General features: G+C 47.1%; 183 protein-coding genes, 11 tRNA genes, 3 rRNA genes, 1 pseudogene, 1 riboswitch and 2 other annotated features (1 of these 201 cut by a window edge). Of the genes and pseudogenes, 171 read left to right on the top strand and 27 right to left on the bottom strand.

All coding sequences use genetic code 11. The features are described 5' to 3' along the window. From NZ043_RS03055 to NZ043_RS03045, 3 genes are all read right to left on the bottom strand, one after another. On the bottom strand, positions 1 to 1,526 hold the 5' portion of the coding sequence (locus NZ043_RS03055) for an oleate hydratase (RefSeq protein WP_339310602.1). Its footprint begins 61 nt before the window's first position; only the first 1,526 of its 1,587 coding nucleotides appear in the window; its start codon is at positions 1,524 to 1,526; the stop codon falls past the left edge of the window. Between the two features lie 154 nt (positions 1,527 to 1,680). Next, positions 1,681 to 2,316: a TetR/AcrR family transcriptional regulator C-terminal domain-containing protein gene (locus NZ043_RS03050; RefSeq protein ID WP_339310599.1), complete on the bottom strand. Its 636-nt coding sequence runs from the start codon at positions 2,314 to 2,316 to the stop codon at positions 1,681 to 1,683. Between the two features lie 994 nt (positions 2,317 to 3,310). Next, positions 3,311 to 4,666 (bottom strand): dipeptidase, encoded by a 1,356-nt coding sequence (locus NZ043_RS03045; protein WP_133387100.1) that lies wholly within the window; start codon positions 4,664 to 4,666, stop codon positions 3,311 to 3,313. A 215-nt stretch (positions 4,667 to 4,881) separates the two neighbouring features. Between NZ043_RS03045 and NZ043_RS03040 the strand changes: the two genes are divergently transcribed. From NZ043_RS03040 to NZ043_RS03010, 7 genes are all read left to right on the top strand, one after another. Continuing rightward, positions 4,882 to 7,287: an AraC family transcriptional regulator gene (locus NZ043_RS03040; protein ID WP_339310596.1), complete on the top strand. Its 2,406-nt coding sequence runs from the start codon at positions 4,882 to 4,884 to the stop codon at positions 7,285 to 7,287. A 331-nt stretch (positions 7,288 to 7,618) separates the two neighbouring features. After that, entirely contained in the window at positions 7,619 to 8,548 is a 930-nt protein-coding gene (locus NZ043_RS03035; protein WP_165980409.1) for a sugar ABC transporter permease, read from the top strand. A 12-nt stretch (positions 8,549 to 8,560) separates the two neighbouring features. Then, positions 8,561 to 9,448 carry a carbohydrate ABC transporter permease gene (locus NZ043_RS03030; protein WP_091037661.1) on the top strand — a complete coding sequence of 296 codons (888 nt, stop codon included), beginning with the start codon at positions 8,561 to 8,563 and terminating at the stop codon, positions 9,446 to 9,448. A gap of 18 nt (positions 9,449 to 9,466) precedes the next feature. Continuing rightward, positions 9,467 to 10,972, top strand: coding sequence for an extracellular solute-binding protein (locus NZ043_RS03025; protein WP_091037658.1), 1,506 nt, complete (start codon positions 9,467 to 9,469; stop codon positions 10,970 to 10,972). A 239-nt stretch (positions 10,973 to 11,211) separates the two neighbouring features. Continuing rightward, entirely contained in the window at positions 11,212 to 14,565 is a 3,354-nt protein-coding gene (locus tag NZ043_RS03020; protein ID WP_339310593.1) for a glycosyl hydrolase, read from the top strand. A gap of 17 nt (positions 14,566 to 14,582) precedes the next feature. Continuing rightward, positions 14,583 to 15,404, top strand: a complete 822-nt coding sequence (locus NZ043_RS03015; protein ID WP_339310591.1) for a polysaccharide deacetylase family protein — start codon at positions 14,583 to 14,585, stop codon at positions 15,402 to 15,404. A 90-nt stretch (positions 15,405 to 15,494) separates the two neighbouring features. Next, on the top strand, positions 15,495 to 17,639 hold the full coding sequence (locus NZ043_RS03010) for a glycoside hydrolase family 88 protein (RefSeq protein ID WP_339310589.1): 2,145 nt from the start codon (positions 15,495 to 15,497) through the stop codon (positions 17,637 to 17,639). Positions 17,640 to 17,830: 191 nt separating this feature from the next. On the opposite strand, the gene NZ043_RS03005 is transcribed toward NZ043_RS03010, so the two are convergent. Then, positions 17,831 to 18,706: a DUF72 domain-containing protein gene (locus NZ043_RS03005; RefSeq protein WP_339310587.1), complete on the bottom strand. Its 876-nt coding sequence runs from the start codon at positions 18,704 to 18,706 to the stop codon at positions 17,831 to 17,833. A gap of 232 nt (positions 18,707 to 18,938) precedes the next feature. On the opposite strand from NZ043_RS03005, the gene NZ043_RS03000 reads away from it, so the two are divergent. From NZ043_RS03000 to NZ043_RS02975, 6 genes are all read left to right on the top strand, one after another. Continuing rightward, complete coding sequence (locus NZ043_RS03000; RefSeq protein WP_339310585.1) at positions 18,939 to 19,682, top strand: methyltransferase domain-containing protein; 744 nt, start codon at positions 18,939 to 18,941, stop codon at positions 19,680 to 19,682. Between the two features lie 27 nt (positions 19,683 to 19,709). Beyond that, positions 19,710 to 20,693 (top strand): MBL fold metallo-hydrolase, encoded by a 984-nt coding sequence (locus NZ043_RS02995; RefSeq protein WP_339310583.1) that lies wholly within the window; start codon positions 19,710 to 19,712, stop codon positions 20,691 to 20,693. Between the two features lie 198 nt (positions 20,694 to 20,891). Beyond that, entirely contained in the window at positions 20,892 to 21,308 is a 417-nt protein-coding gene (locus NZ043_RS02990) for a hypothetical protein (protein ID WP_339310581.1), read from the top strand. Next, a complete protein-coding gene (locus NZ043_RS02985) occupies positions 21,305 to 21,538 on the top strand; it encodes a hypothetical protein (protein ID WP_339310579.1) in 234 nt (77 codons plus the stop codon). The genes NZ043_RS02990 and NZ043_RS02985 overlap by 4 nt, the downstream gene beginning before the upstream one ends. Before the next feature lie 3 nt (positions 21,539 to 21,541). After that, the gene (locus NZ043_RS02980; protein WP_339310578.1) at positions 21,542 to 22,348 is read left to right on the top strand and encodes an FAD:protein FMN transferase; all 807 of its coding nucleotides are present in this window, start codon (positions 21,542 to 21,544) and stop codon (positions 22,346 to 22,348) included. A gap of 31 nt (positions 22,349 to 22,379) precedes the next feature. Continuing rightward, positions 22,380 to 23,033: a ferric reductase-like transmembrane domain-containing protein gene (locus NZ043_RS02975; RefSeq protein ID WP_339310576.1), complete on the top strand. Its 654-nt coding sequence runs from the start codon at positions 22,380 to 22,382 to the stop codon at positions 23,031 to 23,033. A gap of 161 nt (positions 23,034 to 23,194) precedes the next feature. On the opposite strand, the gene NZ043_RS02970 is transcribed toward NZ043_RS02975, so the two are convergent. Then, positions 23,195 to 23,761, bottom strand: a complete 567-nt coding sequence (locus tag NZ043_RS02970) for a phosphatidylglycerophosphatase A (protein ID WP_091037633.1) — start codon at positions 23,759 to 23,761, stop codon at positions 23,195 to 23,197. Between the two features lie 188 nt (positions 23,762 to 23,949). Here NZ043_RS02970 and NZ043_RS02965 point away from each other — a divergent pair, with 188 nt between their 5' ends. The 9 genes from NZ043_RS02965 to NZ043_RS02925 all read left to right on the top strand — a co-directional run bounded on the left by NZ043_RS02965 (position 23,950) and on the right by NZ043_RS02925 (position 34,037). Continuing rightward, entirely contained in the window at positions 23,950 to 25,005 is a 1,056-nt protein-coding gene (locus NZ043_RS02965) for a GerMN domain-containing protein (protein ID WP_091037631.1), read from the top strand. Between the two features lie 118 nt (positions 25,006 to 25,123). After that, the gene (rph, locus tag NZ043_RS02960; protein WP_017692572.1) at positions 25,124 to 25,879 is read left to right on the top strand and encodes a ribonuclease PH; all 756 of its coding nucleotides are present in this window, start codon (positions 25,124 to 25,126) and stop codon (positions 25,877 to 25,879) included. A gap of 1 nt (position 25,880) precedes the next feature. Further along, a complete protein-coding gene (locus NZ043_RS02955; protein WP_017692573.1) occupies positions 25,881 to 26,504 on the top strand; it encodes an XTP/dITP diphosphatase in 624 nt (207 codons plus the stop codon). Positions 26,505 to 26,825: 321 nt separating this feature from the next. Next, the gene (locus tag NZ043_RS02950) at positions 26,826 to 27,668 is read left to right on the top strand and encodes an STM4015 family protein (protein WP_289390251.1); all 843 of its coding nucleotides are present in this window, start codon (positions 26,826 to 26,828) and stop codon (positions 27,666 to 27,668) included. 21 nt (positions 27,669 to 27,689) lie between these two features. Beyond that, entirely contained in the window at positions 27,690 to 28,937 is a 1,248-nt protein-coding gene (locus tag NZ043_RS02945; protein WP_339310574.1) for an STM4014 family protein, read from the top strand. Beyond that, positions 28,930 to 29,715 (top strand): STM4013/SEN3800 family hydrolase, encoded by a 786-nt coding sequence (locus NZ043_RS02940; protein ID WP_339310572.1) that lies wholly within the window; start codon positions 28,930 to 28,932, stop codon positions 29,713 to 29,715. The genes NZ043_RS02945 and NZ043_RS02940 overlap by 8 nt, the downstream gene beginning before the upstream one ends. 47 nt (positions 29,716 to 29,762) lie before the next feature. Continuing rightward, positions 29,763 to 31,151 carry an STM4012 family radical SAM protein gene (locus tag NZ043_RS02935; RefSeq protein WP_339310570.1) on the top strand — a complete coding sequence of 463 codons (1,389 nt, stop codon included), beginning with the start codon at positions 29,763 to 29,765 and terminating at the stop codon, positions 31,149 to 31,151. After that, positions 31,148 to 32,011 carry an STM4011 family radical SAM protein gene (locus tag NZ043_RS02930; protein ID WP_339310568.1) on the top strand — a complete coding sequence of 288 codons (864 nt, stop codon included), beginning with the start codon at positions 31,148 to 31,150 and terminating at the stop codon, positions 32,009 to 32,011. The genes NZ043_RS02935 and NZ043_RS02930 overlap by 4 nt, the downstream gene beginning before the upstream one ends. Positions 32,012 to 32,342: 331 nt before the next feature. Beyond that, positions 32,343 to 34,037, top strand: coding sequence for a methyl-accepting chemotaxis protein (locus tag NZ043_RS02925; protein ID WP_091037615.1), 1,695 nt, complete (start codon positions 32,343 to 32,345; stop codon positions 34,035 to 34,037). Between the two features lie 142 nt (positions 34,038 to 34,179). Here the strand turns inward: NZ043_RS02925 and asnB are convergent, their stop codons facing one another. Next, on the bottom strand, positions 34,180 to 36,024 hold the full coding sequence (gene asnB / locus NZ043_RS02920) for an asparagine synthase (glutamine-hydrolyzing) (protein ID WP_091037612.1): 1,845 nt from the start codon (positions 36,022 to 36,024) through the stop codon (positions 34,180 to 34,182). Between the two features lie 193 nt (positions 36,025 to 36,217). Here asnB and NZ043_RS02915 point away from each other — a divergent pair, with 193 nt between their 5' ends. Beyond that, entirely contained in the window at positions 36,218 to 36,517 is a 300-nt protein-coding gene (locus tag NZ043_RS02915) for a hypothetical protein (RefSeq protein WP_091037609.1), read from the top strand. A gap of 29 nt (positions 36,518 to 36,546) precedes the next feature. Next, on the top strand, positions 36,547 to 36,903 hold the full coding sequence (locus NZ043_RS02910; RefSeq protein ID WP_062837823.1) for a hypothetical protein: 357 nt from the start codon (positions 36,547 to 36,549) through the stop codon (positions 36,901 to 36,903). 165 nt (positions 36,904 to 37,068) lie between these two features. Here the strand turns inward: NZ043_RS02910 and NZ043_RS02905 are convergent, their stop codons facing one another. Next, positions 37,069 to 37,362, bottom strand: coding sequence for a DUF4870 domain-containing protein (locus NZ043_RS02905; RefSeq protein ID WP_339310562.1), 294 nt, complete (start codon positions 37,360 to 37,362; stop codon positions 37,069 to 37,071). 291 nt (positions 37,363 to 37,653) lie between these two features. Here NZ043_RS02905 and NZ043_RS02900 point away from each other — a divergent pair. The 3 genes from NZ043_RS02900 to NZ043_RS02890 all read left to right on the top strand — a co-directional run bounded on the left by NZ043_RS02900 (position 37,654) and on the right by NZ043_RS02890 (position 43,162). Further along, positions 37,654 to 37,727 (top strand) — tRNA-Arg (locus NZ043_RS02900). A gap of 296 nt (positions 37,728 to 38,023) precedes the next feature. Continuing rightward, positions 38,024 to 38,794, top strand: a complete 771-nt coding sequence (locus NZ043_RS02895; protein WP_339310560.1) for a methyltransferase domain-containing protein — start codon at positions 38,024 to 38,026, stop codon at positions 38,792 to 38,794. Between the two features lie 393 nt (positions 38,795 to 39,187). After that, entirely contained in the window at positions 39,188 to 43,162 is a 3,975-nt protein-coding gene (locus tag NZ043_RS02890) for a S8 family serine peptidase (protein ID WP_339310558.1), read from the top strand. Between the two features lie 116 nt (positions 43,163 to 43,278). Here NZ043_RS02890 and NZ043_RS02885 read toward each other — a convergent pair whose 3' ends face one another. Both NZ043_RS02885 and NZ043_RS02880 read right to left on the bottom strand, forming a co-directional pair. After that, positions 43,279 to 44,508 (bottom strand): MFS transporter, encoded by a 1,230-nt coding sequence (locus tag NZ043_RS02885; RefSeq protein ID WP_339310556.1) that lies wholly within the window; start codon positions 44,506 to 44,508, stop codon positions 43,279 to 43,281. Between the two features lie 505 nt (positions 44,509 to 45,013). After that, a tRNA-Arg gene (locus NZ043_RS02880) sits at positions 45,014 to 45,087 on the bottom strand. Positions 45,088 to 45,413: 326 nt separating this feature from the next. Here NZ043_RS02880 and NZ043_RS02875 point away from each other — a divergent pair. From NZ043_RS02875 to yajC, 66 genes are all read left to right on the top strand, one after another. Then, positions 45,414 to 46,256 carry a hypothetical protein gene (locus NZ043_RS02875; RefSeq protein ID WP_165980407.1) on the top strand — a complete coding sequence of 281 codons (843 nt, stop codon included), beginning with the start codon at positions 45,414 to 45,416 and terminating at the stop codon, positions 46,254 to 46,256. 138 nt (positions 46,257 to 46,394) lie between these two features. After that, positions 46,395 to 47,735: a trigger factor gene (tig, locus tag NZ043_RS02870; RefSeq protein ID WP_091037594.1), complete on the top strand. Its 1,341-nt coding sequence runs from the start codon at positions 46,395 to 46,397 to the stop codon at positions 47,733 to 47,735. A 379-nt stretch (positions 47,736 to 48,114) separates the two neighbouring features. Further along, entirely contained in the window at positions 48,115 to 48,705 is a 591-nt protein-coding gene (clpP, locus tag NZ043_RS02865; protein WP_036605886.1) for an ATP-dependent Clp endopeptidase proteolytic subunit ClpP, read from the top strand. A 12-nt stretch (positions 48,706 to 48,717) separates the two neighbouring features. Beyond that, positions 48,718 to 49,971: an ATP-dependent protease ATP-binding subunit ClpX gene (clpX, locus tag NZ043_RS02860; RefSeq protein WP_036605887.1), complete on the top strand. Its 1,254-nt coding sequence runs from the start codon at positions 48,718 to 48,720 to the stop codon at positions 49,969 to 49,971. A gap of 121 nt (positions 49,972 to 50,092) precedes the next feature. Continuing rightward, the gene (gene ispG, locus NZ043_RS02855) at positions 50,093 to 51,190 is read left to right on the top strand and encodes a flavodoxin-dependent (E)-4-hydroxy-3-methylbut-2-enyl-diphosphate synthase (RefSeq protein ID WP_076216934.1); all 1,098 of its coding nucleotides are present in this window, start codon (positions 50,093 to 50,095) and stop codon (positions 51,188 to 51,190) included. 167 nt (positions 51,191 to 51,357) lie between these two features. Further along, a complete protein-coding gene (gene lonB, locus NZ043_RS02850; protein ID WP_133387115.1) occupies positions 51,358 to 53,112 on the top strand; it encodes an ATP-dependent protease LonB in 1,755 nt (584 codons plus the stop codon). A gap of 86 nt (positions 53,113 to 53,198) precedes the next feature. Continuing rightward, a complete protein-coding gene (gene lon / locus NZ043_RS02845) occupies positions 53,199 to 55,538 on the top strand; it encodes an endopeptidase La (RefSeq protein WP_091037589.1) in 2,340 nt (779 codons plus the stop codon). Between the two features lie 156 nt (positions 55,539 to 55,694). Then, positions 55,695 to 56,351, top strand: a complete 657-nt coding sequence (yihA, locus tag NZ043_RS02840; RefSeq protein ID WP_091037586.1) for a ribosome biogenesis GTP-binding protein YihA/YsxC — start codon at positions 55,695 to 55,697, stop codon at positions 56,349 to 56,351. 267 nt (positions 56,352 to 56,618) lie between these two features. Next, positions 56,619 to 57,206, top strand: a complete 588-nt coding sequence (locus tag NZ043_RS02835; protein WP_036605891.1) for a hypothetical protein — start codon at positions 56,619 to 56,621, stop codon at positions 57,204 to 57,206. 334 nt (positions 57,207 to 57,540) lie between these two features. Continuing rightward, positions 57,541 to 57,942 (top strand): adenosylmethionine decarboxylase, encoded by a 402-nt coding sequence (speD, locus tag NZ043_RS02830; protein WP_036673526.1) that lies wholly within the window; start codon positions 57,541 to 57,543, stop codon positions 57,940 to 57,942. 342 nt (positions 57,943 to 58,284) lie between these two features. Then, positions 58,285 to 59,670: a glutamyl-tRNA reductase gene (hemA, locus tag NZ043_RS02825; RefSeq protein ID WP_091037583.1), complete on the top strand. Its 1,386-nt coding sequence runs from the start codon at positions 58,285 to 58,287 to the stop codon at positions 59,668 to 59,670. Between the two features lie 53 nt (positions 59,671 to 59,723). Continuing rightward, complete coding sequence (gene ccsA, locus NZ043_RS02820; protein ID WP_091037986.1) at positions 59,724 to 60,512, top strand: cytochrome c biogenesis protein CcsA; 789 nt, start codon at positions 59,724 to 59,726, stop codon at positions 60,510 to 60,512. A 5-nt stretch (positions 60,513 to 60,517) separates the two neighbouring features. Then, positions 60,518 to 61,168, top strand: coding sequence for a bifunctional precorrin-2 dehydrogenase/sirohydrochlorin ferrochelatase (locus tag NZ043_RS02815; protein ID WP_339310552.1), 651 nt, complete (start codon positions 60,518 to 60,520; stop codon positions 61,166 to 61,168). 2 nt (positions 61,169 to 61,170) lie between these two features. Continuing rightward, positions 61,171 to 62,127 (top strand): hydroxymethylbilane synthase, encoded by a 957-nt coding sequence (gene hemC / locus NZ043_RS02810; RefSeq protein WP_091037577.1) that lies wholly within the window; start codon positions 61,171 to 61,173, stop codon positions 62,125 to 62,127. A 4-nt stretch (positions 62,128 to 62,131) separates the two neighbouring features. Continuing rightward, positions 62,132 to 63,694: a uroporphyrinogen-III C-methyltransferase gene (cobA, locus tag NZ043_RS02805; protein ID WP_091037575.1), complete on the top strand. Its 1,563-nt coding sequence runs from the start codon at positions 62,132 to 62,134 to the stop codon at positions 63,692 to 63,694. A 102-nt stretch (positions 63,695 to 63,796) separates the two neighbouring features. Further along, positions 63,797 to 64,798, top strand: coding sequence for a porphobilinogen synthase (hemB, locus tag NZ043_RS02800; protein WP_091037572.1), 1,002 nt, complete (start codon positions 63,797 to 63,799; stop codon positions 64,796 to 64,798). A gap of 26 nt (positions 64,799 to 64,824) precedes the next feature. Then, positions 64,825 to 66,129: a glutamate-1-semialdehyde 2,1-aminomutase gene (gene hemL, locus NZ043_RS02795; RefSeq protein WP_076216944.1), complete on the top strand. Its 1,305-nt coding sequence runs from the start codon at positions 64,825 to 64,827 to the stop codon at positions 66,127 to 66,129. Then, complete coding sequence (locus NZ043_RS02790) at positions 66,126 to 67,031, top strand: RluA family pseudouridine synthase (protein ID WP_249912914.1); 906 nt, start codon at positions 66,126 to 66,128, stop codon at positions 67,029 to 67,031. Before hemL ends, NZ043_RS02790 begins: the two co-directional genes overlap by 4 nt. A 367-nt stretch (positions 67,032 to 67,398) precedes the next feature. Further along, positions 67,399 to 68,985: a LysM peptidoglycan-binding domain-containing protein gene (locus NZ043_RS02785; protein ID WP_249912915.1), complete on the top strand. Its 1,587-nt coding sequence runs from the start codon at positions 67,399 to 67,401 to the stop codon at positions 68,983 to 68,985. 155 nt (positions 68,986 to 69,140) lie between these two features. Beyond that, positions 69,141 to 69,422, top strand: a binding site (T-box leader). A 60-nt stretch (positions 69,423 to 69,482) separates the two neighbouring features. Continuing rightward, positions 69,483 to 72,149 (top strand): valine--tRNA ligase, encoded by a 2,667-nt coding sequence (locus tag NZ043_RS02780; RefSeq protein WP_249912916.1) that lies wholly within the window; start codon positions 69,483 to 69,485, stop codon positions 72,147 to 72,149. A 78-nt stretch (positions 72,150 to 72,227) separates the two neighbouring features. Beyond that, positions 72,228 to 73,604, top strand: a complete 1,377-nt coding sequence (locus NZ043_RS02775; protein ID WP_091037984.1) for a folylpolyglutamate synthase/dihydrofolate synthase family protein — start codon at positions 72,228 to 72,230, stop codon at positions 73,602 to 73,604. Between the two features lie 56 nt (positions 73,605 to 73,660). Continuing rightward, entirely contained in the window at positions 73,661 to 74,980 is a 1,320-nt protein-coding gene (murC, locus tag NZ043_RS02770) for a UDP-N-acetylmuramate--L-alanine ligase (RefSeq protein WP_062837803.1), read from the top strand. A 118-nt stretch (positions 74,981 to 75,098) separates the two neighbouring features. Further along, the gene (locus NZ043_RS02765) at positions 75,099 to 76,328 is read left to right on the top strand and encodes an SPOR domain-containing protein (RefSeq protein ID WP_176873006.1); all 1,230 of its coding nucleotides are present in this window, start codon (positions 75,099 to 75,101) and stop codon (positions 76,326 to 76,328) included. Between the two features lie 145 nt (positions 76,329 to 76,473). Further along, positions 76,474 to 76,716 carry a DUF4321 domain-containing protein gene (locus NZ043_RS02760; RefSeq protein WP_047841183.1) on the top strand — a complete coding sequence of 81 codons (243 nt, stop codon included), beginning with the start codon at positions 76,474 to 76,476 and terminating at the stop codon, positions 76,714 to 76,716. A 95-nt stretch (positions 76,717 to 76,811) separates the two neighbouring features. Beyond that, a complete protein-coding gene (locus tag NZ043_RS02755) occupies positions 76,812 to 77,423 on the top strand; it encodes a Maf family protein (protein ID WP_091037560.1) in 612 nt (203 codons plus the stop codon). A gap of 37 nt (positions 77,424 to 77,460) precedes the next feature. Beyond that, positions 77,461 to 78,150: a DNA repair protein RadC gene (gene radC, locus NZ043_RS02750; RefSeq protein WP_091037557.1), complete on the top strand. Its 690-nt coding sequence runs from the start codon at positions 77,461 to 77,463 to the stop codon at positions 78,148 to 78,150. 183 nt (positions 78,151 to 78,333) lie between these two features. Further along, the gene (locus tag NZ043_RS02745) at positions 78,334 to 79,368 is read left to right on the top strand and encodes a rod shape-determining protein (protein WP_024633969.1); all 1,035 of its coding nucleotides are present in this window, start codon (positions 78,334 to 78,336) and stop codon (positions 79,366 to 79,368) included. A 185-nt stretch (positions 79,369 to 79,553) separates the two neighbouring features. Next, positions 79,554 to 80,426 (top strand): rod shape-determining protein MreC, encoded by an 873-nt coding sequence (gene mreC / locus NZ043_RS02740; protein WP_091037555.1) that lies wholly within the window; start codon positions 79,554 to 79,556, stop codon positions 80,424 to 80,426. Continuing rightward, positions 80,426 to 80,959: a rod shape-determining protein MreD gene (gene mreD, locus NZ043_RS02735; RefSeq protein ID WP_091037552.1), complete on the top strand. Its 534-nt coding sequence runs from the start codon at positions 80,426 to 80,428 to the stop codon at positions 80,957 to 80,959. Before mreC ends, mreD begins: the two co-directional genes overlap by 1 nt. A gap of 74 nt (positions 80,960 to 81,033) precedes the next feature. Further along, complete coding sequence (minC, locus tag NZ043_RS02730; protein ID WP_017692615.1) at positions 81,034 to 81,696, top strand: septum site-determining protein MinC; 663 nt, start codon at positions 81,034 to 81,036, stop codon at positions 81,694 to 81,696. Positions 81,697 to 81,699: 3 nt separating this feature from the next. Further along, positions 81,700 to 82,494, top strand: coding sequence for a septum site-determining protein MinD (minD, locus tag NZ043_RS02725; RefSeq protein ID WP_053783092.1), 795 nt, complete (start codon positions 81,700 to 81,702; stop codon positions 82,492 to 82,494). 148 nt (positions 82,495 to 82,642) lie between these two features. Continuing rightward, the gene (locus NZ043_RS02720) at positions 82,643 to 83,491 is read left to right on the top strand and encodes a M23 family metallopeptidase (protein ID WP_091037550.1); all 849 of its coding nucleotides are present in this window, start codon (positions 82,643 to 82,645) and stop codon (positions 83,489 to 83,491) included. After that, positions 83,484 to 84,344, top strand: a complete 861-nt coding sequence (locus NZ043_RS02715) for a M50 family metallopeptidase (protein WP_339310543.1) — start codon at positions 83,484 to 83,486, stop codon at positions 84,342 to 84,344. Before NZ043_RS02720 ends, NZ043_RS02715 begins: the two co-directional genes overlap by 8 nt. A gap of 106 nt (positions 84,345 to 84,450) precedes the next feature. After that, positions 84,451 to 85,701, top strand: coding sequence for an Rne/Rng family ribonuclease (locus NZ043_RS02710; protein WP_091037546.1), 1,251 nt, complete (start codon positions 84,451 to 84,453; stop codon positions 85,699 to 85,701). A gap of 56 nt (positions 85,702 to 85,757) precedes the next feature. Beyond that, positions 85,758 to 85,842, top strand: a sequence feature (ribosomal protein L21 leader region). Positions 85,843 to 85,856: 14 nt separating this feature from the next. Then, positions 85,857 to 86,168, top strand: a complete 312-nt coding sequence (gene rplU / locus NZ043_RS02705) for a 50S ribosomal protein L21 (RefSeq protein ID WP_091037543.1) — start codon at positions 85,857 to 85,859, stop codon at positions 86,166 to 86,168. A 14-nt stretch (positions 86,169 to 86,182) separates the two neighbouring features. Further along, positions 86,183 to 86,512 (top strand): ribosomal-processing cysteine protease Prp, encoded by a 330-nt coding sequence (locus NZ043_RS02700; protein WP_339310541.1) that lies wholly within the window; start codon positions 86,183 to 86,185, stop codon positions 86,510 to 86,512. A gap of 23 nt (positions 86,513 to 86,535) precedes the next feature. Continuing rightward, positions 86,536 to 86,847 (top strand): 50S ribosomal protein L27, encoded by a 312-nt coding sequence (gene rpmA, locus NZ043_RS02695; protein WP_017692622.1) that lies wholly within the window; start codon positions 86,536 to 86,538, stop codon positions 86,845 to 86,847. A gap of 90 nt (positions 86,848 to 86,937) precedes the next feature. Next, positions 86,938 to 87,735 (top strand): Spo0B domain-containing protein, encoded by a 798-nt coding sequence (locus NZ043_RS02690; RefSeq protein ID WP_235193928.1) that lies wholly within the window; start codon positions 86,938 to 86,940, stop codon positions 87,733 to 87,735. A gap of 17 nt (positions 87,736 to 87,752) precedes the next feature. Continuing rightward, positions 87,753 to 89,063, top strand: a complete 1,311-nt coding sequence (gene obgE / locus NZ043_RS02685; protein WP_076216952.1) for a GTPase ObgE — start codon at positions 87,753 to 87,755, stop codon at positions 89,061 to 89,063. A gap of 228 nt (positions 89,064 to 89,291) precedes the next feature. Next, positions 89,292 to 89,729, top strand: coding sequence for an ACT domain-containing protein (locus NZ043_RS02680; RefSeq protein ID WP_017692625.1), 438 nt, complete (start codon positions 89,292 to 89,294; stop codon positions 89,727 to 89,729). A gap of 58 nt (positions 89,730 to 89,787) precedes the next feature. Continuing rightward, positions 89,788 to 91,074, top strand: coding sequence for a homoserine dehydrogenase (locus NZ043_RS02675; protein WP_133387123.1), 1,287 nt, complete (start codon positions 89,788 to 89,790; stop codon positions 91,072 to 91,074). A 115-nt stretch (positions 91,075 to 91,189) separates the two neighbouring features. After that, complete coding sequence (gene thrC, locus NZ043_RS02670) at positions 91,190 to 92,260, top strand: threonine synthase (RefSeq protein WP_036673546.1); 1,071 nt, start codon at positions 91,190 to 91,192, stop codon at positions 92,258 to 92,260. Continuing rightward, entirely contained in the window at positions 92,257 to 93,225 is a 969-nt protein-coding gene (thrB, locus tag NZ043_RS02665; RefSeq protein ID WP_339310538.1) for a homoserine kinase, read from the top strand. Before thrC ends, thrB begins: the two co-directional genes overlap by 4 nt. Further along, positions 93,222 to 94,094 carry a prephenate dehydratase gene (gene pheA, locus NZ043_RS02660; protein ID WP_339310536.1) on the top strand — a complete coding sequence of 291 codons (873 nt, stop codon included), beginning with the start codon at positions 93,222 to 93,224 and terminating at the stop codon, positions 94,092 to 94,094. The genes thrB and pheA overlap by 4 nt, the downstream gene beginning before the upstream one ends. A 151-nt stretch (positions 94,095 to 94,245) precedes the next feature. After that, a complete protein-coding gene (gene ilvE / locus NZ043_RS02655) occupies positions 94,246 to 95,130 on the top strand; it encodes a branched-chain-amino-acid transaminase (RefSeq protein WP_017692630.1) in 885 nt (294 codons plus the stop codon). 195 nt (positions 95,131 to 95,325) lie between these two features. Further along, positions 95,326 to 96,954, top strand: a complete 1,629-nt coding sequence (locus NZ043_RS02650; RefSeq protein WP_339310535.1) for a LysM domain-containing protein — start codon at positions 95,326 to 95,328, stop codon at positions 96,952 to 96,954. Between the two features lie 546 nt (positions 96,955 to 97,500). Next, positions 97,501 to 99,053, top strand: a 16S ribosomal RNA gene (locus NZ043_RS02645). Between the two features lie 312 nt (positions 99,054 to 99,365). After that, positions 99,366 to 102,293 (top strand): 23S ribosomal RNA (locus tag NZ043_RS02640). A gap of 76 nt (positions 102,294 to 102,369) precedes the next feature. Next, positions 102,370 to 102,486: ribosomal RNA gene (rrf, locus tag NZ043_RS02635) — 5S ribosomal RNA — on the top strand. The 16S, 23S and 5S rRNA genes sit together here with 9 tRNA genes alongside, the layout of an rRNA operon. Positions 102,487 to 102,569: 83 nt before the next feature. Then, positions 102,570 to 102,645, top strand: a tRNA-Asn gene (locus tag NZ043_RS02630). A 4-nt stretch (positions 102,646 to 102,649) separates the two neighbouring features. Beyond that, positions 102,650 to 102,721 (top strand) — tRNA-Glu (locus tag NZ043_RS02625). A gap of 7 nt (positions 102,722 to 102,728) precedes the next feature. Then, positions 102,729 to 102,804, top strand: a tRNA-Val gene (locus NZ043_RS02620). Between the two features lie 17 nt (positions 102,805 to 102,821). Further along, positions 102,822 to 102,895, top strand: a tRNA-Met gene (locus tag NZ043_RS02615). A 27-nt stretch (positions 102,896 to 102,922) separates the two neighbouring features. Further along, positions 102,923 to 103,000 (top strand) — tRNA-Asp (locus tag NZ043_RS02610). Between the two features lie 23 nt (positions 103,001 to 103,023). Next, a tRNA-Gly gene (locus tag NZ043_RS02605) sits at positions 103,024 to 103,098 on the top strand. A 6-nt stretch (positions 103,099 to 103,104) separates the two neighbouring features. Beyond that, positions 103,105 to 103,181: transfer RNA gene (locus NZ043_RS02600), tRNA-Arg, on the top strand. A 16-nt stretch (positions 103,182 to 103,197) separates the two neighbouring features. Beyond that, positions 103,198 to 103,276, top strand: a tRNA-Leu gene (locus NZ043_RS02595). A 7-nt stretch (positions 103,277 to 103,283) separates the two neighbouring features. Continuing rightward, positions 103,284 to 103,357, top strand: a tRNA-Pro gene (locus tag NZ043_RS02590). Between the two features lie 204 nt (positions 103,358 to 103,561). Then, positions 103,562 to 104,254 (top strand): BofC C-terminal domain-containing protein, encoded by a 693-nt coding sequence (locus NZ043_RS02585; RefSeq protein ID WP_339310533.1) that lies wholly within the window; start codon positions 103,562 to 103,564, stop codon positions 104,252 to 104,254. A 308-nt stretch (positions 104,255 to 104,562) separates the two neighbouring features. Then, on the top strand, positions 104,563 to 105,066 hold the full coding sequence (gene ruvC / locus NZ043_RS02580) for a crossover junction endodeoxyribonuclease RuvC (protein ID WP_017686765.1): 504 nt from the start codon (positions 104,563 to 104,565) through the stop codon (positions 105,064 to 105,066). Then, on the top strand, positions 105,063 to 105,677 hold the full coding sequence (gene ruvA, locus NZ043_RS02575) for a Holliday junction branch migration protein RuvA (RefSeq protein WP_339310531.1): 615 nt from the start codon (positions 105,063 to 105,065) through the stop codon (positions 105,675 to 105,677). Before ruvC ends, ruvA begins: the two co-directional genes overlap by 4 nt. Positions 105,678 to 105,732: 55 nt before the next feature. Continuing rightward, a complete protein-coding gene (gene ruvB, locus NZ043_RS02570; protein WP_091020485.1) occupies positions 105,733 to 106,743 on the top strand; it encodes a Holliday junction branch migration DNA helicase RuvB in 1,011 nt (336 codons plus the stop codon). A 91-nt stretch (positions 106,744 to 106,834) separates the two neighbouring features. Then, the gene (locus NZ043_RS02565) at positions 106,835 to 108,922 is read left to right on the top strand and encodes a SpoIID/LytB domain-containing protein (protein WP_339310529.1); all 2,088 of its coding nucleotides are present in this window, start codon (positions 106,835 to 106,837) and stop codon (positions 108,920 to 108,922) included. A 6-nt stretch (positions 108,923 to 108,928) separates the two neighbouring features. Beyond that, positions 108,929 to 109,957, top strand: a complete 1,029-nt coding sequence (gene queA / locus NZ043_RS02560; RefSeq protein WP_047844089.1) for a tRNA preQ1(34) S-adenosylmethionine ribosyltransferase-isomerase QueA — start codon at positions 108,929 to 108,931, stop codon at positions 109,955 to 109,957. A gap of 43 nt (positions 109,958 to 110,000) precedes the next feature. Continuing rightward, complete coding sequence (gene tgt, locus NZ043_RS02555) at positions 110,001 to 111,137, top strand: tRNA guanosine(34) transglycosylase Tgt (protein ID WP_074096233.1); 1,137 nt, start codon at positions 110,001 to 110,003, stop codon at positions 111,135 to 111,137. 67 nt (positions 111,138 to 111,204) lie between these two features. After that, complete coding sequence (gene yajC, locus NZ043_RS02550; RefSeq protein ID WP_124115596.1) at positions 111,205 to 111,519, top strand: preprotein translocase subunit YajC; 315 nt, start codon at positions 111,205 to 111,207, stop codon at positions 111,517 to 111,519. A gap of 125 nt (positions 111,520 to 111,644) precedes the next feature. Here the strand turns inward: yajC and NZ043_RS02545 are convergent, their stop codons facing one another. Further along, positions 111,645 to 112,037: a TIGR04086 family membrane protein gene (locus NZ043_RS02545; protein WP_017686772.1), complete on the bottom strand. Its 393-nt coding sequence runs from the start codon at positions 112,035 to 112,037 to the stop codon at positions 111,645 to 111,647. 183 nt (positions 112,038 to 112,220) lie between these two features. On the opposite strand from NZ043_RS02545, the gene NZ043_RS02540 reads away from it, so the two are divergent. Next, complete coding sequence (locus NZ043_RS02540) at positions 112,221 to 112,994, top strand: DUF421 domain-containing protein (RefSeq protein ID WP_240768093.1); 774 nt, start codon at positions 112,221 to 112,223, stop codon at positions 112,992 to 112,994. 3 nt (positions 112,995 to 112,997) lie between these two features. Here NZ043_RS02540 and spoVB read toward each other — a convergent pair whose 3' ends face one another. After that, positions 112,998 to 114,632, bottom strand: a complete 1,635-nt coding sequence (spoVB, locus tag NZ043_RS02535) for a stage V sporulation protein B (protein ID WP_091027613.1) — start codon at positions 114,630 to 114,632, stop codon at positions 112,998 to 113,000. Positions 114,633 to 114,859: 227 nt separating this feature from the next. Between spoVB and NZ043_RS02530 the strand changes: the two genes are divergently transcribed. The 6 genes from NZ043_RS02530 to NZ043_RS02505 all read left to right on the top strand — a co-directional run bounded on the left by NZ043_RS02530 (position 114,860) and on the right by NZ043_RS02505 (position 121,374). After that, positions 114,860 to 115,099 carry a post-transcriptional regulator gene (locus NZ043_RS02530; RefSeq protein ID WP_036617497.1) on the top strand — a complete coding sequence of 80 codons (240 nt, stop codon included), beginning with the start codon at positions 114,860 to 114,862 and terminating at the stop codon, positions 115,097 to 115,099. Positions 115,100 to 115,190: 91 nt separating this feature from the next. Beyond that, a complete protein-coding gene (gene secD, locus NZ043_RS02525) occupies positions 115,191 to 116,441 on the top strand; it encodes a protein translocase subunit SecD (RefSeq protein ID WP_133385900.1) in 1,251 nt (416 codons plus the stop codon). Beyond that, the gene (gene secF, locus NZ043_RS02520; protein ID WP_289390237.1) at positions 116,431 to 117,339 is read left to right on the top strand and encodes a protein translocase subunit SecF; all 909 of its coding nucleotides are present in this window, start codon (positions 116,431 to 116,433) and stop codon (positions 117,337 to 117,339) included. The genes secD and secF overlap by 11 nt, the downstream gene beginning before the upstream one ends. A 73-nt stretch (positions 117,340 to 117,412) precedes the next feature. After that, complete coding sequence (locus NZ043_RS02515) at positions 117,413 to 118,372, top strand: cation diffusion facilitator family transporter (RefSeq protein ID WP_091027617.1); 960 nt, start codon at positions 117,413 to 117,415, stop codon at positions 118,370 to 118,372. Positions 118,373 to 118,412: 40 nt separating this feature from the next. Next, positions 118,413 to 120,821: a single-stranded-DNA-specific exonuclease RecJ gene (gene recJ / locus NZ043_RS02510; RefSeq protein ID WP_339310523.1), complete on the top strand. Its 2,409-nt coding sequence runs from the start codon at positions 118,413 to 118,415 to the stop codon at positions 120,819 to 120,821. A gap of 37 nt (positions 120,822 to 120,858) precedes the next feature. After that, on the top strand, positions 120,859 to 121,374 hold the full coding sequence (locus tag NZ043_RS02505) for an adenine phosphoribosyltransferase (protein WP_289390235.1): 516 nt from the start codon (positions 120,859 to 120,861) through the stop codon (positions 121,372 to 121,374). 155 nt (positions 121,375 to 121,529) lie between these two features. Here NZ043_RS02505 and uraA read toward each other — a convergent pair whose 3' ends face one another. Then, positions 121,530 to 122,846, bottom strand: a complete 1,317-nt coding sequence (gene uraA, locus NZ043_RS02500; protein ID WP_339310520.1) for a uracil permease — start codon at positions 122,844 to 122,846, stop codon at positions 121,530 to 121,532. 373 nt (positions 122,847 to 123,219) lie between these two features. On the opposite strand from uraA, the gene NZ043_RS02495 reads away from it, so the two are divergent. The 15 genes from NZ043_RS02495 to NZ043_RS02425 all read left to right on the top strand — a co-directional run bounded on the left by NZ043_RS02495 (position 123,220) and on the right by NZ043_RS02425 (position 141,955). After that, a complete protein-coding gene (locus tag NZ043_RS02495; RefSeq protein ID WP_091027624.1) occupies positions 123,220 to 125,397 on the top strand; it encodes a bifunctional (p)ppGpp synthetase/guanosine-3',5'-bis(diphosphate) 3'-pyrophosphohydrolase in 2,178 nt (725 codons plus the stop codon). Between the two features lie 12 nt (positions 125,398 to 125,409). Next, entirely contained in the window at positions 125,410 to 125,871 is a 462-nt protein-coding gene (gene dtd / locus NZ043_RS02490; protein ID WP_339310518.1) for a D-aminoacyl-tRNA deacylase, read from the top strand. A gap of 76 nt (positions 125,872 to 125,947) precedes the next feature. Next, a complete protein-coding gene (locus NZ043_RS02485) occupies positions 125,948 to 126,115 on the top strand; it encodes a hypothetical protein (RefSeq protein WP_017686784.1) in 168 nt (55 codons plus the stop codon). Positions 126,116 to 126,382: 267 nt separating this feature from the next. Further along, the gene (locus NZ043_RS02480) at positions 126,383 to 126,889 is read left to right on the top strand and encodes a type 1 glutamine amidotransferase domain-containing protein (protein ID WP_289390232.1); all 507 of its coding nucleotides are present in this window, start codon (positions 126,383 to 126,385) and stop codon (positions 126,887 to 126,889) included. Between the two features lie 104 nt (positions 126,890 to 126,993). Next, positions 126,994 to 127,440, top strand: a complete 447-nt coding sequence (locus NZ043_RS02475) for a hypothetical protein (RefSeq protein ID WP_091027632.1) — start codon at positions 126,994 to 126,996, stop codon at positions 127,438 to 127,440. 630 nt (positions 127,441 to 128,070) lie between these two features. Beyond that, positions 128,071 to 129,339: an SEC-C metal-binding domain-containing protein gene (locus tag NZ043_RS02470; protein WP_091027638.1), complete on the top strand. Its 1,269-nt coding sequence runs from the start codon at positions 128,071 to 128,073 to the stop codon at positions 129,337 to 129,339. A gap of 782 nt (positions 129,340 to 130,121) precedes the next feature. Continuing rightward, on the top strand, positions 130,122 to 131,375 hold the full coding sequence (gene hisS / locus NZ043_RS02465) for a histidine--tRNA ligase (RefSeq protein WP_192133253.1): 1,254 nt from the start codon (positions 130,122 to 130,124) through the stop codon (positions 131,373 to 131,375). Between the two features lie 213 nt (positions 131,376 to 131,588). Further along, on the top strand, positions 131,589 to 133,367 hold the full coding sequence (gene aspS, locus NZ043_RS02460; protein WP_091027644.1) for an aspartate--tRNA ligase: 1,779 nt from the start codon (positions 131,589 to 131,591) through the stop codon (positions 133,365 to 133,367). An 18-nt stretch (positions 133,368 to 133,385) separates the two neighbouring features. Then, on the top strand, positions 133,386 to 134,144 hold the full coding sequence (locus tag NZ043_RS02455) for a tRNA threonylcarbamoyladenosine dehydratase (protein ID WP_091020457.1): 759 nt from the start codon (positions 133,386 to 133,388) through the stop codon (positions 134,142 to 134,144). Positions 134,145 to 134,616: 472 nt separating this feature from the next. Further along, positions 134,617 to 135,915, top strand: a complete 1,299-nt coding sequence (locus NZ043_RS02450; protein ID WP_091027647.1) for an NCS2 family permease — start codon at positions 134,617 to 134,619, stop codon at positions 135,913 to 135,915. 73 nt (positions 135,916 to 135,988) lie between these two features. After that, the gene (locus NZ043_RS02445; RefSeq protein ID WP_091027649.1) at positions 135,989 to 137,788 is read left to right on the top strand and encodes an ABC transporter ATP-binding protein; all 1,800 of its coding nucleotides are present in this window, start codon (positions 135,989 to 135,991) and stop codon (positions 137,786 to 137,788) included. Between the two features lie 147 nt (positions 137,789 to 137,935). Further along, positions 137,936 to 138,601 (top strand): TetR/AcrR family transcriptional regulator, encoded by a 666-nt coding sequence (locus tag NZ043_RS02440; protein ID WP_133385891.1) that lies wholly within the window; start codon positions 137,936 to 137,938, stop codon positions 138,599 to 138,601. Positions 138,602 to 138,636: 35 nt separating this feature from the next. Continuing rightward, positions 138,637 to 139,428, top strand: coding sequence for a DUF4097 family beta strand repeat-containing protein (locus tag NZ043_RS02435; protein WP_165980257.1), 792 nt, complete (start codon positions 138,637 to 138,639; stop codon positions 139,426 to 139,428). A gap of 39 nt (positions 139,429 to 139,467) precedes the next feature. Continuing rightward, a complete protein-coding gene (locus NZ043_RS02430) occupies positions 139,468 to 139,638 on the top strand; it encodes a hypothetical protein (RefSeq protein ID WP_165980256.1) in 171 nt (56 codons plus the stop codon). Positions 139,639 to 139,774: 136 nt separating this feature from the next. Then, entirely contained in the window at positions 139,775 to 141,955 is a 2,181-nt protein-coding gene (locus tag NZ043_RS02425) for a UvrD-helicase domain-containing protein (RefSeq protein ID WP_339310514.1), read from the top strand. A 123-nt stretch (positions 141,956 to 142,078) separates the two neighbouring features. On the opposite strand, the gene NZ043_RS02420 is transcribed toward NZ043_RS02425, so the two are convergent. Together NZ043_RS02420 and NZ043_RS02415 are read right to left on the bottom strand one after the other, a co-directional pair. Then, on the bottom strand, positions 142,079 to 142,981 hold the full coding sequence (locus tag NZ043_RS02420; protein ID WP_339310512.1) for an EamA family transporter: 903 nt from the start codon (positions 142,979 to 142,981) through the stop codon (positions 142,079 to 142,081). Further along, positions 142,978 to 143,721, bottom strand: coding sequence for an SDR family NAD(P)-dependent oxidoreductase (locus tag NZ043_RS02415; RefSeq protein ID WP_339310510.1), 744 nt, complete (start codon positions 143,719 to 143,721; stop codon positions 142,978 to 142,980). Before NZ043_RS02415 ends, NZ043_RS02420 begins: the two co-directional genes overlap by 4 nt. 136 nt (positions 143,722 to 143,857) lie before the next feature. Between NZ043_RS02415 and NZ043_RS02410 the strand changes: the two genes are divergently transcribed. From NZ043_RS02410 to crcB, 4 genes are read left to right on the top strand one after another with little or no spacing between them, the layout of a single operon-like run. Further along, positions 143,858 to 144,748 (top strand): LysR family transcriptional regulator, encoded by an 891-nt coding sequence (locus tag NZ043_RS02410; RefSeq protein WP_289390227.1) that lies wholly within the window; start codon positions 143,858 to 143,860, stop codon positions 144,746 to 144,748. A gap of 42 nt (positions 144,749 to 144,790) precedes the next feature. Then, a complete protein-coding gene (locus NZ043_RS02405; RefSeq protein WP_133385886.1) occupies positions 144,791 to 146,098 on the top strand; it encodes a replication-associated recombination protein A in 1,308 nt (435 codons plus the stop codon). Positions 146,099 to 146,130: 32 nt separating this feature from the next. After that, positions 146,131 to 146,532, top strand: coding sequence for a CrcB family protein (locus tag NZ043_RS02400; protein WP_339310507.1), 402 nt, complete (start codon positions 146,131 to 146,133; stop codon positions 146,530 to 146,532). Next, the gene (gene crcB, locus NZ043_RS02395; protein ID WP_133385884.1) at positions 146,529 to 146,888 is read left to right on the top strand and encodes a fluoride efflux transporter CrcB; all 360 of its coding nucleotides are present in this window, start codon (positions 146,529 to 146,531) and stop codon (positions 146,886 to 146,888) included. The genes NZ043_RS02400 and crcB overlap by 4 nt, the downstream gene beginning before the upstream one ends. Before the next feature lie 131 nt (positions 146,889 to 147,019). On the opposite strand, the gene mnmA is transcribed toward crcB, so the two are convergent. Next, complete coding sequence (gene mnmA / locus NZ043_RS02390; RefSeq protein WP_339310505.1) at positions 147,020 to 148,144, bottom strand: tRNA 2-thiouridine(34) synthase MnmA; 1,125 nt, start codon at positions 148,142 to 148,144, stop codon at positions 147,020 to 147,022. A 321-nt stretch (positions 148,145 to 148,465) separates the two neighbouring features. Here mnmA and NZ043_RS02385 point away from each other — a divergent pair, with 321 nt between their 5' ends. Continuing rightward, complete coding sequence (locus tag NZ043_RS02385) at positions 148,466 to 148,885, top strand: Rrf2 family transcriptional regulator (RefSeq protein WP_076212458.1); 420 nt, start codon at positions 148,466 to 148,468, stop codon at positions 148,883 to 148,885. A 181-nt stretch (positions 148,886 to 149,066) separates the two neighbouring features. On the opposite strand, the gene NZ043_RS02380 is transcribed toward NZ043_RS02385, so the two are convergent. Next, the gene (locus tag NZ043_RS02380) at positions 149,067 to 149,399 is read right to left on the bottom strand and encodes a hypothetical protein (protein ID WP_339310503.1); all 333 of its coding nucleotides are present in this window, start codon (positions 149,397 to 149,399) and stop codon (positions 149,067 to 149,069) included. 132 nt (positions 149,400 to 149,531) lie between these two features. Between NZ043_RS02380 and NZ043_RS02375 the strand changes: the two genes are divergently transcribed. The 14 genes from NZ043_RS02375 (at position 149,532) to NZ043_RS02310 (ending at position 165,585) form a co-directional block, all read left to right on the top strand. Continuing rightward, positions 149,532 to 150,683, top strand: a complete 1,152-nt coding sequence (locus NZ043_RS02375) for a cysteine desulfurase family protein (protein WP_289390219.1) — start codon at positions 149,532 to 149,534, stop codon at positions 150,681 to 150,683. A gap of 164 nt (positions 150,684 to 150,847) precedes the next feature. Then, positions 150,848 to 151,369: a PRC-barrel domain-containing protein gene (locus NZ043_RS02370; protein ID WP_017686814.1), complete on the top strand. Its 522-nt coding sequence runs from the start codon at positions 150,848 to 150,850 to the stop codon at positions 151,367 to 151,369. A 10-nt stretch (positions 151,370 to 151,379) separates the two neighbouring features. Next, positions 151,380 to 151,589 (top strand): hypothetical protein, encoded by a 210-nt coding sequence (locus NZ043_RS02365; protein ID WP_017686815.1) that lies wholly within the window; start codon positions 151,380 to 151,382, stop codon positions 151,587 to 151,589. A 293-nt stretch (positions 151,590 to 151,882) separates the two neighbouring features. Continuing rightward, positions 151,883 to 152,950: an AI-2E family transporter gene (locus tag NZ043_RS02360; protein WP_339310500.1), complete on the top strand. Its 1,068-nt coding sequence runs from the start codon at positions 151,883 to 151,885 to the stop codon at positions 152,948 to 152,950. 435 nt (positions 152,951 to 153,385) lie between these two features. Next, a complete protein-coding gene (alaS, locus tag NZ043_RS02355; RefSeq protein ID WP_339310499.1) occupies positions 153,386 to 156,016 on the top strand; it encodes an alanine--tRNA ligase in 2,631 nt (876 codons plus the stop codon). A gap of 274 nt (positions 156,017 to 156,290) precedes the next feature. Continuing rightward, a complete protein-coding gene (locus NZ043_RS02350) occupies positions 156,291 to 156,551 on the top strand; it encodes an IreB family regulatory phosphoprotein (protein WP_036616950.1) in 261 nt (86 codons plus the stop codon). A 125-nt stretch (positions 156,552 to 156,676) separates the two neighbouring features. Next, the gene (gene ruvX / locus NZ043_RS02345; RefSeq protein ID WP_062835871.1) at positions 156,677 to 157,093 is read left to right on the top strand and encodes a Holliday junction resolvase RuvX; all 417 of its coding nucleotides are present in this window, start codon (positions 156,677 to 156,679) and stop codon (positions 157,091 to 157,093) included. Positions 157,094 to 157,105: 12 nt separating this feature from the next. Then, a complete protein-coding gene (locus tag NZ043_RS02340; RefSeq protein ID WP_017686820.1) occupies positions 157,106 to 157,405 on the top strand; it encodes a DUF1292 domain-containing protein in 300 nt (99 codons plus the stop codon). Next, positions 157,406 to 157,720: a DUF1292 domain-containing protein gene (locus NZ043_RS02335; protein ID WP_047844066.1), complete on the top strand. Its 315-nt coding sequence runs from the start codon at positions 157,406 to 157,408 to the stop codon at positions 157,718 to 157,720. A 76-nt stretch (positions 157,721 to 157,796) separates the two neighbouring features. Then, the gene (gene mltG, locus NZ043_RS02330; RefSeq protein WP_249911893.1) at positions 157,797 to 158,837 is read left to right on the top strand and encodes an endolytic transglycosylase MltG; all 1,041 of its coding nucleotides are present in this window, start codon (positions 157,797 to 157,799) and stop codon (positions 158,835 to 158,837) included. Positions 158,838 to 158,851: 14 nt separating this feature from the next. Further along, the gene (locus NZ043_RS02325; protein ID WP_289390210.1) at positions 158,852 to 159,781 is read left to right on the top strand and encodes a peptidase U32 family protein; all 930 of its coding nucleotides are present in this window, start codon (positions 158,852 to 158,854) and stop codon (positions 159,779 to 159,781) included. A 17-nt stretch (positions 159,782 to 159,798) separates the two neighbouring features. Next, positions 159,799 to 161,127, top strand: coding sequence for a U32 family peptidase (locus tag NZ043_RS02320; protein WP_091027680.1), 1,329 nt, complete (start codon positions 159,799 to 159,801; stop codon positions 161,125 to 161,127). Positions 161,128 to 161,361: 234 nt separating this feature from the next. Next, complete coding sequence (locus tag NZ043_RS02315) at positions 161,362 to 163,650, top strand: methyl-accepting chemotaxis protein (RefSeq protein WP_339310495.1); 2,289 nt, start codon at positions 161,362 to 161,364, stop codon at positions 163,648 to 163,650. A gap of 123 nt (positions 163,651 to 163,773) precedes the next feature. Continuing rightward, positions 163,774 to 165,585 carry a penicillin-binding protein 2 gene (locus NZ043_RS02310; RefSeq protein ID WP_339310493.1) on the top strand — a complete coding sequence of 604 codons (1,812 nt, stop codon included), beginning with the start codon at positions 163,774 to 163,776 and terminating at the stop codon, positions 165,583 to 165,585. Here the strand turns inward: NZ043_RS02310 and NZ043_RS02305 are convergent. After that, complete coding sequence (locus NZ043_RS02305) at positions 165,564 to 166,760, bottom strand: AI-2E family transporter (protein ID WP_289390208.1); 1,197 nt, start codon at positions 166,758 to 166,760, stop codon at positions 165,564 to 165,566. The two genes, NZ043_RS02310 and NZ043_RS02305, sit on opposite strands and share 22 nt — an antisense overlap. 174 nt (positions 166,761 to 166,934) lie before the next feature. Between NZ043_RS02305 and NZ043_RS02300 the strand changes: the two genes are divergently transcribed. Next, positions 166,935 to 168,338 carry a polysaccharide deacetylase family protein gene (locus tag NZ043_RS02300; RefSeq protein WP_339310491.1) on the top strand — a complete coding sequence of 468 codons (1,404 nt, stop codon included), beginning with the start codon at positions 166,935 to 166,937 and terminating at the stop codon, positions 168,336 to 168,338. Positions 168,339 to 168,423: 85 nt separating this feature from the next. Here the strand turns inward: NZ043_RS02300 and ilvD are convergent, their stop codons facing one another. The 3 genes and pseudogenes from ilvD to NZ043_RS02285 form a co-directional block, all read right to left on the bottom strand. Beyond that, a complete protein-coding gene (gene ilvD, locus NZ043_RS02295) occupies positions 168,424 to 170,109 on the bottom strand; it encodes a dihydroxy-acid dehydratase (RefSeq protein WP_289390206.1) in 1,686 nt (561 codons plus the stop codon). Between the two features lie 318 nt (positions 170,110 to 170,427). Next, positions 170,428 to 170,670, bottom strand: a pseudogene (locus NZ043_RS02290) (general stress protein); the annotation flags it as partial. 123 nt (positions 170,671 to 170,793) lie between these two features. Further along, the gene (locus NZ043_RS02285; RefSeq protein WP_091027693.1) at positions 170,794 to 171,834 is read right to left on the bottom strand and encodes a fucose 4-O-acetylase; all 1,041 of its coding nucleotides are present in this window, start codon (positions 171,832 to 171,834) and stop codon (positions 170,794 to 170,796) included. 222 nt (positions 171,835 to 172,056) lie between these two features. Here NZ043_RS02285 and NZ043_RS02280 point away from each other — a divergent pair, with 222 nt between their 5' ends. From NZ043_RS02280 to mgrA, 6 genes are all read left to right on the top strand, one after another. Continuing rightward, complete coding sequence (locus tag NZ043_RS02280) at positions 172,057 to 173,022, top strand: sugar kinase (RefSeq protein ID WP_133385876.1); 966 nt, start codon at positions 172,057 to 172,059, stop codon at positions 173,020 to 173,022. 88 nt (positions 173,023 to 173,110) lie between these two features. Then, positions 173,111 to 173,776, top strand: a complete 666-nt coding sequence (locus tag NZ043_RS02275) for a bifunctional 2-keto-4-hydroxyglutarate aldolase/2-keto-3-deoxy-6-phosphogluconate aldolase (RefSeq protein WP_017686833.1) — start codon at positions 173,111 to 173,113, stop codon at positions 173,774 to 173,776. Between the two features lie 90 nt (positions 173,777 to 173,866). Further along, positions 173,867 to 174,634: an alpha/beta fold hydrolase gene (locus NZ043_RS02270; RefSeq protein ID WP_133385875.1), complete on the top strand. Its 768-nt coding sequence runs from the start codon at positions 173,867 to 173,869 to the stop codon at positions 174,632 to 174,634. Positions 174,635 to 174,697: 63 nt separating this feature from the next. Beyond that, a complete protein-coding gene (locus NZ043_RS02265) occupies positions 174,698 to 175,465 on the top strand; it encodes an HAD family hydrolase (RefSeq protein ID WP_339310487.1) in 768 nt (255 codons plus the stop codon). 115 nt (positions 175,466 to 175,580) lie between these two features. Then, positions 175,581 to 176,321 carry an NAD-dependent protein deacylase gene (locus NZ043_RS02260; protein ID WP_339310485.1) on the top strand — a complete coding sequence of 247 codons (741 nt, stop codon included), beginning with the start codon at positions 175,581 to 175,583 and terminating at the stop codon, positions 176,319 to 176,321. Positions 176,322 to 176,399: 78 nt separating this feature from the next. Beyond that, positions 176,400 to 177,407, top strand: a complete 1,008-nt coding sequence (gene mgrA / locus NZ043_RS02255; protein WP_036674510.1) for an L-glyceraldehyde 3-phosphate reductase — start codon at positions 176,400 to 176,402, stop codon at positions 177,405 to 177,407. An 81-nt stretch (positions 177,408 to 177,488) separates the two neighbouring features. On the opposite strand, the gene NZ043_RS02250 is transcribed toward mgrA, so the two are convergent. Then, positions 177,489 to 178,409, bottom strand: coding sequence for an AraC family transcriptional regulator (locus NZ043_RS02250; RefSeq protein ID WP_339312633.1), 921 nt, complete (start codon positions 178,407 to 178,409; stop codon positions 177,489 to 177,491). A 207-nt stretch (positions 178,410 to 178,616) separates the two neighbouring features. On the opposite strand from NZ043_RS02250, the gene NZ043_RS02245 reads away from it, so the two are divergent. The 11 genes from NZ043_RS02245 (at position 178,617) to ptsP (ending at position 192,257) form a co-directional block, all read left to right on the top strand. Beyond that, positions 178,617 to 179,798, top strand: a complete 1,182-nt coding sequence (locus NZ043_RS02245; RefSeq protein WP_339310484.1) for a galactokinase — start codon at positions 178,617 to 178,619, stop codon at positions 179,796 to 179,798. A gap of 1 nt (position 179,799) precedes the next feature. Further along, positions 179,800 to 180,789, top strand: coding sequence for a UDP-glucose 4-epimerase GalE (galE, locus tag NZ043_RS02240; RefSeq protein WP_091020409.1), 990 nt, complete (start codon positions 179,800 to 179,802; stop codon positions 180,787 to 180,789). Positions 180,790 to 180,803: 14 nt separating this feature from the next. Further along, a complete protein-coding gene (locus tag NZ043_RS02235; RefSeq protein WP_339310483.1) occupies positions 180,804 to 182,402 on the top strand; it encodes a UDP-glucose--hexose-1-phosphate uridylyltransferase in 1,599 nt (532 codons plus the stop codon). A gap of 157 nt (positions 182,403 to 182,559) precedes the next feature. Next, the gene (locus tag NZ043_RS02230; protein ID WP_339310481.1) at positions 182,560 to 183,147 is read left to right on the top strand and encodes an MSMEG_1061 family FMN-dependent PPOX-type flavoprotein; all 588 of its coding nucleotides are present in this window, start codon (positions 182,560 to 182,562) and stop codon (positions 183,145 to 183,147) included. Between the two features lie 93 nt (positions 183,148 to 183,240). Next, positions 183,241 to 184,404 carry an iron-containing alcohol dehydrogenase gene (locus NZ043_RS02225; protein WP_339310479.1) on the top strand — a complete coding sequence of 388 codons (1,164 nt, stop codon included), beginning with the start codon at positions 183,241 to 183,243 and terminating at the stop codon, positions 184,402 to 184,404. 279 nt (positions 184,405 to 184,683) lie between these two features. Next, positions 184,684 to 185,220, top strand: a complete 537-nt coding sequence (locus NZ043_RS02220; protein WP_017686844.1) for a hypothetical protein — start codon at positions 184,684 to 184,686, stop codon at positions 185,218 to 185,220. Positions 185,221 to 185,283: 63 nt separating this feature from the next. After that, positions 185,284 to 186,840 carry a flotillin family protein gene (locus tag NZ043_RS02215; protein WP_339310477.1) on the top strand — a complete coding sequence of 519 codons (1,557 nt, stop codon included), beginning with the start codon at positions 185,284 to 185,286 and terminating at the stop codon, positions 186,838 to 186,840. A 165-nt stretch (positions 186,841 to 187,005) separates the two neighbouring features. Then, positions 187,006 to 187,860, top strand: a complete 855-nt coding sequence (locus NZ043_RS02210) for a PRD domain-containing protein (protein ID WP_047844046.1) — start codon at positions 187,006 to 187,008, stop codon at positions 187,858 to 187,860. A gap of 287 nt (positions 187,861 to 188,147) precedes the next feature. Then, the gene (gene ptsG / locus NZ043_RS02205) at positions 188,148 to 190,199 is read left to right on the top strand and encodes a glucose-specific PTS transporter subunit IIBC (RefSeq protein WP_091027710.1); all 2,052 of its coding nucleotides are present in this window, start codon (positions 188,148 to 188,150) and stop codon (positions 190,197 to 190,199) included. Positions 190,200 to 190,276: 77 nt separating this feature from the next. Further along, positions 190,277 to 190,552 carry an HPr family phosphocarrier protein gene (locus NZ043_RS02200; protein WP_036617010.1) on the top strand — a complete coding sequence of 92 codons (276 nt, stop codon included), beginning with the start codon at positions 190,277 to 190,279 and terminating at the stop codon, positions 190,550 to 190,552. After that, complete coding sequence (ptsP, locus tag NZ043_RS02195; RefSeq protein ID WP_339310475.1) at positions 190,545 to 192,257, top strand: phosphoenolpyruvate--protein phosphotransferase; 1,713 nt, start codon at positions 190,545 to 190,547, stop codon at positions 192,255 to 192,257. The genes NZ043_RS02200 and ptsP overlap by 8 nt, the downstream gene beginning before the upstream one ends. A gap of 298 nt (positions 192,258 to 192,555) precedes the next feature. Here the strand turns inward: ptsP and gcvPB are convergent, their stop codons facing one another. The 3 genes from gcvPB to gcvT form a co-directional block, all read right to left on the bottom strand. After that, positions 192,556 to 193,995: an aminomethyl-transferring glycine dehydrogenase subunit GcvPB gene (gene gcvPB, locus NZ043_RS02190; RefSeq protein WP_074097008.1), complete on the bottom strand. Its 1,440-nt coding sequence runs from the start codon at positions 193,993 to 193,995 to the stop codon at positions 192,556 to 192,558. Positions 193,996 to 194,132: 137 nt separating this feature from the next. Then, complete coding sequence (gcvPA, locus tag NZ043_RS02185) at positions 194,133 to 195,488, bottom strand: aminomethyl-transferring glycine dehydrogenase subunit GcvPA (RefSeq protein WP_091027712.1); 1,356 nt, start codon at positions 195,486 to 195,488, stop codon at positions 194,133 to 194,135. Next, positions 195,485 to 196,621 (bottom strand): glycine cleavage system aminomethyltransferase GcvT, encoded by a 1,137-nt coding sequence (gcvT, locus tag NZ043_RS02180; protein ID WP_091027713.1) that lies wholly within the window; start codon positions 196,619 to 196,621, stop codon positions 195,485 to 195,487. Before gcvT ends, gcvPA begins: the two co-directional genes overlap by 4 nt. Positions 196,622 to 196,941: 320 nt before the next feature. Further along, a riboswitch (glycine riboswitch) is annotated at positions 196,942 to 197,064 on the bottom strand. A gap of 344 nt (positions 197,065 to 197,408) precedes the next feature. Between gcvT and gcvH the strand changes: the two genes are divergently transcribed. The 5 genes from gcvH to NZ043_RS02155 all read left to right on the top strand — a co-directional run bounded on the left by gcvH (position 197,409) and on the right by NZ043_RS02155 (position 203,389). After that, positions 197,409 to 197,801 carry a glycine cleavage system protein GcvH gene (gcvH, locus tag NZ043_RS02175; RefSeq protein WP_047844042.1) on the top strand — a complete coding sequence of 131 codons (393 nt, stop codon included), beginning with the start codon at positions 197,409 to 197,411 and terminating at the stop codon, positions 197,799 to 197,801. A 419-nt stretch (positions 197,802 to 198,220) separates the two neighbouring features. After that, positions 198,221 to 199,675, top strand: a complete 1,455-nt coding sequence (locus NZ043_RS02170; RefSeq protein ID WP_091027715.1) for a PTS mannitol transporter subunit IICB — start codon at positions 198,221 to 198,223, stop codon at positions 199,673 to 199,675. 38 nt (positions 199,676 to 199,713) lie between these two features. Further along, positions 199,714 to 201,816, top strand: coding sequence for a BglG family transcription antiterminator (locus NZ043_RS02165; RefSeq protein ID WP_091027717.1), 2,103 nt, complete (start codon positions 199,714 to 199,716; stop codon positions 201,814 to 201,816). After that, positions 201,813 to 202,247 (top strand): PTS sugar transporter subunit IIA, encoded by a 435-nt coding sequence (locus tag NZ043_RS02160; protein ID WP_017686856.1) that lies wholly within the window; start codon positions 201,813 to 201,815, stop codon positions 202,245 to 202,247. The genes NZ043_RS02165 and NZ043_RS02160 overlap by 4 nt, the downstream gene beginning before the upstream one ends. Next, entirely contained in the window at positions 202,244 to 203,389 is a 1,146-nt protein-coding gene (locus NZ043_RS02155; RefSeq protein ID WP_091027720.1) for a mannitol-1-phosphate 5-dehydrogenase, read from the top strand. Before NZ043_RS02160 ends, NZ043_RS02155 begins: the two co-directional genes overlap by 4 nt. 60 nt (positions 203,390 to 203,449) lie before the next feature. Here the strand turns inward: NZ043_RS02155 and NZ043_RS02150 are convergent, their stop codons facing one another. Both NZ043_RS02150 and NZ043_RS02145 read right to left on the bottom strand, forming a co-directional pair. Beyond that, positions 203,450 to 203,701: a cysteine-rich CWC family protein gene (locus NZ043_RS02150; protein WP_091027721.1), complete on the bottom strand. Its 252-nt coding sequence runs from the start codon at positions 203,699 to 203,701 to the stop codon at positions 203,450 to 203,452. Between the two features lie 140 nt (positions 203,702 to 203,841). Then, the gene (locus NZ043_RS02145) at positions 203,842 to 205,836 is read right to left on the bottom strand and encodes a DNA mismatch repair protein MutS (RefSeq protein WP_091027724.1); all 1,995 of its coding nucleotides are present in this window, start codon (positions 205,834 to 205,836) and stop codon (positions 203,842 to 203,844) included. A gap of 527 nt (positions 205,837 to 206,363) precedes the next feature. On the opposite strand from NZ043_RS02145, the gene NZ043_RS02140 reads away from it, so the two are divergent. The 14 genes from NZ043_RS02140 (at position 206,364) to NZ043_RS02075 (ending at position 229,436) form a co-directional block, all read left to right on the top strand. Next, positions 206,364 to 208,700, top strand: coding sequence for an AraC family transcriptional regulator (locus NZ043_RS02140; RefSeq protein WP_176872517.1), 2,337 nt, complete (start codon positions 206,364 to 206,366; stop codon positions 208,698 to 208,700). A 281-nt stretch (positions 208,701 to 208,981) separates the two neighbouring features. Then, a complete protein-coding gene (locus tag NZ043_RS02135; protein ID WP_017686861.1) occupies positions 208,982 to 209,935 on the top strand; it encodes a sugar ABC transporter permease in 954 nt (317 codons plus the stop codon). Between the two features lie 45 nt (positions 209,936 to 209,980). Further along, positions 209,981 to 210,853: a carbohydrate ABC transporter permease gene (locus NZ043_RS02130; RefSeq protein WP_062835838.1), complete on the top strand. Its 873-nt coding sequence runs from the start codon at positions 209,981 to 209,983 to the stop codon at positions 210,851 to 210,853. A gap of 61 nt (positions 210,854 to 210,914) precedes the next feature. Continuing rightward, positions 210,915 to 212,414, top strand: coding sequence for an extracellular solute-binding protein (locus NZ043_RS02125; protein ID WP_339310469.1), 1,500 nt, complete (start codon positions 210,915 to 210,917; stop codon positions 212,412 to 212,414). 23 nt (positions 212,415 to 212,437) lie between these two features. After that, positions 212,438 to 213,550: a glycoside hydrolase family 88 protein gene (locus NZ043_RS02120; RefSeq protein ID WP_339310467.1), complete on the top strand. Its 1,113-nt coding sequence runs from the start codon at positions 212,438 to 212,440 to the stop codon at positions 213,548 to 213,550. Between the two features lie 219 nt (positions 213,551 to 213,769). Next, positions 213,770 to 215,281 carry an extracellular solute-binding protein gene (locus NZ043_RS02115; RefSeq protein WP_091027735.1) on the top strand — a complete coding sequence of 504 codons (1,512 nt, stop codon included), beginning with the start codon at positions 213,770 to 213,772 and terminating at the stop codon, positions 215,279 to 215,281. Between the two features lie 346 nt (positions 215,282 to 215,627). Then, positions 215,628 to 216,896, top strand: coding sequence for an S-layer homology domain-containing protein (locus NZ043_RS02110; protein ID WP_339310464.1), 1,269 nt, complete (start codon positions 215,628 to 215,630; stop codon positions 216,894 to 216,896). A gap of 407 nt (positions 216,897 to 217,303) precedes the next feature. Further along, positions 217,304 to 220,588 carry a DUF5704 domain-containing protein gene (locus NZ043_RS02105; protein ID WP_339310462.1) on the top strand — a complete coding sequence of 1,095 codons (3,285 nt, stop codon included), beginning with the start codon at positions 217,304 to 217,306 and terminating at the stop codon, positions 220,586 to 220,588. 171 nt (positions 220,589 to 220,759) lie between these two features. Further along, positions 220,760 to 222,808, top strand: a complete 2,049-nt coding sequence (gene pulA, locus NZ043_RS02100) for a type I pullulanase (RefSeq protein ID WP_339310460.1) — start codon at positions 220,760 to 220,762, stop codon at positions 222,806 to 222,808. A gap of 499 nt (positions 222,809 to 223,307) precedes the next feature. Further along, entirely contained in the window at positions 223,308 to 226,184 is a 2,877-nt protein-coding gene (gene pulA, locus NZ043_RS02095) for a type I pullulanase (RefSeq protein ID WP_339310458.1), read from the top strand. 281 nt (positions 226,185 to 226,465) lie between these two features. Continuing rightward, the gene (locus tag NZ043_RS02090; RefSeq protein WP_339310456.1) at positions 226,466 to 227,095 is read left to right on the top strand and encodes a 50S ribosomal protein L25; all 630 of its coding nucleotides are present in this window, start codon (positions 226,466 to 226,468) and stop codon (positions 227,093 to 227,095) included. Positions 227,096 to 227,268: 173 nt separating this feature from the next. Beyond that, a complete protein-coding gene (locus NZ043_RS02085; RefSeq protein ID WP_091027747.1) occupies positions 227,269 to 227,790 on the top strand; it encodes a hypothetical protein in 522 nt (173 codons plus the stop codon). A 272-nt stretch (positions 227,791 to 228,062) separates the two neighbouring features. Next, positions 228,063 to 229,040 (top strand): transcriptional regulator, encoded by a 978-nt coding sequence (locus tag NZ043_RS02080; RefSeq protein ID WP_091027748.1) that lies wholly within the window; start codon positions 228,063 to 228,065, stop codon positions 229,038 to 229,040. 33 nt (positions 229,041 to 229,073) lie between these two features. Then, the gene (locus NZ043_RS02075) at positions 229,074 to 229,436 is read left to right on the top strand and encodes an HIRAN domain-containing protein (RefSeq protein WP_091027751.1); all 363 of its coding nucleotides are present in this window, start codon (positions 229,074 to 229,076) and stop codon (positions 229,434 to 229,436) included. Between the two features lie 21 nt (positions 229,437 to 229,457). Here NZ043_RS02075 and NZ043_RS02070 read toward each other — a convergent pair whose 3' ends face one another. Further along, the gene (locus NZ043_RS02070) at positions 229,458 to 230,561 is read right to left on the bottom strand and encodes a glycosyltransferase family 4 protein (RefSeq protein ID WP_091027752.1); all 1,104 of its coding nucleotides are present in this window, start codon (positions 230,559 to 230,561) and stop codon (positions 229,458 to 229,460) included. Between the last annotated feature and the right edge of the window lie 125 nt (positions 230,562 to 230,686).

Below are 230,686 nucleotides of genomic sequence, written 5' to 3'. Positions count from 1 at the left end.
ATCGGCTCAATCGGACGTTTCTCTCCAAGCAGGGTGTAGACGGCGATCCGTGCTGCCCGGACTGAATATTCTTCGGTGAATACCACGTCATCGGGAATTTCGCAGAATTGGCTGATAAAGGCCAGGTTGGTGGAGCCTTCAGGCACAACCTTAGGTCTGTCGCTATTCAGTCTTGGCATGAATTGGGCTGTAATGTAAGGCATCATACAAGGAATGCAGTTGGCGGTAGCCATGATCTCCTCTTGATGTTCTTGGAAATGAAGATGGCCGATCAACTCTTGCATAATCTCTTCCCCGGTACAGTCGCACATTCTTTTCTTCACGTAATCGCCCACGTTATCCGGATATAATCCGTATCCCCAGAATACGTTGACATGCTCCGGCTGACCACGGAAATGCGGTTGGAAGGCTAGAACGACAGACATGAACCAGCTGGAATCCTTGAAAGTAACCAGCGCGCCGGTACCTGCCCGGTTGCGTGTGAATTTCTCCATCAGATCAAAGAAGACCGAATCCTGGAAGGTGACCGTAAACGACTCCCATTTGGACTCATCCACATGATCATTAAAAGAAGAAGGGTTGCCCAGCATCGGTTTCTTGGCGGCAATGTTCTCCCACAGCTTCCATGAGCTGCCCTTGCCATTCAGTTTCGGGGCGGAAGTCATGGAGCCGATGTCGGCCCCTTCGGTCATCGAACCGTTTGTAACAATGACCAGATCACCCTCGTGGATGTCAATGACTTCCTCGGTACCATTCCGGCTCACATGCATCCGACTTACCGTAATGCCCTCGCCGTCTTTGAAATCCAGATCCGTGACGGTACATTTCAGCGTGAAATCTACGCCAAACGGTTCCAGATAATTATGCAATGGAAGGATGATCGAGTCATATTGGTTGAAGGGCGTGCGGGTAACGCCTTCCAGCGTCTGAATTCTCGGGAATTCGTGAAAAAAGCGAAGCATGTATCTTTTAAATTCCACGGCGCTGTGCCAAGGTTGGAAGGCAAAGGTGGTCGCCCACATATACCAAAAGTTTGTTTTAAAAAAGTGAGGGCCAAACCAGTCGTTGATGCGCAGTTTACCCAGCGTGTCTTCAGGAGTAATAATCAGTTTACCCATCGCCAGACGGTCCGCCATATCAAAGCCCATCGAGAGCACATCTTCGACCTTCCCGTCACGGTTGATGAGCCGTGCATTGGAATGTGTGGGATTGGCATCGTCAAATTCGGTAATTTCCTGTCGGACAGATATGCCTGGATGGTCGATGGAAGGGATGGAAGCCAGCAGCTCCCACAGATTCTCATAGGCCTCGTCATTGAGCATCCGCCCGCCGCGGATGATATATCCTTGATCAGGATTACCAGCCCCGTCATTGCTACCGCCGAGAATTGGCATTTCTTCGATAATGTGAATATGTTCTCCAGGAAAGCCACAATCTCTGACAAGATAAGCTGCACCCGCCAATGATGCAATGCCGCCGCCTACAAAATAGACCTGTTTATTACCATGTTCTTTCTTCACGATCATTCGCCTCCAAAGGGTTCTGTAATCACATCCCTAATGTAAACCTTGCAGGTCCCGTAAGGTATGATCAAAAGAAAGGGAGTGTCCATTTTTTGGTCACTTTTGGAAAAGTGTCTAAAGATTATGCGTAGATCACATGTAAAAAAAGCCGCACATCCTAATCGGATGGCAGCTTATTCTCATACTTGTGCAACGCCCTCAGGACACTGCCTTCGATCAGCTCACTGAGCTTCTGGATAATATGTTTGGGAGGTTCTCGCATGTCGCCCCTCATCCATTGGATAATCAGCCCTGTGAAGGCCAAGGTATAGAAGTTGGCGACGAACTCTTTGTCCTCACTGCGGACCTGTATCCCACAGGCCAGCTCATCAATAACACCCATGATCAGATCATGGGTTACTTCATAGAGGTATGTGTCCAAGTGGGTGCGCCCGAGCGAGTCGAGTGTATTGAAGCAGAACGTTTTATTGTTCTCGATGTAACAAAAGATTTTATGGAATCCGTCCGTCCATGTGCTGTAGCTTCGGTACTCCGTAAGGCTCTCTACCGCTTCAGTCTGATATATCCACCCAAGCAGCGCGTAAATATCCTGAAAATGATAATAAAAGGTTTGCCGGTTCACGCCGCAATGGTCAACCAGATGTTTGACCGTAATCTTGTTCAGCGGGGTGTGCTCCATCAGTGATTTAAGCGAGTGAGCCAGCGCATGTTTGGTTAAGTGAGAAGCAGACACAACATTCACCTCATCATTTTGGATTAGCTTGCTGGTATGCACCAGCAGGTAAACACTCATGGCAAAAGCCCCGCAGCGAAGTCACGAGTATAAGCAAGTCAAAACGCAGGAATCCGAAAGATCCTCCAATCCACAAAACCCCTGTAGCTATCAACATCTTCGTTACCCGATCCGCACCATATTCCATAAGGGTGCATCCTAAATATTGAATATCCATCGCTTCAAATAAACTCCTAAAGGCCACTTGTGTTGTCTCTATCACAATCCCTTAAAAGTTAGCCGTCGTCTAAAACCAGTCACAATAAAGAGCAACCATGGTAAAAGCCTGAAACCTAGTGAAGGAGACGTAATCAATCTAAAAAAACGGCCGATAAGGTCGCGTATATTATCTCTATAACACTAAACCATTAAAACCGAGACCCCGTCTATAAAATCAGTCATAGGAAGAACGATAACGAAATGATCGAGAAAAAATCGAAAAACTGTTCAGTAGCCCATCGTTTTGTGATCTATCACACTAACCTTCAAAGTTAAACCCATACCTTTAAAGAAGCCATAATAAAGCAAACTGTACGCAATGATCGATACAAAATTCAAAGAACGGCCTAAAGGTCACCATGTTTTTATCTCTAATACACTAACCCATTTAAAAGTAAGTCACCATCGTCTCCCTTCATAAAAAGCAGCCACGAAAAAACCACAATTTCACCAAAGAAAAAAGAAACAACTTCACCAAAAAAACAAAAAAAAGAAACAAATAAATCAAATAAATAAAAAAAGACGACCCGAAGGCCGTTCTTTTTTCTCCCCATTACACTAACCAATCAATAGTTAGGCTCAATCTTAAAATCAGTCTGCGAGAAGCTGCAACGTAGTGAAGGGGACGAAATCGATTCTGAAGAAGCGGAGCGTTCGCCTTTATCCCCGGATTTCTCCCTTTAGAAAGGGAATCAAGGAAATCCGGGGATAACAGCGATCAAAAGAACGATTCGGCCCCGGAACGTCCACTAGCACCTTGCCCCAGCACTTATTTTAGTAATGATGAGCCCGACTATTACAAACTCTTCAGAAACTGCACAATCGTCAACAACCCTTTATCAAAGTTCTCCAGGTTGAAGTGCTCGTTTGGTGCATGAAGGTTCTCATCCGGCAAACCAAAGCCCATCATAACAGCAGGGATTTCGAGTACACGTGAGAGCTTCTCAACAATCGGAATGGAGCCGCCATCTTTGGTAAAGAGGGCACGAACGCCATACACGTGCTCATACGCATCTGCCGCTTTTTGCAGAATTGGATTGGAAGGATCAGTGTTGAAAGCAAAAGCTTTTTCAATCTGTTTCACATGCAGCGTTGCACCCGGTTGAACGTGAGCGCGCAGATGTGCTTCGATACGATCCAATACATGTTGTGGATCTTGATCCGCCACAAGGCGGCATGTAATTTTGGCATGAGCTTCCTTTGGAATAACCGTTTTGCTACCTTCGCCTTGGAAACCGCCCCATACGCCGTTTAGTTCCAATGTTGGACGAGCGCCAACACGTTCCACGAACGAGTAACCTTCTTCGCCGTACAATTGCTCCAGTCCGAGGTCTTGACGAAGTTGTTCTTCATTGAAGCCCTGTTTCACAAATTCTTCTCTCATCTCAGGAGATAGTGGCAGAACGCCGTCGTAGAAACCATCTACACTCACACGGCCTTGCTCATCATGCAACGAAGCGAGCAGGGATACGAGTGCGTGCAGTGCGTTAGGTACACCACCACCAAATGAACCGGAGTGCAAGTCGGTATTGGCTGTGTTCAGATCTACGTGAAGCGAGCAGAGGCCGCGCAGGCCAGTGGAGATCGCCGGTTTACCTTTTTCAAGCAGGGACGTATCCGAGATCAGTACCATGTCTGCACGCAGCTTGTCTGTATGTTCATTAAGATAGATGGGCAAGTTCGGGCTGGAGATTTCCTCTTCGCCTTCGATACAGAACTTGATGTTAACCGGAAGTTCTTTGTTTTCGGCAAGAATGGCTTCTACTGCCTTGATATGTAGGAAAATCTGTCCTTTGTCATCCGTCGCACCACGGGCGAACAGCTTCCCATCACGAACGGTAGGTTCGAAAGGAGGTGTCTCCCACAGGTTAAGCGGATCAACTGGTTGTACATCATAGTGTCCATAGATCAGCGCTGTCGGTTTGCCGGGTGCATGCAGGTGATCTGCATAGACAATCGGATGTCCAGCCGTTTGAATGACCTCTACGTTTTCCATGCCTGCACGTGTGAGCGCATCTGCTGCCCATTGTGCTGCACGATTAACATCCTCTTTATGCTCGGAAATGGCGGAAATACTTGGAATGGACAACCATTCATTCAGTTCTGCCAGGTGTTTTTCTCTATTTTGTTCAAAATAAGTCTGTTCTTTCATTAAAAAGGCCTCCTTCATGTTTGCTTTATCTCATTGTAATCCATTTTGTCATGTTAATAAAACATTGGTTAAAAAAATGATCGGTTACAGATCGTTTCATTCACCTGAGGATTGTGCGTATAATACAAGAAAAGGATTTCATCCATATATTCTCAGGGGAGTTGAGGAAGTTTCCATGACAGTCAGACCCGATGCAAGCAGGCAGGTGAGCAGCGATGGAACCGACTAGGAGCGATCGAATATTTGGCAGATTCAAGCGATTATCCGATCTGAAGGCTGGAAGGCATAAAGGACGATTTTATCGAAACAGCCTGATGCTGATTTTACTCATTGCCAGCATTCCCGGGCTAATCACAGGTATCGTCATGTATCAACAGGTGGTTGGCCGAATGGAGACCGAGTTCAATCAGATGCATCAGAACCAGATCGAGAACCGTGCACGCAATGTGGATGACCAGCTGGCTTATCTGGAGATGAACTTATCCCATTGGGCTTTTGAACCGAGGTTTGGCAATGCTTTGCGAACGCTGGATTTTGTATATTATTTCAATGAAACGCAGGAGATTGTGACTACCTTATACGTATTACAAGGTTCCCATCCACTGATCAAGTCAGCACAGCTGTATTTGCAGGAACCAAAGCCAATCTTGTTTAATCGGGATTATACCGAGTTGAACGATGAAGCCAAAGTACAAGCCTATGATCGATACCTTTCCATGGGTAACCACGTGTACTGGACAGACTGGGTTTCCAGCATCAACAGAGATACCGAACCTTCGACTAACGATAGTCCACTGCATACGGATGCAGGCAATGCACTTGTTCTAGTACATAAGATACCAGGCGAGAGCATTAATCCGTTTGGTGCACTGATCATCACGCTGGATAACGAGAAAGTTGCCAGTTTATTGAAAACGCTTACTCCTTATGACGAAGGTTTGACGTTCCTCATGGATCAGGAAGGTAACACACTGGTTACCGGAAATCCGGGAACGGCGGGAGAGACTTCTGCTTTTGAGCAGCAGCTAAAAGAAGAAGTAGCCCTGCATGCGGGCAGCCGCTCATTCCTGTTCCGATATGAGGATCAGACCTATTCTGTCTCATACGGTTCATTGAGTCGGATCGATTCAGACTGGACTTACGTCTCCGCAGCACCTTTGACCTCAGTCACTTCGCCAGTTAAACTGGTGTCCAAAATCATCGTCATTGCGAGTATAGGCAGTCTCATCCTGGGATTATTGTTATCCTGGTTTGCTTCACGCCGCATATATTCACCTGTAGCGCGGATGCTGCATCTGCTTACGCCTGGCAGAAACGAAACCACACCAACGGATGCCAAGCTGGATGAGTTTGAGCTGCTGGAGCAACAGTGGAACGAACTGACCTCCCGCAGTGTTACGGCACATCGCCAGTTGCAGGAGCAGCTTCCCCATCTGCGCGACAGCTTTGTCCTACAACTTGTACAGGGGCATCTATATGCCTATAACGAGCAGGATCTCCAGCAGCGCATGCGTCATCTTGGATTTGAGCTGGAGGGCCAGCAGTATTTGCTGGTGCAGATGTATTTTACGGGGTATGAGCAGCTGCAAGGCAGATTTGGGAGCCAGGACACGGGATTAGTCACCTTTGCAGCCGTGAATATCACTCAGGAAGTGGCAAAGAATTATTTTAGACAGATCAGTGTCATGAATTTTCATGACCTGTCTTCCGCCATGCTTGTGATTGCTCCCCAGGACGAACCTGTGAAATCACAAGCGATGTTATGGGGGCAGGAGCTTGTGGAGGTCATTGGAAGAACACTCAAACTGAAGGTGACTTTGATGATCAGTCGCCCAGCAGCTTCACTTCAGGAACTGCCCGGACGATTCGTTGAGATGGAACAGGCCGTGGCTTATCGCAGTGTGGAGGAAGGAAGTCAGATTCTCGATCTGGAGGATGAGGCGTGTTTCCGCAGAAATGAAGCAGCTTCCTATCCACTTGGGCTGGAACGGGAGTTGTTACAGGCGGTCAGGCTGGGCAAACAAGCCGAAGCAGAACGTGTGCTGGAACAATTCATGAGTGAGATTACGCGGACGGGCAGTACCGAATTTCAGGTGCAACAGATGATGCTTCAATTGCTCGGCAGTATTCAGCACATGATGTTGCAAACGGGTGTCACACCTTATAAGCTGTTTGGTGGTTACAACATGTATGAGCAACTATCCGGTATTCGTGAACCTGTACAGATGAGGCAGTGGATGATGAATGAGGTATTCATACCGTATATACAAGAGGTTGAGGTACGATCGCAGGAACCGCTGAAACTGGTGGTGGAACGAACGATGTTGTATATCGATACACATTACCGTAGCGACATTTCGCTGGAAAACTGTGCTGACGAGGAGCAGATGACACCCTATGCACTGAGTAAGGCTTTCAAACAGGTTTCAGGCATTAATTTTATTGATTATCTGACACGTGTGAGAATGGATGCGGCGAAGCAATTGTTACGTGAGACAACGATGAAAATCAATGATGTTGCGGCGGCTGTGGGATATCAGCACAGTTATTTTAATCGGATCTTCAAGAAACAGGAGGGAGTTACCCCGAGTCAGTATCGCGATCAATGGTTTGGACAATAACCTTTTATATCTTTGTCATTTCAGACTGGCATCCAGCTTTAGTGGATGTCGGTTTTCTTTTTTTTACCGTGATACAAAGAAGGATAAACCCGCAAAAATGTGCAATTCTACCTGCTACGTTATGTTCAGTTTCTTGTGGAAATGGCGTTATAGCGGGCTTTCCGACCATCATGCCGTAGCAATGCAAAAAATGAAGGTTGCTGGAAAAAGATCGGCTGTATAGTCTGAATAACAGGCCAATTGATAACGCTTACATATTTGAGGGAGGGGAGACATGATGAACGGGAAGACGGACTGGAATACCAACGGTACTGCAACTGCTCAAGCGGATATGGCAACAATGCCATTAAAACAGGAGTCCAATTGGAAAAGACAGATTAAACGAAACAAATGGTTATATGTGCTTGTGCTTCCCGGCTTTTTGTACTTTGTCATCTTTAAATACTTGCCCATGTGGGGGATCATCATTGCCTTTCAGGACTACCAGCCTTTCCTGGGCATCCGGGAGAGTAACTGGGTGGGGTTAGAGAACTTTACGAACTTTTTCTCCAACCCGGACTTCTTCCGACTATTACGCAATACATTGGTCCTTGCCCTGTATGATCTTATCTTCTTTTTCCCGGCACCGATCATTATCGCATTGTTATTAAATGAAATTCGAGTCGCTTTCTTCAAAAGAACGATTCAAACGCTGGTTTATGTACCCCATTTTGTATCCATGGTGATTATCGCCAGTATCACGTATGTGTTCCTGACCCCCCAAGGCGGGGTGTTATACGACCTGATCGCCTGGATTACAGGCAAGCCCATTGATGTACTCTCCAGTCCAGGTTCGTTCCGTCCGCTCATTATTGTGCAGATGATGTGGAAGGAGATGGGATGGGGCACGATCATTTTCCTTGCTGCCCTCGCAGGTGTAGATACGGAACAATATGAAGCCTCCATTGTGGATGGTGCAGGACGGTTACGGCGGATGTGGCATATCACACTTCCAGCCATTCGTACGACCATAGTCATTTTGCTCATTCTCAGACTGGGGAACTTCCTCGATACCGGATTTGAGCAGATCTATCTGATGACCAACTCTCTCAACCGGGATGTCGCTGACGTCTTTGATACGTATGTGTACACGGTGGGGATCACGCAAGGTGCATTCAGTTACAGTACCGCTGTTGGACTATTCAAGTCTGTGGTGGGGATTATCCTGGTGCTCGGCAGTAATAAACTTGCGAAAAAATTCGGTCACCCCGGAATTTATTAAGGAGGAGCGCCCATGAACAGCCGTCTATACAACAGCCCTGCCGGCAAGGTTTTTGATATCTTCAATTACGTCATGCTGGGGATTCTGGGCATATTAACCGTCCTTCCTTTCCTGTATATTATAGGGAATTCTTTCGCAACAGAAGCCGAGATCACCGAACGCAGTTTCTTCCTCATTCCGAAGGTGTTTTCCTTCAGCGCGTATGAGTATATCTTTTCCTCGTCCACGATCTTTCGCAGTATTGGTGTTTCCATTTTCATCACGGTGGCAGGTACACTGGTCAATCTGTTCTTCACATTAACGATGGCCTATCCACTATCCAGAAGTGACTTCTGGGGCCGTAATGTCATGATGAATATGGTGATCTTCTCGATGTTATTCGGCGGTGGTATGATCCCAACGTATCTCGTCATTCGTGGACTGGGACTGCTTGATTCCTACTGGGCCCTTATGCTTCCTGGCGCGATCAGCGCTTTTAACTTAATTGTTGTCAAAAACTTTTTTCAGCAAATGCCGCCTGGGCTGGAGGAAGCGGCCCACATCGACGGCTGTTCGGATCTTGGGGTGCTGTGGCGAATTGTTCTGCCTTTATCCAAACCGGTCATCGCCACGTTTGCCTTATTCTACGCCGTAGGACATTGGAACAATTTTTTCTCAGCACTGCTGTACATTTCCGATAGTGACAAATGGCCGCTACAAGTCATGTTGAGACAGATCGTATTGCTCTCGCAGGCCAGTGTCGGAGATATGGCGAACATGGACCCCAATTTTGTACAGCCACCAGAGCAGTCGATCAAAATGGCGGTAATCGTTGTAGGTACAATTCCGATTTTGCTGGTGTATCCGTTTTTGCAGAAGCATTTTGCCAAAGGTGTCATGTTAGGTTCAATCAAAGGCTAAAGCCAAGGGGGAGAACGTATGGGACAAAAAACGGGATTCAAAAAAGGTGCACTGTTACTCTCTGCGTCACTGGTACTAAGTACAATTCTGGGAGCATGCTCCACGGACAAAGCAGGTTCAGGAACCGCTGGTGGTGGCACAGACGAAATTACCATTATGCTGCCGAACTTTGAAGCGGAGAATCCGCCGGAGAACAGCCCGGTCATCCAGAAACTTGAGGAATTGACCAAGGTGGATGTGAACCTGCAGTGGGTGCCAAGCAGCTCGTACGAAGACAAATTCAACATCACATTGGCCTCGGGAAAGCTTCCTCAGATTATGGTGGTGTTAGGGAAGTCCCCAAGTTTCATTAATGCGGCCCGAACCGGGGCTTTCTGGGAGCTGGGTCCTTATCTGAAAGACTATCCGAATCTGAGTCAAATGAATGAAATCATCACCAACAATGCGTCAATCGATGGTAAAACCTATGGGATCTACCGGGCACGGGCCCTGGGACGTAATGGGGTTACAATCCGCAAAGATTGGCTGGAGAATCTGGGGCTGGAAGAGCCGAAGACGATTGATGAATTTTACAATGTGTTGAAAGCGTTCACGAAGGATGATCCGGACGGTAACGGCAAAGATGATACGTACGGTCTGGTTGCCAGCAAATTCACGGGCCCGTGGGATAACATGCAGGTATGGTTTGGTGCGCCCAACAAATGGGGAGATGATGGCAGTGGAGGTCTGATCCCGGCGCATGAGACACCAGAATACATGGAAGCCCTGAAATTTTTCCGGCAAATTTATAGTGAGGGTCTGGTCAACAAGGACTTTGCCGTGATGGATGCAACGAAACTGCCTGATCCATTTGTGAATGGGCAAGCCGGTGTCATGGTGGATGTAGCAGATAATGCCCAGCGCATGGATCAGAAAATACTCGATAAAGACCCTAATGCGACAGGACGTGTGGATGTGCTGCAAGCGATGGAAGGTCCAAAGGGATTACGTGATATGCCAACGTCCGGTTACTCTGGCCTGATTGCGATCTCCAAAAGCAGTGTCAAAACGGAAGAAGACCTGAAGAAGGTACTGAGCTTTCTGGATCAGCTGAATGAACCGGAATTGCAGGCATTGTTGTACAACGGACTGGAAGGCAAGCAGTATGAGAAAAAAGAAGACTACATCATACCGAGCACTGACAAGCTTGCGCTCCGCGACCTACAGGGTTTAAACCAGATTTTGATGTTTGTGCCGGAAGACAGAACGCTTCGTGTACAACAGACACCTGTCCGTGAAAAGGTTGCACAGGTGCAGAAAGCCAACGAAGAGATTGTCATCGCCAATCCTGGCGAACCGCTGATCTCTGATGTTTACGCCCAGAAAGGACCGCAGCTGGACAATATCATTAACGATGCGCGGATCAAATATATCGTAGGTCAGATTGATGAGAAAGGATTCGAAGATGCTGTTGCCCTGTGGAAGAACAACGGCGGAGATGATTATGTGAAAGAAGTTAATGAACTGTACGCTGCACTGAAGTAGTCGTATAAGCCAGAGCCCGGTAGCCGTGCTTTCAGTGTAGCGGAAACAGCCGGGCTTTTCTTATCGCTTTGTTGGCTTGATCCGTGAACAAAATTTCATCCAACTTTCTGGAAATTATGACTTCCTGAATATGGTTTTTGATGTATAATCAAAACGAAAAAAACCTATTTGAACTGAAATGAACGGTATTGGTAAAGCTGGTTACCATACACTCTTGAACATGCAGGGAGGAAGGCAACATGTGGAACGGGGATGCTTTTGAAAATCCCGAGGCGCAGTACAGGGTCCATCCCTTTTGGTTCTGGAATGGGGATATGGAAGAAGAGCAGATTAAGCGGCAGGTGGCTGAGATGGCCACGCAAGGTGTAGGCGGATTCTTCATCTGTCCGCGTCAGGGACTACAGATTCCCTATCTCTCTGAAGCATGGTTCGATAAGGTGCGGGTTGCAGTGCAGGCAGCTGCCGACCATGGCATGCAGGTATGGTTATATGACGAATATCCATATCCGAGCGGGATGGCTGGCGGAGAAGTGACCCTTGATTTCCCTGGAGCGAAGCAGCGACAGCTCATACATCACCAGCTGGTGGTTCAGGGCGGAGAAGCTGTGGATCTGGAGTTGCCATGGGGACGAGTGTTGGTTGCCAAGGCGATTCCCAAGGATGCACAGGGCAAACGGTTGTGGCAGGAATCCATTGACTTGCGCAGTAAAATCGGCAATATCCAGACCGATCAAGTCTATCAGGAGACAGGACTCACCTCGTATAATCGTAAGCGGTTTTTCACCTACCGAACAGCATTCCGCTTGTTGTGGGATGTTCCCGCAGGTGATTGGGAGATGGTTGTTTTCCAGGAAAAAGAGATCGACGATTTCAAATATTACGGCAACTTCGTTGATCCTTGCCACAAGGAAGCGATGAGCCGATTTATTGAACTGACACATGAGCGTTATAAGTCAGCGGTTGGAGATCAATTTGAAAGCGTGATCAAAGGTATGTTCTCGGATGAAATCGCACCGCTGGGCCGTATCCCCTGGTCACCACAGCTTCCCCGTTATTTCAGTGAGCGTTGTGGTTATAGTCTGATCGATTCGCTACCGGCTCTGCTATATGGCGATGTTCCGGACGCGCATCGGATTCGGTATGACTATTACCAGTCACTCCATCTGCTTCTCAGGGAGTCCTATCACAAACAGGTGCATGACTGGTGTGAGGAAGCAGGAATCCAGTATGCGGCTGAGGTGCCTGGCGTACGGATGACCACCCAGTTGTTCAGCCATATGCCAGGCGGTGATTCGGCACATGAGAAAATCGGACGGTCCTTATCGTGGATTCTGGAACGATATGGCCAAAAGATGCGTGACAATCCCAAGATGGTCAGTTCGCTTGCCCGGCAGTTGGGCCGAGGCCGCAATCTGATTGAATGTTTTCACAGTGTAGGCTGGTCCATGACGCTACAGGATGCCAAGTGGATGATTGATCGCATGGCTGCCATGGGCACCAATTTCTATAACTTTCACGCCTTTTTCTATACGATTGGTGGGCTTGCGAAGCATGACGCACCACCGTCTCAATTTTTGCAGAATCCCTACTGGAAGCATTTCCGGCAGTTGGGGGATTACACCGGACGGTTGAGTTATCTCATGAGCACCGGAACAGCAGACATTCGTATCGCCGTACTTGACCCAACGACGACACTCTGGAGTCTGATGGGTAATCCGCTGCATGGATTTGAGTATAGCGGCGAAGACGAATTAGAACGGGCGCAACTGGAGCGTCTGACGAAGGACTGGATGCGGATTACTACCCATTTACTCGAAAACAGACGAGATTATGATCACCTTGACCCCGAATTGTTGGCTGAAGCTGACTTAACGGATGGCACCATTCGGATCGGCGTTGCCCGTTATGACGTATTAATTCTCCCACCGATGCTGAATCTGGAGGCCGCGGCCTGGGAACAGGTGAAGAGATTCGTTCAGCAGGGAGGAACTGTTATTTCTGTTGGGATGCCTCCGCATATTGCGATTCAGCCGGGAAGTCCGGAGGGAGAGGAAGCTGCCCAGTTCTTTGGTGCGGGCGAGCAGCCTCAAGAAGTGTACTGGGGCCGTAACGTGACAACAGATCATGATAACCGTGAAACCATGTGGCATCAGGGTGAGGGGAATGCCTTTTTTCTACCCGCAGGAACGGGGCAGGGAGATGACTTTTCGCTGGAGCTAATCTCTCTCCTGCTCGATCAGGTATTGCCCGAACCCATCTGTTGGATAATGGAGGAGGAAAGTGCATCTCTGCTGATGCACACCCGTCAATTGTCGGCTGGGGAGCACATGGTTTTCTTGACCAATCAGGAGGGGCAGAATCTGAAGGGGCAATTGAAGGTGGTCGCCAGACAGCTGTGGGATGGAGAGGAGCTGGCAGAGAACGCTTGTCTGGTGGCAGAACGACTCGATCTGGAGACAGGGCAGCTTCAGGCATTGCCGTATACGAGCAGTGGCGGGGAATGGTGCATTGCGCTAACGCTCGCGCCTTACGAAGCGCATGCTCTACGCCTTACTTTACAACCTGCGAAGGAAGAGGCATTAACAATGAAGGTGGATGTAGCAGACAAAACGGGTTCGGCGTTTGTAACGGATGTATCGGCAGGAGCGAATCAGGCCCGTAAGATCAGAGTTCCTTCAGAAGGGCCATGGCGAATGGAAACGGTGCAGTCTAACATCCTGCGAATGGGACAATTCCATCTTCTCGCCTCCAATGATCACGGTGTAATTCTGGAAAGCCAGCATGTAGCTGTGAAACCGTTTATTGATCAGGCGGCAGAATTATCGGAACAGCAGCATCTGCCAATCCAGTTTAATCAGGTATTTGGCACACCGAAAAAGGCATCCGTTGCTTACCCGATCGAGTGCCGTTATACGACCACATTTGAGCTGAGAACGGCATTGCCTGCATGCCTTTTATTCATGGACAGAGCGGCGATCTCGGGCACTTGGTCCATGGAAATTAATGGGCAACCACTTGGAAAAGAACAGTTCGATCCAATCGAAATAACCGACCACAATAACATCGCTTGTGATATTACGGAGCTGCTGCACAGCGGTCTCAACGAAATGACGGTGAGTGTGCAGGTAACGAAAGATGAGGATGGTATCGTTGATCCCTTGTATCTACAGGGAAGATTCGGCGTGGAGTTCCATCATGAAGGCATGGCTTCGCTTGTACGGGAGTCGGATACGGCCCTTCGTATCGGACCCGAACCGCAGCCACTGTATCCCCATTTTTCCGGGGAAATGAGTTATAAACGCACGTTCTGGTTGGATGAGCCAGGGGAAGATATGACCACGTTTGAACTGGGATTCAGCGATTGGCGGGTACAGGATGTGGTGGAAGTGCGGGTAAACGGGCATAGCCTGGGTGTACGATGCTGGTCTCCGTATCGCTGGAAGGGAGAGGTCTCCTGGTTGCGTCCGGGAGATAACGACATTGAAGTTCGGATTACCAACACATTGATTGGCCTGCTGGAAGGTACGTATTTTGATTCGGAACATCATCGATTACAGGATGCCGGTCATGTACCTTTTGCAGAATTCGGATAAAGGAGTGGAAGTAGGGCATGGGACATCGTATTCAGTTTGACCGTTATCCAGGTGGTGTGATGAAAGCGTTAACGCTCAGTTATGACGATGGAGTGGTGCATGATCGCAGACTGGTGGAAATCTGTAATCGGTATGGACTGCGGGGAACATTTAATCTGAACTCCGGTACGCTAGGCAATCCAGGCCGTATTGATCCGGAGGAAGTCGCTGAATTATATGAGGGGCATGAAGTAGCCGTTCACACGGTTACTCACCCTACGTTGCCTTATGTTCCGAATGAATTGTTGACGGAAGAGATTATCGAAGACCGAAAAGCATTGGAGCAGCTCGTCGGTTATCCGGTACGAGGCATGGCTTATCCCAACGGAGGGTACGACCGTGCGTTAAGTACCAAGCTGGAGTGGCTTGGCATCGATTATGCCCGTACCGTTGAATCTCATGGCAGATACACGTTGCCAGACCGGCCGCTTGAATGGCATCCGACCTGTCATCATAACCATGATCTGGCGGGGCATGCCGAACGTTTTATCCAACATTCCAAAACAGGTACACCACTGTTACTCTACGTCTGGGGTCACAGTTATGAGTTCAATGACAATGACAATTGGGAGATCATCGAACAGTTCGGTGAGCAGATTGGTGGCAGGAATGACATCTGGTACGCCACGAACATCGAAGTGATCTCCTATTGGAAGGCCGTGCAACGACTGGAGTGTTCGGCCGATCGATCCATCATCCATAATCCGTCTGCCATCCCGGTTTGGTTCACGGCAGATCAGCAGGTTGTTGAAGTTCAGGGCGGAGAGACATTGCGGCTAAGCGAACGAATCAAGGTATAAGGAAGGGAGCTGACGATCATTCGTTATTTTCATGAGAACGAGGCGATTGCAGGCAAGGTTTATGATTCAATTCCGGATATATTGACAACGGTGGCTCAGCGTTATATTGGCGATCATCCGAAACATTCCTTTTTGTTCAGAGCTTATCATCAGGGTGGTTTTCGTAGACTTGGGGACTATCGCTACGACCTGAATCTGCATGAGAAATGCGCAGAGGTGCGTGCAGGACAGTACGTGTATGTATGGGGCAAGTTATGGAGCGAGCAGAATGCAACGTTAAATACGGGTTTGAACTGTTATAGTCCGGTGACAATCTATGTGAACGGTGAAGAGGTATTCAAGTCTGAGCTGTTGCAGGAATTATTTCCCGAGCGAAGAACCCAGATTCCGATTTCCGTTCACTATGGCTGGAATGATGTGTTGCTATGTTTTGTCAAAACAGAAGTGGGATTCGGCGGTATCTACGGAACAGCCTCGTTCAAAAATTTCCCGCTGCACTTCCTCACTCCTGGGGCAGATCGTCAGGGTCAGGAAGGCTGGTTATATTCGGAACCCGTCGATGAACCTGTATTATCTCTTCCTCGTGACGGTATGACGGAAGAAGAGACGGGCCTTTCTTGGTACCCGCGCAGGGGCTGGACAGATGAGGAGCAGAGCGCGGGTTCATTCGCCCGAATCTTTGGTTCAGAACAGCCCGCTGTTGCCTACGCATGGTCCAAACTGGATGTAACCTTGCCAGGAACAACACCAGTTATTTTAAAAGGCCGTCATGATGGTGCTTTGACCCTGTATGTGGATGGCACGGAAGTATACTCTACTGGAAGCAGCGGTAATTTCCGCGTTGAACTTCCTCGCCGTTACGGTTCATCCGATCTGCTCGCGAAAGGTGAAATTCAGGCAGTCGGCGGCTCATGGGGATTCACGTTGGAAGATGCCGAGCGTTCGGGTTCCACAGGCTGGAGACTGAAATCTCCTCATCCGGTTGCCGGATGCTCTGACCCATGGCTGTACACAGGTGTGTTTACTCCCGGTGCTGAACCATCCCACGCCGACATCGTGCGAACAGATAACGTGTTTGATGATGGCGCACAAGGTGTGTATTGGCGGGTAGATCTTCCCGACACTCATGTTCGTCCTTACCTGGAAAATACACATTACGGAAAGTGGAATTATCCGCTCGGCGTTACCCTGCTTGGACTTCTCCAGACGGGACAGGAATTGGGACGGGATGATTACATTCAGTATGTGCGGCAACATATTGAACTGAGCACTTCATTTGATCGCTACGGTCTGTGGGATCGGGAAGGGTACGGTGCGGCAGGAATCAATAATCAACTGTCTGCGATAGACAGTCTGGATGATTGCGGTTCGTTTGGATCTACGTTGCTTGCTGCGATGGAGTTGGGCGATATTTGTGGGGGAAGAGATACCGCGGATCGGATTGCAGGTTACATTACGAATGAGCAGGAACGTCTGGAGGATGGTACCTTTTATCGGGTTCGCGGCAGTGGAGAGATGCGTCAGGAGACGATGTGGTGTGATGACTTGTACATGAGCACACCATTTCTGATGCGTTATGGTCAATTGACAGGAGATGCGACGTATTGGGATGATGCGGTCAATCAGTTCCTGATGTTCCGTAAATACCTCTATCTTCCCGAACAACAGATCATGTCCCATGTGTATGATTTTGTACGTGGTCGGGCGACAGGTATTCCATGGGGACGCGGGAACGGGTGGGTGCTCTTTTCATTGACTGAATTGTTACCCATCCTGCCGCATGATCATGTGAAACGGCCGGAACTGCTAACTTTCTATCGTGATTTAAGTCAAGGTTATCTGGCGCTGCAAGGGGAAAATGGACTGTGGCATCAGGTGCTGAATCGCCCGGATTCGTATGAAGAAACCTCCTGCACATCCATGTTCATCTACGCTTATGCTCGTGGTATTCGGGAGGGCTGGCTGGAACAGCCAGAGCCTTATCTGGAGGCAGTGCGCAAAGGATGGGAAGGCATGACACGTTTGTCGATTGACTATAGAGGTAATGTATACGGGGTATGTCGGGGTTCGGGGTACTCGTTTACCGCCTTGTATTATCGCGATGATCTGGGATGGAATCTGAATGATACCCATGGGATCGGCATTGTGCTCTTGGCTGGCATTGAAGCGCATAAAATGAATCAGCAGCTCCGTGAGGCGCATATCGATTCTTCGGTTACAGCCGCGCAGCGCTGATGTTTGACGCAACGAAACGAATGTATGTGGATAGCCTTCTATTGGTAGATTACCAGCTAAAGAAAGCGGCAATGCCCTCAGGCTTGCCGCTTTTAGTTTTATTCCAATCCCGAATCTGATCTGCATAATAGCAATATATAAATACACTTACCTTCACCCAATAATATGAATAACTCCGTTTTTAGCACGCATTAAAATAGCTCCAGCTGCTCCGGTCCTTCTTCCTTCTCTGGTTCAGAACGGTCAGGGAAAGGCTTTACCGGCTGATCCAGCAGGTCCATCATCATCTGGGCATTCGCCGCTGCATCGCCACCTGAGTTGTTGTTGAAAATAACATAGACATCCTTGCTCTGCTCCTGCAATTGCTCCAGATACCCTTTCCACTCCAACAGCTCTTCCTTGTTGTAACGGTACAAATAACGGGTCTCGCGCCAATTAGGCGCACCATTCTGATGCCACCCGGACACATTGCGTCCGTGCATACGCACCAGCGTCATCTTAGAATCCGTCGCCTGTGGCACGATGGGGATAGAACCAAGACCTGCCTGAGGTTCGTCACAGACGCTGTGAATCCAGCCTTGCTCTTTCAGGAACGCAAGCGTGCGCTCTCGCATGTCACCTTCATACCAGCTACGATGACGGAATTCGAGGGCACACGGAATACCCTCCATTCGTAGTTTCACTTCACGAAGCTCTTTCACGTTGTCCTTATTGCACTCAAACCAAGGTGGATATTGAAACAAGGCTGCCTGCATCTTGCCGGCTTCAATGACGGGCTCCAGTGATTCCCGAAAAGCCTTATACATCTCCGACGTGCTGGTGAAGTAGGGCTTGCCCCGCAGATGTCCGGTCATACCCTGGTAGGCTTTGATGATAAAAGCAAAGGATTCGGGCGTCTCTGCAGCCCACCGTGCCATTCGATCCCGCGGCTGAACGGCGTAGAAGGAACTATCCACCTCCACGGTGGAGAAGTACTGACCGTATAGACTGAGCTTGTCTTTGGCTTTGGTACGGTTTGGATAAAGATCTTCCTGATCCCCCCATCCGGTAAGTCCGATGCGAATCATAAGAACACCTCCTGTTGCTTTTTGAACAACTTCTTATAATTAACCGATTTACTGGCATATGTCTAACATTATATCGTGTGCATTTTGGCTCTTCAATGTTGGAAACTTACTGGAATTTTTTGAGTTTGCAGAATAAAGACGTTACAATACATTAAAGCTAGGGGAAATGATCAGGCTTGTACAACAGTGACTATAGATAGAGAGCCAGTGACCAAGTGGAGGGCGAGAATGGATGACGGAATGGTATGAAAAGAGTTTTGGAGAAGATTATCTTCTCGTATACAAGCACCGGGATGTGCAGGGTGCCTATCAGGAAGTACATAAAATGATCAATTGGTTGAAGCTTGAGCCCAATGCTGAAGTACTGGATCTATGCTGCGGTATGGGACGGCACTCCATGGCACTTGCTGACGCAGGTTTACGAGTGACCGGAGTTGATCTGTCCGATGTGCTTTTACGTGAAGCACGCCTAATGGACACTGAACACCGAGTATCTTGGTGTCACGCAGACATGCGTGAACTCCCGCTGAAAGGTGGCTTTGATGCCGTAGTCAATCTGTTCACATCGTTTGGTTATTTCCTGGAGGACGGAGAACAACTGAAAGTATTACGTGCCATTCATCGGATGCTTCGCCCGGGTGGCAGCTTTATAATTGATTTTATGAATACGGCTTATGTGACTCGTCATCTGGTACCGCACTCCGTCCGAGAGGATGAGGGGCAGCGGATTGAAGAGTATCGCAAGATTGAGGAAGGGTTTGTGCAAAAGGAAATTCGCATTACGGATACCACATCCGGACATGAACCGCGGGTATATCAGGAGCGTGTGAAGTTGTACACACGGGATCAACTGTGTCAGATGTTAAGTGCCGCCGGACTCCGGGTAGATCAGGTACATGGCGGCTATGACGAAGAGAAATATGACGAGCAGACTTCTCCACGCATGATTTTTGTGGGTCGTCGTCCTGTGGAGTGAACAGAGACAGTCTGGAAGGGGGATAACATGAAGCGCACAGAAGAGATGTCCATGACAGAGGGCATACACCGGGTCAAGATCAGCATGTCGTTTCCCTTGCGATGGGTGAACAGTTATGTGTTATCAGAATCGGGTGGGAAGATAACCATTATAGATCCGGGACCGCGGAATTCGGAAACAGAACAGGAGTGGAGTGAAGCGCTTGCAGATCTTGGCCTGACCTTTAGTGATATTCGTCAAATTGTACTCACCCACCATCACCCCGATCATCTTGGGTTGTCGGGTTGGATGCAACAGATGACGGGGGCACCCGTTCGAATGTCCACACGCTCCTGCCAAGAGGCTGATTATATGTGGGGACCTGATTCACGCATCAATACAATATTACCTGATTATTATGGTCGTCATGGTATGCCGGAAGACAAGACTGAGCAGATACATGAACATATGAAGGCATTTGCTTCACAGATCACGCCACTTCCGAATGTCACACCCGTTGAAGATGGCGAGTGGCTCGATATGGGCGGGAGACGTTGGATTGCTGTGGAGACGGGTGGACATGCCCCAGGCCATTTATCCTTTTATGCGCCGGAGTCCATGGAGATTCTGTGCGGAGATGCAGTTTTGCCACAGATTTCACCGAACATCAGTCTGCAACCCGGCAGTGACCCTCAGCCATTATTGTCTTATATGGAAGGATTGCAACGTCTTGGTGAACTGAACGTCAAGCAGGCGTATCCCGGACATCGGAATCCTTTTGCCCAGTTCAACGAACGGACAGTACAATTGCTGGCTCATCACGAGGAACGTCTTCAGAAGATGACGGAGCGAATTCAGGAGTCACCGGCGAATGCTTATGACATCTGTGTGCACATGTTTGGCAATCGGCTTGGTACCCATCAACTGCGATTTGCCATGAGTGAGACGTTAGCGCATTTGCAGGAGTTAATTCGACGCGAACTAGTGAAGCAAGAGCAGCAACCGGATGGCACGTTCTATTTTCAAATCTAAACGGAATGATGATATCGATATGAAATGATAATACGATCTTATATAGAGGCTCGGGACAGGAAATTCACCTGTTCTGGGCCTTTTTAGCCTCTCTTAACGGTTCATTCATCTATTTTTAAGCCAGCGCGCCTATGATACATCTATGAACTTCGCTAGGGCGTGTCTTGAGACATACCCTAAAGAAAGTAGGGAAGAGCGATGACCAGAAGAAAACGGAATCAATGGAGAAAATGGCAAGCTTCAGCGGCAGCAACGTTGACTGTGGCTGCACTCTTTCAATATGTAAGAACTTCGGATGCCTTTGATGTGGCCTATGCAGCAGCAAATGGCACAGATACAAGTGTTACTGCTTCAAGCCAAGTGGATACGCATGATGATGTGATGGATGAATGGATCAACAGTACAACGGACAGCAACAACTGGAACACGCAGGACAATGACAATAATGATAGTCAATATAATGGAACATCTGATAGCACACAAGCAGCTCTGCCAGATCAGAGCACGAGTAACAAGGGGAATTATTCAGATTCTCAGCGTGTCGGACAAAATAACCAGGGTACAGACTCCGGATACAGCAGTGGCAACTATCAGTCACGCACAGGTTCATCATGAGCCGCACGGAGCAAGTTGCTCGTCCGCTCCGATTTCAATTCCGTGCGATGAACACGGATGTTGAAGTGCAACTGTCCGCTGGGCGGGAAGAAGCTGAACATGCAGCAACCTTGGTGAAGAATTGGTTTGAGACGCAGGAGCAGCGCTTCAGCCGATTTGTGGCAGACAGTGAACTAAATCGTCTGAATGGTTCGACCGGATGGATCCCCATCTCCGCTGCGATGGATTAAGTTTTGAGTCTGGCCTATGGATATATTGGACTGACTGAAGGGATTTTTCAACCAGGCATCTCGCAGGCTCTTCAGGCTTCGGGATATGATATAAGTTTCGAGAAAGTGCAACAACGACAACCGCAACGTCCGTTGCTTGAACGCATATTACGAACTAAAACGCCTGAATGTTCAGGGATGACAGAAGATCGATATGACCACAGTCGTCCGAGCTGGATTCAGCGGGAAGGTAGCCGGATGGTTCATTTGGACCCCGGAGCTGAGTTGGACCTGGGAGGCATTGTTAAGGGCTGGGCAGTGGAACGTATCGCAGACTGGTTACAGCGAACGTTGCATATTCCGGCAGGTTTGATTAACGCGGGTGGAGATATTCAAGTATGGGGTTCACCAGACCATTCCCAGTGGACCTTGCAAGTAGCAGATCCTTTGCAGAATCAGGGTGCTGTGTCGGGAGTGATCCGTTTACAGCGAGGAGCTGTTGCCACTTCGGGTATTTCCCGCAGACAATGGCAGAATACGGATGGAAGCTTTGCACACCACCTCATTGACCCCCGGACGATGGAACCGGCGGATACGGATGTGTTACAGTGTACCGTCCTGGGACAGCATGCGTCACAATGCGAGATCATTGCCAAGACGGTCTGCATTTTGGGTAGTGCCGAGGCAGTGGGCTGGTTAAATCGACATTACGATCGGCATGACGTCCTGTGGATGACACGGGATGGGATTACTTATTTTAGAGGGAATACGGATACGCTTGCTGAGCACTGGCCCGGTTTTGATCCGGATCATCGCTTCAGTCTGATCTAGGACAAGTCTAACAGATATGGGGGAGCCGGTTATGGCACAATGGATTGTAGATTACCTGCCAACGTGGAATATCATTCGAATTAGTGGAATTGCTGCTTATGTGCTGCTCTTTACAGGTGTGTTTCTGGGCATTGCGCAAGGGATGCCTATGGCCAAAGGCAAACCAAAAGCAACCATGTTCAAATGGCATACTCGAACGACCTGGCTCGCCTTCGGACTTGGACTCGTGCACGCATTAACGTTATATATTGATCACTATAGCCCGTTTACCTGGGGAGAACTTCTGATTCCTTTTACAGCTTCCGTGCATCCGATCGGCAGTGGTCTGGGAACGTTAGCCTTCTACGGATTAGTGATTGTCCTGTTATCCAGTGATCTGCGGAACAAGCTGGGCCGTAAATGGTGGTTCATGTTCCACCTGTTGTCCTATCCGGTGTTCATTGGTCTGCTGGTTCACGGCATGGTTACCGGAACGGATTCTGGCAATATCATCATGCGGATGATATATGTATTTACCGGACTCAGCATTCTCGGTATCACGGTGTTGCGTGGCATGTTGCGAGAACGCAAAGGCCCGGAAATCACGATTGGACCGAAACGGGCAACATCTGGTTCACCTTCCGAGCAGAATTGGGTTGAAGGTATTGGTTTGGTGAGAACGGTACGACCCAAACATCTGAAATAATAACATGTGGATTATCCAATATGTATCGTTACACATGCAAAAGAAGCGGCCATCAGGCCGCTTCTTTCATGAATAGTTATTTCCTCAAACAGTTATTTCACTAAGCATCCACACACATGTCCAATGTTCCACATGGCTTCAGATATGAAACGAGTTACGCATTATACAGCGTCATCACTGACAGGTTTTTCTCCCAGTGCTTCTTCAAGCTCGGATTGTTTGCGATGGGCGATCCGACTGCTCGCTGCCGATGCAATCGCACCGACAATATCATCGAAGAATGTGTGGACAGGGCCCAGGCTCTTATCATTCAGTCGTTCAAGCACCCCTGGTTTCAGCTTGTCCACATAACCATAATTCGTAAATCCAATGCTGCCATATACATTGACGATGGAGAATGCCAAAATCTCATCCACGCCATACAGTCCTTCATCGTTCTCAATCATCTCCTGCAAAGGAGATATGAGCTGCCCCTGTTCTGCCAGAATATCAAGCTGAATCCCGGTCAGAACGGCGTTCTGTACCTCACGTTTACGGAGAACCATCTCCACATTTTCGATACATTCTTCCATCGTAAGACCTGGATAATATTTTTTCTGCAATAACATGACCAGCTCTGCGATCTCAGGGATCGTGACGCCCCGCTTATGCAGCCATTCCCTTGTTGCCTCCGCCACTTTGCGGCTATTCAGGCTGTAAGGGATTTTTTCTTGCTCAGGATGTTCCATGGGCGATTCCTCCTCTGAAGTTAGCAATGTCCCTACTCTTGCTTCCTAATACGTTATTAACCTGTTTTACGTTTCTTTAAGATAATATATAAGTTTTCAGCAAAGCGATTATCTTTTAGTTATTTTTTGGACAAAGGCTCGTATACATGGTAGTACAAACTGTAAAAATGATGAGGGGGAACGTGATCATGAGAAAGATCCAATCTTTGCGTACGGTATCGGCAGCAGCGCTACTGAGTATTCCTATGGTATTGTCAGGCTGCGGCATGTTTGGAGCACAGTCTTCCGAAGCTGTTGATCCACCACCGCCCATTCAGGAAGCAGCCATGATTCAGGCAGCCGAAGGAAATGGTGCACTCGCAACGCTCCCATTAACGACGGTATATCTGCAAGACCAGCAGGGGCTGCTCGCTCCGGTATCCCTGACACTTCCTTCTGGAACAGACGCCAGCAGTCCAAAGACAGCACTGGATACACTTGTCACAGGTGGAGCCTATGCGGGTATGCTGCCTGAAGGATTCCAGGGCGTTCTCCCGCAGGGAACGGTTGTGCAGAATGTAACGATTCACGCGGATGACAAGCTGGCGGTCGTTGAGTTCTCGGGTAATTTTGCCAAGTATGATGCGAAGGAAGAACGGAAAATGCTAGAAGCTGTCACGTGGACATTGACGGGAACACCTGATGTGGAGAATGTGCAGATCTGGGTGGATGGCAAAAAGTTAACACAAATGCCGGTGAACAGCACGCCGCTGCCTGAACCGCTGAATCGGGCTGTGGGAATCAATCTGGATCTGGGTGATACGTTTGTGACCAACAGTAGTCCGGTCACGGTCTATTTCTCCGCTGCTTCACCAGCAGGCATCCAATATTATGTTCCGGTGACACGTCTGGTTACACCTGGTGAAGATCGGGTGCAGGCAGCATTGAATGAACTGATCAAAGGACCTGACAAAGGTGGAGAACTGGAAGAGGTCATGACAGGCGGAACGGAGCTGCAATCGGTCAAAACGGCAGAGGATGGCACGGTCACGGTTGCCTTGAAAGATGATATGTTTGCCGAAGGGGATATCGTGCCAAGCGAGCTGTTACAGTCTGTCGTATTAACCACTGCGGAGAACACAGCCAGCAAGGATGCCAAAGTACAGATCGAGTGGAACGGCCAAAAAACGGTCATGGGTGACGACAACAGGGATTACAGTGCGCCGGTTTCCAAGCCTGAATATATCAACGAAATTCCGATTTAATGAACGCAGAATGCTTAAGGATGCTTTTAACCGAACTCTTTGGTAAAATATAAGGGATTAGTAAAAGTGTGAATAAGTTCAACATTACAGGATGCTTAAGTCGTAGGAGGCAGAAAATATGAGATCAAACGGACGAACCAGCGAACAGCTGCGCCCGCTGAATTTAACAGTGAACACGAATAAATACGCCGAGGGCTCTGTACTGATTGAAGTTGGAGATACAAAGGTGATCTGTACAGCTACAGTAGAGGAACGTGTACCTCCCTTTATGAAAGGGCAGGGTAAAGGCTGGGTAACAGCTGAATATTCCATGTTGCCACGTGCAACACATACTCGGAACCAACGTGAAGCCAATCGCGGCAAATTAACTGGACGCACCATGGAAATCCAGCGTCTGATTGGTCGGGCACTTCGCTCGGTAGTTAATTTGCAGGCTCTTGGTGAGCGTACGATTACGCTGGACTGTGATGTTATTCAGGCCGACGGAGGCACACGCACAACGTCCATTACCGGTGCGTTTGTAGCGCTGGCGCTTGCTGTGAACAAGATTTCCCAACAGCACAAACTGCAAGTATTCCCGATTACGGATTTCATTGCTGCGGTAAGTGTGGGCGTTGTGGGTGAACAGCCTGTACTGGATCTGAACTATGATGAAGATTCCAAAGCCAAGGTGGATATGAACCTGGTGATGACAGGCGGCGGTAAATACGTCGAGCTTCAGGGAACAGGTGAGGAAGCTCCATTTGATCGCCGTGAGTTGAACGCCATGTTGGAACTGGGCGAGCAGGGGATTTTGGAGATGATCGAGCGTCAAAAAGAAGTGCTTGGACCGATTGCGCTTAAGATCGGCGCGCGTGGATTAGGGGAAGCTTAAGATGAGTTTGGACAGCCCAATCCTCATTGTTGCAACCCGCAATGCGGGTAAAGTCCGTGAATTCGCTCATGCTTTCGCACCGCTTGGCAAAGAGGTTAAGAGCATGTTTGACTACCCGGAGCTGCCGGATGTGGTGGAAGATGGCGTAACGTTTGCGGAGAATGCCTGGAAGAAAGCCAAGGCGGTTGGTGATGCGCTTGGATTGCCTGTTCTGGCAGACGATTCAGGACTTTGCGTAGATCTGTTGGACGGGGAGCCGGGAGTATATTCAGCGAGATATGCAGGCGAAGGAGCAACGGATGCACAGAATAATGCGAAGTTGCTGGAGACGCTGGAATCGTTGAAATCCGGTGAGGACACCGAGCAGCCGCTACTAAGTCCGGCTCGTTTTGTCTGTGCATTGGTACTGTACGATCCGACAACAGGTGATAAGTATGAATCGGAAGGCACTGCGGAAGGTTGGATCACGGCCCAAGCTGCAGGTGCTGGCGGTTTTGGATATGACCCACTCTTTTATGTACCTGAATACGAGATGACGATGGCAGAGCTGACGCTTGAGCAAAAACAGGCGATTAGCCACCGTGGTCATGCGCTGAGAGCGCTCGTATCCAGACTTGAAGGATAAGAAATAACATTAAAGCGTTAATGGAAGGACAGAAGCATTCCAATGGAATGGTTCACCCGCCATTAACGCTTTTTTGATGTAATGGGGGATGGAGGGGGTGAGCGTGTTTGGTAAGGTCCATCCATATACCTAATGCTAAGGGTTATTTCTGTGACTGTTATATAGAACGTATGTTCTTGTACCTACATACAAATTGGTTTACATTGCACGATTGGGAATCTCATTGGGACTGGAGTTGGAAGAAGTTGCAAGCCTTGTGTGGTATGGGTTAACATTCAAATTAACGAATCATATATGAACCTTAAACGGAGGGATTTGCTCATGCAAGAAGTGAAGCTTGTTGTATCCTACGATGATTATGAGGACGGCATTCGTATGGAAAAATTAATCAAGGAACTGGCGGCTAAACCGGAGGCCAGCTCATTGGAAAGTCTGGTCATCGGAGATTGGGGACAGGCTTATGAAAATTCGCCTGATGAGTTCATGGGTGCGCTCGTCGAGTCGGCTCCAAGCTTTCCGTCATTGAAGAAACTGTTTATTGGAGAAATGGGATTCGAAGAATGTGAAGTATCATGGATTATCCAGACGAATCTCACACCGTTGTTGTGTGCTTTTCCAGAGTTAAAATCATTCTCTGTAATGGGTAGTAGCGATCTTAGTCTGGAACCACTCCAGCATGCCAAGCTTGAAGAACTGATTATTATTTGTGGTGGTCTCCCGAAAGAAGTGTTATCTTCAATCACCCACGCTGAATTGCCTGAATTGCGTAAACTGGAACTGTACTTGGGTGTGGATAATTATGGTTTTGATGGATCACTTGAAGATGTACTCCCTTTGCTAGAAAAAGGATTATTTCCAAAGCTGGTTTACTTGGGGCTGAAAGACAGTGAAATTCAGGATGAGATTGCCAAAGCAGCAGCTCAAGCACCTATTCTGGATCAACTTGAAATACTGGATCTATCGCAAGGAACGTTGTCCGATGAAGGGGCTGAGGCCTTGCTTGCCAGTGACAAAATCAAGAAACTGAAACATCTCGATCTAAGTTACCATTACATGACCAATGAAATGATCCTTCGCTGGAACCAATCGGGTATATCTGTAGATGTTAGCGACCAGCAACAGAGTGATGAGGATGACTGGCGTTACCCGTCGTTAACGGAATAGATGATGTCAGGTGTAAAGGAAATGAATGAAAGCCTGCACCAACCAATAGATGTACCTGATCTAACGCAAGATCAGCCCTTTTTATTGATCGGAAACCCTGATAACCGACGAACACAAGGGCTGCAAGAGGCTAGGCATAGATTGGGTCTGAAACCTGCGGTTGTACTGCCATATGCTCAATTGCTGCATAATTGGAGACATGGACGAACCATCGCTGATACAGTAGATTTCTATCTGCCTGTACCCCTGATTCGGATTGATGCTCCTGGCGAGGAGTGGGAAGTGGAGCGTGAACTACTGTTCCTTGGGGCTATGAACGATACGTCAACATTAACGGGTGGAATGGGTACAGAAGCATTCTCCGCAGAGCAGGTACTTGCGCTGGAACAGGAGTGGGGAAGGATCTATGCCCCTGCTCAGTGGTTCCGCGGCTGGAAAGCATGTCTGGATCGAATCGGCCGTGAGATTCGTGAAATATGGCCTGAAGGCCGATTTATGAATGATCCCGCCGATATCCAATTGATGTTTGACAAGAGAGTATGTCAGCAACATCTATCTTCACATGGAGTTGATGTACCTCCGGCGCTGCAATTTTCGCAGCCAATCCGTAATTATATGGACCTGCGTAGCTCAATGAAGTCTGCCGAGATGCATCGTGTGTTTGTGAAGCTTGCGTGCGGTTCCGGAGCCTCAGGTGTTGTCGCGTATCAGGTTAACCCACGTACGGGTGACGAAATTGCCTTAACAACGATGGGGATGGAACAGAGACAGGGCAAGACGATTTTCTTCAATGAAGGACGTCTACGCAAGTATACCCGCAGTGAAGAGATTGCTACATTGATGAACTGGTTATGTGCAGAAGGTGCACAGATTGAACGATGGATGCCCAAAGCCACACTGGATCAGCGGGCCTATGATATTCGCCAATTGGTTGCGGGTGGACAGGCAGGCCACACGATTATGCGACTTAGTCGTACCCCTATAACCAATCTGCATCTGCGCAATGAGCGTATGTTGCCTGCTGAAGCAGGTCTGGATGAACATCGGATGTCACTGGTTCGGAAGACAGCGCAAGAAGCTATGTCTGCATTCCCCAACTCGTGGTCAGCCGGGATTGATGTGATGCTTACGAGTGGTTCGGATCCGCGTGCCTATGTGCTGGATGTGAATCCGTTTGGAGATCTGTTATACAGGGTCGAGCATCATGGCCTCGGAACCTATGAGTGGGAAATGGAGCTTTTACGAAAGGAGCCTATTCAATATGCCTGATATGAACACCATTGTGGGCTCCCATGATCTGTTAATGATTACGCTGGATACGTTACGATATGACGTAGCCAAGCTGGAAGAGAAAAATTGTCCTAATCTGTGTGGTTCGGGTCCGTGGGAGAAACGTCATACCCCGGGCAGTTTTACATATGCAGCGCACCATGCTTTTTTTGGTGGTTTTATGCCGACTCCTGCCAATACAGATAAGGCATCTCATGTAAGGCTATTTCATTCCCGGAATACTGGGCTCAAGACACATCCGCACACCTGGTTGTTTGATACACCGGATATCGTATCCGGGTTCGCAGCTGAAGGTTACCGTACAATCTGTATTGGCGGCGTCATCTTTTTTACGAAAAAAAACCCGCTTGCGAAAGTATTGCCCGGTTATTTCCAACAGAGCTACTGGCGAATGAACTTTGGGGTAACCAACCCGAAATCAACAGAGCATCAGGTACAGCATGCATTAAAACTGCTTGAACAGACATCGCCGGATGAAAAGATATTTATGTTTTTGAACGTGTCTGCCATTCATGGTCCCAATCGTTACTTTGTAGAAGGAGCCAAGGAGGACTCGGTGGAGACTCAGCGAGCTGCACTTCGATATGTAGATGAGGCTCTTGGTCCATTGTTCGAGGCGATGAGGAAACGCGCCCGGCCTGCGTATTGCCTAGCTTTTTCCGATCATGGTACAGCTTACGGTGAAGACGGGTATCAAGGACACCGGCTTGCGCATGATGTCGTCTGGACGGTGCCTTACCGTGAATTTTTAGTATAGTGTGTATTGATCTTATGAGGACAACAACCGGAGATAGGAGGAAACCGATGGAGAAACATTTACAACATACAACAACAGGCCATTCCACACAGTCCGGATCCAATATAGCTACAGGTCTCAGTGAAGTATTGGCATTCCCTTATCGTTCTTACTTATACTCGTACCCGCACAAGACCGCCTATCGGGAGCTTGACCCACCACTGCCGTTGGGGCCACTGTGGGAACGAGAAAATACCGATACGTATTTTTTATATATGCATATTCCCTTTTGCGCTGCTCGTTGCGGATTCTGTAATCTGTTCACACTGCCGGATCGACGGGATGATACGCATGAACGCTATGTGGATGCACTGGAGCGTCAGGCGAAGCAGTGGGCACCCATTACATCTCGGAGACCGTATTCGCGGTTTGCGATTGGTGGAGGAACGCCTACATTATTGAATGAGGTTCAGTTGAATCGTCTGTTTGATATTGCCGAACATGTGATGGGGCTGGACCCTGCGAAAGCATCGATTTCGGTGGAAACGTCGCCGGATACCGTTACGGAAGCCAAGCTGGCCATTATGAAGGAACGAAGTGTGGATCGTATTAGCATGGGCATCCAGAGTTTTATTGAAGCTGAAGCATCTGCCATCTATCGTCCGCAAAAACCGCAGGAGGTCGAACGAGCGCTTGAGAAGCTTACTCGGTATGATTTCCCATTGTTAAATCTGGATCTGATCTATGGTTTGCCGGGGCAAACGGTTGAATCGTGGATCTATTCATTGGAAAGAGTTCTGGCCTACGAACCGGGCGAAATCTTTATCTATCCCTTGTATACACGGGAAAATACAATCGTGAAGCCTGATGATATTCGCCGTCAGGGACCTGACATCCGGATGGAACTGTATAAAGCTGCACGTGAGACTTTAAAAAGTAAAGGTTATGTGCAATATTCGATGCGCAGATTTGCCAAGGAACAGTCGTCCTCCAAAGTGCTTCTGCCTTATAGCTGTCAGGAGGAGGGCATGATTGGTCTGGGATGTGGCGCACGCTCTTATACGAGTGAAGTACATTATGCTTCCAAGTATGGCGTGAGTTACAAGGCCACACAAAGCATCATTGCCGATTATGTAGCAACTGAGCGCTACGATGTGGCGGATTATGGCATCGTGTTAAGCCGTGAGGAACAGAGACGTCGCTTTATTCTGAAAGCCTTGCTGCATCGCGAGGGATTGACGTTGTCTGACTACCAACAGCGCTTTGGTACCGATGTGATGTCCGACTATGTCTGGTTGGCTGAACTGTTGACCGAGGGCATGGCGGAGTTGGAGAGCGATGAGGGCAAGCAGGTGCTGCGTCTGACAGAAGAAGGACTGGGTTACTCCGATGCGATTGGAGATTGGCTTATATCTGCCGAAATTCGTGAACAGATGGAAGGGTTTGTTTTCTCATGAGAGCGACTTTGTATTATCGGGGGAAGTTGTCTTCCTGTAATTACGACTGTCCATACTGCCCTTTTAGCAAAACGGTGGACTCCAAAGAGACGTTGGAAGTGGATGAACAACAATTGCGTCAATTTGTGAACTGGGTGAGGGAGCAGGAAGTTGAGGGGCACCAATTTTCGATTTTTTTCAATCCTTACGGTGAAGCTTTGGTACGTCGTTGGTACCGGGAAGCGATGGTAGAGCTGTCACATATGCCACATGTGGATAAAGTTGCAATTCAAACCAACCTGTCCGTCAAGCTGGATTGGGCAACGGAGCTGGATGTGAATAAAGCGGCCTTTTGGGCGACGTATCATCCTCGTGAGACAAAAGAGGCTTCTTTTGTTAAACAATGTCTGACCTTACGTCAGATGGGTCTTGCTTTCAGTGTTGGTACTGTCGGACTCCGTAGTGCTTTCCCCGCAATTGAGTCCATGAGAAAGGCTTTGCCGGATGATGTGTATATGTGGGTTAATGCCTTCAAAGATCGACCCCAGTATTACACGCCAGAGGAAATTCAGTTTTTACGTGGGCTTGATCCGCTTTTTGAAGGTAATCTGCAGGATTATGAGAGCTTGGGCAAACGATGTGCTGCCGGTTCGGAAGTGTTTTATGTACAAGGGTCAGGGCATGTGAAGAGGTGTTACAAGGATCGCCGGATCATCGGACATCTATATCGCGATGGTTTGCAGGCTTTGGCCGCTGATCGGCCTTGTCGCATGAAAAAATGTGGCTGTTACATCGGTTATATCCATATGGAGGATTCCCCATTCAGAGAAACCTTTGGTAGCGGGCTGCTTGAACGAAATCCGGTATTGATCAATCGGTAATTTTGAATTGAGATGCGCTGAAAACGATAAAGACTTTACACCAGTAGGTACTGCTGGGTAAAGTCTTTTTTTATTTTAGTCTAACGATTCAAAATGTGTAATTTAGGATAAAAGAGATGTAGTATATTGTCGGTTGGTTATGTATAAAAACCTAAATTATAGTATGGGTAGATACTATAGACCTATATTTGATTGCGCAATATGCTAACCTGTTTTAATTATTCTCATATTTATCCATTTTTAATTGAATAAAAAGGAGGGAGAATTTTAGCATTTAGACTGACTACATAATTCATGATTGAAATACATTGAAACGTATGGGGGAAATGAAATGAAAAGAGTATCCATTAGTAGGAAATTGCTTTTAGGTTTTGGTTCTGTGCTGCTGTTATTGGTGGCCGTTGTAATCATCTCATATACTCAGTTTGTCTCGGTTGAGAAAACGTTTACAGATTTAATCCGGGAGCGAACCGCGAAACTGCTCATTATCAAAAATATGATCATTGATGTGAAATCCCAGCAGGTTGCTTTACGGAATTTTGTGACGGAAGAGAATGATCAAAGCGAGCAACAATTCAAGTCTTTTTATGAAGATTACCGTAAAACAAGCGAAGAATTAAGATCAGGGATACAAACCCCAACGATGATTGATTATCTGGATCGTTCAGACCGCAGTGCGGAGGAATATTATGCCTTTGGACAGAGTGTCATCGAGTTGAAGAGACAAGGGGAAACTGGCGAAATCACAAGGATGCTGTTAGAGACAGGTCCAACGATTATATCCGGATTTGAAGAAACGGTAACGGCCATGGAACAACATCAACAAAACTCGTTGGACACCGGCATTGTTAATGCCAATCAACTCATTCAAACAGTGCTTCGTTTAATCATAATTATTGGTATTGTCTCGATCGTTTTAGGCGTGGTAATTGCTTTGATCATGGGGAGAATCATATCCAAACCGGTTGCACATGTTGCAAGGGCTGCAAGCCGAATTGCTGATGGGGACCTGACGGGTGAGGCGATTGTTGTTCGTAATCGGGATGAGATCGGAGAACTGGCGGAATCCTTCAACAAAATGATGGACAACTTGCGTCATTTAATCCATCAGGTGGGTCATAATGCGGATCGGGTAGCTGCTTCATCTGAGGAATTAACAGCAAGTACAGAGCAAACGGCGACAGCGACCGAACAGGTAGCTACGACGATGGAAGAGATTGCTACGGGTATGGATACGCAAGTGAGTATGGTTGGAGACGGATTTCATACGATTAGTGAATTGTCCACAGGCTTCCAGCAGATGACAGAGAATACACAAAATATGTCGGATGAAGCAACCAATGCGTCAGCAAAAACCATAACTGGTAATGATGCAGTTCAATCGGCTGTTGAGCAGATGAACTCGATTCATCAGACTGTACGTGTACTTGCTACGGTTATTGAAGAACTGGGTAATCATTCCGATGAGATTGGATCCATGGTTGAAAGTATCTCCGAAATATCGGCACAAACCAATCTGCTGTCTCTTAATGCGGCTATTGAAGCGGCAAGAGCAGGGGAGCATGGGCGTGGATTCGAGGTGGTTGCTACCGAGGTGCGCAAGCTGTCTGATCAATCTGCGAAATCAGCGGAACAGATTAGTGTACTCGTAGCTGCTATACGCAAAGGGATGAATAATGCATCACAATCCATGGGAGAAGTAAACGCTGAGGTTCAGGAAGGTATAGAACTTGTCCGTAAAGCGGGAGGTACCTTTGAGGAGATTCGTGAAGCTGTCAGCAATGTCGCAGGTCAGACTCAGGAGGTATCTGCATCCATTGAACAAATGGCGGCGGGTGTGGAGCAGATCAATGTGTCCATGAAGACTATCATGGAAGTAACAGAGAATGCAGCTGCCGGAACAGAGGAAGTCAGCGCAACGTCCGAGGAACAACTGTCTGCCATGCAGGAAATCGCTTCGGCGGCTAATGACCTTTCCTCTATGGCGGAAGAGTTACAGGAGTCCGTCAGTCGATTTAAGGTGTAATCATGGGTATACTTCTGGGTGAAGTTCAATATTTATGAACGATCATATCGTGTATGTAAAACAAGTGGGTGCCCAAGAGAACAACAGTTATGCTGTTCTCCTGGCACCCCTTTTTTGATGAAGTAGCGATCAGTGGGTCATTTTAACGAATAGCGACTTTATATGTCCGCAACCAGGTATTGATCTGAGTCAGATATGCAAATAACTGTGGCCCTGACATTAACTGTCCGAACCAGGGGAGGTTGGAAGCTGCATCCGGTGAAGACGCAAGATTGCGGATCTGAGTTTTGTCGATCAAAGGCAAAATAGGTGATGTGGGATCATCCAGGATATCAAGTACCTGCTGTTTGACCGCGGCCAGATATTGCGGATTATGTGTTTTCGGGTATGGACTCTTTTTGCGATATAACACATCGTCAGGCAGGACACCTTCGAGCGCTTTACGCAGAATACCTTTTTCCCGCCCGCCGGTTATTTTCATTTCCCACGGGATGTTAAACACATACTGGATCAGACGATGGTCACAGTAAGGTACCCGTACTTCCAATCCTGCCCCCATGCTCATCCGGTCTTTGCGATCCAGAAGTGTAGGCATGAAACGTGTGATGTTCAGATAGGACATCACACGCATTTGTGCTGCTTTACCTGTTTCCCCATCCAACAGAGGCACTTCAGCCACTGCATCCGAATAGCGGTCTGCCAAATAATCGAGTGGCCGAATCCATTCCCGAATGTCCGGGGATAACAACGCGGCTCGCATATCAGGCGCTACAGACCACGGAAACGTACCGGAGTTCAACATATCTTCTCGATGGAACCAGGGGTAACCGCCAAACACTTCATCCGCTGCTTCGCCTGAAATGGCAACCGTGGCTCCTTTTTTGATTTCTTTACAGAACAAATAGAGCGAGGAGTCTACATCTGCCATACCTGGCAGATCCCTTACTAGCATGGCCTGTGTCAGTGCATGAACCAGTTCTCCGTTCTCAATCTCAATCCAGTGATGGTCGGTCTTGAGTTCATCCACCATTCGCTTAATCCAGGGACCATCTGCACCCGGCTGAAAGGAATGCGCCTGGAAATGCTTGGCGTTATCCACATAATCGACAGAATACGTGCTGACTTGGCCTTGCCCGGTGCGGTTGTAATAATCCACGGCTAATGCAGACAAGGCACTGGAGTCCAGTCCTCCTGATAAAAGAGAGCATACCGGAACATCCGAAGCCAACTGGCGCTCCAGTGTATCTTGCAAGAGAGATCGTACCTCGGCTGCCGTCTCTTCCAGGTTATGTTCGTGATTCTGGCTTTCCAGTTTCCAGTAGGCATAGGTTCGGATCCCGTTTCGGTTGTAGATCAGCGCGTGCGCAGGCTTGAGTTCGCTTAGTGAAGAGTATACGCCGTGTCCTGGTGTCCGTGCAGGCCCTACGATAAAAACTTCGGCCAATCCTTCCGGGCCAACAGCGGCTTCCACATCTGGATGAATAAGCAGAGCTTTAGGCTCTGAGCCAAATACGAGTGTGTCTTTGGCATTACTGTAGAACAGAGGTTTCACGCCAAGGCGATCTCGTGCGATAAAAACCTGTTCGCGTCCCCCATCCCATATGGCAAAAGCAAAAATACCGTTAAACCGGTCAACACATGCCGGTCCCCACTCAATATAAGAGGCGAGCAACACTTCCGTATCACATTGTGTGCGGAACTGATGCCCTCGCTGGAGTAATTCCTTTTTCAACTCGGGTGCATTGTATAGTTCTCCGTTATACACGACGGTATAGGAGGTATCTCCCTGTAACGCATGCATGGGCTGTGCGCCGTTCTCGGGGTCCATTACACTAAGACGCCGATGTCCAAAGGCACAAGGATTGGAGATCCATGTACCTGAAGCGTCGGGCCCCCGGTTCGACAAGCTATCCGTCATACGGACCAGCAGCTCTGATTCCTGGGTCAAATCCCGATTCCACTGTATGAAGCCGGTAATACCGCACATGGTTTGTTCATCCTTTCTTGGTCGAGTCATTCATCCGTATGGCTGCTTAGTTACTGGCAACCAGCAAATGTTGTCTTTTTCGTCAGAGGTCGTAACAAATATATGCCGAAAGCAGGCATAAAATGTCTGTCCTCTTCGGAAACTAGTTCTAGGGACAACGGCCTTAACATGCCTGTGAAGGAGAGAACATGCAATGGACAGTATGAAGTATTATGTGTCTGTCATGGGCCGCTCCGTTATTCCGGATCCGTCGGTAACATCGTATGAATGGATCATTCAGGCAACGCCGCAGGAAGCGGAGCAATTATTGGGACTGCTGAGCCTCATGCAGGAAAAGGAGGAAGAGGCCTTTCCTGGCATGGTATTCCCATGGCCAGATACACCGGAGGAGTCCGTAAACCGAGCGTATGAAACGGTATTACAACAGGTGTATCGGGAGATTTACCGATTGGGTACACCAGAGACACGATACCAGATTGAACAAAGTATTTGATAAGCACAAAGGAAAAGGAGCGATGACGAATGTATGCCATTCAAGATGCCAAAATACGCAGATTAACCGAGGTAGATGGATTGTCTTGTGCAGAGGTTGAAGTGCAGCCTGGAAATGCCGGAGATCCGTCGTTACTTGTATACGTGGCCTCAACACAGCCCGGAAATTCGCTGGAAGTTGTTCGAATTGTACGCAATCACTCCGATTCGGCGATCGACTGGTATAACAATAATATGCATACCGCATTTGAAGAGGCGACAGAAACCGCATTTGAGAACAGCGAAGGCATTACTGCCGAAGAAGATAAGGCTCGATTTCAGAGTGAGCTGTTTGCTTTTGGTTTGCTGGGTCCAACACTTCAGCGGTACCTGGTTGGGCAGGCTTAAGAGGGAATGCCACAGCAACAGATGTGGTGTTTGCGGGATAGAGTTCGATGTTGAGCTATATGTAGATGTGACCTGTTGCTGGTTGCTCTGACTGTATCTGTAACTGTAAAAACCCGCCGTTGTTGAACGGCGGGTTTTGTTATGCGATGGTCAGATCAGGTGTGATCAAACATACTCGCGCAGTACTTGAATTCCTTTAACCACATTGTACACGAAGCTTAATCCGTAAATCACAAAGAATAGAATGACAAACCCAACGGCGGAACCCAGACTATGCGCAGTTACGAAGAAATAAAATAACGGAATGGCAGCGAGAAAGGGGAATACATGTGAGAATAAGGCGCGTTTTGCATGTCCCTCAATGTAATCATCCTTGGCAACAATCCATATAATGATCGGAAACAGGAACGGGGCAAAGAAAATACTAAAGTAGGATAGCGCTGATAAAAGTTGTCTCATGACGATTCTCTCCTTCAATGGATCATTGAATGTATGTATGCAAAAGATTACCCAGCAATTTTGACATTGAAAATGTCTGATGTTAATCTTACTCTAAATGTATCAATCTCCTCAATATAACCCGGTTCAAGCTATCATATTCTCAAAGGGGCTGAAGTATGAGAATAACACCGAAAAGTACATGTTTGAGCCCGCATTTAAGTATAATTATTAATTTTTTTATAAAACTATTGAAAAATATAGAAATCAGAGTATAATAAGAACCGCGCCGAAAATTTATTATACATATTTGTCTCAGTAGCTCAGCTGGATAGAGCAACGCCCTTCTAAGGCGTCGGTCGGGGGTTCGAATCCCTCCTGGGACGTAAAGAACAAGAAGCTTCCTTCGGGAAGCTTCTTGTTTTTCGTTCAAGGGAAGAGAACCCCCAATGGTTCGTCGGAGCATCCGCTTCGTTAGCGTTACATCGCAGTCTCGACTGGAAGGAGAGTATCCCTCCTGGGACGTAAAGAACAAGAAACTTCCTTCGGGAAGTTTTTTTGCGTTCAAGGTAAAATTGTTTTATTGGTTATACCTATAAACAATATAGAATTTATATATTTAAAGAATAAACAATTCTATGCCACAATGAGGATATCAATAACGAAAGCGACGGTGGTATTCATGAAATCATTAAATCAATGGCAACCAGATGAGTATGACAGCAAACTGGCTTTTGTGTCCGGATATGGCAAAAATCTGATCTCTTGGCTTCAACCCCAAAAAGGGGAATACATTCTTGATCTGGGTTGTGGGACGGGGGATTTGACACATGAAATTTCTCTGACTGGAGCTGAAGTTATCGGCATGGATGCATCGACGGACATGATTCGCCGTGCGAGGGAGAAATTCCCTGAACTTGAGTTTGTGGAAGGAGACGGTCATCAGTTTGAGACAAATAGACTGTATGATGCCGTCTTCTCCAATGCAGCCCTGCACTGGATGCGAAGCCCGCGATTAGTGGTGGATAGTATATGGAACTCTTTGAAGCCTGGAGGGCGTTTTGTAGCAGAATTTGGTGGTAAAGGGAACGTGCAGACCATTGTGAATGCATTAGAGCAGGTTATGGAGCGAAACACGGGCATTCGTGCATCGGAACGCAATCCTTGGTATTTTCCTTCGATCGGAGAATATAGCCATATTTTAGAGCAACGTGGATTTGTGGTGCGTCATGCCTATCACTATGACCGTCCTACCAGATTGGAAGATGGTGAGCAAGGTATAGTAGGCTGGTTGACTCATTTTGGAGGGGACTATTTTGAGGGTCTCAGTCATGAAGAGGTACAACAAATATGCAAGGAAACCAGTCAGATCGTGAAGCCTCACCTTTGGAAAGATGATGCTCTCTATGCCGATTACAAGCGCCTGCGTATTGAAGCCGTGAAGCCAGAATAACTAGAATTTTGCGATATGTAGCAATTTTTATTGATGTTAAACGAATTATCGCGATCCTTTGTATACTAACCACGCTTCCCCTATACACCAGGAATCTCTTTCGGATAAAGAGGCTCTTGGTCTTTTTTTGATGCATTATTTTAAAAATGAAATATTCAAACGACAAATAATTACAAATGGATATTTTTATCGTACTCAAGACCCATATAAGTAATTTCTATATCATATTTGTAAGTATTTAGAAGGAAAATGTGGTATTTTGATAGAATAATTTACCAAGGGTCAATCTTCTTGCAGATAGGTGGTGAAATTGGAGTGTGTATTGCAGTACGCACAAACAGCAGGAACCCATCATTTGGTGAGGTATTCACATTTAAAAGGAGGGGCAAAGCCTTGAGTAAACGATTAATATCCACGTTATTAAGTGTTCTGATGGTCTTTTCCATTATTCTCCCCGCGGCTGGAGCCGCTCCCGCAGATTCAGGTATTCAACTTGAGAATTTACCAAGTACGGCCGAAGCCAAACAATGGAGAGAGATTCTTGCAGGACGGGAAGCAAAACTTGCCGCAGATCCATTTTTGGATAAAAGCTTGGAAGGTCTGGGTGGAGAGAACACCCGAGTGATCGTTGAGCTTTCCAATAAACCTGTTGCAGTAGCGCAAGGTGAATCAACCCTCTCCGGAAAATCTTTTACCTCCTCTATGGAAACAAAGGCTGTGACTCAAGTTGAGCAACAACAACAGTCATTTGTACATAGCCTCACTCAGAAGAAAATCAAACATGAAGTATTGGAAGAATATGCATATGCCCTGAATGGTGTAGCGATTGAGCTTAAAGGAAACCAGGTGGGACAATTGCTTCAAATACCTGGCGTGGTCAGTGTATATCCTGACCTTGAAGTTACAATAGCGCCAGAGACAGATGAAGTGAACCCGTACATGAAAGACACAGCGCCTTTTATTGGTGCACCTGAAGTATGGGATCTGGGTTACAAAGGAAATGGCATCAAAGTCGGAGTCATTGATACAGGCATTGACTATGAACATCCTAATTTGCAGGAAGCTTACAAAGGCGGATGGGACTTTGTTGGAAACGACAATGACCCGTATGAAGCAACATATCAGGAATGGAAAGCTTCGGGCGAACCTGAGTTCAATGCTACTGGAAGCGCCTATTACACCTCCCACGGTACGCACGTAGCAGGTACGATTGCTGCTCGTGAAGCAGGGGACTACGGCATTGTTGGTGTTGCTCCAGAAGCGGATATTTATGCTTACCGTGTACTTGGACCGTATGGTAGTGGTCAAACCTCATGGGTACTGGGCGGAATTGATCGTTCTGTTGAAGATGGCATGGACGTAATCAATCTCTCGTTAGGTAACGCAGCCAACGACCCGAGTTATATCACTTCTGTTGCCCTGAACAATGCGATGTTGTCTGGTGTGACAGCGGTTGTAGCAAGTGGTAACAGTGGACCTAACCGTTATACACTCGGTTCTCCGGGTGCGTCTGCAATGGCTATCACGGTAGGTAACTCTACAGGACCTAGTCAGCTGATTACAGCTGATACTCACTTCTGGATTGGTGAAGAAGGAGAAGAGACACAACCTGAACAACAACCGGTGCCAGAGGTTGAACTATCTCCTGAACTGGGGACGGCACCTGGAACAGAAGGGCCTGAAGGTTCAGAGCAAGGTGTACCCGCAACTGCTGATGAGGAAAGTGCAGCAGCTGTGGAGGACACAGTTTCTAACGAAGTTGAAGTTCCGAATGTAGAAGAAGTTACAACAGAAGAAGCTACAACGGAAGAAAATACTCCATCTGCATCACCTTCTGCACCGGTGGAAGCTTCTCCTGAAGCTGCTCCAGTGGAAGAAGAGTCTATAATTGCTCCGACTGAAGCTCCACTGGCTATTACAGAGTCGGTTTACCGTCTGGATCTGATGGGATGGAGTCTGTCAGCAGATCCTGAAACTGTTTTGACAGGAAAATATGAGCTTGAATATGCAGCACTGGGTAAGCCAACTGACTTTGAAGGTAAGGATTTTACAGGTAAAGTGGCATTAATACAGCGTGGTGAAATCGCATTTGTAGAGAAAATCGCCAATGCTAAAGCGGCCGGAGCCGTGGCTGTTATTGTATATAACAACATTCCGGGTCCAATCGGTGTAAGTCTGGGCGATAACTTTGAACTCATTCCAACACTGAGCATGTCCAAGGAAGATGGAGATGTGATCAAGGCTGAGCTGGACGCAGGCCAAACCGTTGAAGTGAGCTTTAGTGATTTTGAACGTTCCCAAACTCCGGGCGATGAAATGAATTCATCGAGTTCACGTGGACCTGCAAAAGTAACACTGGATATCAAACCGGATATTGTTGCACCAGGTACAAGCATTCTGTCTACGATTCCCGCCTACGGCAAGGATGAGCCAGATGCAGATTACGCACAAGCTTATGATCGTAAATCAGGTACAAGTATGGCTACACCTCATGTAGCAGGTCTGATTGCGCTGTTGATTGAGAAACATCCGGACTGGACGCCATTTGATATCAAAGTTGCGCTCATGAACAATAGTAAGGTGCTGGATACAACCAAGTTTGATGTATTTGATCAAGGTGCTGGCCGCATTCAGGCTGTAAACACCATCGATCCTGCTGCTTTTGTCAAAGTGCTTGATGTAACTCAATACACAGAAAGTGGCTCTGTTGTTGAAAAGGAGAATATTACTGGAAGCATCAACTACGGTAATTTCCTGAGCACAGATGAAAAGACGATTACCAAAACGATTAAAGTTGAAGCGCTGAATGGTAGTGGCGGGGATTACACCGTAAATGTGAATCCAACTCGTAATGTTGCTGGTGTATCCGTTGCGGTAGACAAGAGTTCCTTCACACTGAATGGTGAGGAAGAACTTGCAGTAACAATCACCGTACCACGAGGGGTTACTGCGACTACAGAAGCACAAGGATACATCGAGTTGTCGAACGGAACCAATACCTTTACGGTGCCATATGTTGCTCATTTCAACGTTACGTTGACTGGAGTTAAATATATTGAAACCGTAAAAGGCACTGAAAAAAATCCATTCCACTATCCATTGAAGGCTGATGGTACGTTGGATACCCTTAATGTAGCGATGGAATTCTATAATCCAATGACATTTGCCCTGATTGAGATCTATGATGGTCTTAATCCGGAAGGCGGATATTATCAAGATGGTTATATCGGCTCCATCTTTGGTAACTATTTTAACTTCAATGCCAATGCAAGATATAACCTTGCTTGGGACGGCTCATATGCAGATTACACAACCGATGAAGTGACTGAGATTCCGGATGGTTTATATACGGTAGACATCACTACCATTGGTACGGACGGCAAAACCTATAAGGAAGACACTTCGCCATTTTTGGTGAAAAAGACAGCTCCGGCTGTAACTGCACCAGAAGCGTTAGAGTTCAAAGAGGATGAGTCTGCTGTTCTTAATGGTAGCGTGGAGGACTTGTACTTCCGTGTAGCTCCTGCGCTTGCCAGCGGATGGGACATCACGTTTGATCCGGCAGCTTCCCTGGAAGCAACGTATGTTGTGAAAAAAGAGGATGGATCGCTTTATAAAGAAGGAGTCTTTGAAGTACAAGCTGATGGCAGCTTCAGCCTTCCTTTGGAGGGGATTGAAGCAGGCGAGTATGCTGTTGACCTTACAGTAAAAGACCAACAGGGGCTTTCGGGTACAGCCAATACGGCACTGAAATTGGAAGCCGTGGAGACCGAACCTGAAACTCCGGCAACTAAGGCCCCAGGTACACCTGTATTGTCTCACAATAACTGGGTAGGCAACGGCTTACCAGAGGGCGCGTATATCGTTACAATGAACCTGTGGTGGGGCGAGAACGCAACTAGCTACAAGTTATATGAGGATGGGGTTTTGGTTGATACGCAAAAGTTGACTTACAACGCGCCGTGGGCGCAGTTTGCTCAGACGAAGATCACGGGCAAAGCCAATGGCACGTATACGTACGTGGCTGAGCTGACTAACGACAAGGGAACAACGCGTAGTCAGACGTTGACTGTTCGGGTTACCAACGCAACGCCAGGCAAAGCGGTTCTTTCTCACGATAACTGGGATGGCGATGGCAATTATAAGGTGACTATGAACCTGTGGTGGGGAACCAACGCTACAGAGTATCGTCTCTATGAGAATGATAAGTTGATCGATACGCAAGAACTCCGTTCAGCTACACCTTATGCGCAAAGTGCTGTGACTACACTGTCCGGGAAAGCATCGGGCACGTATACGTATCGGGCAGAGTTAATTAACGCAGCCGGAGTTACCAGCACAGACACGATTAAGGTAAAAGTGAAGTAAGTTCATCTTCATTTAAGCTGAATGAATTAATGAAGGAATTGTTCTATGCATAAACGGCCTCCATCCTGATTTGCAGGATGGAGGCCGTTTTGTTTGTATATAAATGAACTGTATGACTAACCGATCATTCGATTTTTACTGGCTTGAATACCTGCGATTAGTAAAGCAATGGCCAGAATGACCTGGATTAGCAACGGAAGGGTCCATCCTTTTGTCCAGTCATGAAGCATACCGAACAGTAGAGGTCCCACTGCCGCGAGCATATATCCAAAGGACTGGGCCATACCGGACAGGCTGGCAGCTTGTCTGGGATCTTTTGTACGAAGGACGAAGAACATCGTTACCAGTCCAAACGAAGCTCCAGCACCTATTCCTGCCAACGTGACACCGATGGTAACGAGCGAAGCGATGCCACTTAACAATAAAGCATACCCGACAATTAAAGAAGAGCATGTTATCGCGGTTAGAACACGCTGATCTCGCGTTCGGCCGGCGAGGATCGGAACGATAAAGGTAGCTGGTACACTAACCATCTGCATCAGGGAGAGCATCCACCCTGCCGAGGTGGGGCTGAATCCTTGATCGGCCAGAATCTCGGGAAGCCAGGTAATCGTCGTATAGAATATTAGAGATTGCAGACCCATAAATAAAGTAATGAACCAAGCTAGTGCAGAGGTTCTTAGACGCACGGGTGCTCCTTCGCTCTGGGAGGTCACATATAACATCCGCTGGCGTCCTGCAGCGATCTGGGGGAGCCACAAGAGAAGCGCCAGTATGGACAACAAGGCCCAGATGCCTAACGAAGCACGCCAACCCATAGATGTGGCTCCTGCTAAGGGCACACTGACACCTGAGGCGATGGCGCCAAATATGTTCATGGATACAGAGTATAATCCGGTGACGATACCTACCCGCAATGGAAAATCACGTTTGATCAAACTTGGCAAAAGCACGTTGCTTAATGCAATGCCGCATCCCAATATTGCGGTTCCTGTATACAAGAAGAGAACGGAAGGCAACAAGCGTAAGGCCACGCCAATGGTTACGATGATAACAGCCATTAGCAGAGCAGATTCGAGTCCTAAACGTTTGGCAAGACGTGGTGCAAAAGGAGAAACTGCTGCAAAGGCGAGCAAAGGTAGTGAGGTTAGAAGCCCGGCCATCGTATGGCCGATACCTGTATCTGAGCGGATCATCTCCACAACGGGACCTGTTGCCGTAATCGGTGACCTCATCGTAGCGGCGATGACGATAATGCCTGCTAATAACAGGCCGATTCTTTTGGATGTCGAAGAATGTTCTTCCTCGGCATGGATGGACGAATGCTGCTGTATTGAAGATGACATTGATAAAATCTCCTGTTTCCTAAGAAGTTAATATGTATGGATTGTTACATTATCCACTCCGCAAGCATAACATTCTATGTCAATGTTGAGCAATGAAATGAAAAAAAGCATCCACAAGAACGTGGGGCTTTTATTATCTTAGACCTGACGGACTCTAACGAATCCAAGGAGTCTTATAATGGGGGAAACTGCTATTTTTAGATTCTAACAAACCTCAGCAACGTTAATCAGGCTATGAAGTGCAAATAAGTGAGTTTAATATCTGGAATGGTGAAATAAGCTCTCTAGGATTCGTTAGAATTCCATAAGCTGAATTTAGGGCCAATAAAGTGTCCTATGTTCGTTAGAACATCAATACTGCCACGTGTTGCTTATAGAGTGAGCGAATACGGAGGATTCAATGCAGCAACATAGAGCACGTAACGAAGCGAATGCTTCGGCGAACCATTGGGGTTCTCATCCCCAGAACGCAAAAAAAGCTTCCCGAAGGAAGCTTCATTTAATACGTCCCAGGAGGGATTCGAACCCCCGACCGACGCCTTAGAAGGGCGTTGCTCTATCCAGCTGAGCTACTGAGACATGAATTTTTTCAAGCAAAATTGATTTTATCATATGCATACAGGAATATCAAGCATTTTATTTTAAACTGTTTTTCGTATATGATATTTGGCGGCAGTAACGTTTTTTTCATTATATTTAAGGTTATGTTAGAATATCAGGAGAACTCAAAAATAGATCAACAATCGTTTTAATATATACATCTATTTAGGTTGATTCCAACTGGATATTCAGGATATAGAGGAGGTGCTCCCATTAAGGAATCCACGACCCCGGAAACCGAGCATAACAACAATATTGTGCTGTTTCCTAAGACGCTGGACTATTACCAGATTCAATTGACAGTTATGCTTGAAAATGAACGGTATGGTGAAGCGATGAAATTGCTTCACTTTTTGCTGCAATGTCAGGGACAGGAAGAGCGCCACTATGATGAATGGCGGGCCCTGCTTGAATGGCTTCAGGCTGCGTTTCCTCAATATGAAGAAACCTCGCCTCCCGTTCTTGAAGAACGAGAAGAGGAAGAAGAGATTAGTGAGGAGGACATGGCACGGCAGCATGCCCGAATGAAGCTTGAACAGGATGATGGTTATGCAGATAAGATGCTTCGCACAGTAATGGAGGAGCCGCTGTCTGAACAGACGATGCTGGCTTTGGAGCAGCTGGCCTATCTTGATCTGCCGAAGATTGACGAGGCACTTACGAGTTGGTTAAAAGATAAGTCGCTTCACCCTCTGCTTCAATTCCGGGTGCTGCAAACCTTGCGTCGCCGAGGTGTTCAAGGTATGATCCTGTTTACGAGAGGCGAAGAGCAGGTTGAAGTCGAGATCGACACCGTGCCTCTTAGACCAGAGGAATTCCCAATCCAAATCGTTCAGATTCTGGAACGAGTGGCAGATCAGACGGAGGTTCATGAACCTACGCTCTTTTATTTTGCCCAGGAACTGTGGATACAATATGTCATGGCGGTGTATGGAACCCGTGATTATGTATCGATGCTGGAAGAAAATGATTCCATGACAGATATATGGGCAGCAGCTCTACATATGACCGTTGCAGACAGTCTGGGTGGTTCTCATGATGAGGAAAATACCCGCTCAATGTATGCTGTGACAGGCGCGATGCGCTTTCGACTGGAGCAGGCTTATCGTTCCATGAAACAATTTGTATCTGCCGGTTTGGACGGTTAATCGAGGCCGGAAACGTTTTCCTTAAACCGTATCAAGGGATTCCCCTTGAAAAAGAATCTAATCTTGTTTATACTAAAATGGTTATTTTGTACGTGATTGCCTACGTGAACATGTGAATTTTGGAGGGGAAAGTATACAATGAAAGCAACTTGGGAAAAGATAGAGAAGAACCTTGGGGTTCTTGAGGTTGAAGTGGATGCAGATCGTGTAACTGCAGCACTCGACAAAGCTTTTAATAAAGTGGTTAAACAAGCAAACGTACCTGGATTCCGTAAAGGTAAAGTACCACGTTCCATCTTCGAAGCACGTTTTGGTGTAGAGAGCCTTTATCAAGAAGCAATCGACATTTTGCTTCCTGAAGCTTATACAGAAGCAATCGACCAAACGGATATTTTCCCGGTTGATCGTCCTGACGTAGATGTTGAACAATTCGCTAAAGGACAAACATTCAAGTTTAAAGCAAAAGTAACTGTGAAACCTGAAGTTACTCTTGGTGAGTACAAAGGAATCGAAGTTGCTGTAGCAAAAGGTGAAGTAACTGACGCAGAAGTGGCTGAAGAACTTGAGCGTCTTCAACAACGTCACGCTGAACTCGTTGTAATCGACGAAGGTTCCGCTGCTAACGGCGACGTTGCAGTAATCGACTTCGACGGTTCCGTTGATGGTGTACCTTTCGAAGGTGGACAAGCTGAGCGTTATTCCTTGGAACTGGGTTCCAACACATTCATCCCTGGATTTGAAGAGCAAGTTGTGGGTCTTTCCACAGGCGACTTCAAAGACGTAGAAGTGACTTTCCCAGAGAGCTACCATGCAGCAGAACTTGCTGGCAAACAAGCGGTATTCAAAGTGAAAATTCACGAAATCAAACGCAAACAACTTCCTGCATTGGATGATGAGTTTGCTAAAGATGTTAGCGAATTTGACACACTTGAAGAGTACAAAGCTGACCTGAAAACACAATTGGAATCCCGTAAAGCTGACGAAGCCAAAGCTGCACAAGAAAATGCAGTTGTAGAAAAAGTGGCTGAGAACGCTGAAGTGGACATTCCTGCTGCAATGGTTGAGAGCGAAGTACAAAACATGATGCGTGATTTCGACAACCGTCTGCGTAACCAAGGTATGAACCTTGAAATGTTCCTGAGCTTCTCTGGCCAGACTCAGGCTGACCTGAGAGGACAAATGCAAGAAGATGCTTCCAAACGTGTTCGCAACAACCTGGTGCTTGAAGCTGTAGGTAAAGCGGAAAACATTGAAGTATCTGACGAAGAAGTGAATCAAGAACTCGAGAAAATGGCTGAATCTTACAAGCGTCCTGCTGATGAGATCCGTGGCATCCTCGAAGGTAATGGTTCCCTGGACAGCCTTCGCGATGAAGTAAAACTGCGTAAAACGATTGACGTTCTTGTTGAGAACAGCACAGTTGTTGAACCAGTTGAAGCTCCAGCTGAAGAAGTTGTTGCAGAAGCTGACGAAAAATAAGACAAGCTGTTATCAACTTGTCAGTTGAATAAACGATAAGGCACGTGAATTATTGCGTGCCTTATTTTTAAATTGTGACATCCATTTTATAGAAAATGAAGTAATTATATGGATGAACACTAATTTTATTGATCCGTGTACACTTTTTACATACCTATGTACTTCATGCAAATAAAAAACGGCAAGACGGCATAGGATGGCTTCAATTTGCACATACATAGAAAACATGGTTAAATATGATCAGGCTAAAAAAGTAAACAAACGGATGTCTGACCCCTCTTGTGAAAAATGACATTGTCACAGGAAAGTGTTAGAATGAATTTGGGTTTGCTTTACAGGTGGCCTATGTCTAATTACATGTAGAAAAGAGGTTGGTCTCATGAGTCTGGTGCCAATGGTTATAGAACAAACCAATCGAGGCGAGCGGTCTTACGATATATATTCACGTTTGCTGAAAGATCGCATTATCTTTCTAACCAGTGCGATTGATGACGATGTAGCCAATCTTGTCATAGCACAGCTTTTGTTTTTGGCAGCCGACGATCCTGAGAAGGATATCAGCTTGTACATTAACTCACCTGGTGGTTCTGTCACCGCAGGGATGGGTATATACGATACGATGCAATTTATCAAGCCGGATGTATCTACCATTTGCGTAGGGATGGCAGCAAGCATGGGCTCGTTATTGCTGACAGCCGGTGCACCTGGCAAGAGATATGCGCTGACAAACAGCGAAGTAATGATTCATCAGCCGCTTGGCGGCATTCAAGGACAGGCTGCGGATATTAAGATACACGCAGAATGGATTATTAAAACACGTCAGAAACTGAATCAAATATACGTCGATCGTACGGGTCAGCCTCTTGAGAAAATTGAGCGGGATACCGACCGTGACTTCTTCATGAGCGCTGAAGAAGCTAAGACGTACGGCATTATTGACCAGGTGCTCAGTAGACCGATCAATTCCTAAAGGGGTGGTTTCATGTTTAAATTTAACGATGAGAAAGGGCAATTGAAATGCTCTTTTTGCGGTAAATCTCAGGAGCAGGTACGCAAGTTGGTCGCTGGACCAGGCGTGTACATTTGTGATGAATGTATCGAACTTTGCACCGAAATCGTTGAGGAAGAACTTGGTCATGATGAAGAAGTAGACCTGAAAGATATTCCGAAACCAAAAGAAATTCGTAATATTCTGGATCAATATGTTATTGGGCAGGAACAAGCGAAAAAATCATTGTCTGTTGCCGTGTATAATCACTACAAACGGATCAACACACAAAGCAAAATTGAAGACGTTGAATTGTCAAAGAGTAACATTTTGCTGTTAGGACCAACAGGTTCTGGTAAAACGTTGCTTGCGCAAACAATGGCGAAAATTTTGAATGTTCCTTTTGCTATTGCGGATGCTACGTCATTAACAGAAGCGGGTTATGTAGGTGAGGATGTAGAGAACATCCTGCTCAAACTGATTCAAGCTGCTGATTATGATGTGGAAAAAGCAGAGCGTGGCATTATTTATATCGATGAGATTGATAAAGTAGCGCGTAAATCCGAAAACCCATCCATTACTCGTGATGTATCGGGCGAAGGTGTGCAACAGGCTCTCTTGAAAATTCTTGAAGGAACTGTGGCTTCTGTACCACCGCAAGGTGGTCGTAAACACCCTCATCAAGAATTCATTCAGATCGATACAACGAACATTCTGTTCATTTGCGGCGGTGCCTTTGATGGTCTGGAGCAAATGATCAAACGCCGGATCGGTAAAAAAGTCATTGGCTTCAATACCGTTTCTGAGCAAAAAGATCTGAAACCAGGTGAATACCTGGGTATGGTATTGCCGGAAGATTTGCTGAAATTTGGTCTGATTCCGGAATTTGTAGGCCGTCTGCCAGTCATCTCCACTTTGGAGCCGCTGGATGAAGATACGCTGGTACGGATTCTTTCCGAACCAAAAAACGCGCTTACCAAACAGTACCAAAAACTGCTTGAGTTGGATAATGTGAATCTGGTATTTGAACCAGCTGCATTGCTCGCGATTGCAAAAGAAGCAATTAAACGTAACACAGGTGCACGTGGATTGCGTGCCATCATTGAAGGTATCATGCTGGAAATCATGTATGAAGTGCCTTCACGTGAAGATGTTACGAACTGTGTCATTACCGAAGAAGTTGTTGAGAAAAGAGTTGTGCCTGAACTAAGCCAATCGAAGGACGATAAGCAGGAAGAGAGCGCCTAATAAAAGGCCTGAATCCCGTTGAACTCTGAAATATAGACTTGTCAGTTCTCCACTTTGGCAGAAGGCGAATTCATGTCTCTGTCAGGGTGGAGCTTTGACGTTGTGGGGAGAGAAATCACTCATGTATTTAAGACAGGATACACGTCCCGTGAAAGTGGGAAACGTAACGATCGGTGGCAGTAACGAAGTCATTATCCAAAGTATGTGTACAACCAAAACGGCAGACGTTGAAGCCACGGTTGCAGAGATTCTGCGACTGGAAGAAGCGGGCTGTCAAGTGGTACGTGTAACGGTGAATAATGAGGAAGCTGCCGCAGCCATCAAGGAAATTAAAAAACGCATTCATATACCGCTCGTAGCGGACATTCATTTCAACTATAAGTTGGCTTTACTTGCGATTGAAAACGGCATCGATAAAGTTCGGATTAATCCAGGTAACATCGGTAAACGTGCAAAAGTGGAAGAAGTGGTTAAGGCTTGTAAAGACCGCGGCATTCCGATTCGGATTGGAGTAAATGCGGGGTCTTTGGAAAACCATCTCCTTGAGAAGTATGGGTATCCTACGGCAGATGCTATGGTAGAAAGTGCATTGTATCACATTGGTATTTTGGAAGAGCTTGATTTCCATGATATCATCGTGTCTCTCAAAGCATCGGATGTGCCGATGGCGATTGAGGCATATACCAAAGCAGCTCAAATCATTCCGTATCCGTTGCATCTCGGGATTACCGAAGCAGGTACACTGTTCTCCGGTACGATCAAAAGCTCCGCAGGTATGGGAGCCTTGTTGTCGATGGGTATTGGTTCAACGATGCGGATCTCACTGAGTGCGGACCCGGTAGAAGAAATCAAGGTTGCTCGTGATCTGCTCAAAACATTTGGACTCATTACAAATGCAGCCACATTGATCTCCTGCCCAACGTGTGGACGTTTGGATATCGACCTGTTCTCCATTGCCAACGAAGTGGAAGAGTATATCTCCAAACTGAAGGTGCCGATTAAAGTATCGGTGTTGGGTTGTGCGGTTAATGGTCCAGGTGAGGCCAAAGAAGCGGATATCGGGATTGCCGGTGCTCGTGGTGAAGGTCTCTTGTTCCGTCACGGCAAGATGATCCGTAAAGTGCCTGAAGAAATCATGGTTGAGGAATTAAAAAAAGAGATCGACAAAATCGTCGAAGCCTACGAAGAGACAGGTGTTATTCCTGGTCGTTCGCACTGATTGATTCATATCTTGTTACAACAAAAGCTCGCCAGCGATGGCGGGCTTTTTATTTTCTCGCATACAAATTCCGCATCGCCCGTTTACGTCGCGTCGAAAAGGCTATACTACCAAGTATTAGCATGATCTCATATGAGAATAGCGACAAAATAGGAGGATGTGAAGACATGGAATTTGGTATGGTCATCATGTTGATTCAGTTATTTTTTGGAGTGGTGATTGGTTTGTATTTCTGGAACCTGCTGCGTGGCCAGAAAACGAACCGCAGTGCCGTTGAGCGTGAATCTCGCAAGGAACTGGAGAAGCTGCGCAAGCTGCGTTCGATCTCACTCACCAAGCCGCTGTCGGAGAAGACGCGTCCAGCTACCATTAACGATATTGTTGGGCAAAAAGACGGGCTACGTGCCCTTAAAGCTGCATTATGCAGTGCGAATCCGCAACATGTTATCATTTATGGCCCTCCCGGAGTCGGGAAGACAGCTGCCGCAAGGGTTGTGTTGGAAGAGGCTAAGAAGAATCCATCTTCTCCTTTCAAGCCAGACGCCAAATTCACGGAGCTGGATGCAACAACAGCCCGTTTTGATGAACGTGGTATTGCGGACCCCTTAATTGGTTCTGTTCATGATCCGATATATCAGGGAGCAGGAGCTATGGGCGTTGCTGGTATTCCCCAACCAAAACCGGGCGCTGTAACGAAAGCGCATGGGGGAATGCTTTTTATTGATGAAATTGGTGAATTACATTCGATTCAGATGAATAAGCTGTTGAAAGTGTTGGAGGATCGCAAGGTGTTTTTGGAGAGTGCGTACTATAACTCGGAAGACACGCATACTCCTGCTTATATCCACGATATTTTTCAAAATGGGCTGCCGGCCGATTTCCGCCTTGTTGGAGCGACGACACGTTCGCCTCATGAACTGCCACCAGCTTTGCGTTCACGCTGCATGGAAGTTTATTTCCGTCCTTTGTTGCCTGAGGAGATTGGGCGAATTGCAGAGGATGCTGTTCAGAAAATAGGGTTCAGTCCATGTCCGGATGCCGTTGATGTGGTCAAGCGATATGCAACCAATGGACGTGAAGCGGTCAATATCATCCAGCTGGCTGCTGGACTTGCGCTGACAGAGAAGCGTGAGACGCTTCAGGCGTCTGATGTGGAGTGGGTGGCGGGTAGCAGCCAGATTCAGCCACGGCCTGATCGGAAGGTCCCTACACAGCCGCAGGTGGGGTTTGTTAACGGCTTGGCGGTATACGGACCGAATATGGGAACCATTTTGGAGATCGAAGTGTCTGCTGTTCCGGCTCTTAAAGATCAAGGCCGAATCAACATTACAGGCGTTGTGGATGAAGAAGAGATTGGAGGCGGTTCGCGTACACTCCGGCGAAAAAGTATGGCCAAAGGCTCGGTTGAAAATGTGTTAACCGTATTAAAAGCCATGGGTATTCGTCCGAATGATTACGATTTACACGTGAATTTCCCAGGTGGGACGCCTATTGATGGTCCATCTGCCGGGATTGCGATGGCGACTGCCATTACATCAGCCATTCAGGGACGCCCTGTGGATCATGAGACAGCGATGACTGGCGAGATCAGTATTCATGGTCGGGTTAAGCCTATTGGTGGCGTGCTGGCCAAGGTGGAGGCTGCCTTTCAGGCAGGAGCGAAGACCGTTATTATTCCCGCGGAGAACTGGCAGTCCATTTTTGAGAATCTGGATGGCTTGCGCGTTATCCCGGTAGATACGGTACAGGACGTATTCCGTGAAGTGTTTGCCTGGGTTCCGGAATCACAACAGATGGAACAAACGAAGCTTGCAGAGGAGACAGTTGCACCTGCACCGGAGATTTTTCCACCAGCATCCGCTTCCTATTTGCGTGCGGACGTGCCTCGTCCAGGACAGGTTACAGATTCGGGAAGCTGCTAAGCGCTTCCCTTCATTGGTTTTTTATGTGAACATTTGATAGAATAATGAATGACTACAACCTGAGAGCCATTGGAGGTGCGAAAGCGATGGGACCGAGCAAAGCGAAAGGTCGTCGTTTTCCTTTACTGCCTTTAAGAGGACTTCTCGTCTACCCGAGTATGGTACTGCATCTCGATGTGGGCCGGGAGAAATCGGTCAAGGCTTTAGAAAAAGCGATGGTAGAAGAACATCTGATTCTCCTATGTTCCCAAGCCGAAGTAAATATTGAAGAACCAACACAAGAGGACATTTTCAGAATCGGAACCGTGGCCAAGGTCAGACAGATGCTGAAGCTTCCGAACGGTACGATTCGTGTACTCGTGGAAGGCTTGGAACGGGCTGAAATTATTGAATATACGGACAACGAGGAATATTATGAAGTACTGGCTAAAGAGCTGCCTGAAGAGGAGAATACCCATCCGGAGACGGATGCCTTGATGCGTACCGTTCTGAACCAGTTCGAGAATTATATTAATCTGTCCAAAAAAGTGACACCAGAGACACTCGCAGCGGTGTCTGACATCGAAGAACCAGGGCGTCTGGCCGATGTCATCACGAGTCACCTGTCCTTGAAGATCAAGGACAAACAGGAAATTCTGGAGACCATCGACGTTCGGGAACGTCTGGAGAAATTGCTGGATATCCTGAACAATGAGCGCGAAGTGCTGGAGCTTGAACGCAAGATTAGCCAACGTGTGAAGAAACAGATGGAGAAAACGCAGAAGGAATATTATTTGCGCGAGCAGATGAAAGCGATCCAGAAAGAACTGGGTGAAAAAGAAGGCCGTGCGGGTGAGGTCGAGGAACTTCGCACTCAGATGGAAGAACTCGGCTTGCCGGACAAGGTGAAAGAAAAGGTCGAGAAAGAAATTGATCGACTGGAGAAAATGCCTGCAAGTTCAGCCGAGGGCGGAGTCATTCGCAACTACGTGGATTGGCTGCTTGGCCTTCCTTGGAGTCAGATGACAGCGGATGACCTGGATATCCAAAAAGCCGAAGATGTGCTCAATGCAGATCATTACGGATTGGAAAAACCCAAAGAGCGTGTGCTTGAATATCTGGCTGTCCAGAAGCTCGTCAAGAAGCTCAAAGGGCCAATTCTCTGTCTGGTTGGACCTCCAGGGGTCGGTAAAACATCACTTGCCCGTTCGATCGCCAGATCGCTGGGTCGGGAGTTTGTAAGAATATCTCTTGGCGGCGTGCGTGATGAAGCCGAGATTCGTGGTCACCGACGCACCTATGTAGGCGCCATGCCTGGGCGTATCATCCAGGGGATGAAAACGGCAGGTTCACTGAATCCGGTATTCCTGCTGGACGAGATTGATAAGATGGCTTCAGATTTCCGCGGAGATCCTTCCGCAGCGTTACTTGAGGTGCTTGATCCGGAACAGAATAATACGTTTAGTGATCACTTTGTAGAATTGCCGTTTGACTTATCCAACGTTATGTTTATAACAACTGCCAACACGGTGCACAATATTCCGCGTCCATTGCTGGATCGGATGGAAATGCTCAACATCCCTGGTTACACGGAGCTGGAGAAGCTGCAAATTGCGAAAAACTATTTGTTGCCCAAACAGAAGCAGGACCATGGTCTGGAAGAAGAGCAATTGGAAATCCCGGATGACGCGTTGTTGCGTGTAATTCGTGAATATACACGGGAGTCAGGTGTACGTAATCTGGAACAGCAGATGGCTTCGTTGTGCAGGAAAGCTGCGAAGAACATCGTATCTGGTGTGGAAGGTCAGATTAACATCTCATCAGATGAGATCAAAGACTACCTTGGACCTGGCAAGTTCCGTTATGGTATGGCCGAACTGGAAGATCAGATTGGTACCGTAACGGGTCTGGCGTGGACTGAAGTAGGTGGAGATACACTTGTCATTGAAGTGACTGTTGTGCCTGGAACAGGTAAATTGACTCTCACAGGTAAACTGGGGGATGTCATGAAGGAATCGGCACAAGCCGCATTCAGTTACACCCGTTCCAAAGCTACACAGCTTGGAATTTCGCCTGATTTCCATGAGAAAAACGATATTCATATCCACGTTCCGGAAGGAGCGATTCCGAAGGATGGTCCATCTGCCGGGATTACGATGGCAACAGCGTTAATCTCTGCCTTGACGAACAAACATGTGTCCAAGGATATCGCGATGACTGGTGAAATAACACTGCGTGGACGTGTGCTGCCGATTGGTGGTCTGAAAGAGAAATCACTGGCAGCCCATCGTGCCGGCTATAAAAAAATATTATTGCCTAAGGATAACGAACGGGACCTGCGTGACATTCCAGACAGCATCAAGGAAGATGTGGAGTTTGTCCCTGTAGCCCATATGGATCAGGTATTGCAGCATGCACTTGTTGAGCAGACAGGAATTCACCTGTAATCCACGTATCCGAAAGGTTCGTATGAAGATTAGACCGTTCTGCGGAGGCTTCGGCGTCCGCTGGAACGGTTTTTTTGGTATGATAGAACAATCCATGGCATAATACCTTCAACAGGTGATGCATAGCACAGGCGTTCAAGAGAGGAAAGATACAATATGAAAGTAAATCAATCTGAATTTATTATCAGTGCCGTTCGGCCTGAACAATACCCCGAGGACGGTCTGCCAGAGATTGCTTTGGCGGGACGCTCCAATGTGGGAAAATCTTCCCTGATCAACCGTTTGATCAATCGTAAAAATTTGGCTCGGACGAGCTCAACACCGGGTAAGACACAGCAACTCAACTATTATAAAATTAATCAGGATCTCTACTTCGTCGATTTCCCAGGATATGGCTACGCTAAAGTTTCCAAAGAGCAACGCTTTGCCTGGGGCAAAATGATGGAGAAATACTTGCTAGGACGCGAAGAATTGAAACTGGTTATGCAGATGGTGGATATGAGACATGAGCCATCGAAGGATGACAAGATGATGAATGAGTGGCTTCGTCATAACGGATTGCCTCTGGTTGTCGTAGCAACCAAGATGGACAAGATTCCAAAAACACGCAGAGCCAAACACATCAAAGTCATTAAGGAATCACTGGGCCTTCGTTCAGGAGATTTGTTTGTGCCGTTTTCATCCGAAGAGGGATTGGGGAAAGAAGAGTTATGGGACATCATAACCCGCCATGCTCAGATAGATAAGTATGCACCAGTGCCGGATGCAGAGGGTGCTTCTGATGAGGAAGAAACCAACGAAATTAACGGATAACCGAGATAGTATATCGTTTTAGTGCAGGAAAGTGAGCATGCTAAGTGAATCTTTGATGAGATCCAGATTAATCCGGTTTTTTATGGAATTTCGTGAGAATTCATCATCTGGGTCTGGAGAAAAATAGTGTTAGGGTAGTGTATAATGAGCATAGGTGCATATTGCCAACAGTACCAAAAATACCGGCCTTGCCGGCCTGAAGAATTTTGAGATGACTGCTACATGTGCAGGAAGACAAAACAATCGGGAAAGAATTGAGGGATTTGTATGGCTCAGCGGTTAGCCACAGAGTATGTTAAGGCCACTATGAAATTGTCAGAACCCCAGATGCATCAGTTTTTGCGCATGACAGAAGACGGCAGGCTTCATCATCGGGTTAAGGTGTTGGACAATGGTTGTCAGGAGGTTGTGCTGGGGGATGTAAGTGGAGAAGAAGTGCATTTCCCTTTTGACCGCATAGAAGGGTTTTATATCTGTGAGTTATCTTGCCGCCTGGTGAATCTGCATTTGACCAACGTTGTCCGGAAGCTCTTTGTGACTTTCAAAGGTGACGGGGTCGTGCATCGGATCTATAAAGGGTTCACCATGACGTATGTTTATGCTCAAGGCACTGTCCGCAAAATTGTGGAGAAGACCGGGGAGAACACCCGAGTGATCTATGAATACAAAAATACGTTGCTTGAATTGCAACATCTGTTCCAGGCTAGAGATGTAGAACGCGAAATCAACCGTGTGTATGCCGAGATCGATTCACTGCTGGATACTAGAAAAGATGCGACTGCTGATCAGCTCCATCAGATTGATGAGACCCTTGCTCGTCATCAAAAACGGTTGTTTGAGCTTGAAGCTTATTAACTTAAAGTTGTATGTTTATAAACGTATATGAATGTAATGAATTCCCTTGTATCTTCCGGGCAGTGGCACTCGCCAATGTGGAGGTTTCAGGGGATTTTTTAATGTGAGATCGAATATTCCGATTAGAAAATATTTATTTTACAATCTTCTGGAAAAGGGTTGATTTCACTCTGATTCAATGTTATTTTTAATCTCGTTGAAAACAATATAGGAACCAGGATTCACTCAGGACATTATATGTTGCGAGAGATTTTTCCCTCGGGAAGTGAATGACGTAGGTCCTAGCGGATGAAATTTTTCAAACATTTTATTCCTAGGAAGGGGGAACCGAAGGATGGAATATTCAACTTTCGGAAGACACGTTGCTGTTGATACTTGGGGTGTCGACTTTAATCTACTGAACAATGCAGAGTATCTGGAAGCCCAAATGGTTGAAGCAGCAGAGGCATGTGGCGCGACAGTGATGTCCGTACAGTCCAAGCAGTTTGATCCACAGGGAGCGACCGTACTTGTACTATTGTCTGAGAGCCATCTCTCCATTCATACGTATCCTGAGAGAGGTTTTGCAGCGATTGATTGTTACACTTGTGGGGAGACTGTAGATCCACAGCTTGCTATTGACTACCTGGTATCCGTATTAAAGCCTGAAAAAACGTATGCAAAGAAGTTGGTACGTGGTTTGGGCGAATTGCAAGTTGAAACACCAGACATGAACAACCAGACTGAACGGGTTTAAATAAAAAGTATATTGCATACACAATGTTCACATATCGGGATGGACACATAACCTCCCAAACTCTAATAGTCATGGAATAATTCCATGGCTATTTGTTTTAATATGCGTATCGTTATGAATATTCATAATCGACACTTTTTAACGCATAACGGTGAACTTTGGTGAGACACTACAATAAATGACAGTGCATATGATGATGAACATGGTGATTTCATAAACATTTCATAAAAAGGACCCGGTCACGGCTATGATGTGTGATATAATTAACCATGTCAATCATAAATGGATAGACATATGCAGTAAGCACTTTGATTGGAAATTTATTAGGCAGGTGAACTTGCAATGCACATCGTTGTCGTTGGTTTGAATTATCGCACGGCGCCTGTAGAGGTTAGGGAACGATTCACATTTGCAGAAAAGGACTTGTCTGAAGCGCTGCAGCAGCTCAAGCTGACCAAGAGTGTATTGGAAGGTGTAATCGTAGCCACATGTAACCGTACCGAGTTGTATGTTGTGGTGGACCGTCTTCACATGTGTGGTTATTTTATTCGAACATTCATGGAACAATGGTTTAATGTACCACGGGAAGAATTTACGCAACACTTATATATATATGAAGATGATCAAGCCATGCGCCATTTGTTCCGTGTCATCTGCGGACTAGATTCCATGGTCATTGGTGAGACTCAGATTCTTGGACAGGTGAAACAGGCTTTTCTTAAAGCGCAGGAAGAGAAATCAACAGGTACATGGTTTAATAAGTTATTTAAGCAGGCAGTTACATTGGGCAAACGGGCACATTCGGAGACTTCCATTGGGGAAAGCGCCGTATCTGTCAGTTATGCTGCTGTTGAACTCGGTAAGAGGATTTTTGGCATGTTCACAGACAAGAAGGTGCTCATTCTGGGTGCCGGCAAGATGAGTGAACTAACCGTGAAACATCTCTATGCCAACGGGGCATCCGAGGTCATCGTGGCGAATCGTACGCTTGCAAGAGCAGAAGAATTGGCAGCCAAGTTCCGGGGTACACCTTGTACGATGGAACAGGCATTAAATCGACTTAATGAAGTTGATATTGTGATTAGTTCCACTGGAGCTGAACGTTATGTCATGGATGCAGCAGTGGTACGGGAGAGCATGAAGCGTCGTCAATCTCGTCCATTGTTCCTGATTGATATTGCGGTTCCACGCGATATTGATCCGGCGATTGGTGAATTATCCAATGTATTTCTCTATGACATTGATGATCTGGAAGGAATCGTGGAGAGCAACCTGGAGATGCGTAAGGTGGAAGCTGCCAAGATTGAGAGAATGATCGAGCTTGAGATGGAGGATTATTACCATTGGCTCAAAACGTTGGGTGTTCGTCCCGTTATTCGCGCTTTGCAGGAAAAAGGTGTCTCCATTCATGAAGAAACGATGGATAGCCTGTTTAATAAACTGCCTGAGCTCGATGAACATCAACGTAAAGTCATTCGTCGTTTGACCAAGAGTATTGTGAACCAAATGACGACAGATCCGATTAATCGGATTAAGGAAATGGCAGGCACGAAGCAAGGTGATGAAGCTCTGCGCATGTTTACTCAGATCTTCGCTCTGGAAGATGCAGTAGAGGTGGCCGCTGAAAAAGTGAGTCAGAGTGATGCTACAGCTCTGGCGAAACCAGCTGCTCACCTTAACGAAAACCGGCAAGACCCCGTGCCGGCTTATGCTCCGGCAGGCGTATAAGGCGGGTGGGCAGCTTGACCCTTGCTGAACAAGTCTATGAAGCTCTAATCTATATGTATGCCCTGAGCCTACTGTTCTATTTCTCGGACTGCATTCGACGCAATGCGGGGGCGAAGCGGACAGGCACAGGGTTTCTTGTCGTTGTTTGGGGACTGCAGGTGACGCATGTCATATTGCGCATGTGGACTGAAGGCCATTTTCCCATCTACACCACCTTTGATTTTTTGTTTATATTTTCATTCAGTATTGTGCTGATGTCTCTTGTCATGACTCGCATTCAGCGTTCCGAATTTGTGATATTGTTGCTGAATGTTGTAGGTTTTTCCGTTACGGTATTAAACCGACTGTGGTTTACGGCCGGAGAGATATCGCTGCATAACTGGCAAACGGTACATGGATTACTCATTATGCATATTACCTTGGCGAATCTTGGTTTTGCGGCGTTAACCGTTGCTACGGTATTTGCCTTGTTATATCTGTTCTTGCACCGTAAGTTGAAGAAAAAAAAGTGGAATGATACGATGCGACGGCTGCCAAGTCTGGAAGTGATCGGTAAGTATATGGATGGTGCTACGTTGATAGGGACACCGCTCCTTGGTGTTTCTGTGATGCTTGCCGTATTATCCATTGTGGCGGAAAGACGCTGGATTCTACTCTTGGATCTCAAAGTTATTTCGACAGGTCTTGCTATAGCCATCTATGTGGGTTACTTCGTATCCAAGAGAAGGAAACAGTTCTCTACAATTATCATGGCAAGATGGACACTGATCGGGTATGGATTTGTCATTATAAGTTTTTTATCCAATGCGTATTCAGCGTTTCATCGTTGGACGGGAGAGTGAAGGGGATGGAACGTTACACGCCGATATTTGTGAATACTTCAGGCAAGAAGTGCTGCGTGGTTGGTGGTGGACGTGTTGCCGAACGTAAAATTAAGGGATTGATGCATGCCGAGGCACAGATTACGGTCATTAGTCCGGAGCTTACTCCCGTATTACAACAACTGCATCATGAATCCCGAATTCAATGGATAGACCGGTCCTACCGCAATGGAGATTTGCGGGGGGCCTTTCTCGTATATGCAGCGACTGACCATTCAGAGGTCAATTCAACTGTGGTTCGGGATGCTGAGGCTGCGGGCGTATTGGTGAATGACGCAATGTGTTCGGAGCACAGCAGCTTTATTACACCAAGCGTGGTAAGGCGCGGGAGATTAAGCATAGCGATATCCACAGCAGGAGCGGGACCGGCAGCAGCTGCGGAGATACGTGCCACACTCGAACGACAGTTCGGTGATGAGTATGAGACGTACCTTGAGTTTTTGCACCAGATGAGGACCGAGGTGAAGTCACGCGTATCATCTTCAAGTCTCAGAAGTGCGTTGCTTCGGCAATTAACTGAAATGCACATATTAGAAGATATTCGTACAGGCCATTTTCGGTGGTGGACCGAAGAAGAAATCGGGGACTGGATATCCCGTAATCAGGAGGAAGTGTAGATATGCGTACAATTAAAGTTGGAAGTAGACAGAGCGCGCTTGCGCTAACCCAGACAGGCCATGTCATTCAGGATTTACGTGATATTTGTGAGCGGGAAGGATTAGCTTTTGACTTTGAAGTACATAAGATTGTTACCAAGGGAGATCTCATTCTGGATGTAACGTTGTCAAAAGTCGGAGGCAAAGGTTTGTTTGTCAAAGAGATTGAACAGGCGATGCTTGATCGTACGATTGATATGGCTGTGCATAGCATGAAGGATATGCCCTCCGAGTTACCCGAAGGATTAATCAATGGTGCTATTCCCCGTCGTGCAGATCCACGGGATGCGCTGATCTCCAATGGTGGACTTACTCTGGATCAACTGCCAGAAGGAGCTAGAGTCGGAACAAGCAGTCTGCGCCGGTCGAGTCAATTAAAGGCCTACCGTCCAGATTTGCAATTGGAATCGATTCGCGGCAATATTGATTCCCGTCTGCGGAAGCTGGAGACCGAAGGATTCGATGCGATTATTCTGGCAGCTGCAGGATTGTACCGTATGGGCTGGGAAGACCGGATCACAGAATACCTGACGGAAACAGCTTGCCTTCCGGCAGTGGGTCAAGGCGCGCTTGGTATCGAATGTCGTGAAGACGATGAGGAACTATTGCACTTGCTGCAGCTGTATAACGATCCGGAGACAGCATTTCCTGTACAGGCGGAACGCCGTTTTCTCAGTGTATTGAATGGGGGCTGTCAGGTTCCAATTGGTGCTCATGCGGTATGGCTGCCTCAGGAAGATGCGGATTCCCTGAATGGTGAAAACACGTTACAATTAACAGGTATGGTCGGCACGCCGGATGGTGGACTGATTCTTAAGGAAGCTCTGATCGGCAAAGACCCGGTTCGTCTGGGTGAAGAAGTGGCTTGGAGATTGATTGAACGGGGAGCAGAGCAGATACTGGCAGAAGTTAGGGGATGAAGACATGGTGGGAAAGGTCTTTTTGGTAGGAGCAGGTCCTGGGGATGCAAAGCTGATTACGGTAAAAGGGTGGGAATCCATCGGTAAAGCCGATGCTGTAGTCTATGATCGTTTGGCAAGTCCGAGATTGTTGAAACAAATGAAACCCGGCGCAGTCAAGATTTACGTGGGCAAGCGCCCGGATCGGCATACGATGAAACAGGAAGAGATCAATCAACTGTTGGTTGATCTGGCTCTTGAAGGCAAGGTTGTGGTTCGGCTTAAGGGTGGGGATCCAACGATCTTTGGACGCGTGGGCGAAGAGGCAGGTTTGCTGTACAAAAACGGGATTCCGTTTGAGATTGTGCCTGGGGTAACCGCTGCAATAAGTGTACCTGCGTATGCCGGAATTCCTGTGACTCACCGTGACTATGCATCTTCCATCTCTATTATTACGGGGCACGAGAGTCCGGACAAGCTTGATCGCAGTATCCATTGGGATAAAGTGACGAATGCAACGGGTACACTGGTATTTATGATGGGGGTTGCCAAAATTGGATATATCAGCGAACAATTGATTCGTCATGGTCGTCCAGCGCAAACACCGGTCGCTCTGATTCGTTGGGGAACACGAGCGGAACAGGATACCCTTACAGGTACCCTTGAGGATATAGAAGCGAAAGTGATCGCAGCCAATTTTCAACCACCAGCTGTTATTGTGGTGGGGGATGTCGTCAATCAAAGGGAACAATTGAAATGGGCAGAAGCGCTGCCGCTGTTTGGCAAACGAATTCTGGTAACCCGTGCTCGCAGTCAGGCGAGTGAACTGGTGAATCGCATTGAGGAACTCGGCGGGGAACCGTATGAGTTTCCGGTTATTGAGACGGTCATGCCGTCCAGTGAATCTGCGCAGCAAAGTGTCAAAGACGCCTTCAGTGCTTTAAATACCTATGACTGGGTGTTTTTCACAAGTGTGAACGGCGTGGAGTTTTTCTTCCGCCATCTGGAACAGGAAGGCAAGGATATTCGCTCGATTCATCAAGCGAGAATTGCCGCCGTAGGACCTTCCACGGCAGATGCTTTGCGCAAACATGGCATCGTTGCAGAGGTTGTCAAAGGTCCTTTCCAGGCCGAAGGTATGCTTGAGGCTTTTGAAAGCGAATTGAAGGAAGGTCAGAGAGTATTGCTTCCGCACGGTGATCTTGCACGTACATGGTTACGTGATCAGTTGAGAGAACGAGGACTTCAGGTCACCGAAGCCATCACCTACGATACGATCCTCGCGGGTGAGAATGATGATGAACTGCTCAAGCTGCTTGAAGAAGGTGGTATTCATGCGGTGACCTTTACAAGTTCGTCCACAGTTACCAACTTCATGAGTATGTTGAAACGTATGGGGTTGCAAGATCCACTGCCTTTATTGAAAGATGTGGAGGTTGCGTGTATCGGACCTGTTACAGCGAAGACGGCAGAAGCCGCTGGACTAAAGGTTACACTGATGGCAGAGGAAGCCACGATGGATAGCTTGATCACAGTGCTATGCGACTGGAAACGGTCAGGCACCAAAGAAGGCGCTCTTCGAAATTAATACACATGTAATCATGTCAACATATGAAGCGTGCTGAATTCGATAGGATACCAGCGCGCTTCCCTTTTTGCTCTATTTAACTTTCAGGGAGGTTTTACTCGTATGAGTTTTCCAATTGTACGGCATCGCCGTTTACGTCAATCCGCAGGTATTCGCAATATGGTTAGAGAGACCCATCTGACCGTGGATGATTTTATTCAACCAATCTATGTTACGTATGGAGAAAATGTAAAATCTGAAATTAAATCCATGCCTGGCGTATTCCGCTTTTCGCTGGATCGTCTTCAGGAGGAAGTAACGGAAATTGCCGAGCTGGGAATTCCAGCCGTGTTATTGTTCGGTATTCCGGAGACCAAGGACAGTGTGGGTTCATCTGGCTTCGCTGAAGATGGCATCGTGCAGGAAGCGACGAGATTGATCAAATCCTGGTATCCAGAACTGCTGGTTGTTGCGGATACTTGTCTGTGTGAATTCACGGATCACGGTCACTGCGGTATGGTACACACCGTGGAGATTGACGGCCATATCTGCGGAGATGTATTAAATGACGAATCATTGGATCTGCTCGTGCAAACTGCAGTGTCACAAGCCAAAGCAGGAGCGGACATTATTGCACCATCCAACATGATGGATGGATTTGTACAAGCGATCCGTGCCGGGCTGGATGAGAATGGATTCAGTCACATTCCGATTATGTCTTACTCTGTTAAATATGCATCTGCATTCTATGGCCCATTCCGCGAGGCGGCAGATTCCACGCCACAATTCGGAGACCGCAAGTCGTATCAGATGGACCCGGCGAACGCGCGTGAAGCCTTGCGTGAAGCAGAGACGGATGTGCTCGAAGGAGCGGACATGTTGATGGTAAAACCATCCCTTTCCTATCTGGATGTTATGCGCACCATCAAGGATCAATTTGATCTTCCGCTTGTTGCCTATAATGTAAGTGGCGAGTATGCCATGGTGAAGGCGGCGGCGATTCAAGGCTGGATCGATGAGAAAAAAGTCGCCATGGAAATCCTGCTCAGCATGAAACGCGCAGGTGCAGATATGATCATTACCTACTACGGAAAAGACGCTTCACGCTGGTTGGCTGAGAAATAAAATAAATTACATTAAGGAGGATATTCATGACTGCACAACAAGGTAATCGTCGAAATGATGAGCGCTCACGCAGCGCGTTTGAGGAAGCGAAGCAGTACATACCCGGGGGTGTGAACAGCCCTGTACGCGCATTCAAATCGGTGGGACTTACTCCGATCTATGCAGAACGCGGCGAAGGGTCCAAAATCTACGATATTGATGGCAATGTTTTTATTGACTATGTGGGATCGTGGGGCCCACTCATTATGGGACATGCACACCCTGACGTTGTAGAAGCTTTGCGTGAGACAGCCCTCAAAGGAACAAGTTTTGGTGCGCCTACCTTGCTGGAGACCGAGATGGCAAAACTCGTCTGTGAGCGTGTACCTTCTATCGATATCGTGCGGATGGTTAATTCCGGTACGGAAGCAACGATGAGTGCCATTCGACTGGCACGCGGAGTAACCGGACGCAGTAAAATTCTGAAGTTTGAAGGATCATATCATGGACATGCCGACAGCTTGCTGATCAAGGCGGGTTCAGGTGTTGCAACACTGGGTCTGCCGGATAGTCCAGGTGTACCTGAAGGTGTAGCTGTGAATACAATTACGGTACCTTACAACGATCTGGAGTCCGTTAAGCTTGCTTTTGAACGTTATGGTGAAGAACTGGCCGCTGTTATTGTGGAACCTGTGGCAGGTAACATGGGGGTTGTACCTCCGGCTTCCGGTTTCCTTGAAGGCCTGCGCAGTTTGACGACCCAATATGGCAGCCTGCTTATTTTTGACGAAGTCATGACCGGTTTCCGCGTAGGGTTGAACTGTGCTCAGGGACGGTATGGGGTTACACCTGACCTGACTTGTCTGGGTAAAGTGATCGGTGGCGGACTCCCGGTTGGTGCTTATGGTGGCCGTCGCGATCTGATGGAACAGATTGCTCCAACAGGACCGATCTATCAGGCGGGTACACTTAGTGGGAACCCGCTGGCTATGGCCGCAGGATATACGACGCTCAAATTGTTAACACCAGAGGTCTATGACCGTCTGGAGACATTGTCTGCACGTCTGCAAGCCGGATTCGAGAAAAATGCAGCTGAGACGGGTGTTGCGATAACCATCAACCGTGTGGGTTCCATGGTTTGTCCATTCTTCAGTGCCGTTCCCGTAACTAATTATGATATTGCCAAAGAAAGCAATCTGGATCAATTCCGTCGTTATTTTGCGGCCATGATTGATCAAGGTGTGAGTGTTGCTCCTTCGCAATACGAAGGTATGTTTGTCTCTGGTGTGCATACAGAGCAGGATATTGACGATACGATTGAGGCGAATCGTAAAGCTCTTCAATCGCTATGACCATCAAAAGTTGGAAACGCCGCGGGGAATGGCTTGAGCTGATGCCAGGGAAAGCCGTAACAGGCAGTTCAGACAAACCGATGGCTGCAGAGCAATGGCTATTGTCTGAGCTTCAGTTTCCGGAGAAACTGCTTCGTCAGCTGAAATCAAACCAAGGAATACAACTTGCAGGGGACCGGCTTCGGCTGGCCCTTTTTGCGTCCCAGCCAATCGATGTTGAGCCACGCTGGGCTGATGTGGATGTATTGTTTGAGGATGATTTCTGTCTGGTTATGCACAAACCGGCAGGCATGAAACTGCATCCAGATGGAAGCCGTGCTGATCAGGCCATCACGCTGGATCATGTGGTTGCCTCCTATTATGAAATGAACGGAATACAGGCGAGTGTACGCCATGTTCATCGACTGGATGAGGATACAACGGGACCTGTCCTATATGCCAAAAATGCTTTTGCCCTCGCCAAACTGGATGAAGCGATGCGTCGCAAAGAGATTGGCCGTCATTATGTAGCCATTGCAGGTGGACAAATCCCCCTTGAACTCCACAAAATTGATGCTCCGATTGGCAAGGACAGACATCACAAACAGCGCAGGCGTGTCTCGGAAGGTGGACAGGAAGCTGTTACTCATGTAGAGATCGTCGAAGTGTGGGAACGAGCAACCCTTGTACGATTAAAGCTGGATACAGGACGTACACACCAAATTCGTGTACACCTGAGCTACGCGGGACACCCGCTCATTGGTGATGCGTTGTATGGAGGTAGAGCGGATGCCATTGGGCGACAAGCACTTCACGGAGAGATGCTTAGGTTTAGTCATCCGTTAACCGGAGCGATGATTGAAGTGAGCGACCCTTGGCCATCCGATTTCACACAATTGGCAGAGCGTGAGGTGGCTTACTAATACACTATTTAAGTTCGACTAACTATTTACACGAAAACGGAAAGGATAGAAACAACCAGAAGAAGCAAAGCGTTCGCCTAAAAGCTTTCTGAAAGAAAGCTGCTTCGGAAGCATAAGCTATCCCCGGATTTTCCCTTTTATAAAAAGGAATGAAAAAAATCTGGGGATAACAGCGATCAGAGGGTTGTTCTGTCATTGGAGTGACAGTGTAAATAACCATGAGTTGAACATATATAGCAAGGTTTTTCAAAAGGTGGCATGCTCCTCTCATTCAAGGCATATAGATGGGGTAACGAAGGATTTGGACCATGGATCAGTCCCATGAGAAGGATCATGGTGAACATATGCCGAAAGGAGGACGCCACCTTTGTTGAATCAACCTTATGGTTTGCGGTTCGATATTTATGAGCGCGTTCATTTGTCTGAGGGAGTCCCTGCGATTGAGGAATTGGAGGAGATTGAACTATACCCGCGCATTCAAGTCATAGGGCAGGATGATCATGCCACGTTAAGAGGGCATCTTTTACTTACAGGTGCGTACAGAGGAGAAAATGAGGCTTCAGAGGAGCTCAAACATTTTATTCCCGTGGAGATCACAGTGCCGCTGAACCGGGTCAGATCGATTGAGGATATTTCCATCGAGATCGAAAATTTTGACGTGGATCTGTTATCCAATCGCAGTCTGAACATTACAGGCGTATTGTCGCTGCGAGGCATCGAGGGGTTTCCTGTTGAAGAGCCACAAGTGTGGTCAGCAGATGAGTTTACAGTTGTTCATTCACCTGATGCTCAGCAATCCAACCGTTCCGATGAAGCAGCACAGACAGGCAGCGACCCCAACACATTTGCACAAGAGTACCTGCTCCAGCGGAGTGAGGAAGAGAGACTTGCGAATGCAGCAGAACTTGCATATGGTGCCCCGGAATTCGCTGACCTGTCTACAAGGGAAGAGACATTAAGGAATAGCGAAGAATGGCAGCAAGAATATGCGGATTCGTCATCGGCCGAGCCAATTCAATCTGAGGAGCAAAGTGCGGAGTACGCTAACGAAAACAGACAACCTGATGTAAACGAAGATCCCGCCTCCCTGACAGAGAATGGGGATGAATTGGCATCTCATGAGCAATACAGCGAACCTTCTCCGATCTCGTCATTTATGGCTGAGACCGCAGATCGGTTAGCTTCTTACCCTGAGTCGGAACCATTGCTGCCTCTGGAAGATGAGTCTTCGGGTTGGTCCGAGCCTTCCGTGGATGCATTGCCTGCGAACTCGAGAAGTGCAGATCAAGCAGTCACAGAGCCTACTGCTCAATCATCTAATGAGTTGGCAGCACCGGATGTACCGGACGCACCAGAGGTATGGCACTTCGAATCAGCGAGATCTGTACCTCAGCAGGAGAATCAGGCAGTTGCCGATGTCCCGAGCGAATCACAGGCGGAGAACTGGCAAGGTGTATTTGCTTCGTCTGAACCACCAGGCAACGCTGAGGAAGACCGACCGTCTTTTGAAGCGACTGGGGCAGACGAGTTCGTACAGAACGAAGCATTTGTTCCTGAACCTGTGGCTGAGACGGAAGACAAGCCGGAGCTGAAGGTTGCTTTTGGCAGCAAAAAAGAATCCGCACCACGGCAAGAAGAGGGCGTAGGTATCTCTTCCTTGTTATCCTCGGGCAGAGCGGCACGCGATGCTGAAGTGGAGCGAGGCGATGAGGTTCCTGCGGGTGTGGTACAGGAAGAAACATATCCAGCTGATGATGTGGAATGGAAGAACCTGTTCCTGGGAACGATTGTCGACCAGACCCCATTCCGCAAGGTGAAACTGTGCATCGTTCAGCGAGAAGACACACTGGATGCCATTGCAGATCGATATCAATTGAGCACGAGGGAACTTCAGTTGTATAACCGATTATCTGAGCAGGTTGTGGAAGAAGGTCAGATATTGTACATCCCTTAATCCGTACTTAAAGCCTTCGTTATGACCCGTGATCCCCTTGAGGATTGCGGGTTTTTGCATGATTCGTCCTGAACCTGCATTCCAGCGCTCTTTATCCGCTGTTGTCAGGTTGACTATCGCGCACGAGCAAGGTATGATGTGTGTAGGTTTTTTGAAGAACAACGTGGAACGGGAGTAGTAGACAGTATGACCTTTCAGAGAGTGGAATTGCAGCGCTGTGAGATTCCGCAGGAACCAACTGATCGAAGTCGCCCGGGAGTTGCCTGTTTGAATACAAGAGATGAATGAGATTTATCGTCATTTATTTCTGAGGTAGGATGGGCCGGTAGCAGCCGTTATCTGCTTGAAGTGTCACGTCATGTACAGAGGGTGAAGTCTATCTTGCTGTAGGCGTGAAACAAAGGTGGTACCGCGAAAGCTAACCTTTCGTCCTTTGATGGATGAAAGGTTTTTTTGTTTTTTTTGGCGAAGATGATGAAGTAACGGAGGAATGACACATGTCTGAGGAAAAAAAATCAGCTGCAACAGAAATGCCGACCACTTACGATCCTAAGGCGGCAGAGGACAAATGGTACTCCACCTGGATGGAGCGCGGATATTTCAAAGCCGGTCAACGTAAGGATGCCGAGCCGTATACGATTGTAATTCCACCCCCGAATGTAACCGGGATGCTGCACATTGGACATGCGCTTGATTTTACACTGCAGGATATTCTGATCCGTACCAAACGGATGCAAGGTTACGACGCACTATGGCTTCCAGGTTCCGACCATGCAGGTATTGCTACCCAAACCAAAGTGGAGCAGAAGCTGCGTGAAGAAGGTCTGACTCGTTATGATCTGGGACGGGAGAAGTTTCTGGAGAAAGTATGGGACTGGAAAGATCAATATGCCACTACCATTCGTCAACAATGGGGCAAAATGGGATTGTCGCTTGATTACTCACGTGAACGTTTTACGCTGGATGAAGGTCTGTCCCAAGCGGTTCGTAAAGTATTTGTTCAACTGTATGAAAAAGGCCTTATTTACCGAGGCAAACGCATCATTAACTGGGATCCGGTGAACCGGACAGCTCTGTCCGACATTGAGGTTGAATATAAAGAGGTTCAGGGTCACTTGTACCATCTGCGTTACCCGCTCAAAGACGGGAGTGGCTACGTTACAGTGGCAACAACGCGTCCTGAAACGATGCTGGGTGATACAGCGGTTGCTGTTCATCCGAAGGATGAGCGTTATGCAGATATGATTGGTAAAGTACTTGTACTGCCTATCATTGGACGCGAAATTCCAATTATCGCTGATGATTATGTGGATAAAGAGTTCGGGAGTGGTGCAGTTAAAATCACGCCTGCACATGATCCAAATGACTTTGAAGTAGGTCTTCGTCATGATCTGCCTCAAATTACGGTAATGGATGAGAGCGGCACAATGAATGCTGAGGCTGGCAAGTATCAGGGACTGGATCGCAGTGACTGCCGCAAGCAGATTGTTGCTGACTTGAAAGAGCAGGGCGTATTGATCAATATCGAGGATCACACGCATCAGGTTGGACACAGTGAGCGTACCGGAGCTGTTGTTGAGCCGTATCTGTCTACACAGTGGTTCGTTGAGATGAAGCCACTTGCAGAGAGAGCGATTAAGAAACAACAGAGTGGTGAAGGAGTTAATTTTGTTCCAGATCGTTTTGAGAAAACCTATCTGAACTGGATCGAAAACGTTCGTGACTGGTGTATTTCCCGTCAACTGTGGTGGGGACATCGTATTCCTGCTTGGTATGATGAAGAAACGGGTGAAATCATTGTATCTGCTGAAGATCCAACAACGCTGCCAGAGTATGCTGGACGCAAGCTCAGACAGGACGAAGACGTACTCGATACTTGGTTTAGCTCCGGCTTATGGCCATTCTCCACACTAGGCTGGCCGGAAGATACGGAAGACCTGAAACGTTATTATCCGACAAGTGTACTTGTGACAGGGTATGACATCATATATTTCTGGGTTGCACGTATGATTTTCACTGCATTGGAATTCACCGATGAGATTCCGTTCAAGGATGTGCTGATGCATGGTCTTGTTCGTGATGCAGATGGACGCAAAATGTCCAAATCACTGGGCAACGGTGTAGATCCGCTGGATGTGATTGAGAAATACGGCGCAGATGCAATGCGTTACATGATCTCAACCAGCAGCACGCCAGGTCAGGATCTCCGTTTCCGTTGGGAACGGGTGGAACAGGCTCGGAATTTCGCCAACAAGATCTGGAATGCTTCGCGCTTTGCATTGATGAATCTGGAAGGATTCACTTATGAGGAACGTGACATTAGCGGAGAGCTTGGTACAGCGGATTATTGGATTTTGCACCGTCTGAACGAAACTTCCCGCGATATTACGCGTCTAATCGAAGCGTATGAATTTGGGGAAACGGGTCGTGTGTTGTATAACTTTATCTGGGATGACCTGTGTGACTGGTACATTGAGTTTGCTAAGCTGTCCTTCTATGGGGAAGATCCGGTTGCCAAGAAGAAAACACAATCCGTGCTTGCTTATGTTCTGGATCAGACGATGCGCCTGATTCATCCGTTTATGCCATACATCTCCGAAGAGATCTGGCAGCATCTGCCACATGAAGGTGAGACCATTACGTTGGCAGCATGGCCGGTATATGATCCTGCTCTTGAGAACCCAGAGGCTGTTGCCGAGATGAACCTGCTCATGGATACCATTCGTGCAGTTCGAAACATTCGTGCAGAAGTGAACGTGCCGATGAGCAAAAAGATCGAGTTGATGGTCAAAGCAAATAGTGCTGAGACGTCCAGCATCATTGAGCGTAACAGTCACTACATCAAACGTTTCTGTAATACGTCCGAGTTCGATAGTGGGCTGGATTTAAACTCACCGGATAAGGCAATGACTGCGATCATTACGGGGGCAGAACTATACTTGCCGCTCGCAGGTCTCATTGATATCGAGCAGGAAGTGGCTCGTTTGGAGAAAGAGTTGGAGAACCTTGAGGGCGAAGTTCTCCGTGTAGAGAAAAAACTGGCGAACGAAGGCTTTGTTGCCAAAGCTCCTGCCAAAGTTATTGAGGAAGAGCGCGCCAAGCAAGCAGATTATTCCGATAAACGGGATAAAGTGATTGCACGAATCAAGGAACTTAAAGGTTAATATATTTGGGTCGGATGGAGAGCGATTATGCCATCCGGCCGCTTTTTTCACTCAAACTCGGGACCGAAGGTGAATCAGATGACGGAATTAGACGGGACAGATGCAGCAGCTCCTTTACTTACGTATAACGAGGCCGTGGACTGGATCAATGGCCTTATTCCTTTTGGCATCCGACCTGGATTGGAACGAATCGAGAGTCTGATGTCCATGTTAGGCAATCCACACCAACGTCTCAAATTTATTCATGTCGCGGGAACGAACGGCAAAGGTTCGACTTGCGCTTTTTTGACGTCAGTGCTTCTTCAGGCTGGATATGATGTGGGTACCTTTACGTCGCCTTATATCACCAAGTTTACAAACCGTTTTCAATACAACGGTGAGGATATTCCTGAAGAAATCCTGCTTAAGCTCTCGAATCGATTACAACCACTGGTCATGGAAATGGCCTCCACTCCGCTTGGATCACCCACGATGTTTGAGGTGTCCACGGCTCTCGCGCTTCTGTACTATGCAGAGGAGTGTTACCCTGACGTTGTGGTATGGGAGACGGGGCTAGGGGGAAGGATGGACGTAACGAATATTGTCGCACCTGTTGTGTCCGTCATCACCAACATTGGTATGGATCATACGGATGTGCTTGGAGATACGATTGAGCAGATTGCTGGAGAAAAGGCAGGTATTATCAAGCCGGGAGTACCCGTTGTGACTTGCGCGACTCAACCCGAAGCTGTGAAGGTGATTCAGGAGAAAGCACAGCAGCTTCAATCAAGCGTGTATTTGGCTGGAGATCAATTCTCTTATCATAGACTGGACAGCAATGAGAACGGACAATCTTTTCATTTTACAGGCCCGTTTCGTGATCTGGACGTTCGCATACGCATGCAGGGCTCACATCAATGTGACAATGCAGCGGCCGCACTTATGGTTCTTGAATTGCTTAGACAATACATGGCATTTATGTTGGATGACAACGATATTGCACTTGGACTGGAGAATGCTTTCTGGGCAGGAAGATTCGAAAAAGTCGTCGATGAACCTCGAATTGTGCTTGATGGAGCACATAATCCAGAAGGGGCAGAGTCACTGGCCAAGAGCATTATGGATGTCTATCCGCACAACAAGTTAATTTTGATGATGGGTATGTTGGCAAATAAGCATCACGAAGCGTATTTGCAGCATATACTGCCACTAGTGGATACGCTGATCCTGACCGAGCCAGATTTCCGACGCAAAATGGATGCAGCCGAATTGCTGCAGATTGTCGAACGGGTACGTCCCGCCATTGCGAAGCAGGAACTGGAAATCATCGTCGAGCCCGAATGGGCAAAGGCACTTGATCTATTGAAGTCACGGACGGAAGCGGAAGATCTGGGGGTGGTCTCCGGCACACTGTACCTGATTGCGGATGTGCGGGCAGCCCTTTTGCATCAAACCGATTCTGAAAAAGGTTGGTGAAAGTTTTGTTAAATACATCGGAACACGTTCATTTTATAGGGATTGGCGGATATGGCATGAGTGCCATCGCAAGAGTTATGTTGGAAATGGGATACACCGTTACCGGATCGGATGTCGCTTCACAGGAGTTGACCGAGAAGTTGGCAGCCAAGGGAGCGAAAATATATATCGGACATACGGCAGAGCACGTCACTGGAGCAGATCTTGTTGTCTACTCTACGGCAGCGCCTGCTGATAATGTGGAACGGGTAGCAGCTGCAGAGCTGAACATTCCGATTCTGCATCGTTCCCAGATGCTTGCACGTTTGTTGAACGAACGTAAAGGTGTGGCTGTGGCTGGAGCTCACGGTAAAACAACCACCTCATCCATGATTGCACTTGTTATGGATAAATGTGATACGGACCCGACATATATCATTGGCGGAGAAATCATGAATGTCGGCACCAACGCCAAGGCAGGCCAGGGCGACTGGGTAGTCGCTGAGGCGGACGAGAGCGATGGTTCATTTTTGCAGTACCATCCATGGCTCGGTATTGTAACGAATATTGAGGCAGATCATCTGGAGAATTATAACAGTGATTTTGAAGAGCTCAAAAAGGCTTATGTGCAGTTCCTGAGCCAGATTCGTCCGGAAGGAACAGCGATTGTGTGTTCTGACGACGAGAATGTTCAAGCGATTTTGCCAGAACTCAAGTCACGGATTACAACTTATGGTATTGATCGTGCTGCGGATTATACGGCAACGGATATTGTATTGGGCGATCGCCGTATCTCCTTTACGATGAATCATCAGGGTGCTGCTATGGGCACGGTGGAATTATCAGTGCCGGGTAAGCATAACGTTTATAATGCGATGGCTACTGTGATTACCTGTCTGGAAGCAGGCATTCCATTTGAGAAGATTGTGGCAGCTATCATTCAGTTCCACGGAGCCAAACGCAGATTCCAGGTATTGGGCGAGGCGCGCGATATGCTGATCATTGATGATTATGCTCATCACCCGACTGAGATTGAAGCTACCATTAGTGCCGCCAAAGCAACGGGCAAACGTATTATTGCGGTATTCCAGCCACAGCGTTATACGCGTACGTTCTTCCTGCTGGATGCGTTCAGTCGTGCTTTCGCGGAAGCGGATGAGGTGCTTATTACGGATATCTATTCTCCTGCAGGCGAAAAACAGATCGAAGGGGTAACCTCAGCCAGACTGGTTGAACTGATCGTTCAAAACAGTAATGCTTCTGCACGTTACCTCCCTACAAAAGAAGAAGTTGTAGCTGATCTGCAGCATCGTTTGCAGCCAGGAGATCTTGTGATTACGATGGGTGCAGGTGATATTTGGAAAGTCGGCGATACACTTGCCAAAGGTTTGAAATAAATCAAATGAGAAATCGCCTGTCTTCGATACGAAGCAGGCGTTTTTTTTGCGTTATATGGAATGTTTTCTCCAGTCTCTGCATATAGCTGATATAAATGGGACAAAGGAGAGGGTACGGGTGAGCAATGCTAGAATGACGTTTCGCTTCGGGGATCATGAGTCGGACAAGCCTGAAAACAAGAGGATATCCGCGTCCAGTCCATTGGTGACGTTAAGTGAAGAATTACCGCATAATCAACCGCTAACGCCTAAGCAGATGGATACAACCCCATCATGGACGCCTGAGGATATCCCCGGAGACTGGGGAGAGACGGTGCTGACAAGCTCTACTGTACCTGAACCTGACGAGCGGGTGAGCCATGATTCGAACTTGAACTTGGATGAGGCCCATTATTTTGGGAACCGTACCGGTTACGGTTATGTTAATCACACCGATAATCCGGAGGAAGAGCGTCGTGATCTGTCCAATACACATGATGATCAAGGCCACGACTGGCTTGCAGATTCGGAGAACTATTCCTATAAACGCAATCGCCCTCCAAGGGGATGGAAAATGATTGGTTCTGTCACTGGGGCACTTGTTACCGGAGCGCTTTTCGGCATGGTTATTCTTTCATTTTTCAATAAAGAAGGAGCCGTCAAGCCAGGCGATCTTCTGCCCGTCAATCAGGCAGTTTCCACTGTGACGGGTCAGGAGGGGGCTGCAGGTACAGAACAGCAGGTTCAGACAGCGGCGACTGGCAGCACGTATTATGCACTTCAATACGGCGTATTCAGTTCTCCTGAACGAGCTGAGCAAGCCAAGCTTGAGCTGGCTCAGGCAGGTATAGCCGCGGGTTCTGATCCTGAAGATGGCAATCGAGTATATGCAGGCATTTCAGCTGATCGTGAAGAGGCCAAGCTACTTAGCTCCAGGCTAAAAGCCCAGGGAGTTGAACTGTACGTCAAGGAGATCGTGAACCCTGAGATCAATCCGGCTATATTCGGTGGCAAGCAAGAGGATGTGCAGCTTTTCTTCACAAACAGTTCTGCACTGGTTGAACAATTATCTACCTTGTCCATTCAGCAGCTGGGTCAGTCTGCTCCGGCAGCAGTCTCTACAGAAACAATGACCGCGATTCAAAATAAGCACGAGTCATGGCTGACGGGATTGAATAGTCTTACACCTGGTCTGACCGCAGATGTACAACCTATTATTGGCGGAATGGAGAAATCAATGAACAGTGCAATTACGGCTATCGCGGAGTACAACAAAAACCCGGATGATGTGCACATGTGGTCCGTGCAGTCCGATCTGATGGAATATGTACTGCAGCAGAAAAAATGGCTCGAAGCGATAAAGCAGTAACATGCTCTTTCCCATAACAACGCTTGGAAATACCCATCCGGCAAGGAACTGGAAATAGTTCCCCTTGCCGGATTTGTGTTTGTATTGACGTACAAAACCCCGTATAATAATGTGGGTGTCAAAAAATGGCGAGGGAAGATTACCGATGAAAAAAAACTTCGGCATGTTATTGCTGTTTCTGCTGCTCGGCTGGATGGCCGGAGCGTGGATCGCCAAGGCACTGCAGCCTGTTAAGGCAGTAGCCTTTCTTACGAAAGCCACGACCATACGTTGGTCGCCGCAGGCTGATCTGGATATTATCAGTTATGATATTTCACTTCAATTTCAAATGAGCCTTCTGAGTCTGATCGGTATGATTGCCGCTGTGTGGCTGTATCGCAGACTGTAGGAGAATGACGAGTTATGACGAAAAAAAATTAAACCAGTGACATCTATTATCGTGATCCGGACAGGATGTTGCCGTGGCATAAGGAGCCGTTCATTTTGGATAACACTCAACAGCGCCCTATTATTCTGGCCTCCACATCGCCTCGGCGCAAAGAACTGATCGCATCACTCCACCTAGCGTTTGATGTAATACCAAGTCATGCCAATGAAGATACACCACCAGAGTGGACACCTGAACAGACGGTACAGGAGCTTGCTTTGCGCAAGGCGCTTGCCGTGTATCGCGGGCTTGAAGGCCGCGAGCAGGAAGCCATTATTGTAGGTAGTGACACCGTTGTTGTTCTGGATGGTGAGATTTTAGGCAAACCCGTAGACGAAGCGGATGCTGAACGTATGTTATCCCGGCTGCAGGGCCGTGTACATCGGGTGTTTACGGGCGTCGCTTGTATTGATGCGGGCAATGGACAGTCGTTAGTTCATTACCGCCAGACCGATGTAACGATGAAAGAACTGTCGGATGCGACCATTCGTGCTTATGTGCAGACAGGTGAGCCTTCAGACAAAGCAGGATCATATGCCATTCAGGGCATTGGTGCTTCACTGATCGACCGCATTGAAGGATGTTATTTTAATGTGGTTGGCTTGCCGCTATCCTTGCTAAGTGATATGTTGGACGGGTTCGGCGTACATGTGTTGCCACGAACATGAATGAAGCAAAATGTTGTGAAATGAAAAGAGGGAACATATGGAGTCGCCTCAATACATGATGCGCGACATCCCCCAGGAAGAACGCCCGAGAGAACGCATGATGGAATACGGGGCGGGCGCCTTAAGCCATGCTGAATTGTTGGCAATTTTACTTCGAACAGGCACAAGACAGGAATCGGCGGTGCATATGGCACAGCGGATTCTGACCGAGGCGGGTGGAATTCGCTCGTTAATGGATCTGAGTCTGGAAGAATTGACTGCGATGAAAGGGATCGGCAATGCCAAGGCTGTGCAATTGAAAGCTGGCATTGAGCTGGGGCATCGGATTGCCAAGAGCAGACTCACACAGTCGACTTCAATTCGTACACCGCGTGATGCAGCTGATATCCTGATCGAACAATTGCGTTATTTGCAAAAAGAACATTTTGTGTGTCTCTTTCTGAATAGCAAAAATCATATTATTGCCCAGGAAACACTCTCCATGGGCAGCCTTAACGCTTCGATTGTACATCCGCGTGAAGTGTTCCGGGCTGCCATCAAATGCAGCAGCGCATCGATTGTGTGCGCACACAACCATCCGAGTGGTGATCCTACGCCCAGTCCGGAGGATATCCAAATAACCAAGAGACTGATTGAAGCAGGCGCTATTGTTGGCATTGACGTGCTTGATCATATTATTATCGGAGATGGAACGTACGTAAGTTTGAAGGAGAAGGGCTTAGTATAATATAATGGTTGGCGTTGATGTTTTCCTATGAATGTTAACGGCGTTGTCCGTAAAAGATAGGTTCACTTTACTAATGCAAAAAAACAAATGCGAATATTAGCTCCACGTGTTGCGTGGGAATGAAATTATCACGCTCTGGATCAGAATAGAGCGGCTATATGAGGCAGAAAAGGAGATTATGTTATGTTTGGTGGTTTTACGAAAGATTTGGGTATTGACTTGGGGACAGCAAATACGTTGGTTTATGTACGAGGAAAAGGAATTGTGGTGCGCGAACCTTCGGTTGTCGCTATACGGACAGATACAAAAAGCATTGAGGCAGTAGGTGAAGCCGCCAAAAAAATGATTGGTCGTACACCAGGTAACATCCGTGCCATTCGTCCAATGAAAGATGGCGTTATTGCCGATTTTGATACAACGGCAACGATGATCAAATATTTCATCCGTGAGGCGCAGAAACAACGCTCCATGTTCCAACGTCATCCAAACGTGATGGTATGTGTACCATCCGGGATCACGGCAGTAGAACAACGTGCGGTTGAAGATGCAACCAAACAGGCTGGAGCACGTGAAGCCTATACAATTGAAGAGCCTTTTGCAGCTGCAATTGGTGCAGATCTTCCTGTATGGGAACCAACAGGTAGTATGGTTGTAGATATTGGTGGCGGTACAACGGAAGTGGCTGTTATCTCTCTTGGTGGTATTGTGACGAGCCGTTCGGTTCGTGTAGCAGGTGACGAGATGGACGAATCCGTTATCCAGTACATTAAACGTCAATACAATCTGATGATCGGTGAGCGTACATCGGAGCAATTGAAGATGGACATCGGATCAGCAATGCCATTGGAGCAAGTAGAAACGATGGAAATTCGTGGACGTGACCTCGTTACAGGTCTGCCGAAGACAATTACGATTACTTCGGACGAGATCAGTGAAGCGCTGGCTGATACCGTGAATGCAATTGTTGAAGCGGTAAAAGTAACACTGGAAAAATGCCCGCCTGAACTTGCAGCCGATATCATGGATCGGGGTATCGTTCTTACAGGTGGTGGGGCATTGCTTCGCAACCTGGACAAGCTTCTGGCTGGTGAGACAGGAATGCCTGTCATTGTGGCTGAGAACCCGCTGGATTGTGTAGCAATCGGAACAGGTAAAGCGCTAGAGAATATTCATTTGTTCAAAAGCAGAAGCAGTTCGGCAGTTCGTTCCAAACGTTAATTGGTATTTGCCTAACTTGGCATAGCGACCAAGTGGCAAGGTATCTTTATAGAGGACCCGGTTAACCCCGGGGATGAGCTATTACCCGCTTAACAGGGGAGGATCGGCTGATATTCTCGCAGGGACTACAGGTCTGACAGTCTCCCCGCCGGGCATGGCTCGGAAGAGAATATGGATGTTAGAGGGTGTTCGAACTGTTTAAACTGCTAGGCAACAAAAGACTTTTTGTTTTGCTGGTGGGCCTTGTTACATTTATCGCGTTAATGGGCTTTACGCTCAGTCCGCGAACCACTCTATCCTGGCCGGAGAAATTCCTGAAGGATTCAGTTGGATTTGTACAATACGTATTTTACAAGCCCGCTTCCTATGTAGCGGGCTTTTTCAAAGATGTAGCGAACATGCGTACGGTATATGAAGAGAATGAAGAGCTTCGTATCGCAATGGGTCACTATACCCGTGATCGGCTGAAGTACAATGATATGGAGCAAGTGAATGAGCAGCTTCAGAAAGCGCTCAATTTCACCGAAGAACAGAAAAATCGTTATAATTACGGTTCACGAATTGCTCAGGTTATCAGTGCCAATTCGGATCCCAATAGTAGAACCATTAACATTGATATCGGTGAAAATGCGGGAATTAAGCCGGGGATGGCCGTTACCTCCCAGGAAGGGCTGGTCGGCGTGATCAGTCATGTCAGCTCATATACATCAACGGTTAATCTGTTAACTTCCATGGACGCCAACGATCCGACATCCAATGCCATTGCAGCAACGGCAGTAGGTAAGGAGAAAGTATTTGGTATGATTGAGAGTTATGATCCGAAGACGGGCATGCTCAAGATGACCAAAATCTCAGAAGATTCTAATATCCAAGAGGATGATGAGATCATCTCCTCCGGAATTATTAACAATTTTCCGAAGTACATGCGGATTGGTAAAGTTAAAAGTGTCGAGAAAAGTGAGTATGGTTTAACAAAAACAGCTACAATTGAACCATATGCTAGCTTCCTTGACTGGAAAGAGCTGATTGTCATTATCCCACCTGAGGTAAAAGAATAATGGTAACGCGCAAGCAAGTTTTGTTCCTGTTACTATTCGTTTTGTTCATTGCGGAAGGCACAATTTTGCCGCTGCTCATCCCTTCTGGCTGGCACATGCGTATTTCTGCCAATCTGGTCTATATCGTAATTTTGTTTATTGCTGTATATCATCATCGACACACGGCACTAGTGCTCGGTATATTTTTTGGACTATTGCATGACGTCGTATTCTACGGCGAGATGATTGGACCTTATGGATTCTCGATGGGATTATCGGCATACATGATGGGACTCATTTTTCAAGCACCGCGTGCACCACTGCCGGTTATGGTATCGGTTGTCATTTTGGGAAGTCTGCTTAATGACACCATGCTATTCTTCCTGTACAAGCTCTTCCAACTTAACCACGTGACCTTTGACTGGGCGTTGATTGAATACATGATTCCTAATTTGTTCATTCATTTTGTGTTTGCCTTGATCATATATGTCCCGCTTCGGAAACAACTGGAGCGGATCGGCAAGAGACGGAGCAAGACAGAAGAAGCTTCCTAAATACATTTATGGAGCGCAAAGCAGGAACTTGGGGCCCCGGGCACGAAATGTAATGAGATGGGAGGGACAGGCTTATGACGGTAAAATCGAATCACGTAACGATTAAAGGCATCCGAGACGGCCTGGTTTTCCTGTTGGACGATCAATGTGAATTCGAGGAATTGCTCTATGAGCTCCGCTATAAGCTGGAACACAGCCATCAAAATATTTTGACCGGACCGATTGTTCATGTGGATATCAAGTTGGGTGCCCGCGAAGTGACAGAGGACCAGAAAGAAGCAATTCTCGATATATTGAAGCAAAAAGGGAATCTTCTTATCCGATCCATCGACTCACCTGCACTCCAACCGGAGGTTAAAGGACCGCCGCCGATTGTAACCATGTGTGGTATGGTGCGTTCAGGTCAGGTGCTTCATCATGAAGGAAATCTCCTGTTTCTTGGGGATATCAATCCGGGGGGCACAGTGACGTGTACCGGAGATATATATGTGTTGGGTTCACTCAGAGGTATGGCTCATGCCGGAATTGGCGGGGACGAGGAAGCGATCATTGCCGCTTCGGTATTTGCACCGACGCAGCTACGGATTGCGGATATCATCAGTCGTCCTCCCGATGAATGGGAGAGCCGAGAGACCGGAATGGAATTTGCTTACTTACAGGACAATCAGATGCAGATAGACAAAATGAGCAATATCGTTCGGTTACGCCGAGATTTTAATGTGTTTAAAGGAGTGTAGCTCATGGGAGAGGCGATCGTGATCACTTCGGGTAAAGGCGGCGTGGGTAAAACAACCACCTCGGCAAACATCGGGACAGCGCTGGCGCTGCTCGGCAAAAAGGTTTGTCTGGTAGATACCGATATCGGCCTTCGTAATTTGGATGTCGTGATGGGACTCGAAAACCGTATTATTTACGATCTGTGCGACGTTGCGGACGGCCGCTGCCGTCTGAATCAGGCTTTGGTCAAAGACAAGCGTTTCGAAGAATTATATATGTTGCCTGCGGCGCAGACGAGAGACAAAAACTCAGTGTCGCCAGAGCAGGTCAAGGATATTATCCTTGAATTGAAAAAAGATTTTGAATACGTCATTATTGATTGCCCAGCCGGTATAGAGCAGGGTTTCAAAAATGCGGTAGCAGGAGCAGATCAGGCCATCGTGGTCACTACACCGGAAAATGCTGCAGTACGTGATGCGGATCGTGTCATTGGCCTGCTGGAGAGCTCACACATTCAATCACCAAAGCTGGTGGTGAATCGAATTCGCAATAATATGGTTAAATCGGGTGACATGTTAGATATCGATGGTATTTTACAAGTACTTAATATTGACCTGATTGGCATCGTGCCTGATGATGAACTGGTCATCAAAGCTGCCAATTCAGGAGAACCTACGGTCATGAATCCGGATTCACTTGCGGCGATTGCGTATCGGAATATCGCACGACGCATTCTGGGAGATACGGTTCCATTGATGCAGCTGGAGCAGAAAAAGGGAGCTTTCACTCGTTTCAAAAAGTTCTTCGGAATGGGTTAACTCGTTAAACGAACTTATTCATAAAGCAATTACATGACAGCCGTGGCTCATAGCCCGGCTTTTTTTGTTACCTGCTGGCAGGCTTGTTCATATTATCAAGCGCCTCTTCATAGGATGTAGTAAACAAGCCTCGGCGGGAGGACATTCCATGAACACGAAACTCAGAATCAAGCAGAGACGAGAAGAACGCATCCGGCGACTGATGGATGGTGCCACTGTGGAGGTCTTACAGGAGCAGAAATTAAGTTCACTGTTGGACAAGAATGAGAACATACACCCAAAACTATTTACGCCTAGTGAGGGGATACAGGAAAGAGATCCGGAATGGTTGTGGAAAAAAGAGAATGGTCATTTCGTTCCAGGGGGGCATTCGAGATTCAACCTGTTCAAGTCACTTCTCAAACGGACGGTTATTAGCGCTTTGATATTTGGCGGAGTATGGGGTCTGTTTCAGTTGGATACATCGTGGACGACATCACCCAAAACAGTAATTGCCGATGCACTCCATCGGGATATGGATTTTGCCTCAGCAGCGGTCTGGTATGAACGGCATTTTGGAGGAACGCCTTCGTTTCTTCCAGTTCTCGGACATACGACGGATGCCGTGAACGGATTGAAAGTAAGGCAGTTACTGGGCAAACCGATCTCAGGCACAGTCGTGCAGCCATTTGCGCTAAGCATGAAGGGAATTGAGATCGTTCCGGATGCCGCGGGTGCAGAACTTATACAGGTCGCAAGTTCGGATGCAGGGCGTGTCATGGAGGTTATCGGGGATGCAGCCAGTGGATTCACAGTTGTCATCCAACATACAGGCAATGTCACGGCAATATACGGTCGGTTGAACGAAAGTGAAGTGAACGTGAATGATTGGGTGGAAGCGGGGAATCCAGTGGGGAGTCTCAAGGCTACGGGTGGTGAACAACCGGCCACGCTCTATTTTGCAGTCAAAGAGGGGGAGGAGTACGTAGACCCGGCGGAAGTCGTTGCCCTTGATTAGGGTGTGGGGAGTCCGCATTACGTTTCATCCTTTTTTTGTAATTATCATGATGGCCTCCCTTCTGACTGGACATTTTATTGAGCTTATTACGTTGTTTGCCATCGTATTCATTCATGAATGTGGACATGCTGCGGCTGCTGCCCTTCTGGGCTATCGTGTCTTGTCAATCCAGATGCTCCCTTTTGGAGGAGTAGCGGTTATCGAAGATGGAGGTACTATAACGGCCTACCGGGAAATCATGATTGCTCTGGCAGGTCCATTACAAAACATGCTGATGGTTGGTGTGGTTATGCTGTTGCAGTATGGCAATCTGGGCGACCCGGTTTTTCTCAACTATATCATTCAGGGGAACCTGCTCATTGCCCTATTTAATCTGCTGCCTGTACTTCCTCTGGACGGAGGTAAAATTGTTCAGGCACTTGTCAGTCTGTGGGCACCCTACTATACAACATTAATGTGGACTTACAGAATTAGCATTCTGTGTAGCGTAGGGGTTATTTTATATGCTATCAGCCGATGGTTTACTGGGGACTACGGCTTACCGCTCAACATTCTGTTAATCGGACTTTTTTTGTTTTATTCAAACTTAACGGATTACCGAAATGTGCCCTATCGCTTTATACGTTTTCTCATGAATCGAGAGGGTGCATTCGCTCGTCACGCGGCTACAGGCAGTTTGGCGCAGCCAATAATCTCATTTCCGGCGAAACCTTTGGACACTATTTTGCGTCTATTAAAGAGAGAAAGATACCATATGGTATACGTGATGAACAGACAGGGTCGAATTATGGCCGTCTTGCCTGAGCAACGGATTATCGGTTCCTATTTTCAACAAAATGGTGATAAATTGTAGTGTTCTGGTGGACCTGTTCTGAAATGGGTTAATACATGTACAATGAGAATTGAAAAGATACTGAAATGGATGTGGATGAATTGAATTGTCTTCTAGAGGTGAAGCCATGAAACAAATGATAGTACATAATGAACATAACCTCATGCAAATGGCGCTTCTGGAAGAAGGCAAAGCTGTGGAATTTACGGCAGAGCGTACACGCGAGCGTGGACTGCTGGGTTCCTTTTTCAAGGGACGGGTCGTGAATGTGTTACCGGGTATGCAGGCTGCTTTTGTGGATATTGGTCAGAAAAAGAATGCGTTTCTTTATGTGGACGATGTGTTGCATCCCCATCTGGAGAAACAGCCCAAGGTGAAGCCTTCCATCTCGGAGTTGCTTCGTCCAGGTCAGGAAGTCATTGTTCAGGTTCTGAAAGAACCGGTAGGAGGCAAGGGAGCCCGGGTGACGACTCATTATTCACTCCCGGGCCGTTGGCTTGTCTACATGCCTGTTGCTGACTATGTAGCGGTATCCAAGAAAATTGCCCGTGAAGGGGATCGTTCCCGTCTTAAGGCACTTGGGGAGCAACTGAGGCGGGATGAAGAAGGACTTATTATTCGAACCGTATCTGGAGAAGAGCAGCATGAAGCCATTAAGTCGGACTTGGAAACATTACGCGCGCAGTGGTATCTAATTCGCGAAAAAGCGGACAGTTTGCCTTCACCAAGCCTCTTGCATCGGGATCATAGCATGGTACAGCGAATCATCAGAGATGTGTATACGCCAGGGAGTGACGAAGTCATCACTGATAGTGAAGGACAAGCCCGTGAGGTAAAAGCATTGCTGGAAGAGATTAGTCCTGGTCATCAACCCAAAGTACAGGTGTATCGGGGAACAGAATCCATCTTTGCTGCCTATGGTGTGCAGGAACAGTTGAATAAGGATTTTGCCCGGAAAGTGTGGTTGCCCGGAGGCGGATACATTGTCATTGATCATACTGAAGCTCTGACTGTAGTGGATGTGAACACAGGCAAATATACGGGAGCTGGCGGTGACAGTCTGGAAGAGACCGTGACAGAGACCAACATACAGGCAGCAGTGGAGATTGCCCGTCTTATGCGCCTGCGGGATATCGGTGGCATGATTATTGTCGACTTCATTGATATGGAGGAAGCCTCGAATCGGCATGAAGTCGCGGCCACCTTGGAGGGTGAGCTCAAGAAGGATCGGACCAAAGCGTTTGTAATGGGTTGGACCAAGCTGGGCTTGCTGGAACTTACCCGTAAGAAAGTGCGGGAAGAAAGTACGTTACCCTATGTGGAGCCGTGTTCTTCCTGCCATGGTACGGGAAAAAGATATATTTCACCTTTGCATTGATTTTTGATATATTGCGTGATATAATCTTCAAGTATGTGTTTAGCCTAATGGTCTTGCACATGCTGTAACCGCACTGGCCGGGTATAAGAACAGTTCCGCAAGGACACTGTCACCTGAGAACGGGCGAGTCTGAGACATGAGGAGGTGCAAGGCAAATGTACGCAATTATTGAAACAGGCGGCAAACAGTACAAAGTCCAAGAGGGCGATGTTCTGTTCATCGAGAAATTGACTGCGAACGATGGCGAAAGCGTAACGTTCGACCGTGTCCTGGCTGTATCTAACGATCAAGGTTTGACAGCAGGTACACCATTGATTTCCGGAGCTACTGTAACGGCTAAAGTGGAGAAACATGGCAAAGGACAAAAGGTTATCGTATACAAATACAAACCTAAAAAGAACTACCATGTGAAGCAAGGTCACCGTCAACCGTACACTAAAGTAACTATCGAAAAAATCAAAGCGTAAAGAAGGTGCGATAAGTGATTATCGTTCAAATCTTTCGTGATGAGGACGGGAACATCGAACGATTTTCCATCGAAGGGCATGCTAATTTTGCCAAGCGGGGAGAAGACATCGTATGTGCCGGGGTATCCGCTGTCACAGTGGGTACGGTGAACTCGATTGAAACATTGACCGGTGTCGAAATGGATGCCAAGATGAAGAATGGCTTTTTAAGTGGTTCTTTACCTTTGTTAGAGAGAGGGGAAACTTGGTCCCAGGTACAATTGTTACTCGAATCCATGGTGGTTATGCTCTCTAATATTGCAGAGTCATACGGGAAGTATATTAAAATACAGCAACTCAAATAAGCAAAGAAGGAGGACAACCAATCATGTTGAAATTAAATCTTCAGTTATTCGCATCGAAAAAAGGTGTAGGTTCCACGAAGAACGGACGTGACAGTAATGCTCAACGTCTGGGTGTTAAACGTGCTGATGGTCAAACTGTAACTGGTGGTAGCATTCTCGTTCGCCAACGCGGAACGAAAATTCACCCAGGAACTAACGTTGGCATCGGTAAAGATGACACTTTGTTCGCGAAAATCGACGGCGTTGTAAAATTCGAACGTTGGGGACGCGATCGCAAAAAAGTAAGCATCTATCCTGTTAATGTTGCTCCTGTAGCAGCAGCAGTAGAAGCGTAATATCGGCATTCCGCCTAAGGAGCCTTCGGCATTTTTGCCGAAGGTTTTTTGTATTCAACGGTTATTCGATAATGAACTGGCAGAAAAGACATGTTATACTTGGTTACGGTGGGTGTAGACCAACCGAGTTTTGTAGAACGGGGAGAAGCCATGAAATCTTGGAAAAGAGTGCCGTGGATTGCGGCATGTTCACTTCTGATTCCTTTGGTTTTCGTTATGTTGTATCCGGCGATGATCTCAAGCGTCGTGTGCGCATTGTGGTCCGTCGCAGTATTGCTCATTTCTGTGAATGCGATGAAGAAACAGGCGGAGGCGGAACGCAGAGCCATCATACAATCCATGGAAAAAACAGCAATTGCTTCATTAAATCATCATCGACACGACTGGATGAACGACCTTCAGGTGTTATATGGATATCTTCGGCTGGGCAAACTTGATAAATCCTTGCAATGTGTGGAAAGAATAAAAGAGCGGGTTACAGAAGAAAGCCGAATCTCCAGATTAGGCATTCCTTCCCTCGTATTTTATCTTCAGTCTTTTCGCGCCAGTGGAATTGCGCTGGACTTGCATGTGGAAATAGAAGATGAGTTGCAGCTTAGTGCTCTGGTCTCTCCCGAGGATGGCGAGTCACTTACCGGGGCGATTGCGGATGCAATCAGGGCCTATCAATATGGCGGCGGCCGGTCTTCTTGGGGAGAGGTTCGCAAACTGACCTTGAACTTCGGACAGGATCATGGAGATGTGGTTGTCCGACTGGATGGGGATCAAACACCCGATCCGGAAACACTGCGGCAGCTTACTGCCGTACTCAAAGGAAAAAAAGTCAGAACGGAGCAGTTTCCGTCTGAGGATACGTTTATACAATTCAGAATGCCGTGTGGAATATAGGAAGAAGGGGTTAACCAATGTTTGTAGATAAAGCGAAGATTTATGTAAAAGCCGGAGACGGAGGGGACGGAATTATTTCGTTCCGTCGTGAGAAGTATGTACCAAACGGCGGACCTGCCGGGGGCGATGGAGGCAGAGGAGCTGACATCATTTTCCGCGTGGATGAAGGTTTGCGTACATTGATGGATTTCCGTTACCAGCGTCACTTCAAGGCCCCACGTGGTGAGAAGGGACGTAATAAAAGTCAGCATGGTGCAAACGCGGAGAACATGATTGTGCGCATTCCACCAGGAACTATCATCTTGGATGAAGACAGTGGAGAAGTACTGGCGGATATGACACGTCACGGTCAACAGGTTGTTATTGCACGTGGTGGACGGGGCGGACGGGGTAACATCCGATTTGCTACACCGAACAATCCTGCACCTGAACTTGCTGAGAACGGTGAAGAAGGACAAGAGCGTTACATTGTACTCGAACTGAAAGTTATGGCAGATGTTGGTCTGGTTGGTTTCCCGAGTGTCGGAAAGTCCACATTGCTTTCTGTCGTTTCGTCAGCCAAGCCAAAGATCGGTGCATACCATTTCACAACCATTACACCGAATCTGGGTGTAGTCGGTGTAGGAGAAGGCCGAAGCTTCGTCATGGCCGATTTGCCTGGACTGATTGAAGGTGCGCATGAAGGGGTCGGACTGGGACATGAGTTCTTGCGTCATGTCGAGCGTACTCGTATTATTGTTCATGTCGTAGATATGTCGGGTTCGGAAGGGCGCGATCCTTTTGAAGACTGGCAGAAAATCAATGACGAATTGAAGTTGTACAATCCGCTTCTCGCCGAGAGAACACAAATTGTAGCAGCTAATAAGATGGATATGCCAGACTCTGAAGCGAACCTGGAGCAATTTTTACAGCAAGTTCGTGAAGTTCAACCTGATATTGAAGTGATGCCAATTTCATCCTTGACCCGGAAAGGGATTCAAGAACTTCTGTATCGTGCAGCTGATCTGCTGGATCAGGTTCCAGACGAGCGAGTGGTTGAAGAGGTAGCAGATGTATCTGAGCGTAAAGTATACAGTCTGGACAAAAAAGAAGACGATGGTTTCAAAATTGTGCGTGAGAATGAAATGTTCGTTGTCGAAAGTGCCAAGATTGACCGCATGATGAAACGGATGCAATTGAACTCACATGAAGCTATACTGAAGCTCGCACGTACACTTCGTTATATGGGTGTGGACGCTGAGTTGCGTAAGCGCGGAGCTGTAGAAGGCACCATCGTGCGTATTGGAGACTTTGAATTCGAATTTGTGGAAGGCAGCAGTTACTACTAAGTAGCCGTCTTCCGTGGAGAGACAGATCGATATAGGAACGCAGAGAAGTGGGAAGTTGACCCGCAACTCTGCGTTTTTTTGTTTTTTCCTGACATGAGAGAGGGATAAACTTGTATACTGTGAGGAACGTATTTCAAAAAATAGGCGTGTCATGTATTGCCCTTTTGTCATAGATCCTATATAATGTCCACTATATGAATACATGAGTCTTTGAGGAGAGGACGTTCTGTGAACGAACGCTATTACTTAGTACGGGAAGATATTTTACCAGAGGCTGTGGTGAAGACCATGCAGGTAAAAGAACTACTGGCTTCTGGTGATGTTAAAACAGTGCATGAGGCGGTTGAACAGGTCGGATTAAGCCGGAGTGCCTTTTACAAGTACAAGGATGGAATTCATCTGATCAACCAGCTTGAGCGCGAGAGAATTGTAACGATCTCCATTGATCTGGAGCATCAGTCGGGTATCTTGTCTCGTGTGCTTGGACATGTAGCTGGTTATGGAGCTAATGTACTCACGATTAATCAGAGTATCCCGCTTCAAGGAAGAGCCAATGTTGTCATTTCGGTGGAAACGACACATCTTCATGGCGAAATTGGTGAAATGCTGGATCGAATGCAAGATATGCCTGGCGTAAGACGTACACGTATTGTAGGCCAAGGGTAATTAGGCTTTAACATACAGGACTGACAGACAAGAATAGACATTAGGGGGTAGATCGTTAGTGAAACCAGTAAAAGTCGGATTGTTGGGTCTGGGAACTGTTGGAACGGGAGTCGTTCGCATTGTGGAAGGGAATCAGGAGGATCTGAGCAGTCAGGTTGGATCGCCGATTGTCATCGAGAAGATCGCAGTGAAAAATACAGAGAAAGAACGTGTTATTGCTGTAGACCGTGCCAAGCTTACGGAAGATCCTTGGGAAGTCATTCGTCATCCGGATATTGATGTCATCGTTGAAGTCATGGGCGGCATTGATCAGACGAAGGAGTATATTCTTGAAGCGTTGGAACGTGGGAAGCATATCGTAACAGCAAACAAAGATCTCATGGCACTGCATGGTACAGAGATTTTGGCGAAGGCACAGGAAAAACAATGTGACGTGTTCTATGAGGCGAGTGTTGCTGGAGGGATTCCGATCATTCGTACGCTGATTGAAGGTTTCTCTTCTGACCGGATTACTCGCATTATGGGGATTGTGAACGGAACAACGAACTTTATTCTGACCAAAATGAGTCAGGAAGGTGCATCCTATGAAGAAGTACTGGCTGAAGCACAGGCTCTGGGATACGCTGAATCCGATCCAACTTCCGATGTGGAGGGACTTGACGCAGCTCGCAAAATGGCGATCTTGAGTACACTCGGTTTCCGCACCAATGTGGAGTTGAAGGATGTAACCGTTAAAGGAATATCCTCCGTAACTCGTGAAGACATTATGTATGCCAAAAGACTGGGCTATGAGATGAAGTTACTTGGTATTGCGGACCGTATTGGCGATGAGATCACGATCAGCGTTCAGCCGACAATGGTTAGACAAAATCACCCGATTGCTTCAGTCAACGGTGTATTCAACGCAGTATATGTACACGGTGAAGCTGTAGGGGAGACGATGTTCTACGGTGCAGGTGCGGGAGAACTCCCAACGGCAACTTCGGTTGTAGCTGACATTGTGGCGGTTACCAAAAACCTTAAACTTGGCGTGAACGGTCTCAAGGCCATTGTGCCTTATAAGACAAAGCGACTGCAAAGCGACGAGCAAATCGTGTCGAAAAACTTTATTTTATTACACGTAGACGATAAAGCCGGTGTATTGGCACAAATCACACAAATTTTCGCAGAGTATGATGTCAGTCTGGCGTCGGTTGTTCAACAGCCGAATGAGCACAACCCGGATGCCGAGATCATTATCGTTACACATAATGCAAGCAAGGCAAGCATGGATAAGGTGTTAAAACATTTTGAATCACTCAGCGTCATTCGCCGCATTAAGAGTGTCTACCGGGTCGAAGGATAAATGTCACTATCCCATACGGCATCTCAATTATTTCAGTTATAACGTACAAGTTAATCATATCCGGTTCAACAGGTCATCATTTCAGATTATTAAAACATAAAGGAGATTACCCACAATGAGATATCAAGGACTTTTGCAAACGTACAGAGAGCACCTTCCGGTTAATGAAAATACACCCCTGCTTACGCTTCAGGAAGGAAATACACCGTTGATTCATGCAGAGAATCTGTCTGAGGAACTTGGCTTGAATGTTTACTTCAAATACGAAGGTTTGAACCCTACGGGATCTTTCAAAGACCGCGGTATGGTTATGGCTGTTGCCAAAGCTATGGAAGAGGGTAGCCGTACGATCATGTGTGCATCCACAGGTAATACATCAGCAGCTGCAGCAGCCTACGCCGCACGTGGTGGCCTCAATTGTATCGTACTAATCCCGAATAACAACATTGCACTGGGTAAACTGGCCCAAGCCATGATCTATGGAGCTAAGGTGATTGCGATCAATGGTAACTTTGACCGTGCACTGGAGATTGTGCGTGAGATCACAGCCAAACATCCGATCACGCTTGTAAACTCTGTGAATCCGTTCCGGATTGAAGGACAGAAGACAGCAGCGTTTGAAGTAATTGAACAACTTGGCGAAGCGCCTGACGTTCTGGCAATTCCAGTCGGCAATGCGGGGAATATCTCGGCGTATTGGAAAGGTTTCAAAGAATATAAAGAGGCAGGCAAGTCCAGCACACTTCCACGTATGGTTGGTTTCGAAGCAGAAGGTGCGATGGCCATTGTAAAAGGTGAGCCGATCCTTGAACCTGAAACAGTAGCAACAGCGATTCGAATCGGTAATCCGGCGAGCTGGAAAACGGCAGTAGCTGCAGCTGAGGAATCTGGTGGACAAATCAACTATGTAACGGATGAACAAATCCTGACAGCGTATCGTACGCTTGCTTCTCGGGAAGGAATTTTTGCTGAACCTGCTTCTGCGGCTTCCCTTGCCGGTGTATACAAACTGAAGAGTGAAGGGTACTTTAAAGGCGGAGAGACTGTAGTTTGTGTACTGACAGGTAATGGCCTGAAAGATCCTAATATTGCGATCAAAACAGTAGCGACTGAGCCACTTGTTGTTGAAGATACGGAAGAAGCAGTAATGGCGGCCATTGCACAGTTGGAGCAGCAATCTGTATGAGTTTGCGTGAAAAGGTAACCGTAAAAATACCTGCAAGCACAGCCAATCTCGGTCCGGGGTTTGACACCCTGGGCATGGCATTGTCTTTGTACGCCTGGTTGGAAATGAAACCTGCCGAGCAGACGACATTTCATCTTCACGGCGATCATTTGACAGGACTGCCTACGGATAAATCGAATTTGATCTATGAAGTCGCACAGATGGTATTTGATGAAGCTGGGGTATCCGTACCTGAATTGGAGATTTCCATGTATTCCGATATTCCGCTTACGCGGGGACTTGGGAGTAGTGCATCAGCCATCGTTGGTGCACTGGCGGCAGCGAATGCATTAATTGGTGCTCCTTTATCCGATGCGAAACTCCTGGATATGGCCACATCCCTCGAGAAGCATCCTGACAATGTGGGAGCATCTCTGTATGGCGGTATTATTACGGCTGCATGGAATGGTCAACAGGTAGATCATATACGTATTGAACCACACCAGGATTTGCAGGCTTTGGTTATTGTACCTGAATTCCAGCTGTCTACTTCAAAAGCTAGGAATGTGATTCCTGAGCAATTTGGCATGTCTGATGTGGTGCATAACATTAGCAGATCCTCACTGCTCGTTGCTGCTTTGGCGAGTGGGCGACTGGATATGATTCAGAAGGCGATGTCAGATCGAATTCACCAACCGTACCGGGCATCATTGGTGCCAGGCATGGCTGAAATATTGGAACATGCTGTCGATCATGGAGCGTTGGGAGCTGCTCTGAGCGGAGCCGGACCGACCGTATTGACTTTGGTGGATCGTCATGACACCCGAAAAGCGGAATTGGAACAATATTTGCTGGAGACCATGGAGCGGGAAGGCATATCTGCTTCTGCACTGTGGCTCGATCCGGATTTGGACGGTGTAACCGTACTGCCTGATCAAGACGAACGTCCTTTTTTGGACAGAATCAAAGGGGAAGTTAATGTATGAAACGAATTGCAGTATTACCTGAAGGCTCAGTTTCCCATGAAGCGATAGATTTCCTTTTCAACGGAGAACCATTAGATTTGCTTCATTCCAAGCTGATTTCGGACGTGTTTAGAGCAACGGATAGCGGGACTACACAATACAGTGTTATTCCGATTGAAAATACCATTGAGGGTTCCGTTAGTCTGCATATGGACTGGCTTGTGAATGAAGTCGACATTCCAATGCAAGCGGAGTGGGTATACCCATCCATCCAGAATGTCATTGGACATGGCTCGGAATTTAAGACGGAGAGCGGCGAGTATGATTTTAGTAAAATTACCAAGATCATGTCTCATCCTGTGGCTATTCCGCAGTGTCAGAATTTTATTCGGCTGCATTCGCCTGGGGCGAACCTTGAAGGTGTGAACAGTACAGCCGAAGCTGTAGAAATTGTGAAAAAAAATCCGGGTAAGGGCTGGGTAGCCATCGGTACGAAGCTTGCTGCTCAGAAGCATGGTCTGGACATTATGGCTGAACGGGTTACAGATCATGACAACAACTACACCCGTTTTGTGCTCATCGGCCATGAACCTGTGAACATTCCACGTGAACCGGATCATGTGAAAACCAGCTTGCTGGTGACGTTGCCAGAAGATGCACCGGGTGCGTTGCATCAGGTATTGTCGGCATTTGCCTGGCGGAAGCTGAATTTGACCCGACTTGAATCTCGTCCAACGAAGAAACAATTGGGCAGTTACTATTTCTACATTGACGTTGTGGAAACGGTGGATTCGGTATTGCTCACCGCAGCCATGGGGGAGATTGAGGCGTTGAATTGTCAGGTGCGCGTTCTTGGTAGCTATCCTTGTTATACATATCCTTCGAGGTAATCGACCTTTATGCTGGTTGTGATTGTTAGAAGGTTGTCATAATTCTGGGTAGAGTGAACAAGTAAGAGCTTGTCATTTTGGTGTACAATGGACGGGTTAATAAACGTTTCGGAGTACAGTGAATGGATATTTTATGGAGGTGCAGTCATCGGTGGCAGAACAATGGATCTATTTGGATGGTCAGTATGTGACCAAGGAGAACGCAACCGTTTCGGTATATGATCATGGATTTTTGTATGGAGACGGGATTTTCGAAGGTATTCGGATCTATAACGGAAATATTTTCAGATGTAAGGCCCACTTGGATCGTTTGTATGATTCGGCCAAATCCATCAGTTTGAACATCCCGCTGTCCATTGATGAGATGCTGGAAGTGATGGCTGAAACGGTGCGCCGCAATGATATGCGTAATGGTTATATTCGTCTTATTGTATCGCGTGGCCCTGGTAATCTGGGGTTGGATCCGTTACGTTGCCCTAAGGCATCCGTAATCATCATCGTGGAGCAATTGGCGATCTATCCGGAGGAAGCGTATCTTACTGGATTGAAAGCTGTGTCCGTATCCCAACGCCGGAACATTCCGGACGCATTGAATCCAAAAATTAAATCATTGAACTATCTGAATAACATCCTGGTTAAAATCCAGTCTAACTATTCAGGTGCTGGTGAAGCAATTATGCTGAACTCCCAAGGTTACGTAACTGAGGGTTCAAGTGATAACATCTTCATCATCAAAAATGGTGTAGTGTACACGCCGCCTTGTTATCTCGGAGCACTTGAAGGGATTACACGTCAAGCGATTATCGATCTATGTGGCGAACTGGAGCTTGAATTAAAAGAAGTGCCATTCACCCTGCATGATGTGTATATCGCAGACGAAGTCTTTTTCACCGGGACAGCTGCAGAAGTTATCGCTGCATATGAAGTCGATGGAAGAACAATTGGCACGGGAGTAGCAGGTCCGGTAACGCTGAGACTGCTGGAAGCATTCCGTCAGATTGTTGACAAAGATGGATATAAAGTGTGGGAATCTTAAGTTAGAATTGCATAGCATAGGGAACAGGAATCCTCCTTGTCCGATAAAATTCTGCATACCTAGTGTATGGGGATTTTAGAGACAGGAGGATTTTTTTTGTTTAGTTGATGTCATTAGCCCGGTTTCTGCATAGGATGTAGTAACGGTATGGGCGAATGTACTGCCCAAGTATGACGTCTAGGAGGTTAGTTCCCTGTGAAAATACACATGGTGAAAAAAGGCGACACATTATATCTGCTGTCCCAAAAATACAATGTAGCGCTGGACAAATTGATCGCGGCTAATCCGCAAATCACAAATCCCGACAAGCTGGATATTGGCATGAAGATCAAAATCCCTGCAGAGCCAGTAACACCGAAGCCGGAGGGTGTGCTCCACAGTCACAAGGTGCAGCAAGGAGATTCGTTATGGAAGTTGGCACAAGCCTGGGGAGTTCCTTTAAAAGATATGATCAATGCCAATCCACAGTTGAAAAATCCGAATGCTCTGCTGGTGGGGGAGACAGTTTATATTCCATCTATGCACGCACAAGGAAACAGCACATCTAATTCGGGTGCCGGCAACATTGCTGCTCAAGAAAAGGTGTCACCTGAAGGTAAGGAATACACGGGAGTCAAAGAACCGGAACCACCGGCGCCAGTTATGCCAACTCCTCCTGCTCCGGTAGCAGAGGTTCCAGTTCCTGCTCCTGCTCCTGCGCCACCACCAGCCAATACGGAGAAGCCGAATGTGAAGCCTGAACTGGAGGTACTGCCGCAGTTACCGGAGCTTCCTGAAGTGAAACCTGAAAAGGAAACGCACAAAAAAGAAGAGGTTAAACCCGAAGTTCATGTAAAACCGGTAGCAGAATCCAAGAAATACACAATGCCTAATCTTTCGCCTGAAATTATGCCTTTGCCTGTAATGCCTAATACTAAGTCTCCAACTGAGGTTGCACCGGCAACGAAAAAGCCTTGTGGTTGTGGTAATAAGTTGCATCATGCTCCAGCCGAGCACCCTTATGTTCAAATCCCGGTTCCTGTACAAGAGGTGTATGGTGCTCAGCAAGACATGTACACGGCAGGAGCGAGTAACAATGCGTCGTTTCCAGGGATTCCGGAAGTTAGTCCATATAGTGGCAGTGATCTGCCTAACAGTCCGTGGACTGGCGCGGAGCAGGGTTATAACCACAATAACGTTATGCCGAATCTGTCCGCAGAAATACAAAACAACTCATTTCCGATTGCGCCAGCTGGCGAAGTGAATAGTCCATTCCCAACGTATGCAGCACCTAGTCATATGAATCATCAGCCGCCTTTCATATCTCCATACTCAATGCTTCCGTACCCTCCATGCGGATGTGGCTCACATACACATATGCCTCAGTATACTTATCCTTCTCATGGTTATCAGGATCCGGCTTGGAATATGTATGGTCCTTCGTACGGTATGCCGCCTGAAATGTCCACATCAACGATGCCAAACCAGCCTATTGAGTATGCTTATCAGAATCCGTATCCTACTCAGAACATGGTTCCGCCGTCCCCGCTTGGAGCATTTGGTGAAATGTATCCTCCTCAAGAGCAAGGCAAGGGTGGTAAAAAAGGGGGGCGTGAAGACGCTAACTTAAGTCAGGTAGCAATTGAAGAGGTTGGATCAGATTCGGAAGGGAAGTCCAAACAAGCAGGGAATAAGCCGGCAGCTGCAAAACGCAGAACAAGCAAGGCTCCTCTGAAGAATAAATCCAAGGTATCCGTGTCCGGGAAAACATCCAGAGAGGGTGCAGCTACTTCCAACCAACGGAAATCCGATAAAAAGCGTCGTAATCCATGGATACAAAACTAACCTGGGGATTGCGATTAATGAATAAGTGAGGTATCTGTTATATCAGCGGGAAGCCAGCTCTGTAATAGAGAACTGGCTTCCCGCTTACCTGAGTGAACATTGAGTTGCACATAACGAAGATATAGTTGCTTAGGAAATGATAAAAAGCATTTTATTAAGAAGTTATTGTAAACCCTTTCATAAATGTGTTAAAATATTTGTACCCTATGAGCATGACCTAATATGATAGGAAAAGATAAGGTACGGATATGATAACTTTAGCTAATGCAAAACTACTGAAGAAAAGAAATGAAAAAAACTGTTGCATTACATTCCGCCGTATGATATATTATTTAAGTCGCCGCTGAAACACACGGCTGACACGGGAAACACAAGAAATAACGAAACAAGTTTGATCTTTGAAAACTGAACAACGAGTGAGTAAACATTCTGCTTGCAGAATGAACGCGAAAGTTGGAAACAAGCCTTGGCTTGAATCGGCTGAAGCACAAATGAGATTTTTAATCTCGTCAGATTCAAAATGAGCTTATCGCTCTTTTCAATACTTTATTGGAGAGTTTGATCCTGGCTCAGGACGAACGCTGGCGGCATGCCTAATACATGCAAGTCGAGCGGACTTGAAGAGAAGCTTGCTTCTCTGATGGTTAGCGGCGGACGGGTGAGTAACACGTAGGCAACCTGCCCTCAAGTTTGGGACAACTACCGGAAACGGTAGCTAATACCGAATAGTTGTTTTCTTCGCCTGAAGGAAACTGGAAAGACGGAGCAATCTGTCACTTGGGGATGGGCCTGCGGCGCATTAGCTAGTTGGTGGGGTAACGGCTCACCAAGGCGACGATGCGTAGCCGACCTGAGAGGGTGATCGGCCACACTGGGACTGAGACACGGCCCAGACTCCTACGGGAGGCAGCAGTAGGGAATCTTCCGCAATGGGCGAAAGCCTGACGGAGCAATGCCGCGTGAGTGATGAAGGTTTTCGGATCGTAAAGCTCTGTTGCCAGGGAAGAACGCTTGGGAGAGTAACTGCTCTCAAGGTGACGGTACCTGAGAAGAAAGCCCCGGCTAACTACGTGCCAGCAGCCGCGGTAATACGTAGGGGGCAAGCGTTGTCCGGAATTATTGGGCGTAAAGCGCGCGCAGGCGGTCATTTAAGTCTGGTGTTTAATCCCGGGGCTCAACCCCGGATCGCACTGGAAACTGGGTGACTTGAGTGCAGAAGAGGAGAGTGGAATTCCACGTGTAGCGGTGAAATGCGTAGATATGTGGAGGAACACCAGTGGCGAAGGCGACTCTCTGGGCTGTAACTGACGCTGAGGCGCGAAAGCGTGGGGAGCAAACAGGATTAGATACCCTGGTAGTCCACGCCGTAAACGATGAGTGCTAGGTGTTAGGGGTTTCGATACCCTTGGTGCCGAAGTTAACACATTAAGCACTCCGCCTGGGGAGTACGGTCGCAAGACTGAAACTCAAAGGAATTGACGGGGACCCGCACAAGCAGTGGAGTATGTGGTTTAATTCGAAGCAACGCGAAGAACCTTACCAGGTCTTGACATCTGAATGACCGGTACAGAGATGTACCTTTTCTTCGGAACATTCAAGACAGGTGGTGCATGGTTGTCGTCAGCTCGTGTCGTGAGATGTTGGGTTAAGTCCCGCAACGAGCGCAACCCTTATATTTAGTTGCCAGCACTTCGGGTGGGCACTCTAGATAGACTGCCGGTGACAAACCGGAGGAAGGTGGGGATGACGTCAAATCATCATGCCCCTTATGACCTGGGCTACACACGTACTACAATGGCCGGTACAACGGGCTGCGAAATCGCGAGATGGAGCCAATCCCAACAAAGCCGGTCTCAGTTCGGATTGCAGGCTGCAACTCGCCTGCATGAAGTCGGAATTGCTAGTAATCGCGGATCAGCATGCCGCGGTGAATACGTTCCCGGGTCTTGTACACACCGCCCGTCACACCACGAGAGTTTATAACACCCGAAGTCGGTGGGGTAACCGCAAGGAGCCAGCCGCCGAAGGTGGGATAGATGATTGGGGTGAAGTCGTAACAAGGTAGCCGTATCGGAAGGTGCGGCTGGATCACCTCCTTTCTATGGAGAATCGTTTCCTGCAACGGAAACATTCAAATATGCAGCTTAGCTGCAAAACACTCACTCGTTGTTCGGTTTTGAGAGCTCAAACTCTCAAACAGCTTGCTTTTGCATGGAGCTTGTTCTTTGAAAACTAGATATCGAAACGAAACAAACGCGAATTAGAACATTCCTTTAAGCTGATCTTGTGTAAACAAGTGAAGTGTATAAAGGTAGTTAAATTGCTTTTGTGATGGTATCGGGTGAGAGCGACTTTTGGATTTGGACGCAGTCCAAACCAAGGGAAGCGAGCGACCGAAACCGGAACAAAATGGTTAAGCTACTAAGAGCACACGGAGGATGCCTAGGCGCTAGGAGCCGATGAAGGACGTGGCGAACAACGAAACTGCCTCGGGGAGCTGTAAGCAAGCTTTGATCCGGGGGTGTCCGAATGGGGAAACCCAGCTGGGGTAATTTCCAGTTACTCACAACTGAATACATAGGTTGTGTAGAGGCATACCAGGGGAACTGAAACATCTAAGTACCCTGAGGAAGAGAAAACAATAGTGATTCCGTCAGTAGCGGCGAGCGAACGCGGAGAAGCCCAAACCAGAGAGCTTGCTCTTTGGGGTTGTGGGACGTCTCACATGGAGTTACAAAGGAACCGGTTAAGCGAAGAGGTCTGGAAAGGCCCGCCAAAGAAGGTAAAAGCCCTGTAGTTGAAAGTCTGTTCCCTCCGAGACGGATCCCGAGTAGTGCGGGGCACGTGAAACCCCGTATGAATCCGGCAGGACCATCTGCCAAGGCTAAATACTTCCTAGCGACCGATAGTGAAGCAGTACCGTGAGGGAAAGGTGAAAAGCACCCCGGAAGGGGAGTGAAATAGAACCTGAAACCGTGTGCTTACAAAAAGTCAGAGCCCGTTTTAGGGGTGATGGCGTGCCTTTTGTAGAATGAACCGGCGAGTTACGTTCCCGTGCAAGGTTAAGGTGAAGAGCCGGAGCCGCAGCGAAAGCGAGTCTGAATAGGGCGAATTAGTACGTGGACGTAGACCCGAAACCGGGTGATCTACCCCTGTCCAGGGTGAAGGTGCGGTAACACGCACTGGAGGCCCGAACCCACGCATGTTGAAAAATGCGGGGATGAGGTGGGGGTAGCGGAGAAATTCCAATCGAACTCGGAGATAGCTGGTTCTCCCCGAAATAGCTTTAGGGCTAGCCTCGGAAAACAGAGTCGTGGAGGTAGAGCACTGATTGGGTGCGGGGCCCGCAAGGGTTACCAAGCTCAGTCAAACTCCGAATGCCATAGACTTACTTCCGGGAGTCAGACAGTGAGTGCTAAGATCCATTGTCAAAAGGGAAACAGCCCAGACCATCAGCTAAGGTCCCCAAGTGTGTGTTAAGTGGGAAAGGATGTGGAGTTGCACAGACAACCAGGATGTTGGCTTAGAAGCAGCCACCATTGAAAGAGTGCGTAATAGCTCACTGGTCGAGTGACTCTGCGCCGAAAATGTAACGGGGCTAAACACACCACCGAAGCTATGGCTTGATGCTTTGCATCAGGGGTAGGGGAGCGTTGTATAAGGGTTGAAGGTGTACCGTAAGGAGCGCTGGACATTATACAAGTGAGAATGCCGGTATGAGTAACGAAAAGATCAGTGAGAATCTGATCCGCCGAAAGCCTAAGGGTTCCTGAGGAAGGCTCGTCCGCTCAGGGTAAGTCGGGACCTAAGGCGAGGCCGAAAGGCGTAGTCGAAGGACAACAGGTCGAAATTCCTGTACCACCGTAAGCCGTTATGAGCAATGGGGGGACGCAGTAGGGTAGTGACGCGGACTGATGGATGTCCGTCTAAGCAGTAAGGCTGATGTGTAGGCAAATCCGCACATTGTAAGGCTGAGCTGTGATGGGGAGCGAAAATTATAGTAGCGAAGGTCATGATCTCACACTGCCAAGAAAAGCCTCTAGCCAGGTGATGGTGCCCGTACCGCAAACCGACACAGGTAGGCGAGAAGAGTATTCTAAGGCGCGCGGAAGAACTCTCGTTAAGGAACTCGGCAAAATGACCCCGTAACTTCGGGAGAAGGGGTGCCCCGGTAGTGTGAATAGCACGAGGGGGCCGCAGTGAAAAGGCCCAAGCGACTGTTTAGCAAAAACACAGGTCTGTGCGAAGCCGTAAGGCGAAGTATACGGGCTGACGCCTGCCCGGTGCTGGAAGGTTAAGGGGAGTGGTTAGGGAGTAATCCCGAAGCTGTGAACCGAAGCCCCAGTAAACGGCGGCCGTAACTATAACGGTCCTAAGGTAGCGAAATTCCTTGTCAGGTAAATTCTGACCCGCACGAATGGCGTAACGACTTGGGCGCTGTCTCAACGAGAGATCCGGTGAAATTTTAATACCTGTGAAGATGCAGGTTACCCGCGACAAGACGGAAAGACCCCATGGAGCTTTACTGCAGCTTGATATTGAATTTGGGTACGATCTGTACAGGATAGGTGGGAGCCTTTGAAACGTGAGCGCCAGCTTGCGTGGAGGCAACGTTGGGATACCACCCTGATCGTATCTAGGTTCTAACCTGGTACCGTAATCCGGTGCGGGGACAGTGTCAGGTGGGCAGTTTGACTGGGGCGGTCGCCTCCTAAAGAGTAACGGAGGCGCCCAAAGGTTCCCTCAGAATGGTTGGAAATCATTCGAAGAGTGCAAAGGCATAAGGGAGCTTGACTGCGAGACCTACAAGTCGAGCAGGGACGAAAGTCGGGCTTAGTGATCCGGTGGTACCGCATGGAAGGGCCATCGCTCAACGGATAAAAGCTACCCTGGGGATAACAGGCTTATCTCCCCCAAGAGTCCACATCGACGGGGAGGTTTGGCACCTCGATGTCGGCTCATCGCATCCTGGGGCTGAAGTAGGTCCCAAGGGTTGGGCTGTTCGCCCATTAAAGCGGTACGCGAGCTGGGTTCAGAACGTCGTGAGACAGTTCGGTCCCTATCTGTCGTGGGCGTAGGAAATTTGAGAGGAGCTGTCCTTAGTACGAGAGGACCGGGATGGACGTACCGCTGGTGTACCAGTTGTTCCGCCAGGAGCACCGCTGGGTAGCTATGTACGGACGGGATAAACGCTGAAAGCATCTAAGCGTGAAGCCCCCCTCAAGATGAGATTTCCCAGTATGTAAGACCCCTTGAAGACGACGAGGTAGATAGGCTGGGGGTGGAAGTGCAGCAATGCATGGAGCTGACCAGTACTAATCGGTCGAGGGCTTATCCAAATATGCAAGTGATAATTCGCATGTTTCGTTTCGAATCTAGTTTTCAGAGAACGATCTCTGAAATGTAAGCTATGCGTTTGGTGGCGATGGCGGAGGGGTTCCACACGTACCCATCCCGAACACGACCGTTAAGCCCTCTAGCGCCGATGGTACTTGGACCGCAGGGTCCTGGGAGAGTAGGACGCCGCCAAGCGAACTCTTTCATCATACATAGAAAACAGGCTCTGCATGTTGATGTTGTACGATGAATTGCATTTGCACTGCAAATGCATATATTCCCTGATAGCTCAGTTGGTAGAGCACTCGACTGTTAATCGAGTTGTCACAGGTTCGAGCCCTGTTCGGGGAGCCATTAAGGCCCGTTGGTCAAGGGGTTAAGACACCTCCCTTTCACGGAGGTAACAGGGGTTCGAATCCCCTACGGGTCATATAGATGGAGGCTTAGCTCAGCTGGGAGAGCATCTGCCTTACAAGCAGAGGGTCGGGGGTTCGATCCCCTCAGCCTCCACCATATAAACTTTATTACGACGCGGGGTGGAGCAGCCCGGTAGCTCGTCGGGCTCATAACCCGAAGGCCGCAGGTTCAAATCCTGCCCCCGCAATTATACTTTCCTTTGCGAAAGTGATCTGGAACCGTGGTGTAGTTGGCCTAACATGCCTGCCTGTCACGCAGGAGATCGCGGGTTCGAATCCCGTCGGTTCCGCCATTTTTATATTAATAATACCGTGTGCGGAAGTGGCTCAGCGGTAGAGCATCGCCTTGCCAAGGCGAGGGTCGCGGGTTCGATTCCCGTCTTCCGCTCCAATATTTGCGCCCTTAGCTCAGCTGGATAGAGCGTTTGACTACGAATCAAAAGGCCGGGAGTTCGAATCTCTCAGGGCGCGCCATTATAACTTCAAATTTGCCGGCGTGGCGGAATGGCAGACGCGCTCGACTCAAAATCGAGTGGGAAACCGTGGAGGTTCGAGTCCTCTCGCCGGTATATATAACGGGATGTAGCTCAGCTTGGTAGAGCACCTGGTTTGGGACCAGGGGGTCGCATGTTCAAATCGTGTCATCCCGATCTCTAAAAAGCACTATCTAATTATAGATAGTGCTTTTTTATATTTATCTAGATAAGATTCTATAAATGCAGGTTCCGGTATTCACTATGACAAGTTCTCTAACCTAACACATGCGTGTTCCTTCTTCAGACGATAAGCTAGTTGTGCATAAAGCCTCAGTCTTTAGGTCACAATAGGTTTAAAAAGTGATAGAAGGGGTTCATGTGAACACGTTTAACTTTAGAAAACAATTCAAGAGACGGTGGCGACGGTGGAAACGAACAGTATGGATGACGGCGGCTTTGCTTGTAGTTACGATATTGGCTTACAGCGGGTTGTCTATCTCATCGGCGATTGAGCGTTTGCTAACAACTAATTTTAGTGAGGCAACCAGTGTGATGGGCCCTGTTACGCAGGAAACAAGATCTGAACAGGAGATTCAGGCGTTAGTAGAGCAACTTGATTCTGATCCGGATCATTTAACAAGTGTGGTTTTGGAAACACAGTACATCTGCGGAGTGGAGACAGAGCAGTTAGGCAAGATGGCTAGACCGCAGTTGAAGATGCTGCTGGCTCAACATCCGGAATGGGATGCTACCGTTGGAACATCAGATGAGTTGCATTTGAAGCAACGTGTAGATGACCTTTCACCGCTGTGTAAACAGCAGGCTTATATCAGCATAGATGCTGTAGGGAACCTTAATTTGTACGAAGGTAAGCCTACAGATGAGAAGGTTATTCGTACGTTCTTTCAGTTGGATGTTGGGACGTTGGAGAGTTCTTTGCCTGAAGGCGTACTGGAGCAATTGCAGCAGGGTATTCGGATTCAGGACAAGGATGAGTATGATAGCGTGATCTCTACGTTCAGTGACTATGCCGTGGATGAAGATCACCATTTAATCCGTAATGGCGGGTAATCCAAACGTCCTCACCTACAGTATTAAGATTGTTACGTACTGAAACGATGATGGCAATAGCAATAACAATGGTGGTTTAGGGAATCAAGCGATAGACCCAAAAATATGTGGAATATGATGAAGGACATCGAAGAGATGTCCTTTTTGTCGTTTGAACTGAAATAGTTGGAAATACGAATAAACATGTAAAAAATCCGCGAATAAAGACGAGTAATCAGTTAGACAAAGTTTTTCCTGCCGCAGGGTCTATCTTTTGTTATAATGAAATGAACGATACATATGTTCGCTTTTGTGAGGGAGAGATGGTTTTGCGTTTTTTGGGAATTGACCCGGGGATTGCGATTGTTGGTTTTGGTTTTGTGGATAAAATCGGCAGTAAGGTAGTACCCGTACAATATGGATGTATTCAGACGGAAGCTCATACCCCTGAAGAGGAACGGTTGCTTCACGTATATGAAGGTATGGTGCAATTGATTGATAAATACAAACCGGACGCAGTAGCGCTGGAGAAACTTTTTTTCAATCGGAACGTTACAACAGCGATGTCTGTCAGTCAGGCTAGAGGCGTCATGGTACTCGCTGCCGCACAGAAGGGTTTGCCTATTGCAGAGTATACGCCAATGCAGATCAAGCAGGCCGTTGTGGGGTACGGTAAAGCGGAGAAGAAGCAAGTACAGGAGATGGTCAAAATGTTCTTGCGTCTTCAGGTCGTTCCTAAGCCGGATGACGTAGCGGATGCATTGGCTGTAGCCGTGTGCCACGCACACTCTTATACATTAAATTCCAAGTTGAATGAGGTATTGCGAAAATGATTGATTTTCTAAGAGGACAGTTCATTCATGTAGAGAATGATTATATTGTGCTGGATGTTCATGGTGTAGGGTATCGTGTATTCTGTCCAAATCCATTTGCGTTTGCGAAGCAAGAAGGCGAAATCACTGTGTACACGCACCATCATGTGCGTGAGGATGCGATGTTGCTGTTTGGATTTGTTACACGGGATGAGCAGCGTTTGTTCCGTAAACTGATTGATGTATCCGGTATCGGTCCAAAAGTAGCTCTGGGCATACTTGCTGGAGGTACACCAGAACATGTGGTTACGGCGATTTACCAGGAGAATCTTACGTTCTTGACCAAATTGCCAGGCATCGGCAAGAAGACTGCACAACGCATGATTCTGGATCTTAAGGATAAGCTGGATAGTTTTGGCGCGGCAGCGTATGCAACAGGCCTGTTCGCTCCTCCATCGGAGGAGTCGGGAAGTGGTTCAGCCTGGGATGAGGCACGTGAAGGTCTCAAGGCACTTGGGTATACTGACAGTGAGCTTGATAAAGTATGGCTCAAATTGAAAAAGGATGTTACTACAGCAGATTCCGTTGATGTGTTGATGAAAAAGGCGCTGCAAATGCTGTTTACGGGATAATACAAATTGCATATTATAATATAGCTGTAGCCTGCAAAAAAAGGTAGGGATGAACATGGATGATCGGATTATTTCCGCAAACCTGATGATGGAGGACCAAAATGTTGAATTGAGTCTTCGTCCCCGGTATCTGAATGAATATATCGGGCAGAATCAGGTGAAGGAAAATTTAAAGATATATATTGAAGCTGCCAAATTCCGTAATGAGGCATTGGATCACGTTTTGTTATATGGCCCACCTGGACTGGGTAAAACAACACTTGCCAACATTATTGCCAACGAATTGGGTGTTAATTTACGAACTACGTCAGGACCGGCTATTGAACGCCCGGGTGATCTTGCAGCATTGTTAACCAATCTGCAGGAAGGCGATGTCTTGTTTATTGATGAAATTCATCGTTTGCATCGTACGGTTGAAGAAGTCATGTACCCCGCTATGGAAGATTCCGCATTGGACATTATGATTGGTAAAGGTCCAAGTGCACGTTCCGTTCGGCTGGATCTGCCGCCATTCACTCTGATTGGGGCTACAACGCGTGCTGGCTTGCTGTCTGCTCCACTTCGAGACCGATTTGGTGTTATCAGTCGCTTGGAATTCTATACGGTTGATGAGCTGGCTTATATCGTCTCACGCTCTACCGAAATTTTGGGTGTGGAGATTGTGGGAGATGCTGCGCAAGAGATTGCATTGCGCTCACGTGGGACACCAAGGATCGCGAACCGTTTGTTAAAACGAGTACGCGACTTTGCACAGGTGCGTGGTGATGGGATTATAACGCAGACACTGGCGGAAGAAGCACTGCAACGTCTCCAGATTGATCCGCGTGGCCTGGATGAGATTGATCACAAGATGCTCAAATCGATGATCAATAGCTTCCGGGGAGGCCCGGTAGGGCTGGATACAATTGCTGCTACGATTGGTGAAGAAAGTCAGACGATAGAGGATGTCTATGAACCGTATCTGCTTCAGATTGGTATGATTCAGCGTACACCAAGGGGCAGGATCGTAACAGATCTCGCCTATCATCATTTGGGTCTACCTGTTCCACCAAGAGACGGTAAATAATCAAATCTGTTGAACATTCATCATAAACATTGAAATAATCACGTGTTAACCCGATATAAAGTGAAAGAAATGCATGGAGAGGAGTCTGATTGTGGGAAAAGCAATACGAACGAAGAAGTGGAGTCGTCGATTGAAGGTACTGGCGGCAGCTCTTTTGACAGTGGGTTGTCTGCAAGTGCCTGCATATGCAGCAGGAAATGATGGACAGACGATCCGGGTAGCCATGTTTGCGAATCTGGGCAGTACGTATAAATCAACTACACCACTTATTACGCTTGAATCGACAGGACAATGGAGCATCCAACCGGAGAGCGGCGCAAATATAAGCCTTCCGGCAGGGCAGGTCCGTTTCAGTGCAGATGGATTCCGAGTGAAGGTGTTGGAAACAACAGACTTTAAGGCAGCATCTGCAGCAGCAAAATTGTTGCAGGCAACCGCAGATAAACCGTTGCTGTTCACAACGTCTGTGAATGGAAATGCCATTTACCAGCTCTACACAGGCAACTATGCAACGGAGGCACTGGCAGGACAAGCTGTTACACGAGTACAAAAGGTAGCGGCAGCTCAATTGGCTGGTCAAAAGCCAGCTGTAACAGGAAGTAAACGCCTGTCTGCTGGAACCTATGGTTCGATTCAGGAAGCAGAGGCAGCACAAGCCAACCTTTTATCAGCAGGAGTTAGTAGTGTCTATCCAGTCCTTCAACTGAGTGGAGGAAGCCAAGCATATACGGTATGGGTGGGTGAAGCTTCAACGGATGCGGAATTAACCGCATTGAAGAACAGTGTGGAAGCCAAAGCTCCAGGGGTAAGCCTTTCACCTGTCAACAATAGTGCAGGACTCATCATCCGCCAGGATGCAGGATTAAGTACGGATGCAATCAAAACAGCTCCGCATTACACCATTGCAGGTACTGAATCCAAAGCATTGGTACAAGGGAATGGCAATGGGATCAAAGTAGTGGAACGTTCTCAGCGAACGTATCGTGGAGATATGGAAATCAGCATCGTAAGTGGTGATCTGGCGTTGGTCAACGTCGTTCCACTGGAGCAATACCTGTACTCTGTCGTAGGGGCAGAGGTGTATTCCTCCTGGCCTGCTGAAGCTCTGAAAGTTCAAGCTGTAGCTGCTCGATCCTACGCGCTTCAACAGGGTGAACGATTCAAAATTGCGAATGTCGTGGATACAACGCTCAGCCAAGCCTATAACGGGATTGGTTCGGAGAACGATAAAGTAACCAGTGCAGTGGATGCAACTGCTGGAGAAGTGGTCAAGAGCGGTGGGAAAATCATTGAAGCTGTATTCTCCTCCAATGCTGGCGGCCAGACGGCTCATCCTTCTGAGGTATGGAACGGCGGAGCAGGTGTGTTCACCAATGTGGTTAGCTCGGGAGATACATCAGCCCAGGCAGGATTACATACGTGGTACCATGTGCTGCTCAGTTCAGGCGTTAGCGGGTACATTCGTGAGGATAACATCAAAGAATTAACGACCAAGACCAATGCAGGACTGGCAAAAGTAACGGTAACGGCTCAGAACACCAATGTGCGTGCCGTTCCGTTAATTCAATCCACCGTTGAACCTGTAGCCAAAATGAATCCAGGCAACGAAGCTGTTGTACTGGCAAAAGTGCCTCAATCCAATGACTATGCCTGGGTGAGAGGACCTTTCACGTCAGCTCAGTTGGTTAAATCCCTTCAGGGTAAAACAACAGCGTCTGTTCCTGCTTCAATCTCAACCTTGGAAGTGACCAAGCGTGGACCTTCCGGAAGAGCACTTGAAGTCACTGCCAACGGACAGGCTATGACGGTGAAATATGCCGATACATACCGCTCTGCACTCGGTGGATTACCGAGCACTTTATTTGATATTGCAGGGACCGGAAGTTATACTGTATTAGGCGCTGACGGCAAAACAGCCAGTAAAACCGGCTCAAATGGTGCCTCTGTATTGTCTTCTTCTGGCGCAGGAACATCATCCGGTAATGCACTTGTCGTTATGAGTGGTGATGGTCAAGCGAGAGCGGTAACGCAGGGTCAGACCTTCATGTTCATCGGTCAGGGCAATGGCCACGGTTTGGGCTTGTCCCAATGGGGAGCCAAAGGCATGGCAGATGAAGGGTATGATTACCAGGCAATATTGAAACACTATTATCAAAATGCGACTATTGTTAAGGAATGAAACTAAATGAATGTGAACTTATATGATTTTGAATTACCAGAGCAATTGATAGCACAGACGCCGTTGCTTGATCGCACGGCATCCCGTTTGCTTACCTTGAACAAAGATAGTGGTGAGATTAATCATCAAACGTTTCCCGATATTATCGATTTTCTGAATCCCGGCGATACATTGATTCTGAATGATACACGTGTTCTACCAGCCCGTCTGTTCGGTACAAAAGAAGATACCGGAGCAAAAGCGGAAGTGTTATTGCTTAAAAATGTGGAAGGCGACAAGTGGGAAGCACTGGTTAAGCCGGGTAAAAAGCTGAAAGCCGGTTCGGTCATCGTATTCGGTGATGAACTGAAGGCAATCATTGAAGAAGAGGGCGAGATGGGGGCACGTACGCTTACGTTTACGTATGATGGAATCTTCCAAGAGATTCTGGATCGTCTGGGTGAGATGCCATTGCCACCTTATATCAAGGAGACATTGGATGACCGCGAACGGTATCAGACCGTGTATGCCAAGCATGAAGGATCGGCGGCTGCACCTACAGCAGGATTACATTTTACGGATGAGTTGCTGGACCAGATTCGTGCCAAGGGCGTTAATGTCGCCTTCATCACGCTTCATGTAGGACTGGGAACATTCAGACCGATGTCGGTTGACGTTGTTGAAGATCATGTTATGCATGAAGAGTATTACTCCTTGTCACAAGAAACGGCAGATCTGATTAACCAGACCAAAGAGAATGGACACCGTGTTTTTGCGGTTGGGACAACGAGTTGCCGGACTTTGGAAACGGTAGGCAGCAAATTTGAAAATGGAATACTGCAAGCGAGCAGCGGATGGACCAGCATTTTCATCTATCCGGGCTATTCCTTCAAAGTGATTGATGGGATGCTTACGAATTTTCATCTCCCGAAATCCACGTTGGTTATGTTGGTTAGTGCACTAGCAGGCAGGGAACATATTATGCAGGCATATGAGGAAGCCATCCAAGAGAAATACCGGTTCTTCAGCTTCGGCGATGCCATGTTGATATATTAGTATAACGGTATAACGATTAACTTTTAGAGGATGATTAAAACCAATGGCAGCAATTACGTATGAACATATCAAAACTTGCAAACAATCCGGTGCACGTCTGGGACGTGTACATACACCTCACGGTGTTATTGAGACACCAACCTTTATGCCTGTAGGTACACAGGCGACTGTCAAAACAATGAGCCCTGAAGAATTGAAAGAAATGGATGCTCAGATTATTTTGAGTAATACCTATCACCTGTTTCTGAGACCAGGACATGAAATCATCCGTGAAGCTGGCGGATTGCACAAATTCATGAACTGGGATCGTCCAATTCTGACGGACAGCGGCGGATTCCAAGTGTTTTCTCTCAGCGAGATGCGCAAGATTACGGAAGAAGGCGTTAACTTTCGTTCTCATCTGAATGGAGACAAAAAGTTCCTTTCTCCTGAAGTGGCGATGGAAATCCAGAATGCACTTGGCTCCGATATTATGATGGCGTTTGACGAATGCCCACCGTATCCGGCTGAATATGAATATGTCAAAAAATCACTCGAAAGAACCAGCCGCTGGGCAGAACGTTGTCTCGAAAGTCACGCTCGTCCGCATGACCAAGGTCTGTTTGCCATCGTACAGGGAGGCATGCATGAAGATCTTCGCCGTCAGAGCGCCGCAGATTTGACTTCCATGGATTTCCCGGGGTATGCTATTGGTGGACTGAGTGTTGGAGAACCGAAACATTTGATGTATGGTGTATTGGATTACACATTACCTTTGTTGCCGTCCAATAAACCACGTTATTTGATGGGTGTAGGTTCGCCTGATGCGTTGATTGAGGGATCAATTCGTGGAGTGGACATGTTTGATTGTGTTCTGCCTACTCGGATTGCCCGTAACGGAACAACGATGACCAGTCAAGGACGTCTGGTAGTTCGCAATGCCAAGTTTGCAACTGATTTTGGACCATTAGATCCTGAATGTGATTGCTACACATGCCGCAACTATTCCAGAGCTTATCTGCGTCATTTGATCAAAGCAGATGAAACATTTGGCCTGCGTTTGACAACGATCCATAATCTTCATTTCTTGCAGAATTTGATGCGTAATGTACGTAAAGCCATTATGGAAGATCGTTTGCTTGATTTCCGGGATGAATTTTTCGATCAATATGGTCTTCATGACAATGACAAAGGTTTCTGATTGAGGTTTTAAGGGAACTGGCGTAACAAGCAATATCTGTATGTATAGTCGATAAGGGGGAGTTTGAATGTTTCAGGGAATGCCTTTAGCAGGAACACCAGCAGGTGGCGGAATTGTATCTTTGATCGTACCTTTGGTACTCATGGTTGCAATTTTCTACTTCTTGATGATTCGTCCACAAAACAAAAAGCAAAAGCAACGGAATTCGATGCTGAGCCAATTGAAAAAGGGCGATAAAATTGTAACGATTGGTGGCCTTCACGGTACGATCGCTGAGATTACGGACGATGTGGTTGTATTGCGTGTAAACGATGTAACTAAGCTTACATTTGACCGTAATGCAATCAGCACGGCTGTAGCTCGTGATACGGCTGTTGAATAGTTACTGTAACATAGAATAACGAGGGTGCGTTTGTGGCGTATTCCCTAGTAGAGAACCGGATCTCCTTGGAGACCCGGTTCTCTTTTTTGATTTATGAGGGAAGGTCGATGTTCTTTACCAGTCAGTTAGGAGCGATGCGTATTAACACCGAACATGCCACCGAGAGCTGAAATGAAGAAAGCGCTAAGCAGTTGTAAACTATCTTTCCAATTAAACGAAGCATCCAGCGCGAGAAATCCGATCAACAGCACAAGGAGTCCATATACGATTCCGGTAATTCCTCCGTAGTACCATCCTTTTTCACCAGATCGTTTGCCTGCGACAAAACCACCGACCAATAATGACAAGCCATGAACAACATAGGTATACAACGAGAGGTCCTGTTCCCGCATTCCGCTCATCCAGAGAAACAAGGAGAGAATTAATGCCCCGATAAACATCCATACAAAAGCCTGACAGAGGCCTGACAGAATCGGATTGGACACTCGAAACGAAACCAAGCGGCGGATCAATTGCATGAAGCAACCCCCTTGTACAAGTTATAAGTTAATACAGTGTATGGTCAAGCCTTCGGACTTATGAACTGTTTTCCATTAAATGAACGGATTATTTCTGCATGAGCATGTAAGGTTCAGGTCAAAATAGGGATTGCACTACCCAGCTAACTGTTAAAAACTCAGTTTCGAAGGAGGACCCCTGTTGTGAACTTCCCAGATGTCGGATCACATATCTTTCGAACCATTCTCATGTACTTTCTGGTGTACTGTGCAATGAGGGTTATGGGTAAACGTGAGATTGGTAAGCTATCCATGTTTGATCTTGTTGTCTCCATTATGCTTGCTGAAATGGCTGCTTTTGTCATTGAAGATATTGATAAACCGCTCTCTCATGGGATTGCCCCCATGCTTACCTTGATTATTGTACAGATCGGAATGGCCTTTATAGGTCTTAAAAGTCGGCGTCTTCGCCTGATAATTGATGGCAAACCTACTGTTTTGATCTCCAAAGGTGTTCTTCACCGGGATGAGATGCGGAAGCAACGATATAATCTGGATGATCTATTGCAACAACTCCGTGAACAGAATGTAGACAGTATCGGTGAGGTTGATTTCGCTATTTTGGAGACAACAGGCAAGCTGACCGTTTTTCCCAAGGATGAGAATACTTCTAACGATAGCAATTCTTCCGGTTCTGACTCAGAAGATTCTTCCTCCAGTAAATCCAAAACGGGAAAAAACCAGATTGACGGATCTCCAAATATCAAATTTCCAAATATTAAATATGAAGGTCTGCCACTACCCTTAATTATGGACGGAAAGGTCCAGGATCAGAATTTGGAGATCATTCAGAAAACGAGATTTTGGCTGAAAAATCAAATTCAACATAACGGAATTCTGGATTTTAAGGATGTATTTATATGCTCCATTGATCACAATGGGAAGATATATGTCAGTCCAAAAGATGATAAAAAATGAAAATCATTTGCCTGAGCGGCGCTTGAACCATGAACCAATCAAAGGAGCACGGGACAGATCATGAAAGTCAATCATTTTGGTCCAGCCCATGACGATGAAATACACGATAAGCCCGACAAAAGGAGCGAGAAGCATCCTGACCCAAAAAGGCAATATCATGGCAGTCTCTTCGTATACGAGTAGGGTCGCTGCTCCCATGATAAACATTCCTGCACCCGTCTTGACCCAATCCATCATTTTGAAGCGGAACTGTAGCAGGCTACGTACGCTTTGGGCATGTAACAGGGTAACTACCGTAGAATTCACACAGATGGCGATGACTGCACCGAAGATGCCATATTCAGGCCGGGAAGCAAGCGTTAAAATCAACGTGATTTTGATAACAGCACCGATAAACGTATTCAGCAATGCTTTACCCGGACGGTCAAGAGCTTGTAATGCAGCTTGAAGAGGAGCTTGAATATAAATGAACAAAGCAAAAGGAGCCATTAGTTTCAGCATGCTTCCGATCGATGCATCATTATACAGAACAAGACACATCGGTTCGGCAAGCACATACATAAACACAGAAAACGGAGCACCTGTCACAAGTGCCAAACGTAAGGCCTGATGCATTCTTTTGTGAATCAGTGCGCGATCTCCCTGAGCAGAAGCTTCGGACAGTGAAGGCACAAGTGATGTCGCGAGCGAAGAGGTTAGTGCCCCCGGCAGCAGCAGCAAAGGAATAATCATACCTTGTAATGCACCATATTGTGCTGTAGCGAGCCCTTTGGATATGCCTGCCAGAGCCAGACTCTGGGCAGTAACGATGGTTTCGGCCAAATAGGATAAGGAGCCAACCAATCGGCCTGCTGTAACAGGAATAGAGATTGCAAGCAAACGCCGGATTAATCCGGGCTGTGGAGTACCCGTTTCTTTCAGAACTGAAGGTATTGGGTTTAAAGGTTTGGCTGAAGGTTTGGTTGTGAGATTGGACATGTTCTGTTGCTTAGCGAGCGGTAACTCTTTCTTCTGCCTGTTATACTTCCACAAGAGTACAAGCATACCGCCGAATTCTCCAACGAGCGCGCCCAGCATGGCACCAGCAGCAGCTTGGGCAATACCGTGGGGGAGGAGAAGCCAGGCAAACCAAATGACACAGACGATACGAATGATGGTTTCAACAATGGATGAAATGGCAGTAGGCATCATGTTTTGCTTACCTTGGAAATACCCTCTGTAGACAGCAGATACGGCGATAATGGCAATCATGGGGCTCATACTAACGAACGTATGGTACACCCGCTCATCTGTGAGCACGTACTTGGTAACCCAGGGCGCAAATAGAATGCATAAAAACATGAATACAACACCCAGGGTCAACGTAAAGCTTAAGCTTACTTGCAGGATTCGCTGGGGGGAATAACGATTGGCACCGGTATCAGCTTCGGCTACGAGCTTGGCTACGGCGAGCGGAATACCACCCGTAATTAATGTCACCAGTACGATAAAAAAGGGATAGCTCAATTGGTAGATGCCAACACCTTCTGCACCAATGACTCGTGGCAGCGCAATGCGCGGAATGAAACCAAGTATTCGATTAATTATGCCTGCCGCGAGCAGGATCATGGCCCCCTGGATAAATGTCTGTTTCTTCAAGACTACCCCTCTTTCCCGGTTGAAAGTACAGGCTATCAACATAAACGGGACAAAGCCGTTGTTCTTCATCCTATGCCAGTCCTTTATCTTCTCATGACAACTTGGACACGATTAACAAAAAGAACCATAATCAGCAAGAAGGAATATGATCAGGCGAAGTCGAATCATGTAATATTGATGCCGCATAAAGGCTTGGATGTATGAAGGGAGGCTCCCCGTTGGAAGAAATGAATGATGTGGAGTTGGAACAGTCAATAGAGATGCTCTGCCGTAGCAAAGCGGAGGAATTAAGGCTTGTCGGTTACGAATATGTCACCAGCAAAGATGTCTGGAATTGCGTCAGTCATAAATATGAAAAACAGGGCATTCCACCGCTTCACCAGCTGGTGAACGACATTTTGTCACTGAAAGCAACAAGCTTTATGAACTTTATGACCGTGTCTGCATACCGGGGGTCCTCTTTCTAGACGAAAGGGATCTTTTTTGTTGAAAATTGACTGCTTTTTACGGCATCGCTATAATAGGAATATTGAGAACGAAAGGGGATCTAGGAACGGCATGAAAAGAATTATCAGTTTCATTCTGGTCGTGCTTGTCACCACAGGGGTAATGGTGGGAACAAGCCCGGAACTGCTCAAAAATATACGCTTGGGCCTTGATTTAAAGGGAGGCTACGAGATCTTATATGAAGCAGAGCCGCTCGAAGCAGGTCAACAAGTCACCAAAGCATCTTTGGTGCAAACGGCCAAAAGTCTTGAAAGCCGCGCCAACGCGCTCGGAACAAGCGAACCGGAGGTAACCACTGAAGGAAGCAACCGGATTCGATTGAAGTTGGCAGGGGTTACGGATGAGGCTGAAGTTAGAGCCAAAATGAAAGAACCGGCTGTTTTGACCTTCCGTAGTAAAGCTGAGAACGACAAGGAAGGCGAATACACCAAAATTGAACTTCGCGGAAATGAATTTGTTGAGAATGCAGCCAAAGTTGTTTTTACAAGTTTGAATCAGCCGATGATTGACATTCAAGTGAAAGACAAAGCTAAGTTTTCCGAGATTACCAAACGTTTGATCGGACAACCTCTTGCTATCTATCTGGATGATCAACTACTTTCTGCACCAACAGTTCAACAACAGTTGACAGATGGATCTGCCCAAATCTCAGGTGCCTATTCACGTGACGAAGCAAACCAGCTTCGTGACACCATTAACCTGGGTGCATTGCCACTGAAACTTACAGAGAAGTATTCACAAAGTGTTGGTGCAACACTTGGTAAGCTTTCTCTGGATCAGACCATTAAAGCGGGATTGATTGGTTCCGTTATTATTCTAGTGTTCATGATTGGGCTTTATCGCATTCCTGGTATTATCGCGAGTTTTGCCTTGATCACACATACGTGGCTGGTACTTGCAATCTTCTATTTAGGAGAATTCGTGCTTACCCTTCCAGGTATTGCGGCGTTTATCCTGGGTATAGGGATGGCGGTGGATGCCAATATCATCACGTACGAACGGATTAAAGAAGAGATGCGCAGTGGTAAGTCGATCTTGTCTTCGGTTAAAGCGGGTGGTAAACATTCCTTCCGAACAATCATTGACTCCAACATCACAACCATTATTGCTGCGGCTGTTATGTTCTTCTTGGGAACAGGTGCGGTTAAAGGTTTTGCACTCGTGCTGATTTTTGATATTGTCACCAGTATTATCACGAATATTTTCTTCTCCCGCTTCCTGTTGACCCTGCTTGTACGGGGTAACGTGTTGAAGAAGCCTAAGTACTTCGGAGTGAAGGAGAGTGAAATTCGTGCGCTTTAATTGGAATTTTGATTATGTTAAAGGTAGTAAGATTGCCTATATCTTCTCGATTATTCTGACGATTACGGGGATTGTCAGCATTCTGGCTTTGGGTTTGAATTATGCGGTTGATTTCCGTGCTGGATCAAATGTGGATATCTCGGTATCCAAAGCAATCACAGCGGAGCAGATTAAACCTATCGTTAAGGACATCGGTGTTGATGAGGGTGATGTTACCATTACACCGGGGGCTGACCGTGTAAATGTTCGTTTCTCGAACGTATTGGATGAAAATCAAGAAAGTAAGTTCAAAGAAGAATTTGCTAAACTGGATGCATCGGCTTCCTATGAAGTAAATACCGTTGATCCAGAGATGGCCAAAGAATTGGAGCGCAACGCGATCTACGCGGTACTCATTGCAAGTATCGGGATCATGATCTATGTTGCGATCCGGTTTGAGTGGCGCTTTGGTTTGGCTGCGGTTATCGCACTCTTCCATGACGCATTTGTTGTAATAAGTGTGTTCTCTATCTTCCGTTTGGAAGTCGATCTGACCTTTATTACTGCAGTATTAACCATTGTCGGGTTCTCGATCAACGATACGATCGTTATCTTTGACCGAATTCGTGAGAATCTGCGTTTTGCCAAAAAGACAACCAAAGCCGACTTGCGTGAGGTAGTCAACCGCAGTTTGGCTCAAACGATGACACGTTCCCTGAATACAACATTCACCGTGTTTGCAGCTTCAATCTGTTTGTTCATATTTGGTGGAGAATCCATTCGCATGTTCTCGCTTGCGATGGTTATCGGAACACTGTTCGGCGCATATTCTTCAATCTATATCGCCGCTCCACTATGGCTGATGCTCAAAGGTAAACAAGTGGAAAAGCCAAAAACAGTAGCTAAAGAATCTAACTAAACATCTTATTGTGAAGCCGCGTCTGCCAGGCGCGGTTTTGCAACTTTATGTACAGAATTAAGGGGGAATATTCATGACCAGAGAACATATCCCATCTGCTCAGGCTGCCACATGGAGCGGTATTGCCGGTAATATGGGACTTGCGGTGATCAAAGCGGGAGTCGGTTATATGGCAAACAGCAAATCATTGCTCGCTGACGGCTTGTATTCTGCTTCTGAAGCTGGTTCTGCCCTGGCTGGTCTCTTTCCCTCCAAGTCTGTACGCGATAAGAGCAAGGCTCGCAGGGGACGGTTTAAAGAACATTCAAGTGTTGCTAGACCCGGAATCTCAGTATTGTTATCTGTGCTAATCCTTATGGGTGGATTACAGCTTGCCATCTCCGCATTGGGTAGTCTCTCCGGAAGTGATCCGGAAGCACCCGGCAAGTCGGTACTTTTGGTGGCTGTTGCAGCTCTGGCTGTGAAAGAAGCGATTTTTCAATTTCAGTACAGATATTTCCGTAAACGAAATCAGTCTCAGGCGCTGGCTTATGCACAGCAACATCGCCGTGCACTCTATTGCTCGCTCACCGTATTAATCGGTATTATCGGTTCGATGGCTGGTGAAGAGACGGGCTTGAGCATGTTGCTCTACCTGGACCCCACGGCTGCGTTGATTGCTTCCTGTTTTGTGCTTCACAAGGGTTACCGAATGATTGTGGACACGGTGTATGGTTCACTTGTTCAGGAACTGGAACAGGAAGAAGCGTCCGATTTCAAAGAGACTGTACAGCGGGTGTATGGCATCATTACCATTGAACATTTGGTTGCACGTGAACAGGAACATGACGTTACGATTGAGCTGGTCATTAGTGTGAATCCAAGAATCTCAATACTGGAAGCACAGGAGATTGCGAATCGGGCCAAGACACTACTGCTAACCCGGTTCAGTCATGTGAAAGAAGTACAGATTCAAGCGATACCTTATGATCCAGGTTATCCTTATAAATCCAATCATGAACTGCCCGATCACGAAGCGACATTAATTCAGTAGTGAAGCGCGGGTCCAGTAGATCAGGAAAGGAGCGTTATCATTGCTTTATTCGCAATACCGGTGGAATACACCGAATATCGATTTGGAGGCGGCTGCGGGACTCTCGCAGGCGCTTTCCGTTTCACCCCTTGTTGGACGTTTGCTTGTGAGTCGAGGAGTGCACAATGAGAAGGAGGCCGAACGTTTTTTGCATCCTGACCTTAATCAGATGCATGATCCCTATCTGCTCCTCGGCATGAATGAAGCTGTGCCACGTATCAAGCTGGCATTGGAGCGGGAAGAACATATTTTGATCTACGGGGATTATGACGCTGATGGCGTATCGAGCACATCGCTCATGATCCATTTGATGCGTCATCTTGGGGCTTCGTACGATATATATATCCCTCATCGCTCGAATGAAGGGTACGGATTGCACAACCATGCGTTAGATTGGGCGCATCAACAAGGCGTCTCTTTGATTATTACCGTAGATACCGGAATCAGTGCTGTTGAACAGATTGCCTATGCGGCAACGCTGGGCATCGAAGTCATTGTGACAGATCACCACGAGCCGCCTGAAATTTTGCCCGAAGCCTTTACACTTATTAATCCAAAACTTCCGGGATGCCCGTATCCTTTTAAAGGTTTGGCAGGAGCAGGAGTAGCCTTGAAGCTCGCTCAGGCATTAATCGGGGAAGTGCCCGGTGAATGGATGGAGATTGCCGCCATCGGTACCGTTGCCGATCTGATGCCTTTGGAAGGGGAGAACCGGGTTATCGTCAGTTATGGAATAGAATCGATGCGTGGTTCACGTCTTCCTGGTGTAAGTGCATTGCTGGAAATTAGTGGTGTGGATCAGAGTCAGGTGACTTCGATTAATATTGCCTTTGCCATGGCACCTCGTATTAATGCCAGTGGACGTTTGGATCATGCTGGGAGAGCCGTATCACTTCTCACCACCGAGAATCTGGATGAAGCTCATACACTTGCGGGCCAGCTTGATCTTTTGAATCGGGAGCGGCAGCAAGTCGTAGAGGGCATATTACAAGAAGCAACGGCACAGTTGGAACAAAAGATACAGCTTCGTTCAGGAGCCGTTCCAGATGTAATCGTATTGGCTGGTGAGGGCTGGAACGTCGGAGTGGTTGGTATTGTGGCTTCCAAATTGCTGGAGCGTTATTACCGACCTACACTTATCCTTGGGATCGATCCAGAGAGCGGTGTCTGCAAGGGCTCTGCGCGCTCCATTGAGGGCTTGGATATCTACGAGGCGCTCACAGTCAATAAACACACTATGGACCATTACGGGGGACATCCTGCTGCAGCAGGTATGACCTTGCATCGGGATCAGTTGGAAGAACTTGAGGCTGGTTTGAATAAGTTTGCTGCATCTGTATTGACTGAAGAGGACTTTGTACCTCAACGTCTTGCGGATGATGAATGCAGAATCAGTGATGTTCCACTGAAAGTAATCCAGGAGATCGACAGATTGCAGCCTTTTGGGATGAGCAATCCTTCGCCACGGTTTGTATTGAGAAGTGTGACTGTGAAGGAAACCAGAACAATGGGACGAGAGAAACGCCATCTGAAACTGGTTCTGGAACAGGATGGTCAGCAACTGGAAACCGTCGCTTTTGGCAAGGGAGCGTTAGCAGAGTTTCTTCTCCCAGGTTCCGTTATTGATGTGATGGGAGAACTGTCTATCAATGAATGGAATGGGGTGAGAAAACCTCAATTGATGCTTCAAGACATTCATGTTCCTCAGGTCCAAGTGTTTGATTTGCGCGGTAATGCCGAGCCATTAAATGCGATGAAACATTTCTTGAGCTCACTTGAGGTACATCTTCGATATAAATCTGGTTCTGTTGGTGCTATTGTTCGGAAAGAAACAGACGTTTCCGAGGGAAATTCATTGTATGAACCTTGCCTTTGGGTATATGATAGAAAGGTCGGGTTATTTCCGTGTAATGCTGCTGCACAGCATTATGGACAGGAACAAGTCCGGACGTTATTTGTGTTTGATACGCCGGAAACCCCGGAACAACTTAATGCCATGCTGGCTTTGTTCAGTGGAGCTGAGAATATCATCCTTCTGCACGGATCAGGCAACCGCCGAGATCGCCTTCAGATGCCTTCCAGAGAACTCTTTAAGCGTATTTATATGCAGGTGTTGAAATGGAAAGCTGAACCCGTGGAGGAACAAGAGATTACTCCTGTGCTCAGTCGTCAGTGTGGTTGTTCGCCGCGCATGATTACGATGATGTTGGATGTATTCGAAGAGTTATCCTTCATTACCCGTGATAACGGCAAAATTGCGTTTGTGGATAACCCGCCTAAGCGTGAACTAACCGCTTCACGTCACTATCAAGCGCTCGAAAATATGGCCGAGATAGAACAGGTGATGTTGGATGCAGCCACACCGCAACTGACACAATGGATGATATCCCGGATGAAGGGCGTATCTTAGATGGAAGTTTGTGTATTTATTTTAGGAGGAGATTATTTTGGATTTTAAAGATTATATTCGTGTCATTCCTGACTTTCCACAACCGGGAATCAGCTTTAAGGACATTACAACATTGTTGAAGGATGGAGAAATGTACCGCAATGCGATCAATGAACTGAAAGTGATGGTTTCTGATCTCAAAATTGACGTTATTGCTGGACCTGAAGCACGTGGTTTCGTTGTGGGCGCCCCTCTGGCATATGCTCTTGGTGTCGGTTTTGCTCCGATTCGCAAAAGTGGAAAATTGCCTGGAGAGACGATTGAAGTTGGTTATGATCTCGAGTATGGCAAGGATACACTCGCAATGCACACAGATGCGATTGAAAAAGGTCAAAATGTCCTGATCGCAGATGATCTGCTCGCAACGGGTGGAACGATTGCAACTTCCATCAACTTGATTGAACAATTGGGTGGGAAAGTTGTCGGTGCTGCGTTCCTGATCGAGCTGTCTGATCTGAATGGTCGTGCTAAATTGCCAGAGAAAATCGATGTATTCACATTGATGAACTACTAAGTTTAAAATCTCCACTTGGAGTGTTGTGATTAAAACCTGAATTGCTTTTCCCTTTTCCCGGGAAATAATATACAGCATTAATGATTATCAAAAAGCCTGTTCTACCAACCTAAAGGTTAGGGAGAACAGGCTTTTTGATGTGTATACGATGAAAATTAATCGGGCGTTTTTTCAGTGATAGGCTGTTTTTGCGAATCGTCATTTAACCAACCCAGGACTTCAAACAGTTTGAACAACAAGCTCATCAGGATTCCGACAATGGTTGCCAGTGCCATCCCTTTCAGATGAATACCGTAGAAGGTAACTTCTGTACCACTTAACCCGATGACCAGTACAAGTGTAGTAAGCAGCAGATTGGTCGGTTTGGCAAAATCGACTTTCTGTTCAACCAGAATACGCAGACCGGATGCAGCAATAACTCCGAACAGAAGCAGGGATACCCCACCCATAACAGGCACAGGAATGTTAGCTACAAGCGCCGAGAATGTTCCTGAGAAGGAGAGTACAATTGCAATGACTGCTGCACCACCAATGACATATGTGGAGTAGACACGAGTCAGTGCCATAACACCGATGTTCTCACCATAGGTTGTATTGGGAGTAGATCCTACAAACCCGGACAAAATGGTGGAGACCCCATTACCAAGGAGAGAACGATGAAGGCCAGGGTCTTTCGAAAGATCTTTACCCACAATGCTGCTCGTTACAAGCAAATGTCCAATATGTTCTACAATAACCACGAGTGCTACAGGTAAAATGGTGAAGACAACAGACCAGTCAAATGTAGGCGTTGTTACGGTTGGTAGTGAGATGAAATCAGCGTTTCCAATAGCCTGTTTATCAACCAGACCCATAGAATAGCCAAGGATATAACCGACTACAATACCGATTAGAATATGAATGATTTTGGGGAATCCACGGAACGTTACGGCTCCAATAACAGTGATACCGAGTGTGGCCATGGATAAAATAATGGGTTTGGCCTGAGGCACCCAGTTGGGGTTAGAAACAGGATCAGAATTAATCAAACCAGCCATTTGCGCTGCAACAGGTACAAGCTCCAGGCCGATCAGAGCAACGATGGCACCCATAACTGCTGGTGGGAATACAACGTTGATCCATCCTGTCCCGGCATATTTGATAATTAAAGCCACTAGGCAGAAAACAAGTCCAGTTATAATAAAAGCACCAAGTGCCATGGAATAACCGTTCTCTGGATGTGTTTTCAATACCGAAGTGACAGGAGCAATAAAGGCAAAACTGGACCCAAGGTATGCGGGGATCTTTCCTTTACACATCAGTATGTACAACAATGTTCCAATTCCGTTCATCAGCAGGATCATACTTGGATCAACACCGAACAGGTTTGGTACAAGCACCGTGCTGCCAAACATGGCGAACAAATGCTGAAGGCTAAGCAGTGAACCTGAGCCAAGTGGCATCTTTTGATTAACCTGAATTTCGCGTTGCAATGAATTTCATCTCCTTTTCCGAAACACAAACTTTCAATAGATTACAGAGTTTCTCTTAATTAATCAATAACATTTTTGACGTAGCAGAGAGATGGAATTTATATTTTCATGAATTTTCCTTCTATTTCAGCAAATAACGGCAATAATACATAAGAAATAAGAAATACATCCAGTCCCCTGTGAGTCATAGGGAAATGGGTTAGAAGTAATTCAGATCACGAATATAAAAATTGGATAAGCGCTCTTATTCGTCAGCAGTTGACGGGAAACGGGCGAAGCGTCATAATTATAGGAAATTACTTTTACGGGGAACCTGTGTTGCAGCACTGTCACGGGTTCCATTTGGTATAGAAAGGACACGGAACAGATCAGAATGGGCATAGAGCAATTACTCGAGAAGGCCGGGGCATATATCAAAGAACCCGATCTGGTGCGCATACGAGAAGCTTACGAATTTGCTGATCAGGCCCACCATGGACAGACGCGAAAATCGGGAGAACCGTATATTCTGCATCCGCTTGCGGTTGCCGACATTGTTGTGAACATGCAGATGGACACCATCTCCATAATAGCAGCGCTTCTTCATGATGTAGTAGAGGATACTACGGTCTCACTTGAAGAGATCCGCAATCATTTCGGCAATACGTGTGCCATGCTTGTTGACGGCTTGACGAAGCTGGAACGTATTCAGTTTCGCTCCAAGGAAGAACAGCAGAACGAGAACTACCGCAAAATGTTCATCGCCATGGCGCAGGACATCCGTGTCATCGTGATTAAATTGGCTGACCGTCTGCATAATATGCGGACACTCAAGTTTCAGTCGGAAGAAAGCCAGCGCCGGATCTCATATGAGACGCTGGAAATTTTCTGTCCGATTGCAAACCGTTTGGGTATCTCTGCGATCAAATGGGAAATGGAGGACATCGCCCTCCGTTATTTGAATCCGCAGCAGTACTATCGAATTGCAAACCTGATGCACAAAAAGCGTGCGGAACGTGAGCAATATATTGATACGGTTATGGATGGGATTACGAACAAACTCGATGAGATGGGAATTCAGGCAGACCTTTCGGGCCGCCCGAAACATATCTACAGCGTGTTCAAGAAAATGACCACCAAAAATAAGCAGTTTAACGAAATTTATGATCTGCTTGCCATTCGTATTATTGTGGATAATATCAAGGATTGTTATGCTACCCTGGGAATTATACACACGTTATGGAAACCGATGCCTGGACGCTTTAAAGACTACATTGCGATGCCGAAGGCGAATATGTATCAATCGCTCCATACAACGGTAGTTGGTCCCAATGGCGAACCAACGGAAGTACAGATCCGGACATGGGATATGCACCGGACTGCAGAATTTGGTATTGCTGCCCACTGGGCCTACAAAGAAGGCGCTGCGAACGGAAATCATTTTGAAGATAAGATTACGTTCTTCCGTGAAATTCTTGAACTTCAAAACGAAGCACAGGATGCATCAGAATTCGTAGAGTCACTCAAAATGGATTTCTTCTCTGATCTGGTATTTGTATTTACGCCAAAAGGAGAAGTCATCGAATTGCCGATCGGCTCTGTTCCTTTGGATTTTGCTTATCGAATCCATACGGAGGTTGGTAATCGGACCATTGGTGCCAAAGTGAACGGTCGGATTGTTCCGCTCGATTATCATCTGAAGACAGGTGATATCATCGAAATTTTGACGTCCAAACATTCTTACGGACCGAGCCAGGACTGGTTGAAAATTGCGAAATCTTCTCATGCACGTGCGAAGATCAAGCAATGGTTCAAGAAGGAACGCCGTGAAGAAAACGTTGAAAAAGGTCGAGAGAGCTGTGAGCGTGAACTGAAACGCATGGGGCTTGATCCTTCTGCGTGGATGACGGATGACAAGTTGATGGAAGCTGCCAAAAAATATGCGTTTAACGATATTGATGACATGCTTGCGGCTGTTGGATTCGGTGGGATTACTGCTGCACAGATTGTAACCAAAGCAACTGAAAAACTGCGTAAAGAGCAGGAAGAGTCCAGTTTGCTGGAATTAAATTCCGAGATGCGCGAGCTGAAACCTGCACCTGAGCGGAGAAATCGACCAACCAACGGTATTCGTGTCAAAGGCATCGATAATCTGCTTGTTCGTTTCGCACGATGCTGTAATCCTGTACCTGGGGATGACATTATCGGATACGTTACACGCGGACGCGGCGTTTCCGTTCACCGTAGTGACTGTCCAAATATCCCGACAAGTGCAGACGGAGAAGAAGCAGCACGTGTGATTGAGGTCGAGTGGGAAGAGAATATCGAAGCGAGTTACAGTGTGGATATTGAGATTACAGGTCATGATCGGAATGGCTTGCTCAACGAGGTACTTCAGGCTGTATCCGAAAGTAAAACCAATATATCTGCCGTTACAGGACGGACAGACAAAAATAAATTAGCATTGGTGCACGTCACAATTCTGATTCGTAATACGGATCATCTGCAATCCGTTGTAGAACGGATCAAACGGGTGAAAGATGTTTACTCGGTGCATCGGATTATGCAGTAAGGAGCCTGTAAGATGAGGGTGCTTGTACAACGCTGTAAAGAGGCTCAGGTGACCGTGGGAGACGAGCTGACAGGTAAGATCGAATCCGGATTAATGCTGCTCGTAGGCATTACCCATGAGGACACCGAGAAGGATGCCCAGTATCTGGCTGACAAAGTTAGTGGGTTGCGGATATTTGAGGATGATCAGGAGAAGATGAATCTCAGCCTGCTTGATGTAGGCGGTGCTGTATTGTCTGTTTCCCAGTTCACCCTGTACGGAGATTGTCGCAAAGGAAAACGTCCGAGCTTTGCGGCTGCGGCCCGACCTGAAGCGGCGGAACAGTTATATGAAACGTTTAATCAACTACTACGGGATAAAGGTATTCAGGTTGAAACCGGGCGTTTCGGAGCGATGATGGATGTAAAATTTACCAACTGGGGACCCGTGACTTTGATGCTTGAAAGTCCGGTTCGTCAGGAACCACGTGCATAATTTCATGGGGTTCAGGCCATAATAAGGGATAATTCGTTGATGACTATTTCATGATCAAAGGAGTATCCATCCAATTATGCGCCAATCTGCGAAAGAAACACGTACCCGTTCAGAACCTTTGTTACTCCCTGGCAACCTGTATGAATCATTGCACCTTGCCCGTTCGGCTGCTGAGTATGTTGCAACGATCTGGGCCCTTCAGGATTCGGACAAAGGGAAGCAGAGTCATCTTCCGCGATCTTGAATGTTTACACAGGTATATAATTATCCGATATTTGGATTATCCAGATTCTGAAAAAGTCCTGATTCCTTCCCGAAATCAGGACTTTTTTTCGTGAGTAGAACTTTTTAAGTATTTGTTTGACGACTTCGTTACAAAATGAAATTACATCAAATTGTTATAAATTGCTCTGGTGAGGGTAATAACAAAACGAGGCACAACGGAGTGCCAATGTACTGCAAGACCCGATTTTATAAAGAAAGTTCGAACACGGAAAGGAGAACATACGTTATGAGTAAAGTTGCTTTTTTATTGGCGAATGACTTTGAAGATTCGGAGATGCAGGTTCCGTATGACGAAGTAAAAAAAGCTGGACATGAAGTGGAGATTATCGGGTTAAAAGCCGGTGAGACCCTTAAAGGTAAAGGAGGAAAGGCCTCCTACACCACAGATAAGGCAATCGCTGAGGCATCCGCTTCAGATTATGATGCAGTCGTGATTCCAGGTGGATCATCCCCTGAGAATTTGCGAAGTGATGCGCACATCTTGAAGTTTGTCACCGAGATCAACAGTGCGAAGAAACCAATCGCAGCGATCTGCCATGGTCCGCAAATTTTGGCTAGTGCCGGTCTGTTGAAAGGCCGCACCATTACATCCTATCCACCACTTAAGGATGACATGGTAAACGCAGGAGCAGAGTTCAAGGATCATGAGGCGGTTGTGGATGGAAACTATATTACATCCCGTACGCCTGAAGATGAGCCAGCGTTTGTACGTGAACTGCTAAATGTTATATAACTTCAGCTAGTGCAACTGACATATATTGATGTATCTTAACTACGTTACATCGTGGGGCTACGAAACTTCACGTTGCATTTCATTCCGAAAAAGGAGGGTTTGACATGACAAAACATATTCAGGCGTATTTTCGAACCGAAGACGAGGCAGAGGGAGCAAGAACTTCACTTCAGACGTTCCGTACAGAGCATTTGGAAGTAGGTCAACTCGATAGTGCGGTAGGTAGAGACACGCGTGTTATGGTACCACTGGTGCCATATAATACGGCGGGTGGCGTAGGCACTAACGGAGCAATGGGTGTAGGTGCAGCCCCAGGCGTTCCAGCCAGTGAAAATGTGATCCCCGTGGTAGCCAATGTGGATCGTGATGCAGAACGGGATACTCGTGACAGAGTGAATGAGGATGGAGACATGCTGAATGCTGCGGATGTGTCTTCGGCCGATTATGATGATCTGCATTATGTTCTGTCTGCCAAAGTAAGGGATGAGGATTATGACGAGATTGTTCATAAGCTTCGTTCCAACCATGCCTATGTGGAAGAGTTGAACTAACGTGTAGATACTTCTTGGCCCTTGCACTGCTTGACTACAGAGTCGGGTAATGTGCAAGGGTTTTTCAATTATAAATATATTAAAAAACACAATTATAAAGCGCTATCATTTTTGTAATATTACTGTAATATTAGTTACATAAGCCTTTAACATAGTGGGCTTATAATAACACACATGACCCCCTTTTTTTATATATCCTTTGAGCCTGCACACCGTGTGCAGGCTATTTTTTTTGAACTGAGAATGTGTATGTTTTGGGCAGAGCTTACCCCTTTATTCAATTTTTGCTAGAATAGAGAGATGGGTTTATATATTCTACAGCGAATTGTTTTCATAGTTGGGCTACATTGGACGGTAAATCTAGCTCCAGCGATTGGGTTCAGGCGAATCCAATCCTATGACAAAGAGTATGAGGAATTCATCGCCAGAGTGATCCGTCATATTCCAGATGAACATATACTCGCTGAAACGGCCCCGCCTTTTTATATAAGTACGGGGCAGCCGTTTCTGCTTGATCGCTGGAATTTGAAAGTTATATAGAATGCCTCGTTTGAGAAATGACACCTACAATGCTAAAGCAACAGAGTTCTCATGCGAATGGCTAGAGACAGATTTAAGGGGGAATTAGTTTTGAGTAAGGTTGGAAGAAATGATTTATGCCCATGCGGTAGTGGGAAAAAATATAAGAAATGTTGTCTAAACAAGGAGTCCTCTGCAGTAGAATCCATACTGGGGATAATATCAACGGAGCAACCAGTTCGGGAAGCCTCCATTCAGCCTGAGAGCAAACTGACCTTGACCAAGCTGAAAAAAATGGTGGCAAGCGATTTGAAATGGGAGCATCCGGCTCACGAACAGCTGGCCCTGCAGACTATTGAGAACATGAGGAAACAATACGAGCCAGAGGTAATTTTGGAAGCTCTGGTGTTATGGAACGGCTACTCCCGTCAGACCCGCCCTACTGTGAAGAAGACAGGCTCGTTCTCTGCTGCAATTGAGTATTTGCTGTCCGAGGAATACGGCTTCAATGTCTCAAAGGCTGAGCTGGCTGATAAATATGAGGTAACGACAGGCACGATCTCCCGGAAGGTTAAGGAGATGAATAGTTACATCGAAGAATACGGCATGGGCGGTGAAACGGATGAGCTATTGATGCTGAACGGCCCAGGCACATCGAAAGACAAAGCACAGGCTCTGCTGGATAAGGCGAGGGAAGCTAGTTCTTCCAAACGGAGAGTACAGCTGGCGGAAACAGCGCTGGAGATGTATCCTGACAGTTCTGATGCGTATCTCATTTTGGCTGAGGAATCCGACAATGAGAGTGATGCACGATCTTACCTCAAGGAAGGAATCGCTGCTGGCAAACGTGAACTGGGCGAACTTTTCTTTGAAGAGAACAAAGGGGACTTCTGGGGGCTTCATGAGTCTCGTCCCTATATCCGGATATGCAAAAGCTACGCCGAATCCTGTTGGTTTGGTGGAGATGCCAAAGAAGCGGCACAAATCCTGGAGCATATTCTAGAGCTTAATACGGAAGATAATACCGGAGCACGTTACCTGCTCGCTGCTGTGTATTTGTACAGCAACCAATTGGATCAGGCAGAGCAATTGCTGGAGGAGTATGGAAAAGGTGACGCTGCAACGGCCTTTGCCTATGACCAGATCATTCTGGAGTATAAGAAAAACGGAATCACCTCCCAGCTTAAAATGCTATACCGTGTGGCCCGAGGTGTGAACAAACATGTGCCTGATTACCTGTTGGGTTTGAAACGGCTGCCGCATAACCTCCCTGACTTTGTCGGAATGGGCGACTCAGACGAAGCGATTGCATATGTCATTATGCATTCCCGTTTATGGGCGAGCGCGCCGGATCTGTTGAAGTGGATGCTGAAACAATAGAGGAATAAGAAGCGAATAGAAGTTGGAATTCATAGATGAATCCAGCTTCTATTATCCGTGATTTCTGTGACTCCCCCATCCGGTGCAGCGTGTGAGCAAATTTTTTAGAGCTATCTTTTTGTGTTAACCCTTGACTTTAGCACTGCGGTTCATTACAATCAGAAAATAATACGTTGACTATAGTCAATACAAGTCGATTTTTGAACTATATTACTGATTTGATGACGGGACCAAGTACTCCGTGCCCACATGACCAGAGAGGAATCCCAAGGCTGTAAGGATTCTCTTGATGAGCGGACGAATGACTTCCCCGAGAACAGACGGCGAACACACCAGAAATGATCTGTTGACCAGTAGCCGGCCTGCGCAGGACGTGCGTTACACGTAGAGCGGAATATCTGCTTGATCAGGGTGCCCTAGGCAATCCTGAATCACCAGAGATCACCTGAACGGCTAAAGTGTCAGGTTTCCGGAATGTGGGTGGTACCACGGGTGAATGTATATTACACAATCTCTCGTCCCTTGTTTGCTGTATACACAGCGACAGGGCGAGGGATTTTTTTGTTATATAAGTTGATTTAAAAGAAATACACGAAAACGGAGAGGGCAGAAAAAACCTGTAAAAGCGAAGCGTTCGCCTTTATCACCGGATTTCCACATTTAGAATGAAAATTAAAAAAATCTGGGGATAACAGCGATTGTAAGGTTGTTCTGCCCGCGCAGTGATCACGTGTAGAATTTTTTAACTTTTAGAGAAAAAAATCAATGCTGGAGGGATCAAGATGGCTTTTCAAAAACCGACTGGAACGCAGGACTTACTGCCTGGAGTTGTCGAGAAATGGCAGTACGTAGAAGAAAAAGCACGAGATCTGTGTCGACGGTTTAATTACCGTGAGATTCGTACACCGATCTTCGAACAGACTTCTTTATTTGTACGCGGTGTAGGAGAGACTACCGATATCGTTGAGAAAGAAATGTATACCTTTGATGACAAAGGCAATCGCAGCATGACTCTTCGTCCGGAGGGAACAGCGGGTGTTGTCCGGGCGTATGTAGAGAATAAAATCTACGGCGAACCGGATGTGAGCAAGCTCTATTACATCGGTCCGATGTTCCGGTACGAGCGTCCGCAGGCGGGCCGTCAGCGTCAGTTCCACCAGTTTGGTGTAGAAGCCATCGGTGCGCTGGACCCGGCGATTGATGCCGAAGTAATTGCACTGGGCTACCAGTTGTGTGTAGAGCTCGGTTTGAAGGATGTCAAAGTGGAGATCAACTCTGTTGGTAACTCGACCAGCCGTGCAGAATATCGTGAGACGTTACTTGGATTCCTTAGACCGATGAAAGACAGCCTGTGCAAGGACTGTCAGTCCCGGATGGAGCGTAATCCGCTGCGTGTGCTCGACTGCAAAGTCGATCAGGACAAATTCGTTGGGGCACCGTCCATACTGGATAGCTTGGATGAAGAGTCTTTGAATCACTTTGCCAAGCTGCAGGCATACCTGGATGATTTCGGAGTAGATTATGCTGTGAACAATCGTCTGGTGCGGGGCTTGGATTATTACACCCTGACTGCGTTTGAATTAAAAGCCCAAGGTATTGGAGCGATTGACACGGTTGGTGGCGGTGGTCGATACAATGGTCTCGTTGGTGATATCGGCGGACCTGATCAGCCGGGCATCGGCTTCGGTATTGGTCTGGAGCGTATTCAACTGATTCTGGAGCACCAAAATATTGAGGTTACTACGCTGGCTCCACTTGATGTGTACTTTGTTGCTCTGGGAGAGGCTGCTGATCGTGAAGTAAACCGACTGTTGTTCAAACTTCGTCAGTCTGGACTGTCTGGGGAACGTGATTATCTGGGCCGCAAGATGAAAGCACAGATGAAATCAGCTGACCGTTTCAAATCCCGCTATACTGCCATCCTTGGTGATGACGAGCTGGAGCGTGGTGAGATCGCCCTCAAGTCGATGGATACGGGTGAGCAACAAACCGTGAAGCTTGATGATCTGGTAACAGCAATTCGCGAAGGTAAATAAGCACGAATTGTTACCTTAAGTCTTAAACATTCAAGTAAAACAATTGATCCGGCAAAATTACTGAGGTTCACCGACGATTCCAATTAACCGGAAGTTGGCGAGCCAGAGGTAACATGCCTTTTCGAATACATGGTCTACACGTAACCGGACTGTTGAAGAGCAGGTACTAACTGCCCATACAGAACGGAAATTCACATAATGAGGAGTTTGGTTATGAAAAGAAGTCATCATTGCGGCGCATTAACACCCGCACACATCGGTGAAACAGTAACATTGAACGGTTGGGTTCAGACCCGTCGTGACTTGGGGGGCGTACTCTTCATCGATCTGCGTGACCGCAGCGGGATTGTACAAGTTGTCTTTAACCCGGCTTATTCCGGTGAAGCTCTGCAAATCGCAGATCGCGTACGTAGCGAGTATGTTATCGCTGTAACAGGTAAAGTTGTTAAACGTGATGCAGAAACAGTTAATAAAAACCTGCCTACTGGCGAAATTGAAGTTCAAATCACTGAAATCGAAGTGCTGAACGCGGCAAAAACACCTCCATTCTTCATTGAAGATGGTGTCGAAGTTGATGAATCCCTTCGTTTGAAATATCGTTACCTGGACCTGCGTCGTCCGGAAATGTTCGAAACACTGAAACTGCGTTCCAAAGCATCCAAAGTGTTCCGTGACTACCTGGATGGAGAAGAGTTCGTTGAAGTGGAAACACCGATCCTGACTAAGAGCTCCCCGGAAGGTGCGCGTGATTATCTCGTACCAAGCCGTGTGCATGAAGGTGAATTCTTCGCCCTGCCGCAATCCCCACAAATTTACAAACAATTGCTGATGGTCGGCGGACTTGAGCGTTATTATCAGATCGCTCGTTGTTTCCGGGATGAGGATCTGCGTGCAGACCGTCAACCAGAATTCACTCAAGTCGACATCGAGACTTCTTTCCTACAACAGGATGACCTGCTGCCAATGATGGAAGAACTGATGGCCAAATTGCTGCGTGAAACCAAAGGCATTGAGCTGGAACTGCCTTTCCAACGGATTACGTATGCAGATGCAATGGGTAAATACGGTTCAGACAAACCAGATCTGCGCTTTGGTATGGAACTGGTTGAAATGAACGATATCGTAGCAAACAGTGGTGTAAAAGTATTTGCTTCTGTCATCGAAAAAGGTGGAGAAGTGAAAGTGCTGAACGCTAAAGGCTGTGGCACATGGAGCCGTAAAGAGATCGATGATCTTGGACCATTTGCTGCACGTTACGGTGCGAAAGGTCTGGCTTGGATTCAAGTAAAAGACGGCGAGTTCAAAGGGCCAATCGTGAAGTTCTTCACGCCTGAAGAAATCGAAGCTGTCAAAGAACGTACAGGTGCTGAGGATGGCGACTTGTTGCTCTTCTCCGCAGACACGAAAAAAGTGGTTGCTGACGTTCTGGGCGCATTGCGTCTGAAAATCGGCCGTCAACTTGGATTGATCGATGACAGCAAATTTAAATTTGCTTGGGTTGTGGACTTCCCACTCCTCGGATATGATGAAGATGCGAAACGTTATGTGGCAGAACACCATCCGTTCACACGTCCAAAAGATGAAGATGTACATCTCTTCGACACTGATCCGGGTGCAATCCGCGCTCAAGCCTATGACCTTGTTCTCAATGGTTATGAAGTAGGTGGCGGTTCGATGCGTATCTACAAACGTGATGTTCAGGAGAAAATGTTTGCTGCCCTTGGACTCTCACCAGAAGTAGCGAATGAGAAATTCGGCTATCTGTTGGAAGCATTCGAATATGGAACTCCACCGCATGGTGGTATTGCCTTTGGTCTGGACCGCCTCGTGATGTTGCTGGCGGGCCGCACGAATCTGCGTGAAACGATTGCTTTCCCGAAAACGGCAAGTGCAACGGATCTGCTCATGAATGCACCTTCCGAAGTGGATGACTCGCAATTGGAACAACTTCATATCCGCGTAGCCCGTAAACCGGTAGCGGAAAAGAAATAAAGGAGGCATCGATTCTCAATGCTCCATCAATTTTCAAGAACAGAACTTGCGATCGGACCTGAAGGTCTGGACGCATTGAAGAATAGTACAGTCGCTGTGCTTGGTATTGGCGGCGTAGGTGGTATTGCTGTAGAAGCTCTTGCCCGTAGCGGCGTTGGGCGCATCATCCTGATTGATAAAGACGTAGTGGACATCACCAACATTAACCGCCAGATTCATGCGCTGACCACGACAGTGGGGCAGAAAAAAGCGGATCTGATGGTGGAACGTGTGAAACTGATCAATCCGGAATGTGATGCGATTGCCCTGAATATGTTTTACACGGAAGAAACGTATGAGGAATTGTTCAAATATGAACTGGATTATGTGCTGGATGCATCCGACACGATTATCTACAAAATCCATCTCATTAAAGAGTGTCTGAAACGTAAAATTCCGATGATTTCCAGCATGGGTGCGGCGAATAAAATGGATCCAACGAAATTCCAGGTTGCGGATATTTCGAAAACGACCATGGACCCGATTGCCCGTGTTGTGCGTACCACACTTCGTAAAGACGGCATCAAAAAAGGCGTGAAAGTGGTCTTCTCGACTGAAAAGCCGATGAAACCGCGTGAGGACGTAACACAAAAAATCGTTCCCGAGAATGCTCCGGAAATTCGCAAGGCTAAACAGCCACCTGCGAGTAACTCATTTGTACCTCCGGTAGCCGGACTGATTATGGTCAGTGTTGCGATTAAGGATTTGTTAGAAATTGCAGAGAACAAGCAGCAGTAACTTGCTGCCAACTGAAGAAGCGTGGATGCTGATAAGGCATCTGCGCTTTTTGGTGTGATCATACTTCGCAAGACGGAGCGGATGGGACGTCAATCGTCTATGATAGACGAACTGCATACCCGGACAAATGTCAGAGTTACGTCATGTACTTCAAAGTCAAAACCGTGTATGATATTCACTGCTGCGCGAAATGATGATACATACATAAAGATTTTGCGGCCATATAAGCTGAATAAGATTTACACAAGAACGAAGAGGACAGAAGAAACCTAAAGAAGCAGAGCGTTCGCCTAAAAGCTTTCTGAAAGAAAGTTACATCGGAAGCATACGCTATCACCGGATTTTCCCTTTGGAGAAGGAAATGCAAAAAAATCTGGGGATAACAGCGATCGGAAGGTTGTTCTGTCCGCGTAGTGGTGGAGTGTAAATACTCAGTTATTCAGCCTATATAGAGAGAGGGGAATAAAACGAAATGAAACACGGATGGATGACCAAACGTCTTGGCATGGAACCAGGAGACCAGTGGAAAAAGGAAGTTGTGGCGGGAGCCATTTCCTATTTTGCCGTGGTCTATATCGTTATGGTCAATGCTACAATTCTTTCCGATGCCGGAATGCCATTGCAGGCAGCTATGGTTGGAACCTTGCTGACATCTATTGCAGGCTGTTTGCTCATGGCATTTGGCGGAAAATCACCGATTATCGTGGTACCCGGAATGGGGATTAATGCATTTTTTACGTATACACTCGTACATTCCATGAAATTAAGCTGGCAAGAAGCACTGGCCGTTGTAACCGTTACAGGTATACTGTTTGCCATTGTTGCGTTTACGTCACTATACAAAATGATCAGCGAAGCAATTCCAAAAAATTTGCAGCATGGCATTACGGTCGGGATAGGTTTGTTTCTGACATTTATCGGTTTGCAAAAAAGTGGAATCGTTATCGCACACCAGACCACGTTTGTTGCGATTGGGCATTTCAATGATCCAAATGTCATTACAGCCTGCGTTACGCTGGTGCTTGCCTTGATTTTATTTATACGGAACGTACAGGGTGGACTTCTGATCAGTATTCTGGTCGGGACAGGTCTTGCCTATGTACTTGGAGCAGTGAACCCGGGTGAATCCGTATCAGCGATGGATGCGCTGCGTCAATACGGTGGATTGTTTGGCGAATTGTCTTTGATGAAGCTGGCTGATGTCGCATTCTGGATCGCGGTATTTTTGCTACTGTTAATTGTGGTGTTCGAAAATATCGGATTAATTACCGCTCAGACACAGATGATTGGTCGTCCAGAGCGGTTCAAAGGAAGTCTGCGCGCCCTATCCATTAGCACCGTGTTGGCAGGTGTATTCGGAAGCAGTCCTCCAGTTGCCGCAGCAGAGACTACAGCCGGAATTGCCGCAGGCGGACGCACAGGCTTGACTCCACTCGTTACAGCTGTGTTATTCGGGGCTACTTTCTTCTTCATCCCGCTACTCGGTTACATTCCGGACAGTGCCATTGCTCCCATTTTGATCATTATTGGTGGCCTGATGGTGCAAGGTGTGAAAGATATGGATTTTGGTGACTTCACAGAGGCATTCCCAGCATTTCTAATCATGGTCATGATTCCATTTACATATAGCATTGTGGACGGTATGGCGTTTGGGTTTATTGCCTATCCATTAGCGAAGCTGGCAGCAGGTCAAGGTAAACAGGTGCCTGTGGTCATGTATGGCATTTCGATCCTCTTTTTAGCCAATTTTGTGTTGCATGGAGTTTTGTAATAAGAAAAGGCAACGTCGTGTAAGTCCATACGTATGATCTCTGGTGAGCAGATGGAGAACGGGAGGAACGGGAATGGAAGAGCAGCAACAAGCAGGGCAGAATGAACCGAAGGTAGGAAAAAAGGGATTTAAGGATTTCGTCAAGCTTATCGCTTCCACGAACCCGCCAAAATTGATCCTGATTCTGGCCCTCATTTTAACCCTGATTCAAACGACGGCCGGACTAATTGTGCCACTGATGACCAAAGGTCTGATTGATGGACTTACCACTTCGGCACTGAACAAATCTGTTATTTTGTTATTGCTTGGGGCATTTGTGATTCAGGCGATTGCCTCAGGTATCAGCATTTATATGTTAAATTACGCAGGACAACGCGTGGTCGCAACGCTTCGCACGAAGCTGTGGAACAAGGTATTGTCGCTGCGAATGCCGTATTTCGATCGCAACCGCACTGGCGATACCATGAGCCGAATTACGAATGATACAAGCCAGATCATGACGTTGATCGCAGACTATCTGGTTTCCTTTGTGTCAAACATCGTTGCCGTTGTGGGTGGTGTGGCGTTACTGTTCTATTTGGATTGGGTGATGTCGCTCATTATCCTGAGTCTGGTGCCACTTACGTTGTTGATTCTGTTGCCGGTCGGGAAGAAGATGTACAAGATCTCCAAGAAACAACAGGATGAGATGGCAGGTCTTACGTCCGTGCTCAGTCAGGTTATTGGCGAGATTCGCTTGGTGAAGGCCTACGGCACGGAGAAACAGGAATCGGAAGCAGGGGATTCCCGAATTCGTAAAATGTTTGCTTTTGGTTTGCAGGAAGCACGCATTCTTGCTTTGATCGGTCCCTTGTTTACATTTGTCATGACTGCCGTGTTGGTCGTTATTCTGGGTGTGGGGGGAATGCGTGTAGCGTCTGGACTGTTGTCGCCTGGTGAACTGGTTGCGTTCATTTTGCTGTTGTTCCAGGTCATTATGCCAATGGGACAATTCACGACGTTATACTCCCGTTTGCAAAAAGTTGTAGGTGCAACGGAGCGCATACAAGCGATCCTTGCCGATGAGGAAGAGCCACATGACAGCACCAAGGTAGCGCCAAAAGGAAATGAGACGATTACATTCCATGATGTGCACTTTTCCTATGTCACAGGTGAGGAAGTGCTGCACGGGATCAATCTGACGGTTCCCACGCGCAAGGTGACAGCCATTGTGGGTCCAAGCGGTAGCGGTAAATCAACACTGTTTTCTTTGATGGAGCAGTTTTATATGCCCGATTCAGGCCACATTTCGTATGGGGGACAAGCCATAACAGATTATTCTTTGGCCTCCTGGCGTAGCAAGATTGGGTATGTATCTCAGGAAAGTCCACTTATGGCGGGCACAATCAAAGACAACATCACGTACGGATTGGATCGTGAGGCCACGATGGATGAGATCCGGCGAGCTGCTGAGATGGCCTATTCTGCCGACTTTATCGACAAGCTGCCACAGGGTTATGACACGGAAGTGGGCGAGAGAGGAATTAAGTTATCCGGGGGCCAACGTCAGCGGATTGCTATTGCTCGTGCCTTACTGCGCAGTCCGGATATTCTTATGTTGGATGAAGCCACATCCAGTTTGGACAGTACCTCAGAATATGAAGTACAACAGGCTTTGTCCAACCTGATGGAAGGCAGAACCACGATTGTGATAGCACATCGGTTGTCCACAGTAGTGGACTCCGATCAGATTGTTGTATTGGAGCATGGACATGTTACCGGAACAGGAACTCATAAGGAATTAATTAGCAATCATCCGGTATACCGTGAATTAGCTCAAAAACAGTTTGTGGCACAGGAAGGAAATGCAGCTACGGTGCAAAACGAAGAGTAATTCTCATTAATGCAGGGTCTCCGTTATACCCATGAGGTATTTCAACGGAGATCCTTTTTCTAGTTCTATAAATTCATAATATTTACAATAGGACCGACATAATCTATATTATAGATACCGACCGTTGGTATGTATAAGGAGGAACTTATGGCCAGAAATAAATACCCTGAGCAGACACTGGACCTGATTCTGACAGTCTCAACTCAAATGTTTACCGAAAAGGGATATGAAAAGACCAGTATTCAAGACATTATAGATGAATTAGGTATGTCCAAAGGTGCAATATATCATCATTTCAAATCCAAGGAGGATATCCTTAGTGCAGTGATGGAGAAGGAGCTTGGGCGGGCAGAAGAGATGTTTATGGAACTCATCCAGAACACGCATGCTCCGGATGCCAGACAGAAGCTCATCAGTATTTTGGAAAATATTATCGTTGATCCTGGAATCCAGTCCAACTCAATTGATCAGGTTCTAAGCACTCAGATCAAGAATCCACAGTTTGTACTTGGTGGAATCAGGAAGGGTGTTCTGAAGGATGCTCGAATTATTGCCGACATTATGGAACAGGGCAAGGAGGATGGGTCCATTTCAGTCGAATTTCCTTTGGAGTGTGCCGAAATATTCATGTTGCTCGTCAACATTTGGATTAATCCCTTACTTTTTGGCCGAGATCAGGGACAGACATTGGAGAGACTCAAGTTTCTACAGCACATGATGAAGCTCTTGGGAGCAGATATCGTTAGCGAACAGCTCATTCAGCGAATTACGAATCGGCATGCCAGCACGGGGGGCTATGCGGAGGCGGAATAAACATACACCTATTGTTTGAAATGGAGAGGGAAAAGATGTTGAAAAGTAGTGAGCTTGCCATATGCAAGACCATAGACATTGATCAATCCATTCAAGATATACAGCTAAATTGGTTGTCAGGAGATATCAGAGTTCTTCCGAGTGTGGATGAACTGATTCACGTCATGCAATATGCGGATGCGTGCTTTTCCAAGCGAAGGCTGCTGCAAGTTAACATACGAGGGGATACCTTAAGCATTGTGGACGGAAGAAAAAGGAGAGGCCTCGTTGGAATAAATATCGGTAGAACAGCATTGGAGATTCAGCTTCCTGCTCGGGTTTTTGATCGTATTTTACTAAACTCCACAGGAGGACAACTCCGGTTGAATCGGCTTTTGGCTACTCGCTGTCAATGTAAGATCACCTCAGGTAGTGTAGATCTATCAGGGAGGATGGAGGAGCTTGAACTGAGCGCAGTGGCATCCGTAGTGAAAGCGCAACACCTTAGTGCAGATAAGCTCAATCTTCAATCCAGTTCAGCCAAGATCGACATTTCGGGGGAGTTTCGTCACTTGCAAATTAACACAACAGGCAGAGGATTAAATATGGACTGTCTCAAGATGCCAGAGAGATTGCATTCCGTATCAACAGGGGCAAAGGCAGTGGTTTCCATTCCAGATAACGAAGGTTTTCAAATTATACTTAAAGAAAGATCAGGAGCGTTTAAAAGTGAATTTGATCTGACTCCCCTTCATGGGGACAGCAACGATCTAATACACAAAAGTGGAAAAAGTGAATTCCATGTGGATATTCGAGGAGGAGCTTTTCATCTAAAATCCAGGAAATGAGACACCGATCGTGTACTGATAATAAAGGGGGCAGATATAATGGCTGGTTGGATCGTAGGAATTAGCTTTTCCTCCATCGTACTGCTAATTGGGATTTACGGCGCATTGAACAGTAGGCGCAGGCTGGCCAGAAACAAGTGGGCCTGGTGGTTTATTTTGTTTGGTTGTTGTGCGCTTGTCAGTGCCATCATTAATTATCAATTCAGATGAGCCTCATATATTACAAAAGTAAGACTACAAAACGGATGTGGCTTTCAATTGCTCTATGTGATATAGTAAGTATCCTTTTGTATTGCCAGATCTAGGTGATGCAGAGCAAAACATATTCTTAGGAGGTAACTGAAACATGTCAGACAGCTTTCAAAGTGCCTATCAAGAAGAAGAGTACAGGTTAGAGCGAACGATGGAGGAAGTGGACAGTCAGCTGGAACGACTTCAGAACATTCCGGTGTATACCGGCCACGACTTCACAGAACAAGTGCTGGAAGCTGGACGCGAAGAGCGCCGCACCGCCTTGTCCAAGAGCGCGCAGCAACCCTATTTTGGACGCTTGGATTTCGAAGAACAGGGCAGTGGTGCACGGAAACCGCTGTATATTGGCAAAATCGGCGTAGACCGCGAAGAGGTGGGAGAGCATCCGCTCGTCATCGACTGGCGTGCTCCTGTCGCCAGCCTGTTTTACTCATTTACCGGAGGCGAAGCCTCCGCTACGTATGAAGCCCCGGAAGGGCTTATTGAAGGTCTGGTATACCTGAAACGAAACGTTGTCATTCGACAGCGGATATTGGAACGTGTGGCGGATACATATAACCGTGACAGCGACCAGCCAGCGGTATCTGATGAATTCCTCGTTTATCGTCTGGGAGAGAACAAGGATAACAAACTGCGTGATATCGTATCTACGATTCAGGCGGAGCAGGATCTGATCATTCGTGCGGCTCGAAATACCGCATTAATCATTCAAGGTGTAGCCGGATCCGGGAAAACAACGGTTGCCCTGCATCGGCTTGCCTTTTTGCTGTATCAGTATAAGGAGCAGGTATCTGCAGAGAAAATGGTTATTTTTGCACCCAACCACATGTTCCTGGATTACATCTCGGATGTGCTCCCGGAACTCGGAGTAGGGGATATTCAGCAGCGGACATTCCCGGATTGGGCGATGAATCTGTTGGGGCTGGAAATGCCTTTGGCGAATACGTCGGATACATTGAACACATGGTTTGAAACACCTGATGCACGACCTGAGTTGAATGATGATGTACCTGGACGTTACAAAGGATCGATCCGTTTCATGGAGCTTATTCGAGAGTGGCTCTCGGGGATGGAAGCGGATTCCGTACCAGATATGGACTTCAGTCCATGGGATGGTAAGGTGCTCAGCAAGACGGAGATCGAGAACTGGTTCGGTGAGGAATACAAACATTATCCGTTGGCCAAACGCAAAGAACGGGTCATGGCGCGAGTTCACCGCTGGATTGAGATGGAACTTAAGAAACCGATGCCAGAAGCTGTGCGCAAAGAACGCAAGAAAAAAGCGTCTACTCGTGAGAAAGCCTATGCCAAAAAATGGCCTCAATACGAGCCGCTTACGTTATACAAACAGCTGTTCAAAGCTGCAAAGGGTGGTTCTGTGCCAGCCTCGCTCAGCGGGCTTATTCCAAAACTAGTCATGAAACAAACGGCAGCAGATCTGAAGCAGGATATCGTCCGTGAAGAGGATCTGCCTGCATTGGTATACATTCATACATTGGTCCATGATATTGAGGGTTCGGAGCGGTTCGATCATGTCGTGATTGATGAAGCACAGGACTTTTCTCCTTTTCATGTGGCGTTATTGGATCAGTTCGTCAAAGGGCATTCCTTCACCATACTGGGCGACTTGTCTCAAGGCATTCATGAGTACCGTGGTGTTCATGCGTGGGAAGAGATGAGTTCTCTATTTCCTGAGGAACAGAATGCATACTTTGCATTGACCCGAAGTTATCGTTCAACGATGGAAATTATCGATTATGCCAATACAATTCTGGAACGTGGCGTCAAGAGCGGGATTACGGCGATTCCTGTTTTCCGGAGTGGTGATCCGGTTCGGACGCTGGCTTATGGAGGAGAAGGGCGGACGGCGAGTCTGGAGCAGGCTTTGAAGGTGTTAACGGTCAAAGACTACCGAACCGTCTCCATCCTGACCCGTACACTGCATGAAGCAGAGGAACTTCACGGTGAACTTCAGGCCGCGGGCTGGGATTTAAACCTGATTGATGGTGGCAAAAAGCAGTACACGGGTGGACACTCCGTTTTGCCTGTCTATCTGTCCAAAGGGTTGGAGTTTGATGCTGTTATTGTGGCAGACGTAGACCAGAAGCATTATCTGCCGAATGCAGGTGATGCGAAACTGTTGTACGTTGGTTGTACACGGGCCTTACACGAATTGTGGTTGTTCCATGATGGTGAACTGCCGATCTATGCGGCTGCAACACATAATCCCGAAGGCGAGCCGGTAACCGTTCAAGGTTGGCCAGAGCTTGGTTAGATAAAGTTTGCTTATACAACAAAAGGCATGACGTTCATGGGAAAATCCCATAAGCGCATGCCTTTTTCTGCTTTTGTACGTGAAATGATTAATCTCCTAAGGAAGAACGCGGGGAGTTCAAGTTTATGTTACGCTATTTCTCATTCTGGATGAGCGACGATTCACCAGGAATATGCCAACACCGATGAGTAAACCGCCTGCTAATGCAAACCACTGAACGTGTTCTCCTAGTAAAATCCAACTCGATAATACACCAAAGAACGGTGCCAGAAACAGATACGAACTGGTTTGGGCGGGGTCACTATTCTGCAGCAAATAAAACCAGAGTGAGAACTGGACGATGGAGCAAACAAGCGTTAACCATAGCAGCGCCATAACCGAGGTGGTATTCATTATAAAGTGAGGCTGTTCAGTCCATACGCTCAGTAGAAGAAGCGCAGCACCTCCCGCGAGCATCTGATAGGCTGTTAAGACAAAAGTATCGTAGCCATCGCCCCAGCGTTTGATGAGCAATGTGGACACGGCAAAGGAGATCGCACCACCAAATCCAATCCAGGTTCCAGGACTAAAGCTCATCTGCCATCCAAAGGTTAACATAATCCCGATGAAACCGAACATCACACCGATCCACTGACTGAAACGGTAGGTCACTCTATATAAGAGAGCACTGAGGATAATGACCAGCAGCGGATTGGTAAATGTAATAATGGCGGATTCGCCAGATGTAATCCAGTTCATGCTGTAGTAGGCGCAGCCCATCACTCCTGCGGATTGGAACAGGCCAATGAGGATTATTTTCAACCAAGACTGCCATCCAGTAGGCAAAGGACGTTTACGAAGGAACAAGGCCATCAAGCCACCTGCCAGTATATAACGTATGCCCATGAGCAGGAAAGGTGGGGCATATAACATGCCGATCTTGCCAACTGGAAAAGAAGTACCCATGATTAGCGTTGTCAAAATGATCAATAGTGTATATTTCAATGGTTTTATGATCCGGGTATCTTTAACATGAATGGAGCTCATAACGTCTGTCCGCTATCTACAGTAATTAGCTGCCCGGTCATGGATTGCTGTTCAAGCGCAGCACAGATCATGTGTGCGATATCTTCAGGTGAGGCAATATGTTGTAATAACACTTCTCCACCAAGACGATACATTCGCTCCTCGTTTCCAGCCCACCACCTTGTCGCAACTGCGCCAGGGACGATAGCATTCACCCGAATGTGTGGTGAGAGTGCGTGCGCAAGTGATAAGGTCAGACCATGAACTGCCGCTTTGGAGACGGCGTAAGGAAGGGATGAGCCCGAACCCGTACTGCCTGCGATACTGCCCAGATTTACGATAGAACCAGCGCCAGCCTGTCTCATACCTTCCGTCACTGCACGAGCGCAATGAAACATGCCTTTCACATTCACATCAACCAGCTCATTCCAGACGTCATCTGTAACAGACTCCAGATCGTGCATGGGGATATGACGCGTGATTCCGGCGTTATTTACAAGTGCAGTGATCGGGCCATAGGTTTCAGTTATTGTAGTGACCATCCGCCGGACATCAAGATCATTGGCAACATTGGCTTGAACGGCGAATGCATGGCCTCCCGTATCCAAAATGTGTTGAACAGTCTCTCTTGCTGCCTCTTGTGAGCGGGAATAGTTAACAGCGACCAAGGCTCCGCGTTCAGCGAGCATCTCACTTACAGCACGTCCTATACCTGTTCCACCACCTGTGATCAGAGCAACTCTATTTTTCCAGTATGTCATGCTGAACACTCCTTATCATCATCCAGTCAGATGACTGGTTTGGGATCTACATGAATTGTAGTCCGGTTTACACATGAAGTATAATGATTGGTAATGAAACGGATATCATTTTGAATGATGTCAGAGTGGGGGGACCATGGAGAGCGGGGATCTTAGAATATTTCAGTGTGTTGCACAGGAAGGGAATCTGACCAAAGCTGCTTCTAAACTGGGGTATGTTCAATCGAACGTAACGGCACGAATCCGGCATCTGGAAGCAGAAGTAGGTACAACGTTGTTCATTCGTCATAACCGAGGCATGACGTTATCTCCAGCCGGAGAAATGTTGCTGACCTATGCAGATAAAATTATCGGTTTGCTGAATGATGCTTCCAAGGCGCTTCGGGCGACGAGCACACCATCGGGTCCAATGCGAATAGGGTCTACACAAACCGCTGCGGCCGTGCGACTACCTGAACTTTTCGTCAGATATTATAAACAGTATCCAGATGTCTCCTTGTCACTGGTTACTGGCAATTCGCAGATGCTTATGGATCAGGTGATTGGGTATGAATTGGAAGGGGCTTTCATTGGTTGTCCCTGTGATCATCCCGACATCGTTTCTATTCCCATATTTGATGAAGAACTATTTGTTGTCTATTCTGGTATGGGTCCTACGGAAGAAGATCTTAAGAGTAAACCCATTCTTGTATACAGTATGGGGTGTTCCTATCGTCAGATTTTGGAGGAATGGTTAGAGGTGGGTGGTGTTACCCGCCCAGTAATTATGGAATTTGGAACCCTTGAAGCGATTATTAGTGGGGTTACATCAGGCATGGGAATTTCCTTATTACCAGAGATTGTGATTAGACATCAGATCAAAAATGGATTACTGCGCACGCATACACTCCCCGTAGGTATGAATCGCATGATGACTCATTTTATTACTCGCAAGGATGCCTTTGTCAGCAGTGCACTTCATGCATTTATGGCTATGTTACCGCGAGAGTATGATATGATAGAGAGTGGAGAACCATCAGAAGTGTAATTGTATTCAAGGCAAGGCAATCCGTTAAGGAAGTGATGAGCAATGGATTTATTTTCGTTTCAACAAGACTCAAAACCACAAGCTAGATTGCTCGCGGACCGCATGCGGCCAGAGCATCTTGATGAATATATTGGACAGGAACATATTATTGGACCGGGGAAATTGCTCCGGCGCGCCATCGAGGCCGATCAGATTTCGTCGATCTTGTTATACGGCCCTCCGGGATGCGGCAAGACAACCTTGGCACATATTATTTCCCAGCAAACGCAAGGACAGTTCGTACGTCTGAATGCAGTAGAAGCTTCCGTCAAGGATGTGCGTGAAGTCATCGAACAGGCGCAAACGAACAAACAGCTGTATGGAACCAAAACTATTCTATTCCTGGATGAGGTACACCGGTTTAACAGTTCACGTCAGGACGCGCTATTGCCAGCGGTAGAGAAGGGCACGATTATTTTTATCGGCGCGACAACAGAGAATCCCTTTCATTATGTCAATGGAGCCTTGATGAGCCGATCCACTCTGTTCCAGCTAGAATCGCTAAATAAGGATCATTCCCTAATTGCAATGCGCAGAGCATTGAGTGATGCGGACAAAGGTCTGGGGTTCATGGAACTGCAGGCGGACGATGAGGCGCTTGAGCATATTGCTACGATGGCCAATGGGGATATTCGACGTGCGCTTAACGCGCTTGAACTGGCTGCGTTGACGACGCCACCGGAGAAGGATGGATCCATTCATATTACGCTTGGTGTAGCAGAAGAGTCTATTCGGCGCCCCATTGTGAAGGCAGATGAATCCACACAGTATGATGTGCTGTCTGCATTTCACAAGAGTATTCGGGGTTCCAGTGATGCGGCGCTGTTCTGGTTTTTATACGCGGTGGAGAAGCTCGGCATGGACCCGATGACCTTCATTCGCCGTCTGATTGCAGCGAGCAGTGAAGATATTGGACTAGCGAACCCGCAAGCTATGACTCAGGCCATTGGAGCACTTGATGCGTACCGGAATAACGGTTGGCCCGAAGCCAAGCTGAACATTGCACAAGCGATTTTGTTTGCAGTCGAAAGTCCGAAATCCAATGCGGTGTATACCGCCATTTCCAAAGCCATGAACGCTATTGATGAGGTGAAATCGGCAGAAGTTCCGCTTCACTTGCGAGATACGCATTATTCCGGTGCCGTGAAGCTTGGACATGAGGGCTATCAATATCCACACAACTATCCGGGGCATTACGTGAAACAAGAATATTTGCCAAAGCAACTCTCACGGAGAGTATTCTATGAGGCCACGGAGCAGGGGAACGAATCGAAGATCAGGCTGAACCAACAGCGGCGCAGAGAACTGTAAGACAGACAGATCACTCGGGAGATGCACACAACATGAAAGAGCTTTTGTATATAGGGGCGGGTGGATTTCTCGGTACATTAACCCGATATGCCATACAGTTAGCGATACCAACTGTCCATGGGGGGTTCCCTTGGGCAGTGCTGCTAATCAATGCGATGGGCAGTCTTTTTTTAGGATGGTTCTTTACCATAGCTGTTCCAGGCAAAATAACACCACAACTTCGACTGGCGATTGGCACAGGTTTTACTGGCGCATTTACGACATTCTCGACGTTTACACTGGATATTGTTCGTTTATCCGAAGGGGGCGAATGGATCAGTGCCGCTATTTATATGATCGTAAGTCTATTGGCAGGGTTGTTGCTCTGTGCGCTGGGAATGAGCCTTGGACATCGTATGTTGGGAGCACGAAGACAAGAGGGTGATGCCTCATGATCCTATGGATTGGTGTAGCAGGTTTACTGGGTGCGGTACTGCGTTACAGTCTGGGAAAATGGGTCTCTGGCTTGATGGGAACGGCTTTTCCGTGGGGGACATGGCTCATTAACATCAGTGGTTCACTGTTGCTCGGGCTGTTATACGGGTGGCATCAATCTGCAATGATCTCAGATGAAATCTGGGTGATCTGGGGAACCGGGTTCTGCGGTGCGTATACCACATTCTCCACCTTTGGTTATGAAACGTTAGGACTTATGGGTCGACAACGATACGCAAGCGCAGCGCTCTACGTCGTCAGTTCGGTTGTAGTTGGGGTGTTGGCCTGCTTGGCAGGAGTCTGGTTGACTGCATAACGAACTATTTTTATTTTTTTTGCAAAGAAAAGCAGGAAAAAAGCCATCCTTCATGGTATACATGAAAGACGGCTTTTTTAATAGGGATACACGGTATTGTGTATAATCCGCATTTTAATGGACAAGCTCTATTATTGCATTGCAGGTACAGGTACTTTTTGCACCTGATCGATCGTACCCCCACCCAGGCAGACCTCTCCGTCGTAGAAAACAACGGCTTGTCCTGGCGTAATGGCTTTTTGCTGCTGATCAAATTGTACATCTACACTTCCATCTTCCTGCCAGGTCAATGTAACACCTTGATCCGGCTGACGATAGCGGAATTTGGCAGTACAACGGAATGGCACATTAGGCATGTGCTCTTCACCGGCAATCCAGTTCACACCCGTAGCGGTTAGACCCGTGGAGTACAAGCTTGCATGGGCATCGCCCTGAACAACAAGCAGTTGATTCTTCTCCAGATTCTTGTCTGCAACGAACCAGGGTTCACCATTGCCGGAACCGCCAATGCCAAGACCTTGGCGTTGTCCAAGTGTGTAGTACATCAGACCATCATGACGACCTTTGACTTCACCAGTTGCGATATCAACCATGTCTCCACCTTTGGCAGGCAGATAGTTACTCAGGAACTCTTTGAAATTACGCTCACCGATGAAGCAGACACCTGTGCTGTCTTTTTTCTTGGCAGTATACAAACCAGCCGCTTCTGCGATTTTGCGTACTTCCGGTTTGGGCAGATGACCAATCGGGAACATGGCTTTGGACAGCTGGTTCTGATTGAGTGCGTTAAGGAAATACGTTTGATCCTTATTGTTATCCACACCACGAAGCAACTTAAGTGTGCCATCTTCTTCAATCAGACGAGCATAGTGTCCTGTAGCTACATAATCTGCGCCGAGATCCAGAGCTTTGTTCAGGAATTCACCAAATTTGATCTCACGATTACACATGACATCCGGATTTGGCGTGCGGCCCGACTTATATTCATCAAGGAAATAGGTAAATACTTTATCAAAATACTCTTTCTCGAAGTTGACAGTGTAGTAAGGAATGCCGATCTGTTCACATACGCGGCGTACATCCTCTGAATCTTCTTCAGCGGTACAGTGGCCGAACTCGTCGGTGTCATCCCAGTTTTTCATGAAAATGCCGATGACATCGTACCCTTGCTCTTTCAGCAGCAGTGCGGTAACGGAAGAATCGACACCTCCGGACATGCCAACGACGACCCGTGTATTTTCAATTGTTTTGGACATCGTTATCACCATTTCTATATATAAATGTGTTTCGTTTCTTATTCTAGCATAACCGGACTCAAGATACGATACACCCGGCCAATTTTGGATAGTGTCCACCACAGACGCACATTTTGGAATATCGTCAATCTTTCTTTTCCATAAAGCATGCAGATATGTTAACATTAGCTGAGGGTTATGATCGGAATACGGAGAATTAGAAGCTTAAAGATTAGTTCTATGAATCTCTGCTGTGGACAGATCGTGAAAGAAAAGGTCGTGGACCACAGGATAAAATATAAAGTTTCCAATCGTTTCTGAAAATTGAAAGAGGTGACTCCTTTGAAAATATCGACAAAAGGCCGTTACGGCCTCACAATCATGATGGAGCTTGCTGCCAGAACAGGCGAAGGCCCTACATCACTTAAAAGCATTGCCGAGCGCAACCAGCTCTCGGAGCATTACCTGGAGCAGCTGATTGCTCCACTACGTAATGCAGGACTGGTGAAGAGCATTAGAGGTGCTTACGGCGGTTATATCCTTGCGGGTGATCCTGCAACCGTGACTGCAGGCGATGTAATCCGTGTACTGGAAGGGCCAATCTCTCCAGTAGACTTCACGGAGGAAGATGATCCGGCGAAACGTGATCTGTGGTTGCGTATTCGTGACGGGATTGCGGAAGTGCTGGATTCCACAACACTGAAAGACCTGATTACCTTTCAGGATCAGGACAAAAAAGACAGCTACATGTTTTACATTTAAGGTCACTAATTCGCATCACAGAAGACACAATAAAGCCCCCAACTTGGGGGCTTTAGACATGCCAATGGGTACTTTGTTCTTCATTTTTTCTACAGATTACTTTAATTGAGCAGGGACTATGTATTCAAAGCTGCAGATTTACAAGTTGGTCAAGTTGGAGCCTAACTGTCTATCTTGTGAATCAGCGACTTTTTAAGGTTTCTATATCAGCTTCCATGCGTAACTGACGGCGATTCAAAATATCAATGCTGTGCTGATGGGTATTCAATTCGGTAGTTACTTTGCGTTCAGAGGCGGATTGGGAAGCGTCAAGACGTTTCGTAACGGTCAATGTTTCCAGAACAGCTTCTTGAAGAAGCGGAATGTTTTTAGTTTGTTCCTCTATGGTGTCCAGTCTTCTATCCATGGTATTCAGTCTGTCTTCCATCTTTTCAAGACGTACGTCGATACTGTCGAATCGTTTGTCCATTTGTTGAAGCTGATTCAGAATCTGCCCGAGAATGGGATCACTCATGTCTCTCTCTCCTTTTTGAAATGGATATATAACATTATACACGAAGATGTGACAACAGAGCATCCGTTTCAGTTTCCAATTTTGACAGTTTGCCATCAGATAGAAATTTAACATATAACGGGGTGAAGATAAATGAAACGAATTTATTTGGATCACGCCGCATCGACACCTATGCATCCACAAGTCGCAGAAGCGATGATGAACGTCATGACAGGACAATTTGGCAATGCATCAAGTATCCATGCCTTTGGGCGTGAGGCCAAACGGACTGTCAGCGGAGCAAGGGATGTCATTGCGGCGTCTTTGGGCTGTTTCCCGGACGAATTGGTATTCACCGGAGGCGGCACGGAGAGCGACAATCTGGCAATCTTTGGAGTAGTCTCATCCAGGCAGGATAAGGGGAAACACGTCATTACGACTGCAATTGAGCACCATGCTGTCTTGCATACGTGTCAGGAATTGGAGCGGCAAGGTTATGAAGTAACCTATCTATCTGTGGATCGTTATGGACGAATAAATTTGGATGAGTTGCAAGAGGCCATTCGACCGGATACGGTGTTAATCACCATGATGTATGCCAACAATGAAGTAGGCACGATTCAGCCGATCCGCGAGGTAGGTGAGCTTGCCCGTCAGCATAATATCCTTTTCCATACCGATGCAGTTCAGGCTCTGGGCAGCCAGAATATTTCCTGTAAGGAACTGCCTGTGGACCTGATCAGCTTCTCAGCGCATAAAATCAATGGACCTCAGGGCGTGGGTGCACTCTATGTCCGGCGAGGAATTGTGCTGGAAGCAAGAGCTCACGGTGGGTTGCAAGAGCGTCAGCGTCGCGCTGGTACGGAAAATATCGCAGGTATTACCGGATTTGCAGAGGCGCTCAAGATTGCATCAGCACAAACGGAGGCGCATCGGCAGCATGATTTGGAATTGCGTAAACTTTTGTTGGAACAGCTTGAAATTCATGTGGGGACGGAGCACTTTCACGTGAATGGACACCTGGAGCATACGCTGCCAAACATCCTGAATATCAGCTTTCCGGAAGTGTCCACAGAGACGATGTTAATGAATCTGGATATGGAAGGGATTGCTGTTGCAAGCGGTTCTGCCTGCACTTCCGGTTCACTTGAAGTCTCTCATGTGCTCAAAGCGATGAAATTGCCTGAAACATTTTTACACTCTGCGATTCGATTTAGCTGGGGATTGGGTAATACTACGGAAGAAATCATGATAACCGCCGAAAAAATTGGAACCATTCTTGGACGACTGCGTAATAGACCCTAAGGGGAACTTTACACATGGAACAGAAGGAGGGAAGAAGTTCCATTTCATCGGTTGGATAGAAGCGGTTTTGATGATCGGCGTCTGATTGCCACTCATCAACTTTGGGCATACCTAGCAATAGCGCCGCGCCTATTTAATGATAAGAAGATGAGGGGGACCCAGCGATGAAGCTTCAGGAAATGATCGGACTTGCCGTTTTTGATGTTGAGGACGGGAAGCAGGTCGGTAAAATCCAGGATTTCATTGTGAATGATGATTGGGAGATCGAAGGCATTGAGCTTGAGAACAAAGGTCTGTTTACCAATCATGTCAAAATCGTGCAGTGGCAAGATATCGTTGCCTACGGCGAAGATGCCGTCATGATCCGTAATCAACAGGCTGTCCGCAAGACGGGAGCCGACGACATAAAATACACGTACCTCCTCGGTCGGTCTAAATTGAAGGAGATGTCCGTGCTCACCGAAGAAGGTTTGCTGCTTGGGCGTGTCTCCGATGTTTATTTTGACCAAGAGTTGGGAAATACAATAATAGGGATTGAAATTACGGACGGTTTTGTGTCCGATCTGATCGAGGGCCGCAAATGGCTGCCATGTACAAGCGATATGTCCATCGGGGAAAGTGCCATTATGGTGCCGTCTCTGAGTGAACAACGCTTGGAAAATGCCATTCATTCTGTTAATGGATAGGTGAATGAATATGAAATGTCCAAACTGTAGTTCCAAAGATATCGGGAAAATTGGTTCCCACCAGTTTTATTGCTGGGGATGCTTTATCGAATTAACGGTGAACGGTGAGAAAATGTCTGTATATCAGGTGGAAGAAGACGGTACGCTGAGTTCCCTGGATGATTTGTTTTTCGGGGACGAGCTGCCACAAGACTTCCCTCATCTTCACGCTTCTTCTTAATAAGCAGAATAACTTCCTCTATATGCGGTTTCATGACAATGTCTGTCATGAGAGGCTGTCGTTAATTGTTGGCAGATGTATATAGATGCGGTTACATAGTGGTTCGGCTGGTGTATGTATGATTATATGCTAACCTGTACTGCAAAATGCGCTTCCTTCTCTGATGAAGGAGGCGTTTTTTGGGTTTAAGAAAAAAAGTTAGGATTGCTCTTTCCACTTCTGCGCTGTGTTAATAAATATTACCTTTCCTACATATACTGACTCTTAGAGCCAGTCCAAAAGGAGAGATGCAAGTGGAGCAATTAACCAAAAACAAGCTGTTCCGTTACGCAATCTGGCTGCTGCTCGGATTGATTATTTTATATTTTATATGGCTGCTGCGGCCTTTACTGCTTCACATATATGCGTTCCTGAAAACAGTGCTGGCGCCCTTTATCGTAGCTCTTATCATATCCTATGTACTTAATCCGATTGTCAGCATGCTGGGAGGGCGCAAGGTGCCTCGTACGATTGCGGTACTACTCATATATGCCTTTTTCCTGACCTGCCTCGGTGTCATTCTGATGAATGTCATTCCGGTATTGATTGAACAGCTGGAGGAACTCAACGAGCATATGCCGGAGCTGTCCATGCGTGCCCAGAGCCTGATGAACAATATGGATCACAAATTAATGCCGCCAAGTGTGCGAACAGGCATGAACAGTTGGTTCTTTCAGATGGAGGATCGACTAACCCAGGGAATTACCGTGCTAATGGACAATATCGGGGCGACCATTAATGTGTTATTCAATGTGTTTATCGTGCCATTTTTGATCTTTTACATGTTAAAAGACTTTGAGGTATTCGAGCGCACCATTGTGGCGTATCTTCCGCGTTCACGTCGAAAAGCGATTGTCTCGGTGATGAAAGAGATCGATACTGCACTGGGGAACTACATTCGGGGACAGTTTATTGTCTGTGTCATTGTTGGTATCTTTGCCTACATTGGTTATATCATTATTGATATGCCGTATGCCCTGCTGCTTGCAAGCATTGTAGCTGTGTTTAACATTGTGCCCTACCTGGGGCCATTCCTTGGAGCTGCTCCTGCTGTGGTCATGGCATCAACCGTATCGTTTAAAATGGTGCTGCTGGTTGTCATTGTGAACACACTGTGCCAGGTGTTGGAGAGTAACGTTATTTCTCCTCAGGTGGTGGGACGTACGTTGCATCTGCATCCACTGTCGATTATATTTGCACTGCTCGTCGGAGGTGAACTGGCAGGCATTGTAGGTTTAATTCTGGCAGTACCTGTTTTTGCCGTGCTGAAGGTGATTGTGCAACACTTTTTCGCCTATTACATCAAACGAAGGACCGACTAAATAGTAGACCTAAAACATCAACTGGCCCGCGTTGACACCCGCTTGTGCTACCGATATAATGAGTGTGTATGTTTAGAACATGAAATCGATGATGAAATAAAGTACGCCGAGGGTTCCTTTCCTCAGAGAATAGACTTCTTCGGATCAGGGTGAGCCTGAACTGATGGCTGGAAGAGTCTTGAAAGATGAAGCGGCGGAAAGCTAATTTCGGAGTGCAGGACAACCCTGCCGGGAGCGACCGTTATTTCGCATGAACGAGGAGATTGTTTGTTTGTCCGGGCAGCAAGGGATGAACAGCAATAACCAGGGTGGTACCGCGATAACATCGTCCCTGATTATTCAGGGGCGTTTTTTGTGTTTATTTTTACAAAATCAATGTTGACCAACCGGAGCGAATACGCAACGGACTATTATAATTTAATGGGGGCATCCAGTATGAAAGCCAGTGAAATCCGGTCCAAATGGATAGAGTTTTTTGCAAGTAAAGGTCACAAAATCGAGCCGAGCGCATCGCTCGTACCTCACAACGATCCTTCCCTTCTGTGGATCAATGCGGGTATGGCACCGCTCAAACCATATTTTGATGGACGTGAAAAGCCGGAGAACCCGCGCCTTGCGAACTCCCAAAAATGTATCCGTACCAATGATATCGAGAATGTTGGCAAAACGCGTCGTCACCATACGTTCTTTGAAATGCTCGGCAACTTCTCTATTGGAGATTACTTCAAGGAAGAGACCGTAACATGGGCGTGGGAATTCTTGACCAGCAAAGAGTGGATCGGATTCGATCCGGAGCGTCTGTCCGTAACGGTATATCCGGAAGATGAAGAAGCATTCAAACTGTGGAACGAAAAAGTGGGACTACCTGCTGAGCGTATCATTAAATTGGATGAAAACTTCTGGGATATCGGCGAAGGCCCGTGTGGACCTTGTACCGAGATCTTCTATGACCGCGGCGAAGCTTATGGAAACGACATGAGTGATCCTGAAATGTATCCAGGTGGGGAAAACGAACGTTATCTGGAAGTATGGAATCTGGTATTCTCCCAGTTCAACCATAACAAAGATGGCAGCTACACACCGCTTCCTAACAAAAACATTGATACAGGTGCAGGTTTGGAGCGTTTTGCTTCCATTCTGCAAAATGTGGATTCCAACTTCGACACAGACCTGTTCCAACCGATGATTCAAAGAACAGCCGCTCTTGCGGGTGTGAAATATAACGACAGCGTAGAGATTGATGTTGCACTGAAAGTCATTGCCGATCATATTCGTACGGTTGCCTTTGCAGTAGGTGATGGCGTTCTGCCAAGTAATGAAGGACGTGGATATGTCATCCGTCGCTTGCTTCGTCGTGCAGTTCGATATGGAAAAGTGCTTGGACTTGACCGTCCATTCTTGTATGAACTGACTACAACCGTTGGTGAAGTGATGGGAATGTACTACCCTGAGGTAGTGGACAAACAGGAATTCATCGCCAAAGTGATTAAAACCGAAGAAGAGCGTTTCCACGAGACACTCACAGATGGTCTGGCTATTCTGGCTGATATCAGCGGTACTGCCAAATCCGAAGGACGCACGGTTATTAGCGGACCTGAAGCTTTCAAACTGTATGATACGTACGGATTCCCGTTTGACCTGACAGAAGATTATGCCGCAGAGCATGGTCTGACTGTGGATCGTGAAGGTTTTGATGCTTCCATGCAGAAACAACGTGAGCTTGGACGTGCTGGGCGTCAAGAGAACGAGAGCATGAAAGTTCAAGGTGGACCACTTGCTGACCTGGAGGTTAAAAGCGAGTTTGTTGGTTATACTGACCTGTTGACGGAAGCAAAAGTGGTAGCCATCGTAGCTGGTGACGCCCTTGTTGAAACTGTAGGCGAAGGCCAAACGTGTCAGGTTGTTCTGGACAAGACTCCGTTCTACGCGGAAAGTGGCGGTCAAGTGAGTGATCAGGGCTTGCTGCGCGGTGCTGGTGTAACAGCGAAAGTACAAGGTTTGTTCAAAGCTCCACTCGGACAACATGTACATCTGGTGACTGTGGAGTCCGGTGAACTGCGTGTAGGTGATATGATCAACGCCGAAGTAGACTCAGCGAAACGTGGCGACATTATCAAAAACCATACGGCTACCCACTTGCTGCACAAGGCACTCAAAGATGTGCTCGGAACACACGTAAACCAGGCCGGATCGCTCGTAGAGCCACAGCGTCTGCGGTTTGACTTCTCTCACTTCGGCAGCATCACACCGGAAGAGTTGACAGAGATTGAACGTCAGGTGAATGAACAGATCTGGAATCGTCTGAACGTGAACATCGAGCTGAAAGCTATTGATGAAGCCAAAGAAATGGGCGCGATGGCCCTGTTTGGCGAAAAATATGGAGATATTGTACGTGTCGTTCAAGTTGGGGACTACAGTTTGGAACTTTGTGGCGGCTGTCACGTAAATAATACTTCAGAGATTGGAATCTTCAAACTGGTGAGCGAGAGCGGAATCGGCTCCGGCGTTCGTCGGATCGAAGCTGTAACTGGCCGCGGCGCATATCTGTATGTGGAAAGCCAGTTGGAACTGCTCAAGCAATCAGCAGCACTGCTCAAAGCAAATGTGGCTGATGTACCTAAACGGATTGAAGGTCTGAACCTGCAACTGAAAGAAGCAGCCAGAGAGACTGAATCCCTGCAAAGCAAGCTGAGTGCCATGGAAGCGGGTCAATTGACCGATCAAGTGGTACAAGCAGGAAATACACAATTGCTGGCAGCACGCGTAGATGCTCCGAACATGGATGCACTGCGTACAGTGGCAGATGAGTTGAAAGTAAAATTGCCTAACGCGGTACTCGTATTGGGTGCTCCAGCGGACGGCAAAGTGAATTTTGTTGTAGCTGTACCTGCTGAACAAGTAAAACAAGGACTGCACGCTGGTAAAATCGTCAAAGAAATCGCAGCAGTATGCGGCGGCGGTGGCGGTGGACGTCCAGATATGGCGCAAGCCGGAGGCAAGGATGCGACCAAGCTGGATGAAGCGCTGAAACTGGCGGTTTCGCTGGTTAGCGGGCATACTGCATAAATCGAACGAGGGCTTTCAAAGGCCAAAATATAGTTCGAAAGGTTCTGTTCTTTATACGGAGGTTGGATCGGGATGCTTCTTCCCGTCCAACTTTTGTACCTGAGAGCGAGTGGAATCGACTGATGCAATATGCTGAAGCCAGTAAAGGACAAGCAAAAAACACAATTGCCTTATCCTTTGTTTACTTGTGGCAGTCAGAATATGTTATTATATAAACAGAAATCAATTCGGCAGGACATGGTCCCCATGTTCATGCAGGAGCGAGGTGTCATCAATGGACTCCATGGATAAGACGGTTAAATTTAATGTGAAAGGTGACGAACAGGAAGCATCATCCAAAGAGATTCTTCTCACGGTATATGATGCATTGGTCGATAAGGAGTATAATCCGATCAACCAGATTGTTGGGTATCTGATTTCCGGAGACCCGGCATACATTCCTCGTCACAACAACGCACGTAGTCTGGTCCGTAAAAAGGAGCGCGATGAGCTGATTGAAGAGCTTGTACGTTCCTATCTGGCCAATCATCGGTAATGTACGCCGCTTCCGCTGTGTTGCAGCCATGCAGGCAGCGGGAAATGAACCGACAGAAGACAGCCTGAAGCTTGAGAAGGCGATGTTGAGTCGACCTGAGCAGGCCCCAGGATGGGAGAGCATGGATGAAAATATTAGGTTTGGACTATGGGGACCGAAGAATCGGAGTTGCCGCGAGTGACGCCTTCGGTTGGACTGCCCAGGGATTGGAAGTGCTAGAACGCCGCCGTGATGAAGGCGAGTTCGCTCGGATTGCCGAACTTGTGCGTGAGCATGAGATTAGTGAGATCGTAGTCGGACTTCCCAAAAACATGAACGGCACCGTAGGACCGCGCGGTGAGATATGCATTGCTTTTGCCGAACGCCTGCGGGATGAACTGAATTTACCTGTTCACCTTTGGGATGAACGGCTGACAACCATGGCAGCAGAACGTACGCTGATCGAAGCGGATGTCAGTCGGAAAAAACGCAAGCAGGTTGTGGACAAAATGGCCGCAAGCTTGATTTTGCAAAATTATTTGGATGCCAATAGTAGAAGGTGAGGGGGATCAACAATGGCTGAAGATCAACTGGGTATGGAAGAAGAAGCGGAAATTATTTACATTGCGGATGACGAGGGTAATGAAGAGGAATTTGAAGTCATCATGAAGTTTGAAGTAGATGGTTCGGAGGCCAAGTACATGATGGTTGCTCCGGTTGAACCTGAAGATGGCGAAACGGATGTATATGCATTCCGTTATGAAGAAGAGGGCGACGATATTAAACTTTTCGTCATCCAAGATGATGCCGAATGGGATATCGTCGAGGAGACGTTTAATACATTTCTTGCTGAAGATGAAGAGGAAGCGAACTAAATGACGGAATATAGCCGCAAAGACCTGAAATGGACAGATTCACTGCGTCTGGCATTCGGTGCTCATGTTGAGCTCGAGGAAGAGAACGGTAAATCACAACCGTATGACTTGTTGGCTGAGTTCGAAGTAAACGGTCAGCAGTACGCGGTGCTCCGCAGTTCGTTGCGACCTTATGACGAGGTTGAACTTCTGCGAGTATCGCCTGGAAGTGAAGACCAGATCATGCCAGAGTTAGTTACGATCGACGATGATGATGAGTGGGAGAACATCTCGGAACTGTATGATGAATGTACTCTCCCCATTGACGAAGATTAAATCAGCTTCAAATTGAAAAAACCGGGAGGGCGGAGAAGTCCGCTCTTTTTGGTTGTGTAAAGGAGTTGTTTCTTTTTTGAAAGGGAAAGCAATTGTAGTCATACTGCTTATCATTGTAGTTCTTGCCGGAGGCGCAGGCGGTTACGTATGGAGTATGATGCGTCCTGTGGAAGCTTCTACAGAACCGATCGTATTCGAGATTAAGAGCGGATCGGGAACTTCGAAAATCGCGGATCAGCTTCAAGAAGAAGGCCTTATTCGAAGCGGGTTAACCTTTAAAGGGTATTTAAAGTGGAAGAAACTAGGTTCTAATTTCATGGCGGGTACATATTCTATGAATCCTGGCGTGACATATGATGAGATTGTTAGCAAGCTGAGTAGTGGGGAAGTTGTACCTGAGGAAATGGTGAAATTTACGATTCCGGAGGGTTATAACGTTTTGCAAATGGCGGGTAAGCTTTCTTATGAGCATGTTGTAGATCGGGATGAATTCATCAAGCTGGCCAATGATCCCTCGGCCTTTGATGTAGATATCATCAAAGATATTCCAGTGGATGAAGAACTTCGCTACGTATTGGAAGGGTATCTATTCCCGGAGACCTACGAGCTGAAAAAGGGAAGTTCCACGCATGATGTGATGCAACGGATGCTGGAAGAATTCCAGACCAAGATTAATTCCATTCCTGATTTGGAAGCCAAGCTTAAGGAAAAGAACCTATCCCTGCATGAACTGCTGACGATTGCATCACTTGTGGAGAAAGAAGTTGTGGTGGATGAGGAACGTGCTCTGGTTGCAGGTGTAATCTACAATCGGATCAATCAGGATATGAAGTTGGAGATTGATGCTACCGTGCAATATCTGCTCGATAGGCCAAAGGAACGATTGTTTTACAAAGATCTTAAGGTGAAAAGTCCGTATAATACGTATCTGAATAAAGGCTTGCCACCAGGTCCAATTGCCAGTCCAAGTCTTCCGTCCATTGAGGCAGCGCTAAATCCGGAAGCTTCGGAGTATCTGTTCTATGTGACAAAAAAGGATGGCTCATCTGGACATCTATTTGCCAAAACGTATAAGGAACACCAGCAAAATATAGCCAAAAGTAAGGCTGCGCAATAAGCGGAGGGGATTATATGAGTAAGAAACATGAACTGCTTGTTACAGCGGCGAATGTGAAAGAGGCAGAAGTGCTGCTCCAGGCGGGAGCAGATGCTCTGGTTATTGGAGATGATCGATTCGGCATGCGTCTTCCAGGCAGCTTTAGCGTGGAAGAGACAGCAGAGGTGGTTGCCATTGCAGCCAAACATCAGGCGCGTGTGTATGTATCCATGACTAATCTGATGTCCAACGAATTGTTAAAAGAATTGCCTGAATATGTTCAAGCACTTGGCAGAATCGGTATTGATGGTGTGGAGTTTAATGATCCATCCGTGCTGTCTACCATGAAGGAATACGCGCCACATGTGAAGCTGCACTGGAATGCGGAGATGACTTCAACGAACTATGCGACAGCCAACTATTGGGGAACTAAGGGAGCGAGTCGTGTTGTGCTTGCCCGTGAGTTGAATATGGACGAGTTGACCGAAATGGTTCCTTTTTTGAAGGTGGAAGCTCAGGTTCAGGTGCATGGTATGACGAATATTTATCATTCCAAGCGCAGTCTGGTGCAAAGTTACATGGCTCATCAAGGGCGGCCGGTTGAGGGACATCTGGGCAAAGAACGGGGATTGTTCCTGATCGAGGCTGAACGCCGGGATGAGAAGTTTCCGATCTATGAGGACATTAACGGCACGCACATTATGAGTTCTGAGGATATATGTATCCTCGAAGATCTTCATCTGTTGATGGAAGCGGGTGTGCACAGTTTCAAAATTGAAGGTATGTTAAAATCACTTACCTACAATGAAGCTGTTGTACGTGCATATCGGACAGCGATTGACAGTTATGTAGCCGATGCTGATGCATATGCGTTCTCTGAAGAGTGGCTCGCTGAGGTACGGAAGTTACAGGACCCTGAACGTGAATTGTCGTTTGGATTTTTCTATAAAGAACAAGTGTATTAATAGACGAGGTGAACAGAATGGAAACAGTGGCGGTACAGCGGAAGTTCTCGGGTAAACGTAACCGTCTGGACAAACCGGAGTTGCTAGCTCCGGCGGGTAATCTGGAAAAACTGAAATTTGCGATCCATTACGGTGCAGATGCCGTTTATATCGGTGGACAGGCCTATGGACTGCGTTCCAACGCGGATAACTTCAGCTTTGAAGAGATGCGTGAAGGTGTGGAGTTTGCCAAAAAGTATGGCGCCAAAGTGTTCGTAGCGACGAACATCTATGCACATAATGAGGATGTTGAGGGTATCGAAACATACCTGCAAAACCTCTATAATGCGGGAATCTCTGCGATCATCGTAGCCGATCCAGCTATTATTGAAGTAGCCCTTCGTGCTGTGCCAGGCCTTGAGGTACATCTAAGTACTCAACAATCCACACTCAACTGGCAAGCCGTGAAGTTCTGGAAAGATGAAGGACTTCCACGTGTTGTTCTCGGACGTGAGACCAGCTTTGAAGAGATTGAAGAGATCAAGGCCAATGTGGATATCGAAATTGAAGCCTTTATTCACGGGGCGATGTGTTCCTCGTATTCCGGACGTTGTGTGCTCTCCAACCATTTTACGGATCGGGACTCCAACCGGGGCGGCTGTTGCCAGTCTTGCCGTTGGAAGTATGATCTGTTCGAGGATGCGAGAGAAGATACGGTGTGGGTTAGCGAAGAGGACATGCAGATGAAGGCACCTGCGCCATTCAAACTGGGTGAGAACCAGCTTCCTCTGTTCCAGGAACAGGATAATTCATTCTCCATGGGATCTAAGGATCTGTGCATGATTGGCCATATTCCCGAGTTGATTGATGTGGGAGTGGACAGTTTCAAGATCGAAGGACGTATGAAATCGATCCACTACGTGGCAACTGTGGTTAATGTATACCGTCAAGCTATTGACTCCTATATGGCAGACCCGGAAAATTATGTTCTGAAACCTGAATGGGTTGAAGAAATGAACAAAGCGGCGAATCGCCCGCTGAATACCGGATTTTTCTATGATACACCAGACCATGAAGATCATATCTATGAACCGGAAGAAAAGGCTGTACCTTTTGACTTCGCTGGATTGGTCATGGGGTATGATGCTGAAACAGGAATGGCAACCATTCAACAGCGCAATCACTTCAAACCAGGACAGGAAATCGAATTTTTCGGTCCGGGAGGTCACTTTTTCAAACAGGTGGTCGGTGAAATACAGGATGAAGAAGGCAATGTTCTAGATGCTGCTCGTCACCCGTTGCAACTGATTAAAATGAAGGTAGATCAACCGGTTTCGTACTTCGATATGATGAGAAAAAAGAAATAGGCTCAAATACCTATAATGTGTCAATATTGTATTATGATTTAACAAAATAGTGTTATGAAATTTACATGGGGACCTCCGTTTATCGGCAGATGGGGGTCTTTTTTTTATAGAAAAATAGGAATAAAGTTGTAAAATATTTCTGGAAAGTGAAAGGGGAACGAAGAAAGCTGTCGAATACTACATATTTATAGGGGAGAGAAAGAAAAATCCAACAAGTAAATTACTGGCAGGTGAATGGGATTGGTTCAAAAGAAGCAGAACGACAGTGGGGAGCAAGTGACAAAAGCCGAGCAGGTTAATCCTGAGAAGGTTCAGAAAGTGAAGAAAGAAAAAGTAGTCAAAAGCAAAACAACAGGTAATGGCAAAAGATTGTTTAAGATTGACCGCAGCAAGCTCAAGCTGGGCTGGATCAAGACCGATTGGGTGAAGAAACAATTAAAAAACCGGGATTGGAAAAACTTTGGGGGGGCTTCTTTCGAACAGATTAAGAAGGCAAATCCGGTTAAATCCGTAGGGGTTAAACTGTTCTTGATCTTCTTTGCGGGAATTATGATTTTTGTAGTAAGTTTAGGTCTATTATCCTATTCAAAAGCCAAAGGTACGATAGAGAAAAATGCCTCACGTGCCAATCAGGAGACCATTGATCAGACCAAACAAAAAATGGACATTATTTTGGAGAGGTTTGTGGATACATCCACACAGATTTTCTTTGATCCGGAAATGCAGTCCTTGCTACAAAAAATGTCAGATCAAAATCTGACTGCGTATGATACATTCATAAACTCAAGTTCAATCAACAAGCAATTGTCCAATGTTGCATTTACAAATAAATCTATGGAAGCGATTTATTTGGTACCTACGGACGATACAAAGTCCATTATGGGTACAGGTAGCAACAGTTCATCCATGGGCAACATTCGCCAGGAAGCATGGTACAGTGAGTTGATTGAGGCGGGCGGTTATCGCTGGCTTCCAACAGAGGTCAAGGAAGATGGCTCAACCCCAACGTTTAAAATCGCACGTTCCATGAAAAACTTGCAGGGGACTACTCAGTCGTATGTTCTGGTTATTGAACTGAAACTGGAAGTTTTGGAGGAACAACTGAAATCGCTTGATCTGGGGCCAGGAGCTATTCTTCAACTGATTGCTCCGGATAATAAAGTGGTTGCATCCTCGATCTCGGATCGTACGGGACAAGATACAGAGCTTGCATTTGTCAAAGAGTTGACCGAACCAGCAGGTAGCACGAATACGGAGTATACGGTAGATGGCAAATCTACGGAAATGCTGGCTGTATACAGTACGATGGATACATCCAATTGGAAACTGGTTGGTATGATACCTACCTCTGTTTTGGTTCAGGATGCAAAGGGTATTCTGACCCTAACCCTGTGGATGGCGCTGATTGATGCGGGGATTGCAGTATTGATTGGAATCTGGATGGTGCGTATGATCGCTCGTCCACTTGGCAAATTGAAAGACCTGATGCAGGAAGGTGCGAAAGGTAATCTTAAAGTTCGTACACCATACAGCTCCAAAGATGAAATTGGTCAGCTCTCATCTGCCTTCAATCTGATGATGGAGCAGATTACTAAGCTGGTTGAACAAACCAATCGTTCTGCGCAGGAAGTATTGGATACAGCCTCTGAGCTGAGCAGTGCATCCAAGAAAACGGCTGTATCTGCTTCGGAGATCGCCGTAGCTACAGAGGAGATCGCAGGCGGTGCAGGCAGCTTGGCAACTGAAGCGGAACGTGGTAATGAATTAACTGACAATATCTCTCGTCAGATGCAGAGTGTAATCGCTGCTAATGAACAGATGGGTGATTCTGCTCGTCATGTAGAGAAGTCCAGTCAGACAGGAACACAACATCTGAATCAGTTGATGACCAAAACCCAGAAGACAGAAGAAATGATTGGTGCACTGGTGAATAAGGTTGATTCGCTGAAAGAGAGCACGTCCTCTGTTCTGAAAGTGCTTGAAGTGCTGCAAAACATAACGAAACAGACAAATATCCTTTCCCTGAATGCGACCATTGAAGCAGCACGTGCCGGTGCAGCCGGACGCGGATTCATGGTGGTGGCAGATGAGGTTCGTCAGCTTGCGGCTCAATCCAGACAATCCATTGAGATGGTTGGAGAGATCACAGACAAAATCATGACTGAAATGAATGAGACCGTGGATGCTTTGTCTGCAGCTTATCCATTATTCAAGGAACAGATGGATGCGGTTAAAGATACCAACGTCATCTTTGCTTCCGTACAGGAACAGATGGGTGCATTTGTGGAACGTCTGGGCATGGTGACAGGTTCTATTGGAGAATTAAACAAATCCCAAGGTACATTGTCTGAAGCCATGAGTAATGTCAGCGCTGTAGCTGAAGAATCTTCTGCAACGTCTCAAGAAGTAGCTTCCTTGAGCAGTGAACAGCAAAATATCAGTAACCAGCTGGTCAATCTGTCTGGCAAACTGGAGAATGTGTCCACTGAACTGAAAGAAACCTTGTCACGCTTTACGGTGTAACAAGCCAAGGTTGAAATGAGGAGAACCTGTCCCGCACATGGGACAGGTTTTCTTTTTGTTTACCGGATAATTCCAAGTCATATCAGCAATAATATGATCAAAACGACAAAAGGTGAGATTGGGATGCATCTCCTTGCGAAACGGCGAATCTATATAACTTGTATTCTTCTAACTCTTGTCTTTGGATTGCTTATATTACGATTGGGATGGGTCCAGATCGTTCAGGTGAATCAGACGATGCCTGGATTTCACCGCACGGTACGTGAAATGTCTGTATTGCAGCGTGAACGCGGGGTGATGCTTGACCCGGGGCGGGGACAATTTACGGATTACAAAGGTGAAGCGTTGACTGGTAAGCTGCAATGGGGACTGGTTCTTTTTCCACAGGCAGGTCCATTAGAGAAATTACGCAAGCATGGGACATTAGAAGGCTCCAAGATGACAAAGTTAGCAGCTATATTACATACCGATCTAGATCAATTGAAGAAGGAATGGATTCAGGAAAGTATTCCTCATTTCTGGACAGCAGGTACACATCAGCCTGTTCATTTGACTGCTGCTCAGGTGGAGCGCCTACGTAGTTTGCATCTGCAAGGAGCTGGCATCTATCCGATGATGACAAGGTATCTACAGGGGCATACAGGGATGCAGTGGATGGGTTATCTGGCTGAACAGCCTGAGTCCTCCAAAGTTCTAAATGGGCATCAGGATGAAGTAAAACAGCCATTTGCTATGAAATCAGGGGCAGCTGGGCTGGAGAGGACACTTGAACCGCTGTTAAGGGGAATTGGCCCTACGCTTGTATCACGCATGGTCTCAGGTGGTGGAGAGATTATCCCTGATATTCAGCCGCATGTCATTGCACCGGCCAATAGCCATTATCCTTTACGTGTAGAAACCACAGTGGATGCTGAGTTACAGCGTGGGTTGGAGGAGTTGACACAAGAATCTGGATTACAAGAAGGGGCCATTGTTGTGTTAGATGCGGCTAACGCAGATGTTCGCGCCATGATCTCCCGCCCTTTCTATCAGCCACAACATGTGAACCCTAAAGAATCGTCCTGGGGGAATCGTGCAGTACAGGGAGCCGTACCGGGTTCCATTTTCAAAATTGTCACTGCGGCTGCTGCTTTGGAGTATCATGCGGTTTCTAACGGAGAAGAATTCCATTGCGGTGGTGAGTACGGAAGATATGGGCTGTCTTGCTGGAAGGAGCATGGTCATGGAGACCTGAATCTGGAGCAAGGATTCGCTGAGTCTTGTAACATCGTATTCGCGGAAACGGCGCGCAGGCTTAGTATGGAACAACTGGAGAACACGGCTGATCGTCTGGGGCTCGCGCGTCCGATTGGCTGGGAGGGGAAGCAGATGGCAGGAATGCCCGTGTTACGACACTTTGATCATGAGGATCACGGGCGTGTGAGAACAGAGTCTGTTTCTTCTGCTGATGAAGGTGCGAAAATACAGACAGCAATCGGTCAGCGCGATGTCTTGGTCACACCGCTGCAAGCCGCCAATCTGATCGTAACACTGTTACATGATGGAAAGGTTAGTGCCCCACGTCTCGTTAAGCGCATCCGATATGCGGATGGTGGCACCATGCTGGAGATGCCCTTGCATGATTCACCTTCAGCATCAGGACAGATTACTCCCGCAACAGCGCATAAACTGTTATCCTGGATGAATAAGGTAGTCCGTGAGGGAACAGGAAAATCCCTGCAGCGTGCACGGTGGCATGTTGCAGGGAAATCAGGTACAGCTCAGGTACAGAAACATGGGGAGAAGCGCAACAATCAATGGTTCATTGGTTATGGACCGGTAGAACAACCCCAATATGCTGTAGCCGTTCTTGTTCAAAATGTCTCTCCTGACAGCCAACATCAGGCGACGGCTCTCTTCAGGAAGGTGATGGACTATTTGGCTGAGTCCTCATGATCCTTCGCAGAAACGGGACGTTGTACAGTAGACTCGGCAGAATTCGCTGAGGCCTTGTTAACGGGTGGGTCCATCACTAATGGAGAGGATTCAAATTCATCTTTTGGCAGGTGAATCCACTTCTGCAGGTACCCTTGTTGTAACAGTTCTTTCAGTAGGATGAGAAGCACTGGAGATAACACTACACCAGCCAGGCCAAAGATCGAAAGGGAGATCAGCATAAACGAAAGCATCAAGTACGCCGAAGATACACCAATCGAGTTACCCGATATTTTCGGTTCCAGCAATTGTCGTGTCAGCATCGTCACTGCCAGAATCACAATCAGGCCAATCGCCAGGCTACTATTGCCAATAATGAATAGGTAGACGATCCATGGAATAAACACAACAGGAACGCCAAGCAATGGTACCAGATCAAAAACCGCACAAACTGCTGCAATGGTAAACGCGTTAGAGGTTCCCAAAATCAACAAACCTGCATAAATCAAAACAAACGTAATGAGCATCATGATCATCTGTGCCTTCAGATACGAGCGGATCGTCTTGAACACGTGATTACGCATGAATTCAATAGCTAACTTTAATGTTTTGGGCGTTTTCGCACGGGCGAACTTGCGCCAGGATTCAATCTCGATACTGAGGAAAAATGCCAGAATAATCGCAATTCCGAAATTCGTAATAAACGAAGAGAATGAACTGAGGAAACCTACGACGAATTGCGCTCCGCTAGTTACCCATTTGGACAGGAACCCGGTCAGTGTTGCAAAATAATCATTCGCTTTTTCCATAACTCCATCAGGGAGAGCGTCTGACTTGTCCTGAATGAACAACACCAGATTGGTGAATTCACGTTGTATCATTTCAATGTATACGGGGAAATTATCTTGAAGATTGGAAATTTGTGAAATGATAATTAAACCTACACCAAAAAAGGCAGCGACAATCAATGCAAGAAACAACAAGACGGAGATGGCGGCTCCAAGTGTCTTGGGTAATCCTTTGCGATGTAAAAATTTGGCCAGCGGTTCAATCATCCAATACACAATGAATGATAGAAAGACCGGTGCAGCCACTTGGTATAATTGACTGAAACCGTACATGATCACATACACGGTTAATACGAGCAACGCGATGTCAAAGACAGTTCGCCCGTATTTTTTGTAAAGCGGTAACATGGACATGGCTCCTTTGATGGCAATAATTAGATTGTATTTATTGTACACGATAGCTATCTTTTTGGGAAAACAGGATTCAAGAAAAGTCTGAACTATGATAAAATTAAAGGCGGTTTATTTTAGATAGTGCCATTGTGCACCGTAATTCAGCATGAGAAGTGGGGAGCTTGTATCATGACAACCATACTTCATAGTATTTTACTGTGGTTATTGTATCTTTCATCTTTTTACGCCTTTATTCCAAGTTTGATTAGCAGGCTTTTTGGTTTTCGTGTATTTCGACGGGGAAGAAGTGATACACAATTTGCATTAACGTTTGACGATGGGCCAGATCCACATTATACGCCGAGACTGCTCGATCTGCTTCGTCAGCATCAAGCAAAAGCCACATTTTTTGTCGTTGGAGAACATGCTGCGAGTCATCCTGAACTCATACAGCGCATACATGAGGAAGGTCATCTTATTGGCATTCATAATTATATTCATAAGACGAACTGGCTCATGCGGCCGCGTACTGTTCGTGATCAGATTCAGCGAACAGGTCAGATTATCCATGAAGTAACCGGCGTGAAGACTTGTTATTATCGTCCACCGTGGGGGATTATGAACTTGTTTGATTTTTTCAGCAAGAAAGAACGAAAGATTGTACTGTGGTCTTCCATGTTTGAAGACTGGAGAAGCCGAGTAGGTGCCCAGAGATTGACCGAACGGATGCTGAAGGAACTGAGAGGTGGAGAGGTCATGCTGCTGCATGATCGAGGAACGACCCTTGGTGCAGATGCACACGCGCCGGAGCAGATGCTTCAGGCGCTGGAAGTCGTATTACAGGAAGCTGAACGGCTAGGCCTGCAAAGTGTACGCGTTGATACGTTGATGGGAGGTATCACAGTGAGCGAATCTCAGAACAAAACGCAATTACAGACACCATTGAAGCTATGGAAACGAACCGTTGTTGCCTTATGGCTGGGCTGGGAGAAGTTGTTCCACTGGGTATATCATCTACGGACGGCTTCGCCAGAGGACCCAATGCTGCACTTCAGATCACGAGTATATCACGGAGCGCGGGTGGAGATGAATGATGGCCATGTTATTCAAAATGGAGATCCGGTGATAGAACTACATTTTGACAATCAGAAGTTGTTTGAACTTGGAGTGACATCACGTTCCAGTATGCATTTGGCTATTCGCATGATTCGGACCATGGAACAGCAATTGCCGGATCTGGCACGCATGGTGGCACTCGAACCGGAGTTACGCTCTGCCAAGGCGATATACGGTGTGAGCATGATTAACAGAGGCCCAGAAAAATTCGGATTTACCATACAAGAATTGCCTCCTGGACCGTTCAGTGCTGCATCCAAAGTATACTTGAAGCTGCTGTTAAGTGTAATCCACCCGGCAGGAACCAAACGTCTGAAACAGCGAACAGAACAATTGGTACCCAAGATGATTGCCATGCCGCTGGATCTACTGTTGGAACGTTACGGTCAACATACGATGCAGGTGGCGGCAACGGTAGAAGAATCCAGAGATGAATCGTTGTTAATTGAACAAGAGATAATACCAGAGCGGAACTAAACGGACTGATCCCACCAACCAGCAAAAGAAAAGGGTTGCCCTTCGCCAGATTTGGCAGAAGAGCAACCCTTTATTTATTAGTGAATTAGATACTCAGTACGCCACCGTTGCTTGCATTGGTAACCAGTTTGGAATAACGAGCCAGGTAACCGGTTTTTACTTTCGGTTCAAAGCCTTTCCAATCAGCGCGACGACGTTCAAACTCTTCGTCACTGATGTGCAACTCGATGATACGGTTGTTCAGATCCAGCTCGATGATGTCTCCTTCTTCAACAAAGGCGATTGGACCACCCTCAGCTGCTTCCGGAGAAATATGTCCGATACTGATTCCGCGGGATGCGCCAGAGAAGCGTCCATCGGTGATCAGACCAACTTTGGCACCCAATCCCATACCTACGATCTGCGAAGTAGGAGCCAGCATCTCAGGCATACCTGGTCCGCCTTTTGGTCCTTCATAACGGATAACAACAACATGTCCTTCTTTTACTTTGCCGTTAGCAATACCTTCGAGCGCTTGCTCCTGGGAGTCAAAGCAGATGGCAGGACCTTTGTGGTATCCACCAACCGAAGCATCAACAGCACCAACTTTGATGATAGCTCCTTGTGGTGCAAGGTTACCAAACAATACAGCCAGGCCGCCTTTTTCGGAATGCGGGTTATCCAGATGGTGGATGACATTTGTATCCTGGATTTCTTTTCCTTCAACGTTCTCACGGATTGTTTTACCTGTTACTGTAATACAGTCACCATGAATCGCGCCTGGTTTCTTGAGCAATTCGTTCAGCACTGCGCTTACGCCACCTGCATTGTGAACGTCTTCGATGTGAAGATCGGAAGCAGGTGCAAGTTTCGCCAGATGCGGAACGCGGTTAGCTACTTCATTGATCCGCTCGATTGGATACTCGATGCCTGCTTCATGAGCCAGTGCCAGCGTGTGCAGTACTGTATTCGTAGATCCACCCATAGCCATATCCAGTGCAAACGCGTTATCAATCGCTTCTACAGTAACGATATCACGTGGTTTCAGATCCATTTTAATAAGTTCCATCAGTTGTTTAGCAGATTGTTTAACAAACTCACGACGCTCAGGAGCAACAGCCAGGATGGTTCCGTTACCTGGCATTGCCAGTCCCATCGCTTCAGCCAGACAGTTCATGGAGTTTGCCGTAAACATGCCGGAACATGATCCACATGTTGGACAGCCAAACTGTTCAAGTTCAAGCAAGCTCTTATCATCGATTTTACCTGCTTGATAAGCGCCTACGCCTTCAAATACAGAGGTCAAGGACAGAGCTTTACCATTGCTGTCACGACCGGCTTTCATCGGTCCACCGCTGACAAACACGGTAGGGATATTACAGCGGAGTGCACCCATCATCATGCCGGGTGTAATTTTATCGCAGTTCGGGATACATACCATGCCGTCGAACCAGTGTGCAGACACAACGGTTTCCACGGAATCCGCGATAATGTCACGGCTTGGCAGCGAGTAACGCATACCAATGTGTCCCATGGCAATACCATCATCTACTCCGATGGTGTTGAATTCGAATGGAACGCCACCGGCTTCACGAATAGCATCCTTTACAATTTTACCGAATTCCTGAAGGTGGACGTGCCCGGGCACGATATCGATGTATGAGTTACATACGGCAATAAACGGCTTGCCGAAATCCTCTTCTTTAACGCCCGCTGCGCGGAGCAAACTCCGGTGTGGTGCACGGTCAAAACCTTTTTTGATCATATCGGAACGCATCTTCTTGGCTGACATGGTGTATTCCCCCCAAATATATAATATTGAGCAACATGAATGGAAAAGTAAATGGCAGTGCATCTGTCGTTTAATTTCATCCGTACTCTAAAAAAAAGGACCGGCATGCCGGTGTCGAGCTCCCCGTAGTTTGTGAAATTCTTTGCTGCTTTAAACCCGTGAACACCCGGTTTTTCTATTGAGTCTATCACAACCGTCGTCATATTTCTACAATCAATAGAAAGAAGCCTTAAACCATTTTCATGGAATTAGACTTCTTGATTTTACGGGAAAGCTATGATCATGTTTCGATGTGGCAAGCGGAATTCATTAGTTGCTTCCGCCTTTGCGTCCAATCTCACGATAGAATTCCTTATTATGAGTTTCGGAGGTTGCTTCGCCGCCCTTGCGACCAATCTGCTTGTAAAAGTCAGTGTCATGGGCATCTGAAGTCGCTTCTCCTCCCTTTTTTCCAATCATCTGGTAGAAGCTTCGATCATGGTTCTTGGAAGTCGCTTTGCCACCTAATCTGCCAGCTTCCTCACGGCTCATCTTGCGTTCTGACGTCGGTTGACGTGCCATTACAAATCACTCCTTACAACGATAAGTTGTTTTTTGTAGCGCGTATCCCTAATTTACCACCTTATTTCCAGCCTGAAACAACACACCAGGATAGAACGGATGGTGAAGAGACACGTCAGAGCATTAGGCCGATCGTTTAAACACCTCATGTCGATTGAAAGAAAATCGGGATATATCCGGTTCAATTAAGGGTTTGAACGTGTGACGTACAGCCGGCAGAGCCAGTGTGACTGCGAAGAGTACGGCAATGACCAGTATGACTGGAATATACGCCGAGCTTCCCATATAACTGTAGACTCCGGACCAGATCGCGAGACGAACGAGAAACCCATGCAGCAGAAATACATAGAGTGTACGTCGTCCAAGGTCCGTCAGTCTGGAAGTCAAGGAAGGTACCCAGGCCAAGAACAGTGCTGCCGATGCGATCTCCAATAGGTAGACTCCAAGTCGGAAGATGCCGGCATACCATTCGTGGTGACCCAGTTCGGCGTACGTCATGCTGCCGAGTAACCATCCGGATGATATGTTCAAACCACCATACCCAATCCACACCAACAGTGCAGCAGAGAGGATGGCTGCGGTTTTTCGCCCCCAACCGGATAATAAATGTGAACGGATGGTTGCTCCATAGTCATAACCGATGACAAAGAACGGCAGAAATACAAACGTACGGCTGAAGCTGAGCCAGAATCCGTCGATAGGCAAATACCCCGCAATTACACCGAGCGTAATCGATCCAATCAGCCGATATATCGGTTTCCAGGAAATCGTCAGACGAAGCAACAGTCGCCAACAGAAATGACTCGCGAGAAACCATAACAGCAAGTAAGGTGCAAAGAAGGATAGCCGCATATGGGGTGTGTGGAATACGGTAAAGTCCATCAATGCGTATAGGGACTGAAACAGTACATACTGTAGTGCAATCTGCTTCAGGACGTTTCGCCCAGATGCACCTTGGAGTGAGTGTGTCGCAAAATACCCGGTTACCCATACAAATAGTGGCATGTGAAACGTATATATCCACAGGAACAGAGCTTCCGCTCCTGCAAAACGTGTAATGAGTGGTTCAAGTGCATTACCAGCAAGGACACAGACGATAAGCATAAAGCGCAGATTGTAAAAGAAAGATTCCTGATCATCCCGGATCAGTGTCTGATTTTTCATGGTGCAGCCCCCTTATAGACCCTGGTTGCCAGGTCATTTGCATCTGTAATAAGGGTAATATGGATGTGCATTATCTATTGTGATTTAATTCACATTGGTAAGCGTTATCTTTTCTCAAAGCTGTGACAACAAAATGAACGCTCCGGGATTGACAACGGTTGCATAGAGGATGACAATAGAAAAAGAAGATGAGGGAATGTAATTATAAGGAGGGAAGAAATCATGTCAACGAGTCCCTATCCAAGCCCGGAAATTATTACGTTTGGGGAGAGTATGGGTTTGCTGACTGCCAAGGATACAAGAGGGCTGGAATATGCAGCCACACTGGACAAGTCTTTCGGGGGTGCTGAGAGCAATCTGGCTATTGGCGTATCCCGCCTGGGGCACACCAGTGGTTGGTTTGGACGCTTGGGCAATGATCCGATCGGCAACATGATTCTGAAAGCCATTCGCGGTGAAGGCGTAGATGTATCCCGGGTAAGGTTAAGTGATCACGAGCCCACTGGTTTGATGATTCGTGAGAACGCTTCCGGGAAAGCCTCGGTGCATTATTATAGGAAGCTATCTGCTGCAAGTGCGATCACACCTGATGATCTGGATCCCGACTATATTGCCGGGGCGAAGATATTGCATGTTACGGGTATAACGGCAGCGATAAGCCCGTCCGGACTTGCAACCGTAGAGGCTGCCATACATATTGCCAAACAGGCAGGGGTGAAAGTAAGCTTTGATCCAAATCTGCGTCTCAAACTATGGTCTGCGGAAGAGGCCCGTCCAGTTTTACTGCGTTTAGCTGAACTGGCGGACTACTTTTTACCGGGTCTGGACGAGATGAAACTTCTATATAACGAAGAAAATGATCAAAAAGTACTTGAGCGTTTATCTGCCATGAATGCTGTGTGCATCGTGAAGGGTGGCCCTGATTTGACCTACGTATTGGCGAATGGTACCCTAACGGAAGTTCCGTACTTCAAGGCGGATTATGTTCTGGATACGGTAGGTGCAGGAGATGGATTCTGCGCGGGATTTTTGTCGGGTTTATTAAAAGGATACTCCCCGCAGGAAGCAACCCGTCTCGGCAATTTGACCGGTTCCATGGTTATACAGGCTGTTGGCGATTGGGAGGCGCTCCCGACGTGGGGGCAGGTCGAGGCCAAGCTGAACAACGTTGCCCATGTTGAGCGTTAGTCGCTGCTGAAATCATATATGGCTCATCTTCGTTCTTAAATGTAAGGCTTGTATACACAACCACCACATTGACAAGGGAGAGAATGAAATGAAGAAGCTTCAGCTGTTGCAAAAGATTACGGACAATGGGGTTGTGGCAGTTCTGCGTGCAGATTCTGCGGATCAAGTCATTGCCATGGCCGAGCAAGCGATTGCGGGTGGCATTAAAGTTATCGAGATTACGATGACAGTACCCAGTGCACTCAAAGCCATTGAAAAATTAAGCCGTGTATACCATTGGAACACACAAGATCCAGAGAAATTCGCGATTATTGGTGCGGGAACGGTGCTTGAACCGCAAACGGCGAGAGCGGCTATCATGTCGGGTGCCGAGTTTGTAGTCGGACCTTCCCTGAACCCGGATACGGTTCAGATCTGCAACCTGTATCGAATTCCGATTCTGCCTGGTGTGATGACGATTGCTGATGTTCAACGCGCATTGGAACTCGGCGTGGACATTGTGAAGTTGTTCCCGGGTAATCTGTATGATCCTTCGATTATCAAAACGATGAAGGGCCCTATGCCGCAGGCGAATTTTATGCCAACTGGCGGGGTATCCTTGTCTAATCTGGGAGATTGGATCAAAGGTGGAGCAGTGGCTGTAGGTATCGGCTCCGACTTGACATCGGAAGCTGTGAAGACGGGTGACCTGAGTCATGTCCGTCGCAAAGCGGAACAATATATGGATGCTTACCGCAAGGCCAAGGCTGAATAATATTTTTTAATTCGTAGAAGGGGAGCCTGATGGACAAAGGCTCCCAATTCTGTGAGCCGCGGCACCTGCGGAAGTGAAGAAAGGTGATTAATGTTGAGAAATCGGTATAATACAGGGCGCAAGAAGAGGGGCATCGGGAAATTCCTGCTCGTACTTCTGGCGCTCATTGTCATTGGATGTGGATTTGTTGCGTGGAAATTATTCACACCATACGGTCCACAGGAAACAGCCCAAGCGGCTATGGAAACAGCCAATAAGGTGACCGTGAGCGAACAAGAGAACTGGATTGATTTTGTGCCAGATAAACCGGCTGGGAAAAGTGTACTTTTCTACCCTGGTGGATTGGTAAAACCGGAAAGTTATGCACCACTTGCCCATGAGCTGGCTGCTGCCGGTCATCACACGATTATTGCCAAAATGCCAGTTAATCTGGCAGTGCTCAAGCCAAACTTGGCAGATGAGATTCTGGCCGCATATCCGGACGAACAATTTGTTATGGGTGGACATTCTCTCGGCGGGTCGATGGCTGCACGTTATGTAGCATCGCATCCTGATGCTCTACAGGGCATCTTCTTTCTGGCATCCTACCCGGATGAAAAAGGAAGCGTAAAGTCACTTGGAATACCTGCTTTATCCATTCTGGGAACTAAAGATGAGGTCGTGAATGCCACGAAGTATCAAAGTGGACGGATGTATCTTCCAGAAGACACGGTATATTACACCATTGAAGGTGGTAACCACGCCCAGTTCGGTGATTATGGTCATCAAAAAGGAGATGGCGAGCCGGAAGTGAGTGGAGAAGAACAGCTAAATCAGACCGTCAAGACAGTTCTGGGTTGGTTAAGTACGATTAAGTAGGTTTTGATTATTCTGCACTAAGGGCCGTATGCATTTATAGCATACTTGATGGAGGCGATACGGATGACCATGCTTCAAGTGAATGGAGCGCAGATCCCATGTAAAGGTATCCTGTTTGATAAAGATGGAACACTGCTGGAATTCCTCCAGCTATGGGGGCCGTGGGCAGAGACGTTGCTGAGTCAGTTACAATCACGTATGAATGTGCTTGGAGCTTCATTTACGGTTGAACGGGAGCACGTCCTGGGCACCATTCATAATGCAGAAGGTCACATTGTTGGATATGATCCGCAAGGCCCGCTGGCCATTGCGACTGTGGATGAGTGCACGGGATTGCTTGCCTGGCAGCTATATGCAGCAGGCATGCCATGGAATGAAGCGATCACAACGATACGCCAATTTTCAAGTGTGGCTATGAGATCGGTAAGAGAGCGCAAATCCGCTGAACCAATGTCAGGATTGCTGGATTTCTTGCAGAAATGCAGGGCAGCAGACATACCACTGGCCGTCGTCACTTCAGACAGTACAGCGGCAGCAGAAACACATCTGGATTGGATGGGGATTCGTTCCTTTTTCACCTCCATTGTGGGCTGTGATCGGGTGACCCAGGGCAAACCGGATAGAGAAGCAGCACTCTTGGCTTGCAGTGAATTACATATCGATCCTGCCGAGGCCGTTGTAATTGGAGACAGTAATGGGGATATGCAGATGGGTCGTCACGCAGAGGTATCCTATACGCTTGGTTACTGTCCACAGTTAGATCAAGGATCTCATCTGGTTGATGCCCATGCCATTATTCGTCATTATAATGAGCTTAGCGTAATTATATAAGTCACCCTTGCTTGGTTGAAGGATATAAATTGAACTCAACATTTACACAAAACGGAGTGGCCAGTGTAAATATTCTTTAGTTCAATTTATATAGTAAGTAAAAGGAGGAGAGAGGATGAACGCAACAGAACAACTGGCTGCCTGGATTCAGGAAAGCTCCCGGATTGTTTTTTTCGGAGGGGCCGGGACTTCAACGGAAAGCGGGATTCCCGACTTCCGCTCGGCTGCGGGTCTGTATCAGACAGAGCAGCATTCGCCTTATCCACCGGAAGAATTGTTAAGCCGGCATTTTTTTGATCAACATGCCGATATTTTTTATGATTTTTATCGTGGCAAAATGCTTCATCCAGATGCGGAACCGAATGGGTGTCATCGACTATTGGCCCGTCTGGAGCAGGAAGGAAAACTTCAGGCAGTGATCACGCAAAATATCGACGGACTACATCAGAAGGCAGGCAACAGCACTGTCTTGGAGCTTCATGGCTCAGTTCATCGTAATGCCTGCATGGATTGCAAACAGTTTTATACGCTGAATGATATTATACAATCCCAAGATACCGTACCTCGCTGTACCGCATGTGGTGGTGTAATCAAGCCGGATGTAGTGCTGTACGAGGAAGAGCTGGACCAGACGACATTGTATCGCTCTATTGATGCATTGTCTTCTGCCGATCTGTTACTCGTGGGCGGCACGTCACTGACGGTATATCCAGCCGCCCAGTTAATTACGTATTTTCAAGGAAAACATACCGTTCTTCTTAACGCCACACCTACCGCTTACGACCGCAGGGCTGATTTGCTGATTACAGAGCCGATTGGTGAGGTAATGAATATTGTGGACCAGCTTCTTGGTTGAACGTATGGACTGAATAACCGCATTCTCCGGCATAGACCGGATACAAGAGGCGGAACCTGGGGAAAGAAGGGATTCATAATGGTCTACGTAGCAAGCGATACTCGCTATGAAACGATGAAATATAACCGCGTTGGACGTTCTGGTTTGAAACTGCCAGCGATTTCACTGGGGCTGTGGCATAATTTTGGCGGTATCAATAACGCTGAGAATGGCCGTAATATGATTACCCGATCATTTGATCTGGGTATTACACATTTTGATCTTGCCAACAATTATGGCCCACCGGCAGGTTCGGCAGAGCAGTTATTTGGACAGGTACTGGCCCAGGATCTGAAACCTTATCGTGATGAACTGGTGATCTCCACCAAAGCGGGTTATTATATGTGGCCCGGGCCGTATGGCGAGTGGGGTTCACGCAAAAATCTGGTATCCAGTCTGAATCAGAGCTTGAAGCGTATGGGCCTGGATTATGTGGATATTTTCTATTCACATCGTTATGATCCCGAAACGCCTTTGGAAGAAACGATGATGGCACTGGATCATATTGTTCGCTCGGGCAAAGCCCTTTATGTAGGGATCTCCAACTATCCCGCAGAGCAAACAAGACAGGCTGCCGAAATTTTGAAAAGTCTGGGTACGCCCCTGTTAATCCATCAACCGAAATACTCGCTGCTGGACCGCTGGATTGAAGATGGTTTGCAGGACGTGCTGGATGAGTATGGAACAGGCAGTATTGCATTCTGTCCATTGGCACAAGGTGTGCTCACGAACAAATACTTGAATGGTATCCCGGAAGACTCACGTGCCAAAGGACCGTCAGTATTCCTGAATGAAAACAACATCTCTCCAGAGACGCTCCGCAAAGTGCGTGCGCTAAACCAGATTGCAGCAGCACGTGGTCAGAGTTTGGCCCAATTTTCACTCTCATGGGTGCTGCGTAATGGCAGGGTAACTTCCGCGCTGATTGGCGCAAGTCGTCCTTCCCAGATTGAAGAGAATGTGGCTGCGCTCAGTCAACTGGATTTCTCTACAGAGGAATTGGAACGGATTGAATCCATCCTGTCTCCGGAGCCTGATGACAAATAAATAAAGTGCAAAAGGTGCATCTTAGCCATAATGGCGGAATGCACCTTTTTTTGTCTTACGTGGTTCCGTCCGTTAAGTTGCTTACCGTTTGTTTTGTTGAGCATTCTTCTGTAACCCCTGATTTAGTGGGCGGGACAGTATTTTCTCTCGATACAAGCTAGGCGCTTCACCGTGAAATCGTTTGAACTGTTTGGAAAAATACAGCGCGTCTGGCAGTCCCACTGAGGCAGATACCTGTTCGATGGACAGATCCGGGCGTTCTCTCAGGAGTTGGCGCGACTTGTCGATCCGCAGTTTTAGCAGATACGTGACTGGGGACAGTCCGGTTTCCTGTTTGAAAATACGGGATAGATAGGCCCGATTGTATCCAAGACTCGCGGACATTTGTTCAATGGAGACAGGATAGGCATATTGGGTAGACATATATTGAATCATCTGTTTCACCGTACGTCGGATGGATGATTCACCTGGAATTAAGGTTTGGCCCTGCGAAAGGTGATTCTGTGCTTCGGCTAGAATCATATATAACGTACCCAGTGATGTGAAATGGGAGCTTTCTTTGCGCTCGGCAAAAGCATCTTGCATCACGGATAACCAATCGGAAATTCCACACGAGGATCCGGCATGAAAAACGGACTTCTCCGGGCGGAATCCCGCCTCCTCGGCATGCTGGGCAGCCTGGCTGCCCGTGAAGGCGATCCAGCGGTATTGCCATGGATTGCGGGCATGAGACTGGTAGCTTACCAGCTGCCCTGGATGAATGAGGAAACAGTCACCTGCGGATAACTCGTAGGTGTGCAGTTCGGTACGGAACGTACCCGCCCCTTTTTCTACATAGTGCAGCAGATAATAATCAAATAGTTTCGGTCCGACGGCGTGACCCGGAAGGGTCTGGCTTGCTCCGGCAAACAGGACATGCAGCGTGCCTTGCTCATAATAGACCGGATTGGAGGCAACAGAATAACTGAGTGCTCCACTTTTACCGGAAGGTGATTCCTGCATTTTTTCTGTAGAAGATGCAAGGGATTCTTTTTTGGCGTTGAATGGGTCTGTCATGCTCGTTTCCTTCTTTCCGGGATGCTCCGATCATTATACGCCTTAAGGTCACATTTATCCATATGAAACACACATGGTTGCATTACAAGAGGCACCGCTTTCTTATATAATAACATTAAGAAAACCACAACAACGAGGCGAGGTGCAGCAGCAGTGAACGTAACTGAATTGAAACAAAAGTTTATTGAGAAGTACGGAGAGAGTGGAGCGGACATCCGTGTATTTCATGCCCCTGGGCGTGTGAATCTGATCGGTGAGCACATTGACTATAACGGTGGATACGTGCTTCCGGCAGCACTTGAATTCGGTACAACATTAATGATCCGTGAGCGTCAGGACAACAAGTTGCAACTGGCTTCCACGAACATGTCTTATGAAGGAACACTGGATACTTCCACTATTGGTAAAGAGAAAACCGGAGAGTGGACCGACTATCCTGTTGGTGTCATGGTTGAATTGCAAGGAAAAGGTGTGAATGTAACGAAAGGGTACGATTTCCTGTACCACGGGGAGATTCCCAACGGGGCAGGACTTTCATCGTCTGCATCTCTGGAGGTACTTACCGGATTTGCGATGCAGTCTCTGGAGGGTGTGTCGGATATTGATACGGTTCAACTGGCGCTTCTGTCCCAGAAAGCGGAAAATGAGTTCGTAGGCGTCAACTGTGGAATCATGGATCAGTTCGCTGTCGCAAACGGTGCTCAGGATCACGCGATCCTGCTGATGTGTGACACACTGGAGTACGAAAAGGTTCCTTTCCGTACAGGCTCCTACAAATTGGTCATTGGTAACACAAACAAACGCCGCGGTCTGGTGGATTCCGCTTATAATGAACGTCGCTCCCAATGCGAGCAGGCACTTGCCATCTTGAAGGAACAGCTGCCTGCACTGAATTACCTGGCTCAATTGACGCCAGAGCAGTTCGTAACACTACAGGATCTGATCAAGGATGAGAAAGTAAGACAGCGTGCACAACATGTTGTGGAAGAGAACGCGCGTGTGCTCGCATCGGTCGAAGCTTTACGGATCAATGATCTGGAAACCTTCGGCAAGCTGATGAACGCTTCTCATGAATCGCTTCGTGATTTGTATGAAGTTAGCTGTGATGAGCTGGATGTTATGGTTGAAGAAGCTCAGCGGATTCCAGGCACGCTTGGTGCACGGATGACTGGCGCAGGATTTGGCGGTTGTACCGTATCACTTGTGCATGAAGATGATGTCGAGCGTTTTGTAAGCGAAGTGGGCGCTGCATATGAAGCGCGTACCACTCTCAAAGGTGATTTTTATGTGTGCGGCGTAGGTGACGGTGTTAAAGAATTGAAGGAGGCGAAGTAAAATGGCAATTTTGGTGACTGGTGGAGCAGGGTATATTGGATCTCATACGGTAGCAGCATTGTTGGAACGTGGGGAAGAGGTTGTAGTACTGGATAACTTGCAGACAGGGCATCGTGAGGCATTGCTCGGCGGTAAGTTGTATGAAGGGGATCTGCGTGACAAAGAAATTCTGGCGAAGCTGTTCGCTGAGAATTCAATCGATGCAGTTATTCACTTTGCGGCCAACTCACTCGTAGGTGAGAGTATGAAAGACCCGGTTAAATATTATGACAACAACGTGTTTGGTACACTCTGTCTCTTGGAAGCGATGAATGCAGCGAATGTACGCCGCATCGTCTTCTCTTCTACGGCAGCTACCTACGGTGAGCCTGAGAAAGTGCCAATCGAAGAAAGCGATCGTACAGAGCCAACCAACGTATACGGCGAAACCAAGCTGATGATGGAGCGCATGATGTCATGGTTCGATAAAGTTCAGGATATCAAATACGTTTCCCTGCGTTACTTCAATGCAGCCGGTGCTCATGAGAGCGGCAAAATTGGTGAAGATCACCAACCAGAGAGTCATCTGATTCCACTCGTTCTGCAAACGGCTTTGAAACAACGTTCGCACATCGCAGTATTTGGTGACGACTATGCAACGGAAGATGGAACATGTATCCGTGACTATATCCACGTGAGCGACTTGGCTGATGCACATCTGCGTGCAGTAGATTATCTTCGCAAAGGTGAGAACAGTAACGTGTTTAACCTGGGTAATGGCACAGGCTTCTCGGTAAAACAAGTGATCGAAACAGCTAAAAAAGTGACTGGCCTCGATATCCCGGTTGTACAGGAACCACGTCGTGCAGGTGACCCGGCTGTGCTGGTAGCTTCATCTGCCAAAGCGAGATCCGTTCTGGGCTGGAATCCGAAATGGACCAATCTGGAAGATGTTATTCAAAGCGCTTGGAGCTGGCACCAATCACGTCCTGACGGCTACGGAAAAAACTAGGAGGCGAACACCTTATGTCACAGACTCATATTGCAGCAGGTGCCACAGAGCGGACACCGGAGCAGCAGGAAGCACTGCATGCCATTGAACGTCTGGTTGCATTTGCCTTGCAGAAACAATTAATCGAGGAAGCGGATTGGGATTACAGCCGCAACCTCCTGCTGGAACAATTCGGATTCTCGGAGCCTTATGCCGGCGAGTTGGACACAACTGTGCCCGATGGTCCACAGGCGATGCTGGATACGTTGATCGATTATGGATTTACCATTGGACTCATTCCTGAAAATAGTGATACGTTCCGTGATTTGCTGGATGCCAAAATCATGGGTCATTTAATGGCACGCCCATCCGAAGTGGTACGCGCATTCCGCCACACGGAGCAGACGGAAGGCATTGAGGCGGCCACATCTCAATTCTATGACTTGTCGATTAACTCCAACTATATTCGGATGGATCGGATCTCGAAGAACGTCTACTGGACACAGGACACGGCCTATGGAGACATGGAGATTACCATCAACCTGTCAAAACCGGAGAAAAGTCCAAAGGAAATTGCCATGGCGAAATTGCTTCCGCCACCGGTATATCCAAAATGCCAACTGTGTCGTGAAAATGTAGGTTATGCCGGTCGGGTGAATCACCCGGCTCGCCAGAATCTGAGAGTTATTCCGCTGGAGCTTAACAACGAGCCTTGGTTGTTCCAATACTCGCCGTATGTGTACTACAACGAGCACTGCATCATTTTCCATCATGATCATGTGCCGATGAAACTGACCAAAGATACGCTGCGCAGACTGCTTGCCTTTGTCGGGGAGTACCCGCATTACTTTATCGGATCTAATGCGGATCTGCCAATCGTAGGTGGATCGATTCTGACACATGACCATTTCCAAGGTGGTCGTCATACATTCGCCATTCAAAATGCACAGCCAGAGGCGGTCTTCCGCCATGCGGATGCACCTGGACTTACGTTGAGTCTTGTGAAATGGCCAATGTCCGTCATGCGTCTGGCCTCACACGATCCTGCAGAGCTGCTTGAAGCCGGTAACGCTGTATATGAAGCGTGGAAGGTCTACAGTGATTCGGCTGTGGATATTGAAGCATTCAGTGAAGTAGACGGCGAACAGGTACCGCACAATACGGTAACACCAATCGTTCGTCGTAGTGCAGACGGTGGCTACGAGATGGATCTCGTATTGCGTAACAATCGTACGAATGATGTGCATCCTGAAGGAATTTTCCATCCGCACCGTGAAATGCACCATCTGAAGAAGGAAAACATTGGTCTGATCGAAGTGATGGGGCTTGCAATCCTGCCAGGTCGTTTGAAAGAAGAACTGGACAGTATCGCGGATATTCTCGCTGGAGATGTCAAACTTGCTGAAGCCTCCAAAGCTTCTGATCATGTGTTGAACAAACATCTGGGCTGGGCGGAAGAATTGATTGAACGCTTTGGTCCTAACCTGGACAAAGAACAAGCCGTTGCCATTGTACAACAGGAAGTCGGCTTGAAATTTGCCGAGATTCTGGAACATGCAGGTGTCTACAAATATGATGAAGCAGGACGTCAGGCTTTCCGTCGTTTTGTAAGCAGCATGGGATACACTGAATAGTAGTCAACAAACCAAAACACCCGCCCAATCATGAGCGGGTGTTGTTCTTGTTATTCTATACATTTGTATGCATTGGAAAGAAATTCCGGGCAAGTTATAATGGAGTGAAGTCCTAGAGTACAGTACCACAATGAATTGAGGAAATGGGGTTAATAACTTGGAAAAGAAGGCATTGAATATTCCGTTGATTACAGATGCTGAGGAACTGCAAGGCATGGTGGGTGAACCGCATGAACATGTGCGTAACAAGGCAATTTCATTTGTGGATTCACATGTTCAGAACTTTCTATCCATGTCACCATTATTTTTCCTCTCCACCTCCGATCGTGATGGGAAAAGTGATGTGTCACCACGGGGTGATGGAGCGGGATTCGTAAAAGTGTATGATACATACCGGCTCGTCTATCCCGAACGCCCAGGCAATCGGCGGATAGATTCCTTGTTGAACATTTTGTCTAACCCTGGTATTGGTATGCTCTTTTTGATTCCGGGTATGAATGAAGTGCTGCGTATTAATGGCACAGCATCCATTACCAAGGATGAGGAGTTCATCGCCAGTATGGGCTGGAGTGGTAAAACCATAGGTGCGGCTGTCATTGTGGATGTGGAAGAGTGTTTTATCCATTGTCCGCGGGCATTCAAACAGGCTGGATTATGGGCCTCAGAAACATGGGTGGATGCTGAGGATTTGCCTTCAACGAGCGAGATGTTTCGAGCCCATTTGGAGATTAACGGGTTGTTATAAAGTGAGTGACTATCGATTTGTTTTTCTATAAACGGGGTACTATAATTGGAGTTGCACTAAAAATTCTAAACTCCATTGGAGGCGACAATAGATATGAGATCTTTCCAATTCTATAATCCAACCCGTCTGATTTTCGGTAAAGGACAACTGGAAGCATTGAAAACAGAAGTGCCGAAATACGGTAAACGGATTCTGCTTGTATATGGTGGCGGCAGTATCAAACGCAGTGGTCTATACGATCAAGTGATCGGATTGCTTAAAGAAGCTGGAGCAGAAGTGACTGAACTGGCAGGTGTGGAACCTAACCCACGTCTTTCTACGGTGCATAAAGGGGTAGACCTCTGCAAAACAAATAACATCGACCTGATCCTCGCTGTAGGTGGCGGTAGTGTATTGGACTGCTCCAAAGCTATTGCGGTAGGTGCCAAATATGATGGCGATATGTGGGATTTTGCACAGCGCAAAGCTGTTGCAAAGGATGCTCTTCCACTCGGTACCGTATTGACGATGGCGGCAACTGGTTCGGAGATGAACTCCGGTTCGGTTATTACGAATCAGGATACACAAGAAAAATTGGGCTGGGGTAGCGCTTATTCATTCCCTGCTTTCTCCATCCTGGATCCGGTGAATACATACACTGTTCCACTGGACCAAACGGTATACGGTATGGTGGATATGATGTCCCACGTATTGGAGCATTACTTCCATCTGGATGCCAACACACCGGTTCAACTCGGTTTCTGTGAGACGATTCTGCGTACCGTCATGGAAGCAGCGCCTCGTCTGGTTGAAGACCTGGAGAACTATGAACTGCGCGAAACGATTCTGTATTGCGGAACAATGGCACTGAATGGCGTGCTGAATATGGGTCTCGCAGGAGACTGGGCAACACATAATATCGAACACGCGGTATCCGCAGTGTATGATATCCCACACGGCGGTGGACTTGCAATCTTGTTCCCACACTGGATGAAACATAACCTGGATGTCAATGTGGACCGATTCAAACGTCTGGCAATTAATGTATTCGAAGTGAATCCTGAAGGCAAGTCGGACAGACAGATTGCCGAAGAAGGTATTGATGCGCTCAGCAAATTCTGGACATCCATTGGTGCCCCTAACCGTTTGGCTGATTATGATATCGATGATAGCCAGATCGACGTAATGGCTGATAAAGCTATGCTGTTTGGTCCATTCGGTAACTTCAAGAAACTGCAACGGGAAGATGTTGTATCCATCTACAAGGCTTCTCTGTAATTTAATAATCACTGACAAGTGAACGGACACATCCTGTTGTCGAATAACCGCAAGTCTCCTTCATGGAGGCTTGGGGTTTTTTCATGTATTCGGGCTGTACACGTGAATGATGGAGGAACATGAAGCAAGAAGAAGCGAATGTCGTGATAATACCCATTATCGGGTTCAGAATACATTTGAGGAAAGATTTTGAAACATTTTGATGTTAGCTACGTATTTATTTACATGTGGAATGCCCAGTTAGGATGAATTTGCGGCAGAGGAGAGGAGGAACAGGGGATGGAGACAATTTATTGGGGGTGTCTGATCGGAGGAGCAATATTTGCGGTTGTCAGTCTTGTGCTGGGTGACTTGATTGACGGCTTGCTGGACGGAGCCTTCGAAATGCCAGGTCTTGATTTTTTCAAACCCGTTGTGCTAGCTGGTTCCATTACAACCTTCGGTGGGGCAGGCATTATGCTGACACGTTATAGTTCATTAAGTGCGATGTCGGGTCTAATATTATCCCTGCTTATAGGTATTGCTGCAGCCATGCTGGTATTCTTCGCATACATCAAACCGATGCGTAACAGCGATGTCTCGATTGCATTTTCAATGAAAGAGTTATCTGGGAAAATTGGGGAAATTACCATTCCGGTGCCGGAAAAAGGTTTTGGCGAAGTGATGATTCGCTTCGCATCCGGTAGTACGATTCAAACGGCATCCAGTTTTGAACACCTCCCCATTGCGGCGGGAGCCCGTGTTGTCGTGGTGGATGTTGTAGATGGTGTACTACGTGTGTCGGAATGGGATGAAAATGTACTTAAAGATTTATAAAGTACTCTTATCACCTAATTAGTTTAAGCACTCATCATGAATGAATAAGGGGAGAGATGTGGAATGGAAAATTTGAATTTGAATTGGGATGTTTTATTGATTCCCATAGTTGTAGTCGGAGTCATTCTAATTTTAGGTCTGGCTTTCTGGGCGAGATACAAAACGGTTGGACCGGATGAAGCGATGATCGTTACGGGATCATTTCTGGGTAGTAAAAATATCTCCGATGATGATTCTGGCCGAAAAATTAAGATTGTTCGTGGTGGCGGTGCATTTATCTTGCCGGTATTCCAGCAATCCGAGTTTATCTCCTTATTGTCCCACAAGCTGGATGTCTCCACACCTGAAGTGTACACGGAGCAAGGGGTTCCGGTTATTGCTGACGGTGTAGCTATTATCAAGGTTGGAGGCGCTGTAGAGGACGTTGCTACGGCAGCTGAGCAATTCATCGGTAAACCTGTAGAAGCGCTGAGAAGCGAAGCACAGGAGGTACTGGAGGGGCATTTGCGGGCCATCCTGGGTACAATGACGGTGGAAGAAGTATATCGGAACCGGGATCGATTTGCGCAAGAGGTTCAAGGCGTAGCAGCTAGAGATTTGAAGAAAATGGGACTGCAAATTGTTTCATTTACCATCAAGGATGTTCGTGACAAACAGGGTTACCTGGATGCTCTCGGTAAACCGAGAATTGCCGCAGTGAAGCGGGATGCCGAGATTGCTGAAGCGGAAGCGATGCGTGATGCACGTATTCAGAAGGCCAATGCGGAAGAACAGGGGCAAAAAGCAGAGTTGCTGCGTGATACCAATATCGCTGAAGCAGCCAAAGAGAAAGAACTGAAAGTAGCCACGTTTAAGCGGGATCAGGATACAGCCAAAGCGGAAGCCGATCAGGCATACCATATCCATGAAGCGCGCGCGAGACAAACCGTGGTGGAAGAAGAAATGAAGGTTGAACTCGTTCGTAAAGAACGTGAGATCGATCTCCAAGAAAAAGAAATCGTCGTACGTGAGAAGCAATATGATGCTGAAGTGAAGAAAAAGGCAGAAGCGGATCGTTATGCGGTAGAGCAGGCTGCCGAAGCAGATAAAGCCAAAAGAATGCGTGAAGCCGATGCTGTACAGTATTCCATCGAAACACATGCCAAAGCAACAGCTGAACAGAAGCGACTTGAAGGTCAGGCCATGGCGGATGCGGAACTTGCCAAAGGTACAGCAGATGCAGAAGTTATTCGTTTGCGTGGTCTTGCCGAAGCAGAAGCGAAGGAAAAACTGGCCGAAGCGTTCCAGAAGTTTGGCGAAGCGGCTGTACTCGATATCATTGTCAAAATGCTGCCTGAACTGGCTGGTAAAATTGCAGAGCCAATTGCATCCATTGATAAACTGACGGTGGTAGATACAGGCAAAGGTGAAGGTGCAGCACGAGTGAGTAACTATGTTACCGAACTTATGGCGACCGCTCCAGAGATGCTCAAAAGTGTATCCGGCATTGATGTAGAGCAGCTGATCAAAGGCCTTACGAAGTCTAAAACACCTGCGCCAGTTGCCATTCTACAGAGCGAGGCTGTTACAACTCCTTCTATAATCGACAAGATTGTGGAAAGAGCTGGAGTTGACGAGTAAGAAGCACTTCGAATCTTGCATGGTTGCTCTATTGACCTTAAGACGAATTTTTGTTACTTTTTAAGCGAGACGTCCGGCGCGGTTTGCCCGCTCCGGGTGTCTTTTCGTTCGTAACAGGGTGTGACTTAATCACACCTAAGATGGTGTGAAAAAGAGGTGCAAACAATGAGCAGCCTGCATGTAGATAAAGCGCTAAATAATAATGTAATCATTGCACAGCATCCTGAACACGGGGAAGTCGTTGTTATTGGTAAAGGCATTGGCTTTAACCGAAAACCGAGTGATCACATTCCATTGATGGCTGTGGAGAAAATGTTCATTTTGAAAAACCAGCAGGAGCAAGAGCAGTACAAACAGCTTCTTCCACAGGTGGATGAAGCACTGATCGAGATTATTAACGAAGTTATTACGTATATTGCAGAGCGTACGGACGTTCCTCTGAATGAACATATCCATATTGCATTAACCGATCACATTTCTTTCGCGTTAAAACGCAAGGAGCAGGGCATTATCATACAAAATCCATTTTTATATGAAACCCGCGAGATTTATCCTGAAGAATATCGAATGGGAGAATACGCTGTTCGTCTGATCAAAGAGAAAATGGGTGTAGATTTGGGGATGGACGAGATTGGTTTTGTTGCCCTCCATATCTATAGCGCAATGACCAATCAAAATATATCCCAGGTACGTGAACATTCACAATTGATCACTGATTTGGTGAACCTGGTGTCTGATCAACTCGATTATTCGTTTGAAACGGAATCGCTCGATTACTCTCGTTTGCTGACTCATCTTCGTTTCGCCCTTGAGCGTGTTCGGCGTGGAGACAAAGTGGAGGAGCTTCATAAGTTGGATTCCCTGCTCAAGTTGGAGTATCCCGAAATGTACTCGCTTGCATGGAAACTGACCAAAGTAATGGAGAAAAGACTGAAACTGCCAGTTTATCCTGCGGAGGTAGGTTATTTGACCATTCATCTGCAAAGGCTGAATCAGCGGAAGGAAGAAGAGAATAAGTGAGATCATTCCAGTGATGGAATGCGGAATTTATTTTTTTGGTGTAAAGGCTTGCAATAGATTAGAACTGGTGCTACAATGGTTTCCGTAATCAAGCAACTGAATAAACATAAGCGACGTGTTACTGACTCGATCAGGCATGAGTTAATTAAAGTGTGATTGTTCTTTCCTTGTACAGGGTATGCTATACCCCAAGGTTGGCACAGTTTACTTTATTAATTCATGCCTTTTTTTGTGTTCCCTTGCTTGCATCACAACATATAAATTAGACGAAAGGGAGAAACGACGCGATGTTTAAAAAGCTTTTTGGTGTATTGCAAAGAGTAGGTAAAGCTCTCATGCTGCCTGTAGCCATTCTACCTGCGGCAGGTTTGCTGCTCGGAATTGGTAACATGCTGGTTAATCCAGATTTCTTGCAATATGTAACGGCGCTCGACACCCCTTGGGTGAACTCGATCGCAACAATTATGATGAACGCAGGTCAGATCGTATTCGATAATCTGGCATTGCTGTTCGCCGTCGGTGTAGCCGTCGGATTGGCCGGTGGCGAAGGAGTTGCAGGTCTCGCAGCGATCATCGGTTATCTGGTCATGAACGTCACACTGGGTAGCGCAGTAGGGGTTACTCCGGCCATGATCGGTGAAGTACCGGGTTATGCCAGCATCTTGGGTATCCCAACATTAAGTACAGGCGTGTTCGGAGGTATAATCATAGGTATTGCCGCCGCGCTATGTTACAATCGGTTTTTCAAAATCGAACTGCCGTCTTACCTCGGTTTCTTTGCAGGTAAACGATTTGTACCGATTATCACATCGGTAGTATCCCTTGTAATCGGGTTGCTTCTTGTGATTATCTGGCCTCCGATTCAAAATGGACTGAATTCCATATCTCACTTCATGGTAGATACAAGTCCGACCTTGTCGGCGTTCATCTTTGGAGTTGTGGAACGGTCATTAATTCCGTTCGGTTTGCATCACATTTTCTACTCCCCATTCTGGTTTGAGTTTGGTGAGTATGTGAATAAAGCCGGAGATGTTATTCGTGGGGATCAGAAGATTTTCTTCAGCCAGTTACGTGATGGCGTTGCTCTCACAGCAGGAACATTCCAAGTTGGTAAATTCCCGTTCATGATGTTCGGTTTGCCAGCGGCCGCACTTGCGATGTACCATGAAGCAAGACCGGAACACAAAAAGTATGTTGCAGGTATCATGGGTTCAGCTGCGCTGACCTCGTTCCTGACAGGTATCACAGAACCACTTGAATTCTCGTTCCTGTTTGTAGCACCAATCCTGTTTGCAGTACACTGTATCTTTGCAGGTTTGTCTTTCATGACCATGCAAATTCTGGGTGTCAAGATCGGTATGACCTTCTCCGGTGGGTTCATTGACTTCCTGATCTTCGGGATTATTCCGAACCGTACACCTTGGTGGGACGTGATTATTGTCGGATTGATTCTTGCGGTGATCTATTACTTCGGTTTCCGGTTTATCATTCGCAAATTCAATCTCAAAACACCTGGACGAGAGGATGCAACGCCTGAAACCGAATCTGGCGGAGGCTCTGGTTCAACGGATGACCTGCCCCATAACATTCTCGAAGCTTTTGGTGGCAAGGAAAATATCAAACATCTGGACGCTTGTATTACTCGTTTGCGGATTGAAGTTAATGAGAAATCCAATGTGAAAAAAGATCGTTTGAAACAATTGGGTGCATCTGGTGTACTTGAAGTGGGTAATAATGTTCAAGCCATCTTCGGTACACGTTCCGACACGATCAAATCTCAAATGCAGGATATTATTGCAGGAAGAACACCAGCACCAACGCCAGCAGCTGCCAAACCAACTCCTGAAGAGGAGAAGGCACAAGGTGAGCAAGGCGAGCGCATCGTTGCTGAGGATATCGTCATGCCAGTCAATGGTGAATTGCTGGACATTACAAACGTACCTGATCCGGTCTTTGCTGAAAAAATGACAGGTGACGGGTTCGCAATTTTGCCACATGATGGTACGATAACTTCTCCTGTGTATGGTAAAGTGTTTAATGTATTTCCAAGCAAACATGCCGTGGGCATCATGTCCGATGGTGGCAAGGAAGTGCTTGTTCATATAGGTGTTAATACGGTGAAGCTGAAAGGTCAAGGCTTTAACGTACTGGTACAGGAAGGTGATCTGGTATCGGCAGGTCAGCCGATTATGGAAGTGGATCTGGAGTATGTCAAAGCAAACGCTCCTTCGATCATTTCACCAGTTATTTTCACTAACCTGCCAGAGGGCTCCACAGTAACTCTGAAGAAGAGTGGAGTGCTGAAAGTTGGCGAACAGCCAATCATTGAGATAAAATAAGAAGTGTTACGACGATGGCAAGCAAGTGTAAATATATGCAATGCCTAAACCAAACTACTGAAAGTGAGATGATTGTAATGCAACAAACATTCAGAATTACAGACGAAGATGGTATCCACGCACGTCCGGCGACAGCCCTGGTTAATACAGCAAACAAATTCAAAGGTGCAGAATCCTTTGCAGAAGCTAACGGTAAAAAAGTAACTTTGAAATCCATTCTGGGTGTTCTTTCCCTCGGATTGGAACAAGGCGACACCATCAGCATCATCGTTGAAGGCGAAGGCGAAGCTGAAGCTCTTCAAGCTTTGACTGACGTTATGGTTAACGAAGGGTTGGGCGAAATTAATGCTTAATGTCTCCGGGATCGCGGCTTCGGCGGGTATTGCTATCGCCAAGGCGTTTATCTTGGAGCATCCTGATTACTCTGTAGAAAAACGCCAAATTAACGACGTTGACGCAGAGATCGCAAAACTCGACTCAGCTCTGGGTAAATCCCAGGCTGAGCTTGAGGCGATCAAAGAGCGTACTTTACATGAGCTTGGCGAGAAAAAAGCTGAGATTTTTGCTTCGCATTTGCTCATTCTGAATGACCCGGAACTGATTGATCCGGTTAAAGCTAGAATTGCAGATGACATGATCAATGCAGAATTTGCTTTGAACGAAACGGCATCGCAATTTATCTCCATGTTTGAGAACATGAAGAGTGCATACCTGCAGGAACGTGCAGCAGATATGCGTGACGTTACCAAACGTGTGCTAAATCACTTGCTTGGTATCGACTTCATGAGTCCGGCTGAGATCAATGAAGAAGTGATTGTGCTTGCGGAGGATCTAACACCTTCCGACACGGCTCAATTGAACCGCCAATTTGTTAAAGGTTTTGCAACTAACATTGGTGGACGTACTTCTCACTCGGCTATTATGGCTCGCTCTCTTGAAATTCCGGCTGTTGTTGGAACCAAGGACATCTTGGCTCAAGCGAAACAAGGCGATATGATCATTGTTGACGGTCTGGATGGTCACGTACTGGTTAACCCTACTGATGAAGTTATTGCTGAATACCGTGCCAAACAGGAACAGTATGATGCACAACGTGCAGAGTGGAGAAAACTTCGTGATGAGCCAACGGTAACGGTGGACAACGTTCATGTTGAACTTGCAGCTAACATTGGTACACCGAATGATGTAACAGGTGTTCTGGAGAACGGCGGCGAGGCTGTAGGCCTGTACCGTACCGAGTTCCTTTACATGGGCAGAGACAAGCTTCCTTCCGAAGACATTCAGTATAATGCTTACAAAGCGGTACTGGAAAAAATGGAAGGCAAACCTGTCGTTGTTCGTACACTCGACATCGGTGGAGACAAAGAGCTTCCATACCTGGATCTGCCAAAAGAAATGAATCCATTCCTCGGCTTCCGCGCAGTTCGTTTGTGTCTGGACCGTTTGGATATCTTCCGTACACAATTGCGTGCATTGCTGCGTGCAAGCGTACATGGAAACCTGCGTGTCATGTTCCCAATGATCGCAACACTAGGTGAATTCCGTGAAGCAAAAGCTGTCTTGCTCGAAGAGAAAGAAAAGCTGGTTGCTGAAGGTATTGCTGTTTCTGACAGCATTCAACTCGGAATCATGGTCGAAATTCCTTCGACTGCAGTTCTGGCGGATCAATTTGCCAAAGAAGTGGATTTCTTCAGTATCGGAACGAACGATCTGATTCAATACACAATGGCTGCTGACCGTATGAACGAACGAGTGGCGTATCTGTACCAACCTTACAACCCTGCCATTTTGCGTTTGGTTAAAATGGTTATCGATGCAGCACATCGTGAAGGCAAATGGGTTGGCATGTGTGGTGAGATGGCAGGAGACGAAACAGCAATTCCATTGCTGCTCGGTCTTGGATTGGATGAGTTCAGCATGAGCGCAACTTCCATTCTGCCTGCTCGTAGTCAGATCACCAAGCTGTCCCGTGCGGATATGCAGGAACTGGCTGCTAAAGCTCTGGATATGCAAACGGCTGAACAAGTCGTTGAATTGGTTCAAAGCATTAAAGCGTAATTTTGCCGGGGTTTCCTCCGGATTTGAGGTTTTTCTTTTTCCGATAATGAGCTGCATTGATGCAGCGATTCTGCCGGTATCCGCGATTCATTGTGGATATCGGCTTTTTTTGTTATAAACAGGACAATGTGATTCGGACACTGGTATACATCGGAGCATAACTTGCCTGCGTTTGAGACACGCTCTAGCAGGAGGATGGTGAGCTGTAAGAGTGGCATAAGTAGACCGGGAAGGCAACATAAAAAGCTCTTGCTGATTGGAACATCAGCAAGAGCTTTTTGTGTTAACAATGATTTGATTAACTGCAAGCGCAGTTCAATACAGGTTTGCGGGCAGCGGTGGTCTCATCAAGACGAGTGACCGGTGTTCCGTAAGGTGCGTTGAGTACCAATTCAGGTGTCTCTTCCGCTTCTTTGGCAATCCGTATCATCGTATCAATGAACCCATCCAGCGTTTCTTTGCTCTCGGTTTCTGTTGGCTCGATCATGATGCATTCCTCCACGTTGAGCGGGAAGTACACCGTAGGCGGGTGATATCCAAAATCAAGCAATCGTTTGGCAACATCCAGTGTGCGCACACCATATTGCTTCAAACCCCGACCAGACATGACAAATTCATGTTTGCATACACCCGGGTAAGGAATCTCGTAGTAAGGCGCAAGACGGGCCATCATATAGTTAGCATTGAGTACCGCACACTCAGATACACGGCGCAATCCTTCCGGTCCATAGGTGCGAATGTAGGCATAGGCACGTACCAATATACCGAAGTTACCGTAGTAGGCTTTTACCCGGCCAATGGATTGATCGCCTTCACGATCGAATGCATACATACCGTCATCATTTTTGATCACCATTGGCTTAGGCAGGAACGGAACTAAACGACTCTTCACGCCGACTGGTCCGGCGCCTGGTCCACCACCGCCATGAGGTGTGCTCATCGTTTTGTGCAAGTTCAGATGCACCACGTCAAAGCCCATATCACCCGGACGGGTAATGCCCATAATGGCATTCGAGTTCGCCCCATCGTAGTACAGCAAGCCACCAGCCTGATGTACGATGGATGCAATCTCCTGAATGTCTTTCTCGAACAAACCAAGTGTATTTGGGTTTGTCAGCATCAATGCTGCCGTATCCGAACCGACTGCTGCACGGAGTGCATCCAGATCGACCAGTCCGTCTGCTCGGGATGGAATCGTCACAGTTTCAAATCCTGCAACGGTTGCACTTGCCGGGTTGGTACCATGCGAAGAATCGGGCACGATGACTTTGGTACGTTGTTCGCCACGACCTTCGTGGTAGGCACGAATCATCATAAGACCAGTCCATTCTCCATGGGCACCCGCGGCTGGTTGCAGAGTCACAGCGTCCATACCTGTCAGACCTGCAAGGTCGTTTTGCAATGTATATAACAGTTCAAGAGCACCTTGAATGCTGGATTCGTGCTGGTACGGATGGATTTTGGCGAATCCATTGTAACGGGCCACGTCCTCATTGATCTTCGGATTGTATTTCATTGTACAAGAGCCCAGTGGATAAAATCCGTTATCTACCCCGAAGTTGCGGCGGGACAGAGCGGTATAGTGTCGAATAACATCTACCTCAAACACTTCCGGCAGTGCTGCTGCTTCCGAACGGAGCATTTCCCGGGGAATCAACGTATCGGCAGCCTGACGAGGAACGTCACATTCTGGCAAGGAATAAGCGACACGTCCAGGGCTGCTGAGTTCAAAAATCAATGATTGTTCCGAAGCAGGAGATAAGGTCTGTGCACTAAATGTTGTATCCGTCTCAGGTTGAACCGAAGTGGAGACAGAGGTACCTGTTTCCGATTTTCCTTGTACCGATGTTGTCGTTGTTGTCGTCGTTTCCTGAGTCACAGCGATCCCTCCAATGCTCGTGCGAATTCGTCAATCTCTTCCTTAGTGCGCCGTTCGGTAACAGCAATCAGCATATGTCCGGTAAGCTCCGGATAATCACGTCCGAGTTCGTAGCCACCAATAAAGCCTGCATCCAGCAGTTTCAACTGAAGAGCATCCACGTCTGTTCCTTCAGGAAGTTTAATCACGAATTCATTAAATGTTGGTGCATTAAAAGTAAGGCTAACTCCAGGAATCGCAGTTAATGTATTCAGGGTGTAATGACTCTTTTGCAAATTCAGATCCGCGACATCGATCATGCCCTGTTTACCCATGATGGACATGTACACAGATGCGCTGAGTGCAAGCAAAGCCTGGTTGGAACAGATGTTGGATGTCGCCTTTTCGCGGCGGATGTGCTGTTCACGTGCTTGCAGTGTGAGTACAAAACCACGCTTGCCGTTGCGATCGGTGGTCTGGCCTACAATTCGGCCAGGAATTCGGCGCATATGAGGCTGGGATACGGCGAAATATCCGCATGTCGGGCCGCCGAGTGAAGCGGCGATGCCGAGGGGCTGCGCATCACCTACAACGATGTCGGCACCCAGCTTGCCTGGGGCTTCCAGCAGACCCAGCGATAGCGGGTTAGCACTTACAACGAGCAGGCCCTTGTGCGCATGCACGAGGTCGGCAGCCTGTTTTACATTTTCTACAGCACCAAAGAAGTTCGGACTCTGGATCATGACAGCAGCGGTATCGTCCGATATGGCGGCTTGCAGGGCATCCCAATCAGTGACGCCATCCTTATAACCAATCTCGACAATCTCCAGACTTAATCCGTGCGCATATGCCTGCAATACCTGACGGGCTTCCGGATGAACGGTACGGGATACGATGAGCTGTTTGCGACGAGTTGCCGCTGCGGCCAGATTACCTGCTTCTGCAAAGGCAGTTGCGCCGTCATACATACTGGCATTGGCTACAGCCATACCGGTTAATTCACAGATGTAGGATTGAAATTCGAAAATGGCCTGTAGTTCACCTTGGCTGATCTCAGGCTGATAAGGTGTGTAGGCAGTGTAAAACTCGGAACGGGAAATGACATGATTGATGACGGAAGGAACATGATGATCATATATGCCAGCGCCGAGGAAGCTGGCGTGTGTTTCGAAATTGGCGTTAGCGCCGGCTTGTTTGGACATATGACGTGTCAGCGCATATTCATCAAGTTTGGAGGATACGGGCAGCTCGCCCTGATAACGAATCTCCTGCGGAATGTCCTGAAACAGTTCCTCCAGCGTATCCACACCGATGGTTGCGAGCATGGCGCTCTGATCTTGCTCAGTCATGGGAATGTAACGGTGCTTGCTCATGCTTGATCAGCTCCTTGAGTAGGTGTCTTCGACGTACGTGTCCGTTTATGAAAAGGGGTCTTCACGACCTCGGCTTTTAGTTTCTTGCCGCGGATCTCAATCTCAAGCGGGGTTCCCAGCGCAGCGTATTTACTGTCGATGAGAGCAAGCCCCAGATTACGCTTCAATGTAGGTGATTGCGTGCCTGTTGTTACTTCACCAATCTGTACGCCTTCGGCGTAAATCGGATAGTGGGGGCGGGGAATACCACGCTCCAGCACTTCGATGCCGACCAGTTTGCGGGCAGGCCCGTCAGTTTTTTGCTGTAACAAGGCTTCGTATCCGATAAAAGGTCCGGCATTCAGCTTCACAAACATGCCAACGCCAGCTTCGAGCGGAGAGATGGTTGCCGACAATTCCTGTCCATACAGGGGGAGCCTTGCTTCAAAGCGCAGTGTATCCCGGGCACCAAGTCCGGTTGGTACGAGTCCGTGACCTTCTCCGGCTTGCATTAATCCATTCCACACCGCAGCAGCATGGTCCGCAGGTACATATAGTTCAAAGCCGTCCTCACCGGTATAACCTGTACGGGACAACAGTAATTTAACGCCGCATACCTCTGCCTGCTGTACAAAACGGAAAGGCTCAATCGAGGATACATCCGTATCTGTAACTTTCCCGATAATATCTACAGCCAGTGGACCTTGCAAGGCGAGCAGCGCCGTCTGCTCAGAATCGTTAGTCATGCTTACGCCAGGGATCAAGTGCTCTTGCAGCCACGCCCAATCCTTGTCGATGTTGGAGGCATTAACAACGAGCATGTAATGCTGATCTTCCAGCTTATACACGAGCAGATCATCTACCACACCGCCATCTGGATAACACATCAGGGTGTACTGGGCTTGACCCGGAACGAGCGTGGTCACATCATTGGTCGTCATTTGTTGCAAAAAAACTTCAGCCTGCTCACCCTGTACGGTGAATTCACCCATATGGGATACATCAAATAGTCCAGCACGCTCACGCACCGCTTCATGTTCTTTCTGGATTCCGCTAAATTGCACTGGAAGCTCCCAGCCTCCAAAATCAATGCACCGTACGCCTTCGTATTGCTGATACAGTGGGAAGAGTGGTGTTCTAAGCAAATCGGACATCAAATCACCTCGTCATGGGCCGTCAACCGGCCGGATATACAATCGTGGATCAATGAACCAGGGTATTTTTACATTTTTCAGCAGAGATTTTTCGTAGATAAGTATGGTAAGGCAGCTATGACAGCGCCGTTCTACATCCTGTTTTTCGTTTTTTGGGAAAAAGGAAAAGGACAGGCCAAAGAATCGGCATGCCAAGTAGCACGCTGTATTCTAAGGCTCTGTCCCTTGTACCTGAGAGTTACCCCGCTGCGTTGTGCAGCAGGTTTCCCCTTGGGTGATCATAACGCCCGCACAGGGCGAATAGATGCTCTCCAGAGTTGCGTCCCGTAAAAGTCCTTTTGCCTGAGAGATTCACCCCCGCTTATCGGTGGTTTACTCCTTCGGCGTTACCTCATGTACATCCCGAATCGGGTGTCACGGGTAATCTCTCCCTTTACATTCATCCGCGGGTATAACATAGTCCAATAAACACATTTACTCCTCTCATTAAAACGTGAATCCACTACCGATGTCAAGAACGATGTCATAGATTATAATTAAAAACCGAATATTTAATTTGGTTTCAATTTTATTGTTCGTGTATTTAAAAAGACTGCGCTTACTATTCTAATATTCACCAGTATATGAAGAAAGAGTGTAATCGGGTTACAGGATTTAGAGGTGATCAATAAATAAATTGTGAGGTATCTTGACATTTGAATCAAAAATATCATACGCTATGTTCTGGGAAAAAGGTTAAGGTCAAAGAACGCATGCACTCATTTAATGAAAAGCGAGGCGGATATTGATGAGCGAATTGAAAAGTGATTTCCTGTACAGTGAAGAGCACGAATGGGTGCAAACCGTAGGGGAGGATACTGTACGTATTGGCATTACCGAGTTCGCGCAGCATCAGCTGGGTGACATTGTGTTTGTGGAATTGCCTGACCTTGAAACCAATGTAAAAGCAGAGGACAGCATTGGAACGATTGAATCGGTCAAAACGGTTTCCGACTTGTTCTCTCCCGTCACAGGTTCAATTATTGCAGTCAATGATTCGTTGCAGGACTCCCCTGAACTTGTGAACAGCTCTCCTTACGAGGAAGGTTGGATGATTGAGATTCGTGTTGAGGGAGATCTGACAGCAGCATTGTCTACATTGATGAATGCAGACGCGTATCGTAAACATACGGAAGAATAGTATCAACGAACTTGTACTTATTAACATATATTTTATAAGCAAATGAAATGAGTTTCATATTGTTTCGACCTGTGTGAGCCGGATGCTTGCACAGGTTTTTTGTGCTTTCCAAGAATGGTTTTGAATGTAGATTTGAGCAGATTGTGGATGTAAATCATCTGATTGGACCAAGCTATAGGTTAGAAAATGACTCTGGAAATGATAAAAGTCATAGGCAAGAAAAACCTTGTGTACCAATGGGTTCAGCCATTATGCATCGATTAAAACGATTACATAACCTAATGTTGTCATCATTGTTCATGACGAAAGTACGCTTTCATTTCATTGAACAGGAGAGCATTCTCGCTTAGGATTACAGCAGGGGAGAAATGATACCCCTTTCATAAATCATAATCACTTGATCCAAGGAGGATAATACAATGAGTAATTTGGACCAATCGTCCAATTCCAAAGGTGGGCTACGGGTAGGTGTGCAGCGTTTTGGCCGTTTCCTGAGTGGTATGGTCATGCCGAATATGGGAGCGTTCATCGCCTGGGGATTAATTACGGCCATGTTCATTCCAACAGGCTGGTTCCCTAACGAGACACTGGCACAGCTAGTCGATCCGATGATCAAATATTTGCTGCCACTGTTAATCGGTTACACCGGGGGTACGATGGTGCATGGTCAGCGTGGTGGTGTCGTGGGTGCCATTATGACCATTGGGGTCATCGTGGGTAGTGATATCCCGATGTTCCTAGGTGCCATGATTGCCGGACCACTGGCAGCATGGATCATCAAAAAGTTTGATAAATCGATTGAAGGTAAAGTTAGAGCCGGATTTGAAATGCTGGTTAACAACTTCTCAGCCGGTATTATTGGCGGGATCTTGGGGATTTTTGCGCTACTGGGCATCGGGCCTGCTGTAGAAGCAATTAGCAAAGTATTATCTGCCGGGGTACAAGGCTTAATGAATCTTGGTTTGCTGCCGCTGGTCAACCTAATCATTGAACCAGGTAAAGTATTGTTCCTGAACAATGCAATCAACCACGGGATTCTAACACCAATTGCAACAGATCAAGCAAGAGAATTAGGGCAATCCGTATTATACATGCTTGAATCGAACCCGGGTCCGGGACTTGGTATCTTGCTTGCTTACTGTTTCTTCGGACGCGGAATGGCCAAATCTTCTGCACCGGGTGCCGTTATCATTCATTTCTTCGGGGGAATTCATGAGATCTACTTCCCTTACATTTTGATGAGACCGATTCTGATTCTTGCCGCAATTGCGGGTGGCGTCGCAGGTACATTAACATTTATGCTCACCGGAGCAGGACTTGTTTCAGCACCATCACCGGGTAGTATTATCGCGTATTTCCTCTTAACACCGAAAGGTGGATACCTGCCAATGCTTGCAGGGGTGCTTGTAGCAGCCGTCGTTTCCTTCCTGGTAGCAGCAGTGTTGCTGAAAACGGGTAAACAAAAGGACGAAGATCTGGAGTCCGCATCCAGTCGGATGAAAGACATGAAGAGTCAAGGAACCGTGCCAAACGCTGGCATTACGGCTAATCATCGTGAAGCAGACAGAGCCGCAGATATGGCTTCTTCTACAGTCAAAACAGACGTGAAGAAAATTGTCTTCTCCTGTGATGCAGGGATGGGGTCGAGTGCCATGGGTGCTTCCATTCTACGCAAGAAGATGAAGGCAGAGGGGATTGACGTTACGGTGACCAATACGGCTATCAGTGATATCCCGCCGGATGCAGATGTGGTAATCACACAACAAATATTAACCGATCGTGCCCGCTCCGTTGCGCCGAACGCAGAACATATATCCATCGACAACTTCCTAAAAAGCCCGGAATACGATGCGCTCGTTGAACGTCTAAAGTAATTGTACGCATTTGTTTTCCCTGAGCCGGAGGCTGAGATATGAGTATTACCAAAAGACAACGTGAAATCGTGGAGTTTCTGCTGGAGCATCCACATGAAGTCACTGCCGGCGAAATCGCCGTTGAAGTTAAGGTCAGTACCCGAACAGTTCACCGGGAGCTGCAAATGATTGAACAATGGCTTGAACCTTTGGGCATGAGGCTGGAAAAAAAATCAGGAACCGGTATCCGAATTGATGCTGGTTCCGATGATCTGGCTATATTGCGCCAGCAACTAGAGGGTAAAGAATATGTAGAGTTTACGCCGGAAGAGCGTAAGCTCTTCATGCTTTGCATCCTGCTTGATGAACCGGAGCCTGTAAAGTTGCTCGCCCTGGCCTCGGATCTGAAAGTGACCGTATCCACCGTAACCACTGATCTGGACGATCTGGAGTCACGGATTCGTCAGGCGGGACTGAAGCTGGTTCGCAGACGTGGATATGGCGTCAAGATTAATGGAAGTGAGACGATTCATCGCACAGCCATAGCTGCACTTGCACTGGAATTTCTGGATGAGTCCGACCTGTTCGGAAGACAACCTGAACAAGGGGGCTCCATCGTAAACCAAAAACTGCTGGATATGATTGGACACGGTGATGTGCTTACGATCGAAAATGCGTTATGGCAACCAGACATCGAATGGCTGGAGAACATCCCGGAACGCCAATACATGAAGCTGCTGATTCAATTATCCGTAGCGGTTGTACGTATTCGTAAAGGCATTGGCATTGGCCGTATGTCTCCACGAGAGAACACGGGAGATGCAGTTGCAGAGCAGGATGAGATGAAGGTTCCACCTTATATGGCTTCCCGCTTGTGTGGTGTGTTATCGACCCAGCTGGGGCTGACATTCTCCCAAGATGAGCAAGCTTATTTTCACAGACTATTAGTTGAGACAGAGCAGCGGATTCACTCTTCGCGGCTGTTGCCAATAGACGACTTGATTTTACTGGACAGGGTACATTCACTGATTGATCAGATGCAGGCGAGGACACATTACGCCTTTCATGAGGATCGTTTGCTTCGTGAAGGTCTGCTTGGTCATATGCAACCTGTCATGGAGCGAATTGAAGGACAACAGATGATTCGTAATCCGCTTTTGCAGCAGATTCGCAAGGATTATGATTCCCTCTTTGAAGAGGTCAAAAAATCTGTGGGGCAAGCTTGGCCAGGTACAGAAGTTCCGGATGAGGAGATTGGTTTCCTGGTTATGCACTTTGGAGCTTCCATCGAGAGGTTACGTGCATTGAAACGGGAGATCAGGGCGATCATCGTGTGTACAAGCGGAATTGGATCATCACGCATGCTTTCCAGCAGATTATCCAAGGAGATTCCCGAGATTCGGATCATGGATAGCGTGTCCTGGTACGAGGCTGCCCGGATACCTACAGATCAATATGATCTGGTCTTATCTACTGTTGATCTGCCGATGGATGAGCATCAGTATTACAAAGTGAGTCCACTGCTTACGGCAGAAGAGAGCGAACGTCTGCGTCATTTTATCCGAACAACAACATTACAACGACAGCATAATAAGCCCCGTGAAGCAGAGGTTCAGACGACAAGTCGTTACTCTGACCCTGATGGAATGGAAGCTATTTTAGTTGAAATCGTCCGAATTATTGGCAAGTTTCAGGTGTACCCGCTGGATAATCAGGACATCGGGTTCTATAAAACGGTGTATGCGATGTGCAACGTACTCCATGGATCTGGTGTGCTAAAGGAACCGGGGGAGATCGCAAAACGGTTGGAGGCACGTGAGGCAGTGGGGAGTCAGAAGATTCCCGGCACAAGACTTGCGCTGTTTCATACACGCAGTGAGGGGATCTACAGGCCGTCCATTAGCTTGTTTCAGCTCACTGAGCCACTCCTTCGTACGCCGGATGATCCGGCAGGAGTTACCCATGTCCTCTTGATGCTCGGTCCCAGAGAATTATCCAAGGAAAGCCTGGAGGTTCTCAGTGAGATCAGCGCACTGTTATTGCAGGAAGAAATGATTACATTGCTGGAAAAGGGAATTAGGGATGAACTCATTCATTACCTGTCCCAGGAACTTGTTGGATTTTATCGCAGTAAAACCGAAATTGGAGGTCAACCATTATGAGTATGTTAACAACAGATAAAGTCATCATGAATGCGACGGCTCAGGACAAATACGAAGCGATTCGCATGGCAGGACAGATTCTGAAGGATGCGGGACATATTACCGCTGATTACATTGAAAAGATGATTGAACGGGAAGAGATTGTCTCGACCTATGTAGGGAACGGCCTGGCTATTCCGCACGGTACGAAGGAATCCAAAGCTTTCATTTTATCCACAGGTATCTCTGTCATTCAGTATCCACAGGGTGTTGATTTTGGCGAAGAAAAGGCTTATATGGTCATTGGTATCGCGGCTCAAGGCGGGGAACATATGGAGATCCTGACTAGCATCGCGGTGATCTGTGCTGAAGATGAGAATATGGAGGCCCTGCGTCTGGCTAAAACTGCTGAAGAAGTTATCGCTATTCTGGAAAGTGAAATGGAGCTATGAAGGCCCTACACTTTGGCGCAGGTAACATTGGACGCGGATTTATCGGCTTGATTCTGTCCCGTGCGGGCTATGAGGTGGTTTTCTCCGACGTGAATCAGAACTTGGTTACAGCTCTCCAGCAACGGGGGCAATATACGGTGGAACTGGCTAACGAGAGCAAGGATCAGGAGACCGTCACAGGCGTAAATGCAATCGATGGAACCCAACTGGAGACGGTTGCCCAAACCGTTGTGGAAGCTGATCTGATTACAACCGCAGTGGGTGTGGGTGTGCTGAAACATATTGCACCAGGCATTGCGAAAGGACTTGAGAAAAGACTGAATTCCGGTCCTGCTCAAAACCCTCTTCACATTATTGCTTGTGAGAACGCCATTGGAGCCAGTACACAGTTGAAAGAGCATGTATATGCTCTGCTTGATGAAAAGGTACGTTCCCTTGCGGATCAATACGTTTATTTTCCAGATTCAGCCGTAGACCGGATAGTGCCTATTCAGCATCATGAAGACCCGTTGCATGTACAGGTGGAGCCTTTTTACGAGTGGGTGGTGGATCGTTCCCAGATGGCTCCTGCATTCAAACCGGTTGAGGGCATTCTATATGTCGATGATCTGGAGCCGTATATCGAACGGAAGCTGTTCACTGTTAATACAGGACACTGCGTTGCAGCTTATATAGGTAATGTGCACGGGTATGACACGATTCAGAAGGCTATTGCCGACGAAAAGGTGAAATCCATTGTCTACGGTGCTTTGCAGGAAACCGGAAAAGTTCTGGTGAAGCGTTTTGCATTCAACCCTGAAGAGCATGAGCAGTATATTGTCAAAATATTGGGACGGTTCGTCAACCCGTATCTCACCGATGAGGTTACTCGTGTTGGTCGTTCTCCGCTGCGCAAGTTGTCTCCGAATGATCGTCTGGTTCGCCCGGCCCTTCAGGCCTATGCGGATGGAACTGATACGACTTATCTGGCTATGGGTATGGCAGCAGCCTGCAAGTTCGATGTCTCTGATGATCCGGAAGCAGTTGAACTGCAGAACATGATCCGCCAGAAGGGGATTACAGCTGTACTGCATCATTATACGTCCATGGATGAGCATCATCCGGTGCTTGAACAGGCTGTTGCCCAGTATAACCAAATGTAAGAGCAGTGGCAGCCAGCTAACAGTATAGATGAGGCATAATGAAGAAGAGCCATACAGTTGTTAACTGTGTGGCTCTTCTTTTGGTTGGCTTTTATCGGCATATTCGTCCAAACAACGTTGACATATGCACGATTTTCGGCGCTGCTCTGCCGGAATGCGGTCAAACACACCCTCGGGGAAAGTAGCCCGGTTACACCAGCATTCCGAATGAGGATGTCCTGCGGCATAGGAACAGCGATTAGTTTCCCCGCATAATGGGCAGACAAGAACATCGATATGGATGTGCTCTTGATCGTCTTGTTCTGCAGACATTCAGTTCTTCCCTCCCTGTGCAATAGCTACGAGCTGAAGTTAAACATACTGGTCCCCAGTATAACAGAAATGTGCCGGTGATTATGGATTTCGCTCTGTATATATGACTTCCAGTTCACCACATCTGTTTCTCCCATCGGCTATTCTTCAGGCGGTAATTCGATCTGTAGGCCTTCCACATGTTTGCGTCCCATCAACTTACGCTTCTTTCGATTTTCCTTTGTTTCTAGCACAATGTCCAAGTCATAATCGTCACCCGGATAAAGCTCATCGGCTGATATATGCAGGGTCAGGCGTTTCTTATGGATTTTGACTTTGCGTCCTCGCAGCATGACCCCGATATTTCCACGGCTATCCTCGACATCACAGACGATGCCCGACTGATTAAGATAGGCCGCATACACCCGATCCCCTTTGCGAAAAGTTTTGGCAGGAGCAGGAGAATCCGACACTCTAGTTTTTGTCTTTTTGTGGGGACCGATTGAATCCTTTGACTGGTTCCTCCTGGATAACTCTGCTGGGCCTTCTGCTTCTGCAACGGAACGATCAGGCGTCAGGGCTGGATTTTCCAAAGGAGGTGATGTGAACACGAATGTACGATCTCTTGAAATACTTTGATCGGACAGGGACTTGGATCGCTCGATAATTCGCTGTGGCATGCCCAGCTTTAATGCGATGGAATAAGCATAGCTCTCACCAGCTTCTCCGATACGCAATCGATACAGCGGCTGGAGAGAAACGGTGTCAAATTCCATACGGGCATTTTCGAATCCTGGCGTGGCAGCTGCAAAATGTTTGATTTCACCAAAATGTGTTGTTGCCACAACGGTTGCTCCGCGGCTGTGAAGTTCCTCCAGCATGGCGATAGAAAGTCCCACACCTTCACCGGGATCTGTGCCGGAAGCCATCTCATCAATGAGCACCAGAGTTGACATATTGGCCTGTTCCAGTATGCCAATCATATTGCGAATGTGTGCGGAAAATGTACTGAGCGCTTGTTCCAAACTCTGCCCGTCACCAATATCAACCGCTACCTCGTTATAAACAGCCATCTCGCCACCTTCCTCCACCGGAATAAGCAAACCCGATTGCATCATCAGGGTTAACAAACCAAGTGTTTTGAGTGCGACCGTTTTACCCCCTGTATTCGGGCCCGTTATAATGAGCGACGAGTACGTTTTGCCGATTGCAAAATCAAGGGGAACCATGGAAGAACCCATGAACGGATGACGTGCACGTTGAAGGCTAATGTGGCCCTGAGTATTAACTCGAACGGTACGTCCGTCCATGGTGGCCGCATATTTGGCTTTGGCAAACAGGAAGTCCAATACACCTACCGTTTCGGTGTTCAGTGCGATTTCACGGTTATATGATTCGGCCAGGGAGGTTAAATCACCGAGAATTCTCATCTCCTCTCGGGACTCCTCCGCTTGTAGAGCGGCCAATTCCATCTGTAAACTTACTAATTCAACAGGTTCGATATATACGGTTTGCCCGCTCCCGGATTCATCCAGTACACTGCCTTTCACCTGTTTACGGAACTCTTTCTTAATGGGCAGAACCGTTCTTCCTCCCCGTTGGCTGATGACATGTTCCTGCATAATGGAGCGATGTTTACTCACCAGAGAATCAAGTTTTCGTTTCATGCGTTCCGCATTGACCGTTATTTTTTTACGAATACGAATGAGTTCCTTGCTCGCCTGATCCTGAATGCGTCCACTATGGATGCAGCGCTCAATCTCACTCAGCAAAGGTTCGATCAGAATCATGGATGCTGCATAACGACTGACGGTGGGAGCGGCCCCAGATTTGCCCTCCATGTACTTCATGAGTTGTGCACAGCTCCGCAGGAACTGAGCGAGATGACTGAAGTCGCGTTCACTGAATAGATAACCGGTGCCAAGCAGATCCATAATGGTTTCCATTCCGTCGAGTGAAGGGAGGGGAATACTGGCCCCGAAGCGAATCAACGCAGCCGCTTCTGCAGTTTCTTCCAGGCGAATCTGAATAAGGTGAGCATCTACCATCGGTTTTAGTTCTCTCGCATAACGTTTGCCCAGGTAAGACAGGGCGCAGTCTGCAACGTTTTTTTGAATTTGTGGATAACCCAGACTGTTTAATGTGTTTTCATTCATGCGTAATCTCTCCTTGAATTTGAATTGTAATTTCAGTTGATGCGCTGAAACATATTCCTGGAAAACGCAAAAAGGGCGGAGAATGAACAAACGTCATTCTCCGCCCTAAACATATGGGAAAGCAAAGTCCACTACAGGTCTATATTAAAAAATCCGCGCTGAACTCAGCGCGGAAATAGACCCGGACAATTACAATCCCGGAGGCGATTTATGATATCCGCTGTTCTTAACTAAGTACAGGGATCTGGCGCATCATGAAATACACGTATGCCATATGGGCACAAGCGCAATGAAAGGCCAAACTCCTGAATATGAAACTTGGTTAGTTAAGAACATTCACCGACATTAAAAATCTCTCCTTTGATTGAGGAATATGCAACCAATATAAACTGGAAATTGGTTTGAAGTCAACCTTTAGAATAAATGAGTGGACTTGAATAAGAATGGGTTTTAAAATAACAATAGTAAAATAATCCAATGAAAGCGATTTAATTTAATGAACATATGTATAAAGGAGGATGCTCTTCTTGCCTAAGTATTTACTGCGTTTGCTCTGCTTTACCCTGATCCTCGGAGCCCTTCCGGTCATTGTTATTGGTTCGGTCTCGTATACGATTGCATCACGTGACATTGAACAGAAAGTGCGTGAGAGCAATCTTCAGATATTACATCAGACCCAAATGAGGGTAGAACAAGTTCTGCGCAGCCTGCAATTATCATCCATCCAGTATGTTAATTCGCCCCTGGTACTACAAGCGATGAAGAAACCACTAGACAGCAGCGAGTTTCAGGAGATTCGTGATCTGACATCCGGTTTTAACAACTTGCAAGCGGTTACGAACATTGACCAAGCCTATCTGGTTAATCTGGATGAAGATTGGGTCGTGTCCATGCGTTCTTTTGGCAAATTGGATGATTTCAGCATTCGAGACCGAATTGGCTCCTACCTAAGTTATACCAACAGCCTGTTCTGGGTCACTCAGAATGCCAGTTCAGCCAAAGAAAGTGTACCTGTGTCAGCAGGTATGGGTGAACTAACACCCGAACAGGCACCTACCCTTATATCATCGGATAATGTGGTCAGTATGGTATTCAAAATCCCGATGATACCAACCAATGTGAAACCAAAGGGATTTCTTGTAATAGATATCGCCGATACGGAACTGAGTACCTACTTGAGCCGAAATACGAATTCTGGAGATATGTACGTTCTGGATCGGGAGCAGAAGTATTTTCTGAACGATATGCAGCAAGGCGGGAAATATGACGCGCTGAATAAGGAAATTCAGGAAATGGTACAAACGACGGCCCAGTCAGAGGGTTTCTTCAGTGCGGAGGTGGAAGGTAATCAAGTGGCGGTTAGTTATAGGCAATCTCCGCTCAATGGCTGGTTATACGTGTCCGTTGTATCTCTTGGACAGATTACGGCCCAGTCACAGAAAATTGCATTGGTTACCGGTATCGCTACACTGGTCATGTTATGTGTAACGGGATTGTTCGCCATATACGGCAGTCGGCGGATGTACTCACCGATCTCCAGACTGCTGCAATTTACGAAGGGGTTGGATTCCCCAGTTGCTCCGTCAGGACGCCGACAGGATGAATTTATCTATATTGAGGAGCAATTGTCAACCTTGTTCAGCTCGGAGAAAACGATGCGTGAGCAGATGAAGGGGCAGCATGTGCACCTCCAGGAGTTTTTTATGACCAAACTGCTCACAGGCAAAATCTCGGAAGAGGATTTCAGATATCAGGGAGAATTGTACGATTTCCCGACAGGGTGGGCAAATCTTGGCGTACTCATGCTCCAGATCGATACCTTGGAAGGGACACGATATGAGGAACAGGATCGCGATCTGCTGCTGTTTGCTGTCAACAATATGGTAGGTGAGCTACTCCCTTCGGCAGTTCGGTTCACCCCGGTCATGCTGGATGATGCTCAGGTCACCGTACTTGCCTCCGAACTCACGGATGAGGTGAAGCTGAAGGAATGGATGCATACCCAGGCAGACTGGATTCGCGAACGTGTCGTGACTTATCTGAATCTGCCCGTAAGTATCGGTATCAGTCGTTCCTACGCTTGTATCGGCGATACGCCAAGAGCTGTTCAAGAGAGCCGAGAGGCTCTGCAGGGCCGGGTAAGTCTGGGCAGCCGTATTATTTTGCATTACGAGGATATTCAGCCACGTGGTCAGATGGAGGCCGCGTTGTATACCCAGTTACGTATGATTGAGGATCAGCTTGCGTCTGCGCTCAAGCAAGGAGATGAGGAGAAGACGGACGCCTACTTTAAGCAATATTTGGGGCTGCTTGCAGACAAAAAACTCCATTTCAGTGAATACCCCGTCATTATGGTTCAGTTATTGTCTCGTGTATATCAGCTTGTGCAGGAGCAAGGTGGAGATGTGGCTGAAGTACTGGGTGAAAAAGCATCCATGTCACATTTGCTGAAGTTGTCCACATTGGACGAAATGACCAATTGGTTCCGCAAGCGGCTGTTCCTGCCCGTCATCCGTTTCTGGCGAGAACAGGAAGAATCCCAATACATGAATATTGCGAGACGCATGATTCGCTTGATCGAGGAACGTTATGACCGTGAATTATCGCTGGAAGCCTGTGCCGCTGAGCTTAATTTTCACCCTGTCTACCTCAGTCGGGTATTCAAGAAGGAAGCTGGAGTCAATTTTACGGAATATCTTGCAGAGTATCGTATGGAAAAAGCGAAGACCTGGCTGCAAACAACAAATCTTAAAATATCAGAGATTGCCGAGAAATTAAACTATACCAATCCAACCGCATTTATCCGTACGTTTCGCAAAATCACAGGAACAACCCCCGGCAAGTACCGGGAGCAGCAGCGATAAAACAACCTGCTCTGCCCGCCATGGCAGGCAGGCTTTTTTATGTTCGGATGAAGGAAGAAGACCACTTTCCTCCATAAAGTTAAGACAGGAATATGGAGGTTGAAAGCAGTCCATTGCGCCTTTAGATTCTGTGAGGGAAATGGACTAAACCCTTGCTACATAAGGAAAAACAAAAGGCTAAAACGAGACGATAGCCAGTCATTCGTTTATCCTCCACAATGAAGACATGAATTCAGGAAGTGATATTTTGTAATCGTTTCCAATGTGGGGAGGAAGACAATATGAAAGCCGAAACGGCGGCTCGAACACGGCCCGCTACCCGCAGTGACAAAAACCTGCTGTGGAGGGACATTATCAAAAACCGGTGGCTGTATATCATGTTAATACCGGGTGTGCTTTACTTTGTTATTTTCAAATACATACCCATGTATGGCATCACGATGGCTTTTCAGGATTACACGCCTTACAAGGGCATCTTGGGAAGTGACTGGGTAGGCTTCAAACATTTCCAGCGTTTCTTCGGAGAACCGCAGTTCTGGACATTATTTCGGAATACGTTTTTGCTAGCCATTTATAACATTGTGTTCTTTTTCCCACTGCCGATTGTACTGGCACTCATGATGAATGAAGTTCGTCGTGAACGCTTCAAACGATTTGTGCAAACTCTCGTCTATGTTCCACACTTTGTTTCCTGGGTTGTTGTTGTCGGTGTGTTCTACATGCTGTTCACAACCGAGGGTGGTGCAATTAATGAATTGCTCTATAACCTGACTGGACAAAAGGTGGCGTTCCTGCTTGAACCCGGATGGTTCCGAACGATGATTGTCGGACAATCCATCTGGAAAGAAGTTGGTTGGGGCACAATTATCTTCCTGGCTGCGCTTTCCGGTGTTGATACACAGCTCTATGAAGCTGCACGGATTGATGGTGCCAATCGCTGGCGCCAAACCTGGCACATTACGTTGCCAGCCATTCGCAGTACAATCGTCATTTTGCTCATTCTGCGTCTGGGCAATTTCCTGGATACAGGATTTGAACAGATCTTCCTGATGCTAACTCCGACAAACCGGGATGTGGGCGAGGTATTTGATACCTACGTGTACACGAAGGGTCTTACCCAGGCACAGTACAGTTATAGTGCTGCTGTCGGGTTGTTCAAATCGGTTGTCGGGCTGGCGCTTGTCCTTGGTGCCAATACGCTGGCCAAAAAATTCGGGGAGGAAGGCGTCTACTAACCTTTGGGGGCAGACGTTCTTCACCAGACAGGAGTGAACATTAAGATGCAACAGGATAAAACGTGGGGCAACCGGATCTTTGATTTTGTGAATCACGGCTTGCTGCTGTTGATTGGTATCGTGACGGTCATCCCGTTCATTTATATTTTGGCTGTCTCATTTACCAGTCCACATGAAGTGGCTAAGGGAGGATTCATTCTTTTTCCAAAAGAGTTCTCTCTGGCTGCGTACCGTTACATTTTCTCTACAGATACCTTGATTCGCAGTCTGGGTGTATCGGTCTATATTACGGTGATCGGTACCTTCATTAACCTGCTGTTTACATCACTTATGGCGTATCCGCTCTCCAGAAGATATTTGCGTGGACGCCAGCCCATTTTGCTCGGTGTGTTGTTCACGATGCTCTTCAGTGGCGGGATGATTCCAACATACTTTGTCGTGAAATCCTTGCACCTGACGGATACGTTGTGGTCGCTGATGCTGCCTACCGCTATTAGTGCATTCAACTTGATCGTACTCAAAAACTTCTTCCAGGCCATTCCCGACGAACTGGAGGATGCAGCCAAAATTGATGGATGTAACGATGTCAGCGTATTGTTCCGGATTGTTCTGCCTTTGTCCATGCCAGCGATGGCGACATTTTCACTCTTTTACGCGGTGGCCCACTGGAACAGTTTCTTCAGCGCTGTTATCTATATCAACGATAGTGAGAAGTGGCCTGTCCAAGTCTGGCTGCGTGAGATTGTCATTCTGGCACAGAGCCGAATCGGAGACACGAGTATCGAAGAGACCGAGATCCAGCCGCTTACCATTCGCATGGCTGTTATCGTATTCTCCACGATCCCGATTATGCTGGTATATCCATTCCTGCAAAAGCACTTTGCAAAAGGAGTGATGCTGGGTTCGGTGAAAGGTTGAGTCGTCACATGGTTCAAAGTCAGTTCAGTATGACTGTATAAAAAAGGGAGGTTTTCATGTTATGAAAGCAACAAAAAAGAAAGCCGTAGCTGTCTTGAGCACACTGGCACTGGTGACAGGTTTGCTGGCAGGATGCGGATCAGACGAGGGTCAGGCTGCCGAGGGTGGCGTACAAAATGTGTCCATAGCCATTGCACAGGTGGGTGATGTACCAAGCAAAGGCAATGAAGTTCAGCAAAAGATTGAAGCGTATACCAATACCAAACTGGATATCCAGTGGATTCCGGCTTCGGCCTATAATGACAAAATTAACGTGATGATCGCTTCAAGCGATATGCCGAAAATTGTGAAGGTGCAATATAACCCAACGGTGACCAGCGCGATGCGCAATGACGTGTTCTGGGAAGTTGGCCCATTGCTGAAAGACTACAAAAATCTGTCGGCACAGAATGAGCGTTTTTTTGACAACATCAAGGTAGAAGGCAAAATCTACGGGGTTCCTGTATTCTCGGATATTGCGCGGGCTACAGTGATCTATCGCAAGGACTGGTTCGAGAAGCTGAATCTCAAGGTGCCAACGACACCGGATGAATGGTATGAAACGATTAAAACACTGGCAACCTCCGATCTGGATGGAGACGGTCAGGATAATACGTTTGGACTGATGCTTTTCAAAAAATATAATGAGGACCAATATTCCTTCACGACGCGCTTGGGCGTAAGTTTCGGTGCACCTAACAAGTGGAAAGTCGAGGATGATGGCAGCTTCACGCCGGAATTCATGACACCGGAATATATGCAGGTGCTGGATCTGCTGAAACGTTTGTACGATGAGAAACTGCTTAACCAAGACTTTGCCGTATTCGACTCTACGGAAGCGGAGAAAAAGTATGATTCCGGTGTTGTCGGTATCCGTGTTGGTGTTGCTCAAAACGGAAAAAGTCAGCAAGAGCGTTTGTCCAAAAACAATCCGGATGGTGTGGTAGACATCGCTGGTTTGCTTGGAGCGAACGGAGATCGTGTTGCAGGACAGACGGGTAACTCCGGAATCCTGGCATTCCCTAAATCGACGGTGAAATCGGAAGAAGAACTCAAAAACCTGCTCTCCTTCCTGGATAAACTGATGGACCCTGAGATGGCGACCTTGTTGATGCGTGGTATGGAAGACAAACATTACACCAAAGTGGGCGAAGATCAGGTGGAGATGAGTGACTTCGATGCATTCCAGCGTGAAGTGAAGCCTTACCGTGACAACCTGCCTTATGTCGAAGGATATAACGTACCGAAGTTGAAGGATACCGAACTGGGTGAAAAAGGTACGGCACTTGCCAAGGAACTGGCGGAGCACGCTGTGCCAAACCCTGCGCTGACGTTATACTCTCCGACCTATGGCGACCGTGGGGCGGATCTGGATCAGGTAATTGCAGATGCGCAAACCAAATACATTATGGGCAAGATCGATCAAAGTGGCTGGGAAAAGGAAATCGAGAATTGGGGCAATGCGGGTGGAAACAAGATTCGTGAGGAATATGCCGAAGACTATAAAAAACAGGCTCAATAAGAGCCAGAAGCGGAGGCTTGATCATGAAAGAAACACTGCAATTCACATCGGTGCGCATGGCACAGCAGTTCATGGAAAGTTATCGCAACCATGAGCTGTACTCCACTTGGCATTATGAGAATGGCTGCCTGCTGAAAGCACTGGAGGAGCTGTATACGCACACGGGGGAGCAAAAGTATTTTGACTACATCCGTGAGTTGATGGATCATTTTGTTCAGGAAGATGGCTCCATTCGCTCCTATACGGTTGAGGAATATAACCTGGATCAGATCAATCAGGGGAAATCGCTGTTCCTGTTACATGAGAAAACGGGAGAAGAGAAGTATCGCAAAGCTGCGGAGTTGCTTATGACTCAGCTTAAGGGACAGCCACATACGAGTGAAGGCGGGTTCTGGCACAAAAAGATTTACCCTTTCCAGATGTGGCTGGATGGATTGTACATGGCTACTCCGTATCTGACCCAGTATGGCGCAGTGACGGGTGAAGAGAAGTGGTTTGACAAGGCGGCTCTGCAGCTCTTGTTGGTGGAGCAACGTACACGTGATCCACGTAGCGGTCTCTTGTACCATGCCTGGGATGAGAGCAAAGAGCAGCGCTGGAGTTCGGGAGAGACCGGATGTTCTCCACATGTCTGGAGTCGGGCGATGGGCTGGTATGTGATGGCGGTTGTGGATACCTTGGATTATCTGCCGGTAGATCATCCGCAGCGCGGGCAAATTGTGGGTATATTCGAACGGGTAGCAAACGCACTAGTGCATGTGCAGGATCAGCAGACCGGACTATGGCCACATCTGCTGGATCAACCGGGACGTGAGCGGAACTATCTGGAGGCTTCCGGGACCTCAATGTTTGTCTATGCATTGGCCAAAGGTGTGCGTAGAGGGTATCTGAGTGGCAAGTTCAAAGCGATTGCTGAAAAAGGATATCAGGGTCTGGTGCAGCATCTGCTGCAAACGGACCGTGAAGGCGTACTTTCCTTGACGCAGTGTAATGGCGGAGCAGGTCTCGGAGGAAGCCCGTATCGTGACGGGTCCTATGAGTATTATGTGACCGAGTCCATTCGGATCAATGATCCGAAATCGGTCGCTCCGTTCATTTTGGCAGGAGTGGAGATTGAACTTTACAAGTCCAACTAACATGTACATGAGAACGTAGAGGACAGAAATAACTTGAGGAAGCGAAGCGTTCGCCTAAAAGCTTTCTGAAAGAAAGCTGCATCGGAAGCATAGGCTTATCCCCGGATTTTCCCCTTTTTAAAAGGGAATCAAAAAATCTGGGGATAACAGCGATCTGAAGGTTGTTCTGTCATCGGAGTGGTCTGTGTACATAACCTTATCCAAAAGGAGAGATGGTTCATGAGTCCAAAAGGTCCAATGTCCCGTTTAGGCGGAATCGTTGTAATTGGTGCAATGTCCGCTGGATTGCTTGCAGGTTGCGGGGGAGAAAAAGCACCTGCTGCAGGGGAAGGTAAACTTCCCATTTCCATCTCTTTAATGCAGGTAGGTGATATACCGGCCAAGGAGAACGGGATTGAAAAGAAGATTGAGGAATATACCAATACGGATGTTAATGTACAGTGGATTCCGCAGTCTGCTTTTGATGATAAGGTGAATGTTATGGTTGCTTCAGGCGAGATGCCAACCATTATGCGTGTGAATTATGTGCCGACAACGTTTAATGCCGCCAAAACGGGACTGTTCTGGGAACTGGGGCCGTACCTGAAGGATTATAAAAACCTGTCTGCCCAATCCGAAGCTTATTTTAACAATATCAAAATTGAAGGCAAGGTCTACGGTATTCCGAACTTCCGGGATATTGGACGGACTGCGATCGTATATCGCAAGGACTGGTTTGATACGTTGAAGCTGGATATACCAAAAACGCTGGATGACTGGTATGAAGTGATGCGCTCTATTCGCAAGGATGACCCTGACGGGAATGGTAAAGAAGATACGTACGGTGCACTGCTCTTCAAAAAGTATAATGAGGGCGTCTCTTCCCCACTGACCCGGATTGCTGTAAGTATTGGCGGTGTCAACAAATGGGGTGTGGATGATGCTGGGAAACTGACCCCGGAGTTTTTGACCACCGAATATGTGGACACAATGAAACTCTTCAAGCGACTGTTCAGCGAAGGACTGATTAATAGTGATTTCCCTGCCCTGGACCCTTCTGATGCGGACAAAAAAATGGATTCGGGTCTAGTTGGCATGAAGCTTAACGGTGTGGCCCAGAACGGAAAGTCCTCTCAGCAGAGGCTTACGCCTAATGCTCCGGATGGAGAGATTGATGTGGCTCCGTTCCAGGGGACCGACGGCATTCGTATCGCCGGGGAGCCAGGAAACTACGGAATGCTGGTCATCCCGAAAGCGTCCGTTACCGATGAGGAGCAATTGAAACAAGTTCTCACGTTCCTGGACCAGTTAATGGACGAGGAATTGAGCACGTTGCAGCTCCGTGGATTGCTTGATGTGCACTACACCAAGACGGCTGATGGCAAAACCGAACTCAAAGATTTTGACGCTTATCAGCGTGAAGTAAAGCCATATCGGGATAATTTGTTAAGCATTGAAGGTTATAACGTGCCTGAACTGGTTGATGTTCCCATTGGTATGAAAGGTACAAAGATGGCGCGTGAGAATGAGCAGTACGCCATTGCCAATCCGGCACTTACATTATCTTCAGCGATCTATACCGAGCGTGGTCAGGAGCTGGATCAGATGATCTGGGATGCGCAGACCAAGTACATTATGGGTAAAATCGATGATGCAGGTTGGGAGCAGGAAATCGCAAGCTGGAGAAAAGCCGGTGGTGATCAATTGATCACGGAACTCGAAGCGTCCTATAAGGAATTGAACGGAAAATAAAGCTGGCTGAAGTAAAAAAAGGTTGATCAAATGGAATGATATGGTTTATTCTATGAGTGAGTTCATTTTTCCAATATCATACGAAAGACCACACCCTTAAAGCATAAGGCTATGAATCTGCGGATTCATGGCCTTTTTTGTGTTTTAAGCAAATAAAGTGGGTCTGTGGAAGGAGTGTTGCAGGCCTTGAATGGATGGGGATGGACGAAAAATAATACCAATAGCCTAGTACTACATGGTAGAATATTGATTATTATGTCAAATTTAGGTTTTGGTTGTGGAGAGAAGTGATTAGGTTGACCAAGTAAAGCATCCCCATACTAAGGTACATAGGAGCGTGAGTAGATTGAAGAAACGAATTGAAGGTCATGAGAAGAAGAAAAAACGGAATGTTTGGATCGTCGGGTTGGTAACGACAGCTGTATTGGCAGCAACACTATTACCGATTGGCCCCGTACATTTGACGTCAACAGCGAAGGCTGCATCGGGAACAAGTGACACTGCCCTTAGCAAGTTCAAGGATATCAAGGGTCACTGGGCTCAAGCGACAATTGCCAAAGCTTATGAAAAAAATCTGATCTCTGGTTACCAGGACGGAACGTTTCGTCCCAATGGCAAAATCACGCGTGGGGAATATGCGACAATACTCGCCCGCGCGACTGGACTGGAGAAGGTGGAGGGGCAGAATCCCTTTGCTGATCTCAAGGGCCATTGGTCTGAATCGGCGGTTAGCCAGCTTGTAGGACAAGGGTTCATTAACGCGGGCGATTACGCCAAAGGGTTCAATCCAAATGCGGAGTTAACGCGTTACGAGATGATGAAATGGATTGCCAATGGACTGATTAAGTCCGGTAGCAGCTTTCAGGATGCTTTTAACGATACAAAAAATACGCTGCTCCCCACACCGGAAGTGAACCGCGGCACCATTCGTGCCGAGCAGATTCCGTATCTTGCCCTTGTTCGTGGGACAGGCATTGTCGGTGGATTCCAGGATGGTACATTAAAACCTGCGGATTCTACCACTCGTGCAGAAGTATCAGCCATTTTACTGCGTTATATGGACGTAGAGGGCACGGATGCCGGGAAGTATAGTGACCTGAATGAAATGAGAGAGGTTGGCACGACGGGTACGAATTTAACGACGATTAGTAATTACAAATATATCAAGGGGAACTTCGGAGATATAGTTAACACAGAGTACACGTTGAAAAATAATGTGGGGGTCGTAAGGTACCATAGATTTATAGTAGTGGATACTCGAGGGGGTAAGCCCAAGGGACTGTACGCCATGTTATTTGTAGATCCAAACAACTTGACTAGGGCACAAGGAGGTCGCTTCTCTACCTACGCTGAGATAACGTTTACTTCAAAACTTGATAAGTCAAATCTTTTAACTATTGCTAGAGCGAATGATAATATAGTTATTCCAATTCAACGATTATTTAATGTGAGCTATTTGAAAGAAAAAGGGTTTATTACTTTACCAGACGATTCAAATGCGATGTTGAAGCAAGAAGTGCCTACTAAGTTTTGGTCATCACATACTCTGGATCCTGTGAAAGGCGGATATATGTTAAAGAATGATGCTGGTAAAGAAGTTCAAATCTATCAATAGAACTTTTGGTGGTGTTTAAATTTAATATTAAACGTTATCTATTAGATTGTTTAAACAGTTTATATAAAGTCTTAATAATTATATTTATGATGATACCAGTCTATTACTGCACATCTGATACTCCTAAAGCTAATGCCTTAGAAGAACAATATGGTCCTAAATCCATGAAAGGGCCAGCAGTAACAGTCGATGCAAACCCAACTCAAGGAACACCGGGAGTTTACTGGTATCAACTTGATTCAGGAGAATTTAGGGCAGAATATCAAGGCACACACAAAGATGTGGATAACGGAGGAACTGATTATGATGCATACCCTGTAAAAACAGAAATTCCTGATAATGTTGATATGAGTAGATGGCCGCCACTAAGTTGGAAGCCATATAGAGGTATAGGAATTGATAAGGAAATGGTAACTGATATTAAGTTAAAGAACGATCCTGATGGTGTAAAATATCAGCAGGTAAATAGTTATGAAGGAATAGGTAGTCCAAGAGTTACAAGTGAAAAAAATGCGGATCTTAGAACATATACTGGCAAGGGGTTTGAGTTCTTTGAAAGGGAACCTTATGGGACTAGGCCAGGCAATAAACCCAAATATAAGATGGTATACCACACCCCTGTTAGCATCTTCTGGGAAGGTAAGATTCACGAAGAAAAAGAAATCGATGTAACCCCAGATTCAACCCTTACCATAGGGCAAACCCAGCAGATGGAAGCCTTGGTGAAGACAAAAGGCTATGGTGCGACAACTTTTGGTGAGGGCATCGACGTATCCCGAAGGGAAGCGGAGATCAAATGGTTTTCTTCTGACGAGACGATTGCGAGTATAGAGCTCAAAACAGGGATGTTAACGGCCGAAAGTCCGGGCACGGTCACTGTGCGTGCGATCTGGAACAATGGTACATATCTGATCTCGGATACCGCCACCATAACAGTCACGTCTGAGCCAGGACTCGTTGTGAATCTGCCGAATGCTTGTAAGGCCAATACGACACCTTTACAGGCAGAAGCAGTTTTAACCAAACCGGATCGCTCTGTTCATAAACTGACGGCTCATCCCAAATTGACGTGGCAGAGCTCGAATCCGGCTGTGGCAACGATTGGTGCTGATGGCAAAATCACGACAAAAGGTATCGTGGGTAGTACTACCATCAAAGCCCATTTTCTTGATTCAGCTCAGCAACTGGATGAACAAGGAACTCAGGTGCTTGAGGTGAAGGACTGTACAGATAATGGAGAAGGTGGTAATGATGGCGATCCGGGGGGCGACCCTGCGAACGCTTGCCCTGTGACCATCAGCCCACCGAGTAGAGGCACAGTTATTGAAGCATCGGTTATGGACCCGTCTGTTCGAGGTGTGTTGAAGGCAGACGATCGGGGATCTGAGAAGTTCGATGTTACCCGTGGTATTCCGACTTCGGAAGATCTCTATGCCAATGTCTTGGCCAAGGAATATCTGTTTCAGCACCGTTGGGTTAATATGACAGGGACGGTGACTTACACCGTTAAAGTGAAAAGGGTTTATCATAAAACCTGGACGATCCCGGGAAGAGCATCTAGTGGTGAGGGGGATCCAGGAACACCTCCTCAGCCGAGAGAACGTGATGTGCCTGGGGATAAAACGATGCAAGTAACAAGGACATATAGCTATTGGCAGATCGATAACCTGGAGGTATACAAGTTAAATGAGGCTAAGGTCTCTAACTATGCATTAGGCGGTTATCGTGACACCGTGACCCTTATGCCCATTGCATATACACCACCGACTTTGCAATCGGCTATGGATACTATGGTTACCAGTCATGTGAAACCTGCACCATGTCGAGAAATTGATCTTGGCATCAAAGGGGTCCCAGGTGGTTCTACTGAACCCTCTACGCCAGATGAAACGTCATTGTTTCAATCTGAAGCTGAAGCGGAGGTTAGAGAGAACACCGTTAATAACGACAAGGTAGCCTTTAATGGAGCAACGATTGTTGATCCTGCTCCTGTGGAGAAAACAGCTCCAAGACCTGGGACGATCCCGCAGCCTGGCATGATCGGAGACGATGTTCTGTACCAGAACCGGCTTACGATCAAGAACACGTTGATGAACAAAGCTAACCAGCCGACCACGGGTGAGATAACGTATGGACTGCTCCCTGGCAATGTTAACGGAGGGCAGGATCAGAAGTTCCCCATTCTGGGCATCAACTCGGTGACGGTACACACTCCAGTTGTGAACTATGCCTGGGTGTCAGATGATCAGCCGCATAACCAGAAGACCACGCCTGATCCGACCAGAGCTGCACTTATTTTAGAACGTCCATTCATTGTGCGGATACCGACCTCAGGTCAACATTTGGATGTAGCGAGTTACCCAGGTTATGGAAACCATGATTATGCGAAATATTTCCGGATCAAACAGGTTCGTTTCCCATTTGATGTCTATAACGGTGCCAGAAGTCAGTTTATTCCGGCCCTGACATGGGTGGATATTCCGGTAAATCAGTTGGACACCCCTTTTTATCTTCCTGTATGGGTAGATGAAGGAAATTACCAGATCGAGTTTCGTAATATCGCCGAAAATGCACCGGCAAACTTCACAGAACAACAGGATGCCAATACGAATCTGAGCCATCATGTCGCAGCAGATACCGTTGCTGTAGAGGTTATCGGAAGGTTGTATGATTTTCACATTACCGATATTTCAGACTACAACTGGGAGAATGTGTTCCGCAAGCGGATGGGCAGCCCGGAACCAACGGGTGTGAGCTATTGGACCGGAGGAAACGGTATTGACGGAGATCCCCGAGGTAACTTGGCTCCCTATGTACTGCCTATTCGTCCCGGCAGTCATCCGGTACAGGGTTTCCGAAATGCTGCAGTGAAGACAGGTTACCATTTCAAGTTTGATCTGAAAACCAAGGGCAATATGTTTGGGAAACAGGATGGTATACGAATCACGCCGACGTTCTCTTTTGTGAGTAAAGATGGCACCACCCGGCAAGAAGTGGATTTATACTACCATCGAGGACAGGATCGACTCATTCGTATCGGATCGGCACAAGATTTAGAAAAATGTTTTGTTGTCCTGAACTCACGGTTGCGGAATGTCCCCGGTACGGAGTTGGGTGATACAGCGCGTTATCAGTATACCTATGAACTGTCGGCGGAGGAACGTAATCAGGGTACAATGGCGGAACATATGGTTCGTTTCGTGGATCAGACCTCTCATCATAAAACGTGGGTAGGTCGTTATGACTGGATGATTCTTCCTTCACAGATCCGCACACTCATTGGCCCAAAAACAGATATTCCCTCCAGTGTTAATGTAGATCGGGCGAATGCAGCGATTCAGCGCTGGTATGGGGAATATAGCTTGCCAGCAGATGTATATGCAGTGCCCAAAGGAACCGATCTCGAGTCACTTGCCAGACAAAATCAATTGGATGAGAAGGCAACGGTATTTCTGAGGGACGGTTACATTGTGGTTAACTTCAATATCGAAACTTTGCGCAGCGGCAATACGAATGCACCACATCTGCAATATATTCATGCACCGTTGATGAATCAATGGCAAATGGAAGGTTTTGATAACAGCCCGGTAGATGGTCAGGGGAGAAGCTGGTCGATGCAAGATGGGGACGTGGTTTTGTACCATGCCGATCAATCCAGCCGTAATGATTTCCAATCCCAGGTACCACATTAGAGAGATATCGTTTTACTTATAAAGAAGGCAGGCGTAATGTGAATCTACATGACGTTTGTCTTCTTTTGTGTAATTTGGATTATGGCTGGGCAGCAGAACGGGTATAAAGGGTAAGGAGCATTCGTTCCATCCATATTCATTAATTTTCTCAACGAGAGGGGAACCACACATATGATTGAAGAGAATAAGCAGGATATGTTGATTTCAGAAGATACATACGAAGGAAGAGATCTGGGTGTCACATTAGAAGCACAAGCCTGTCGCTTCAAAGTCTGGTCACCGTTAGCAGTTCAGATGGAACTACTTCTGTATCCACCTTTGACAGGGGGGACCCCGGAGGAAGAGCCCAATCAACGGAAACAGCAGGCGTTACCTATGCAAAAGAAAGAACAAGGCGTCTGGGTTCTGGAACTGGAGGGCGATTTAAGTAGCTACCGTTACATGTACAAGCCTACTTTCGAAGATGGACATTCAACCCATGCTGTAGATCCTTACGCACGAGCAGTGACCATGAATGGAGAAATGGGTGTAATTGTAAGACTGGAGCAGACACATCCGAAGGGATGGAGTGAGGATATTCGTCCGGAATTGACCAGTCCTGTAGATGCAGTCCTGTACGAACTGCATGTACGTGATTTTTCCATTCATCCATCATCTGGTATAACGAATAAAGGCAAATACATGGCTTTTACCGAGACGGGTCTGCGTGATTCGGAGGGCAACACACTGGGGATCGATCATTTGGTTGAACTCGGGATTACCCATGTGCATCTGCTGCCTGTATTTGATTTTGCGACGGTGGATGAATCCAGGGTGGATGGTGATACGTCTGATGCGTCCAACTATAACTGGGGATATGATCCACTTCATTACAATGTCCCGGAAGGTTCCTATGCATCACGTGCAAATGATCCGGAGACACGAATTCGTGAGTTTAAATCAATGGTGCTTGCCCTTCATAATAAGGGAATAGGTGTCATTATGGATGTGGTATATAATCATACGTTTGATACGGCAGGCAGCTCTTTTGAAAAATTGGTACCCGGGTACTACTATCGACAAAACGCCGATGGGACCTATAGCAATGGTTCAGGTACGGGTAATGAAGTGGCTACTGAACGCACCATGGTTCGTAAGTTTATCATCGACTCTGTCCGTTACTGGGCAGAGGAGTACCATGTGGACGGTTTTCGATTTGATCTCATGGGCCTGATCGACACAACTACGATGAAACAGCTTGCAGCGGAATTGCACACAGATGTTTCACCTTCCATATTGTTATATGGTGAACCATGGGGCGCACTGGATTCACCGCTTGGGGATGATATGACCCTAAAAGGAACGCAGCGCAGGTCGGGTTTTGCTGTGTTTAACGATAATTTCCGTGGAGTGATCAAGGGAGACAGCGATGGCATGGGTACGGGATTCGCGACGGGTGCGGACGGAAAAGAAGACGAATTGTGGACTGGCGTCCGGGGAGCCATTCAAGATTTTACGGATGGTCCATCCGAGACGATTAACTATGTAACAGTGCATGATAATCTTAACCTGTGGGACAAAGTCGCACGTACACAAGGACTCCACGATACCTTGAATTTCCTCACCTATGACGAGGATGGAAGTATTCGTGGATGCCAGAGTGTGGAGGAGGCCGTAGAGAAGGCTAAGCCTTACCTGAAGATCGATTCGGAACACATTCTGGAGAATGAGACCGTTAGGCGTTGTCTGCTTGCCAATGGTATCGTTCTAACCTCCCAGGGTGTCCCCCTGATCGCGGCTGGAGATGAGCTGCTTCGCAGCAAATATGGGGACGCCAACAGCCACCAGAGTGGGGACGTAGTCAATGCCATACATTGGGAGCAGAAGAAGCTGTTCAAGCCGGTATTTGATTATTATCGTGGGCTGATCCGTCTTCGGCGAGAACATCCAGCCTTTCGGCTTCGTACACGGGAAGAGATCGAGAAGCATGTTCGTCTAATAAAAAAAGGCAATGGGTTGCTAGCCTATGAACTGAACGGTACAGCAGCCAGCGATTCATGGGAACGCATTGTTGTCATCTATAACGCTGCGAAAGAAAACCGTGACATCGCTGTTCCCACAGGGACATGGAATGTGATTGTAGAGAAAGGACAAGCAGGCGTTGATACGATACGTAGCGTACAGGACGGAGAGGTAAATGTGAATGCACTATCTATAACAGTGATGTATTCCAATGCCTGATGAAAACCATGCTTGCCAAGAATTGAATTGAAGGCTGCCAACAAACAATTAGTAAACATTAGTAAAATCGCTAACAAGGCCACGTTCAAGATATCCAATCAAATCTAATAAAATAAATTGAGATAAAACAAATCCCCCTTTCCCGTATGAAAGGGGGATTTGTTGATGCTTCAGAAACCATTGCCTGGGTCGCAGGACTATACATTGTCATGTCTGACCTTCTTTATGCTGTGCACCTGTTGGTGCACTTTAATCTCAACCAATTGACATCCTGCAATTTATTCTTGTATATTTCAAACTTTTTTTTGTCGGGACAGGTACAAATGCTGTCAATCTATGGCGCTTGTTTTCATATCCTATATTTTGAAAGCGATTGCTAATTGAATACGCAAATTGAACCGATATTGATCAGTACAGACAACCCCGGGTTGACAAAACACGTCCCGCTCCGTAACATCGGGACAACACGAAATCAATGGATATAAAGGCGGTGGGAACGATGCCGGAATGGACTTCTTTTCGTTACGAAGGCAACGATCTTGGCTTAACATATACTCGTGCTGCAAGTACTTTTAAATTGTGGGCACCTACGGCACAACAGGTTTATATATTGATTTTTGACGATGAAGGGCATTACAACGAGGATGGTAAAGTACAAGATCATGAAAATGGGCAGGAACATACTCTGACGCGCGATGCGGACGGAATATGGAGTCTGAAGCTCAGCGGCGATTGGGCAGGACATTATTATATGTACCGAATTATTCATGATGATCAGCGGATTGAAGTGGTTGTTGATCCTTATGCCAGAGCGGTAACGGCTAATGGGCAACGAACGGCTATTATCGATCCGGAGACCACCAATCCAGTCGATTGGGACCTGGATGTCAAACCTGCTTTTCTGCGTCCTGTCGATGCCGTGTTATATGAGTTACATGTCCGTGATTTCTCCTCAGACCCACATGCAGATATTCCGTATAAGGGGAAATATCTGGCATTCACGGCATCCGGTCTGACGGATAGAGCAGGCAATAGTATTGGCGTAGACCATCTTGCCGAATTGGGAGTCACTCATGTACATCTTCTGCCTGTGGCGGATTATCAGACGGTGAATGAACTCGCTACGGCGGATGTGGGTTCAAATGTCAGAGCACCATACAACTGGGGGTATGATCCCCAGCATTATAACGTTCCCGAAGGTTCGTATGCGACAGATCCTCGTGATCCTGCAGTTCGCATCCGGGAGTTCAAATCCCTGGTTCAATCGCTGCACAGACAAGGCATTCGCGTTGTTCTTGATGTTGTCTATAATCACACTTATAGCGTGGAAGAGGGGCCTTTTGAACGAGTTGTACCAGGCTATTATTACCGTTATCGGGAGGATGGCACCCTCAGTAATGGTTCGGGTGTAGGCAATGAATTGGCGACAGAACGTCCAATGGTGCGAAAATATATTCTGGATTCTCTCCGATATTGGGCAGAAGAATATCATGTGGACGGATTTCGATTTGACCTTATGGCCCTGATTGATACGGAAACGATGAATGAATTGACACGCGAATTGAGGGAGCAGATCGATCCGGCGTTTCTGATCTATGGGGAACCCTGGATGGGTGGAGACTCACCTTTGGACCGCAAAACATTAAAAGGAACCCAGCGAGGTCAGGGATTTGCTGTATTTAATGATCATTTTCGCAGTGCAATCAAGGGCGATAGTGATGGCAGTGGCAGAGGGTTTGTCACGGGTGCCGGAGGGCAGGAATATGAGCTTATTAGGGGATTAGCGGGAGGACTGGATGATTTCACATCTTCACCTGTGGAAGTTGTCAATTATGTGACTGCCCATGACAATCTCAATCTGTGGGATAAAATTGCAACAACGATGAACCTTAGGCATGAATTAGGATTTCCCGTATGGAAGGACGGACAGCCCGTAGGTGGTGGGAGTGCTGAGTCCGCTGTAAAAGCAGCAGATCCTTATCGGTATGTGGATGCAGATGATGTTTTGAATCATGAGATGGTTCGTCGCTCTTTACTGTCTTCCGGGATTCTGCTTACTTCTCAGGGAATTCCGTTTCTGCATTCAGGGGATGAGATGCTCAGATCCAAAGCCGGTGATCATAACAGTTATCGGAGCGGGGATGCGGTGAACGCCATCACATGGGCCAACAAATCACGGTTCAGACCGGTGTTCGACTACTATCGTGGTCTTATTCATTTGCGGCGAACACATCCCGCTTTTCGTATGATTGATGCTGAACAGGTACGAAATCACCTTCGTGTTATTCGTGCGGATGGCAATGTAGTTGCCTTTATACTTCAGGATGGTGCGAATCAGGACACCTGGAATCAGATTATGGTCATCTATAACGGAACGGAACATGAGCAGCATGTCGACCTGGGGGAAGGGGACTGGCATGTTGTAGTCAATGATCATCAGGCAGGCACAGACTTGATTGAGACTGTTCGTGGTACTGTTCAGGTAGAACGATGGTCCTTAATGGTACTGTATGACACAGAGCATGCTGGAGGCGCTGAACCATCAACAGTGGAGATTAGTTTTCCTCGCCAGGTATATAGTCCGAAGGAGACCACTCAACTGCGAGCGATTGTAAGGGACAGCATTGGCAATGTGGTGGAAAAAGCTCCAGTTACCTGGACTTCTTCTGATCCGGATATTATTCAGATCCAGCCTGATGGAACAATCCATGCACTGGAACGGGGGGAAGCTTCGATTACAGTCCACTGTGGGGACATAACGGCAAGCTGTATGTTACAAGTGGATTATCGTCATGCTGAACGAATCGAAATTGTGGGCGAACCTATCATGTACATGACTCGAATCAGTCGCTTCCGTGCTTTGGTTCTGGATCAATTTGGTCAGCCGCTTCAGGATTCAAATATACGCTGGAGCTCTTCTCATCCAGAACTTGCAGCGGTTAGTGCAGCAGGGATCGTACGTGCGATGACACCTGGAGTAACCCATATTATTGCTGAAGCTGGAGGAATCCGGGCAACGCTTGGCGTAACGATTCATAAACAGATTTCGCGAACCGTCACGCTTCGATACGAACGGGAAGACCAGCACTATGAAGGTTGGGATGTCTGGGTATGGGGCACAGGTATGGAGGACGGAGCAGTACGGCTGGAACAAGTCGGAAATACCGCCGAAGCCCGTTTCCGCGTTGCTCCGGGTCTGCATCACCTGGGATTGATCATTCGATTGAACGAATGGGAAGCTAAAGATACGTGCGGAGACCGTTACGTGGACATTGTACCTGAAGACGGGGATGTACACATTATTGTCCGTAGTGGATCAGACGAGATGCAGATCATTCGTGAAAGTGAAAAAACAGAGGATCGTAATAGCGCATAGTTTCTTTATTTATAACGTCGAATGTAGTTCGTCAAAACCTTGTTAAACCAGCAGTTGGAAGAGATTCCGACTGCTTTTTTGGTCTGATTATAAGCCGCATAACTTGCCAAAAAATAATTAATTGTCCTGTTTCGTGTTTGAGATCCTCTATCATTGGGGTAAATATAGATATGGCCCACGATTCGGCCAAAGGAAAAAAGACCAATTATGGTCTATAAGCGACGCTTTAGCGCTTTCCAACAAATATAATGTAGTGATCCCTTGAAGGAGGATGTTCAATCATGAAATCCAACGGAAAAATGGCTCAACTTACAGCAACGCCAAGAACGGAAAAGAAAGGTGCAGCACTGCGCCTGTTAAGACAAGGCGGACGAGTTCCCGCAGTCGTTTACGGCCCGGGACTTGAAGGTGCTTCAATACATGTAGATGAAAAAGAAATGCTGAAAGTGGCGCGCACAGGCCGCTCCGAAATGTTCAACCTGAATGTGGAGGGCGGTAAAACGGTTCCGGTGCTGATCAAGGATCAGCAAGAGCGTAACGGACGTTTGCTGCACGTAGACTTTTTGCAAATTTCCAAGAACAAGCCAATCAGTGTAAGTGTATCGATCGACTTCCAGGGTACAGCGGCTGGCTCAAAAGCTGGCGGTGTATTCCAGACACAAGAAACACAATTGGAAGTAGAAGGATTGCCTGCGGATCTGCCAACGTCCATTGAGGTGGATGTTAGCGGATTGGATATTGGCGATCGCTTGACTGCTGCGGATATCAAACTGGATAAAGGTTTGACACTCGTAACTTCACCTGATTCGATTATCGCGTCCGTCATGCCGCCACAAGCGGCTGAGGAAGAGCCAACAGCTTCTGCTGAGGAAGCTGAACCAGCAGCTGAAGAAAAAGCTACCGAAGAATAAGCTACAGAAGAATAAGCGAAGCTCAGGGATCTCATCAGATCCCATGCTTAGCCTAAGCCCAGTCCTAGTGACTGGGCTTTTTAAATTTCCAGGACAAAAGATTGTGCTAGTCGCATGAAAAATGAGAATGTACTACAATACATGTTAAAGGGTTAGAAAGTAGGTTTAATTCAATGTTTGATCCAACGGTGTATGACAATCTGAAAGTCGGGTTTGAGAATTATCTCTATGATATGGATAACCTGGACGAACGTATTCAGATTACGGGGCGTAACGATCGCCTGGAGATGGCAGTGATGTCCAGAGAGTTCACATTACAATTCTGTCTCAGGGATCACCCGGAAGTAACAGGGGAAGTTGTATTAAGCAGTTCCCTTGAGGAGCTTGCAGCGGAGATCCTGGAGACGCCTGGTGCGAATCCGGGTTGCCGTTTGGAACTACGGTTTAGTATGGTTGTGAAGGAACCTGAGAAGCAGTGCCCGGTTATTCGTCCGATATTACAGAAGAGCTGGCCTGAGCAGAGGATGTGCCAGAACATCCGATATATATTTGATGAACAGCCAATCATGTATAACGTCACGGCTCACGTTTATTTTGACCGCAGTGTGAATGAAGACCAGATGGGGGACATTCCTGAACTCTGTGAGCATATGGCAAATGTGATGGATCAATTATTACAGTTGCATAACCAGTAATTCCGAGAAAAGCCTTGTCTCTTTGTAGAGATCAGGGCTTTTTTTGTATTATTTTTAGAAAATTGTATAGGCTTTCAGGCTTAGGTTTAAGGGCTTTTGGGTTAATGTTTTACGCAAGCAAGTAAGAGAATGTATATTAAAAGGGGGTAAGAGTGCAATTGGACTATACAAAAATGGTGAAATTGCGAAAATGATATTGGGACTAAAGATTTAGTTCTGTACTAAAGGAACTAGTTTTCCTTGCCGATAAAATATCGAAGGGGAGAAACTACATGACAGAGAAATTAATTCGTCTGCTGCGTATACTTCAGGCTATACAAGCAAATCCTGGAATTTCGGCCAAGGAGTTGGCGCTGAAATGCGGTACGACTGTACGCACGATTTATCGTGATCTCCGGATTTTGGATAGGGTCGCCCCGATTATGAATGAAGGATACGGCAAGGGTTACCGATTTATTGGTGAGTTTGCGATGTATCCATTAGATTTTACTGAACAGGAAGCGATGGTCTTCTCCATGCTTCCGTCCGTAGTTGATACCTCCAAGTTACCTGCTGAGTTTGATTCAGCGTTTGACAAGGTCATGTCGGCTCATACCAAATTAAAATCAAGAAACAGTGACATTGTAGAGAATATTGCGGGAATTATTCGGATGGGCACGCCAGCTTATCGCGAGGAAGGAAAAGACCCTAATTTGCTGATTCCCATTATTGAATCTATTCTAAGCCAGCAAACCATTCGTACTCAATATCATACGCTGACAAGAAATGAGATCACAGTCCGGGATATCGATCCCTATTATCTCATTCCACGTGATCAACGTTTTTATTTGATCGGATACTGCCATTTGCTGCAAAAAGTTCGATTGTTTCGAATTAGCCGTTTTTTGGATGTGACACGAACAAATGCCGGTTTCGACAAGGGTGATTTCAACATAACACAGTACATGAAGAACACATGGTCTATTGACCCTGGCGACGAAAATATCCATTTCAAGGTAAGATTCTCTGAGAAAGTGGCCCCCTACATAAAAGAAGAAGAAATGTTTGTTCGCCCGCGAATGACGAATATGTCGGATGGGGGATTGTTATTTGAAGTGACACTGAATAGCAGCAGAGAATTTTTGAAATGGTTGTATCAATTTGGGCCCGAGGCGGAGGTACTTGAACCTCGTGAGTTTCGTAGAGAGATACGCAGGCAACTTGTCGAGTGGTTGGAACGTTATGAAACCGATATATCTTTAAAATTTTAATCATGGAGAAATACAGGAAAAGGAGCAGGTAATATGAGCACCAAATTATTCGCAGCTATGTATGGGATGGACCACTACCATGGAGTACAGGTTTTACAAGTGGGGGATACCGTGTATCTCGTCAAAGATCCAGATAATCTTTTGGATCATCAAGCGATTAAGGTTGTTATTCCCCCGATCGGAGCCGTAGGTTATATCGTTAATGATCCACTTGTCGTACCTCATGGATGTTGGATCGGGACGGCATTCTACGATGTATTTCATCAACTCACGTGTGCCAAAGTACGATTCATGATGAGAGATATGGTTATTATGGAGTTAATTGAGATGAGTCACATTCCTGTTCCGCAGATGGATTCTTTGATTAAGGGATGGCAATTTCGTGAAAAAGCTTGATCATCCTAACAGAAGAAAGGCTCATTTACGGATGAGCCTGGTATAGGTCGCTTCCAGATGCATGGCTGTTCTTGCCCAACTGAAGTGTGCCCTTGCGCTGTCTCGGCCAGCCTTCCCTAACATCTCGGCAAAAGTGGGATTGCTTGCAAGTTTGTATAGGTAAGAGGTGAAACGTTGGGGACGCTTATAAGCGGTGACAAGGTATCCATTGATACCTGATTCAATAATCTCACGAATACCTCCGTTATCCGAAGCAATGACGGGTAATCCTGAAGCCATCGCCTCAACATTAACCAGGCCAAAAGCTTCATGTTCTTGAGACGGACAGACCAGACAATCGACTGCCCGATACAATTGATCGATATGCTCATGGTTTATCTGACCACGGAAGGAAACATGGACTTTTTGTTTTTGGGCAAGTTCGCGAAGTTTACGCATGTAATACGGAGGTCCTTTGCCTGCAACAACCAGTTGAACAGGCATCTGTTGCTGAAGGAGAGCAGTTGCACGAATTAATACGTCTACACCTTTTCCAGGAATCAGCCTGCCGACATACAGAATAGAGAAAGGTTTAGTTACTCCAAATTGTGTACGCAGATGAATCTGTTCTTCGCTGGATTCAACAGGCCTGAAGCGGCTTAGATCTGCACCCAGTGGAACAACACTCATCCGGTGTTTTACCAACGGAAATCTGCGGCCTAACCTTTGTCTCAGGGATTGACTATTGACGGCAATCCAATCAGCTTTTTTCATTAATGTGAGTTTGGAAGGCCCGGGCTGAGCAAACGTTAATGAGTGAAGATAGAGTACAACAGGTGTGCGTGGAAAAGCTCGTTTGATGGTCGCCATACTTCGTGGCCTGTTATCCACTTGAATTACATCATAGGGTTGTTGGGATAACAAACGTATGACTGCTTTGGTATACATGACAGGACTCGTTGCAGGGACACGTTGAATGGTGATCCCATCGATCTGTTCTGTGGCGGCGAGACCTTGCATTTGACGACTTATAATGGTCACCTGATGGCGTTGGGCTAGTTCACGAGCGATGCCCAGGATACAGATTTCCACGGAACCATTACCGGGCAAAGGCAATTTCTCGGGTGCAACCATAGCTATTTTCATGATCCGGCTCCTCCTTGTCCGACATCTGTAACAATCTTCGTCATATATCTTATGAGAAGTTAAAGCATTTGGCTCCTGCGAAATGGTAGATGAACCACCCATATAAGCATGCAGGAATAATCTGC

This window comes from Paenibacillus sp. FSL k6-2145 (assembly GCF_037976585.1).
GTDB lineage: Bacteria > Bacillota > Bacilli > Paenibacillales > Paenibacillaceae > Paenibacillus.
This window is presented reverse-complemented; position numbering and strand designations above follow the sequence as displayed.

Bases quoted from the DNA above. Each gene is read 5' to 3' on its own strand.
- NZ043_RS02115 (WP_091027735.1), top strand. From the start codon at position 213,770: ATGAGTCCAAAAGGTCCAATGTCCCGTTTAGGCGGAATCGTTGTAATT.
- NZ043_RS02970 (WP_091037633.1), bottom strand. From the start codon at position 23,761: ATGGAACATCCTGAGCAAGAAAAAATCCCTTACAGCCTGAATAGCCGC.
- NZ043_RS02265 (WP_339310487.1), top strand. From the start codon at position 174,698: ATGACCATGCTTCAAGTGAATGGAGCGCAGATCCCATGTAAAGGTATC.
- NZ043_RS03045 (WP_133387100.1), bottom strand. From the start codon at position 4,666: ATGAAAGAACAGACTTATTTTGAACAAAATAGAGAAAAACACCTGGCA.
- NZ043_RS02315 (WP_339310495.1), top strand. From the start codon at position 161,362: ATGGGATTGGTTCAAAAGAAGCAGAACGACAGTGGGGAGCAAGTGACA.
- NZ043_RS02250 (WP_339312633.1), bottom strand. From the start codon at position 178,409: ATGCAGGAATCACCTTCCGGTAAAAGTGGAGCACTCAGTTATTCTGTT.
- NZ043_RS02375 (WP_289390219.1), top strand. From the start codon at position 149,532: ATGAAACGAATTTATTTGGATCACGCCGCATCGACACCTATGCATCCA.
- NZ043_RS02425 (WP_339310514.1), top strand. From the start codon at position 139,775: ATGTCAGACAGCTTTCAAAGTGCCTATCAAGAAGAAGAGTACAGGTTA.
- NZ043_RS03035 (WP_165980409.1), top strand. From the start codon at position 7,619: ATGGCAACAATGCCATTAAAACAGGAGTCCAATTGGAAAAGACAGATT.
- gcvPA (WP_091027712.1), bottom strand. From the start codon at position 195,488: ATGAGCAAGCACCGTTACATTCCCATGACTGAGCAAGATCAGAGCGCC.
- NZ043_RS02930 (WP_339310568.1), top strand. From the start codon at position 31,148: ATGAGAGCGACTTTGTATTATCGGGGGAAGTTGTCTTCCTGTAATTAC.
- NZ043_RS02430 (WP_165980256.1), top strand. From the start codon at position 139,468: ATGGCTGGTTGGATCGTAGGAATTAGCTTTTCCTCCATCGTACTGCTA.
- NZ043_RS02340 (WP_017686820.1), top strand. From the start codon at position 157,106: ATGGCTGAAGATCAACTGGGTATGGAAGAAGAAGCGGAAATTATTTAC.
- NZ043_RS02475 (WP_091027632.1), top strand. From the start codon at position 126,994: ATGACAAAACATATTCAGGCGTATTTTCGAACCGAAGACGAGGCAGAG.
- NZ043_RS02515 (WP_091027617.1), top strand. From the start codon at position 117,413: ATGACCAGAGAACATATCCCATCTGCTCAGGCTGCCACATGGAGCGGT.
- NZ043_RS02990 (WP_339310581.1), top strand. From the start codon at position 20,892: ATGACCAGAAGAAAACGGAATCAATGGAGAAAATGGCAAGCTTCAGCG.
- NZ043_RS02145 (WP_091027724.1), bottom strand. From the start codon at position 205,836: ATGAATGAAAACACATTAAACAGTCTGGGTTATCCACAAATTCAAAAA.
- NZ043_RS02975 (WP_339310576.1), top strand. From the start codon at position 22,380: ATGGCACAATGGATTGTAGATTACCTGCCAACGTGGAATATCATTCGA.
- hemB (WP_091037572.1), top strand. From the start codon at position 63,797: ATGAGTTTTCCAATTGTACGGCATCGCCGTTTACGTCAATCCGCAGGT.
- ruvB (WP_091020485.1), top strand. From the start codon at position 105,733: ATGGATGATCGGATTATTTCCGCAAACCTGATGATGGAGGACCAAAAT.
- mreD (WP_091037552.1), top strand. From the start codon at position 80,426: ATGGTAACGCGCAAGCAAGTTTTGTTCCTGTTACTATTCGTTTTGTTC.
- cobA (WP_091037575.1), top strand. From the start codon at position 62,132: ATGGTGGGAAAGGTCTTTTTGGTAGGAGCAGGTCCTGGGGATGCAAAG.
- NZ043_RS02365 (WP_017686815.1), top strand. From the start codon at position 151,380: ATGAAATGTCCAAACTGTAGTTCCAAAGATATCGGGAAAATTGGTTCC.
- galE (WP_091020409.1), top strand. From the start codon at position 179,800: ATGGCAATTTTGGTGACTGGTGGAGCAGGGTATATTGGATCTCATACG.
- tgt (WP_074096233.1), top strand. From the start codon at position 110,001: ATGGCAGCAATTACGTATGAACATATCAAAACTTGCAAACAATCCGGT.
- NZ043_RS02545 (WP_017686772.1), bottom strand. From the start codon at position 112,037: ATGCAATTGATCCGCCGCTTGGTTTCGTTTCGAGTGTCCAATCCGATT.
- mnmA (WP_339310505.1), bottom strand. From the start codon at position 148,144: ATGTCCAAAACAATTGAAAATACACGGGTCGTCGTTGGCATGTCCGGA.
- ccsA (WP_091037986.1), top strand. From the start codon at position 59,724: ATGTATGCCCTGAGCCTACTGTTCTATTTCTCGGACTGCATTCGACGC.
- NZ043_RS03005 (WP_339310587.1), bottom strand. From the start codon at position 18,706: ATGATTCGCATCGGACTTACCGGATGGGGGGATCAGGAAGATCTTTAT.
- NZ043_RS02955 (WP_017692573.1), top strand. From the start codon at position 25,881: ATGAGTTTGGACAGCCCAATCCTCATTGTTGCAACCCGCAATGCGGGT.
- NZ043_RS03040 (WP_339310596.1), top strand. From the start codon at position 4,882: ATGGAACCGACTAGGAGCGATCGAATATTTGGCAGATTCAAGCGATTA.
- crcB (WP_133385884.1), top strand. From the start codon at position 146,529: ATGATCCTATGGATTGGTGTAGCAGGTTTACTGGGTGCGGTACTGCGT.
- NZ043_RS02745 (WP_024633969.1), top strand. From the start codon at position 78,334: ATGTTTGGTGGTTTTACGAAAGATTTGGGTATTGACTTGGGGACAGCA.
- NZ043_RS02925 (WP_091037615.1), top strand. From the start codon at position 32,343: ATGAAAAGAGTATCCATTAGTAGGAAATTGCTTTTAGGTTTTGGTTCT.
- NZ043_RS02070 (WP_091027752.1), bottom strand. From the start codon at position 230,561: ATGAAAATAGCTATGGTTGCACCCGAGAAATTGCCTTTGCCCGGTAAT.
- yajC (WP_124115596.1), top strand. From the start codon at position 111,205: ATGTTTCAGGGAATGCCTTTAGCAGGAACACCAGCAGGTGGCGGAATT.
- ptsP (WP_339310475.1), top strand. From the start codon at position 190,545: ATGCTTAATGTCTCCGGGATCGCGGCTTCGGCGGGTATTGCTATCGCC.
- gcvH (WP_047844042.1), top strand. From the start codon at position 197,409: ATGAGCGAATTGAAAAGTGATTTCCTGTACAGTGAAGAGCACGAATGG.
- NZ043_RS02280 (WP_133385876.1), top strand. From the start codon at position 172,057: ATGTCAACGAGTCCCTATCCAAGCCCGGAAATTATTACGTTTGGGGAG.
- NZ043_RS02445 (WP_091027649.1), top strand. From the start codon at position 135,989: ATGGAAGAGCAGCAACAAGCAGGGCAGAATGAACCGAAGGTAGGAAAA.
- NZ043_RS02775 (WP_091037984.1), top strand. From the start codon at position 72,228: ATGACGGAATTAGACGGGACAGATGCAGCAGCTCCTTTACTTACGTAT.
- NZ043_RS02415 (WP_339310510.1), bottom strand. From the start codon at position 143,721: ATGACATACTGGAAAAATAGAGTTGCTCTGATCACAGGTGGTGGAACA.
- NZ043_RS02915 (WP_091037609.1), top strand. From the start codon at position 36,218: ATGGACAGTATGAAGTATTATGTGTCTGTCATGGGCCGCTCCGTTATT.
- NZ043_RS02380 (WP_339310503.1), bottom strand. From the start codon at position 149,399: ATGAGTGATCCCATTCTCGGGCAGATTCTGAATCAGCTTCAACAAATG.
- NZ043_RS02760 (WP_047841183.1), top strand. From the start codon at position 76,474: ATGAAAAAAAACTTCGGCATGTTATTGCTGTTTCTGCTGCTCGGCTGG.
- NZ043_RS02780 (WP_249912916.1), top strand. From the start codon at position 69,483: ATGTCTGAGGAAAAAAAATCAGCTGCAACAGAAATGCCGACCACTTAC.
- NZ043_RS02440 (WP_133385891.1), top strand. From the start codon at position 137,936: ATGGCCAGAAATAAATACCCTGAGCAGACACTGGACCTGATTCTGACA.
- NZ043_RS02410 (WP_289390227.1), top strand. From the start codon at position 143,858: ATGGAGAGCGGGGATCTTAGAATATTTCAGTGTGTTGCACAGGAAGGG.
- tig (WP_091037594.1), top strand. From the start codon at position 46,395: ATGAAAGCAACTTGGGAAAAGATAGAGAAGAACCTTGGGGTTCTTGAG.
- NZ043_RS02940 (WP_339310572.1), top strand. From the start codon at position 28,930: ATGCCTGATATGAACACCATTGTGGGCTCCCATGATCTGTTAATGATT.
- minD (WP_053783092.1), top strand. From the start codon at position 81,700: ATGGGAGAGGCGATCGTGATCACTTCGGGTAAAGGCGGCGTGGGTAAA.
- murC (WP_062837803.1), top strand. From the start codon at position 73,661: ATGAGTGCCATCGCAAGAGTTATGTTGGAAATGGGATACACCGTTACC.
- lon (WP_091037589.1), top strand. From the start codon at position 53,199: ATGGGACCGAGCAAAGCGAAAGGTCGTCGTTTTCCTTTACTGCCTTTA.
- hisS (WP_192133253.1), top strand. From the start codon at position 130,122: ATGGCTTTTCAAAAACCGACTGGAACGCAGGACTTACTGCCTGGAGTT.
- NZ043_RS02105 (WP_339310462.1), top strand. From the start codon at position 217,304: ATGGTAACTGATATTAAGTTAAAGAACGATCCTGATGGTGTAAAATAT.
- NZ043_RS02085 (WP_091027747.1), top strand. From the start codon at position 227,269: ATGTTTGATCCAACGGTGTATGACAATCTGAAAGTCGGGTTTGAGAAT.
- NZ043_RS03050 (WP_339310599.1), bottom strand. From the start codon at position 2,316: ATGAGTGTTTACCTGCTGGTGCATACCAGCAAGCTAATCCAAAATGAT.
- rpmA (WP_017692622.1), top strand. From the start codon at position 86,536: ATGTTGAAATTAAATCTTCAGTTATTCGCATCGAAAAAAGGTGTAGGT.
- dtd (WP_339310518.1), top strand. From the start codon at position 125,410: ATGAGGGTGCTTGTACAACGCTGTAAAGAGGCTCAGGTGACCGTGGGA.
- yihA (WP_091037586.1), top strand. From the start codon at position 55,695: ATGAAAGTAAATCAATCTGAATTTATTATCAGTGCCGTTCGGCCTGAA.
- hemL (WP_076216944.1), top strand. From the start codon at position 64,825: ATGACTGCACAACAAGGTAATCGTCGAAATGATGAGCGCTCACGCAGC.
- speD (WP_036673526.1), top strand. From the start codon at position 57,541: ATGGAATATTCAACTTTCGGAAGACACGTTGCTGTTGATACTTGGGGT.
- gcvT (WP_091027713.1), bottom strand. From the start codon at position 196,621: ATGTCCGATTTGCTTAGAACACCACTCTTCCCACTGTATCAGCAATAC.
- NZ043_RS02370 (WP_017686814.1), top strand. From the start codon at position 150,848: ATGAAGCTTCAGGAAATGATCGGACTTGCCGTTTTTGATGTTGAGGAC.
- NZ043_RS02935 (WP_339310570.1), top strand. From the start codon at position 29,763: ATGGAGAAACATTTACAACATACAACAACAGGCCATTCCACACAGTCC.
- lonB (WP_133387115.1), top strand. From the start codon at position 51,358: ATGGAATTTGGTATGGTCATCATGTTGATTCAGTTATTTTTTGGAGTG.
- mgrA (WP_036674510.1), top strand. From the start codon at position 176,400: ATGGTCTACGTAGCAAGCGATACTCGCTATGAAACGATGAAATATAAC.
- NZ043_RS02965 (WP_091037631.1), top strand. From the start codon at position 23,950: ATGAGAAAGATCCAATCTTTGCGTACGGTATCGGCAGCAGCGCTACTG.
- NZ043_RS03030 (WP_091037661.1), top strand. From the start codon at position 8,561: ATGAACAGCCGTCTATACAACAGCCCTGCCGGCAAGGTTTTTGATATC.
- ptsG (WP_091027710.1), top strand. From the start codon at position 188,148: ATGTTTAAAAAGCTTTTTGGTGTATTGCAAAGAGTAGGTAAAGCTCTC.
- NZ043_RS02215 (WP_339310477.1), top strand. From the start codon at position 185,284: ATGGAAAATTTGAATTTGAATTGGGATGTTTTATTGATTCCCATAGTT.
- NZ043_RS02495 (WP_091027624.1), top strand. From the start codon at position 123,220: ATGGGCATAGAGCAATTACTCGAGAAGGCCGGGGCATATATCAAAGAA.
- NZ043_RS02120 (WP_339310467.1), top strand. From the start codon at position 212,438: ATGAAAGAAACACTGCAATTCACATCGGTGCGCATGGCACAGCAGTTC.
- NZ043_RS02320 (WP_091027680.1), top strand. From the start codon at position 159,799: ATGGAAACAGTGGCGGTACAGCGGAAGTTCTCGGGTAAACGTAACCGT.
- NZ043_RS02485 (WP_017686784.1), top strand. From the start codon at position 125,948: ATGCGCCAATCTGCGAAAGAAACACGTACCCGTTCAGAACCTTTGTTA.
- NZ043_RS02080 (WP_091027748.1), top strand. From the start codon at position 228,063: ATGACAGAGAAATTAATTCGTCTGCTGCGTATACTTCAGGCTATACAA.
- clpX (WP_036605887.1), top strand. From the start codon at position 48,718: ATGTTTAAATTTAACGATGAGAAAGGGCAATTGAAATGCTCTTTTTGC.
- ruvX (WP_062835871.1), top strand. From the start codon at position 156,677: ATGAAAATATTAGGTTTGGACTATGGGGACCGAAGAATCGGAGTTGCC.
- NZ043_RS02325 (WP_289390210.1), top strand. From the start codon at position 158,852: ATGAGTAAGAAACATGAACTGCTTGTTACAGCGGCGAATGTGAAAGAG.
- NZ043_RS03015 (WP_339310591.1), top strand. From the start codon at position 14,583: ATGGGACATCGTATTCAGTTTGACCGTTATCCAGGTGGTGTGATGAAA.
- hemA (WP_091037583.1), top strand. From the start codon at position 58,285: ATGCACATCGTTGTCGTTGGTTTGAATTATCGCACGGCGCCTGTAGAG.
- rph (WP_017692572.1), top strand. From the start codon at position 25,124: ATGAGATCAAACGGACGAACCAGCGAACAGCTGCGCCCGCTGAATTTA.
- NZ043_RS02690 (WP_235193928.1), top strand. From the start codon at position 86,938: ATGTTATACTTGGTTACGGTGGGTGTAGACCAACCGAGTTTTGTAGAA.
- NZ043_RS02910 (WP_062837823.1), top strand. From the start codon at position 36,547: ATGTATGCCATTCAAGATGCCAAAATACGCAGATTAACCGAGGTAGAT.
- NZ043_RS02220 (WP_017686844.1), top strand. From the start codon at position 184,684: ATGGAGACAATTTATTGGGGGTGTCTGATCGGAGGAGCAATATTTGCG.
- alaS (WP_339310499.1), top strand. From the start codon at position 153,386: ATGAAAGCCAGTGAAATCCGGTCCAAATGGATAGAGTTTTTTGCAAGT.
- NZ043_RS03000 (WP_339310585.1), top strand. From the start codon at position 18,939: ATGACGGAATGGTATGAAAAGAGTTTTGGAGAAGATTATCTTCTCGTA.
- NZ043_RS02405 (WP_133385886.1), top strand. From the start codon at position 144,791: ATGGATTTATTTTCGTTTCAACAAGACTCAAAACCACAAGCTAGATTG.
- pheA (WP_339310536.1), top strand. From the start codon at position 93,222: ATGAAACGAATTGCAGTATTACCTGAAGGCTCAGTTTCCCATGAAGCG.
- NZ043_RS02135 (WP_017686861.1), top strand. From the start codon at position 208,982: ATGAAAGCCGAAACGGCGGCTCGAACACGGCCCGCTACCCGCAGTGAC.
- NZ043_RS02885 (WP_339310556.1), bottom strand. From the start codon at position 44,508: ATGTCATCTTCAATACAGCAGCATTCGTCCATCCATGCCGAGGAAGAA.
- NZ043_RS02150 (WP_091027721.1), bottom strand. From the start codon at position 203,701: ATGTCTGCAGAACAAGACGATCAAGAGCACATCCATATCGATGTTCTT.
- thrB (WP_339310538.1), top strand. From the start codon at position 92,257: ATGAGTTTGCGTGAAAAGGTAACCGTAAAAATACCTGCAAGCACAGCC.
- thrC (WP_036673546.1), top strand. From the start codon at position 91,190: ATGAGATATCAAGGACTTTTGCAAACGTACAGAGAGCACCTTCCGGTT.
- NZ043_RS02165 (WP_091027717.1), top strand. From the start codon at position 199,714: ATGAGTATTACCAAAAGACAACGTGAAATCGTGGAGTTTCTGCTGGAG.
- NZ043_RS02815 (WP_339310552.1), top strand. From the start codon at position 60,518: ATGGAACGTTACACGCCGATATTTGTGAATACTTCAGGCAAGAAGTGC.
- NZ043_RS02305 (WP_289390208.1), bottom strand. From the start codon at position 166,760: ATGTTACCGCTTTACAAAAAATACGGGCGAACTGTCTTTGACATCGCG.
- clpP (WP_036605886.1), top strand. From the start codon at position 48,115: ATGAGTCTGGTGCCAATGGTTATAGAACAAACCAATCGAGGCGAGCGG.
- NZ043_RS02420 (WP_339310512.1), bottom strand. From the start codon at position 142,981: ATGAGCTCCATTCATGTTAAAGATACCCGGATCATAAAACCATTGAAA.
- NZ043_RS02945 (WP_339310574.1), top strand. From the start codon at position 27,690: ATGAATGAAAGCCTGCACCAACCAATAGATGTACCTGATCTAACGCAA.
- NZ043_RS02125 (WP_339310469.1), top strand. From the start codon at position 210,915: ATGAAAGCAACAAAAAAGAAAGCCGTAGCTGTCTTGAGCACACTGGCA.
- NZ043_RS03020 (WP_339310593.1), top strand. From the start codon at position 11,212: ATGTGGAACGGGGATGCTTTTGAAAATCCCGAGGCGCAGTACAGGGTC.
- NZ043_RS02225 (WP_339310479.1), top strand. From the start codon at position 183,241: ATGAGATCTTTCCAATTCTATAATCCAACCCGTCTGATTTTCGGTAAA.
- obgE (WP_076216952.1), top strand. From the start codon at position 87,753: ATGTTTGTAGATAAAGCGAAGATTTATGTAAAAGCCGGAGACGGAGGG.
- NZ043_RS02895 (WP_339310560.1), top strand. From the start codon at position 38,024: ATGAAATCATTAAATCAATGGCAACCAGATGAGTATGACAGCAAACTG.
- NZ043_RS02200 (WP_036617010.1), top strand. From the start codon at position 190,277: ATGCAACAAACATTCAGAATTACAGACGAAGATGGTATCCACGCACGT.
- asnB (WP_091037612.1), bottom strand. From the start codon at position 36,024: ATGTGCGGTATTACCGGCTTCATACAGTGGAATCGGGATTTGACCCAG.
- NZ043_RS02455 (WP_091020457.1), top strand. From the start codon at position 133,386: ATGCTCCATCAATTTTCAAGAACAGAACTTGCGATCGGACCTGAAGGT.
- NZ043_RS02435 (WP_165980257.1), top strand. From the start codon at position 138,637: ATGTTGAAAAGTAGTGAGCTTGCCATATGCAAGACCATAGACATTGAT.
- pulA (WP_339310458.1), top strand. From the start codon at position 223,308: ATGCCGGAATGGACTTCTTTTCGTTACGAAGGCAACGATCTTGGCTTA.
- NZ043_RS02170 (WP_091027715.1), top strand. From the start codon at position 198,221: ATGAGTAATTTGGACCAATCGTCCAATTCCAAAGGTGGGCTACGGGTA.
- NZ043_RS02260 (WP_339310485.1), top strand. From the start codon at position 175,581: ATGAACGCAACAGAACAACTGGCTGCCTGGATTCAGGAAAGCTCCCGG.
- pulA (WP_339310460.1), top strand. From the start codon at position 220,760: ATGATTGAAGAGAATAAGCAGGATATGTTGATTTCAGAAGATACATAC.
- NZ043_RS02790 (WP_249912914.1), top strand. From the start codon at position 66,126: ATGACCATCAAAAGTTGGAAACGCCGCGGGGAATGGCTTGAGCTGATG.
- NZ043_RS02950 (WP_289390251.1), top strand. From the start codon at position 26,826: ATGCAAGAAGTGAAGCTTGTTGTATCCTACGATGATTATGAGGACGGC.
- NZ043_RS02275 (WP_017686833.1), top strand. From the start codon at position 173,111: ATGAAGAAGCTTCAGCTGTTGCAAAAGATTACGGACAATGGGGTTGTG.
- NZ043_RS02875 (WP_165980407.1), top strand. From the start codon at position 45,414: ATGCTTGAAAATGAACGGTATGGTGAAGCGATGAAATTGCTTCACTTT.
- radC (WP_091037557.1), top strand. From the start codon at position 77,461: ATGGAGTCGCCTCAATACATGATGCGCGACATCCCCCAGGAAGAACGC.
- NZ043_RS02270 (WP_133385875.1), top strand. From the start codon at position 173,867: ATGTTGAGAAATCGGTATAATACAGGGCGCAAGAAGAGGGGCATCGGG.
- NZ043_RS03025 (WP_091037658.1), top strand. From the start codon at position 9,467: ATGGGACAAAAAACGGGATTCAAAAAAGGTGCACTGTTACTCTCTGCG.
- queA (WP_047844089.1), top strand. From the start codon at position 108,929: ATGAATGTGAACTTATATGATTTTGAATTACCAGAGCAATTGATAGCA.
- aspS (WP_091027644.1), top strand. From the start codon at position 131,589: ATGAAAAGAAGTCATCATTGCGGCGCATTAACACCCGCACACATCGGT.
- NZ043_RS02400 (WP_339310507.1), top strand. From the start codon at position 146,131: ATGAAAGAGCTTTTGTATATAGGGGCGGGTGGATTTCTCGGTACATTA.
- NZ043_RS02160 (WP_017686856.1), top strand. From the start codon at position 201,813: ATGAGTATGTTAACAACAGATAAAGTCATCATGAATGCGACGGCTCAG.
- NZ043_RS02720 (WP_091037550.1), top strand. From the start codon at position 82,643: ATGAACACGAAACTCAGAATCAAGCAGAGACGAGAAGAACGCATCCGG.
- NZ043_RS02335 (WP_047844066.1), top strand. From the start codon at position 157,406: ATGACGGAATATAGCCGCAAAGACCTGAAATGGACAGATTCACTGCGT.
- hemC (WP_091037577.1), top strand. From the start codon at position 61,171: ATGCGTACAATTAAAGTTGGAAGTAGACAGAGCGCGCTTGCGCTAACC.
- rplU (WP_091037543.1), top strand. From the start codon at position 85,857: ATGTACGCAATTATTGAAACAGGCGGCAAACAGTACAAAGTCCAAGAG.
- NZ043_RS02210 (WP_047844046.1), top strand. From the start codon at position 187,006: ATGAGCAGCCTGCATGTAGATAAAGCGCTAAATAATAATGTAATCATT.
- NZ043_RS02530 (WP_036617497.1), top strand. From the start codon at position 114,860: ATGAATGATGTGGAGTTGGAACAGTCAATAGAGATGCTCTGCCGTAGC.
- secD (WP_133385900.1), top strand. From the start codon at position 115,191: ATGAAAAGAATTATCAGTTTCATTCTGGTCGTGCTTGTCACCACAGGG.
- NZ043_RS02285 (WP_091027693.1), bottom strand. From the start codon at position 171,834: ATGAAAAATCAGACACTGATCCGGGATGATCAGGAATCTTTCTTTTAC.
- NZ043_RS02995 (WP_339310583.1), top strand. From the start codon at position 19,710: ATGAAGCGCACAGAAGAGATGTCCATGACAGAGGGCATACACCGGGTC.
- NZ043_RS02090 (WP_339310456.1), top strand. From the start codon at position 226,466: ATGAAATCCAACGGAAAAATGGCTCAACTTACAGCAACGCCAAGAACG.
- ispG (WP_076216934.1), top strand. From the start codon at position 50,093: ATGTATTTAAGACAGGATACACGTCCCGTGAAAGTGGGAAACGTAACG.
- NZ043_RS02450 (WP_091027647.1), top strand. From the start codon at position 134,617: ATGAAACACGGATGGATGACCAAACGTCTTGGCATGGAACCAGGAGAC.
- minC (WP_017692615.1), top strand. From the start codon at position 81,034: ATGACGGTAAAATCGAATCACGTAACGATTAAAGGCATCCGAGACGGC.
- NZ043_RS02235 (WP_339310483.1), top strand. From the start codon at position 180,804: ATGTCACAGACTCATATTGCAGCAGGTGCCACAGAGCGGACACCGGAG.
- NZ043_RS02300 (WP_339310491.1), top strand. From the start codon at position 166,935: ATGACAACCATACTTCATAGTATTTTACTGTGGTTATTGTATCTTTCA.
- NZ043_RS02350 (WP_036616950.1), top strand. From the start codon at position 156,291: ATGGACTCCATGGATAAGACGGTTAAATTTAATGTGAAAGGTGACGAA.
- ilvD (WP_289390206.1), bottom strand. From the start codon at position 170,109: ATGTCAGCCAAGAAGATGCGTTCCGATATGATCAAAAAAGGTTTTGAC.
- NZ043_RS02155 (WP_091027720.1), top strand. From the start codon at position 202,244: ATGAAGGCCCTACACTTTGGCGCAGGTAACATTGGACGCGGATTTATC.
- NZ043_RS02905 (WP_339310562.1), bottom strand. From the start codon at position 37,362: ATGAGACAACTTTTATCAGCGCTATCCTACTTTAGTATTTTCTTTGCC.
- NZ043_RS02310 (WP_339310493.1), top strand. From the start codon at position 163,774: ATGCATCTCCTTGCGAAACGGCGAATCTATATAACTTGTATTCTTCTA.
- NZ043_RS02075 (WP_091027751.1), top strand. From the start codon at position 229,074: ATGAGCACCAAATTATTCGCAGCTATGTATGGGATGGACCACTACCAT.
- NZ043_RS02480 (WP_289390232.1), top strand. From the start codon at position 126,383: ATGAGTAAAGTTGCTTTTTTATTGGCGAATGACTTTGAAGATTCGGAG.
- NZ043_RS02710 (WP_091037546.1), top strand. From the start codon at position 84,451: ATGAAACAAATGATAGTACATAATGAACATAACCTCATGCAAATGGCG.
- ruvA (WP_339310531.1), top strand. From the start codon at position 105,063: ATGATTGATTTTCTAAGAGGACAGTTCATTCATGTAGAGAATGATTAT.
- NZ043_RS02835 (WP_036605891.1), top strand. From the start codon at position 56,619: ATGGCTCAGCGGTTAGCCACAGAGTATGTTAAGGCCACTATGAAATTG.
- NZ043_RS02130 (WP_062835838.1), top strand. From the start codon at position 209,981: ATGCAACAGGATAAAACGTGGGGCAACCGGATCTTTGATTTTGTGAAT.
- NZ043_RS02985 (WP_339310579.1), top strand. From the start codon at position 21,305: ATGAGCCGCACGGAGCAAGTTGCTCGTCCGCTCCGATTTCAATTCCGT.